General features: G+C 70.5%; 187 protein-coding genes, 2 tRNA genes and 3 pseudogenes (1 of these 192 cut by a window edge). 101 read left to right on the forward strand and 91 right to left on the reverse strand.

Going from position 1 to position 185456, the window contains the following annotated elements:
* Window positions 1-1531, reverse strand: partial view of an acyl-CoA dehydrogenase gene (locus tag AB0L00_RS19360; protein ID WP_364435711.1) — the 5' portion only. Its footprint begins 302 nt before the window's first position; the window shows 1531 of its 1833 coding nt (coding positions 1-1531); it begins with the start codon at window positions 1529-1531; the stop codon falls past the left edge of the window.
* Between the two features lie 225 nt (window positions 1532-1756).
* Here AB0L00_RS19360 and AB0L00_RS19365 point away from each other — a divergent pair, with 225 nt between their 5' ends.
* A complete protein-coding gene (locus tag AB0L00_RS19365; RefSeq protein WP_364435714.1) occupies window positions 1757-3247 on the forward strand; it encodes a hypothetical protein in 1491 nt (496 codons plus the stop codon).
* A gap of 24 nt (window positions 3248-3271) precedes the next feature.
* Complete coding sequence (locus AB0L00_RS19370) at window positions 3272-3934, forward strand: SDR family NAD(P)-dependent oxidoreductase (protein WP_364435717.1); 663 nt, start codon at window positions 3272-3274, stop codon at window positions 3932-3934.
* 83 nt (window positions 3935-4017) lie between these two features.
* Here the strand turns inward: AB0L00_RS19370 and AB0L00_RS19375 are convergent, their stop codons facing one another.
* From AB0L00_RS19375 to AB0L00_RS19385, 3 genes are read right to left on the reverse strand one after another with little or no spacing between them, the layout of a single operon-like run.
* The gene (locus tag AB0L00_RS19375) at window positions 4018-4641 is read right to left on the reverse strand and encodes a rhomboid family intramembrane serine protease (protein ID WP_364435720.1); all 624 of its coding nucleotides are present in this window, start codon (window positions 4639-4641) and stop codon (window positions 4018-4020) included.
* A 57-nt stretch (window positions 4642-4698) separates the two neighbouring features.
* Complete coding sequence (locus AB0L00_RS19380; RefSeq protein ID WP_364398647.1) at window positions 4699-4956, reverse strand: WhiB family transcriptional regulator; 258 nt, start codon at window positions 4954-4956, stop codon at window positions 4699-4701.
* The gene (locus AB0L00_RS19385; RefSeq protein ID WP_364435723.1) at window positions 4956-5192 is read right to left on the reverse strand and encodes a hypothetical protein; all 237 of its coding nucleotides are present in this window, start codon (window positions 5190-5192) and stop codon (window positions 4956-4958) included. Before AB0L00_RS19385 ends, AB0L00_RS19380 begins: the two co-directional genes overlap by 1 nt.
* 90 nt (window positions 5193-5282) lie before the next feature.
* On the opposite strand from AB0L00_RS19385, the gene AB0L00_RS19390 reads away from it, so the two are divergent.
* The 3 genes from AB0L00_RS19390 to AB0L00_RS19400 all read left to right on the forward strand — a co-directional run bounded on the left by AB0L00_RS19390 (window position 5283) and on the right by AB0L00_RS19400 (window position 7772).
* On the forward strand, window positions 5283-5732 hold the full coding sequence (locus AB0L00_RS19390) for a GNAT family N-acetyltransferase (RefSeq protein ID WP_364435726.1): 450 nt from the start codon (window positions 5283-5285) through the stop codon (window positions 5730-5732).
* Window positions 5733-5877: 145 nt separating this feature from the next.
* Window positions 5878-6615 carry a hypothetical protein gene (locus AB0L00_RS19395; protein ID WP_364435728.1) on the forward strand — a complete coding sequence of 246 codons (738 nt, stop codon included), beginning with the start codon at window positions 5878-5880 and terminating at the stop codon, window positions 6613-6615.
* Window positions 6612-7772 carry a glycosyltransferase family 4 protein gene (locus AB0L00_RS19400; RefSeq protein ID WP_364435731.1) on the forward strand — a complete coding sequence of 387 codons (1161 nt, stop codon included), beginning with the start codon at window positions 6612-6614 and terminating at the stop codon, window positions 7770-7772. Before AB0L00_RS19395 ends, AB0L00_RS19400 begins: the two co-directional genes overlap by 4 nt.
* A gap of 126 nt (window positions 7773-7898) precedes the next feature.
* Here AB0L00_RS19400 and AB0L00_RS19405 read toward each other — a convergent pair whose 3' ends face one another.
* The 5 genes and pseudogenes from AB0L00_RS19405 to AB0L00_RS19425 form a co-directional block, all read right to left on the reverse strand.
* Window positions 7899-9131: a transposase gene (locus AB0L00_RS19405; protein ID WP_364435734.1), complete on the reverse strand. Its 1233-nt coding sequence runs from the start codon at window positions 9129-9131 to the stop codon at window positions 7899-7901.
* 128 nt (window positions 9132-9259) lie between these two features.
* Entirely contained in the window at window positions 9260-11917 is a 2658-nt protein-coding gene (locus tag AB0L00_RS19410) for a BTAD domain-containing putative transcriptional regulator (protein ID WP_364435736.1), read from the reverse strand.
* Window positions 11918-11942: 25 nt separating this feature from the next.
* Window positions 11943-12710: pseudogene (locus AB0L00_RS19415) on the reverse strand (SDR family oxidoreductase).
* 162 nt (window positions 12711-12872) lie between these two features.
* Window positions 12873-13895: a CU044_5270 family protein gene (locus tag AB0L00_RS19420; protein ID WP_364435739.1), complete on the reverse strand. Its 1023-nt coding sequence runs from the start codon at window positions 13893-13895 to the stop codon at window positions 12873-12875.
* Window positions 13888-14457, reverse strand: a complete 570-nt coding sequence (locus tag AB0L00_RS19425) for a sigma-70 family RNA polymerase sigma factor (RefSeq protein WP_364435742.1) — start codon at window positions 14455-14457, stop codon at window positions 13888-13890. The genes AB0L00_RS19420 and AB0L00_RS19425 overlap by 8 nt, the downstream gene beginning before the upstream one ends.
* Window positions 14458-14810: 353 nt before the next feature.
* Here AB0L00_RS19425 and AB0L00_RS19430 point away from each other — a divergent pair, with 353 nt between their 5' ends.
* Together AB0L00_RS19430 and AB0L00_RS19435 are read left to right on the forward strand one after the other, a co-directional pair.
* Window positions 14811-15398 carry an SLATT domain-containing protein gene (locus tag AB0L00_RS19430; RefSeq protein WP_364435745.1) on the forward strand — a complete coding sequence of 196 codons (588 nt, stop codon included), beginning with the start codon at window positions 14811-14813 and terminating at the stop codon, window positions 15396-15398.
* A gap of 225 nt (window positions 15399-15623) precedes the next feature.
* Entirely contained in the window at window positions 15624-17936 is a 2313-nt protein-coding gene (locus tag AB0L00_RS19435) for a xyloglucanase (RefSeq protein ID WP_364435748.1), read from the forward strand.
* A 20-nt stretch (window positions 17937-17956) separates the two neighbouring features.
* On the opposite strand, the gene AB0L00_RS19440 is transcribed toward AB0L00_RS19435, so the two are convergent.
* Window positions 17957-18370: a helix-turn-helix domain-containing protein gene (locus tag AB0L00_RS19440; protein WP_364435751.1), complete on the reverse strand. Its 414-nt coding sequence runs from the start codon at window positions 18368-18370 to the stop codon at window positions 17957-17959.
* 94 nt (window positions 18371-18464) lie between these two features.
* On the opposite strand from AB0L00_RS19440, the gene AB0L00_RS19445 reads away from it, so the two are divergent.
* Entirely contained in the window at window positions 18465-19412 is a 948-nt protein-coding gene (locus tag AB0L00_RS19445) for an NADP-dependent oxidoreductase (protein WP_364435754.1), read from the forward strand.
* Between the two features lie 175 nt (window positions 19413-19587).
* Here the strand turns inward: AB0L00_RS19445 and AB0L00_RS19450 are convergent, their stop codons facing one another.
* The 4 genes from AB0L00_RS19450 to AB0L00_RS19465 are packed head-to-tail and all read right to left on the reverse strand — an operon-like array spanning window position 19588 to window position 23448.
* The gene (locus AB0L00_RS19450) at window positions 19588-20814 is read right to left on the reverse strand and encodes an ABC transporter permease (RefSeq protein ID WP_364435756.1); all 1227 of its coding nucleotides are present in this window, start codon (window positions 20812-20814) and stop codon (window positions 19588-19590) included.
* Entirely contained in the window at window positions 20811-21581 is a 771-nt protein-coding gene (locus AB0L00_RS19455) for an ABC transporter ATP-binding protein (RefSeq protein ID WP_364435759.1), read from the reverse strand. Before AB0L00_RS19455 ends, AB0L00_RS19450 begins: the two co-directional genes overlap by 4 nt.
* Window positions 21578-22888, reverse strand: a complete 1311-nt coding sequence (locus AB0L00_RS19460; RefSeq protein WP_364435762.1) for an HlyD family efflux transporter periplasmic adaptor subunit — start codon at window positions 22886-22888, stop codon at window positions 21578-21580. The genes AB0L00_RS19455 and AB0L00_RS19460 overlap by 4 nt, the downstream gene beginning before the upstream one ends.
* Complete coding sequence (locus AB0L00_RS19465) at window positions 22885-23448, reverse strand: hypothetical protein (RefSeq protein WP_364435765.1); 564 nt, start codon at window positions 23446-23448, stop codon at window positions 22885-22887. The genes AB0L00_RS19460 and AB0L00_RS19465 overlap by 4 nt, the downstream gene beginning before the upstream one ends.
* A gap of 189 nt (window positions 23449-23637) precedes the next feature.
* Between AB0L00_RS19465 and AB0L00_RS19470 the strand changes: the two genes are divergently transcribed.
* From AB0L00_RS19470 to AB0L00_RS19480, 3 genes are all read left to right on the forward strand, one after another.
* Entirely contained in the window at window positions 23638-24291 is a 654-nt protein-coding gene (locus AB0L00_RS19470) for a response regulator transcription factor (RefSeq protein WP_364435768.1), read from the forward strand.
* Between the two features lie 7 nt (window positions 24292-24298).
* Window positions 24299-25495: a HAMP domain-containing sensor histidine kinase gene (locus tag AB0L00_RS19475; protein ID WP_364435771.1), complete on the forward strand. Its 1197-nt coding sequence runs from the start codon at window positions 24299-24301 to the stop codon at window positions 25493-25495.
* A gap of 88 nt (window positions 25496-25583) precedes the next feature.
* Window positions 25584-27563 (forward strand): hypothetical protein, encoded by a 1980-nt coding sequence (locus AB0L00_RS19480; RefSeq protein ID WP_364435774.1) that lies wholly within the window; start codon window positions 25584-25586, stop codon window positions 27561-27563.
* 214 nt (window positions 27564-27777) lie between these two features.
* On the opposite strand, the gene AB0L00_RS19485 is transcribed toward AB0L00_RS19480, so the two are convergent.
* From AB0L00_RS19485 to AB0L00_RS19495, 3 genes are all read right to left on the reverse strand, one after another.
* Entirely contained in the window at window positions 27778-28866 is a 1089-nt protein-coding gene (locus tag AB0L00_RS19485; protein ID WP_364435776.1) for a hypothetical protein, read from the reverse strand.
* Window positions 28867-29056: 190 nt separating this feature from the next.
* Complete coding sequence (locus AB0L00_RS19490) at window positions 29057-29152, reverse strand: DUF397 domain-containing protein (RefSeq protein WP_364435779.1); 96 nt, start codon at window positions 29150-29152, stop codon at window positions 29057-29059.
* Window positions 29152-29841 (reverse strand): DUF5753 domain-containing protein, encoded by a 690-nt coding sequence (locus AB0L00_RS19495; protein WP_364435782.1) that lies wholly within the window; start codon window positions 29839-29841, stop codon window positions 29152-29154. The genes AB0L00_RS19490 and AB0L00_RS19495 overlap by 1 nt, the downstream gene beginning before the upstream one ends.
* 23 nt (window positions 29842-29864) lie before the next feature.
* Here AB0L00_RS19495 and AB0L00_RS19500 point away from each other — a divergent pair, with 23 nt between their 5' ends.
* Entirely contained in the window at window positions 29865-30263 is a 399-nt protein-coding gene (locus AB0L00_RS19500) for an ATP-binding protein (protein ID WP_364435785.1), read from the forward strand.
* Between the two features lie 152 nt (window positions 30264-30415).
* Here the strand turns inward: AB0L00_RS19500 and AB0L00_RS19505 are convergent.
* The 4 genes and pseudogenes from AB0L00_RS19505 to AB0L00_RS19520 all read right to left on the reverse strand — a co-directional run.
* Window positions 30416-30640, reverse strand: a pseudogene (locus AB0L00_RS19505) (hypothetical protein); the annotation flags it as partial.
* Window positions 30641-30800: 160 nt separating this feature from the next.
* Window positions 30801-31265, reverse strand: a complete 465-nt coding sequence (locus AB0L00_RS19510) for a hypothetical protein (RefSeq protein WP_364435788.1) — start codon at window positions 31263-31265, stop codon at window positions 30801-30803.
* Window positions 31266-31594: 329 nt separating this feature from the next.
* A complete protein-coding gene (locus AB0L00_RS19515; RefSeq protein WP_364435791.1) occupies window positions 31595-33001 on the reverse strand; it encodes an endo-1,4-beta-xylanase in 1407 nt (468 codons plus the stop codon).
* 128 nt (window positions 33002-33129) lie between these two features.
* Window positions 33130-34164, reverse strand: a complete 1035-nt coding sequence (locus AB0L00_RS19520; protein WP_364435794.1) for a lytic polysaccharide monooxygenase — start codon at window positions 34162-34164, stop codon at window positions 33130-33132.
* A 308-nt stretch (window positions 34165-34472) separates the two neighbouring features.
* Between AB0L00_RS19520 and AB0L00_RS19525 the strand changes: the two genes are divergently transcribed.
* Both AB0L00_RS19525 and AB0L00_RS19530 read left to right on the forward strand, forming a co-directional pair.
* Window positions 34473-34991 carry a SigE family RNA polymerase sigma factor gene (locus tag AB0L00_RS19525; protein ID WP_364435797.1) on the forward strand — a complete coding sequence of 173 codons (519 nt, stop codon included), beginning with the start codon at window positions 34473-34475 and terminating at the stop codon, window positions 34989-34991.
* The gene (locus AB0L00_RS19530; RefSeq protein ID WP_364435799.1) at window positions 34988-36115 is read left to right on the forward strand and encodes a hypothetical protein; all 1128 of its coding nucleotides are present in this window, start codon (window positions 34988-34990) and stop codon (window positions 36113-36115) included. Before AB0L00_RS19525 ends, AB0L00_RS19530 begins: the two co-directional genes overlap by 4 nt.
* Before the next feature lie 17 nt (window positions 36116-36132).
* Here AB0L00_RS19530 and AB0L00_RS19535 read toward each other — a convergent pair whose 3' ends face one another.
* Genes AB0L00_RS19535 through AB0L00_RS19565 form a run of 7 tightly spaced genes read right to left on the reverse strand, consistent with a single transcriptional unit; the run spans window position 36133 to window position 43377 of the window.
* The gene (locus AB0L00_RS19535; protein ID WP_364435802.1) at window positions 36133-36834 is read right to left on the reverse strand and encodes a cupin; all 702 of its coding nucleotides are present in this window, start codon (window positions 36832-36834) and stop codon (window positions 36133-36135) included.
* Window positions 36828-37697, reverse strand: coding sequence for a PmoA family protein (locus tag AB0L00_RS19540; protein ID WP_364435805.1), 870 nt, complete (start codon window positions 37695-37697; stop codon window positions 36828-36830). The genes AB0L00_RS19535 and AB0L00_RS19540 overlap by 7 nt, the downstream gene beginning before the upstream one ends.
* Window positions 37694-38767 carry a Gfo/Idh/MocA family oxidoreductase gene (locus AB0L00_RS19545; RefSeq protein WP_364436242.1) on the reverse strand — a complete coding sequence of 358 codons (1074 nt, stop codon included), beginning with the start codon at window positions 38765-38767 and terminating at the stop codon, window positions 37694-37696. The genes AB0L00_RS19540 and AB0L00_RS19545 overlap by 4 nt, the downstream gene beginning before the upstream one ends.
* Window positions 38767-40176: a glycoside hydrolase gene (locus AB0L00_RS19550; protein ID WP_364435808.1), complete on the reverse strand. Its 1410-nt coding sequence runs from the start codon at window positions 40174-40176 to the stop codon at window positions 38767-38769. The genes AB0L00_RS19545 and AB0L00_RS19550 overlap by 1 nt, the downstream gene beginning before the upstream one ends.
* A 10-nt stretch (window positions 40177-40186) precedes the next feature.
* Window positions 40187-41074 (reverse strand): carbohydrate ABC transporter permease, encoded by an 888-nt coding sequence (locus AB0L00_RS19555; RefSeq protein ID WP_364435810.1) that lies wholly within the window; start codon window positions 41072-41074, stop codon window positions 40187-40189.
* A gap of 4 nt (window positions 41075-41078) precedes the next feature.
* Window positions 41079-42011 (reverse strand): sugar ABC transporter permease, encoded by a 933-nt coding sequence (locus tag AB0L00_RS19560; RefSeq protein ID WP_364435813.1) that lies wholly within the window; start codon window positions 42009-42011, stop codon window positions 41079-41081.
* A gap of 28 nt (window positions 42012-42039) precedes the next feature.
* A complete protein-coding gene (locus AB0L00_RS19565; protein ID WP_364435817.1) occupies window positions 42040-43377 on the reverse strand; it encodes an extracellular solute-binding protein in 1338 nt (445 codons plus the stop codon).
* A gap of 480 nt (window positions 43378-43857) precedes the next feature.
* Here AB0L00_RS19565 and AB0L00_RS19570 point away from each other — a divergent pair, with 480 nt between their 5' ends.
* The 4 genes from AB0L00_RS19570 to AB0L00_RS19585 all read left to right on the forward strand — a co-directional run bounded on the left by AB0L00_RS19570 (window position 43858) and on the right by AB0L00_RS19585 (window position 47990).
* Window positions 43858-46197, forward strand: coding sequence for a glycoside hydrolase family 3 N-terminal domain-containing protein (locus AB0L00_RS19570; RefSeq protein WP_364436245.1), 2340 nt, complete (start codon window positions 43858-43860; stop codon window positions 46195-46197).
* 85 nt (window positions 46198-46282) lie between these two features.
* Window positions 46283-46822 (forward strand): SigE family RNA polymerase sigma factor, encoded by a 540-nt coding sequence (locus tag AB0L00_RS19575; protein ID WP_345366972.1) that lies wholly within the window; start codon window positions 46283-46285, stop codon window positions 46820-46822.
* Window positions 46819-47580, forward strand: coding sequence for a hypothetical protein (locus tag AB0L00_RS19580; protein WP_364435820.1), 762 nt, complete (start codon window positions 46819-46821; stop codon window positions 47578-47580). Before AB0L00_RS19575 ends, AB0L00_RS19580 begins: the two co-directional genes overlap by 4 nt.
* Before the next feature lie 128 nt (window positions 47581-47708).
* Window positions 47709-47990 carry a hypothetical protein gene (locus AB0L00_RS19585; RefSeq protein ID WP_364435823.1) on the forward strand — a complete coding sequence of 94 codons (282 nt, stop codon included), beginning with the start codon at window positions 47709-47711 and terminating at the stop codon, window positions 47988-47990.
* 31 nt (window positions 47991-48021) lie between these two features.
* Here AB0L00_RS19585 and AB0L00_RS19590 read toward each other — a convergent pair whose 3' ends face one another.
* Window positions 48022-48435 (reverse strand): organic hydroperoxide resistance protein, encoded by a 414-nt coding sequence (locus tag AB0L00_RS19590; RefSeq protein WP_364435826.1) that lies wholly within the window; start codon window positions 48433-48435, stop codon window positions 48022-48024.
* Window positions 48436-48602: 167 nt separating this feature from the next.
* Between AB0L00_RS19590 and AB0L00_RS19595 the strand changes: the two genes are divergently transcribed.
* Entirely contained in the window at window positions 48603-49298 is a 696-nt protein-coding gene (locus AB0L00_RS19595; protein WP_364435828.1) for a hypothetical protein, read from the forward strand.
* 55 nt (window positions 49299-49353) lie between these two features.
* On the opposite strand, the gene AB0L00_RS19600 is transcribed toward AB0L00_RS19595, so the two are convergent.
* The gene (locus AB0L00_RS19600; protein WP_364435830.1) at window positions 49354-51243 is read right to left on the reverse strand and encodes a bifunctional metallophosphatase/5'-nucleotidase; all 1890 of its coding nucleotides are present in this window, start codon (window positions 51241-51243) and stop codon (window positions 49354-49356) included.
* A gap of 164 nt (window positions 51244-51407) precedes the next feature.
* On the opposite strand from AB0L00_RS19600, the gene AB0L00_RS19605 reads away from it, so the two are divergent.
* Together AB0L00_RS19605 and AB0L00_RS19610 are read left to right on the forward strand one after the other, a co-directional pair.
* Window positions 51408-52424 carry a permease gene (locus AB0L00_RS19605; RefSeq protein WP_364435832.1) on the forward strand — a complete coding sequence of 339 codons (1017 nt, stop codon included), beginning with the start codon at window positions 51408-51410 and terminating at the stop codon, window positions 52422-52424.
* The gene (locus tag AB0L00_RS19610; RefSeq protein ID WP_364435834.1) at window positions 52412-53122 is read left to right on the forward strand and encodes a TIGR03943 family protein; all 711 of its coding nucleotides are present in this window, start codon (window positions 52412-52414) and stop codon (window positions 53120-53122) included. Before AB0L00_RS19605 ends, AB0L00_RS19610 begins: the two co-directional genes overlap by 13 nt.
* A 3-nt stretch (window positions 53123-53125) precedes the next feature.
* Here the strand turns inward: AB0L00_RS19610 and AB0L00_RS19615 are convergent, their stop codons facing one another.
* Window positions 53126-53848: a YoaK family protein gene (locus AB0L00_RS19615; protein ID WP_364435836.1), complete on the reverse strand. Its 723-nt coding sequence runs from the start codon at window positions 53846-53848 to the stop codon at window positions 53126-53128.
* Window positions 53845-55596 carry an acyclic terpene utilization AtuA family protein gene (locus AB0L00_RS19620; protein ID WP_364435839.1) on the reverse strand — a complete coding sequence of 584 codons (1752 nt, stop codon included), beginning with the start codon at window positions 55594-55596 and terminating at the stop codon, window positions 53845-53847. The genes AB0L00_RS19615 and AB0L00_RS19620 overlap by 4 nt, the downstream gene beginning before the upstream one ends.
* Window positions 55597-55794: 198 nt before the next feature.
* On the opposite strand from AB0L00_RS19620, the gene AB0L00_RS19625 reads away from it, so the two are divergent.
* On the forward strand, window positions 55795-56202 hold the full coding sequence (locus AB0L00_RS19625) for a DUF2795 domain-containing protein (RefSeq protein WP_364435842.1): 408 nt from the start codon (window positions 55795-55797) through the stop codon (window positions 56200-56202).
* Window positions 56203-56361: 159 nt separating this feature from the next.
* Here AB0L00_RS19625 and AB0L00_RS19630 read toward each other — a convergent pair whose 3' ends face one another.
* A complete protein-coding gene (locus AB0L00_RS19630; RefSeq protein WP_364435844.1) occupies window positions 56362-56472 on the reverse strand; it encodes a DUF397 domain-containing protein in 111 nt (36 codons plus the stop codon).
* Between the two features lie 28 nt (window positions 56473-56500).
* On the reverse strand, window positions 56501-57364 hold the full coding sequence (locus AB0L00_RS19635; protein ID WP_345366950.1) for a helix-turn-helix transcriptional regulator: 864 nt from the start codon (window positions 57362-57364) through the stop codon (window positions 56501-56503).
* Window positions 57365-57568: 204 nt separating this feature from the next.
* On the opposite strand from AB0L00_RS19635, the gene AB0L00_RS19640 reads away from it, so the two are divergent.
* From AB0L00_RS19640 to AB0L00_RS19655, 4 genes are all read left to right on the forward strand, one after another.
* Entirely contained in the window at window positions 57569-58060 is a 492-nt protein-coding gene (locus AB0L00_RS19640; RefSeq protein ID WP_364435847.1) for an ATP-binding protein, read from the forward strand.
* Window positions 58057-58338, forward strand: coding sequence for a hypothetical protein (locus tag AB0L00_RS19645; RefSeq protein ID WP_364435850.1), 282 nt, complete (start codon window positions 58057-58059; stop codon window positions 58336-58338). The genes AB0L00_RS19640 and AB0L00_RS19645 overlap by 4 nt, the downstream gene beginning before the upstream one ends.
* Window positions 58339-59183: 845 nt before the next feature.
* The gene (locus tag AB0L00_RS19650) at window positions 59184-59618 is read left to right on the forward strand and encodes an Hsp20/alpha crystallin family protein (RefSeq protein ID WP_345366946.1); all 435 of its coding nucleotides are present in this window, start codon (window positions 59184-59186) and stop codon (window positions 59616-59618) included.
* A 69-nt stretch (window positions 59619-59687) separates the two neighbouring features.
* Complete coding sequence (locus AB0L00_RS19655) at window positions 59688-60032, forward strand: MerR family transcriptional regulator (RefSeq protein ID WP_364435853.1); 345 nt, start codon at window positions 59688-59690, stop codon at window positions 60030-60032.
* 142 nt (window positions 60033-60174) lie between these two features.
* Here the strand turns inward: AB0L00_RS19655 and AB0L00_RS19660 are convergent, their stop codons facing one another.
* Entirely contained in the window at window positions 60175-60351 is a 177-nt protein-coding gene (locus tag AB0L00_RS19660) for a hypothetical protein (protein WP_364435856.1), read from the reverse strand.
* A 163-nt stretch (window positions 60352-60514) separates the two neighbouring features.
* On the opposite strand from AB0L00_RS19660, the gene AB0L00_RS19665 reads away from it, so the two are divergent.
* The 3 genes from AB0L00_RS19665 to AB0L00_RS19675 all read left to right on the forward strand — a co-directional run bounded on the left by AB0L00_RS19665 (window position 60515) and on the right by AB0L00_RS19675 (window position 65439).
* The gene (locus tag AB0L00_RS19665) at window positions 60515-62284 is read left to right on the forward strand and encodes an HSP90 family protein (protein WP_364435859.1); all 1770 of its coding nucleotides are present in this window, start codon (window positions 60515-60517) and stop codon (window positions 62282-62284) included.
* Between the two features lie 43 nt (window positions 62285-62327).
* Entirely contained in the window at window positions 62328-65009 is a 2682-nt protein-coding gene (locus AB0L00_RS19670) for a hypothetical protein (RefSeq protein ID WP_364435862.1), read from the forward strand.
* Between the two features lie 64 nt (window positions 65010-65073).
* Complete coding sequence (locus AB0L00_RS19675) at window positions 65074-65439, forward strand: signal peptidase I (protein ID WP_345366936.1); 366 nt, start codon at window positions 65074-65076, stop codon at window positions 65437-65439.
* A 94-nt stretch (window positions 65440-65533) separates the two neighbouring features.
* On the opposite strand, the gene AB0L00_RS19680 is transcribed toward AB0L00_RS19675, so the two are convergent.
* A complete protein-coding gene (locus AB0L00_RS19680) occupies window positions 65534-66247 on the reverse strand; it encodes a choice-of-anchor P family protein (protein WP_364435865.1) in 714 nt (237 codons plus the stop codon).
* Between the two features lie 441 nt (window positions 66248-66688).
* Window positions 66689-67201 carry an FBP domain-containing protein gene (locus AB0L00_RS19685; RefSeq protein ID WP_364435868.1) on the reverse strand — a complete coding sequence of 171 codons (513 nt, stop codon included), beginning with the start codon at window positions 67199-67201 and terminating at the stop codon, window positions 66689-66691.
* Window positions 67202-67315: 114 nt separating this feature from the next.
* On the opposite strand from AB0L00_RS19685, the gene AB0L00_RS19690 reads away from it, so the two are divergent.
* A complete protein-coding gene (locus AB0L00_RS19690; RefSeq protein ID WP_364435870.1) occupies window positions 67316-67666 on the forward strand; it encodes a VOC family protein in 351 nt (116 codons plus the stop codon).
* 98 nt (window positions 67667-67764) lie between these two features.
* On the opposite strand, the gene AB0L00_RS19695 is transcribed toward AB0L00_RS19690, so the two are convergent.
* On the reverse strand, window positions 67765-68238 hold the full coding sequence (locus AB0L00_RS19695; RefSeq protein ID WP_364435873.1) for a hypothetical protein: 474 nt from the start codon (window positions 68236-68238) through the stop codon (window positions 67765-67767).
* Window positions 68239-68383: 145 nt separating this feature from the next.
* Complete coding sequence (locus AB0L00_RS19700) at window positions 68384-69010, reverse strand: GNAT family N-acetyltransferase (RefSeq protein ID WP_364435875.1); 627 nt, start codon at window positions 69008-69010, stop codon at window positions 68384-68386.
* Window positions 69011-69158: 148 nt separating this feature from the next.
* Here AB0L00_RS19700 and AB0L00_RS19705 point away from each other — a divergent pair, with 148 nt between their 5' ends.
* The 5 genes from AB0L00_RS19705 to AB0L00_RS19725 all read left to right on the forward strand — a co-directional run bounded on the left by AB0L00_RS19705 (window position 69159) and on the right by AB0L00_RS19725 (window position 72374).
* The gene (locus tag AB0L00_RS19705) at window positions 69159-70385 is read left to right on the forward strand and encodes an MFS transporter (RefSeq protein WP_364435878.1); all 1227 of its coding nucleotides are present in this window, start codon (window positions 69159-69161) and stop codon (window positions 70383-70385) included.
* 124 nt (window positions 70386-70509) lie between these two features.
* Entirely contained in the window at window positions 70510-71292 is a 783-nt protein-coding gene (locus tag AB0L00_RS19710; protein ID WP_364435880.1) for an SDR family oxidoreductase, read from the forward strand.
* Between the two features lie 53 nt (window positions 71293-71345).
* Entirely contained in the window at window positions 71346-71984 is a 639-nt protein-coding gene (locus AB0L00_RS19715) for a methyltransferase domain-containing protein (RefSeq protein ID WP_364435882.1), read from the forward strand.
* A gap of 52 nt (window positions 71985-72036) precedes the next feature.
* Window positions 72037-72282: a cyclic-phosphate processing receiver domain-containing protein gene (locus AB0L00_RS19720; protein ID WP_364435885.1), complete on the forward strand. Its 246-nt coding sequence runs from the start codon at window positions 72037-72039 to the stop codon at window positions 72280-72282.
* Entirely contained in the window at window positions 72228-72374 is a 147-nt protein-coding gene (locus AB0L00_RS19725) for a hypothetical protein (RefSeq protein ID WP_364436256.1), read from the forward strand. Before AB0L00_RS19720 ends, AB0L00_RS19725 begins: the two co-directional genes overlap by 55 nt.
* A gap of 69 nt (window positions 72375-72443) precedes the next feature.
* On the opposite strand, the gene AB0L00_RS19730 is transcribed toward AB0L00_RS19725, so the two are convergent.
* Window positions 72444-72794 (reverse strand): hypothetical protein, encoded by a 351-nt coding sequence (locus AB0L00_RS19730; RefSeq protein ID WP_364435887.1) that lies wholly within the window; start codon window positions 72792-72794, stop codon window positions 72444-72446.
* A 131-nt stretch (window positions 72795-72925) separates the two neighbouring features.
* Between AB0L00_RS19730 and AB0L00_RS19735 the strand changes: the two genes are divergently transcribed.
* The 3 genes from AB0L00_RS19735 to AB0L00_RS19745 all read left to right on the forward strand — a co-directional run bounded on the left by AB0L00_RS19735 (window position 72926) and on the right by AB0L00_RS19745 (window position 75088).
* Complete coding sequence (locus tag AB0L00_RS19735) at window positions 72926-73183, forward strand: hypothetical protein (protein WP_364435889.1); 258 nt, start codon at window positions 72926-72928, stop codon at window positions 73181-73183.
* Between the two features lie 367 nt (window positions 73184-73550).
* Entirely contained in the window at window positions 73551-74303 is a 753-nt protein-coding gene (locus AB0L00_RS19740; RefSeq protein WP_364435892.1) for a shikimate kinase, read from the forward strand.
* Between the two features lie 413 nt (window positions 74304-74716).
* Complete coding sequence (locus AB0L00_RS19745; RefSeq protein WP_364435895.1) at window positions 74717-75088, forward strand: hypothetical protein; 372 nt, start codon at window positions 74717-74719, stop codon at window positions 75086-75088.
* Window positions 75089-75188: 100 nt separating this feature from the next.
* Here the strand turns inward: AB0L00_RS19745 and AB0L00_RS19750 are convergent, their stop codons facing one another.
* Complete coding sequence (locus AB0L00_RS19750; protein ID WP_364435897.1) at window positions 75189-75635, reverse strand: SRPBCC family protein; 447 nt, start codon at window positions 75633-75635, stop codon at window positions 75189-75191.
* Window positions 75636-76034: 399 nt separating this feature from the next.
* Between AB0L00_RS19750 and AB0L00_RS19755 the strand changes: the two genes are divergently transcribed.
* Window positions 76035-76274, forward strand: a complete 240-nt coding sequence (locus AB0L00_RS19755; RefSeq protein WP_364435900.1) for a hypothetical protein — start codon at window positions 76035-76037, stop codon at window positions 76272-76274.
* Window positions 76275-77670: 1396 nt separating this feature from the next.
* On the opposite strand, the gene AB0L00_RS19760 is transcribed toward AB0L00_RS19755, so the two are convergent.
* A complete protein-coding gene (locus tag AB0L00_RS19760; RefSeq protein WP_364435903.1) occupies window positions 77671-78741 on the reverse strand; it encodes an FAD-dependent monooxygenase in 1071 nt (356 codons plus the stop codon).
* A 3-nt stretch (window positions 78742-78744) separates the two neighbouring features.
* On the opposite strand from AB0L00_RS19760, the gene AB0L00_RS19765 reads away from it, so the two are divergent.
* From AB0L00_RS19765 to AB0L00_RS19775, 3 genes are all read left to right on the forward strand, one after another.
* A complete protein-coding gene (locus tag AB0L00_RS19765) occupies window positions 78745-79146 on the forward strand; it encodes a hypothetical protein (protein WP_364435905.1) in 402 nt (133 codons plus the stop codon).
* A gap of 317 nt (window positions 79147-79463) precedes the next feature.
* Window positions 79464-79859, forward strand: a complete 396-nt coding sequence (locus tag AB0L00_RS19770; RefSeq protein ID WP_364435908.1) for a RidA family protein — start codon at window positions 79464-79466, stop codon at window positions 79857-79859.
* A 1046-nt stretch (window positions 79860-80905) separates the two neighbouring features.
* Window positions 80906-81178, forward strand: coding sequence for a hypothetical protein (locus tag AB0L00_RS19775; RefSeq protein WP_364435911.1), 273 nt, complete (start codon window positions 80906-80908; stop codon window positions 81176-81178).
* Between the two features lie 582 nt (window positions 81179-81760).
* Here AB0L00_RS19775 and AB0L00_RS19780 read toward each other — a convergent pair.
* Window positions 81761-81834 (reverse strand) — tRNA-Gly (locus AB0L00_RS19780).
* A 157-nt stretch (window positions 81835-81991) separates the two neighbouring features.
* Between AB0L00_RS19780 and dcd the strand changes: the two genes are divergently transcribed.
* The 3 genes from dcd to AB0L00_RS19795 all read left to right on the forward strand — a co-directional run bounded on the left by dcd (window position 81992) and on the right by AB0L00_RS19795 (window position 85986).
* Complete coding sequence (gene dcd / locus AB0L00_RS19785; RefSeq protein ID WP_364435914.1) at window positions 81992-82567, forward strand: dCTP deaminase; 576 nt, start codon at window positions 81992-81994, stop codon at window positions 82565-82567.
* Between the two features lie 409 nt (window positions 82568-82976).
* The gene (locus AB0L00_RS19790) at window positions 82977-84236 is read left to right on the forward strand and encodes a glycine betaine/L-proline ABC transporter ATP-binding protein (protein ID WP_364435916.1); all 1260 of its coding nucleotides are present in this window, start codon (window positions 82977-82979) and stop codon (window positions 84234-84236) included.
* The gene (locus AB0L00_RS19795) at window positions 84229-85986 is read left to right on the forward strand and encodes an ABC transporter permease/substrate binding protein (protein ID WP_364435918.1); all 1758 of its coding nucleotides are present in this window, start codon (window positions 84229-84231) and stop codon (window positions 85984-85986) included. The genes AB0L00_RS19790 and AB0L00_RS19795 overlap by 8 nt, the downstream gene beginning before the upstream one ends.
* Window positions 85987-86292: 306 nt before the next feature.
* Here the strand turns inward: AB0L00_RS19795 and AB0L00_RS19800 are convergent, their stop codons facing one another.
* From AB0L00_RS19800 to AB0L00_RS19820, 5 genes are all read right to left on the reverse strand, one after another.
* Window positions 86293-88431: a 4Fe-4S dicluster domain-containing protein gene (locus tag AB0L00_RS19800; protein ID WP_364435921.1), complete on the reverse strand. Its 2139-nt coding sequence runs from the start codon at window positions 88429-88431 to the stop codon at window positions 86293-86295.
* Between the two features lie 198 nt (window positions 88432-88629).
* On the reverse strand, window positions 88630-89790 hold the full coding sequence (locus AB0L00_RS19805; protein WP_364435923.1) for a CU044_5270 family protein: 1161 nt from the start codon (window positions 89788-89790) through the stop codon (window positions 88630-88632).
* Window positions 89783-90403 carry an RNA polymerase sigma factor gene (locus tag AB0L00_RS19810; protein ID WP_364435925.1) on the reverse strand — a complete coding sequence of 207 codons (621 nt, stop codon included), beginning with the start codon at window positions 90401-90403 and terminating at the stop codon, window positions 89783-89785. Before AB0L00_RS19810 ends, AB0L00_RS19805 begins: the two co-directional genes overlap by 8 nt.
* A 93-nt stretch (window positions 90404-90496) precedes the next feature.
* On the reverse strand, window positions 90497-90736 hold the full coding sequence (locus AB0L00_RS19815) for a non-oxidative hydroxyarylic acid decarboxylases subunit D (RefSeq protein WP_364435927.1): 240 nt from the start codon (window positions 90734-90736) through the stop codon (window positions 90497-90499).
* A gap of 10 nt (window positions 90737-90746) precedes the next feature.
* A complete protein-coding gene (locus AB0L00_RS19820; RefSeq protein ID WP_364435930.1) occupies window positions 90747-92162 on the reverse strand; it encodes a non-oxidative hydroxyarylic acid decarboxylases subunit C in 1416 nt (471 codons plus the stop codon).
* 302 nt (window positions 92163-92464) lie between these two features.
* On the opposite strand from AB0L00_RS19820, the gene AB0L00_RS19825 reads away from it, so the two are divergent.
* Entirely contained in the window at window positions 92465-93166 is a 702-nt protein-coding gene (locus AB0L00_RS19825) for a C39 family peptidase (protein ID WP_364435933.1), read from the forward strand.
* On the opposite strand, the gene AB0L00_RS19830 is transcribed toward AB0L00_RS19825, so the two are convergent.
* The gene (locus tag AB0L00_RS19830; RefSeq protein ID WP_364435936.1) at window positions 93167-94180 is read right to left on the reverse strand and encodes a hypothetical protein; all 1014 of its coding nucleotides are present in this window, start codon (window positions 94178-94180) and stop codon (window positions 93167-93169) included.
* Window positions 94181-94466: 286 nt separating this feature from the next.
* Between AB0L00_RS19830 and dnaK the strand changes: the two genes are divergently transcribed.
* Genes dnaK through clpB form a run of 5 tightly spaced genes read left to right on the forward strand, consistent with a single transcriptional unit; the run spans window position 94467 to window position 101297 of the window.
* On the forward strand, window positions 94467-96323 hold the full coding sequence (gene dnaK, locus AB0L00_RS19835; protein WP_345366875.1) for a molecular chaperone DnaK: 1857 nt from the start codon (window positions 94467-94469) through the stop codon (window positions 96321-96323).
* 49 nt (window positions 96324-96372) lie between these two features.
* Window positions 96373-97065 (forward strand): nucleotide exchange factor GrpE, encoded by a 693-nt coding sequence (gene grpE, locus AB0L00_RS19840; protein ID WP_364435940.1) that lies wholly within the window; start codon window positions 96373-96375, stop codon window positions 97063-97065.
* Between the two features lie 36 nt (window positions 97066-97101).
* On the forward strand, window positions 97102-98262 hold the full coding sequence (dnaJ, locus tag AB0L00_RS19845) for a molecular chaperone DnaJ (protein ID WP_364435942.1): 1161 nt from the start codon (window positions 97102-97104) through the stop codon (window positions 98260-98262).
* Between the two features lie 5 nt (window positions 98263-98267).
* On the forward strand, window positions 98268-98708 hold the full coding sequence (locus AB0L00_RS19850) for a helix-turn-helix transcriptional regulator (protein WP_364404504.1): 441 nt from the start codon (window positions 98268-98270) through the stop codon (window positions 98706-98708).
* Window positions 98709-101297 carry an ATP-dependent chaperone ClpB gene (gene clpB / locus AB0L00_RS19855; protein ID WP_364435945.1) on the forward strand — a complete coding sequence of 863 codons (2589 nt, stop codon included), beginning with the start codon at window positions 98709-98711 and terminating at the stop codon, window positions 101295-101297.
* A 70-nt stretch (window positions 101298-101367) separates the two neighbouring features.
* Here clpB and AB0L00_RS19860 read toward each other — a convergent pair whose 3' ends face one another.
* Window positions 101368-101496, reverse strand: a complete 129-nt coding sequence (locus tag AB0L00_RS19860; protein ID WP_364435948.1) for a hypothetical protein — start codon at window positions 101494-101496, stop codon at window positions 101368-101370.
* Between the two features lie 285 nt (window positions 101497-101781).
* Between AB0L00_RS19860 and AB0L00_RS19865 the strand changes: the two genes are divergently transcribed.
* Both AB0L00_RS19865 and AB0L00_RS19870 read left to right on the forward strand, forming a co-directional pair.
* On the forward strand, window positions 101782-102357 hold the full coding sequence (locus AB0L00_RS19865; RefSeq protein ID WP_364435951.1) for a helix-turn-helix domain-containing protein: 576 nt from the start codon (window positions 101782-101784) through the stop codon (window positions 102355-102357).
* Window positions 102357-103574 carry an MFS transporter gene (locus AB0L00_RS19870; protein ID WP_364435953.1) on the forward strand — a complete coding sequence of 406 codons (1218 nt, stop codon included), beginning with the start codon at window positions 102357-102359 and terminating at the stop codon, window positions 103572-103574. Before AB0L00_RS19865 ends, AB0L00_RS19870 begins: the two co-directional genes overlap by 1 nt.
* Before the next feature lie 6 nt (window positions 103575-103580).
* Here the strand turns inward: AB0L00_RS19870 and AB0L00_RS19875 are convergent, their stop codons facing one another.
* From AB0L00_RS19875 to AB0L00_RS19885, 3 genes are all read right to left on the reverse strand, one after another.
* Window positions 103581-104555, reverse strand: coding sequence for a YafY family protein (locus tag AB0L00_RS19875; protein ID WP_364436248.1), 975 nt, complete (start codon window positions 104553-104555; stop codon window positions 103581-103583).
* Between the two features lie 271 nt (window positions 104556-104826).
* Window positions 104827-105246 carry a hypothetical protein gene (locus tag AB0L00_RS19880; RefSeq protein ID WP_364435956.1) on the reverse strand — a complete coding sequence of 140 codons (420 nt, stop codon included), beginning with the start codon at window positions 105244-105246 and terminating at the stop codon, window positions 104827-104829.
* Between the two features lie 289 nt (window positions 105247-105535).
* A complete protein-coding gene (locus AB0L00_RS19885) occupies window positions 105536-106651 on the reverse strand; it encodes an esterase-like activity of phytase family protein (protein ID WP_364435959.1) in 1116 nt (371 codons plus the stop codon).
* Window positions 106652-106804: 153 nt separating this feature from the next.
* Here AB0L00_RS19885 and AB0L00_RS19890 point away from each other — a divergent pair, with 153 nt between their 5' ends.
* Entirely contained in the window at window positions 106805-108376 is a 1572-nt protein-coding gene (locus AB0L00_RS19890; protein ID WP_364435962.1) for an alkaline phosphatase D family protein, read from the forward strand.
* A gap of 19 nt (window positions 108377-108395) precedes the next feature.
* On the opposite strand, the gene AB0L00_RS19895 is transcribed toward AB0L00_RS19890, so the two are convergent.
* The 3 genes from AB0L00_RS19895 to AB0L00_RS19905 form a co-directional block, all read right to left on the reverse strand.
* Window positions 108396-108962 (reverse strand): tetratricopeptide repeat protein, encoded by a 567-nt coding sequence (locus AB0L00_RS19895; protein ID WP_364435965.1) that lies wholly within the window; start codon window positions 108960-108962, stop codon window positions 108396-108398.
* A gap of 113 nt (window positions 108963-109075) precedes the next feature.
* On the reverse strand, window positions 109076-110236 hold the full coding sequence (locus AB0L00_RS19900) for an NYN domain-containing protein (protein WP_364435968.1): 1161 nt from the start codon (window positions 110234-110236) through the stop codon (window positions 109076-109078).
* A 429-nt stretch (window positions 110237-110665) separates the two neighbouring features.
* On the reverse strand, window positions 110666-111313 hold the full coding sequence (locus AB0L00_RS19905; protein WP_364435970.1) for a hypothetical protein: 648 nt from the start codon (window positions 111311-111313) through the stop codon (window positions 110666-110668).
* A gap of 16 nt (window positions 111314-111329) precedes the next feature.
* Between AB0L00_RS19905 and pyrE the strand changes: the two genes are divergently transcribed.
* Window positions 111330-111866, forward strand: a complete 537-nt coding sequence (pyrE, locus tag AB0L00_RS19910; RefSeq protein ID WP_364435973.1) for an orotate phosphoribosyltransferase — start codon at window positions 111330-111332, stop codon at window positions 111864-111866.
* A gap of 67 nt (window positions 111867-111933) precedes the next feature.
* On the opposite strand, the gene AB0L00_RS19915 is transcribed toward pyrE, so the two are convergent.
* Window positions 111934-112380, reverse strand: coding sequence for a hypothetical protein (locus tag AB0L00_RS19915; protein ID WP_364435976.1), 447 nt, complete (start codon window positions 112378-112380; stop codon window positions 111934-111936).
* Between the two features lie 52 nt (window positions 112381-112432).
* On the reverse strand, window positions 112433-113122 hold the full coding sequence (locus tag AB0L00_RS19920; protein WP_345366838.1) for a DedA family protein: 690 nt from the start codon (window positions 113120-113122) through the stop codon (window positions 112433-112435).
* A 101-nt stretch (window positions 113123-113223) separates the two neighbouring features.
* Here AB0L00_RS19920 and fbaA point away from each other — a divergent pair, with 101 nt between their 5' ends.
* The 4 genes from fbaA (at window position 113224) to AB0L00_RS19940 (ending at window position 116132) form a co-directional block, all read left to right on the forward strand.
* Window positions 113224-114246: a class II fructose-bisphosphate aldolase gene (gene fbaA / locus AB0L00_RS19925; RefSeq protein ID WP_345366836.1), complete on the forward strand. Its 1023-nt coding sequence runs from the start codon at window positions 113224-113226 to the stop codon at window positions 114244-114246.
* 86 nt (window positions 114247-114332) lie between these two features.
* Window positions 114333-114824 (forward strand): helix-turn-helix domain-containing protein, encoded by a 492-nt coding sequence (locus AB0L00_RS19930; RefSeq protein WP_364435980.1) that lies wholly within the window; start codon window positions 114333-114335, stop codon window positions 114822-114824.
* A 107-nt stretch (window positions 114825-114931) separates the two neighbouring features.
* Window positions 114932-115435, forward strand: a complete 504-nt coding sequence (locus AB0L00_RS19935; RefSeq protein ID WP_364435982.1) for a DUF4232 domain-containing protein — start codon at window positions 114932-114934, stop codon at window positions 115433-115435.
* A 97-nt stretch (window positions 115436-115532) separates the two neighbouring features.
* A complete protein-coding gene (locus tag AB0L00_RS19940) occupies window positions 115533-116132 on the forward strand; it encodes a GNAT family N-acetyltransferase (protein WP_364435985.1) in 600 nt (199 codons plus the stop codon).
* Here AB0L00_RS19940 and AB0L00_RS19945 read toward each other — a convergent pair.
* Complete coding sequence (locus tag AB0L00_RS19945) at window positions 116129-116968, reverse strand: aldo/keto reductase (protein WP_364435988.1); 840 nt, start codon at window positions 116966-116968, stop codon at window positions 116129-116131. The genes AB0L00_RS19940 and AB0L00_RS19945 overlap by 4 nt on opposite strands.
* An 86-nt stretch (window positions 116969-117054) precedes the next feature.
* On the opposite strand from AB0L00_RS19945, the gene AB0L00_RS19950 reads away from it, so the two are divergent.
* The 7 genes from AB0L00_RS19950 (at window position 117055) to AB0L00_RS19980 (ending at window position 123258) form a co-directional block, all read left to right on the forward strand.
* Window positions 117055-117468: a DUF3151 domain-containing protein gene (locus tag AB0L00_RS19950; RefSeq protein ID WP_364435991.1), complete on the forward strand. Its 414-nt coding sequence runs from the start codon at window positions 117055-117057 to the stop codon at window positions 117466-117468.
* 113 nt (window positions 117469-117581) lie between these two features.
* Window positions 117582-118865 carry an adenylosuccinate synthase gene (locus tag AB0L00_RS19955; RefSeq protein ID WP_364435993.1) on the forward strand — a complete coding sequence of 428 codons (1284 nt, stop codon included), beginning with the start codon at window positions 117582-117584 and terminating at the stop codon, window positions 118863-118865.
* A gap of 200 nt (window positions 118866-119065) precedes the next feature.
* Window positions 119066-120511 (forward strand): ATP-binding protein, encoded by a 1446-nt coding sequence (locus AB0L00_RS19960; protein WP_364435996.1) that lies wholly within the window; start codon window positions 119066-119068, stop codon window positions 120509-120511.
* Window positions 120508-120924 (forward strand): roadblock/LC7 domain-containing protein, encoded by a 417-nt coding sequence (locus AB0L00_RS19965; RefSeq protein WP_364435999.1) that lies wholly within the window; start codon window positions 120508-120510, stop codon window positions 120922-120924. The genes AB0L00_RS19960 and AB0L00_RS19965 overlap by 4 nt, the downstream gene beginning before the upstream one ends.
* 82 nt (window positions 120925-121006) lie before the next feature.
* Window positions 121007-121360 carry a DUF742 domain-containing protein gene (locus tag AB0L00_RS19970; RefSeq protein WP_345366818.1) on the forward strand — a complete coding sequence of 118 codons (354 nt, stop codon included), beginning with the start codon at window positions 121007-121009 and terminating at the stop codon, window positions 121358-121360.
* Window positions 121338-121943: an ATP/GTP-binding protein gene (locus tag AB0L00_RS19975; protein WP_364404451.1), complete on the forward strand. Its 606-nt coding sequence runs from the start codon at window positions 121338-121340 to the stop codon at window positions 121941-121943. The genes AB0L00_RS19970 and AB0L00_RS19975 overlap by 23 nt, the downstream gene beginning before the upstream one ends.
* The gene (locus AB0L00_RS19980; protein ID WP_364436002.1) at window positions 121933-123258 is read left to right on the forward strand and encodes a cytochrome P450; all 1326 of its coding nucleotides are present in this window, start codon (window positions 121933-121935) and stop codon (window positions 123256-123258) included. The genes AB0L00_RS19975 and AB0L00_RS19980 overlap by 11 nt, the downstream gene beginning before the upstream one ends.
* A 124-nt stretch (window positions 123259-123382) precedes the next feature.
* On the opposite strand, the gene AB0L00_RS19985 is transcribed toward AB0L00_RS19980, so the two are convergent.
* Both AB0L00_RS19985 and AB0L00_RS19990 read right to left on the reverse strand, forming a co-directional pair.
* Entirely contained in the window at window positions 123383-124579 is a 1197-nt protein-coding gene (locus AB0L00_RS19985; protein WP_364436004.1) for an ATP-binding protein, read from the reverse strand.
* Window positions 124576-125232 carry a response regulator transcription factor gene (locus AB0L00_RS19990; RefSeq protein WP_364436006.1) on the reverse strand — a complete coding sequence of 219 codons (657 nt, stop codon included), beginning with the start codon at window positions 125230-125232 and terminating at the stop codon, window positions 124576-124578. The genes AB0L00_RS19985 and AB0L00_RS19990 overlap by 4 nt, the downstream gene beginning before the upstream one ends.
* Before the next feature lie 162 nt (window positions 125233-125394).
* Between AB0L00_RS19990 and AB0L00_RS19995 the strand changes: the two genes are divergently transcribed.
* Genes AB0L00_RS19995 through AB0L00_RS20010 form a run of 4 tightly spaced genes read left to right on the forward strand, consistent with a single transcriptional unit; the run spans window position 125395 to window position 128934 of the window.
* Complete coding sequence (locus AB0L00_RS19995) at window positions 125395-125958, forward strand: hypothetical protein (protein ID WP_364436009.1); 564 nt, start codon at window positions 125395-125397, stop codon at window positions 125956-125958.
* Window positions 125955-127001: a peptidoglycan-binding protein gene (locus AB0L00_RS20000; RefSeq protein ID WP_364436011.1), complete on the forward strand. Its 1047-nt coding sequence runs from the start codon at window positions 125955-125957 to the stop codon at window positions 126999-127001. The genes AB0L00_RS19995 and AB0L00_RS20000 overlap by 4 nt, the downstream gene beginning before the upstream one ends.
* A 44-nt stretch (window positions 127002-127045) precedes the next feature.
* Window positions 127046-127741: an ABC transporter ATP-binding protein gene (locus AB0L00_RS20005; RefSeq protein ID WP_364436251.1), complete on the forward strand. Its 696-nt coding sequence runs from the start codon at window positions 127046-127048 to the stop codon at window positions 127739-127741.
* A complete protein-coding gene (locus tag AB0L00_RS20010; RefSeq protein ID WP_364436014.1) occupies window positions 127738-128934 on the forward strand; it encodes an ABC transporter permease in 1197 nt (398 codons plus the stop codon). The genes AB0L00_RS20005 and AB0L00_RS20010 overlap by 4 nt, the downstream gene beginning before the upstream one ends.
* Before the next feature lie 182 nt (window positions 128935-129116).
* Here the strand turns inward: AB0L00_RS20010 and AB0L00_RS20015 are convergent, their stop codons facing one another.
* Entirely contained in the window at window positions 129117-129755 is a 639-nt protein-coding gene (locus AB0L00_RS20015; RefSeq protein ID WP_364436017.1) for an NAD(P)H-binding protein, read from the reverse strand.
* 109 nt (window positions 129756-129864) lie between these two features.
* Between AB0L00_RS20015 and AB0L00_RS20020 the strand changes: the two genes are divergently transcribed.
* Window positions 129865-130236: a helix-turn-helix domain-containing protein gene (locus AB0L00_RS20020; protein WP_364436020.1), complete on the forward strand. Its 372-nt coding sequence runs from the start codon at window positions 129865-129867 to the stop codon at window positions 130234-130236.
* A 66-nt stretch (window positions 130237-130302) separates the two neighbouring features.
* Complete coding sequence (locus AB0L00_RS20025) at window positions 130303-131127, forward strand: glycerophosphodiester phosphodiesterase family protein (protein WP_364436022.1); 825 nt, start codon at window positions 130303-130305, stop codon at window positions 131125-131127.
* 24 nt (window positions 131128-131151) lie between these two features.
* On the opposite strand, the gene corA is transcribed toward AB0L00_RS20025, so the two are convergent.
* Entirely contained in the window at window positions 131152-132255 is a 1104-nt protein-coding gene (corA, locus tag AB0L00_RS20030; RefSeq protein ID WP_364436025.1) for a magnesium/cobalt transporter CorA, read from the reverse strand.
* A gap of 355 nt (window positions 132256-132610) precedes the next feature.
* On the opposite strand from corA, the gene purD reads away from it, so the two are divergent.
* The 5 genes and pseudogenes from purD to AB0L00_RS20055 all read left to right on the forward strand — a co-directional run bounded on the left by purD (window position 132611) and on the right by AB0L00_RS20055 (window position 138374).
* Window positions 132611-133846, forward strand: coding sequence for a phosphoribosylamine--glycine ligase (gene purD, locus AB0L00_RS20035; protein WP_364436028.1), 1236 nt, complete (start codon window positions 132611-132613; stop codon window positions 133844-133846).
* Window positions 133847-133853: 7 nt separating this feature from the next.
* Window positions 133854-134968 (forward strand): annotated as a pseudogene (locus tag AB0L00_RS20040) (low temperature requirement protein A).
* 47 nt (window positions 134969-135015) lie between these two features.
* On the forward strand, window positions 135016-136194 hold the full coding sequence (locus tag AB0L00_RS20045; RefSeq protein ID WP_364436031.1) for a cellulase family glycosylhydrolase: 1179 nt from the start codon (window positions 135016-135018) through the stop codon (window positions 136192-136194).
* 19 nt (window positions 136195-136213) lie between these two features.
* Complete coding sequence (gene purB, locus AB0L00_RS20050) at window positions 136214-137524, forward strand: adenylosuccinate lyase (RefSeq protein ID WP_364436033.1); 1311 nt, start codon at window positions 136214-136216, stop codon at window positions 137522-137524.
* A 46-nt stretch (window positions 137525-137570) separates the two neighbouring features.
* Window positions 137571-138374 carry an MOSC N-terminal beta barrel domain-containing protein gene (locus AB0L00_RS20055; RefSeq protein WP_364436036.1) on the forward strand — a complete coding sequence of 268 codons (804 nt, stop codon included), beginning with the start codon at window positions 137571-137573 and terminating at the stop codon, window positions 138372-138374.
* Here the strand turns inward: AB0L00_RS20055 and AB0L00_RS20060 are convergent.
* Window positions 138364-138495, reverse strand: coding sequence for a hypothetical protein (locus AB0L00_RS20060; protein ID WP_364436038.1), 132 nt, complete (start codon window positions 138493-138495; stop codon window positions 138364-138366). The two genes, AB0L00_RS20055 and AB0L00_RS20060, sit on opposite strands and share 11 nt — an antisense overlap.
* Window positions 138496-138849: 354 nt before the next feature.
* On the opposite strand from AB0L00_RS20060, the gene murA reads away from it, so the two are divergent.
* The 5 genes from murA (at window position 138850) to AB0L00_RS20085 (ending at window position 145517) form a co-directional block, all read left to right on the forward strand.
* A complete protein-coding gene (gene murA, locus AB0L00_RS20065; protein ID WP_345366782.1) occupies window positions 138850-140139 on the forward strand; it encodes a UDP-N-acetylglucosamine 1-carboxyvinyltransferase in 1290 nt (429 codons plus the stop codon).
* A gap of 494 nt (window positions 140140-140633) precedes the next feature.
* Window positions 140634-141917, forward strand: a complete 1284-nt coding sequence (locus AB0L00_RS20070) for a transcriptional regulator (protein ID WP_364436253.1) — start codon at window positions 140634-140636, stop codon at window positions 141915-141917.
* Window positions 141918-142152: 235 nt separating this feature from the next.
* Window positions 142153-143730: a serine/threonine-protein kinase gene (locus AB0L00_RS20075; RefSeq protein WP_364436041.1), complete on the forward strand. Its 1578-nt coding sequence runs from the start codon at window positions 142153-142155 to the stop codon at window positions 143728-143730.
* 3 nt (window positions 143731-143733) lie between these two features.
* Complete coding sequence (locus AB0L00_RS20080) at window positions 143734-144420, forward strand: hypothetical protein (RefSeq protein ID WP_364436044.1); 687 nt, start codon at window positions 143734-143736, stop codon at window positions 144418-144420.
* Window positions 144421-144545: 125 nt separating this feature from the next.
* The gene (locus AB0L00_RS20085; RefSeq protein WP_364436047.1) at window positions 144546-145517 is read left to right on the forward strand and encodes an EamA family transporter; all 972 of its coding nucleotides are present in this window, start codon (window positions 144546-144548) and stop codon (window positions 145515-145517) included.
* Here AB0L00_RS20085 and hisC read toward each other — a convergent pair.
* Window positions 145502-146578, reverse strand: coding sequence for a histidinol-phosphate transaminase (hisC, locus tag AB0L00_RS20090; RefSeq protein ID WP_345366774.1), 1077 nt, complete (start codon window positions 146576-146578; stop codon window positions 145502-145504). The genes AB0L00_RS20085 and hisC overlap by 16 nt on opposite strands.
* A 147-nt stretch (window positions 146579-146725) precedes the next feature.
* Here hisC and AB0L00_RS20095 point away from each other — a divergent pair, with 147 nt between their 5' ends.
* Window positions 146726-147559, forward strand: a complete 834-nt coding sequence (locus tag AB0L00_RS20095; protein ID WP_364436050.1) for a hypothetical protein — start codon at window positions 146726-146728, stop codon at window positions 147557-147559.
* Between the two features lie 36 nt (window positions 147560-147595).
* On the opposite strand, the gene AB0L00_RS20100 is transcribed toward AB0L00_RS20095, so the two are convergent.
* From AB0L00_RS20100 to AB0L00_RS20120, 5 genes are all read right to left on the reverse strand, one after another.
* Complete coding sequence (locus AB0L00_RS20100) at window positions 147596-147901, reverse strand: DUF6401 family natural product biosynthesis protein (RefSeq protein WP_364436052.1); 306 nt, start codon at window positions 147899-147901, stop codon at window positions 147596-147598.
* A gap of 35 nt (window positions 147902-147936) precedes the next feature.
* Window positions 147937-148611 (reverse strand): NUDIX domain-containing protein, encoded by a 675-nt coding sequence (locus tag AB0L00_RS20105; RefSeq protein ID WP_364436055.1) that lies wholly within the window; start codon window positions 148609-148611, stop codon window positions 147937-147939.
* Window positions 148612-148722: 111 nt separating this feature from the next.
* Entirely contained in the window at window positions 148723-150033 is a 1311-nt protein-coding gene (locus AB0L00_RS20110) for an SPFH domain-containing protein (RefSeq protein ID WP_364436057.1), read from the reverse strand.
* Window positions 150034-150065: 32 nt separating this feature from the next.
* The gene (locus AB0L00_RS20115; RefSeq protein ID WP_345366764.1) at window positions 150066-150266 is read right to left on the reverse strand and encodes a hypothetical protein; all 201 of its coding nucleotides are present in this window, start codon (window positions 150264-150266) and stop codon (window positions 150066-150068) included.
* A 91-nt stretch (window positions 150267-150357) separates the two neighbouring features.
* The gene (locus tag AB0L00_RS20120) at window positions 150358-151056 is read right to left on the reverse strand and encodes a hypothetical protein (RefSeq protein ID WP_364436060.1); all 699 of its coding nucleotides are present in this window, start codon (window positions 151054-151056) and stop codon (window positions 150358-150360) included.
* Window positions 151057-151233: 177 nt separating this feature from the next.
* Between AB0L00_RS20120 and AB0L00_RS20125 the strand changes: the two genes are divergently transcribed.
* From AB0L00_RS20125 to AB0L00_RS20150, 6 genes are all read left to right on the forward strand, one after another.
* Window positions 151234-151791, forward strand: a complete 558-nt coding sequence (locus tag AB0L00_RS20125) for a hypothetical protein (RefSeq protein ID WP_364436062.1) — start codon at window positions 151234-151236, stop codon at window positions 151789-151791.
* Between the two features lie 97 nt (window positions 151792-151888).
* Window positions 151889-153700 (forward strand): AAA family ATPase, encoded by a 1812-nt coding sequence (locus AB0L00_RS20130; protein WP_364436065.1) that lies wholly within the window; start codon window positions 151889-151891, stop codon window positions 153698-153700.
* On the forward strand, window positions 153697-154371 hold the full coding sequence (locus AB0L00_RS20135; RefSeq protein ID WP_364436068.1) for a 4Fe-4S single cluster domain-containing protein: 675 nt from the start codon (window positions 153697-153699) through the stop codon (window positions 154369-154371). The genes AB0L00_RS20130 and AB0L00_RS20135 overlap by 4 nt, the downstream gene beginning before the upstream one ends.
* Complete coding sequence (locus AB0L00_RS20140) at window positions 154359-155498, forward strand: FHA domain-containing protein (protein WP_364436071.1); 1140 nt, start codon at window positions 154359-154361, stop codon at window positions 155496-155498. The genes AB0L00_RS20135 and AB0L00_RS20140 overlap by 13 nt, the downstream gene beginning before the upstream one ends.
* Window positions 155499-155980: 482 nt before the next feature.
* A complete protein-coding gene (locus AB0L00_RS20145) occupies window positions 155981-156367 on the forward strand; it encodes an ATP-binding protein (RefSeq protein ID WP_364436074.1) in 387 nt (128 codons plus the stop codon).
* A 37-nt stretch (window positions 156368-156404) separates the two neighbouring features.
* On the forward strand, window positions 156405-156761 hold the full coding sequence (locus AB0L00_RS20150) for an STAS domain-containing protein (RefSeq protein WP_364436076.1): 357 nt from the start codon (window positions 156405-156407) through the stop codon (window positions 156759-156761).
* Window positions 156762-156900: 139 nt separating this feature from the next.
* On the opposite strand, the gene AB0L00_RS20155 is transcribed toward AB0L00_RS20150, so the two are convergent.
* Both AB0L00_RS20155 and AB0L00_RS20160 read right to left on the reverse strand, forming a co-directional pair.
* Window positions 156901-157575 carry a DUF6518 family protein gene (locus AB0L00_RS20155; RefSeq protein WP_364436079.1) on the reverse strand — a complete coding sequence of 225 codons (675 nt, stop codon included), beginning with the start codon at window positions 157573-157575 and terminating at the stop codon, window positions 156901-156903.
* Window positions 157575-157856 carry a hypothetical protein gene (locus tag AB0L00_RS20160; protein ID WP_364436082.1) on the reverse strand — a complete coding sequence of 94 codons (282 nt, stop codon included), beginning with the start codon at window positions 157854-157856 and terminating at the stop codon, window positions 157575-157577. The genes AB0L00_RS20155 and AB0L00_RS20160 overlap by 1 nt, the downstream gene beginning before the upstream one ends.
* Window positions 157857-157993: 137 nt before the next feature.
* Between AB0L00_RS20160 and bla the strand changes: the two genes are divergently transcribed.
* Entirely contained in the window at window positions 157994-158911 is a 918-nt protein-coding gene (bla, locus tag AB0L00_RS20165; protein WP_364436084.1) for a class A beta-lactamase, read from the forward strand.
* A 2-nt stretch (window positions 158912-158913) separates the two neighbouring features.
* On the opposite strand, the gene AB0L00_RS20170 is transcribed toward bla, so the two are convergent.
* Entirely contained in the window at window positions 158914-159393 is a 480-nt protein-coding gene (locus tag AB0L00_RS20170; RefSeq protein ID WP_364436087.1) for a dCMP deaminase, read from the reverse strand.
* A complete protein-coding gene (locus AB0L00_RS20175) occupies window positions 159394-160077 on the reverse strand; it encodes a dihydrofolate reductase family protein (protein WP_364436090.1) in 684 nt (227 codons plus the stop codon).
* Between the two features lie 252 nt (window positions 160078-160329).
* On the opposite strand from AB0L00_RS20175, the gene AB0L00_RS20180 reads away from it, so the two are divergent.
* Window positions 160330-160962: a hypothetical protein gene (locus AB0L00_RS20180; RefSeq protein WP_364436092.1), complete on the forward strand. Its 633-nt coding sequence runs from the start codon at window positions 160330-160332 to the stop codon at window positions 160960-160962.
* Between the two features lie 173 nt (window positions 160963-161135).
* A complete protein-coding gene (locus AB0L00_RS20185) occupies window positions 161136-161579 on the forward strand; it encodes a hypothetical protein (protein ID WP_364436095.1) in 444 nt (147 codons plus the stop codon).
* Between the two features lie 96 nt (window positions 161580-161675).
* Here AB0L00_RS20185 and AB0L00_RS20190 read toward each other — a convergent pair whose 3' ends face one another.
* The 3 genes from AB0L00_RS20190 to AB0L00_RS20200 all read right to left on the reverse strand — a co-directional run bounded on the left by AB0L00_RS20190 (window position 161676) and on the right by AB0L00_RS20200 (window position 163462).
* Window positions 161676-162173 (reverse strand): hypothetical protein, encoded by a 498-nt coding sequence (locus AB0L00_RS20190; protein WP_364436098.1) that lies wholly within the window; start codon window positions 162171-162173, stop codon window positions 161676-161678.
* A 95-nt stretch (window positions 162174-162268) separates the two neighbouring features.
* On the reverse strand, window positions 162269-162817 hold the full coding sequence (locus tag AB0L00_RS20195) for a YciI family protein (RefSeq protein WP_364436101.1): 549 nt from the start codon (window positions 162815-162817) through the stop codon (window positions 162269-162271).
* Window positions 162818-162835: 18 nt separating this feature from the next.
* The gene (locus AB0L00_RS20200) at window positions 162836-163462 is read right to left on the reverse strand and encodes a protoglobin domain-containing protein (RefSeq protein WP_364436103.1); all 627 of its coding nucleotides are present in this window, start codon (window positions 163460-163462) and stop codon (window positions 162836-162838) included.
* Between the two features lie 220 nt (window positions 163463-163682).
* Between AB0L00_RS20200 and AB0L00_RS20205 the strand changes: the two genes are divergently transcribed.
* Window positions 163683-164336: a class I SAM-dependent methyltransferase gene (locus tag AB0L00_RS20205; protein ID WP_364436105.1), complete on the forward strand. Its 654-nt coding sequence runs from the start codon at window positions 163683-163685 to the stop codon at window positions 164334-164336.
* On the opposite strand, the gene AB0L00_RS20210 is transcribed toward AB0L00_RS20205, so the two are convergent.
* The 3 genes from AB0L00_RS20210 to AB0L00_RS20220 all read right to left on the reverse strand — a co-directional run bounded on the left by AB0L00_RS20210 (window position 164289) and on the right by AB0L00_RS20220 (window position 166701).
* Complete coding sequence (locus AB0L00_RS20210) at window positions 164289-164996, reverse strand: AraC family transcriptional regulator (RefSeq protein ID WP_364436107.1); 708 nt, start codon at window positions 164994-164996, stop codon at window positions 164289-164291. The two genes, AB0L00_RS20205 and AB0L00_RS20210, sit on opposite strands and share 48 nt — an antisense overlap.
* A gap of 85 nt (window positions 164997-165081) precedes the next feature.
* On the reverse strand, window positions 165082-165639 hold the full coding sequence (locus tag AB0L00_RS20215; protein ID WP_364436110.1) for a dihydrofolate reductase family protein: 558 nt from the start codon (window positions 165637-165639) through the stop codon (window positions 165082-165084).
* Window positions 165640-165807: 168 nt separating this feature from the next.
* Window positions 165808-166701: a helix-turn-helix domain-containing protein gene (locus AB0L00_RS20220; RefSeq protein WP_364436112.1), complete on the reverse strand. Its 894-nt coding sequence runs from the start codon at window positions 166699-166701 to the stop codon at window positions 165808-165810.
* A gap of 249 nt (window positions 166702-166950) precedes the next feature.
* Between AB0L00_RS20220 and AB0L00_RS20225 the strand changes: the two genes are divergently transcribed.
* Both AB0L00_RS20225 and AB0L00_RS20230 read left to right on the forward strand, forming a co-directional pair.
* A complete protein-coding gene (locus AB0L00_RS20225) occupies window positions 166951-167973 on the forward strand; it encodes a zinc-dependent alcohol dehydrogenase family protein (protein WP_364436114.1) in 1023 nt (340 codons plus the stop codon).
* 214 nt (window positions 167974-168187) lie between these two features.
* A complete protein-coding gene (locus tag AB0L00_RS20230; RefSeq protein ID WP_364436116.1) occupies window positions 168188-169069 on the forward strand; it encodes a GNAT family N-acetyltransferase in 882 nt (293 codons plus the stop codon).
* A gap of 217 nt (window positions 169070-169286) precedes the next feature.
* On the opposite strand, the gene AB0L00_RS20235 is transcribed toward AB0L00_RS20230, so the two are convergent.
* The 4 genes from AB0L00_RS20235 to AB0L00_RS20250 all read right to left on the reverse strand — a co-directional run bounded on the left by AB0L00_RS20235 (window position 169287) and on the right by AB0L00_RS20250 (window position 173306).
* Window positions 169287-170150: an SMP-30/gluconolactonase/LRE family protein gene (locus tag AB0L00_RS20235; RefSeq protein WP_364436119.1), complete on the reverse strand. Its 864-nt coding sequence runs from the start codon at window positions 170148-170150 to the stop codon at window positions 169287-169289.
* 172 nt (window positions 170151-170322) lie between these two features.
* Window positions 170323-170949 carry a DUF6000 family protein gene (locus tag AB0L00_RS20240; RefSeq protein ID WP_364436121.1) on the reverse strand — a complete coding sequence of 209 codons (627 nt, stop codon included), beginning with the start codon at window positions 170947-170949 and terminating at the stop codon, window positions 170323-170325.
* Window positions 170950-171051: 102 nt separating this feature from the next.
* Window positions 171052-172200, reverse strand: coding sequence for a serine hydrolase domain-containing protein (locus tag AB0L00_RS20245; RefSeq protein WP_364436124.1), 1149 nt, complete (start codon window positions 172198-172200; stop codon window positions 171052-171054).
* 221 nt (window positions 172201-172421) lie between these two features.
* Entirely contained in the window at window positions 172422-173306 is an 885-nt protein-coding gene (locus tag AB0L00_RS20250; protein ID WP_364436127.1) for an NAD(P)H-binding protein, read from the reverse strand.
* Window positions 173307-173387: 81 nt separating this feature from the next.
* On the opposite strand from AB0L00_RS20250, the gene AB0L00_RS20255 reads away from it, so the two are divergent.
* Together AB0L00_RS20255 and AB0L00_RS20260 are read left to right on the forward strand one after the other, a co-directional pair.
* On the forward strand, window positions 173388-173951 hold the full coding sequence (locus tag AB0L00_RS20255) for a helix-turn-helix domain-containing protein (protein WP_364436129.1): 564 nt from the start codon (window positions 173388-173390) through the stop codon (window positions 173949-173951).
* Window positions 173952-174115: 164 nt separating this feature from the next.
* A complete protein-coding gene (locus tag AB0L00_RS20260) occupies window positions 174116-174388 on the forward strand; it encodes a hypothetical protein (RefSeq protein WP_364436132.1) in 273 nt (90 codons plus the stop codon).
* A gap of 325 nt (window positions 174389-174713) precedes the next feature.
* On the opposite strand, the gene AB0L00_RS20265 is transcribed toward AB0L00_RS20260, so the two are convergent.
* From AB0L00_RS20265 to AB0L00_RS20285, 5 genes are all read right to left on the reverse strand, one after another.
* A complete protein-coding gene (locus tag AB0L00_RS20265; RefSeq protein WP_364436135.1) occupies window positions 174714-175283 on the reverse strand; it encodes a PH domain-containing protein in 570 nt (189 codons plus the stop codon).
* A 1026-nt stretch (window positions 175284-176309) separates the two neighbouring features.
* Window positions 176310-176906, reverse strand: a complete 597-nt coding sequence (locus AB0L00_RS20270; protein WP_364436138.1) for a hypothetical protein — start codon at window positions 176904-176906, stop codon at window positions 176310-176312.
* Between the two features lie 13 nt (window positions 176907-176919).
* Window positions 176920-177054, reverse strand: coding sequence for a hypothetical protein (locus AB0L00_RS20275; protein ID WP_364436140.1), 135 nt, complete (start codon window positions 177052-177054; stop codon window positions 176920-176922).
* A 140-nt stretch (window positions 177055-177194) separates the two neighbouring features.
* Window positions 177195-177267: transfer RNA gene (locus tag AB0L00_RS20280), tRNA-Arg, on the reverse strand.
* Between the two features lie 150 nt (window positions 177268-177417).
* A complete protein-coding gene (locus AB0L00_RS20285; RefSeq protein ID WP_364436142.1) occupies window positions 177418-177990 on the reverse strand; it encodes a hypothetical protein in 573 nt (190 codons plus the stop codon).
* A 110-nt stretch (window positions 177991-178100) separates the two neighbouring features.
* On the opposite strand from AB0L00_RS20285, the gene AB0L00_RS20290 reads away from it, so the two are divergent.
* A complete protein-coding gene (locus AB0L00_RS20290) occupies window positions 178101-179255 on the forward strand; it encodes a LuxR C-terminal-related transcriptional regulator (RefSeq protein WP_345366686.1) in 1155 nt (384 codons plus the stop codon).
* Between the two features lie 71 nt (window positions 179256-179326).
* Here AB0L00_RS20290 and AB0L00_RS20295 read toward each other — a convergent pair whose 3' ends face one another.
* Entirely contained in the window at window positions 179327-180760 is a 1434-nt protein-coding gene (locus AB0L00_RS20295; RefSeq protein WP_364436145.1) for a phospholipase D-like domain-containing protein, read from the reverse strand.
* 232 nt (window positions 180761-180992) lie between these two features.
* On the opposite strand from AB0L00_RS20295, the gene AB0L00_RS20300 reads away from it, so the two are divergent.
* A complete protein-coding gene (locus AB0L00_RS20300; protein WP_364436148.1) occupies window positions 180993-182216 on the forward strand; it encodes a sigma factor in 1224 nt (407 codons plus the stop codon).
* A gap of 25 nt (window positions 182217-182241) precedes the next feature.
* Here the strand turns inward: AB0L00_RS20300 and AB0L00_RS20305 are convergent, their stop codons facing one another.
* Window positions 182242-182934, reverse strand: a complete 693-nt coding sequence (locus tag AB0L00_RS20305; protein ID WP_364436151.1) for a hypothetical protein — start codon at window positions 182932-182934, stop codon at window positions 182242-182244.
* Window positions 182935-183614: 680 nt separating this feature from the next.
* On the opposite strand from AB0L00_RS20305, the gene AB0L00_RS20310 reads away from it, so the two are divergent.
* Window positions 183615-184445, forward strand: coding sequence for a cyanophycinase (locus AB0L00_RS20310; RefSeq protein ID WP_364436154.1), 831 nt, complete (start codon window positions 183615-183617; stop codon window positions 184443-184445).
* A gap of 2 nt (window positions 184446-184447) precedes the next feature.
* Window positions 184448-185386 carry an acetate--CoA ligase family protein gene (locus tag AB0L00_RS20315; RefSeq protein WP_364436157.1) on the forward strand — a complete coding sequence of 313 codons (939 nt, stop codon included), beginning with the start codon at window positions 184448-184450 and terminating at the stop codon, window positions 185384-185386.
* Window positions 185387-185456 lie beyond the last annotated feature (70 nt).

The raw sequence follows: 185456 nt of genomic DNA on the forward strand, positions 1-185456 counted from the left end.
TCATCGGGTTGAGGATGCCCTGGGCGTCCTCGAGGGCCGTGCCGAGCAGGGCCCGCTCCTTCTTGAGCCGGCCGTTGCCCGCCTCGCTGTCCACGAACTCCTTGATCTGCCCGGCGAGGTGCTGCAGCGCCTCGCCGTTGTCCCGGAGGATCTTGCGGAAGAAGAAGTCCATGCCCTGGATCGCCGTGGTGCCCTCGTACAGAGAGTCGATCTTGGCGTCCCGGATGTACTGCTCGATCGGGTAGTCCTGCAGGAAGCCGGAGCCGCCGAGGGTCTGCAGCGACTGGGTCAGCACCTCGTACGCCCGCTCGGAGCCGACGCCCTTGACGATGGGCAGCAGCAGGTCGTTGACCTTCTCGGCGAGCTTGTCCGGCTCACCGGCGGCCTCGGCGAGCTGCGCCTTGTCCTGGTACGTCGCCGTGTAGAGGACGAGCGCCCGCATGCCCTCGGCGTAGGCCTTCTGCAGCATGAGCAGGCGGCGTACGTCGGGGTGGTGGGTGATGGTGACGCGCGGCGCGGCCTTGTCGGCCATCTTGGTCAGGTCGGCGCCCTGCACGCGCTCCTTGGCGTAGGCCAGCGCGTTGAGGTAGCCGGTGGACAGCGTCGAGATCGCCTTCGTGCCGACCATCATGCGGGCCTGCTCGATGATCAGGAACATCTGCTTGATGCCCTCGTGGACGTCGCCCACGAGGTAGCCGATGGCCGGGTGCTTCTCGCCGAAGGTGAGCTCGCAGGTCGTGGAGACCTTGAGGCCCATCTTCTTCTCGACGTTGGTGACGTAGGCGCCGTTGCGCTCGCCGAGCTCACCGGTCTCCGTGTCGACGAGGTACTTCGGCACGATGAACATCGACAGGCCCTTGGTGCCCGGCTTGGCGCCCTCGGGGCGGGCCAGCACGTAGTGCAGGATGTTGTCGGCCATGTCGTGCTCGGCGCTGGTGATGAAGCGCTTGACGCCCTCGATGTGCCACGTGCCGTCGGGCTGCTGGATCGCCTTCGTACGGCCGGCGCCGACGTCGGAGCCCGCGTCGGGCTCGGTCAGCACCATGGTCGAGCCCCAGTGCTTCTCGACCGCCATCTCGGCGAGCCTCTTCTGCTCCGGCGTGCCGATGCGCCACAGGAGCTGGGCGAAGCTCGGGCCGCTGGAGAACATCCAGACGGCCGGGTTCGCGCCGAGGATGAGCTCGGCGACGGCCCAGTGCAGGCTGCGGGGGGCGTTCATGCCGCCGAGTTCGGTCGGCAGCTCGAGGCGCCACCACTCGGCGTCGTTGAAGTAGGCCCGGAAGGACTTCTTGAAGCTCTCGGGCATCGTGACCGAGTGCGTCTCGGGGTCGAACACGGGCGGGTGCCGGTCCGCGTCCTCGAAGGACTCGGCGAGCACGCCGGTGGCGAGGCGGTTCACCTCGTCCAGGACGCTGCGCGCGGTGTCCTCGTCGACCTCACCGAACGGCCCGGTGCCCAGGATCTCCTGACGGCCGAGGACCTCGAAGAGGTTGAACTCGATGTCACGCAGGTTGCTCTTGTAGTGCCCCATGAACACCCCGTTGCTCTCGGGCGGGCGGATCGCACCCGGGTTACGTACCAGTCAGTAACACCTGATGCTACCCGTGGGTAACTGAACAGACAACTGTGCCCCGAAATATGGGTGTTCGGCGGCGAATGGGCGATCACGGCTTGCCCGAGCCACCCCCTTCCCTACCGGGCGATGTATGACATTCGGCGCAGCCTTGGTGATCAATCGAGCCTACGATGACCGTCTGTGGCCGATCGGTGGAATGCCGTCCGCACCTGGCGGGACGGTGAGCGACGACTGCGGCTGACCCGCTCCGAACGGCGGCTCTGGGACGCGTACCCGACGGGCGCGCTCGTGTCGCTCGGCGACGAACGGCCGCCCGCCACCGGCTCCCCGGACCGTACGATCCGGGCCGAGGTGATCTCCGCGCTGCTGCTCGGCGCGTGCGAGCCCGCGCCCGGGCACGTGCCCGCCGTACGCCTCCGCGGCGCCCGCGTCACCGGCGTGCTGAACGTCTCCGGCGGCGCCGTCGGCTGCGAGCTCCGGCTCGAGCACTGCGTCCTCGAGGAACGACCGGACTTCTCCAACGCCCGCGCCCGGCAGATGCGCCTGAACGGCTGCGCGTTCCCCGGGTTCGACGGCGGCGGCCTCCAGGCGGACGGCTACCTGAGCCTGTCCGAGTCGCTGATCGAGGGCGAGGTACGACTGACGCGGGCGGCGCTGTCCGGCGGGTTCCGGATGAACAACGTGCGCCTGCGCAACCCCGGGGGATACGCCCTGTACGCGGGCCTGCTCACGGTCGACGCCGGCGCGTACATCCGCAACTCCGACATCACCGGCGAGGTGCGCCTCACCGGCTCCCGCATGACGGGCGGCCTCTTCCTGTTCGGGACGACGGTGCGCGACGGCGCCTGCGCCCTGGACGGCGACAACATGATCGTCCAGGACCGCATGGAGTGCAGCGCCGGCTTCACCGCCGAGGGCCCGGTGCGCCTGCGCGGCGCGCGGATCGACGGCACCCTCTCGTTCGACCAGGGCGCGATCCGCGCCCCCGGCCGGCGCGCCCTCCATCTGAGCCACGCCGACGTCAAGGAACTGATCCTCGTCCCCCGCGAGCCGGTCCAGGGCGAGGTGACGCTGGGGTACTCGCGCATCGACGTCATCCTGGACCGGCCCGACGTCTGGCCCGAGCAGCTGCGGCTCAACGGCCTGGTGTACGAGACGCTGCGCGGGGAGCCGGAGGAGGGCCAGCGGCTCGACTGGGTCTCCCGGGACCCCCATGGATTCCGCCCGCAGCCGTACGAGCAGCTCGCCGTCTGGCTGCGCCGGATCGGCCGGGAGGACCTGGCCCGTAAGTGCCAGCTCGCCAAGCAGCGGGCCCGGCGGCGGCACCTCGGGCCGATCGGCCGCGCGTGGGGCGTCCTGCTCGACTGGACGGTCGGGTACGGTTACCGGCCCTGGATCGCCGCCGTGTGGCTGGCGGTGCTCGTCGCCGTCGGCACCATCGTGTTCAGCGTCGACCACCCGCATACGATCAAGCAGCCGGACGAGCGACCGCACTTCCACGCGCTGATCTACACGCTCGACCTGATGCTGCCGATCGAGACGTTCGGGCAGCGCACCGCCTGGGACCCGGTCGACTGGTCCCGCTGGCTCGCCTGGTCCCTGACCGGCACCGGCTGGATCCTGGCCACCGCGCTGATCTCCGGCGTCGCCCGGGTGCTGCGTCCATCCTGAGGATCGCGGGGAAGAATGAGGTCCGTGGGAACCTACCTGATCACCGGGGCCACGGGCGGCATCGGCTCGGCCGTCGCCGAGCTGCTGTACGACGCCGGGCACTCGCTCATCCTCGTCGGGCGGTCCGCCGCGCGGCTGGAGGAGACCGCCATGCGGCTCGTCTCCCCGACCCCGCTGGCCGTCGAGCCGACGGCCCACCCGACGGGCGAGGAGCGCGTATGGACCCTGGCGCTGGACCTGTCCGACCCCCGGCGGATCGAGGCGTCGCTCGCCGGCGCCGACCTGCCGGCGCTGGACGGGGTCGTCCACAGTGCGGGCGTGGTCGAGCTGGGCACCGTCGCGGAGGCGCCGCCGGGCACCTGGGTCGAGCAGCTCCTGGTGAACGCGGCCGCCCCCGCCGAGCTGACCCGCCTGCTGCTGCCGCTGCTGCGCGCGGCGCGCGGCCACGTCGTCTTCGTCAACTCGGGCTCGGGGCTGCGCGCCCGGGGCGGGTGGGCCGCGTACGCCGCGAGCAAGCACGCGCTGCGGGCCCTCGCCGACGCGCTCCGCGACGAGGAGCCGGAGATCCGGTCACGTCGGTCTACCCGGGCCGTACGGCGAGCGAGATGCAGCGCAAGGTCCGCGACCAGGAGGGCGAGGCGTACGACCCGGCGGACTACATGTCGGCCCGGACCGTCGCCACGGTGATCGTGAACACGCTGGCCACCCCGCGCGACGCGACCGTCACCGACGTCAGCGTGCGCGGCTGACCCGGTCCCGGGAGGGCGGCGTCAGGCGGGCGGCAGCGCCGCCGGGGCGGTGCGGCGGCGGGTCAGGCGGGCGGCGAGTATGCCGCCGATCAGCCCGAACAGGTGTGCCTGCCAGGAGATGCCCGGCTGCCCGGGCAGCACACCGAAGATCATCGTGCCGTACACCAGGGCGATGACGACGCCGAGGAGGATGTCCAGGACGCGGCGTTCGAAGAAGCCGCGCGCCAGCAGGTAACCGAAGTAGCCGAAGATCAGACCGCTCGCGCCGACGGTCACGACGTTCGAGGCGGCCAGGAACCACACGCCGAGACCGCTGACGACCATGACGATCACGCTGACGGCGATGAAGCGGCCCAGGCCGCGCAGCGCCGTCAGGAAGCCGAAGATCGCCAGCGGTACCGAGTTGGCCATGATGTGGTCGAGGTTGGCGTGCAGGAACGGCGCCGTGAAGATGTGCCACAGGGAGTGCACGTTGTGCGGCTGGATGCCGTACTCCCGGGTGAGGTCACCACCGTAGTTCGCGACCTCCACCGCCCAGCAGGCGCCGAGCAGCAGGACGGTGATGATCAGCGCGCCGACCGCGCGCGAGGCGTGGTGGGCGAGTCCGTCGCGGGGGGACCGCGCGGTGATCGAGGGGTCGGCCATAGCGCAACCGTACGTCGCGGACCGTCGGGGTGAAATAAGAAACCGCGGGCGCGGGCCTCAGTGCCAGGCGGGCGCGGCGGGCAGCGGCTTCAGGCGCAGGTAGCGGCGCTCGTCGGGGGTGGTTCCGCCCCAGATGCCGGCCGACTCGCCCGCGCGCAGCGCCCAGGCCAGGCAGTCCGACGCCACGGGACAGCTCGCGCATACCTGCTTGGCCTCGGCCACCTGGTCCAGGGCCGGGCCGCTGGTGCTGACCGGGAAGAACAGCTCGGGGTCGGCGCTTTGGCAGGCCGCGAGATCCGTCCAGTGTTCGATCATTACGATGCCTCCAGGTCGAACAAGGCCGCGAGGGTCTCGGGGCGCGCCTCGGCGCGTCTCCGGACCGGCAGCAGCCGATCGATGATCTGCCGGAGCGCGATCTCGACGACGCCGAGGTGGTCCTCCGCGAGCGAGGGGACGCGGCGGGCCAACCGGGTGAGCTCGTCCTCGACCAGCTCCTGACAGTGGCGGTCCAGGAGCCGGGCGGGAGCATCCATCGTCGACGGTGCGGTCACGCCGCCTCCTGAAGCGCTATTGACGAATCGTAGTACTACCAACTGTAGTACTACGCCTAGTCGTGTCAATTCTCGCTAAAGTTTTGGACCGTGCCCACCGATGTGACCTTCCGCGACGCCACCAGAGACGACGTGCCGGCGATCGTCGCGCTGCTCGCCGACGACGCGATCGGCGCGGGCCGGGAGGGCGACATCGACGCCTACTGGGCCGCCTTCGCCGACATCGACGCCGACCCGCGCAACCGCCTGATCGTGGCGGAGGTCGACGGCGAGGTCGCTGGCACGCTGCAGCTCACCTTCATCCCCGGGCTCAGCCGGATGGGCACCGAACGCGCCCAGATCGAGGCGGTCCGCGTCGGCAGCGCCCACCGGGGCCGCGGCCTCGGTCACCGGTTGATCGACTGGGCGATCGGCGAGGCGCGGCGGCGGGGCTGCGGCCTCGTCCAGTTGACCTCGGACAAGCGCCGCACGGACGCCATCCGCTTCTATGAGTCCCTCGGTTTCGAAGCGACCCACGAGGGCATGAAGCTGCCGCTCTGACGCCGTTCGGTAAACCTTGATCGACTTATGGGCGTCCTGACAGCGGATCATCCGCGCATGCGCAGCAAGGGCTTAGCCCGGCGTTTACCCGGGTGTTGGTTACATGTCCGGACACTCAGGTAGATCGAAGGGATCCCCCCCAGCGATGGTCGCACTCGCCGCGTCGGCCCGGCTCGACGCAGACGACGTCCTTCGGATCCGCTGGGCCGAGCCCCCGGCCGACGAGACGACACTCACGCTCCGCCGGGAGGACACCGCGCACACGGTCCGCCTCGACGGCGCGGCCGCCGACCTGTCGCGGCTGGACCTCGCCGCCGGAACCTGGTCGGTGCACGCGGCCGAGGCCGAGGTGATCACGACCGACCCGGGCTTCTCGCTCGACGGCCTGGCGGAGTACGCGCGACGGAGCCGCACCCGGGCGCTGCGGACCTTCCGCGCGCCCTCGGGCGGCCTGCGCGTCGACGTGCGGTCGGTCGAGCCGTACGCCGAGGTCACCGCCGTCCACCCGGGTGAGGACAAGCTGACGCTCGAGGGGTTCCTCGCGTACGGCGCCACGCCCACCGCCGACGAGATCGTCGCCGCCCGGCGCAAGACCGCGGAGGAGGTCACCGGCCCGGTGACCGTCACCGGGGACCGCTGGCACGCCGAGCTGCCGAACGCCCCCTTCGCGGTGGAGACCGAGCGCGGCTTCTGGGACCTGCGGATCGGTGCTCTCAACATCGCCACCCTGCTCGACGACATCCCGGACAAGAAGAACAAGGTCCGGTTCCCGGCACGGCACGTCGTACGGGACATCGACCGCGTACGAGTCCGTGCCTACTACACCGACAAGGACCACCTCGCGATCGCCACCACGGTCGTCGCGAACGCGGAGGCGTCATGAAGATCTCCATCCTCATCATGAACGCCTATGGCATGGGCGGCACGGTCCGCGCGACGTTGAACCTGGCGGACGAACTGGCCAGGCGCCACGAGGTCGAGGTCGTCAGCGTCTTCCGGCACCGGGACAAGCCGTTCCTGCCGCACTCCGACCGGGTGACGCTGTCCAACCTGGTCGACCTCCGGCCGGATTCCAAGAAGTGGTGGCGGGTCGGGTTCTCCTCCCGGATCAAGAAGCCCAGCACGCTGATGCACCCCGATGAGCGCGCGTACGACAACTTCAACGCCGAGAGCGACCGGGCCCTGCAGCGGTACCTCTCCGACCTGCGGACCGACGTCCTGATCACCACCCGGGCCGGGCTCAACATCGCCGCCGCGCGGCTGGCCCGTGACGGGGTCACCCTCATCGGCCAGGAACACCTGCACTTCGGCGCGCACAAGCCCGGCATCCTCGAAGAGATCCGCACCTGGTACCCCAAGCTGGACGCGGTCATCACGCTGACCGACGCGGACCACACCGAGTACGCGCGGATGCTCGACGGCCACCCGACCCGCGTCCGCACGATCGGCAACGGGCTGCCCGAGGGGCCGCGCCCGCAGTCCCGGCTGGAGAACCCCGTCGTCCTCGCCGCCGGCCGGCTCGTCAAGGTCAAGGGGTACGACCGGCTGCTCGACGCGTTCGCCAAGGTCGCCGAGAAGCGCCCCGAGTGGAAGCTGCGCATCTACGGCAACGGCACGCAAGCCGACAAGCTGAGCGGGCAGGCCCGCCGCCTGGGCCTGCACAACAACGTCGCCTTCATGGGACCGACCAGCGACATCGAGGGCGAACTCGCCAAGGCGTCGATCCACGTCATCACCTCGCGGTTCGAGGGGTTCGGCATGACGATCGTGGAGGCGTTCGCCGCGGGAGTGCCGGTGGTGTCCTTCGACTGCCCGCAGGGTCCCCGGGAGATCATCACGTCCGGTGAGGACGGCGTGCTGGTGCCCGACGGCGACATCGACGCGTTCGCCGACGCCCTGCTGTCCCTCATGGACGATCCGGAGAGGACGCGGCGGCTCGCCGAGAACGGCCGGCGGACCGCGGAGCGCTACCGGATCTCCGAGGTCGCCGACCGTTGGGACGAGGTGTTCGCCACCCTGCGTCACGAGCGGACCGCGTAGTCGCGCAGCGCGATGCCCTCGGCGGCCTTGCGGGCCATCTTCGAGGCCATGCTCGCTCCCGGCAGGGCATCACCTTGTATTGACGCGCTCCCCAGCCTGAAAGCTGGGGATTCATTCTGTGCCGCGTCATGCGGCACCTCTGTGGCTTCCTGCTTCAACGGGCATGCCACCCGGATGGGGTGGTCTTACCTGCCCTCCACCGGGACGGCTTGCGCCGTCCCGCCCACGGGCGTGGGAGGCGTTTAGCCTCTCCGCCCGTCCGGCGGCGAGGATGTTCTTGGCCGCATTCACGTCCCGGTCATGGACTGCCCCGCACCGGCAGGCCCACGACCGGACGTTCAACGGCATCGATTCGGCCCGTGCCCCACAAGCCGAGCACTGCTTAGAGGAGGGGAACCATCGGTCGATCCGGAGGACGGCCCGGCCGTAGAGGCGGCCCTTGTACTCCAGCATGGCCAGGAAGGACGACCAGCCGGCGTCATGCACGCTTTTGGCCAACCTTGTGCGCGCCAGTCCATTTACGGCCAGGTCTTCCACGTAGATCGCTTGGTTATCGCGAATCAGTCGCGTGGAGAGCTGATGATGGAACTCTCGGCGTGCGTTGGTGACCTTGGCGTGCTGGCGGGCAACAGTCAGGCGGGCTTTCTCACGGTTGTTGGATTCGGGCTGTTTGCGAGCCAGCGCCCGCTGTAGGCGCTTGAGTTTCTTTTCCGCACGGCGCAGGAACCGCGGTGAGCTGATCTTCCGCCCGTCGGACAGGACGGCGAAGTGCCCCAGTCCGAGGTCGATCCCGACTTCGGCCTCAACCGGTAGAAGAGATCGTTCGCCGACCTGAACCACGAACGAGGCGAAGTATCGCCCGGCCGCATCTTTGATGACCGTCACGCTGGACGGCTCGGACGGCAACTGCCGGGACCAGCGGACCGCCACATCCCCGACCTTCGGCAGGCGCAGCTTCCCGCCTGGGGTGATGGTGAAGCGGGCGTTGCGGGTGAAGCGGATCGCCTGCCGGTTGTCCTTACGAGATCGGAACCGGGGCGGGGCCAGCTTCGGCCCTTTCCGTTTGCCTGTTATCGAAGAAAAGAAGTTCCGGTAGGCGGTGTTCAGGTCGGCCAGCGCCTGTTGCAACACAACAGCCGACACCTCACCCAGCCACGCCCGCTCCAGCGTCTTCTTAGCCTCGGTGATCACCCGCTTGGACAACTCCCCATCGTCGATGTACGTGAGCCCAGCCGTATGAGCGTCCTGTCGCGCGCGTAGCCCGTCGTTGAACACCACCCGCGCACACCCGAACGCTTTGGCCAGCGCGACGCGCTGTCCAGGGGTCGGGTCCAGGCGGTAGGCATACCGTAACTGCATGGCACCGCACCCTAGCGCGCCCTATAGCTCATTGCCGCCTGAACCCACCGAAGCGCCGGCACTCCGGCGTTAAGGTTCTTCATGACGGTGAGCCTCTCGGAGGGTGCTCACCGCCGGCTCGATGCCGGTTAGTCTCTCCGAGGTCGCTTCACCACGCGCTCACCTCGGGCGACGGGTTCAGGGAGTCCCATCGCGCGCAGGGCCTCCGGGGTGGCGGCGCCCATCACGCCCGCCGCCTCGGCGGCCTTCTCGTAGTCGGCGCGTGCCGCCACAGCGTCGTCCGCGACGAGGTGATCGCCCCGGTTGACCAGGAGGTCGGCGCCGTCCTCCAGGGCGCCGAGCGACTCGGTGAGGGCCAGCGCCTCGTCGGTGAGCGCGATCGCCGCCGCCCGGTCGCCGCGCGCGCCGGCCATCCCGGCGAGCGCGTCGAGGGCCAGCGCGGTGCCCCAGCGCTCACCGAGCGAGCGGAAGCCCGCGACGGCCTCGGCGAAGACGCGCTCGGCCTCCGCGGTGTCGCCCGCGCCGAGCGGCCCGAAGCCCGAGACGTACCGCGCGGCCGCCCGCACCCACGGATCGGCGCGGTCGCACTGCGACGCCACCAGCGTGAACGCGCCCTGCGGATCGCCCTCACCGGCGTTCCGCATCATCCACATGAGCAGGACGACCGGGTGACGGCCCGGCTCGTCACCGGACCACGCGGCCGTCAGCGCCTTCTCGGCCGGTGCGCGGTGCCTGCGCCAGACCCACCGCCCGGCCGCGCCGGACGCCGCCGCCAGCACGGCCAGCGCGTACTCCTCGCCGCGGCCGGCCGGAGGCTCCTCGCCGATCACCTCGAGCAGCGTGGCCGCCTGCGGGACGATCGAGGCGGACGCGCCCCGGATCCACAGGTAGTGCGTCGCCGCGGCGATCAGGTCGAGCGCGGTCTCCGCCTCCCGGACCTCGACCGCCCAGCGCACGGCCGCCAGGAGATCGCCGTGCTCGGCCGCGAGGACGATCAGCCACTCGAGCTGTTCGGGCCGCCGCAGGTGCGGGTCGGCGGACCGGGTCAGGTCCAGGAGGCGGCGGGCGTGGGCGCGTCGCACGGACTCGCCTTCGCCCGACTCGTCGAGCCGTTCGGCGGCGTACGCGCGGATCGTCTCGAGCATCCGGTAGCGGCCGCCCGCGAGCTCCAGGAGCGACTTGTCGAGCAGCGACTCCAGCGTGTCGGCGTCGGTGCCGCACACGAGCGCCGCGGACTCGGCCGTCGCGCCCCCGGCGAACACCGCGAACCTCCGCGCGGCCTCCTGCTCGGCCGCCGGCAGCAGGTCCCAGCTCCAGGCGACCACCGACCGGAGCGTCCGATGCCGCTCGTCGGTGCCGCGGCTGCCCCGGGCCGCGACGCCGAGCCGGTCGTCCAGCCGCGCCGCGAGGTCGTCGAGGTGCAGCGTCCGCAGCCGCGCCGCCGCGAGCTCGATCGCCAGCGGCAGGTCGTCGAGGGCCGCGCAGATCCGCCGTACGACCTCGGGGTCGGCGGTGAAGCCGCGCCGGACGGCGCGGGCGCGGTCGGTGAAGAGGCGTACGGCCGCCTCGGCGTCGAGCGGCGCCACCTGCCGCAGGTGCTCGCCGATGACGCCGAGCGGCTCGCGGCTCGTCGCCAGGACGCGCAGCCGGGGGCAGGTCGCCAGCAGTCGCGCGGTCAGCGCCGCGGCCTCCTCGACGACGTGCTCGCAGTTGTCCAGGACCAGCACGAGCACCCGGTCCGACAGCGCCGTGATCAGCCGGTCCAGGGGCGTCTGCCCGCCGCCTCCCAAGTGCAGCCCGTTCTCGCGCAGGCCGAGCGCGGCCAGCAGCGTCTGCGGCAGCCCCGCGCCGTCGCGCGACGGCGCCAGCTCGACGAAGCAGACCTCGTCGGCCATGGCGCCGGCGACCTCGACGGACAGCCGGGTCTTGCCGACTCCGCCGGGGCCGACGAGGGTGACCAGCCGGGCCACGCGCAGCAGACCGGCGACCTCGGCCACGTCCTCCTCGCGGCCGACGAAGGCCGTGAGCTGGGCGGGCGGCGCGACGGGCGACGGCGACGGATCGGCGCTGAGCAGCTCCCGGTGCAGCGCGGTGAGCTCCGCCGAGGGGTCGGCGCCCAGCTCGTCCGCCAGGTGCCGCCGGGTCTCCTCGAACACCACGAGCGCCTCCGCCGGCCCGCCCGCGGCGAACAACGCCCGCATCAGCAGGCCGGCCGCCCGTTCGCGCAGCGGATGACGGCCGACCAGCTCGCGCAGCTCGGGCACTGCCGCGCGGTGCTCGCCGAGCCGGAGTTCACCCTCGATCCGGTCCTCGGTCGCCCCGAGCCGGAGCTCCTCCAGCCGTACGGCGGCGGCCCGGACCGTCTCGCCCTCGCCGAGGTCGGCCAGGGCGGCCCCGCGCCACAGGCCCAGGGCCTCGCGCAGCAGCGCGACCGCCCGTCCGGCGTCGTCGTCGCGCAGCGCGGCCCGTCCCTCCCGGGCGAGCCGCTCGAACCGGGAGGCGTCCACGTCGTCGGGCGCGACGACGATCCGGTAGCCGGTCCCGGCCCGTTCGATCGGCACCTCGGGACCGAGGACCGCGCGCAGCCGGGACACCTGGGACTGCAGCGCGTGCGCCGACGGCGCCCCGTCCGGGTCGATCTCGTCGGCCAGCCGGTCGGCCGCCACGATCTCGCCGGGCCGGCTCAGCAGCAGCGCCAGCAGCGCGCGGCGGGCCGGCCCGCCCAGGGGGACCTCGGTCCCGTCGGCACACCACGCCCGGGTGTCACCGAGAATCCCGAACCGCATGCCGGTGATTATCCACCGGTGTCGATCACGGGGCGATCGGGCCGAGCCAGGTGCCGCCCGAGACGTCGACGGTCTGCCCCGTCACCCATCGCCCCTGCGGGCCCGCGAGGAAACCGACGACGTCGGCGACGTCCTCGGGCTCGCCGAGCCGGCCGAGTGCGGTGATCGCCTCCAGCCCGGCGACGACCTCGGGGATCGAGGTGTAGCCGGCGGTCAGGTCGGTCCGTACGGCGCCGGGCGCGACGGTGTTCACGGTGATGCCGCGCCTGCCGAGCTCGTTGGCCAGCGACGGGGCCATCGACTCCAGCGCGGCCTTGCTGATCGTGTACCCGATCTGCGTGGTGACCGCGAGGCGGCTGGCCGTCTACCCCATGTTGACGATGCGGCCGCCGTCGTTCAGCAGCGGCAGCGCGCGCTGGATCACGAAGAACGGCGTGGTGACGTTGATGGTGAGCAGCCGGTCGAACTCCTCCTGGGTGACCTGGGAGATCGGACTGCCCGAGCCGATGCCCGCGTTGTTGACCAGGATGTCCAGCCCGCGACCGGCCAGCCCCGCGGTCAGACCCGCGAAGAGCCGGTCCACGGCGCCCTCGTCGCCGAACCGCGCCTGGACGGTGAACGCCGCACCGCCCGCCTCCTCGATCCGCGCCGCGGTCTCCTTGGCCGCCTCGTCGTTGCCGCCGTAGTGCACGGCGACCAGCGCGCCCTCGGCGGCCAGCCGCAGCGCGACCGCCCGGCCGATCCCCCGCGACGCTCCGGTCACCAGCGCCGTCTTGCCGGTCAGCATGCCCATCGCCCTGCTCCTCGCTCAGTGGCCGGTCCTCGGTGGATTCCGGCGATGAGGAGGACGATGGCGGCGCGCGCTCACCGTACGCTCACCGCGGGCTCACCGGCCTCCACAACAGGGCGGCGACCGGCCTCCGTCGGGCGGGGGCCGGTCGCCGCGTGCGGATTGTCAGGAGCGCCGGCCTGGCTGGTCGACGATCGTGGCCTTGAGCTTGCTGCTCCAGCTCACGATGTCCCCCTTCTTCAGGTTCTCGCCCATCTGCTTGTGGTCCTTGACCGCGATCTCGCGTTCGCCGAGATACTCGTAGGTCTTCGGGTCGATGAAGATCTCGCTGCGCAGGTAGCCCCCCTGCTCGTGGTAGAGGGTGACGCCCGGGCGCTTGGCGAGGTCGGTGGCACGGGCCTCGTAGCCGACATCGGGAATCTTGGCCAGGGCACCGTAGAGGGCGGCGCGGAGCTTAGCCGGTACCACGCTGTCCCACATGGCCCCGGTGATGTACATGAACGCGTACTGGTTGCGTTCCTCGTCGCCCATGGGGACGGGTTTCGCGCCCTTCGGCCTTTGCAGTCCGGGCTCCGCGGTCCCGCCCTTCGTGACCGTCTTGTAGACGTGGGCGAGCAGTTCGTCGGGATTCTGCGGCAGCGCGAGGATCTCCTGGTAGGGGACCTGGCCCTCGAAGCCCTTGTGTACCGTGAGCATCCCGTTGCGGTAGTCGGCGTAGCCCCAGTCGTCTACCCGGTGCCACGATTCCACGGGTTTCCCCACCTTCGGGGCGGCGCCCCTCAGGTAACCACCACCGTCCTTGTACTCGACGGCCAGGGTCTTCGTGTACGCCCACTGGTGTGGCTTGGGCATGGCCTCCTTTTCGGCCGCGGCCAAGACCGCCGCGTTGCTGGCCAGGTCCTGAGCGTTGGCGACCGGGCGCAGCCGGACGGACGGTTGCCCGAGCTTGCGGTCCTCACCGGATCCGCCGCCGCCCGCCAGTGCCGTGAGAAGCACCGCGGAGGTGGCCGCTGCGGCCAGGCCGAGGCCGAGCCCCCCAGCACGGCGCCAAGCCGGCTTCCGAAGCGGCTTCCTGGCCGGCGTCTCTCGCATGTGGGCGGTCAGCCGCGCACGGACCTGGGCGATTGTCTCGGGAGCTGGGTCCGACAGCGCGTCGTGCCGGTCTCGGATCTGGTGCAGGTCATCCATGGTTCATTGCCTCCTGTGTCGCGGGTCCCAACGTCTTTCGGAGCTTGCGCCGCGCCCGATTGACGCGGGAGCTGACGGTGCCGATCGGGATGGCGAGGGCGCGCGCCACCTCCGTGTAGCTGAACTGGGCGCAGACGACGAGCAACAGCGCGTCGCGGTCGCCCTGAGAAAGCCGTGCCAGGCCCCGCGCCAGGTCGGGGCTCAGGCGTTCCGCGGTCACCTGGTCGGCGACCCGGTCGGCGTGGTTCCCGGCGTCGTCCCGGGCCGCCGAACGGCCGAGGGCGCGGTAGAGCCGGATCTCGTTGCGGCGGTGTCGGCCGATCAGATTGGTGGCGATCCCGTACAACCAGGCCCGCGCGTCGGGGCAGGCCAAGTCGTAGCGGTCGCGCTGGTCGAAGGCGGCCAGGAACGTGTCGGCGGCGATGTCGTCCGCGGCCGCGGGCCCGAGCCTGGAGGCCGCGTACCGGCGGATCACGGTGAAGTACCGATCGAAGATGATCGAGAACAACTCGGGCTCGGCCCGCGCCCTGTCGATGATGGACGCGTCGGTCGGCTCAGACATCCGCGCGGGGGGAACATGGGTCACAGTCATGCATTCGGTGCCTCTCAGACGAAGTGGTCGGCACTGATTGCCCGAACCCGGGATCCTTGTTCGCACTTTTCAGCGGAAAAATTCACGACGGCGCGTGACCCGCTCGTCGGGGCCTTCGACAACGGGCACTGGCCCAAGTCCGCGGGTTACCTCGGCGACGGCAGCACCTCTGACGGCAACCGCTCCATATGGTCGTACAAGAGGTGACCGCGGTTCATGCCTCGGTCAACGGTGTTCCCGTTCTTCGTCGTGCGCCCTCCGTTCACGCCACGACCCGCTGAATCATCTGCGTCATCATCGGCGAGTATTCGAGGGGAAACGCCATGATCGACAATGAACTCTTCGGCGGAACCGAACCGGCGTGGCGCGTGACGGTCGCCGCCGAGCTGTACCGGATCGAGGAGCACTGCTCGCACTCGGCGCGCGCCCAGGCCGAGACGGTGAAGATCTGGCGGGTCCTCAACCTGTGGCTCGGGTCCACCGCCGTCCTGGCCGCCGGGGTGGCCGGCAGCCTCGTCCTGGCCGGCGACCGCTTCCCCCTGATCGCGGGCGGGCTGGCGCTGGGCGCCGCGCTGCTCGCCACGGTCGTCAGCATGGTCGCGCCCGGCCGCAAGGAGAACCAGGCGGCCGAGGCGGCCAAGGCCTACCGGTCGGTGGAGACGGCCGCGCGGCAGTCCCGCGAGGTCGACCTGCCCGGCCACGCCTTCATGCAGGCGCGGCAGGTGCTCGACGAGCTCACCGGCCGCTGGCACGCGGTCATCCGCAACGCCCCTCCCGCCCCGGCGTGGGCGCAGCACCGCGCCGAGCGCAACCGGTACGTCGAGCGGGCCGAGGAGGTCATGACCGAGCGCATGAGCGACATCGTGCGCGTGTTCCAGACGCCACGGCGGGCCGCCGACCAGCCGGCCTGAACGCGGTCGGACGGCCTCCTCCGCAGCAGCCTGAGCGTGGTCGAACGGCGTGCTCCGCGCGGCCGCTCTCACCGTCGTCTCCGCTGGTCGCGGCGGCGACCCGTGAAAGACGATCGAACGGCACGTCGAATCGTTGACGGTCTCGACGCGCCGGGGTGAGCGTCATCCTCGATCGGCAGCCTCTGTCCCTCCCACCGGTGGCGCTGCCGAGAGAGGAGTCCGTCAATGCGCAGAAATCCGGTCGGCGCGCTCACGGTCGCGCTGGTCGCCGTGATCACGGTCCTGGCGGGCGTCGCCGGTCAGGTCGCCGTCGGCGGCGCGGCCTCCGCCGCGGAGTCGTACACCTGGCGCAACGTTCAGATCGGCGGCGGCGGGTTCGTGCCGAGCATCGTGTTCAACCAGTCGCAGGCCAACCTCATCTACGCCCGCACCGACATCGGCGGCGTGTACCGCTGGAACCAGTCGACGGGTTCCTGGACGCCGCTGCTGGACTCGATCGGCTTCACGAACTGGGGCTGGATGGGTGCCGCGAGCCTGGCCACCGACCCCGTCGACCCGAACCGCGTGTACGTGGCCGCCGGTATGTACACCAACAGCTGGGACCCGAACAACGGCGCCATCCTGCGGTCCACGAACAAGGGCGACAGCTGGACCGCCACGCCGCTGCCGTTCAAGCTGGGCGGGAACATGCCCGGCCAGGGCATGGGCGAACGCCTGGCGATCGACCCGAACAAGGACGGCGTCCTCTACCTGGGCGCGCCGAGCGGCAACGGCCTGTGGCGCAGCACCGACTACGGCGCCACCTGGGCGAAGGTGACGAGCTTCCCGAACCCCGGGACGTACAAGCAGGACCCGAGCGACTCCTCCGGCTACCTCAGCGACGACCAGGGCGTCGTGTGGGTGACGTTCGACAAGCGCACGGGCAGTTCGGGGAACGCCACGAAGACCATCTACGTGGGCGTCGCGGATCCGCAGAACACCGTGTACCGCTCCACCGACGGCGGTTCCACCTGGCAGCGCCTCGCCGGCCAGCCAACCGGATACCTCGCGCACAAGGGCGTCCTCGACACGACCAAGGGCTACCTCTACCTCGCGACCAGCGACAAGGGCGGCCCGTACGACGGATCGAAGGGCCAGGTGTGGCGCTACGACACCGCGACCGGCGCGTGGACCGACATCAGCCCGATCCCGGCGTCCAGCGGCGACGACTACTACGGCTACAGCGGGCTGAGCGTCGACCGGCAGCACCCCGGCACCCTCATGGTGACCGGGTACAGCTCCTGGTGGCCGGACACGATGATCTGGCGCAGCACCGACAGCGGCGCCACCTGGACCCGCATCTGGGACTGGAGCAGCTACCCGAACCGTACGTTCCGCTACGCCCTGGACGTGTCCTCGGTGCCGTGGCTGACGTTCGGCGCGAACCCGCAGCCGCCCGAGGTGACGCCCAAGCTCGGCTGGATGACCGAGGCGCTGGAGATCGACCCGTTCGACTCCGCGCGGATGATGTACGGCACGGGCGCCACGATCTACGGCACGACGAACCTGACGAACTGGGACGCCGGGGGGCAGATAACGCTGAAGCCGATGGTCAAGGGCCTGGAGGAGACCGCGGTCAACGACCTGATCAGCCCGCCGTCCGGCGACGCGCACCTGCTGTCGGCCCTCGGTGACATCGGCGGCTTCCGCCACACCGACCTCGACACGATCCCGTCGATGATGTTCACCCAGCCGAATCTGACCACGACGACGAGCCTCGACTACGCCGAGACGAACCCCGGCTGGATGGTCCGCGTCGGGAACGTCGACAAGTCGGCCAGCCCGAACGTCAACCGGGTCGGCTTCTCCACCGACGGCGGCGCGAACTGGTGGCAGGGCAGTGAGCCGCCGGGCGTGACCGGCGGCGGTACGGTCGCGGCGGCAGCGGACGGGTCCCGGTTCGTGTGGAGCCCCGACGGCACGGGCGTGTACTACTCCGTCGGATTCGGCAACTCCTGGACCGCCTCGTCCGGCATCCCGTCCGGCGCGCGGGTCGCCGCCGACCGGGTGAACCCGAAGAAGTTCTACGGCCTGTCCGGCGGGCGCCTCTACGTGAGCACGGACGGCGGCGCGACCTTCACGGCCACCGCCGCGACCGGCCTGCCGTCCTCCGGCCACGTCAAGGCGGTCGCGGGCCACGAGGGCGACATCTGGCTGGCCGGCGGCACCTCCGGCTCGGCGTACGGCCTGTGGCACTCGACCGACTCCGGGGCGACGTTCACGAAGCTGTCGAACGTCCAGGAGGCCGACAACATTGGCTTCGGCAAGGCCGCGACCGGCAAGACGTACCCGGCGTTGTACGTCATCGCCAAGGTGGGCGGCGTCCGCGGCGTCTTCCGGTCCGACGACTCCGGGGCCACCTGGGTGCGGATCAACGACGACGCCCATCAGTGGGGCAACATCGGCGCCGCCATCACCGGCGACCCGCGCGTCTACGGCCGCGTCTACGTCGGCACCAACGGCCGCGGCGTCATGTACGGCGACCGCACCGGCGGGTAGCGGGTCGCTCGCCGAGGCGATCAGGCCGTGACCGGCTGTACCTCCTGGGCGGCCCGCACGTCGTAGGCGTCGCGGGCGTCCAGGACGGCATTGATGTTCTCCTCGGACCAGGCGCGGATCGCGTGCATCAGCGCGGTGACGCTCTCGCCCAGCTCGGTGGCCGCGTATTCCACCTTTGGCGGAATCGTCGGGTAGACCGTACGGATGACCAGGCCGTCCCGCTCCAGGGTACGTACGGTCTGGGTGAGCATTTTCTGAGTGATGCCGTCCAGGCGGCGTCGCAGCTCGCCAAAGCGCATCGGGCCGCCGGACAACGCACCCATGACCAGCATGGTCCACTTGTTGGCGAGTACGTCCAGGATCTGACGGGAGGGGCAGGCGGCCAGATAGGCATCCGCGCCGCCATAAAAGCGCAGGTTGTCAGTAGTACCCATAAGGTACCTATATACCTTTTAAGTGCCTTCTGTTCAACGGATACCGCCTTACCGAGGATAGGGACATCCCGAACGACTCTTCGAACAGGAGTGCATGACGATGCGTGCGATCACCCAGAAGACCTTCGGCGGCCCCGAGGTGCTGGAGCTCGTCGACGACGCGCCCAAACCGGCACCTGGACCGACGCAGGTGCTGGTCCGGGTCAGGGCGACCAGCGTCAACCCCGTCGAACTGTTCGTCCGCTCCGGCGCCTTCCCGTTGCTGGGCGAGCCGCCTTTCGCCCTTGGCTGGGACGTCTCCGGGGTGGTCGAGCAGGTCGATCCGGGTGTGCACCGGTTCAAGGTCGGCGACGAGGTCTACGGGATGCCGTATTTCCCGGCCGCGGCCGGGGCGAACGCCGAATACCTGGTCGCCCCCGCACGCCAGCTGGCTCGCAAGCCCGCGGGGATCAGCCACGAGGAGGCCGCAGCGCTACCGCTCGTCGGCCTGACCGCCTGGCACGCGCTGGTGGAGATCGCGCAGCTGCGGCCGGGGCAACGGGTACTGATCCACGGTGCGGGCGGTGGGCTCGGGCACGTCGCGGTGCAGCTGGCCAAGCACCTCGGCGCGGAGGTGATCGGCACGGCGAGCGCGGCCAAGCACGACTTCCTGCGCGGGTTGGGTGCGGACCAGCTGATCGACTACCGGACGCAGGACTACACCGAGGTGCTCCGGGACGCACCGGTGGACGTGGTACTGGAGACCCTGGGCGGCGGGAACGCCGAGCGTTCCTTCGGCGTGCTGCGGCAGGGCGGCGTGCTGGTGACGGCGGTGGAACGACTCAGTACCACCCTGCCGGAGCTGGCGGAGCGGTCCGGCGTACGCTTCGCGGCGGTCGGCGTGGAGCCGGACCCGGCCGGCCTGGAGGCACTGACCGAGCTGGTCGAGGCCGGGAGGCTTCGAGTGCACCTGCAGCAGGTGTTCCCGTTGGAGAGGTTGGCCGAGGCGCACGAGGTGCTGGCCGCCGGCGGCGTGCAGGGCAAGCTCGCGATCACGGTCTGAGAAGGCCGCGTGAGGTTCGATGACGTCGCCCGAGCCGGCGGTCGGGCACGTACGTCGGATGTCACCCGCACCGGTGGATCATGAACGCAGGTCGCCGTGGTGTCCTCGCGAGAGCGCGCGATCGCCGAGAGCCCTCGCGTTCGCGGAGAGCTCTCGGCGATCAGGACCGTACGGGTCAGACGGTTCGCAGGGCCTCCGTCGGGGCCATCCGCGAGGCGCGGAGGGCCGGGAGCAGGCCGGCGAGGGCGCCGATCAGGATCGCGGAGCCGATGCCGCCCGTCCACGCTTCCAGCGGAACGACGATCGCCCAGTGCTTGGTCTCGGCGTAGACGGCCGTGGCCAGGACACCGGCCGCCACCCCGACCGCGCCCCCGAGGAACGCCAGGACGATCGCCTCGGACAGGAACTGCGTGCGGATCTGCCCCTTCGTCGCGCCGAGCGCGCGGCGCAGACCGATCTCGGAGCGGCGTTCGAGCACCGAGATGATCATGATGTTGGCCACCCCGACCGCGCCGACGATCAAGGCGACGACGCCGAGTCCCAGGAACAGGCTGTTGAACGCACCGCTCGCGGCGGCGCGGGCGGTGAGCGCGTCGGACGGCCGGCTCACGTCGACCTCGTTCGGCGACTCGGGGTCGGCCGTCTGGGCCAGCACCTCATGCACCGCGTTGACCTGATCCGTCCGGCAACGGACGTAGATGGTGCTCGGCGGTCCCGGCGTGACCGTGCCGTGAACGACGCTCGTGTAGTTCAGATAGCGCTGCGCGGCCGGATACCCGACCAGGGCGCTGGTGTCGATCTCCGGTGCCAGCACCGCCGGCCGGAGGATTCCGCCGACGTAGAACCACTGGCCGCCGAGCCAGACGCGCTGCCCCGGGCGGACCCTGTCGATCCCGAGCCGCTGCGCGGCGACCGCGCCGAGCACCACGACGGGCTTCGTGGCGGTCGCGGAGTTCAGCCAGCGGCCCTGGGCGACGCCGGTGGCGACCACCGACAGCAGTTTGAGACCGGCCGCCCTGACCTTCAGCGCGTTGGTGCTGACCGGGGGGATCAGCGGACTGCGGTACACGTTCGCGGTCGTGACGGTGGCGGTGTCGGCCACCTGTTCGACGGCCTTCAGCCGCGAGATCCTGGCGGGCGCCTCGAGCGGCAGTTGGGCCGCGTCCCCGCTGAAGCTCTGCCCGCTGTCGGCGGTGAGCAGATTCGTGCCGAGACGGTCGATCTCGTTGAGCAGACCGGCCTGGGACGATGACGAGAGTCCCAGCACCGCGACGATCGCGGCCGTGCCGATCGCGATCCCGAGCGCCGACAGTGCCGACCGCAGCCGCCGGGCCCGCAGCCCGACGCTCGCCACCCGCGCTCGATCACCCGGCCGCAGCCGGGCGGGGACGAGCGTCGTCATGAGCGGCCCTCCTGCTCCACCCCGACGGGCGCGTACGCGCCGGCGGTCACGCTCGTCGCCCGGTCGCCGGGGTCCAGGTCCTGGGCGCTGTCCGAGACGATCCGCCCGTCGCGTACGTGCACCTGCCGGGGCAGCCCGGCGGCCAGCTCGGCGTCATGCGTGATCACGACGATCGTCGCGCCTTCGGCGTTGAGCTCGTGCAGCAGCTCGATGATCGAGGCGCCGGTGACGCTGTCGAGGTTGCCGGTCGGCTCGTCGGCGAGCACGATCGCCGGCCGGCCGACGAGCGCCCGGGCGATCGCCACGCGCTGGCGCTGTCCGCCCGACATCTGGGTCGGCCGGGCGGACGCCCGGTCGGCCAGGCCGACGCGTTCGAGCGCCGCCAGGGCCCTCCTCCGCCGCTCGCGGACCTCGACGCCGGCGTACAGCAGCCCGTCGGCGACGTTGTCCAGCACGGTCGAGTGCTCGGCCAGGAAGAACTGCTGGAAGACGAACCCGATGCTGCGGGCCCGCAGCGCCGACAGGCCGCCGTCGTCGAGACGGTCGACGTCGACCCCGTCGATCCGGACCGTGCCCCCGGTGGGCCGCTCCAGCGTTCCCATGACGTGCAGCAACGTCGTCTTGCCCGATCCGGACGGCCCGACGATCGCCACCAGTTCGCCCTTCCGGACGCTGAAGGTCACGCCCCGGAGCGCCAGGACGGGCGACCGCTCTCCGTAGACCTTGGTCACCGCCTCCAGCTCCAGGGCCACTCGCGTCACGCTCATGTCGCGGGCACCACCACTCGGTCGCCCGGGGCGAGGTTCCCCGACACCTGCACCAGTCCGTCGGCGTTGTCGAACAGCCCCAGCGTGACCGGTACGACGCCGTGCGCGCCCCGCGCGTCGACCTTCTCCACCGAGTACCCGCCGCCGGACCGGCCGATCAGCGCCGTGACCGGCACGATCAGTGCGTCCTTGACGCCGCCGGTCGTGATCTGCACGCGGACGGGCGCCTGGTCGAGGCCGCCCGCGTCCTTCGGACGCGTGAGCGTGACGTACACCGGGATCGTCGCGCCGGCCGAGTCCTTCTGGTCGGAGGACGAGGTCGCGACCGCGCCGATGCGGCGGACCTTCCCGGAGGTCGAGCGGTTGTCCGGCAGGGTGATCTCCACCTTGTCCCCGACCTTGACCTGGGACTGCTGCGACGCGTCCAGATTCACGGTCACCTGGCGGTCGGTCGAGGTCGCCTGCGCGACCGGCTCCCCCGGCCGCGCGTTCGTGCCGAGCTGCGCCGCCGCCTTGGTGATCCGGAGCGGGCCGGGCAGGAACACGGCGGAACCCAGCTTCAGCGACCCGGTCTCCTCAGCACCGATCTTGTCCTGCAGCTTCTCGAGCGCCGTGGCGGTGGCCGAGCCGAAGTACTTCGAGTCCGGGTCCAGGTCCGCGTCGTCGGCGTAGCCGAGCTTCACCAGGTTGCGGTTGAGCTCCCGCACGTCCTTGCCGCTGTCGCCCTCGGACAGGTCGCGATAGGCGGGCCACGTGCCGCACAGCAGCGGCACCGGCGTGCCGCCGACCCAGTAGAGGACCTTCCCGCACTTGATCTCGTCGCCCGCGCGCGGCACCCAGGTGTAGACGCCGTCCGCGTGGTTGACGACCGAGTACGGCGTCCCGTCGGCCCGGGCGACGTACGAGAGGGTTCCGCTCTGGTCGACCTGTGACGACAGCGGGCCCTGCCGGACGGACGCGAGGGACTCACCGCCGGTCGTCGGCGGGGGCGTCTTCTTCCGGTCACCGAACGGATCGGCGGTGACGATCACGACGCCCGCCGCGACCGCCAGGACGACGATGGCCCCGCCGATGCGCGCGAACCGGCGTCGCCGCCCGCGCGGCCTCTTCCGACCGGGTGTTCCGGCGTCGGCGATCTCCGCCGTCCCGGTGGAGGTTCCCGTCTCCCGCTCGGCCGCGCGAACGGGTACGGCGGCGTCGGAGCGCGTCAGGTCCCGTCCGGGTTCGTCGCCGGGCGGGGGCGCGTCGCCGGGGGACGCCGCGTCCGGTTCGGGGACGCGCGTGCTCCCCGGCCGTTCCACGCTCACTGGAGGCCGCCGGGCATCAGTTTCTGGCAGGCCTTCTGGGCCGCCTGGAACTGCGGCGAGTCGGGGTCGACCCCCGTGCCCTTGGCGATGATCATCTTCCCGCCCTGTGGGTCGGGGAAGTTCGGCACGCCGTTCTTGCGCATGCACGCGGCGAACTTCAGCATCGCGGTGTTGTCCTGGGCGCCCATCCCGGTGCCGCTCGGCGCGTACGCCTTGCACTTCTGGTCGGCGGCCTTGAACTGCGGCGAGTCGGGATTCATGTCACTGCCCGGTCCCGCCTTGATCTGGATCTTGCCGTCCTGCGGGTCGGGGAAGTCGGGCACGCCGTTCTTGCGCATGCACTCGGCGTACTTGACCGCCTTCCCCGAGTCCGCCCCCTGCCCGGCGCTCCCGCCGGAGCCGGCCGCCGCGGAGCTCGAGGCGCCGGCGGAACCGCCGGAACCGCCCCCGCAGGCCGTGAGGGCCAGCCCGGCGATCAGGAGTACCGCGGCGAGCGGGCGGCCGCGTCGCGTCCGTCGCGACGTGGTCGGGGTGGTGCGCATGCCGGCTGTGTCGTCCATGTCTCGGCCTCTCTGCGATATCGACGCCGTCGGACCGTCGTGGCCCGGCGGCCGTTCGTTGCGAGGCCAGTTGTACGGATCCGCCGGTCACAGCACGGTGCGAGCCGTTGTGACCGGCCTGTGACCGGTCGTCGGGCATGCTGACGGCATGGACCAGACCGCCCTGACCGGACCGCGAGGCGTACGCGGATGAGAGTGCTGGTGGTGGAGGACCAGGTCGAACTCGCGGACTCGGTGGCGCGGGTGCTGCGCCGTGAGGGGATGGCGGTCGACGTGTCCTACGACGGGCAGGACGCCCTCGACCGCACCTCGCTGACCGACTACGACGTCGTCGTGCTCGACCGGGACCTGCCCGAGGTCCACGGTGACGAGGTCTGCGCCGCCCTGACCGCGAAGGGACCGCGCACCCGGATCCTGATGCTGACCGCGTCGGCCACGATCGCGGATCGCGTGGAGGGGTTCAGCCTCGGCGCCGACGACTACCTGCCCAAGCCGTTCGCCTACGCGGAGCTGGTCGCCCGCGTCCGCGCGCTCGCCCGGCGCGCGCAGCCGGCCCTGCCGCCGGTCCTCGCGCGCGGCGACGTACGGCTCGACCCCGCACAGCGGACCGCCTTCCGCGCGGGCGCACGCCTGGCCCTCAGCCCCAAGGAGTTCGCGGTGCTGGAGTACCTGCTCGGCGCGCAGGGCCGGGTCGTGCCCGCCGAGGAACTGCTCGAACGGGTCTGGGACGAGGCGACCGACCCGTTCACCACAACGGTCAAGGCGACGATCAACCGCCTGCGGTCGAAGCTCGGCTCCCCACCCGTGATCGAGACCGTCCCCCGGGGCGGCTACCGGATCTGAAGGCCCCATGCTCACGCTGCTTCGTCCCCGCGTCCCGGCCGGTCTGCGGCCGCGCACCGTACGCCTGCGGCTCACCGCCCTGTACGGCGTGCTGTTCGCCGTCTCCGGCGCCATCCTGCTCGGGGTCACCTACCTGCTCGTCCGGCACGCCACGGGGCCGCGGCGAGTCCTCTACCGGACCGGTGGGATCGGACCCGTCGTCTCGGGCGGCGGGGCCTTCACGCAGCAGCCCCTTCCGCCCGACCTGCAGCGCCTCAGCACACGGCTGGACGCCGAGGTGACCCGGCAGCACGCGGCCCAGATGCACGCCCTGCTGGTCCAGTCCGGCATCGCACTGGCGATCATGATGGTGGTGTCGGTCGTCCTGGGCTGGCTGGTCGCCGGGCGGGTGCTGCGCCCGCTGCGGACGATGACCTCCACGATCCAGCGGATCTCCGCGCGCAACGTGCACGAACGGCTGGCCGTCGAAGGCCCCCGGGACGAACTCAAGGACCTGGCCGACACCGTCGACGGCCTCCTCGGCCGACTGGAGACGGCACTGGGCGCGCACAAGCGCTTCGTCGCCAACGCCGCGCACGAGCTGCGCACCCCGCTCACGCTGGAGCACGCGCTGCTGGAGGAGACGCTCACCGACCGCACCGCCACGCTCGCGTCCTTCCGGGCGACGTCGGAGCGCGTGCTCGCCATCAGCGAGCAGCAGGAACGCCTGCTGGAAGCGCTCCTCACCCTGGCGACGGGCGAACGCGGGCTGGAGCGCCGCGAGCGCTTCGACCTGGCCGAGCTCACCGGTCAGGCGCTGCTCGCACCCCGGCCGCAGGTCGACCGGCTCGGGCTCCGGATCGAGACGCGGACGCCTCCCGCCCCGGCCGCCGGCGATCCGGCCCTGGCCGAACGCCTCGTCGCGAACCTTCTCGACAACGCGGTCCGCTACAACGTTCCCGGCGGCCGCGTGGAGGTCGGTACGACGACCGAGGCCGGACGCGCGGTCCTGTCCGTGCGCAACACCGGGCCGGTGATCCCGCCGGATCGGGTGGCGGACCTGTTCGAGCCGTTCCAGCGCCTCGCCGGCCGTATCGCCCGCGACGACGGCGGCCACGGCCTGGGCCTGTCGATCGTGCGCGCCATCGCCGCCGCGCACGACGCCACCGTCACGGCGCACGCCCGCCCGGAAGGCGGCCTGGACGTCGAGGTCCGGTTCCCGTGAGCGCCCTGTGCTTTCTGGATCATCGCTTTACCGGCGCGGGGTGTGGCTGACGACCGGGCGGGCGGTCCCGCTGGGTTGAGTGGCGGACATGAAGACGATCATCATCGCGGCGACGGTGACGGCGTTCACCGCCGCCGTCTCCCCGTCGGGGGCGGCCACCCACGACGTGGCCTCGGCCGCGGCGTCGCCGACGCCCTACCTCGATCAGATCGAGCGGGCGGTCCGGCACGTGTCGCCGGGCCTGGAACACCAGGTCTGGGAACGCAGCAGCGGCAACCGGCTGGACGACTCGGCGGGGGACTGGCTGCTGCAGACACCGCAGTGCTGGGGTCACGACCCCTGCCCGCCCGCCGACCGGCCGGGCACCAAGCGGCTTTTGAACAAGATCACCAGCAATATCGGCGAGGCGACCAGCACCGTCGACATCACCTCGCTCGGCTGCCCGGAGAAGCTGGTCCTGCCGCTGCCCTCACCGTGCCGTACCTTCCCGGACGGCTACTTCCGCGACGCCATCGTCGCCGGGCTGAAGAAGGCGGCCGAGAAGCACAAGATCACCTTCAGGATGCTGCTGGGCGCGCCGGTGCTGCCCGCCACGGTGAACGGCGACGACTGGATCGACGCCGCGAAGAAGACCATTGGCGCCGCGGCCCGCAACATCACCTTCAACGTGGCGACGATGACGACCTCGTACTCGGGAACGCCGGGCGTCCCGATCGGCGGCTACACGCCCTCCTGGAACCACTCCAAGCTGTTCGTGGTCGACGGGAGGACCGTCATCACCGGCGGCGTCAACACCTACACCAACAACTACGTCCAAACGCCGAAGCCCGTCACCGACATGATGATGGCCATCCGAGGCCCCGCGGCCGCGTCGGCGACCGGCTACGTCAACCGGCTCTGGGCCTGGACCTGCGCCAACCGCAACAAGCTGAACTGGGCGGCGACCACCGGATCGTGGGTGTACCCGTCGGGCGGAGGCTGCATCTCGACCCTGCACCCGCCCGCCGCGGCCAGGGCCGGTGACCTCGACACGCTGATGGTCGGCGGGCTCGGCGTCGGCATCCAGCACAAGGACGACTCCTCCACCTACAAGCTGCCCGACCTCAAGCAGCCCGACGACGCCAAGTGCAAGCTGAGCTTCGCCGACAAGGACGTGGTCAACCGCGACCGGGACTACCAGACCGTCAACCCGGAGGAGACCGCGCTGCGGGAGATGGTGGCCACCGCCACCAAGTCGATCGTGTTCTCCCAGCAGGACCTCTACGGCTGGTGCGCGAGCATCGGCGGCCCCATCAAGGCCGTCCAGCCGCTGGCCGACCTGCGGCTGCTCGACAACGTCGCCGCCAAGATGATCCACGGGGTCAAGGTCCGCATCGTCATCTCCACGCCCGGCAACGAGGACGCCTACTCCACCATGAAGAACATGGCGCAGTTCTCGGACCTGCTGCGCAAGCGGATCGCGCTGCAGGCGGGCGGTGACAAGAAAGCCGCTCAGGTCATGCAGGACACCCTCCAGTACGCCTCGCTGCGCAGCAGCGACAAGCCCCGCTGGGAGGGCAAGGAGAAGAACGACGAGGGCAAGGTCATCAACTGCGACGACCCGAAGGAGGCCTGCACCTACGCCCAGCACACCAAGCTGATCGTGGTCGACGACCGCGTCTTCTACCTCGGCTCGAAGAACGCCTACCCGGCCTTCCTGCAGGACGACGGCTACTTCATCGAGGACCCGGCGGCGGTCGCGCACCTGAAGAAGGAGTTCCTGGACCCGCAGTGGAAGTACTCGAAGGCCGACGCGACCTTCGACTGGGAGCGGTTCCTGCCTCCCACCGTCGTCTCCATCGACACCGACCGGGCCAAGGGCGCGTCGAAGGTGAAGGTGACCGTGAAGGCCGTCACCCACTCCGGTGACTCCTTCCTGGTCGCCTACGGCAACAAGGTCGAGTGCAAGGACACGTCGTCGGGCGGCCGATGCTCCTTCGACGAAGCCCCGTCGATCGTCGGCAAGAAGATCGACATCGTCGACAGGAAGACCCTGCGCTGGACCCAGAAAGAGGTCCCGCACTGGTAGACACGCCCCCCGACAACGCGACCACGCGCCTTCTTCGCCCTCTCGGGGCCGGAAGAAGGCGCGTTCTCACGCCCGACCCAAGGCGCGCCACCACTCCTCAGCGCTGACGCACCGTACGAAAAGCTCGGCAAAAGCCCCGCCGACGACGGACCGATCAGGACGAAGCGCCCTGGCAGGGCGCCGGTCGCCGAGCCTTTCGTACGGCGCGGTGCGGTCATGCGCCCGGCGGTTCCGCGTGTGGCAGCCTTCGTTCGAGGTCGCGGAGGAGGCTCTTCACCTCAGGCGATCGGCGTGCATGCGGGGCCAGTTCACCACCGAGCCGTTGGAGGAGACCGACGCTGCGCGCCGAGGTCACGCCGGGCAGTCGGTTCATGGACCGATGTGCCGCCGCCAGGGCCTGGTCCAGGTCGCCGGCTTGGGCATGAGCCAGCCCGAGCCATGCGCCGTGCCGGAACGCCGAACGCTGCGGCTCGCCGGTTGGATCGGTCCGCGCCCGGTCACGCAGCAGTTCTTCGGCCTCCGCCAGCAGACGGCCCCGGTGCGTGGGCATCCGCCGAGCCAGGACCACCATGCCTCGCCCGGCGATGGCATCGAGTTCGGTCCGGGTGACGTAACTCGCCCAGTGCGGAGCGGCCTCCCCACGTTCGTGCAGTTCCAGCGTCTGTGCCCGCAATCGTTGGAAGGTCGCCAGATCCCCGGCCGCCGCACTGGCGAGACCGCTGCGGGCGGCGATGAGCGCCCGCACCGTCGACGACCCCTGCGAGGCCGCCTCCTGCGCGGCCGTGGCGAGTTGCAGCGCGTCCCCCGTTTCGCCGATCTCCGTCGCCTGATTGCTCATCAGGCCCAGAATGCTCGCGGCCAGCGCGCGGTCACCGGCGGCGTGCGCCGCGCGAAGACCGGTCAGGTACCAGCGCTGTGCCTCGCCGTCCCGGGCGGAGTCGAACGCCATGAAACCGGAGGTCTGCGCCAGTTGGGCAAGGGCCGAGGTGAGGCGACGACCCGTTCGCGCGTCGTATCGGGACCGCCGTAGTAACCGCGACACACAGGCGAACTGGTCGGCGACGAAGGCGGCACCCGCGGCCCCGTGCCGCTCATCCAGTCGGCGGCATCGCGCGACGATGTCCTCGACGAGTTCGAGCATCGGCTCGGTGACGCGATCCCCCTCCCGCGCGGCCGAGGCGAGGACCGGGACCGGTGCTTGGGACCACTGCCACGCATGGCGTGTCAGCGTCGTACCGGAGACCACCATGAACGTCCGCCGGGTCAGCATCGGATTCGACCACTCCTCCAGGAGACGCAGCAATCCGCTCGCGTCCCAGGGTAGATCGAGGCGGTGGTCGGCGGGTCGACCGCTGGAGCGACGGCGGTGACACGGGCCGCACCGAAAGCTCGGTGAACACCCGGCCGACGGCTGTCACACCGGGACGAATCAGCCCGCCGAGGCGCCGGTTGCCGAGCGTTTCGGACAGCTGCGAGTCACCGTCACTGACCGATCAAGTCCTATGGAGCTCTGCGACCTCGACGCAGTTGCCAGAGTTGCCGCTACGGGTGGACTTCCGCCACTCATCGGCAGCGATGCCATCGTCCATCACAGCGCCTCCAGAGCCTCTCGGATCAGTCGCAGCGAGGGGGCGACAGGAAGAGCAACCTGTCCGATACGGTCGTACCTGTCCCAATATTCCCTGACCTCGGAGGGCGACTCTACTAGACGCCCTCGACCAGGAGCCTCGATGTAGGCAACGTCTCCTGCATCGCCGTAAATCAGCGTGAAGCTCCCATCGAAGCCGGCGTGGGCTCCACAGGAGCGGGGAACGACCCGGATGCCCACATTCGGCTTTTCGGCCATCTCCAGCAGATGTGCAAGCTGCTTGCGCATGACCTCCGTCCCTCCGACCGGCCATTCCAGCGCGTTCTGCGACAGCAGGACATAGAGGTTGGGCGCAGGTCTCTTGCCAAGGATCGCCTGCCTGGCGATTCTCCTCTTCACCTGGTCCTCCGCCTCCAGAGTCCCCAGCTCTCCGATGAGTGCGGCTGCGTACTCGGGGAGTTGCAAGAGGCCCGGAACGGCCAGAGCCTCGTACGCCTTGATCACAGACGCGGCGGCCTCGTAGTCCAGGTACTCGCGGAACCACTCCTTCGATCCGTCTCGCTTGGCGTAGCGCACCAGCCGGGTGAAGTGCTCTCCCAGCTCCCAGTGAGCGTCGAGCTTCTTGGCGTCTTCCTCTTTGATCTTTCTCCTGCCCGCCATGATGTTGGAAAGGTTGGAGTAGAGATGCATGGCTCGAGAACGCCGCACTGATCGTGTCGGAACTGGCGACCAACGCCTACCGACACACGCAGCGACCGGCGACCCTGTACTACAGCGAGTGGGACTACCGCCCCTGGATCGAGGTGGTAGACGAATCAACCACGTTCCCCGATTTCCACGTCATCGACACCCTAGGAGAGAACGGAAGAGGACTGAAGACGATATCCCGACTATCTGCTATATGCGGCTACTGCCGTATAGATCACGGCGGCTTCGTCGGAAAAATGGTCTTTTCCGCCCCGCGAAAGGACGAGGACGTCAAAAATGACGACTACTTCGATGATTCGTGGCTCGCACACGAAAAGCTCGGTGAAGATCTAGTAGACAACCGACGAACCAGGGGAAATCGGCTCGTTGAGACGGCGATCGCCGAGACTTTGGTACGGCCGTGACATCCAAAGGAGGTCGTCCTCCGCGTGCGAGGCGCCAGAGGGCCGGCGGGTCGGCCGTGGGAGCGGTCGCAGTGGTGCGGGGCCGTACGGCCGAGGATTCTCGGGGTCATCGCAGCGGAGAGCCTCGGCGGATCGCCTTCCCTCGGCGGCCGTCAGCTCGGGTCGGTCATCGACGGTTGGGGCGTCGCGGTGGCCCGGGTGCGGAGGGTCCGCTTGTCGGGCTTGCCGAGCGGGGTGACCGGTAGCTCGTCGAGAACGGTGATCGTGGCCGGTACGGCGTCGGCGGTCAGGCGATCTCCCGCCCAGGAGCGGAGGGCGTCCGGGGTGATCCCGGGCGGCCGGATCGTCACGAAGGCGTGGACGGCCTCACCCGTACGTTCGTCCGGGCGGTGTCATGCCATGTCGGTGGTGACGAGCGCGTCGCGGCCGATGAGGTCGAGGCGACGCGGGACGTACGTGTTCGACGTTCTCTGCTTGACCGTGGCGTGCGGTACTTTCCGTCGCACGAATCGACCGCACGCCACGTCCTATACGTGCTCAGCCGCAGGCGTACCAGCCGGTCGACCAGGAGCCCGCCCAGTCGTCCCAGCCGTCGGCGCTGATGCAGGTGTGCGGGGCCGACAGGTAGACCGGTCCGGCGTAGTACTTGAAGCTGCCGCCGTTGTACGCGTACGCGCTGTCGCTCTTCCTCCGCAGGGCGATGGAGAGACCCGACGCCTCGCCGTAGGAGTAGTTCGTCGTTGACTTCTGGACGAAGGCGCAGTTCTTGCCGGTGCTGGGGCTGTAGCCGAACTTGATGTAGATGACGGTGCCCCAGCCGTCCGAGGTCTTGTTGTAGCCGCTCCTCGTCTCGCTGTGCACCTCGTGGTAACTGCTGCCGCAGACGCCGGGGATCGTGAAGTTCGCGGCGGCGTGGGCCGGACTCACGATGGACAGGGTTCCGGCGGTGGTGAGAGTGAGCGCTGAAAGCGACAGCGCGGTACGGCGTAGTGCCGTTCTCATGCTTGCCTCCTTGAGGCCTTCTGCACGCATGGGCGGGAAACGCCCAGGCACGCCCCTGTGAATCCGGGACGGCGCGATCATGATCGCAGCTTCACATATCGGACGTGCCAGATATAGACATAACGGATCAGCAACAAAAGGGGGCATCTCGGACGACCGGGGAGACGGTGCCGATCCTCCACTGACACGCGCGCGAAAAGCTCGGCGGGTGCCCGACCGAAAGGCGACAAAAGAGGACAAATTACTCATTAAGCGGTCGGCGATAAGGGCGGTGCCCGGGGGCCTCGGTCCTCCGCACGCGAGGCCCCCGGGTGGCGGTTGGCCGGCCCTCAGCCGCAGGCCGTGCCGTTCAGGGTGAACGAGCCGGGCGCGGTGTTGGCGCCGCTGTAGGTGAAGTTCGCGCCGACCGAGGTGGACGCGCCCGCGGCGAGGCCGCCGTTCCAGCTCGCGTTGGTGACGGTGACGGTGTTGCCGGACTGCGACCAGGTGCCGCTCCAGCCCTGGGAGAGCTGCTGGTTGCCGGCGTAGGAGAACTTCAGCGTCCAGCCGTTGATCGCCGAGCTCCCGTTGGTGATCGTGATGTTCGCGGTGAAGCCGGTCCCCCAGTCGTTGGCCGAGTACGCGACCTTGCAGCTACCGGGCGTCGGTGTGGGGGTCGGAGTCGGCGTCGGGGTGCCGCCGTCGCCCGTGCCGCCGAGCGCCGTGCTGATCGCGCCGTAGATCTGCGGCTTCTTGTTGAGGTTCTCGTCCCAGGGCAGGGCCGAGCCCTCACCGCTGAAGGTGCCGGGGATCCAGGAGTACTTGTCGGTGTAGTCCCAGATCGTGATGCCGACGCAGCGGGTCACGGCGAGGCACGCGTTGACGACGTTCGTGTAGTACTGCGCCTGGGTGTTGACCTTGGTGGTGTCGGCGGGCAGCTGCATCCGCACGTCGAGCTCGGTGACGGCGACGTCGACGCCGAGGTCGGCGAAGCGCTGCAGGTTCTGCTGCATGTTCGTGGGGAAGCCGTACTGGATCGCCAGGTGGCTCTCGAAGCCGACGCCGTCGATCGGCACGCCCTGCTGCTTGAGCGACTTGACGAGGTTGTACATGCCGTCGCTCTTCGCGCCGGTGCCCTCGATGTTGTAGTCGTTCAGGTAGAGCTTGGCGTTCGGGTCGGCGGCGTGCGCCGTGCGGAGCGCGTCGGCGATGTAGCCGCTGCCCATCGCGTTGTAGAACGCGTCGGTGCGGAGGGTGCCGTCCTCGTTGAACGGCTCGTTGACCACGTCCCAGGCGTAGAGCTGGCCCTTGTAATGGGTCACCTCGGTGGTGATGTGGTTCTCCATGGCGGCCTGCACCTGGTTGCTCGGCAGGCTCGACACCCAGCTCGGCAACTGGCTGTGCCAGACCAGGTTGTGACCGCGGACGATCATGTTGTGGCTCTTGGCGAAGGAGACGATCGTGTCGCCTCCGCTGAAGTTGAACGATCCCCTCGAAGGCTCGGTGGTGTCCCACTTCATCGAGTTGCCCGGGGTGGTCGCCCCGAATTCGCCGCCGCCCAGGATCGCCGTGTAGGCGCTGTTGGACAGCTCGGGGTTGTCGGTCGCCGAACCGAAGTACTTGCCCTTGGCCTTGGCGAGCTGGTCGAGCGTTGACGCGGCGGACGCCGGGCGCATCACCACGGCGGTGAGCGCCAGGAGCACGCCGAGTGCCAGCGCCAGGACGGCCGCGAGTCTCGGCCGGAGTGGCGAGGACATGCTGAGTTCCTCCAGGGGTGTTCGTGAGATGTGCCGTGGGCATGACGGGGCGCGGGGGAGAGCGGGGCTCCCCCGCGCCGGGTCGGTGGGTCAGGAGTCGGCGCGGTCCGCCGCGCCGTACGGGCGGGTCAGGGGCTCGAACAGGTGATCATCGACGCGCCCGGCGAGCCGTTGGCGACGAATCCGAAGCTGGTCGACGCGCCGCCGTTCACGGTGCGGTTCCAGTCGGCGTTCCGTACGGTCGCCATGTCCCCGCTGAGGGTGAGCGTGCCGTTCCACACGCTGTTGATGGTCTGGCCGCTGGACGGCATCCAGCTCACGGTCCAGCCGTTGAGTGCCGTGGTCCCGGGGTTGCTGACCGTGACCTCGCCCTGGAAGCCGCCCGACCAGCTACCGGTCGTCTTGAACGTCGCGGTGCACGGCGTGCTCGGGGTTCCACCGCCACCGCCGCCGCTGCTGTCGCCGACGCCGGTGACCTGCCCGTTGCCGCCGTCGAAGACCACGTCGGAGCAGCCGTAGAACGTCTCGTTGCTGTCGGAGCGACTCCAGACGGAGTAGATGATGTGGCGGCCGGTCTTGTTGGCCGGCAGGTTGCCGGACCAGTAGTAGTAGCCGTCGACGCTGCCGACCGGGCCGGTGTCGGCCGGGTGGTCGGCGACGAGGAACGGATTGGTCTCCATCTCGTCCCAGGTGAGCGGCTTGGTCGGGTCCCAGCCGTCCTTGGTGACGTACAGGTAGAACGAGCCGGGGTGCGCCGCCCACTTGTTGTAGCGGAACTGGAAGTTCGCGCCGCTGGTCAGGTGCGTGACCGGCCAGTTCGCGTTCGGCAGGTCGAAGCCGGTGTAGTTCGGGTTCCCGCCGCTGCACAGCTGCCCGTCGGGGATGAAGCCACGCGTACGGCCGGCGCCGTCGGACCGGAGCACGGAGAACCAGTTGTAGAGCGAGTTGGTCCCGCTCTGGGCGACCGCGGCCGCGCACGCCGGGTTCTGCGGCTTGATCTCTCCAGTGGAGGTGAGGCCGTCCTTCCAGCACAGGAACGTACGGCTGCCCGGCTGCATGAACGCCCCGTGGGCCCACGCCGGGGTCCCCGTGAACACGCTCATCACCAGGATCGACACCATTCCGAGGGCCGCGGCGAGCGCGCTTCTCCGTCGCTTTCTCACGACACCGTTTCCCTTCGATCTGCCCGCGGGCCGGGCATGCGACCCGCAGGGAGTTCGGGCGCGGTGGGAGCGCGTTCTCAGGATCGGACCGGCGTCTCGGCAGGGTCAACGACGGCCGCGGGAGCGCCCGGGCCGAACCCGGCCGACCTGCGGGTTCGCACCCTCCGGGACAGGCCGCCCGTGAAAGCAGCTGAAAAGGTCGGCGGCGAAAGAAGCCGGAAGCGGCCGCGGGTTCGTTACGGTCCCCGGATGTTCGAAGAATCTCGGGGGACGGCTCAGCATTTCCGGGTCGCAGGCGTCTCTGTCCCGTGAATCGTCAAGTCCTCATCCTCGAACGCGGGTCGCCGGAGTCCGCCGACGCGGTCACCGCGGTCTACCGCGAGCATGCGCTCGGTCTGATCCGTCTCGGCATGCTCATGGTCGGTGACCAGGCCACGGCCGAAGACGTCGTGCACGACGCCTTCCTTGAGCTCCATCGCCGCTGGTCATCGATACACGACCCGGTGACGTACACGCGTTCGGCGGTGCTGAACCGCTGTCGGTCGGTCCTGCGGCGGAGGGCGGTGGCCCGTCGGTTCGGCGTAGGCCATCCTCCTCCGGCCTGGTCGGCCGAGTCGGCCGTCATGGTCGATGAGGAGCGCCGGACGCTGCTCGAGGCGATCGCGCGGCTGCCACGGCGGCAGCGCGAGGTGTTGTACCTGCGCTTCTACGCGGATCTTCCGGAGGCTGAGATCGCCCGCACGCTGGGCGTCAGCCGGGGGACCGTCTCGTCCACGACGTCACGGGCGCTCGCCGCCCTCGGTAAGACCCTGGGAGAGCACTCATGAAGGGGCTGGAAGACCGGATCCGCGATGCCTGCGCAGTCGCGGACACCTGGGGGCCGGAGGAGCCCAGGCCGCTCCGGCTGCCGGTTCGCCCTCGGTTCCGGCTCAATGTGATCGCGCCGCTCACGGCGGCGGTCGCGGTGGTCCTCGTCGTATCCCTCGTCCTCGTCTTCCTCCCCCGGCACCCGAGGTCGGCGCCGTCCGCCCCGGCGACCGTGTCCCCGTACCTGCTGGCCGTGACCGACGGCACCCTGTACGTGGTCGACTCCCGTACCGGCCGGCCGCACGGCGAGGAGAAGACCGGCTACGGTCAGGCGGTGACGCGCGGCCCGCGCCCCGGCACGTATCTGGTGTCCCAGCCTGGGGGCGGCGGCTCGAACGGCCCGAGCAGGATCAGAACGGTACGGCTGACCGCGGACGGTCGAGTGGAGACGGAGACCGCGCCGCGCTGGTCGATTCCCGGGATCGTGCGGGAACTCGCGCTCTCCCCCGACGGGCGGCGCCTGGCCTACAGCACCAGAGAGTTCACCCTCGCTCCAGGGAAGCCCGTCGACATCCACCCGATCGTCATCGGTGTGCTCGACCTGCACACCGGAGCGCGTCGTGAGTGGACCCTGCCCAAGGCCCAGGACGCGAGCGCCTCCACCAAGGCCGAGGAGTGGAACTGGGGCCTGTCCTGGTCCGGGGACGACGCCACGCTCCTGTTCACCGCGCACGTGACGGGTCGTGCGGCTCAGGTGCGCGCCCTCGACACGACCGCGCCCGGATCCGACCTGCGCTCTGCCCGGGTCCTGGTCGCCGGTGCCGGGAGGATCGGCGGCAGCATCGCGTTCGCCGTGTCGCCGGGCGACCGGCATACCGTCGTCGCCGCGGTGGACGGCGCCAGGTCGTCGGGGCGGGCAAGGGCGGTGCTGGCCGAATACGTCGACGGTCGTTTCACGAGGATCCTCGCGACACTGCCGGGCTGCGGGCTGGTGCACATGCTGACGTCCGGTCCGAACGGCCTCCTCCTCAGCAGGAACAGTCTGCAGTGTGGAAGCGGGTCCGCGTCGCTCATCGTCATGAGCGGAGGAAGGATCCGGAACGGCTTCTCCTCGGAGGGAAGCATCGACGGCGCGGCCTGGTGAGGCGTCGGCCGGGCGGCTCAGGGCACGTACGTGTCGAGGCGGCCGCACATGCCGAACGCGCGCTCCGGCGGCGGGTCGAGGCGGTGGACGGCGGCCTCGGTCAGGTGGCCGATGTCGCCCGCGCCCAGGCGGCTCAGGTGCGCGCCGGTCCGCAGGGCCTCGGCGAACGCGCCCGACTGCCAGCGCTTCTCCCACTCGCCGAACAGGGGCGCCTTGAGCCGTACGGCCGACCGGTAGAAGTCGTGCAGCGCCGTCGGGTCGCCGGCGTCGAGCCGCGACCGCAGCGCGGCGAAGCCCGCCAGGGCCAGGTCGCGGCGGCTGCGGGCGGTGCGCTCCCGCGCGCCGGGGTCCAGGACCGCCGCCCGCCCGTACGCCTCCGGGTCGTTCAGGGTCTCCGGCGGGAAGGTGAAGACGGCGTCGCCCGCCTCGGGCAGCCCGCCGTTCTGCATGACGACGACGATGTGCAGTCCGCCGTCGCCGTTGACGAGCCGGTGCACGGTCCCGGGCGTGAACCAGGCGACGGTGCCCGGGGCCAGCGGCGTCTCGGCGAAACCGTCGCAGGTCAGCGTCTGCACGCTGCCCTGGCCCGCGACGACGACGTACGCCTCCGCGCAGGTCAGGTGGACGTGCGGCGAGCCGCCGCACAGGCCGTCGGCCGTCGGCCAGTCGTACACGCGCAGCCCGGAGATCCCGACCGCGCCGGGCAGCGGGCTCACCACGGGTGGTCCTCGGCGTAGGCGTCCAGGCGGGCGCGATCCCACGCGCCGTCGGCGACGACGATCCGGTACCGCAGGCGCAGCGTCTCGCCGGGCGGCAGCGCGAACTCCTCGGCGAAGGCGAGCGAGGGGTTGACCGCCGGGAACGGCGTGTTCCGGACGAACCAGTCGCTGCCGAAGTCCGGGTCGTCGAAGAACATCAGGGTGGAGGCGCGGTCCACCTCGTCGTGCCGGCCGACGTACGCGAGCCAGGCCGCGGGCCGGCCCATCAGCTCCGGGCCGCCCTGGCCGTCCGCCGCGATGACGTCCCCGTCGGTGAACGCGCGCGGCCCGCGCCAGAACAGCCCGCTGTACCCGGCCGCCGGCCGGCCGTTCGTGGTCGGGCTGCCGAAGACGAGCGCCTCCCCCCGTACGTTGGTCAGCGCGGTCGCGAACTCCAGCGCCCAGGAGTCGCCGGTGACGTCGCGCACGGTCAGCTCGCGCCGCTCGTCGACCCAGTGCTCGCCCGCCCGGGTGTGCCAGGTGAGGCGCTCGGCGATCCGTCCCCCGCCGGTCTCGGTGAACTCCTCGTGCCGCATGACGCCGACGTTCGGCAGGTCGACGTAGCCCTGGTCACGGACGTAGCTGCCGCCGCCCCAGAAGTTCTCCCCCGACAGGTGCGACGCGGTCAGCTGCACGCCCTTGTGCCAGCGGTGGTCGTGCGGCCGGTACGCGGTGACGACGTCCCCGGCGAGCGTACGGACCGGATGCAGGTACGGCTTCGGACCCTCGAACGCCGGCATGGTCGGCCGGTAGACGTACCGGAACAGCTCCACGTCCCGCTCGTGCACGGCGAGCGTGTGGTCGCCGAGGTGCTCGATCCTCACAGGTCTCTCCCGCCGTTCATCTCGCGGTAGAAGGGGTCCGCGTCGTCGATCTCGCCCCGGCGTACGGGACGGCCGGTGAGCGCCGACTTGTACAGCGCGGCGATGAGCTCGAGGGTCCGGCGGCCACCGGCGCCGCTGGTCTGCGGCCGCTCCCCGCGTTCGTACGCGTCGAGCAGGTCGGCCAGTAGCGCGGTGTGCGAGCTCGGCAGGTCCTGGTCCGGGGTCCGCCAGGCGGCGACGCGCGCCTCGTCGGTGACGTGCGGCGCGGCGGTGTAGGTCCAGTCCGCGTTCGCGTAGCCGTACAGGTGCGACAGCTCCACCGTCGCCTCGGTGAAGTCGAATCGCAGCCGACTCTCCTCACGCGGCGACAGCACGCTGTTGACCACCGACGCCAGCGCGCCGTTCTCGAAGCGGACCGACGCCACGGACGCGTCCTCGGTGGCGACGTCCCGGGCGAGGCGGCCGGCCATGGCGCGGACCTCGGCCCAGTCGCCGAGCGTCGCCAGCAGCAGGTCCATCTGGTGGATGCCGTGGCCCATGGTCGGCCCGCCACCCTCGGTGTCCCACCGGCCGCGCCAGGGCACGTCGAAGTACGCCTGGTCGCGGTACCAGGTGGTCAGGCAGACCGCGACCAGCGGCCGGCCCAGCTCGCCGTCGGCGATGAGCCGCCGCAGGTGACGGGCGCCGGAGCCGAACCGGTGCTGGTAGACGACCGCCGCGTACGGGCCGCCGTCGCGCTCGGCGGCGGCCATGGCGTCGTACTCGGCGAGCGAGCGGGCCGGCGGCTTCTCGCACAGCACCCACGCGCCCGCGTCCAGGCACGCCCTCACCTGGGCGGCGTGCACGTGCGGCGGCGTGCAGACGTGCACCAGGTCGGGGCGGGCCTCGGCGAGCATCTCTCCCAGGTCGGTGTAGGCCGCGGGGATGTCATGCGCGGCGCAGAAGTCCTTCACGCGCGCGGCGTCGACGTCGACGGCGGCCACGACCCGGGCGCGGTGCGCCTCCGCCCGCAGCGCGGGCAGGTGGCAGATGCCCGCGATCCCGCCCGTGCCGACGATCGCGGCGCGGATCACCGCAGCACGACCGTGGTCAGCGAGCGGGGCGCGAGGTCGGCCGACAGGTCACGGCCGTGGGTGCGCGCGGCGGCGACGGGGGCCACCGAGTGGCCGGCGTCGGTCAGGTACGCCTGGGCGCGCCCGGCCGGGGAGCCGAGGACCAGGTCCGCCGTCGACGCGGTGGTACCGGTGTTGAGGATCTCGACGACCTTGGTGCCGTCGGCGTTCCGGTACGCCGAGATGTCCAGCGCCGGGTCGGCGGCGCTCACCGCCACCCGCATGGCGCCCGGGCGGATGAACCGGCTGTACGCCGCGAACGCCCAGAACCGCTTGGACACGTGATAGGCGTCGCCGTCGAGCTGAATCAGCGCGCGGGTCGCCCCGACGGAGGCGGCGAGCCAGTAGACGTACGCGCTCGCGTTCCCGTCGGTCATGGTCCGGTGGATGTTCTCCGCGACCGCGAAGCCGGAGTACTCGGTGCCGTCGTCCCAGTTCTCGTTCCAGGTGCTGCCGCCCGGGCCCCACTCCGACATCCAGGTGCGCTTGCGGGTGGGCTGCGGCGAGGTGACCGGGCTGGAGTAGGCGTGGCCGGTGATGGTCGTGACCCACCTGGCCGCCTGCGGGTCCGCCTCGATGGCCCGGGTGTAGTCCTGCTGCCCGTCCCAGCCCGTGTGGTCGCAGCAGGACAGCTTCAACCCGGCCTTCTTCGCGACCGGGCCTAGCACCTTGACGAACTCCACGGCCTGGGCCGGGGTGAAGTTCATCGAGGCGTACGAGACGGTGATGTCCGGCTCGTTGGTGAAGCCCAGGTCGGTGATCCGGATGCCCTCGCGGCGGTAGAACCTCGCGTACTGGACCAGGTAGTTCGCGTACGCCTGCCGCCAGTCACCGCTCACGCAGTCCGTCCCTTGGAGGCCGCAGAGGGTGCCGCCGTTCGCGTCGGTGCCGTTGGTCTTCATGAAGCCGGGCGCGCTCCACGCGTCGGCGTAGAACCGCCGCACGCCGTACGACCGCGCCTGTTTCGCCAGCCAGACCTGGCCGCCGTCGTCGCCGTCCCAGACGTACTTCGGCGGTGCGGTCGGCCCGCCCGGGTCGGCGGGCTCGATGGACGGCATGTGGTCGTACACCTTGTCGGCGGACGAGCCGATGCCGAGCCGCAGGATGGACGCGCCCGCGCCGGCGCGCCGGCCGAACAGCAGGTCGACGACCTCCTTCTGCTTCGGCGCCGACAGCCCGTTCAGCCCGTGGATCACGGCGGCCCGCTGGAAGGCCTCGGAGAACCCGAACCCGTCGATGGGCTGCAGGTTCGCGCGGAAGTCGACGCGGTCGCGGGCTGGTTCCTGGGCGTGCGCGGGCACGCCCAGGGAGCACGCGGTCGCCACGGTGAGGGCGAGGGCGAGTGAGCTGCGCGTGAGGGGACGCATGGGGGATCCGCTACTTTCCGCCCGCGCCGGCCAGGCCCGCGATGAGCCAGCGGCGCGCGAACAGGTAGACGACGAACACGGGGAGGGCCGACAGCAGTACGGCCGCCATCAGACCGGGCACGTTCGAGCCGAACTGGTTCTGGAAGTTCCACAGGCCGAGGGTCTGGACCCGCTGCTCCGGGGACTGGGTGAGGATCAGCGGGAACAGGAAGCCGTTCCAGGCGTTCAGCGCGCTGTAGACGGCGATCGTGGTCAGCGACGCGCGGCTGAGCGGCAGCGCCAGACTCCACATCAGCCGGAACGCCCCTCCGCCGTCGATGGTCATCGCCTCGTACAGCTCGCGGGGGACGTCCCGCAGCGCCGACGACAGCACCAGCACGCTGAGCGGCAGGCCGAACGCCACGGTCGGCAGGATGATCGCCGTCAGCGAGTCGTACAGGTGCATCCGGGTGATCATCAGGTAGACGGGGATGATCGTGGCCTGCGCGGGCACCGCGAGTCCGGCCAGGAAGATCCGGAACGTCCCGGACACGACCCGGCTGCGCGACCGCACGATCGCGTACGCCGCGGGGAAGGCGAGCAGCACGGTCAGCGCGACGCTCCCCGCGGTGACGATGGCCGTGTTGACCAGGTAGCGGGCGTACCCGCTGCGGAAGACCTCGGTGAAGTTGCCCAAGGTCAGCTTGTGCGGCAGGGACAGCGGGCCGCCGTCGAGGTAGGCGTCCTTCGGCTGCACGCTGTCCTTGATCATCAGGTAGATCGGGACGCCCACGAACACGAGCCAGGCGAGTGCCGCCAGCCCGGCGCCCCAGTTCGGCCGCTGCCGCCTCCGCCGTGGCCGGTCGCCGCGCCGGTGGCGCGCGACCGGCACCGACGTCTCTTCCCGGAGTGCCGTCATGGCGTCAGATCCCCTCCAGGGTGCTGCGCATCTTCCCGTAACCGGAGAACCGGACGATGAGCAGCGACAGCGCGGTGCCGAACGCGGCCAGGACCAGCGCGATCACGCTCGCGTACCCCATCTGGAAGCTCTGGAAGGCGCTGTTGTACATGCGCTGCGGCAGGACCATCGTGGCGGTGCCCGGCCCGCCGTTGGTGACGATCAGGATGGTCTCGAAGTAGGTCAGCGACCCGACCAGCATCAGCACCGATGAGGTGATGATGGTGTTCCGGAGCTGCGGCAGCGTGATGTGCCAGAACTGCTGGAACCGCCCCGCGCCGTCGATGAGCGCGGCGTCGTACAGCATCTTCGGGATCTGCCGCGCCGCGGCCTGGTACATCAGCGAGTGGAACGGCACGAACTGCCAGGCGATGACGACCACCACGGCGCCCAGGGCGCCGTGCTGGTCGCCGGCGATGTTCCCGTCCGGGAATCCGATCCAGGGACCGACCTTCGCGGCGAGCCCGAAGTTCGGGTCGAGCAGCACCCGCCAGGTGATGGCGATCGCGGCGGTCGACATCAGCAGCGGCAGGAAGAAGATCGAGGACAGCACCGCGCGGTTCAGCTCCCGGCCCGCCGCCCAGACCCCGATCAGCAGGGCGAGCGGGGTCTGCACCACCCAGCACAGCACCATGAAGACCAGGCTGATCCGCATCGACTCCCAGATCGCGCTGTCCGAGAGCGCGCGGCTCCAGTTGGCCAGGCCGTTGAAGTTCGGCGTGCCGAGGCCGTTCCAGTCGGTGAAGGACAGCACGGCCGTCAGGAGCAGGGGCACCCCCGCGAACACGCCGAAGAACAGCGCGGCGGGAAGGATCCACACGGCGCCCGGCCGCGCCGCCCGGTCCGCGCCGGCGGCCGGCGGCCGCCCGCCTCGGCGCCTGCCCGCCACCGCGGTCATCGGCCGGCCGCCTCGGTCCGCGCCGCCATCACTTCACCTGGCCCATGATCTGGACGAACTTCTCCGGGGTCAGCTTCTTGAGGAAGACCTTCTGCAGGTTGTTGTGCAGCGGGTCGGTGAACACGTGCGGCAGCGCCTGGTCCCAGGACAGCGTGAAGCTCGGTGCCTTCTGCACCATCTGGTAGACGTACTTGGAGAACTCCGGACCGGGGGAGGCGGACAGCCTCGCCTCCAGGCCGCTGACGGCCGGCACGTCACCCGCCTTGATCAGCTTGTCGACGTACATCTGGCCGGCCATCTCCTTCTTGAGGAAGGCGAGCGCGGCGTTGACGTCCTTGGACTTGCTGCTGATCGAGTAGTAGTTGGTCGGGTTGCCGACGACGCTGTTCGGGTCGCCCTTGCCGCCGGTGACGGTCGGGAAGGGCGCGAACGCGAGGTCGTTCTTGGCGAACTGCGGGTGCTTGTCGACCTGGTTGGAGTACTCCCAGGTCCCCATCAGGTGCATCGCGGCCTTGCCCTTGGCGAACAGCAGCCCGGCGCCGTCGTTGACGTAGTTGACCGACGCGAAGTTGGTGCCGAACGCCCGCCGGTCGACCAGGTCCTGGATCCGGTGCAGCGCGTCGAGCACGAGCGGGTGCCCCCAGGCGTTCGGCTTGCCGGCGAGGATGTCCGCAAAGACCGACGGCCCGCCGAGACGCTCGACGAGGTACTCCAGCCACATCAGGTTGGGCCAGGCGTCGACGTGGCCCAGCGCGAACGGCTGGATCTTCTTCGAGTCGAAGTACGTGACCAGTTTCAGCAGGTCGTCGTACGTGGCCGGGGGCTGCTGGCCGTGCTGGGCGAACAGCGTCTTGTTGTAGAAGAGCAGCACGGGCTGCATCCCGCGCATCGGGATGCCGTAGAACTTCCCGTCGGCCGCCTTCCCCGCGTCGAGCACCGAGGGCAGGAAGGAGTTCTGCCACGTCGGGTCGCTCGTGAGGTGCGGGGTGAGGTCGACCAGGCGACCGCTCTGGGCGTAGTCCTGGATGCTGCCGGTGCCCCAGTTGAACAGCAGGTCCGGCGGGTTCGGCGAGCCCATCCCGATGCGGAGCTTGTCGGTGTACCCCGAGCTGCCGGAGTTGGGGATCTCCACGAGCTTGATCTTCGTGGCCGACGACTTGTTGAAGTCGTCGAGGGACGCCTGCTGGATGGGGTTCTGCCCGTCGTCCTGCAGAACCCAGGCCTGGAGGGTCTTGCCGCCTCCCTTCCCGCCACCGGAGGGCCCGGAGGTTCCGCAGGCGCTGAGCAGAGGGGCGGTGAGGCCGGCGATACCGGCGGCTCCGGCGGCCGAGAGGAAGGTGCGGCGCGAGAGCGGTGAGTCGCCCATCGGTCCTCCTTGGGGGATTGCGGCAGAGACGGGCGTTGCGACGACGTGTCGGCGCTGTTTCGAAAAAGTGTCGGGAAAGCAGTTGCTGCCGTACCTTAAAAAAGCGCTCGGCAGCGGTCAACCCTTCGCGACATTCTTTGTGAAATCGGCAATCCTGCGCGCCACGGAGACCTTGGCGGCTCCGAAACATTGCGATAACGTTCACCTCGGCCGCTCGGCGAGCAAGCCCCTCGCCACCGAGCCGCGCGTCCGGCCATCCACGGCGCCACCGCCGGCCGCACCCAGGACGCGTGCCCCGTGGACCTCGATGCGGTGGGAGCGCGAGGCCCACGGGACACGCCTGGCCCACACCACGTTCGATCGCCAGACGGGAGCCCACCACAGATGGCCGAAACGCTTCCTCACCCCACCCGACCGGCCGGGTCATGGCGAGACCGCCGGTTGCCGACCGCCGAACGGGTGGCCGACCTGCTGAGCCGGATGACCGTGGAGGAGAAGGCGGCCCAGCTGGTCGGGTACTGGGCCGTGTCCGCCCGCCCCGGCGAGGAGGTGGCGCCGCTCCCCGACGACTTCGGTGAGCCGCCGCCGCTGGACGACGTCATCAAGGCCGGACTCGGCCAGCTCACCCGCGTCTTCGGCACCGCGCCGATCCCGCCGGCCGAGGGCGCGTCCCGGCTGCGCGAACTGCAGGCACGGGTCGCCGCCGGCAATCGGTTCGGCATCCCCGCGATCGCCCACGAGGAGTGCCTCACGGGCTTCATGACCCACACCGCGACCGTCTTCCCCTGCCCGCTGGCGTGGGGCGCGACGTTCGACCCCGAGCTGGTCGAGGAGATGGCCGGCGCGATCGCCGACAGCATGCGGCAGGTCGGCGTCCACCAGGGCCTCGCGCCCGTCCTCGACGTGACCCGCGACCCCCGGTGGGGCCGCACCGAGGAGACCATCGGGGAGGACCCGTACCTCGTCGGCCGGATCGGCACGGCCTACGTGCGCGGGCTGGAGGGCCGCGGCGTCGTGGCCACGCTCAAGCACTTCGCGGCGTACGCCTCGTCGCGGGCCGGCCGGAACATGGCGTCCGCCGGCCTCGGCCCCCGCGAGTACGCCGACATCGTCCTCGAACCGTTCTTCCTCGCCCTCCGCGAGGGTGGCGCCCGCTCGGTCATGGCCGCGTACGTGGACGTCGACGGCGTCCCGGCCACCGCCGACGAACGGCTGATGACCCGGCTGCTCCGCGACGAGCTCGGCTTCACCGGCGTGGTGGTGGCCGACTACTTCGGCATCTCGTTCCTGGAGAGCATGCACGGCGTCGCCGGCTCCCCCGGCGAGTCCGCCGCCCTCGCCCTGCGCGCGGGCGTCGACGTCGAGCTGCCGACGATCCGCTGCTACGGCGCGCCGCTGGTCGAGATGGTGCGGCGCGGCGCCGTCCCGGAGGAGGACCTGGACCGTTCGGTGGCCCGCGTCCTCGCGCTCAAGTGCGACCTCGGCCTGCTCGACGAGGCTTCGGACGGAGCGAAGGACGCCGACGGCTCGGAGGACGGAGCCGCCGACGCGGCCGGAGCCGCCGAGGTGGGTGGAGCCGTCGAGGTGGACGGGGTACGGCCGGGCGGCTCGGTCGACGGGGTACGGCCCGGCGACCCGATCGACCTGGATCCGCCCGCCCACCGGCGCCTGGCGCGCAGGGTCGCCGAGCAGTCGGTGGTCCTGCTCGCCAACGACGGGGTCCTCCCGCTGCGCGCCGACCGCGTCGCGGTGACCGGCCCGCTCGCCGCCGAGCCGCGGGCCATGCTCGGCTGCTACGCCTTTCCCAACCACATGACCGCGCGGTTCCCCGACCTGCCGTTCGGCGTTGACATCCCGTCCCTCGCGGACGCCCTCCGCGCCGCACTGCCGGACGCGGAGGTCGAGGTGGCGGCCGGCCGGGACGTCCGGGTCACCGACGACGCGGACATCGCCGCCGCCGTGGCGGCCGCCCGCCGCGCGGAGGTGTGCGTGCTCACCCTCGGCGACCGGTCGGACCTGTTCGGCCGGGGCACCTCGGGCGAGGGCTGCGACGCCGAGAGCCTCGCCCTGCCCGGCCGGCAGGCCGAACTCGCCGACGCGGTGCTGGCCACCGGCACGCCCACGGTCATCGTGCTGCTCGCCGGCCGCCCGTACGCGCTCGGCGGCCTGGTGGACCGGGCGGCGGCGATCGTGCAGGCCTTCTTCCCCGGCGAGGAGGGCGGCCCCGCCGTCGCCGGGGTGCTGTCGGGCCGCGTCGAGCCGTCGGGACGCCTGCCGGTCAGCGTGCCGCGCGGCCCGGGCGGCCAGCCGGCGACGTACCTGCACTCGCGGACCGGCGGGCCGTCGCGCTGGAGCTCGATCGACCCGACCCCGCTGTTCCCCTTCGGCCACGGGCTGACCTGGACCCGGTTCGCGTACGACGCCCTCGAGGTGGACCCGTCGGCCGCCACGGACGGCACCGTGCGCGTCACGGCGACGGTCCGCAACACGGGGGACCGGCCCGGCACCGAGGTCGTCCAGCTGTACCTCGGCGACCCGGTCGCCTCCGTCGTACGGCCGGTGCGGTGGCTGGCCGGCTGGGCGCGGGTCCGGCTCGAGCCCGGCGCGGCCGCGCGGGTGGAGTTCACCGTGCACGCCGACCGGACCTCGTTCACCGACCTCGACCTCCGGCGCGTCGTCGAACCCGGCCGAGTGGACGTCGCGGTCGGCGGGTCCAGCGCCGACCTGCCGTTGCGGGGGTCGTTCACCCTGACCGGCCCGGAGCGCGTGCTCGGCCCGGATCGCGTCCTGACGGTGCCCGTCGAGGTGACGCCGTGCTGAGCCGGTAGAAACCCGATTGAGACTGCTACTCTCTGCGCGGCTGAGGCCGACGAGCGGACGCAGCCGACGCACCCGGGAGCGCCCTGTGCAGTCCGAGGACGACGCAGCAGAGTTCCACGCCTTCTTCGAGGCGCACCATCGGGAGCTGGCACGTCTCGCCTATCTGCTCACCGGGGACGCGGACGCAGCCGACGACCTCGCCGCCGACGCCTTCGTCGCGGCCTGGCACCAGTGGGGCCGGGTCCGGGCGGCGGACCAGCCGCTCGCCTACGTCCGCCGCATCGTGGTGAACCTCGCCGCCAGCCGGGTCCGTACTCTCGTCCGGGAACGTGCGCGCGCCGGGCGGCTCGGGGCCATGTTCCGCGACCGGTCGGACGATCCGGACGTTCCCGCCGTGCTCGACGTGCGCGCGGCGCTGCGGCGGCTGCCGATGCGCAAGCGCGCGTGCGTCGTCCTGCGGTACGCCTTCGACCTGTCGGAGCAGGAGACGGCGCGCGTCCTGGGGATCTCGGTCGGGACGGTGAAGAGCCAGACGTCACGGGGGGTGGCGGAGTTGGAGAAGGCCCTGGGCGCGTGGCGGTCGCCGCCGGCGCACCCGGCCGGGCGCACGGGGGAGGCGCGATGAGCGATCCACCCGCCTGGCTGCGCTCCAGCCTGCGCGAGGAGGCCGACGCGCACCGGCCCGACGGCGACCGCATGTGGTCCCGCGTGGACGCCGGCACCCGCGGGCGCCGGGCCCGACCGGCCCGCGGCCGCCCGCTGGCCGCGGCGGCGCTGGCTGCGGTCGGCGTGGCCGCCGTCTCGGTGGGAGTGGTGACGTGGCGAGCCGCGGGACCGGCCGCCCCGGCCGTCCCGGCCGGGCACGGCACGGCCCAGACCGAACGGCCGGCCCCGTCGTCCGCCGCCTCCACGTGGGGCAGCGCCGCGCCGACGGCGCGCTCCGACCGGCCCTCTCCGACCGGTGGCCCCGCCACCTCCTCGTCGGTCCCGCGGCGGCCCCGTACGACGTCCCCGGCGGTCGTGGCCGGGCTCGCCTCGACAAGCAACGCCTACTGGGCGGAGGAGGACGTGACCCTGTTCAGGACCCGGCCGCTCACCGCGCTGCGGGTCACCGTGCGCGTGGCGCGCACGGCGGGCGTACGGTCGACGGGTTCCTGGTCGAACCTGCCGGGCGACACCTTCCAGGTCACCGTCGGCGACGAGGGGAGCGCGGTCGTCTACACGTGGGCGCTGCGGCCCGGCCGGTCGGCGCCGCCCGGCCGGTACGTCTTCGCCGCCCAGTACGCACGCGCGCCCGACGGCCACGACGCACACCAGGACACCTACAGCGTGACGGCCGCCGACGGCGCCGGCCGGCCGCTCACCGAGAGCGGCCGTTTCTAGCGGACAACCCGATTTAAGGTCATCCCGGACCCGGTTGAACCTTCCGTCCTATTTCCCGCGTACAACGTGGTGACGGTCCGGATCCGGGACCGCACGAGGTGACAGGGCACGGCGGAAGGAGTTCGGCGGTGCGACGCGCGATCGCTCATGACGAGGAGGTCCGGCTGCTCGAGAGGCTGAGCGCGGAACTGGTCCGGCTCGGGGTGGTGTCCGACCTGCGCCGGTCGCTGCCCGGCCTGGCCGTCGCGACCGACGTGCCCGGCGTTCCGCTGTACATCTTCGTCAGCGAGTCGGGGAACCACTTCGACTGGCGGAACGCCGAGATGCGCCATCCGGTCGGCGACGTGACCGGAGCGGCCGAGAGGATTCAGGGCTTCCTGCACCGCGAGGAGGCGGCGGAGCGGTCCTGAGCGTCGGCGACCGGACGGCGCACGCGGGCGCCTACTCGACGACGAGCTTGACCGGGATGTTGCCGCGGGTGGCGTTGGAGTAGGGGCATACCTGGTGCGCGGCGTCGACGAGCTCGCGGCCGGTCTCGGCGGGGACACCGTCGGGCAGCTCGACGCGCAGGACCACCTCGAGGCCGTAGCCGCCCGAGTCGTTCGGCCCGATGCCGACCTCGGCGGTGACGGCGGCGTCGGAGACGTCGACCTTCTTCTTCTCTCCGATCATGCTCAGCGCGCTCCCGAAGCAGGCCGCGTACCCGGCGGCGAACAGCTGCTCGGGGTTGGTGCCCTCGCCGTCTCCGCCCATCTCGGTCGGGCCGGCCAGAGTGACGTCGAGCTTCTTGTCGGAACTGACCGCGCGGCCGTCCCGGCCGGAGGCGGTGGCGATCGCCGTGTACAGGACGCTCATGCGACCTCCCTACTAGACCTGTCTGTGCTTTCCAATGTTCCACGTGAGGGCATCGACGGGGTCATCACCACGATGACCCTGCGAAACGGCCCGTTCTGGTTGAAAGTTCTCCGCCGCGTCCATCAGGCTCGGTGACGGCATGATCACGAACGGTCGGAGAGGCGGTCATGGACCGGTTGGAGCCCTGGGAGATCAGAGACGCCGTCGAGGACGGTACGCGGGCCGCGCTCGGCCTGCCGCGGGCGGATCGCGGGAGCTGCCTGAAGCCCCTCGGCATCGGATGCGCGTGCCTCGCCGGCCTTGGGATCGTGGTGTGGTTCGCAGGGTTTGCGATGATGCTCCACGACCTGGCCGGGCGGAAGAAGGAGACGCCCCCGCCCGCCAACGCGGTCGTCGACAACGAGAACAAGATCATCCTGCCGCTGCCCCATGGATGGACGGGCGAGACCGGCTTCGGGGGCCGTGCCCACATGAGCGTGGGCCATTACAAGTGCGACCAGAACCCGGACTCCGGTTGCACCCTCGCCGGGGTCGACACGTCGCACGTGTCGTCGACGTCGGATGGCGCGAAGCACACCGCGGAGGCGGACATCCCCGAAGCGGCCGAGGCCTCCTACGGGAGGATCGCGCGGCACACCGTGCTCAAATCCGGCCCGGTGACCGTCGCCGGCAGGAAGGGCCACCTCATCCGCTGGAAGATCAAATCGGATGCCGGCCAGAGCGGCTACGTCCAGTCCGTCGTCTTCCCGTCACCGGAGCGGGGCTTCGCGATCATCCGCTTCGGGTTCGACGACGACCCGAAGGCCCCGAAGGTCTCCCTGATGGACGACATCGTCGCGGGCGTGAAACCGGGGAGCGGCTGAAACGCCTCGGCCCGTACGGCGGGAGCCGTACGGGCCGAGGCGGTCGAGCCGGAGGTCAGGACAGCGGGGTGATGCGGTCCCTCGCCGGGACGGCGAGGCCGGTGGAGCCGGCGGCCGTGAGGTAGGCGACGAAGGCGTCGATGTCCTGGGCGCCGCCGAGCGGGTCGGTGCCCTCGTTGAAGACGGTGAACCCGTCCCCGCCGGTGGCGAGGAAGTTGTTCATCGTGACGCGCAGGCTCGTGGTCGGGGTGACCGTCGCGCCGTTCACCTTGATCTCACCGATCTTGCCGGCGCAGGTCGCGGCGGACGGGTTCGACTGGTAGCTGAGCGTCTTGGAGAGCTGCAGGACCTTCTGGGACGTCTGCCCGCCGCAGCCGGTGAACTGCTGCTCCAGGACGCGCCGGAGCATGTCGCCGGTCATCGTCTTGGTGACGAGGCTGTTGCCGAACGGCTGGACCGTGAACGCCTCTCCGTAGGTGACCTCGCCGACCGCCTCACCACCGGCGGAGATGTCGCCGGTCTTGAGGTCCGCGCGGACGCCGCCCGGGTTCATCAGCGCGAGCTGGGCGCCGCCCTTGCTCGCGTCGGAGGTCGCGGCGAGCTGCGCGTCGGCGATCACGTCGCCGAGCGTCGTCTCGCCGACGGAGGACGCGTCCCGGGTCAGGTCGCCCTGGATCTTGCCGACCACCTTGTTGGCCAGCGGCGCGGACGCGTCGACGTACTGCTTGACGACCTTCGCCACGGCCGGGTCGGCCTTGGACGGGTCCTCCTGACGGGTGACGCCGGTGCCCGGGGTGTTCAGCGCGTTCTCGACGATCGAGTTGGTCGCGTCGGCGGAGACCAGCGTGCCGGTCCGGTTGTCGACCTTGAGCGTGATGTCGCTGAGGATGCGGCCGAACGACGCCGCGCTGGTGACCAGGCGCGTGACGCCGTTCACGGTGATCGTGCAGCGGTACTCGGCGTGCGTGTGGCCGGACACGATGACCTTGATCGAGGGGTCCAGCTTCTTGGCGATCGCCTCGATGTCGCTTCCGGCGAGGTTCCCCGCGCAGCCGTTCGGCGTGCTGATCGTGCCGGTTTGGAAGCCACCCTGGTGGATGACGAGGACCGGGATCTTCACACCCTGCTTGGCGAGCTGCCTGGCGGCGCGGTTCGCGGCGGCCGCCTCGTCGCCGAAGTCCAGGCCGGCGACGCCGGTCGGGGTGACGATCGTGGGCGTGGCCTGCAGCACCTCACCGATGAAGCCGACGGAGATCGGCCGCCCGCTCGTCGAGGGGAACCGCTTGACGCCGTACGCGGGCAGCAGCGTCTTGCCGGTCGCCTTGTCCGTCACGTTGGCGGACAGGTACTGGAAGGCGGCGCCCGGGTAGGTGTTGGTCGTCGTCCACTTGCCGTGCCGCTCGACCGGGTATGGCGCGCCCTTGCAGCCGGTGCTCGCGCAGCCGCCGTTCTGGATGCGCAGGAGCTCGGTCTTGCCCTTGTCGAACTCGTGGTTGCCGACCGAGGCGAAGTCGGCGTTCATGAGGTTGGCCATGATGGTGGCCGGTTCCTCGTTGAACAGCCCGTTGACGAGGGGGCTGGCGCCGATGTCGTCACCGGCCATCACGCTGGCCTCGCGGGCGCCGTACTGCTGCTGCTTGTCCTTCACCGCCTTGGCCAGGAAGGCGGCGCCGCCCGCGAACTTGCCGTAGATGTTCAGGCCGGCCGGTTCGAGGTTGCCGTGGAAGTCGTTCCAGGCGATCAGGTGGACGTCGGTCGTACGAGCGGGCCGGTGCTTGGACCAGTCGACCGAGACCTTGTCGGAGAGCGTGTTGGCGCCGGCGATGGTGACCGCGTCGGCCGGCTGTGAGCCGGTGACGGCCAGCGGCGCGGCGGCCACCGCGCCCAGCGCGACGGCGATGAGTCCCGCACGGGTCGCGCGGGAACGCAGGAACCTAGGGGGCAAGGCTTCCTCCGGGAGCCGGGGACCACGCGGTCTCCGGTGGGGACGTCGATACCGGCCGTACCTTCCCATGCGACGGCGACGCGCGGGAAGACGTCGGGTTAATTCGTGTTCATGGCGTGATCTCGCCTTGTGACCGTTTTGCGGCGATGAGTAGATTGCCGCCTGTGCCGACCCCCGCCTCCTCCCCGGAGGCCCCCTCCACCGCCGCCGCCGCGGCACCGCCCGGCCGACGCCCGCGCGGAGCGGGACTGCCGCTGGTCACCGTGCTGATCGTCGCCGCCGTGCTGCTGCGGCCGGTGCTGACCGGGCTGCTCGGCCACCCCGCCGTCGCGAACTGGGCGACCGTCTTCGTCGCCATCACCATCCAGGCCCTGCCGTTCCTCGTGCTCGGCGTCGCCGTCAGCGCGTCGATCGCGGCGTTCGTCCCGCCCGGTCTGATCGCGCGGCTGCTGCCGAAGCGCCCGGTGCTCGCGGTGCCCGCCGCGGCGGCCGCCGGCGCCGCGCTGCCCGGCTGCGAGTGCGGATCCGTCCCGGTCGCCGCCCGGCTCGTCTCGATCGGCGTGACCCCGGCGGCGGCGTTCGCCTTCCTGCTGTCGGCGCCGGCCATCAACCCGGTCGTCCTCGTCTCGACGGCGGTAGCGTTCCCCGGGCGGCCCGCGATGGTCCTCGCGCGGTTCCTGGCGAGTCTGGCCGCCTCCGTCATCATGGGCCTGCTGTGGAACGCCCTGGGCCGCGACGACCTGATCCGGCCGCGGCGCTCGCACCACGACGAGGAAGGACCCCGGCTCGCCGTCTTCCTCTCCACCGCGCAGCACGACTTCCTGCAGGCCGGTGGCTTCCTCGTCATCGGGGCCGGCACCGCGGCCACGCTGCAGACCCTCGTACCCCGGAACATCGTGGACTCCGTCGCCGGGACCGGGCCGCTCTCGCTGCTCGTCCTCGGCGCCCTCGCCGTCGTGGTGGCCCTCTGCTCCGAGGCGGACGCCTTCGTCGCCGCGGGGCTCAAGCAGTTCTCCCTCACCGCGCGGCTGGCGTTCCTCGTGGTCGGGCCCATGGTGGACGTCAAGCTGTTCGCGCTGCAGGCGGGGACGTTCGGCACCCGGTTCGCGTGGCGGTTCTCGCTCGCGACGTTCGCGGTGGCGGTCACCTGCGCCGGTCTCGTCGGGTGGTGGCTACTGTGACCGAGGACGCCCGCGCGACGACCGTCCTGCTCGTCGGCGCGATGATGGTGCGCCTGGCGCTCACCGGCGCGTACGCGAAGTACGTCAAGACCGGCATGGGCAGCGTGCTGCTGATCGCCGGGATCCTGCTCGTCGGCCTCGGCCTGGTCGGGGTCGCCCGCGCCCTCGGGTTCGTACGGGGCCGGGGCGACGCCCACGGCCACGACCACGGCCACGCGCACGGCGATCGGGCCGGGTGGCTGCTGCTCGGGCCCGTCCTCGCGTTGCTGCTGGTCACGCCGCCCGCGCTCGGCAGCTTCGGCGTCGGCCGCAGCGCCGCCGTCGACGTCAGCTCCGGCGGACGGACCTTCGACCCGCTCCCCACCGGGCGTACGGTGCCGATGACGCTGCTGGAGTTCGACGAACGCACCGCCGACCACCACGGCGCGAGCTTCGGTGCGACCCCCGTACGGCTCACCGGCTTCGTCACCCCGGCGAAGGACCGGACGGGGTTCCGGATCGCGCGCTACCAGATCGCCTGCTGCGCCGCCGACGCCGTCGCGGCGGTCGTACGCGTCACCGGTACGACCGGAAACGCGCCCGCGCGGGACCAGTGGGTCACCGTCACCGGGACGTTCCAGCGCGCCGCCGACGGCGTGCCCGAGCTGCGCGCCACCAGCCTCGCCGAGGTCACCGCCCCCCGGGACCCATACGAGTGACCGTCACGGTCTGCGGCGGGGCATCCGCCGGCGCAGCGCGAGGACGTTCCGGCGCACGTCGATGACGAACAGGCCCAGTGCCACCAGAAGGACCGCGGCGCAGACCCAGATCGCGTGCGCGCCGAGGCGCAGGGTCAGCCACGCGCCGAGGAACCCGCCCGCCAGGAAGCTGATGATGATCGCGGCGAAGCTGGCGGCCTTCCGCGCCGCCGCCGCGTCCCGGTCGAGGACCGCCCCGTACAGCGCCTGCGCGGCCGAACGCAGGTTCCCCGTGGTCATGGTCGTGTTGTACGGCCAGTCGATCAGCGTCCGGAACGACGTCACCTGCACCGACGCCACGAACGCGATCACGACCACGAGCGCGTCGGCCGGGATGACGGACGACAGGAAGCCGGCGGCCACGAGGACGACGATCTCCAGCACGAGGGAGGCCCTGGCCGGTCCGGGTACGACGGCCGTCACCCGGGGCCGCCGCAGCGTCTCCGCCACGGCCACGCCGACCATGAAGGCCACGATCGGCGGCAGGTGCCGTACGGCGTTCCCCCACTGCCCACGGGCCGCCTCCACGCCGAACAGCACGACGTTGGCGGTCTGCGCGTTGGCGAAGACGCCGCCCAGGTGGATGAAGGAGTACGCGTCGAGGAACCCCCCGACCAGCGCCAGCAGCACACCGAGCTCCAGCGACGCCACCGTGCGGCGCCGTGCGGACTCGGTGGGCTTCTTCACGACAGCAGCCGCTCCGGAAGTCGTACGTGACGGGCGCGAAGCCACTCGCCGAGCGCCTTCGCCTGGGTGTCGAAGCGGCGTGCCTCGGTGGCCCCGCCGTCCAGCAGGCCCCGGATCACGAAGTTGACCGCCCGCAGGTTCGGCAGGACGTACCGGTCGACGGCCAGCCCGCGCGTCTCGGGCAGCAGTTCCCGCAGCCGGTCGGTGGTCATCGTCGCGGAGAGCCACGGCCACGCCTCGGGATCGGCGACCCAGAGCCCGACGTTCGCGTTGCCGCCCTTGTCCCCGGAGCGCGCGTGCACGAGCCGCCCGAGCGGCCCCTCGACGGTCGGCCCCGCGTCGTACGGCGCCTGGGCGTCGGCAGACCTCTCGACGGGCTCATCCGTGGTCGCGGGGGGCGGGACGAGCTCCTGGCGTCCGTCGGCGTGCACGACCGTGTGCCGCAGGACGCCCTGGGGGACGAGCGTCGGCCAGTACGCGCCGTACGCGGAGCCGGACGACGGCACCCCCATGCCGTAGATCCCCGGATAGCTGGACAGGGCCAGCTCGACGCAGAGCGCGGAGAAGGCGCGACCCGCGCTCTGCTGGTCGCCGTCGACGGCGACGTGCAGGAGGCTGGACCCGGCCATCTGGTCCGCCGGGTCGGCCGCGGGCGAGCCGATGCGGGTGAAGCGCAGGTCGGCGATGCCCGGATCCTCGTCGAGTCGCGCGCGCACCGCCCGCTCGACCAGTGCGGCCTTCGCGTCGACGTCCAGCCCGGTCAGCACGAACGTGCAGCCGTTCCGCCAGCCGCCGAGCCCGGTCACGGCCACCTTGGTGGTCGGCGGCGGCGCCTGCCCGGCCGCGCCGCTGATCCGGACGCGGTCGGGCCCCTCCTGCTCGACCCGGACGGTGTCGAGCCGGGCGATCACGTCCGGGTTCAGGTAGTCCGGCGCTCCGACCTCGTACAGCAGCTGCGCGGTGACGGTGTCGACCGTGACCGCCCCGCCGGCGCCCTCGTGCTTCGTGATCACGCTGGACCCGTCCCGGTCGACCTCCGCGATCGGGAAGCCGGGGTGACGCAGGTCGGCGATGCCGGCGAAGCCGGAGAAGTTGCCCCCGGTCGCCTGGGCCCCGCACTCGATCACGTGCCCCGCGACGACGGCCCCGGCGAGCGCGTCATGGTCGCCCGGCGACCAGCCCCACCACCAGGCGGCGGCCCCCGTCACCAGCGACGCGTCGGCGACCCGGCCCGTGATCACGAGGTCGGCCCCACCGGCGAGGGCGGCGGCGATGCCGAACCCGCCGAGGTACGCGTTCGCGGTGAGCGGCTCGTGCCCCCAGCTCGTGAACGGCTTGCCGGTGTCCAGATGGGCCAGGTCATGGCCCGCGGCCGCCAGCTCGGTCAGCCGCGCCGACAGGTCGTCGCCCTCGACGTGCGCGACCGTCAGGTCCACACCGGCCTCGGCCAGCAGGGCGCGGGTGTCCCGCGCCAGGCCCGCCGGGTCCAGGCCCCCGGCGTTGACGACGACCTTGATCCCGCGCTCGGCGATCTCGGCCGCCACCGGCCGGAGCTGGCGCAGGAAGGTCGTGGCATACCCGCCGGCGGGCTTCTTCAGCCGGTTCTTGGCCAGCACGAGCATCGTGACCTCGGCCAGGTAGTCGCCCGTGATCACGTCGACCGGCCCGCCCCGCACCATCTCGGCGAGCGCGGACAGCCGGTCGCCGTAGAAGCCGGAGCAGTTCGCGATTCGTACGGGCCGGTTCATGCGCCGCTCCCAGGTGACGAGGCCTGTGCGGGACAGGACCGCGTCACGCCCATCCCGAAAGGCGAAGTTACCCCACGGTCGCCTTCCCGGTCCCGACCGGCTCTCCGCCGCGGCGGGCAACTCACTGCACGTGGGCCGCATTTTCCGCGTGCGGCGGGTAGGGGCCCTGCAAGACCTATGAGCCGAGAGGAGACGACCATGGGTGACCAGAGCGCCAAGCACGGGCCGCACATCGACGACCAGCTGCGGCACGAGACCGAAGGGCTGGAGCGCGCCGCCCGTCCGACGCGCGTGGAGGAGTGGAAGGAACCCGAGCCGGTGGAGGACGACCGGGACCGCGACCCGACGTCCGCGAACCTCGCGGACCGCGAAGGCACTCCGCCCGGCATGAGCCCGGACGACGTCGAACGGCGCAGCGACATCGCGCGCTACCTCGCGGGCTTCCACGAGCCGATGCGCCCGGCCGCGCTGGCCGACCGCGCGGCGCGCAACGGCGCCCCGGACGACGTCGTCAGAGACCTGCGGAACCTCCCGGACCAGGAGTACACGCGAGTCGCCGAGGTCTCCGAGGCCCTCGGCCTGGGCAACGAGACACGCCGCGTCTGACCTCACGAAGGTCCGGAGGCCCGGCGAGGGGCCCGAGACAGAACCCGACGCGAAGGAGACGGTGAACGGGTGAGGGTCCCTGCGCGACGGTGAGGCGCGCGGCGACCGTGACCAGGTCGCCCGCGCGCCGTCTCCGGCGAATGGGCCCCCTGGATTCACCTATCGGATACGGTCCTCTCCGCCTACGGCGACCTCGACACACTGGCCCGACTGGCCGCTGTGGCTCGATTTACGCCACGCGGGATCGATCAACTCGTGGGTGTTGGACATTGGTACACGGTCTTTCAGGTCGGTACGGTCAGGACCTTGCCATTTTGGCGATCATTGCGATCGTATCTGGCGCACTATCCGCATTGCCGAGCAGATGTTGGAACGCGACGTGATGGCCCGTGATCTCCTGCACGTCCTCCAACCAGAGTCCACCGGCCGCGTTCTCGACATAGACGACATCAGGGTCCTCCGACTCAGGGAACTGGAGGATCACAAAGCCGTTCGTCATACTCGAGTGCGCGCCACGGATGAAGGGGACTACCTGAATCGTGACGCGTGAGAGTTCTTCGGCGATGTCGACCAGGTGCTGCAGCTGAGCACGCATCACCGTCGTGCTGCCGACCTGCCGGTGTAGCGCGGCTTCGTCAATCACTGCGACCAGGCGGAGTCCCGGGTCCTGCCGCAGCGCGGCCTGTCGCTTGATCCGAACCTCGACGCGTTTGTCGACCTTGTCGGCGGCGAGTTCAGCCGGCCCCGCCTGGATCATCGCGCGGGCGTAGTCCTCGGTCTGGAGCAGACCGGGAATCATGCCGAGTTCGAAGTTCAGCACGGTCGCCGCTTCCGCCTCCAAGCCGACGTAGTTCTCGTACGGGTGCGGGAGGACGTCGCCGTACGGATCCCACCAGCCCTTCAGTCGCCCATCGCGGGCAAGCTGCTCAAGGTACGCGCGTTCGCGCTCGTTGGTCACCTCGTAGGCGTCGCACAGGTCGCGGACGTCGCGTGGATTCGGGCGCTTGCCACGATTCGTCTCGATCCAAGTGATCTTCGATGGCGTCCATTCGATCGCTTTCGCGGCCTCGGCAACGGTCATGTCGGCTTGCTCGCGCAACTGCCGCAGCCGCGACGCAAGACGACGGCGTCGCAGTGTCGGGCTGATTCGCTCAGTAACCACACGACCTCCCTCAGTGTTGCCAGGGGAATCGTAGGGCAGCAGGAAGGGCTGAACAGGGGAACCGACATTTAGGGATCTATTGCTAGTACTCGAACTCTAAGTTTGAGAATTCGTCGCTTAGCGAGCCTCATACGGAGCGTATCTGCATCACATCGCTGGGTAACTACGCCCGCCGCCCCCTACCTCGGGGAGTTGAGATCTCCCGTGACACCTGACCCTGCGGTCGCCGACCGTCCCCCGTCCCGCACAGCGGCGGAACCCGGGTTCCTCCCGCTCCAGGCTCGGCCCGAAGTCGTACGGCAGGCTCGCCGCTTCGCCGCCGAGGCTGTGTCCGGCCATCCGTACGACCCGTACGACGTCGCTCTGCTGGCGTCCGAACTGGCCACCAACGCCGTACGCGCCGCGACGGCCCTGCACCCATGGCCGGACGACATCTGGCCGATCGGTGTCGAGGTGACCGTCACCGACCGGTACGTACACCTGGCCGTCAGCGATCCCGACCCCGAGCCACTGTCCGCCCGGCAGATGGGCGGCCTGCTCGCCGAGAACGGTCGCGGCTTAGTCATCATCGATCAGCACGCCCTCGCCTGGTGGCCGACCTACACCGAGCACGGCAAGACCGTGCACGTCATCGTTCCGGCGTCCGGCGTCATCCTGACCGCCGCGGAGCTGGCCGAGATCCGGGAACCCCGGTGATCCGTCGTCTCCTCGCCGTGCCGACCCGGCGCACCCCGTGCCGTACGACGGTCGGTGAAACGCTCACCGACATCCCGGCTGTTCGCCCCGATCCGAGCCCCGCCCAACTCGCCGAGCTGCAGGGCCTGTGCCGCCAGTGGTTAGTGATGTGGTGCTGGTACCGGCGCGAGTACATGGCCATCGCCCGGTTCGACACGGCCTCGCCGATCCTGTTCGCTACGACCCCGCAGCAAGTGGTCTACGCGTGCCGCGCGGCCGAACTGGCGATGGCGCTGTGAGCGACGCGGGCGCCGACGATTCCTAGTAGCGCCCTGCGGGGCCGCTGCGCCGCCGCCTCGGAGGCTGCACGGACTAGGTGTACCGAATGCTCGGTGACCGCAGTCGCGGACGTGGGCAAAACCGCCTATCGGCACCACGGGTGGGGCTTTTGCCGAGCTTCCGGTACGGCCCCGCACGACCATCCCACGGAAAAAGCGGACGATCTCCGCAGATCGCACACCCGGGTCGCCCGTCCTGTTTCACCGGCGTCTACTGGCAGAAGATTCGTCTCCCCTGAGTAGACACCACCAGAAACGATGCCCACCCGGCGGGCGAACCGTTCCGCCCGGCCGGTACCACCTACACCCGTCACCGCGCTGCACAGTCACAGCTCGACCAGCACGTCATCCACCGGACGCACCCTAGACCGGGGCCGTCGGTCATCGACTCGGCTCATCCTGATCCCAAGCGACGAGCCGACGCTCAGAAGGTGCTTGACAAGCTCTTGAGTCTGCTTCGGCGTCGCTGAGGACGGAGGCCGGACAGGCGCCCGCCGGCTCGTCAGTACCTGCGCTGCGACCGATCCGCGCCGGCCGACCGCTCGGCGGAGAACGGCGCCCCGGACCGGCCATCACGTCGCTGCGGTACCTGTTGAATCGGGAATACATACGAGTCGCCGAGGACCTCAGCCGGGGAATGAGACTTGACGCGCGTGGCCCTGTCCGACCTGCGCGATCGCGGTTAGATAGATCTACCCCACACGTTAGTTGTTCTCGTCGCGACGAGAGGGAACATGGAAGTCGAGTTGGAGGTTTCCTCCAGTCGGCGGCACAAGATACATACGGATCTTCGGAGGTGGTTCACGATGCTGCTGACGTCGATCGACCCATTCGTTCAGGAGTTCGAGCGGCAGTTCGACCGGCTCACCCGGCAGTCCCTCGGCCAGTCCGGCGGCGCCGTGATGCCGATGGACGGCATCCGTCGTAAGGACGACGTGGTGCTTCGTTTCGACGTTCCGGGCATCGACCCCGACTCGATCGAAGTCACGGTCGACCGCGGGGTGCTCACGGTCAGCGCCAGGCGCGAAGAGGAGTTCGCCGAGGACGACCGGGTCTTCGTCCGGGAGCGCCCGATGGGCACCTTCACCCGGCGCGTCTACCTTTCCGAGCACCTGGACGCCGAGCGCATCGACGCCGCGTACGACAACGGCGTGCTCGCGGTCCGCATCCCCGTGCTCGAGCAGGCCAAGCCGCGCAAGATCGAGGTGCACAAGTCGGAGCAGAAGGCGATCGTCCGCTGATCGGATCGGTCGCCGGCGGGGTGGGCGCGTCACGGCGCCCACCCCGCCGTCGTCAAGGGAGGACCGCCAATGGGATCACTGCCCATCGACGACGAGCACGCGCCTCTCTACTCGGTCGGTCAGGTAGCGGGCATGCTCGACCTACAGCAGGCGTTCCTGCGGCGGCTGGACGAGCACGATGTGGTCCGTCCCCAGCGGTCCCCGGGCGGCCAGCGTCGTTACTCCCGACGTGAGATCGACCGGGTCCAGTACGTCGTCCGCCTCGCCGACGAGGGGATGACCCTGGCGGCGATCCGCCGGGTCCTCGAACTCGAGCAGGAGGTCCGCCTGCTCCGCCGGCAGATCGAGGCGGCCCGACACCGGATCGCGGCACTGGAGGCCGGCCGGCCGGAAGACGAATCCCATCCCGCGTAGCGGGAAAGACCGCAGGTAGAGGGTGGCGAGCCGAGCCGCAGGTGAGAGCGGGCCTCACGGGTCAGCGGAGATCACCGACCGACTGGCCGACCGGGTTTCACAGCAGAGAGCGGCTGGACCCACCCGCCGCTCACCACCCCGTTCACTCGAAATCGTCCGGGCTCAGATCCTCGGGTCGGGAGGTTCCGCCAGGCGGGTGGTACTCCTCCTCGGCGGGGGTCTTCGCTGCCGGGCGGCCGGTGGTCTCCGTCTCGGCGGGCGTGCTGGGCTTCTCGGGGACTCCTCGCTCCCCGTGCCGGCCTTCCTGCTGCTCTTTCATCGTCGGCCTCCTCCCCCGAAAGCCCCTGGTCAGGCCTCCCCTACCCGGTACGGGACGCTCGACACCGTACGATCACCTGCCATCTCGCGATATTGAAACGCGTGTCCGATAGGTCGCCGTTAGGGTGATCGGCAGCAATGCCGACCGATGAGAGGCCACCGGGGTGGACCAGGCGTTCCAAGTCGATCTGCGCGGCGTCGTCGACCTGCTGAGCAGGCACCTGTACTCCAGCCCCCGCGTCTACCTGCGGGAGCTGTTGCAGAACGGGGTCGACGCGATCACCGCGCGCGGCGACGGGCCGGGGCGGATCCGGATCGAGACCGGCGCCGAGCTTCGCGTGCACGACGACGGTATCGGCCTGACCGAGACCGAGGTCCACGAGCTGCTGGCGACGATCGGCCGATCGTCCAAGCGCGACGAGCTCGGCCTGGCCCGGCACGACTTCCTCGGCCAGTTCGGCATCGGCCTGCTGTCGGCGTTCCTCGTCGCGGACGAGATCACCGTGGTCACCCGCTCCGCCCGCGGGGGAGACGCCGTACGGTGGACCGGCTTCGCCGACGGCCGTTACCGCGTCGAACCCGGCACGCGTGACGAGCCGGGCACCACCGTCAGCCTGCGGCCCCGGCTCGGCGCGAGCGACTGGCTCACCCCCGCGACCGTCACCGAGCTCGCCGCGACGTACGGCGAGCTGCTGCCCGTCGACCTCACGGTGGACGGCCGGCGGATCACCGCGGACGGGCCGCCGTGGCGGGCGGCGTACCCCGACCCGGGCCGCCGCCGCGCGGCGCTCGACGAGTACTGCCGGCGGGTGTTCGGGTTCGCGCCGTTCGACGCCATCGACCTGGAGGTCCCCGAGGCGGGGCTGACCGGGGTCGCGTTCGTCCTCCCGCAGCCGGTCACCCCGACCGCGCGCGGCGCGCACCGCGTCTATCTGAAGCGCATGCTGCTGGCCGAGGACGTCGAGGGGCTGCTGCCCGACTGGGCGTTCTTCGTACGGTGCGTGGTGGACGCCGGGGAACTGCGCCCGACGGCCGGCCGCGAGGCGCTGTACGAGGACGAGCTGCTCGACGCCACCCGCGACGCCTTGGGCCGGCAGGTCCGGCAGTGGCTCGTACGGTTGTCGGAGACCGACCCGGCCCGGCTGCGCGCGTTCCTGCGCCTGCACCACCTGGGCGTCAAGGCGATGGCGCTGCGCGACGACGACATGCTGCGGATCGTCGACCGGTGGCTGGAGTTCGAGACGTCCGCCGGACCGATGACCCTGGCGGAGTTCCGCACCCGGCACCGGGACGGCCGCTACACCGCGGACGTGGACGAGTTCCGGCGCCTGGCGGCCGTGTCCGGCGCTCAGGGAGTCGCGCTGGTCAACGGCGGTTACGTTTACGACGCCGACATCATCGAACGGCTCCCGGCGATCGACCCCGACGCGGTCCTGCCGCCGCTGGACCCCTCGGAGCTGACCTCCCACTTCGGCGTGCTCGACCCGGAGACCGAGCTGGGGCTGCGGCCCTTCCTGGCCGTCGCGCAGCGGGCCGTCGACTCGCTCGGCTGCGAGGTCGTCATCCGCGACTTCGACCCGGCGTCGCTGCCCGCGCTGTACGTGACCAGCCGGGCCGCCCGGCACCAGGCGGAGCTTCGCGAGGCACGGGAGTCCGCCGACGCGCTGTGGTCCGACGTGCTCGGCGCGCTGGAGGGCATGGCGGCCGTGAGCGACCGCCCGCAGCTCGTCATCAACCATCGCAACCCGCTCGCCCGGCGCATCACCGCACTGACCGAGACCGGTCTCATCGAGCTCGCGGTCCAGGCCCTCTACGGCCAGGCGCTCCTGCTCGGCCACCACCCCCTCCGGGCCGCCGACACCGCCGTGCTCAACCGGTCCTTCCTCGGCCTGCTCGACTGGGCCGTCCACGACCCCGCCCCGGAGGAGCAGTGACGAAGCCCGGCACCTTGGTCACCGGCCCGACGGAGGAGGATCGATGACGGTCGAACAGGCGTATGAGGTGCTGAGCCGCGCGGGCGAGCTGCCGTACGGCCAGGCGCGGACGATCATGGTCGAGGAGGCGCTGCGGCTGGCCGAGGCCGCCGCCGACGAGCGCGTCGCCTACCGGATCCGCACCTACCTGCGCACCGAGTACGCCCAGAGCGGCGAGCGGGCCAAGGCGTTCGCGGTGTTCGTACGCTGCCTCAGCGACTACGACCGGAACCCCGACCTCGGCGAGGAGCACCAGCTGTTCTGGGGGTTCAAGGGGACCGTCACCGGGCTGACGAGGTTCCCCGAGATCCCGCTCGACCGCACGCTGGCGGTCCTGGACGACATGGAGCGCCGCTACCGGCTCGCCGGTGAGGGGCTGCAGCCGGTGTACATGTGCCGGTCGGTCGTCACCCAGCACGTCCACGGGCCGGAGGCCGCCGAGGAGTGGTACACCCGGTGGCACGCGGCGCCGCGTACCCGGCTGTCGGACTGCGAGGGCTGCGACCCCAGCACCAAGGTCGCCTACCTGGCCGCGCGCGGCCGGGACGAGGACGCGATCGCGCTCGCCGAGCCGCTGCTGCGCGGCGAGCTCGGCTGCGACGAGCAGCCCCACACGATCCTCACCGAGCTGCTCTTCAGCTACCTCCGCACGGGTCGCCTCGAGGCGGCCGCCGACGCGCATCGGCGTGCCTACCGCGCGCAGCGCGACCGGCTGGCCGAGCTGTGGGGCATCGCCGTGCACCTGGAGTTCTGTGCCCGCAGCGGTAACGAGGCCCGCGGCCTGGAGCTGCTGGAACGCCATCTCGGCTGGCTCGACCGCGCCCCGACGCCGTACGACCGCATGCGGTTCGCGGCCGCCGGCGCGCTCCTGCTGCGGCGGCTCGCCGAGATCGGCCACGGGAACGTGACCGTACGCCGGCCCGCGCACGGCGACCGGCCGGCCGCCGAGGTACCGGCCGCCGACCTGCGCGCGGAGCTCACCCGAGAGGCCCTCGACCTCGCCGCCCGGTTCGACGCGCGCAACGGCACGCCGGAGCAGGGCCGGCTCGTCCGGGAACTGCTCGACGCCGAGCCGCTCGCCGACCACCTGCCGCTGACCCCGTACGCGCGCCGTGCCACGACGCCGCCGGCCCCGGTCCCGCAGGACGACCTCGAAAGCGTCGACGACGTCGACCGGCTGTTCGACCTCGCGGAGGAGCACTGGCGGCTGGGCGAGTTCCCCGCCGCGCTGGTCGCCTGGCGTCGCGTCGACGCCGTCGCGGGCGAGCTCTCCCCCGTCCAGCGGGGACGACGGCTCGACGGCGAGGGCCTCGAACGCCTCCTCTCCGGAGATCCGCCGGGCGCGATCGACCGCTGGCGGCGGGCCGCGGAGGCGTACACGCGAGGCGGCGACGAGGAGAGCGCTCGGTCGGCGACCAGCCGGTACGCCGCGGTCCTGTGCCAGACCGGGCAGGCCGAGGCGGGACTGCCCCTGCTGGAGTCCGCCTTCGCCTGGCTCGACGCCCATGGGACGGATCCGCAACGGGTGCTGGCGGCCCGGACGCGGGTGGCCGCCGCGTACGGCGAGGCGGGTCGCACCGAGGAGGCGCTCGGCCTGCTCGACGGCGCGCCGACGCCCGCCGAGCCCGGCGATCTCGGTGAGCTGGAGATGGCCCGCGCCCGCGTCCTGGGCGCCGCCGGCCGCGACGCGGAGCTCACGCCCGCGCTCCGGCGGGCGGTCGACGGATACCGGCGGGGCGGACGACGCGCGGTCCTGGCCGAGGCCGCCTTCCTGCTCGGCCGGCGGCTGGCCGCGAGCGACGCGGAGGAGGACGCCGCCGAGGCGGACGCGCTGCTCACCGAGGCCATCACCAACGCCCCGGCCGACCTGCCCGCGCTGCGCGCCGCCGCGTACGCCGTCCGGGGCGGTCGCCTGCTGGCCCGCGGGGACGCCGGTCAGGCCGCCGAGGACCTGATCGAGGCCGTCGCCGGTTTCACCGCGGAGGGCTCGCACCACCAGGCCGCGTACGCGCGCCAAGACCTGTGCGTCGCCTACCTGGAGACCGGCCGGTACCTCGAGGCGGCCGAGACCGCCGAGGAGGCGCTTCCGATGTTCGAGGCGCACGGCGACGCCGACGCCGCACGCCGGACCCGCTACCTGCTCGGCAACGCCCAGCGCGACCTCGGCGAGGTCGACGCCGCCGCCGACACCTTCACCCGGCTCGCCGCGGACGAACGCGCCGAGCAGCCGGCCGTCGCCGCCCGCCTCCTCGTCCAGGCCGGCGACCTGCTCAGCCGGCTCGACAAGGACGCGACCGCCGCGGAACGCTTCGCCGCGGCCGCCGAGGCGTCCACCGCCGCCGGCGACCCGTACGGGACCGTCCAGGCGCTCCGGCGCCAGGCCCTGTGCGTGATGTGGAGCGGCAGCGCCGAGGGCGGCCTGACGGCGATGGCCGGCGCGCGGGCCGCGCTCACGGACCTGCCCGGCGACGAACCCGCCGCCCTGGCCTGGGAGACGGCCCTCATCGACTTCGACGAGGCGCGGATCCTCGGCGCCCTGGAGCGGTTCGACGACGCCGTCGCCGCCGCCGACCGCGCGGCCGCCGCGTTCGCCGATCTCGACCAGAAGGACCCGGCCGAGGCCGCGGAGAAGCTGCGCGCCGACCTGATCGCCGCGCGGTCGACCACCGGTGACACGCCTCAGTGAGGCTCAGGAGGGACCGCACCGGTGATGCGACCGCCTGAGGAGGGCACTGCTAGCGTCGCCGGTCGTGGAGAACGTGTACGTCGGGAAGGCCGCCGCCGACGCGGCCGGTGACCGGGGCTGGCTGCTCGGGCATTTCAAGCCGGTCGGCGACCTCCGGCACAGCGAGGACGTCGAGATCAAGTGGGGCGTGCACCCGCGCGGCGACCAGCGGGCGCAGTGGGCGACCGAGGAGAAGCGCACCGCCCTGCTCGTCCTGATCAGCGGCCGATTCCACCTGCGATTCCCCGACGGCGACGTCGTGCTGGCCGAGCAGGGCGACTACGTTCTCTGGGGCCACGGCGTCGACCACTCCTGGTACGCCGAGGAGGAATCGGTCGTCATGACCGTTCGCTGGCCGTCCATCCCCGGCTACGCGGTCCCCACCGGCTGACCGCTCCGCGCCCGGCGGGCGGTGGCGACCGGGTGCGGGGCCCTCGTGCGGAGACCCGTGCACTGATCTCCGCATGAGGGCGCCTACGACGGGGTCAGCCGGTGACGGGCAGGTCTCCGGTGACGGGGGTGGGCTTGGGCGCCTGCCCCGGCGGCGGCGTGGGAACGGGGCTGCCGGTCGCGGTCGGGGTGGGCGTCGGCTTAGGACCGCCCGGAGGCTGGGTGGGCGGCGGGTTCTCAGCGGGGCCGGCGCAGGTGGCGGAGGAGACGCTGAGGGTCTGGGTGTGGCCGGGGCCGAGGGGCAGGACGGCCTCGATGGCGGTGACGGTGAGGGTGCCGTCGGCGTTGCGCACCTGTTTGTTGAGGGTGACGCTGGCGGTGCCGAGCCCTTGGACGGGGATGGTGAGGGCGCTGTTGGGCGCGGCGTCGGCGGCCAGGCGGTGCCCGGCCAGGCTGGCCTTGGCCAGGTGGGACCTGGCCGTCCCGTTGTCGCAGGTGGCGGTGACCAGGTGGGCGGTGAGGGCGGCCTTGGCGACGCTCAGGTCGGTGACGCTGGCGCGGGCGTAGGCCGGCTTGGCGGTGACGTGCAGGACCTTGACGTCGATGAGGGGGTTGGCCGGCAGGTGCAGCAGGCTCTTGTCGGCGGTGGCGGCGACGGCGGGGGTCGCGGGGATGGCGACCAGACCGGTGGCGGCCAGACCGTAGGCCGAGCCGGTGCCGGTGGTGGCCGAGGCCGTGCCGGCCATGGCCAGGGGTGCGGCCAGCGCACCCGCGATGGCCGCGGCGGCGGAAAGACGCGTCAAGCGCACAGGTGTCCACTCCTTCGGGGAAGCGCTCCGCGTACGAGCGCGGAGTCGAATCGGACGCGCGGCCGCCCCGCGCCGGGCGCGGTTGCCGGCGGGCGGCCGAGCAGAAGGAAGACACCGCCGAAAGAGGCCGAGGCGGCGCGTGGCGCGGAGTTCGCGCGGCACGGCCGGCCGGCGAATGCGCACACCGGCCGGACCCGATGGGCCGGCCGATCTTGCGGCGACCCCGGCATCGACGTCACGGGGCGGAGGACCCGCGGACGTCCGGCGCCTTCGTGCATGAGCACTCCGTCTCTTTCGGCACAGATGCCTTCCGCCCGCCAATACGCACGAGGTGTACGCGGGGTTGCACGCTTCGCGACGAAATTTTCGCCGAGGCCGGACATGAGACGGCGACCGCCCTGAGTGATGCGCGCGGACCTCCGCGGCACCGACGCTTCCGCCCTAGGAGGACGGCCTCTCCGCCAGGATCTGGTCCAGGAAGGTGTTCAGGTTGTCGCGCATCCGGCCCACCTGCTCCTCGAGGGTGAGCGACTCGGTGAACCGCGTGGCCAGCGGGTTCTTCTTCTTGCCGCGTACGTACAGCGGGCAGGCCAGGTCGCCGCAGATGTACGTGCCCACCGTGTTGCCGTCACGCCCGGCGGCACCGGCCCGGCGCCCGACGAAGAGCGACACCCCCGACCCGGCGTGGGCCGTCAGGCACACTGAGCAGACGGTCGTCTTCACCATGCTCCGGCGAACCTCGGCCGAGACCCGCAGCGAGAGCCCGATCAGCCCGTCGTCTCGTTCCGCGACCAGATAGCCGCGGTCCGGCGCTCCCGGATCTCGCCAGCCCAGGAAGTCCAGGTCGTCCCAGGGCAGATCGGCCAGCCCCCGAGGCAGGTGCAGCTTGCGCGCTTCGCCCTTGGAACAGTTGACGAAGCTGCCGCGTATCTCGTTCTCCCCGATCGGCTTCATGCGCCGTACGGTAGTGCCCGAAATCGATTCTTGTCGCCTTAATTAACCGGTCCATCAGTCCCCTGACCTGCGCGATGGTCCGACTTGTCATTGCCGAGGCGTACGGTGCCGCCCATGTACACCGTCGACTTCGTCGAGTTCCCCTCCGGCTCCGCCGCCGAATCCGGCCGGTTCTTCGAGGACGCGTTCGGCTGGGCCGCCACCTCGTACGGCCTCGACTACGTCGACGTGCGAAGCGGGGACGTCGCTCTCGGTTTCCAGGCAGACCCCGCCGAGAGGCCGAACGCTCCCTTGGTGACCGTCCGCACCGACGATCTCGACGCCGCGCGGACGGCCGTCGAGGGGGCGGGCGGAGTGGTGACCGTCGACCCGTTCGACTTCCCGGGCGGCCGGCGGTTCCACTTCCGCGAGCCGGGAGGTTGCGAGCTGGCCGTCTGGTGCCCGACCGTGGAGTCCGGTTCCTGATCCCGGGCCGATGCCCGAACCGGCCGAGCCCATTAATCGGCTCGGCCGACGGCGGCACATCGGAAGCCGACGGTGGTGCCCGGTCGAAGGCGCGGATCTCACATCGGCGGCGGTAGCTCCCGCCGCAGAGGACGGCCGTCGATGCCGAGCTCGTTCCTGGCCTCCTCCATGAACGCGTGCCGGAGTTCGCGCTTGCTCGCGGGCCCTTCCGGCCTGGCACGCACGAGATCGTGCAAGACGAGCGTGTAGTCGTGGGCGGCCTGGGCGGCTCCGTCCGAGCACACGAGCTCACAGGTCTTCTTGGCGAGCCAGAGTGCGTGCAGGCGATCCCCGGCCTCGCCGTCGTCCTCCTGGGGACCGGCCGTATCGCGGCGGTCGAGGAACAGCTCCACGCTCTGCGCGGCCGACAAGAAGCCCAGGATCGCCTCCTTGCGCTCGGCCCGCTCGGCCGTCACCTGCGCACGTCGTTCCCGGCGCGCGTCCACGCGCGTGGTCAGGTACTGCCCGAACAGGGTGCCGGCCGATCCGAGAACCACCCCACCGAGCGGCAGAACCGTCGCGTACCACGTCATGGCCGCCATCCTGCGACAAAAGATCTTCCAACGCCATCGCCGGCGGGCCCGGCGGGTTCCGTCTCAGCTCTCAGTGACGTAGGGCGAGCCGCTCCGCGGCGCGTACGACGAAGGCCCGACGGCGGGACCGTACGACCGTCGGCGCTCAGCGTCGCGGCTGGGTGGGGTGGGGGTCGGCGGGGACGGCGTCGATCATGGCGTTGGTGATGGCCCAGCGTTCGTGGTCACGCCAGGCGCCGTCGATGAACAGGAGTTCGGGCGAGCAGCCCTCGTAGCGGAAGCCGACCCGTCGGACCAGGCCGATGGAGGCTTGGTTGTCGGGCTGGATCTGGGCTTCCAGCCGGTGGAGCCGCAGCTGCGCGAAGGCATAGCGCACGACGAGCTCGAGACCTTCGGTCATGTACCCCTGGCCGGCGGTGGGGGCGAAGGCGGCGTAGGCCAGCGAGCCGTTCTGGAAGCGTCCCCGGATGATGCTGTTGATGTTGACCAGGCCGGCGATGGCGCCGGTGCTCCGCAGGCAGACCAGCAGCGACTCCTCGCCGGGCTGCGCGTACCGCGCGAGGTAGGCCTGGAACTCCTGGGGAGTGGAGGGCAGGGTCATCCATGGGCGGTGCAGATCGCCGCTCGCGGCCACCAGTTCGAGGAACTCGTCCTGTTCACGGTCGGCGAGCGGGCGGAGGGTCACTCTGCCGGCGTCGTCCGGCCGGTCGGCCAGGAAAGCGGCGAGCGCCGCTCCCGTCTCCCCGTCCTCGGCTCCGTCACGGTTGATCACATTCGTACGGTAACGGCCCCGGCGGCCGGGTTCTCCGGTCGGGGCCACCGCGCTCGCCCGGATATATTCGCGCAAGCATTGCTATTGCAAATTACTTGCAACAAGATGAGCGGGTCCGTACCGGATGCTCGAGACGTGGAGCCACGCCATGCCCCACCTGGTGCCAGAAACCGGACCGCAGCGCGTCATCGCCGCCTCGAACTTCGTCAACACCATCGGCAGCGGCCTCTACCTGACCGCCGGAGTCCTGTACTTCACCCAGGCGGCCCACCTCCCGGCGACCGAGGTGGGTCTCGGACTCGGCATCGCCGGCGTCGTCTCGCTCATCGCGGGCGTCGCGGTCGGCCATCTCGCCGACACGCACGGAGCACGTGGCGTCTACGCGGCCACGCTCGTCGTACGGGGCGCGGCGACGGCCTGCTTCGTCCTGGCGGACGGCTTCTGGCCGTTCGTCCTCGCGGTATGCGCGGCGACCGGGGCACATGCGGCCGGGCAGGCCGCGCGTAGCCCGATCATCAGGTGTCACGGCGGGGAGCGGCCGCAGGAGTTCCGCGCCTATCTGCGCGCCGTGACCAACATCGGCGTTTCCCTCGGGGCCCTGCTGGCGGGCTGGGCCGTCCAAGTGGGCACCCACACCGCGTACCAGCTCCTCGTCGCGGGTAACGCGATCTCCTTCGCGGCCTCCGCGGCGATCCTGATCCTCCTTCCGCCGGTCACCCCCGGCTCCACCACGGGCGGCCCGCGCTGGATCGCCCTGCGAGACCGGCCGTACCTGCTGATCACCGCTCTCGACGGCATCATGGCCATCCAGTTCAAGGTGCTCACCGTGGCCATCCCGCTCTGGCTGGTCGAGGCCACGACCGCGCCGCGCTGGCTCATCTCCGGCACGATGCTGACCAACACCGTCATCGTCATCGCGTTCCAGGTACGAGCCAGCCGCAGCGTCGACTCCCCCGCGACCGGAGGGGGCGCCTATCGTCGAGCCGGCGTGGCCTTCTTCCTCTCCTGCGCGCTGATCTCGCTCGCCGCAGGGGTTCCGGCGTGGACGGCCACGACGTTGCTCATCGTCGCGGTGGTGATCCATACGGTGGGCGAGCTCTGGCACTCCGCGGGCGGGTTCGAGGTCTCCTTCGCCCTCGCGCCGGACCACGCCACCGGGCAGTACCTGGGCGTCTTCGGCCTGGGAGCCGGCCTCGCCGAAGCGCTCGGCCCGAGCCTGCTCATCTCCCTCTGCATCGCTTGGGGCCGCCCCGGGTGGTACGTCGTCGGAGCACTGTTCACCCTGACCGGGCTGGCGGCGCCACTCGCCGTCCGCTGGGCACAACGCCGCCGGCACGCTCGACCGCCGTACCTCGAACCCGCAGCGGCCACCTGAATTCTCGATCGACCAAGGTGACGTCCGGCTCTCGAAAATGGTCACCGTCACACCGATGAGTCTCCGGCCGTCTCCTCGTTTCATCAGTCGACAGGCAACGGACCACTGCGAGTTGGAGCGGATCATGATGCTCGAGGGCAAGAACGCGATCATTTACGGGGCGGGCGGCCCGGTCGGCAGCGGCATCGCCAAGGCGTTCGCCCGCGAGGGAGCCCGGGTCTTCCTCACCGGGCGCGGCCAGGACAAGCTCGACCGGCTCGCCAAGGAGATCACCGAGACCGGCGGCAGGGCCGAGACGGCGGTCGTCGACGCCCTGGACGAGGACGCCGTGGCGGAACACGCCAGGTCCGTGGCCGCCCAGGGCGGCATCCACATCTCGCTCAACCTCATCAGCCGCGGCGACGTCCAGGGCGTCCCGCTCATGCACATGGCGGCCGACGACTTCACCCGCGCGATCACGACGGGCGTCACGGCCACCTTCGTCACCGCGAAGGTCGCGGCCCGCCACATGAGCGAGCAGAAGTCCGGCGTGATCCTGGCGTTCAACAGCGGCTCCGCGCACAGCTCCCCGATGATGGGCAGCACCGGCCCGGCCGACGCGGCGATCGACACCTTCATCCGCAACCTGGCCCTGGAGGTCGGCCCGAACGGCGTCCGGGTCCTCGGGATCTGGGCCGCCGGTATCCCCGAGACGCTCACCCCGGAGAGGCTGGCCACCGTGAACAGCGGCATGCAGCTCGACGAGGCGGCCCTCGAGGGACTCAAGAACAACCTGGCCGCCATGCGGATGTCCAAGCGCTCGCCCTCGCTCACCGAGGTCGCGGACGTGGCGGTGTTCCTCGCCTCCGACCGCTCGTCCGGCATGACCGGCACCTTCACCAACGTCACTCAGATGTTCACCAGTTAGGGGCGCCCTGGCGGAGTACGGATAAGGGCCGGTCACCGAATTAAGGTGTGATCGTGACCGGTCCAATGCAGATGGCGCGGGCGTTCGACGAGCTGGCCGACGGCTATGACGACGACCACCATGACGAGATCGCCCGCTCTCTGGTCGCACTGGCCGGCGCGCCGGGCGAGGCAGCGAAAATCGCCGACGTGGCCTGCGGGTGTGGCGCGGTGGCCCTGGCGATCGCCCAGGCGCGCTCGCGACGGGTCACACCGATCCTGGCCGTTGATCTATCGGCCAGGATGGTCGCCGCCGGCAAGCTCCGTGCCGAACGGCTCGGCTGCGACGATGCGATCGATTGGCGTGTGGGAACTGCTGTGCCGCTGCCGGCGGCCGACGCCGCCCTCGACCTGATCCTCTGCGCGTCGTCTCTCCACTTCCTGGGCACCCGAGCTCTGCTCGACTGGCGACGTGCGCTTCGACCCGGCGGGCGAGTGGGCTTCACCTTGCCGATCGCATCGCAGTTCCGTCCCTCCGGCCTGTTCGCCGACCTCGTTGCCACCGACGTGCCGCTTCCGGAGACGGCCGAAGACGCGCGCACGATCGCGACGGCCGTCGGCTTCATCGACGCCGACGCGCGCATCCTCACCGTCGGATCCCGCTCGGTCGTCCTCACCGTGGCCACGAACCCGGCAGCCCCCGGCCATCTCTGAAGCGCGATTTCACTGCACGTTCCGACACGCTCAACGCTGCGAGGACGACCGGATGGACGACGGTTCAGGGCCACGAACGCCGATCGTCCTCGGCATCGACGGCCTGCGAGCCTTGCCGAGAGCCACCCGGATCGCCCGCACCAGTCGCGACGGCATCCTGCTACTCGAAGAGCATCGCGACCGCGAGATCGATGAACTCTGGCTCGACCACGATCTGGGCGCGACGACAGCATCATGCCGGTCGTGGCCCTACTGGAAGAGGCGGCTTTCGACCACCGCCCCTTCAAGATCGGCATGATCTTCGTCCACAGCGCCAATCCGAGCGGCGCGGAGACGGTGGTCCGGGTCCTACGGCGCTGGGGCTACCGAGTACGCCGCGCAACCGCCTGAGCTCCGCGTCACCTCACCGCCGGCCGAGTCCCACCGGAGGCGGAAGGCGCCGGCGCGGTGGCGGCGGGATCACAAGTCCGGCCAGACGTGCTCGGGAAGGTAGGGCGAACACCCGGAGACGAACCAGTTCTGCAGGTCGTGCAGCCGCTCGAGTGCGGCCTCGTAGTAGTCGGGCGGCTCGGGGCGCGGAAAGTTCGGATGGCCGGTGAAACTCGGGACGAAATCCGCGAGGTACCAGTAACCCTCGACCAGCCATCGGTCCAGTTGCCCGCGGTCTTCCTGTTGGGCGCACACCCTGCGCATCGCCTGCTCGAGCCGGCTGAACGCCTCGCGATCCCAATGCAGGTCACACCGGACCTGAAGCAGGAACGAGCCCTCTTCCGCGTCGAACTCTCGCCGGAGCAACGCGATGTCGTCCACGCGATCCAGCATGACAGCGAGGTACGTCGCTCTCAGTCCCGATACCAGAGCCGTTGCAGGCCATGCCTGAGCGTGGACGGTCATAGGCGATGTCTCGCTGCAGGGGTGAGCATCTGACCAAAGGAGAGGCCATGGAATTCCTTGTGCTCGCCACGGGCATCGACAGGCTGGCGGACGAGGCGCACGCCGGATGGAACCCCATCGGGTGGGTCAAGTCGCTTCCCATGTGGGTCTCGACCCCCGTGGGGGCGGTGGCGGTCATGACCTTCGCGGTCTTGTGCATCGGCATGATCGGCACGCGTCGCGAAGACAGGGCCACGAAGACCATCGTCGGGGCGCTGCTGGCCGCGGCCGTCGCGGGGGTGTTCCTGGTCTCGGTCCTCTCCTGACCGAGACTGCAACATGCACGGCGAGCTGGTTCGCCCTGCCATGCCCCGGTCCGGCGTACGGATCGGGGTTTCGCCGTACGCGGCGGCGACGACGCCACGCACCTTCCGATTCCACTGGCCGAGTCCGCATCCCAGCTCGCATCGGTCCACTCAGAGCATCACAGCTTGACGTTCGGACATTTACCGGGAGCCACGCACGCACGCCCCGGCCATGCGAACACCCGAATCCCAGCCCACTGCGAGGCATGGCCCAGTGGTGCGCATGTGACACCATTGACCACCTGCCGTAACCCAAGTGGTCAACGGCGCAAGGGTCCCGCTGGCGATCAGCAGGACATCCCCAATCAAGAATGAGGAGGATCGCCCGATGCAGCATAACGGAAGCTTCATGGGCAATCCGCACAACAATAGTGGCAACGAGCCGCACGACAAGTCCGCCGATTCGGCGGGCAGGAAGTCAATGGGCGCCGACTCTCCCGCCGACGTTCTGCGGGAGCGGTTGCGCCACGTCTACTGGCTCGGTGGCGGCAGCGGAGCGGGGAAGTCGACCGTCGCCCGGCGCCTCGCCGACCAGTACGGGCTGCGCCTGTACGACACCGATGAGGTCATGCCCGACCACGCCCGCCGCATGCCCGCGGAGGAAGCCCCCTACCTGCGCAGGTTCGCCGCCATGGGCATGGACGAACGGTGGGTGACCCGGAGCCCGCGCGAGATGCTCGACACCTTCCACTGGTACCAGGGCGAAGGGTTCAGCCAGATCATCGAGGACCTCCTCGCTCTGCCGGCCGATCGGCCGGTGATCGCGGAGGGGTTCCGGCTGCTGCCCGACCTCGTGCGACCGCTGCTCGCCGAGATGGACCAGGCGGTGTGGCTGTTGCCGACGTCCGAGTTCCGGCAGGTGGTGCTCGACGGCCGTGGCGGCCTGCGATGGGGATTCATCGCCAAGACCGGTGACCCGCAGCGCGCGCTGCAGAAGCTGCTCCAGCGCGACGCGATGTTCACCGACCGGCTCACCGAACAGACCCACCGCCTGGGCCTGAACCGGCTCACGGTGGATCCCACGATCACCGAGGATGACTCTGTACGACAGGTCGCCGCGGTGTTCGGCCTTACGAACTAGGCCGTCGCGACCTGGCCACTCCAGGTCAGGTCGCAGTGGCAACAACCATCGGACACCGCCTCCGGCGAATGTGGCCAGAGACATGGCTCGAAGGCACCTTGACGGCGTCTCAGGTCGCTGCCCAGCGAGGACCGATGTCCGACGATAAGTAGCACACCGGCGGTCGGGCGGCTTGATGCCGCCCGACCGTTTTGCGCAAAGTGGTGAGAATTCGCTGGTCGAGTACGGCTTAAGCTTGAAACGCCGTCAGATGAGCACCGCCGACCGTTGATATCGCTCCCGTACCCCGTGCACAAAATGGCGAGAGACCGTACGTGCATTGACTACAGGGCCCCACGCAGTCAACGTACTTTCACCTTATGTATCCAAGAGACCCGATGTCAGCAAACGCTCTCCGTTCGCGAATCGGTCAGATGGTCGTCGCTCTGGGCGCGGGCGCGGTCCTGGCCCTCGGCGGGTCCGTGGCATCGGCCGGCACCGCTCAGGCGTCCAGCTGGGCCGTTGACCACCAGACCACCGTGCAGGGCCGGACGGTGAAACTGTGGACGTACGGGGACGCCGTGCAGTGGCACGCGCAGATCGTCGGCGGATCGCCGGGCGACGTCGTCAAGCTCGAGTGGAGCGATGACGGCTTCAAGACCTACCAGTTCTGGGGTGCGACCATTCCGTCCGGCGCGACCTCGGTGAACACCAAAGACGAGTCCGGACCGGGGATCCTCTGGAAGCTCCGTGCCTGCGGGTTCGTCGGATCCCACAGCGGATGTACCGCCGAAGGCGGGTGGTAGCGCCGCCCCCTGATCGGCTGCCACCTCATGGACGCCGCAGTCCCGGACGCACAGCGGCGGGTCCAGCCTGGTGGCCGGTCCTCGTGGAGAGTCGCGTCGATCAGAGGATCCTGGCGAGGTGGGCGTCGCGGGATCTGATCAACTTGGGCATGTACCAACCCAGGACAGCGGTGTCGGCGAGCTTCCCGAGAACTCCGAGAGGTGAGGCGAAGTCGATGAGGTCCGTCATGATGGTGCCGCCGCTTCCGTCCGGCTCGAATCGATGCTCGTGGCGCCATTGCTTGAACGGGCCGGCCTCCTGCTCGTCCACGAAGTGCCAAGGCGGCTCCCATGAGGTGATGCGAGCGGTCAATCGCCAGGTCACGCCAAAGTGACGCGCCTGGAAGGTCACCGACTCGCCGAGCGCGAGAACGCCTCGGGTCCTGCCGCTCACAACCCGCTCCGACGAAGCCCCCATCGATCGGGTGTGTTCTTCCACGTCGAGACATGCTTCGAATACCCGTTCCGGAGGCGCCATCAGGACCGTGGTGATCTCGAAGTGCCGCACTGATCCTCCTCCGGTGCCATCGGGCGTTCTGGCCGTCCTAGCCGGCGGGATCGCGCCCCATGTCCCAAGTGTGCGGTGGCGTCGCGCACGCCGCCCGGCATGGTCACCCGCCCGGCGTTCGTCCCGCCCCTGTGAATCCCCGTGATCACCCGGCCTTACGGGCACGCAACGGGCACGACGCGGCGGATCAGGTCCCTTCGCCAGCCATCCCGCGCGGCACGGCCGGTCCGTGCGGACGCCGGGCCGCGCACACGGCCCAAGGAACGGATTGCCACGCACGCACCCCAGGTAAACGGCTTGTCGCTCGCTCCCTGCCCACGGCCTGCCCCGAATTTGATATCTCGCCAAGCTCTGATCGCTATCCTTGGTCGGCACTGATTCGTATCTGGGAGTGTGCTGATGTCCAAAGGTGTTCGGAAGTTGCTGGAGATGGGCGTAGCTGTTGTGGTCATAGGCGCATGCTGCGCAGGACTGTTCGTTTTGTACAAGGCGCTGGGAATTTCAATCTCTGATGACAGGGCATTCGGATTGATCGTAGCTCCAGCTCTTGCCGTCGGTACTGCTGCGCAGTACGGAACGCGCCGATGGCTCCGCCAGCGTTATGCACCAGAAGAAATGCTGGTTAAAATCAATAAATAAGGCAGTATATGAATCAAGGTCAGCGGTTTTCTGCGCGGCGACGGAGGGGCGGCTTTGGCCGGTGTCCTGTCTTGAACCGGGAGACCGGGACACTCGAGCTGTCCGGCGAGCTGGAGCCATCCTCCGAGTCTGAGGCTTCCGGTGGCGCTTGCAGCGATATTCGTGATGCCGGCGGCCGCGGGTAGGTCGATCATGGCACCATGCCGTCGCGTAATCGTCGTCTCGGCCGGGATCAGTCGTGGCCCGCCACTCTCACCGATGTGATGGATGGGCTCAGTGACACATACACATTGGTGCAGCCTCCTCGCTTTGAATCGGGGAGGGCTTCGGATGTGGTGCTGACGGTGCGGTGGGCTCCCGCCCGGTCCTTCAACCACGGCATGGGTGGGTGCCATCCGGACATGGCCGGTATCCATGTCTCCGTCTTTCCGGTCCGCTCCGCTGATCGGGTGGCCGTGCGGCAAACCTTGTGCTCGCGAGGGCTTCCCGAGCTTCGAGATTGGATCCTGCGGGCTCAGCTAGCGGCTGAGACCTGGCGATCGCGTGACCGCTTCGGTTGTTGGCGATTCAGCGGTGATGGCGTGCGCTTTGAAGGCGAGCGGCCAGCGTGACCCACGGTGCCGCTTCTCCTCGCGGCGGACTCAGCGACGATCATGTGGGTGGGCGAGGTCAGCTTTGCTGGTGCATGGCCGCCCGATCGGCACGGCCGGAGGTTGCGGCGCCCGGTGCGGCTGATCAGCGGTTCCCGCAGCGGTCACGCCATGAGCGCATTCGTGACCTGCGGCTTCTCGGCGCTCTCCTCGTGAGCGACCGTACGCGACCGTGATCGTCCGCTCTCACGGGAACGCCGCATCCGGTTTCGGCGCTGGGACCTGTCCGATGGATCTTGTGGCGCTCAATGGCAGCACGGAGACCAGGCTGGTCACTGCCCGATAGCAGCGGGTTCGACACCCCGACCGACCGAACCGGCCCCGGGACGCCTCCGGCCCGCCACCCACGGCGTACCGAATGCCCGGCGACCGCAACCCAGGACGAGGACAAAATCCCCTATATCGGCACCACGGGTGGCGCCTTTTCCCGAGCATCCGGCACGACCCCACACGACCACCCCCAGGGAGATAACGGGCAATCTCCAAGATCACATACCTGGGTCGCCCGACCTCTTCCGCCGGCGTCTGCCCAAGGAGACACATTCCTCTCCCCCCGAGCAACACCAGAAACGACGCCCCACGCGGCGGGCGGACCGTCCTGCCCGGCCGGCGATCACGCGCGTGCCCCTTGCCCTCCGCCTGAGGCGTTGTCGTCTCATGATCTCCGGGACGAAGGGGTCGTCCGCACGGTAAAGGACGGGACCCGGGGGCGGACAGGACCGTCTGCCTCATCGTCTTATGGCGCATCAGGCGTGCCAGAGGGCGGCGAGTTGTCGGGCGGCCAGCCGGGACGGTACGGCGCGGAGCAGCGTGTCGCGTAGCCACGCCTTGACGCCGGTCTGGGAGGTCAGCCGCGATTGCCGGGACGCCGCCCGCATGATGCGGTTGGCGCTGGGCCTGCGCTCGGCGTCGTAGCGGAGAAGCCGCTGGGTGACGTCGGCCGGTTCCCCGCCTTTCAGGTGGCGGGTCAGCGCGGCGGCGTCTTCGAAGGCCTGGCTGGCACCCTGGCCGAGGTCGGGTGGCATGGCGTGCGCGGCGTCGCCGAGGAGCGCGATCCTGCCGACCGCGAACGACGGCAGGGGCTCGGCCAGGCGTGCGATCGGGTCGACGTAGATGTCGGCGGGTGAGGTGGCCTCGATCAGCTCGGTGATGAGGGGGTGCCAGTCCGCCATCAGGGACAACATCTGCCGGCGCGCCTCGTCCGCGTCGGGCGGCGTGCCATCCAGGCGGGAGTCCGTGAACCAGTACAGGCGGTCCTCGCCGACGGGGAACAGGCCGAACATCGCGCCGTTGCGGCGGTCGACCAACTGGCTGACGAGCAGGTCCGGTGCCATACCGGGAGGGCGGGGGAGCATGCCGCGCAGGTCCATCCGGCCGGTCCGCCGCAGTCCGGGGTGACCGGGAAAGAGCCGCGCGCGCAGCTTGCTGCCGATGCCGTCGGCCGCGATCACGGCGTCCGCTCTCGCGACGGGCTCGCCGTCACTGATCACGGTCACGCCGGTGAGGTCGGGTTCCAGGCGCTCGACCGAAGTCGCGGTTCGCACCACGCCGGGGGGCAGCGGTGCGCGTAGTGCGCGGTGCAGTTCCGCCCGTTCGATCATGGCGGGCATCCCGACCACCTGCTGCGCTTCGGCCAGGCCGGTGACCAGCAGCGGCCGTCCGAGCCGGTCCCGCAGTCCCCAGTGGCCGGCCTGCATGTCGTACCTGCGGACGTCCTCGGCCAGTCCCAGCGCGTCCAGCGCGCGAAGCCCGTTGGGCATGACCACGATCCCGGTGCCCGCCTCCCGCAGCTCGGCGGCCTGTTCGAAGAGGGTCACCTCGTGGCCTGTGTGATGCAGTCCCACCGCGGCCGCAACCGCTATCTGGCGATCTTCGAACTGCAACTGGAGGCCACCCGCCGGCCGGTGCTCGCCTCGGCGCTCACGGGCCTGCAGGACACCGCGGTGCAGATCACCGCCGGGCACCACGACAAACTCGGCCTCACCACCGCTCGCGCGACGATCCCCACTCTGATCACGTTCTACACGAGCGCGCTGTTCACCCTGGTCACCTCGCCGCCAGCCAGCGTCAGCAGGGCCGTCGTCCAGGACATGGTCCAGGTCATCGTGCACGGCTGCGGCGTACACGATGAGGATCCCGGCCTGGGGAGCACCGGTAAGGCGGTCACCGGTGAGAACGATCACGGTCGGCCGGCGCTCGGCGTGCAGGACTCCCGCCACTAGCTCGCCCAGGACATCTGCCGTGGGTCGTTGACCGATGGTCGGGCGGAAGACGACGACCAGGACGACGGCAGGTCGCCGGAGAAGCCGGTGTCCGTGGCCTAATGGCACGGCGAGCCGAAATCTGTCCTGTCAAGATCAAAAGCCCGGGTTCGGTGTTCTCCCCGTGAGTGACCGTAGGCGACCGTGATCGTCCGCTCTGACGGGCACGGAGCGGGCACGGCCGATTGAAGTTGATCGGGGTAGCCGAGCACGGCGACGCCGATCCGTGGGCTCAAAACCACTCGACGGTATGCCTGAGGTCCCCCCATCCTCGGATCATGAGTGTTGAACTTATCCGCGTGCCCGGTCTTTGCGATGCGCCGTATGCGTACGCGTCCGTTGCTTCACCTGCCTCGCTGGTGTACGCCGCTGGTGCATGCCCGCTGGATAAGGACGGGGCGACCGTAGGGGTCGGGGACATCAGGCTGCAGGCGCAGCAATGCGTCCTCAACCTCCGCGAAGCCCTGACCGCAAGCGGGTCCAGCATCACCGACGTGCTCAAAACGACGATCTATGTGGCATCCTCTGCACGCACCGATCTTGTGGCTGCGTGGGAAGAGATCAGTGCAGCGTTCGGCGAACACGATGCGCCGAGCACCCTCCTCGGCGTCGCCGTGCTCGGCTACCCCGATCAACTCGTCGAGTTGGAAGCGGTGGCACTGAGGCAACGCTGAGCGCTCGGCTCCCTTGCCGGGTCATCCCGTCTGACCCGGCTTCCACCTCAACCACTGACTACCGTGCGCCGCGTGCGGCCCCGGTCCATCCCCGAGCCTGAGGCCCGCGCCGGAGGCATCTTCACCAGGGTCCCCATAACTCGGAGACCGGGGCTGCCGTCCAATCGCCAAAGGCGACCCGTAGGGCGAACGAAGTGAGTTGGCCGGCGGCCCTGCGCCCGTCCCACGCGAACCGTCCGGAGTCGATGACGCTGGAGAGAATCCGCGGTGGGCTCTTCGTCCGGTGGGCCGCCCGATCGGCACGGCCGGAGGGACCGGCGCCCACGCCGCACGCCCGTAGGGCGTGCCGGAGCGTGCGGCGTGCTGGCGCCTGTGGCCTGATTGCACGCTGATTGCGCGGGAGATCGTCAAGGCCCTTAAAACGATCAAGGCCCGGGTCGGGATTCATGTCCTGACCTGGGCCTTGGCTGTTGGAGCGGGTGACGGGAATCGAACCCGCGCTACCAGCTTGGGAAGTCGATTCCGTTGATCGTCGATCACCTGCGGTACCACTGACCTGTGTTTACTCGGCGTTCTCCCCGTGAGTGACCGTACGCGACCGTGATCGTCCGCTCTGACGGGCACGCAACGGGCACGCCATGGCGACGCTCGCCACAGCACCGCCTGCCGGGTCATCCCCTCTGCCTTCGTCCCACCCCGGAGGGGAAGCGGGCCATGCCCCACGGGTCGAGGTGGAGCGCCCCACGGACGAACGACCTCGACCCGTGGGGCATGGTCTGCTGGGCTTGTCCTGGGACGGAGGCAGAGGGGATGACCCGGCTTCCACCCCAGCCACCGACCACCGTGCGCCTCGTGCGGGCCAACTCCATCCCCGAGCCTGAGCGCCCCCGCCGGAGGCGTTTGAACGGATCCTTTGGCGCCGGGGAGCCGTCGTTCGGGGTTGGGCTGGTTTGACCGCTGGACTCATTGCGGGACGTTGCCGGGCGCGGACTGTTGTGAGCGATGGTCTCGCCATAGGGGTGAGTCATCTGACCAAAGGAGAAGCCATGAAGCTTCCGATGCTCCTCGCCATGGGCAACGGCGAACTGGCCGCCAGGGCGCACACCGGGTTCGGCCTCATCGGGTCGTTCAGGGGGTGGCTTCAGGGGTTCCCGCTGTGGGTTCTGCTGCCGGTGGGACTCGTGTCGGGCCTCATCTCCGTCGTGATGTCCCTCCTGGTCCTGTTCAAGCCGGGAGGCAAACGCAACTGGAGCCTCGTCCTCGGTGCGGTGATGTTCGGTGGTGTCGCGGCGGTCCTCCCGCTGCCAGCACCGTTCTGACCGGGACTGGCGCACATTGCTCAGGTATCTCGCCCCGGTCCGTTCCACGGACCGGGGTTTCGCCGTCACGGCGGATGTTCGACCGGGTAGGCGGCTCTTGATGCCCTGATCGCACCTCTCTATGGGGACGACGACTGCGGGCTGTGGCGTCTGCCGACGGCCCTGTACCCGTTCCGTGAGCACGAGCCGGCCAGATGATGCTGGGGGAAATCCGCGGTTGGTTCTTCGTCCGGTGGGCCGCCCGATCGGCGCGGCCGGAGGGACCGGCGCCCACGCCGCACGCCCGTAGGGCGTGCCGGAGCGGGCGGCCTGCGGCGGCGCTCGCGCCGCCGCCTTGACCAGGGCGGCGCGGATCTACCTGCACGCTCGGCAGGAGCGGGACAAGGAGATAGCCGCGACGCTGGGCAAGATGGTCCGGCGCGAACTCAAGCGCTCCCAGAAGCCGCAGAAGCCCGGTGACGCGGGCGGCGGGAAGCCTGACGAGCGATCGGGCACGCAACGGGCACGGAAGCGACGAAAAGCCTCTTGACGAGAGAAGCCCCAGCGTCCGGGATCTTATCCCTGGCCTGGGGCTTCGTGCTGTGGAGCGGGTGACGGGAATCGAACCCGCGCTACCAGCTTGGGAAGCTGGAGTTCTGCCATTGAACTACACCCGCATCGGTCGCCTTCTCAGGTGACCGCCCGCACATGCTACCGGAACCCGCGCCCTTCGCGCCCAGAGGTTCGCCCCCGGCGCGATCACCTCCGTATGCCGGAGCGTGGTCCAGGACCGGCGTTTACATGTCGGGCCGCTTTACCCGGTAGTTTCTTGTCGTGCTGCTCTCCGATCGTGATCTCAAGACCGAGATCGAGTCCGGGCGGATGAAGATCGATCCGTTCGACCCCGGGATGGTTCAGCCGTCGAGCATCGACGTGCGCCTGGACCGCTACTTCCGGGTGTTCGAGAACCACAAGTATCCGCACATCGATCCGGCGGTGGAGCAGCCCGACCTCACGCGGCTCGTCGATGTCGAGCCGGACCAGGCGTTCATCCTGCACCCGGGGGAGTTCGTGCTGGCCTCGACGTACGAGGTGTTCGGCCTACCGGACGATCTGGCCGCGCGGCTGGAGGGCAAGTCGAGTCTGGGGCGCCTGGGGCTGCTCACGCACTCGACTGCGGGCTGGATCGACCCGGGCTTCTCCGGCCACGTGACGCTGGAGCTGTCGAACGTCGCGACGCTGCCGATCAAGCTGTGGCCGGGCATGAAGATCGGGCAGATGTGCCTGTTCCGCACGAGTTCTCCGGTGGAGGCGCCGTACGGCTCCGAGCGCCACGGGTCTCGGTACCAGGATCAGCGTGGCCCGACGCCGTCGCGGTCCTACTTGAACTTCCACCAGACGCGCGTCTGACAGGACGCCCGCCGTCCCGGCGCCGGCGGTCGGACCACCCAACTCACCGGACCGTGGCGATGGCTCGCCGCGGTCCGGTTCTTCGTCTGTGCGACCGCGTCGGAGGAGCGTTCGGGGCGGCCAAGGGGCCCGGAGTGCCCGAATCTTCGCAGGTCAAACCGATCATTGCGGAATGTGAGGGTTCGCACACGAACGTGCACTGCCTTTAACCGGACGATAAGGTGCCTTGACGCATGACCCATTCGGTCGGTTGGCGACCGCGGGAGTGACGTGTGTCACATCTCGGTTCCACTGGGTCGTACAGGGCGAGCCGCGGTGGGGCGGGCACGGCGGTTCGCGCAGATTGCCGCGCGGTTCGACGGGGACGACGGCTCCCGGGACGGCGGCGCGGCCGGACCGGAAGGACGATGTGCCCAGAATCCGCGCACAACACGTGTCAAAGGTCTTCGGTCGCAGATCGGCTGAGGCCCTCCGTAAGATCCGCCAAGGCGCCGACGCCGACGAGCTTCGCCGGATGGGCGTGACCGCGGCCGTCGCGGACGTCTCGTTCGAAGTGAACGAGGGCGAGATCTTCGTCGTGATGGGGCTGTCGGGCTCCGGCAAGTCGACGCTGATTCGCATGCTCAACGGCCTCCTGGAGCCGACGGCGGGCAGCATCGAGATCGACGGTGTCGACATCACCACCATGGGCGGGAAGGAGCTGCGCCGACTCCGCCAGGAGAAGGTCAGCATGGTCTTCCAGCACTTCGCGCTCTTCCCCCACCGCACCGTCCTGGAGAACGCGGCGTACGGGCTCGAGACTCGGAACGTTCCAAAGCAGGAACGGCTGGCGAAGGCCAAGGAGTTCCTGAACCACGTGGGTCTCGCGGGCTGGGAGGACCGCTACCCCGACCAGCTGTCGGGCGGGATGCAGCAGCGCGTGGGCATCGCCCGGGCGCTCTCCGCCGAGACGGACATCCTGCTCATGGACGAGGCGTTCAGCGCGCTGGACCCGATGATCCGGCGGGAGATGCAGGACCTGCTGCTCGACCTGCAGGGCGAGCTCGGCAAGACGATCGTCTTCATCACGCACGACCTGAACGAGGCGATGCGGCTCGGCGACCGGGTCGCGATGCTCCGGCACGGACGCGTCATGCAGATCGGTACCGCCGAGGAGATCCTCACCGACCCCGCCAACGACTACGTCGCGCAGTTCGTCGCCGACGTCGACCGTACGCGGGTGCTCACCGCCCGCTCGGTGATGGACAAGCCGATCGCGGTGGTCGACGCGAACGGCGGCCCCCGCGCGGCCGTACGCGTCATGCGCGAGCAGCAGACGTCCTTCGCGTTCGTCCTGACCCGTGACCGGCGGCTGGCCGGCGTGGTGTTCGCCGAGCCGGCGGCCAAGGCCGTACGGGCGGGCCTGAACACCCTCGACGGCCTCGTCGAGGGCGGCACGTCTCCGGTCGACCCGGACACTCCCGTGGCCGACCTGTTCCTGCCGTGCGCGGAGAGCCCGCTGCCCGTGCCCGTCACCGACCGGAACGGCAAGCTCATCGGCGTGATCCCGCGGGTGACGCTGCTCGCCGCGCTGGGCCACATGGGCAACACGGGGGAGATGCCCGTCGTACGGGAGGACACCGCTCCACCGGAGGAGACCGCTCCTCGGGAGGTGGCCGCCGATGCCTAGGATCCCCCTCGGCGTTTGGGTCACCGACGCGGTCGACTTCCTCACGAAGCACGGCCGGCCGGTCTTCAACGCGATCAGTGACGTCGTCGGCGGTGTCGTCCACGGGATGGACCACCTGCTGACCGCGCCGCCGTCGCTGGCGCTGGCGGCCGTCATCGCGATGCTGTGCTGGTGGCTGCGCGGTCTGCTCGCGGGCGTCCTGACCTTCGCCGGCCTCATGGTGATCGACGGGCTGGGGCAGTGGGACGCGGCCATGCAGACGCTCACGCTGGTGCTGGTCTCCAGCGTCGCCGCCCTCGTCATCGGGATCCCGCTGGGCATCCTCTGCGTGCGGGTGTCCGCGGTCGGCGCGGTGGCCCGGCCGGTGCTGGACTTCATGCAGACCATGCCGGCCTTCGTCTACCTGATCCCGGCGATCTCGTTCTTCGGGCTCGGGGAGGTGCCGGGCATCGCCGCTTGCCTGGTCTTCGCCATTCCCCCGGGCGTACGGCTGACGGAGCTCGGCATCAGGCAGGTCGACCGGGAGATGGTCGAGGCGGCCGAGGCGTTCGGCACGCCGTCGTCGCGGATCCTCACCCGGGTGCAGTTGCCGCTGGCGCTGCCCACCATCATGACCGGGGTCAACCAGGTCATCATGCTCTCGCTGTCCATGGTGGTGACCGCGGGCATGGTCGGCGCCGCCGGGCTCGGCGCCAACGTCTTCGGGGCGATCACGCAGTACAACCTGGGGGCGGGCGCCGAGGCCGGCCTGGCGGTCGTGCTGCTGGCGATCATCCTGGACCGCATGACCGGGGCCCTCGGGCAGCGCCTGGCGCCGGCCGCCCGGCGGCACGCCGAGCGGGCCGCGCACGGGGGCGTGTCCTCCGTCCTGCGGTACCGTCCGCGTCCCGCGCTGGCCCTGTCCGGCGTCGTGGTGTTCGCGCTGCTGGCGACCACGCTCGGCGTCATGGGCTCCGGCGGTGGCAACAAGGGCAAGCCGATCACGATCGGCTACATCCCGTGGGACGAGGACATCGCCGTCACCCAGCTCTGGAAGTCGGAGCTGGAGAAGAAGGGCTACCAGGTCACGCTCAAGCAGGTCGACGCCGGCCCGCTGTTCGCCGGGCTCGGCCAGGGCGATATCGACCTGTTCCTCGACGCGTGGCTGCCCGCGACGCACGCCGACTACTACAACAAGTACAAGGACAGGCTCCAGGACATCGGTGTCTGGTACAAGAACGCGAGCATGCAGCTGGCCGTCCTGAAGAACGACCCGGCGAACTCCGTGGCCGACCTGAAGGGGCAGAGCGCGCGCTACAAGGGCCGCGTCGTCGGCATCGAGCCGGGCGCCGGCGAGATGAAGATCGTCAAGAACAAGGTGCTGCCCGGGTACGGGCTCGGCGACTTCAAGCTGCTGCAGAGCAGCACGGCGGCGATGCTCGCGGAGCTGGACCGGTCCGCGAAGAGCAACCAGCCGATCGTGGTGACGCTGTGGAAGCCGCACTGGGCCTACAACAAGTTCCCGATCAAGCCGCTGGCCGACCCGCAGAACGCCTTCGGCTCGGCGGAGCAGGTTCACGTGCTCGGCCGTGCGGGCTTCGCCAAGGACTTCCCGCAGCTGACCGGCTGGCTGAAGAACTTCAAGATGTCCGACGCCGACCTGTTCCCGCTCGAGGACCTGGTGATCAACAAGTACAAGGACACGCCCGCGCAGGGGGTCGCGGAGTGGGAGAAGCAGCATCCGGACGTCGTCAAGCGGCTGACCAGCTGATCCGGCCTCCTGCGCTCTGACGTACGGTACGGGCCGTCCCGGTGATTGCGCCGGGACGGCCCGTGATTCTTTCCACAAACGGTGGCCAACTATCAGCAAAGCCGATAGTTTCGGACGACGCGTTACCGATCAGTTCGGTTGACGTCCGCCCCTGTGGCCTTCGTCACACCTGATAGGGAACGTTAGGGCGGTGCCATCTCAAATCCCCGCTCCCCCGAGATGGCACCGCCTTTATTCATGCCGCGACATACCAAGGGCCCGGCACCGGCTCACCCCGGTGACGGGCCCTTGACGCGGGCGGGACGCCTACTCGGCGGCCGCCGGAGCGGGCTCCGCCTCACCCTTGACCGACTTGATCAGCAGCTGGGCGACGTCGACGACCTCGAGGGACTCCTTGGCGCCACCGCTGTTCTTCTTCTCGTTGATGGCGTCGCCGAGCATGACGAGGCAGAACGGGCAGGCCGTGGAGACGGTGTCCGGGTCGGTCTCCAGCGCCTCCTCGACGCGCTCGGTGTTGATGCGCTTGCCGATGCGCTCCTCCATCCACATCCGCGCGCCGCCGGCGCCGCAGCAGAAGCCCCGCTCCTTGCAGCGGTGCATCTCCTGCGTCTGCACGCCCGGCACCTGGGCCATGATGTCGCGCGGCTGGGCGTACACCTTGTTGTGCCGGCCGAGGAAGCACGGGTCGTGGTAGGTGATCTTCTCCTCGATCGGCGTGACCGGCGTGAGCCTTCCGGTCTCGACGAGGTGCGACAGCAACTGGGTGTGGTGCACGACCTCGTACGTGCCGCCGAGCTGCGGGTACTCGTTGGCCAGCGTGTTGAAGCAGTGCGGGCAGGACGCGACGATCTTCTTGACGCCAGCCTCGTTGAGGGTCTCGACGTTCTGCTGGGCGAGCATCTGGAAGACGAACTCCATGCCCAGGCGGCGCGCCGGGTCACCGGAGCAGGCCTCCATCGGGCCGAGCACCGCGAACTTCACGCCCGCGATGTGCAGCAGCTCGGCGATGGCCTTGGTGGTCTTCTTGGCGCGGTCCTCGAGGGCACCGGCGCAGCCGACCCAGAAGAGGTACTCGGTGTCCTCGGGCATCTTCTCCTCGACGACCGGGACCTCGAAGTCGAGCTCCTCGATCCAGTCGAGGCGCTTCATCTCGGACATGCCCCAGGGGTTGCCCTTGTTCTCGAGGTTCTTGAGCATCACGCCGGCCTCGGACGGGAAGCTCGACTCGATCATGACCTGGTAGCGGCGCATGTCGACGATGTGGTCGATGTGCTCGATGTCCACCGGGCACTGCTCGACGCAGGCGCCGCAGTTGGTGCAGGACCACAGCACGTCGGGGTCGATGACGCCGTTCACGTCCGCGCCGCCGACCAGCGGCCGGCCCGCCTCCTTGAGAACGTCCTCGGGGAGGTTCGCCTGCTCCTCCTCGGAGGCGAAGATGTACGGCGCCTTGGCCAGCGCGTGGTCGCGCAGGTCCATGATGAGGGACTTGGGGGACAGCGGCTTGCCGGTGTTCCAGGCGGGGCACTGCGACTGGCAGCGGCCGCACTCGGTGCAGGAGGCGAAGTCGAGGTAGCCCTTCCAGGTGAAGTCCTCGATCTTGCCGCGGCCGAAGGTGTCCTCGTCCGGGTCGGCCTCTTCGAAGTCGATCGGCTTGCCGTCGCTCATCATCGGCTGCACCGCGCCCAGGCCGTCCGGACGGCGCTTGAACAGGACGTTGAGCGGGGCGACGAAGATGTGCAGGTGCTTGGAGTTCAGCACGATGATCAGGAAGGCCAGCATCACGCCGATGTGCAGCAGCAGGCCGACCGACTCCAGCGCCTCGCCGGCGTCGTGGCCCAGGCCCTTCAGGCCGTTGCCGACCAGGTGCGACATGAACGCCGCGTTCCCGTACGGGAAGTTGCCCGTCGCGACGCCCGCGCCGCGGAACAGGAACATCGTCCAGATCACGTTGAAGATCATGAACAGGACGAGCCAGGCGCCGCCGAGGTGCGAGCCCTTGAAGCGGGACTTGCGGTCCAGCTTCTTCGGGGAGTTCTTCACCCGGATGATCGAGAAGACGATCAGGCCGACGAGCGCCGCCACCGCGATGAAGTCCTGCAGGAACCCGAGCACGCCCCACTTGCCGATCAGCGGGATGTGGAAGTCGAGCCCGAAGAACAGCGCGCCGTACGCCTCGAGATAGACCGTGGCGAGGATGAAGAACGCCCACATGACGAAGAAGTGGGCGAGACCGGGCACGGTCCACTTGAGCAGCTTCCGCTGCCCGAAGACCTCCACGGCCTGCAGCTTGACGTCCTCACCGACGCTCGCCTTGGCGAGCGCGATGCGGTCGGGGGCGGGCTGGCCGTTCGTCGCGAGCCTGTAGAGGAACAGGACCCGCCGAACCGCGAACACCAGCGCGACCACCGTTGCGGCAAGCCCGATGATCAACCTGAGAACCAATGTTCCGTCCTCCTGGGGTACGGCGTTGGCAATCAGCGTACGGCCGGCAACTGACAGCCATCGACATGGGACTCCGGATTCTACCGAGCAGTAGCTTCCTTGGTCACCACCGCCCGACCTCTCGCGGCCCTATGCCGACGATACGAGCGGCCCGTGCCTCGTCGAGGCACGGGCCGCGTACGTGACAGCCGCGATCGGCTACCGGAACGGCAGGGACGGCGGCGGGGACGGCTTGCGGTCCGTCCAGCCGGCGCTCCGCAGCAGCAGATAGTCGATCACGAAGCCGGGCTTGCGGCTCCGGTACTCACCGCCGGGTGTCAGGAGGACCGACTGTTCGGCCAGGAGGGCCCCGGTCCTCTTGTCGAAGATCAGTTGTTCCTGGGTCCGGTAACCGTCGTCCTTCTTGACGAGCTTCCCGTCGGGACCCGGTCGCCAACCCCACGACGGCTGGTCGACGGCGAGCGCGACGCCCTGACGGCCCAGCGCGTCGGTCGCCGTCTCGATGGTGTGCACGCCGGGCCGGGCGACGAGCGCCCGCATCACCCCGGCGCGTACCTTCGGCGGCAGTGGCGCGTTCCCGAGGAGATTCGCCGCCAGGACGAGCTGGTACGCGTTGCTGATCGGAGCCGGTCCCGGGTTCCCCGGGCCCGGCGGTCCCCCCGAACGCCGTCTCGACGCGAAGGTGAGGAACCGCTTGGTCAGCGTCTCCGGGTCGGTGGGGAGCCTGAGCACCTCCTGCAGGGTCAGCCCCTCGCCGCGGCCGACGAGGAAACGGCCGCCGGACTTCCGCCCGCCCTTGTCCTCCTGCCAGCGACCCGCCTTCCGGGTGTACGTCATGGGGTGGCCGTTGGACATGACGCGGACGCTCGTCGGCGCGCCCGCCCGGCGCCAGGCGGCCTCGTCCTCCGGGGTCGCCGGCCGCATGGGCAGGTCCCGCCCGTAGAAGCGACCGCCGCCCCCCTCCGCGGCACTGGTCCACTCGAAGGTCTCGCTGTGCGCGCCGATGAGGGCGTACCCGCCTTTGAGGAGGTACGACTGCCCGGAGATCTGGTCGGAGTGCCAGTAGCCGCCCATCGGCTGCTTCTCGGCCTGCTCCGCCGCGGCCAGGAACACCGCCTTGCCGTCGAGCGGCAGCGAGGAGGTCGGCGCGGGCCGCGTGGGCCCGCCGCCGGTCGAGCCCACGGCCAGCGCGACCGCGGTCGCCGCGGCGACCAGGCCGAGGCCGGGCAGCGCCCAGCGCAGTCGTGGCGGGCGGAGCCGCGCGGCCCCGGTCGCCCGCCGCCGGGCCTGAGCGGTCACTCGGGCGTCCGGCGGCGGGGTCTCAGGGAACAGCTCTCGTACGGCCTGGAGCTCATCCATCGGTGGGTCCTTCCTGATCGAGCATGGGATCGACCCCGCCCAGCGCCTTCCGCAGTTTCTTCCGGGCCCTGCTGAACCGCGAGGCGACCGTGCCGTACGGCACGTCCAGCGCCTGCGCGACCTCGTCGTAGGTGAGATCGGCCAGGACGACGAGCAGGAGCACCTCGCGCTGGTCGGCGGACAGGGCGCCGACGGCCCGCGCCAGGCGACCCCTCTCGTGCTCCGCGCTCACCTGGGCCGCGACCCGTTCCTCGTGGCCGCCAGCCGGACCGTCGTCGCCGAGGCGCGCCAGGGCGCGGAACCTCCGCGCCTCCGTACGCCGATGCTTGGCGATGAGATTGGTCGCGATGCCGTACAGCCAGGGCCGGGCGCTGTCCCTGGTCAGGTCGAAGCTCCTCCGCCGCCGGAACGCGACGTGGAAGGTCTCCGCCGCGATGTCGTCGGCCACTTCGACGTCGAGCCGGCGTGCGACGTACCGATGGATCTCCGCGAAGTACGCGTCGAAGATCGCGCCGAATCGCTCCGGGTCCTGCCAGGACCGCTCGACCACCGACGCGTCGGTCGGGAGGTCCGGTCCGACGTCGGGGGGAGCGGCCGTGGGGGGCTCCTTCATCAGATGCCTCATCTGTTGGCGTGGATGACGGTCACCTCTTCTCCCCCGCAGCGGCGGATCCCCATCCCTCCTCACGCGACGGCGGTTCTCCGGTCACCGCGCGGTGCGGAGCGGTGGGATCGCGGGAACCTCCTGCGCGGCGGCGATGTCCTCCGGTGTCAACCGGAACGACTCCGGATAGGCGTCCCGGCGCGTACGGCGCTCCGGCTCGGTCGTGCGCCACATGTAGAGGCAGCGCCCGCACTGCAGTACGTCCCAGACGCCCGGGACGGGGGACGCGGCGACGTGGTCGACGGTCTCGTACGCGCAGCGCGGACAGATCACGGTGCTCATGGGAGCCCCCTCAGCGGAGCGCCTGCAGCCGGCGCACCCAGTCCTCGGTCTCGGGCAGGTCCCGTACGGGGGTGCCGAAGTTGCCCCGGTCGTCCGGGAAGACCGGCGTCGTGGCGTCGATCAGCAGCTTGTCGCTGATGCCGGGCGGCGAGGACGCCGGGTCCAGCGGCACGACCGAGAGCTTGGGGATGTCGATGACGTCGACCGCCGGGTCGAGCTTGGCGGAGACGGCCCACATCACCTGGCGCAGGTCGAACGGGTCGACGTCCTCGTCGACGACGATCACGGTCTTCAGGTAACCGAGTCCGTGCGGGGTGGTCATGGCCCGCATGCCGACCGCCTTGGCGAAGCCGCCGTACCGCTTCTTCGTCGCGATGATGCCCAGCAGGCCGTGGGTGTACATCGCGTTCACCGCCTGCACCTCGGGGAACTCCGCGCGCAACTGCTTCAGCAACGGCACGCAGGTGTTCGGGCCGACGAGGTAGTCGATCTCCGTCCACGGCATGCCGAGGTAGAGCGACTCGAAGATCGGGTTCGTCCGGTACGAGACGCGGTCGACGCGGATCGCCGGCATCCGGCGACCGCCGGAGTAGTGGCCGGTGAACTCGCCGAACGGCCCCTCGAGCCGCCGCTCGCGTCCCTCGATCACTCCCTCGACGACCACCTCGGAGCCCCACGGCACGTCGAAGCCGGTCAGCGGCGCGGTGGCGATCGGCGCGGGAGCGCCGCGCAGCGCGCCCGCCATCGCGTACTCGGACTGGTCGTAGGCCATCGGCATGCCCGCGACGATGGAGATCACGGGCTCGTTCCCGAGCGTGATCGCGATCGGCAGGTCCTCGCCGCGCTCCTCCGCCTTGCGCAGGTGAATCGCCACGTCGTGGACCGGAACGGGCTGGATCGCCAGCCGGTTCCGGCCCATGACCTCGATGCGGTAGACGCCGACGTTCTGCTTGCCGAAGTTCTCCGGGTCGTCCGGATCGCGCGAGACGACGGCCGCCTTGTCGAGGTAGAAGCCGCCGTCGCCGTCGTTGAGCCGGAACAACGGCAGTACCTGGAAGAGGTCGACGTCCGGGCCCGAGACGGTGTTCTCCCGCCACGGGGCGTCCTCGCGGCGCTCCGGCGCCACCGGGAAGTCGTCCCAGCGCCGGGCGAACTCCTCCACCTGATCTCGCGTCCGGGTGTCCTTGGGCAGTCCCAGGGCGAGGGCGTGATTGGGCCAGGAGCCGTGCACGTTCAGCACGATCCGGGCGTCGGTGAAGCCCTTGACGTTGTCGAACCACAGGGCGGGCGCGCCCTCGCCGATCCGCCCGGCGGCGTTCGCCGCGGCGGCCAGGTCCGGCTCCGGGAGCACCTCATCGGGAACGCGCAGCAGCTGACCTTCTCTTTCCAGGGTGTCCAGGAAGCCGCGCAGATCATCACAGACCATCGGATTCCTCCCGTCGTTCTTCTCACCCTAGGAGCGAACCCTCGGCGACCCTCCGGTGGACGTACCGGCCGCACAACGGGCCGACCCCGGCAAGACGGGCACTGCGCCTTTCAGCAGGGCGATCGCATTGTTCACCTGGCGTACGACGGCCTGTCGCCCGGCCGTCGACGCGCGGTTCTCGCCGCCGATCCGCGCGACTCCCCGCGGGCCGGTTTTCCGGGTTTCACCGTTGAAGAAAGTCAATGCCGCGAATGGCGGATCGTGCCATCATTTGGCCACCGATCCGTCATATGGGAGCAAACGTGCACAGGGTGCTGCGTGGTCGGTGGGTCGCCGGGCTCGCGGCGGCCACCGCACTGATCCTCGCGGGGTGCACCACCGGCGCCGGGGAGACCCGGCGCTCGACCGACCGCACCCGCCCCGTCACCGCGGCGTCGGCGCCGGCGCCCACGCCGAGCGCGTCGGCGTCTCCGGCCGTCGCGGTCCCGCCGGCGTCCCACCGGCTCCGCATGACGAAGGAGTACCAGGCGACGTCGTACAACTGCGCGCCCGCCGCCGGGGTGATGAGCCTGTCGACGTTCCACATCAAGGTCCGGCAGTCGGTCCTGGCCCGCACGATGAAGACGAGGTACCCGAAGGGCACCACCGGCGACAACGCCATGACCGCCCTCACGCGCTACCTGCGCGGAACGCCCTACTCGCTCACGTTCGACGGCTGGTCGGGCAGCGGCACGGGCTTCATCATGAAGGAGGTGTCGTACGACGTCGGCGTCCTGCGGCGCGCGCCCCTCGTCGCGGTCTGGTGGGAACGCCTGCCCTGGAACAAGGGCCTCGGCTCGCGCCGCAAGGTCGGGCACCTGATCGTCGCGTACGGCTACGACCAGAAGAAGAGCACCATCACCGTCTTCGACCCGTGGCGGCCGACCGGGGGCACGCACACGCTCGGGGCGGCGGCGCTCCTCAAGGCCCTCCAGCCCTCCGGCCTCTACTACATCTACACCTGATCAGCCGCCCGGGGCGTCGTTCGTCCAGGCCGCCGACGCGTACGCCTTCTCGGCGACCACCGCCCCGGCCGGGTGGCGGCCGCGACCGGTGGCGATCTCCTGAACGCCCAGGATCCCGCCGCCGTGCGGGTCGACGATCCAGCGCAGTTCGGTCGTGGTGAGGCCGAGCCCGCCGATCGTGACGCCCTCTCCGGTGCGGCCGAGCGCGTCCTGCACCTTGCCCTCCGCCCGTACGCCCGGCAGTCCGGCCATCATCCGCAGTACCGCCGCGCGGACCTCCGGACGGAGCGGCAGGTCGACCGTCAACTGCGGCAGCACGACGTGACCGAACACGCCCAGGCCACCCTGGTGCGCCGTCGCGAGCTTGGCCTCGATCTGGCGGCGCAGGACGGCGGGTTCGGTGGAGAGGTGGTCCAGCCAGGTCGGTGACACGGCGACGTCCGCGAGGCGGTAGTCGGTGGCCGCCGTGAGGTCGGCGTTCCGCACGGCGGGCCCGGACCCCGCCGTGCAGATCGGCGCCGCCGCGGAGTCCGCCGGCCACGCCTGCGAGGACCGGTCCAGGTGCGCGGCCCGTTCGGCCGGTGTGAGGGGGCGGGCGCCGAGACACTGCCGGTACGCGACGCTCCGCCCTCCGCCGGGCCCGGCGATCCAGATCTCATCCCGCACGCGGACCTCGATCGGGTCCGTGCCGACGCTGCTCCCGGCAGGAAGCGTGTACCGGCCGATCTTGACCACGTGCCAGTAGCGGCCGGTCGTCGTGTCCGTCCGGCGGTCCACGGCGGTGGCCGTCGCCAGGAGGAGGTCGCGTCCGGTCGGCGCGTGCCGCCGTGGCCGGGGCGCCGACGACCCGACCGACAGCGCGACCGCGACGGCCACGCCGATGGCGGCCAGCGCCAGAGGGACCCCCACGCCCATGCGCGACCGGCCGCGCCGGTGCTCGGGCGTGGCCGGGGTCTCCTCCCGTGCCGGCGAAGGGTCGCCGGTCTCACCGACGACCCGCGTCAGGTCGGTCACGCGTCAGGCCTCCCTTCCCCGGGCGCGCGGCGCGCCCGGTCCCGGTGTCAGAGGAGTGTCCAGGGCGCCGCGCGGATCGCACCGGTTCTCACCGAGTTCTTACGGAGGATCCCGAGATTTCGCCGTGGGCGGGAACAAGCGCGGGGGCGTCGCTCGTTGTACCAGTCAGCAAAGTTGAGTCCGCTGGACTCAAGTCATTTGACACTATGGGAGCGGTTTGGCAACCTTGCGTCTGCTGGACTCAGCTTCATCGGCTTAGCAAGCTCACAGTCGGAGGAACCAACTCATGGCACGTGCGGTCGGTATCGACCTTGGAACGACCAACTCGGTCGTCGCGATCCTGGAGGGTGGCGAGCCCACCGTCATCGCCAACGCGGAGGGGTCGAGGACCACGCCGTCCGTCGTCGCCTTCGCCAAGAACGGCGAGGTCCTGGTCGGCGAGGTCGCCAAGCGCCAGGCGGTGACCAACGTCGATCGCACCATCCGGTCGGTCAAGCGCGAAATGGGCACCGACTGGAAGACCACGATCGACGGCAAGGACTTCACGCCGCAGCAGATCAGCGCGTTCGTGCTGCAAAAGCTCAAGCGCGACGCGGAGGCCTACCTCGGCGAGAAGATCACCGACGCGGTGATCACCGTTCCGGCGTACTTCTCGGACCACCAGCGGCAGGCCACCAAGGAGGCCGGCCAGATCGCGGGCCTCAACGTCCTGCGCATCATCAACGAGCCGACCTCGGCGGCGCTGGCCTACCACCTGGAGAAGGAGGGCGAGGCCACGATCCTCGTCTTCGACCTCGGTGGCGGCACCTTCGACGTCTCCCTCCTCGAGGTGGGTGACGGCGTGGTCGAGGTCAAGGCGACCAACGGCGACAACCACCTCGGTGGCGACGACTGGGACAGCAAGGTCGTCGACTGGCTGGTCACGAAGTTCAAGAACGCCCACGGCGTCGACCTGTCCAAGGACAAGATGGCGCTGCAGCGGCTCCGTGAGGCCGCCGAGAAGGCCAAGATCGAGCTGTCCAGCTCCTCGGAGACGAGCATCAACCTGCCGTACATCACGGCCTCGTCCGAGGGCCCGCTGCACCTGGACGAGAAGCTCACCCGGGCCGAGTTCCAGAAGATGACGTCCGACCTGCTCGACCGCTGCAAGAACCCGTTCCAGCAGGTCATCAAGGACGCCGGCATCGGCGTGAACGAGATCAACCACGTCGTCCTCGTCGGCGGCTCCACCCGTATGCCCGCCGTCGCCGACCTGGTCAAGGAGCTGACCGGCGGCAAGGAGGCCAACAAGGGCGTCAACCCGGACGAGGTCGTCGCGGTCGGCGCGTCCCTGCAGGCCGGCGTGCTCAAGGGTGAGGTCAAGGACGTCCTGCTGCTCGACGTCACGCCGCTGAGCCTGGGCATCGAGACCAAGGGCGGCATCTTCACCAAGATCATCGAGCGCAACACCACGATTCCGACCAAGCGGTCCGAGGTGTTCACCACCGCCGACGACAACCAGCCGTCCGTGGAGATCCAGGTCTACCAGGGCGAGCGCGAGATCGCGGCGTACAACAAGAAGCTCGGCACCTTCCAGCTGACCGGCCTGCCGCCGGCGCCGCGCGGTGTCCCGCAGATCGAGGTCACGTTCGACATCGACGCCAACGGCATCGTGAACGTCGGCGCCAAGGACCTCGGCACCGGCAAGGAGCAGTCGATGACCATCACGGGCGGGTCGGCCCTGCCCAAGGACGACATCGACCGCATGATGCGCGAGGCGGACCAGTACGCGGAGGAGGACCGCAAGCGCCGCGAGGAGACCGAGACCCGCAACAACGCCGACACCCTCGCCTACTCGACGGAGAAGTTCCTCCGCGAGAACGACGAGAAGATCCCGGCCGACGTGAAGACCGACGTTCAGTCGGCGCTGGACGAGGTCAAGAAGGCCCTCGAGGGTACGGACGTCGACGCGATCCGCAGCAGCTCCGAGAAGCTGGCCCAGGTCAGCCAGAAGATGGGCGCCGCGATGTACGCCCAGAACCAGGCGAGCGCCGAAGGCCAGCCGGCCGACGGCCAGGCCGCGGGCGAGCAGGCGAAGGACGACGAGGTCGTCGACGCCGAGATCGTGGACGACGAAAAGGACACCAAGGGCGGCGCGGCGTGACCGGGGCGTCCCCCGCACACCGTGACGAGCTTGTACTCGAGGAGGAAGCGTGACGGAGCGTCGTGACGACGCCGAGGAGCGCCAGGGCCCGGTGATCCGCGACAAGCGGCGCATCGATCCCGAGACCGGTGAGGTTCGGGAGCCGGCGGCCACGCCGGCTCCCGAGTCCCCTACCGCGAAAGCGCCCTCCGGCGCGGACGCCGACAAGGCGGCCAAGCTCGAGAAGGAGCTGTCCGAGCGCACGGCCGACCTTCAGCGGCTGCAGGCGGAGTACTCCAACTACCGCAAGAGGGTCGACCGCGACCGCGCGGCCGTACGCGAGCAGGCCCTCGCGTACGTCCTCGGCGAGCTGCTGCCGGTGCTCGACGACATCGGCCGCGCCCGGGAGCACGAGGAGCTGACCGGCGGGTTCAAGCAGATCGCCGAGTCCCTGGAGGGCATCGTCGGCAAGCTCGGGCTCGAGTCGTTCGGGGAGGCCGGTGAGCCGTTCGACCCGAACGTCCACGAGGCCCTGATGCACTCCTACTCCGACGAGGTCACCGAGCCGACGGCCGTGCAGATCCTGCAGTCGGGATACCGCATCGGCGAGCGGACCCTCCGGCCCGCGCGGGTGGCCGTCGCCGAGCCGACCGCAGACCTCGGCTCGGACGCGGAGGCCGCGTCGGAGCCGGAGCCGGAGACGGCGGGTGCGGCCGACGGCGCGAAGCCGGACGCCGAGCCCGGCGGCGACGGCGAGGACTGAGACGAAGACCCACAGCGAAAGAGGTAAGGGACGCCGGTGAGCACCAAGGACTTCATCGAGAAGGACTACTACAAGGTTCTCGGTGTTCCGAAGACCGCGACGCAGGACGAGATCAAGAAGTCCTACCGGAAGCTGGCGCGTCAGTACCACCCGGACGCCAACCGCGGCGACGCCGAGTCCGAGGAGAAGTTCAAGGAGATCTCCGAGGCCTACGACGTGCTGTCGGACGAGAAGCGTCGCAAGGAGTACGACGACGCGCGCAGCCTCTTCGGCGGCGCTCGGCCGCGTGGCGGCGCCCAGGGCGGCTTCGGCTTCGACCTGGGCGACCTCTTCGGCAGCCAGACCGGGGGCACCACCGGCACCGGCGAGCGGATCGGCGACCTCTTCGGCGGGCTCTTCGGCGGCGGCCGCCGGGGGCAGTCCACCCGGCGGCCCCGCCGCGGCACCGACGTCGAGACCGAGGTCACGCTGACCTTCAGCGAGGCCCTCGACGGCAAGACGGTGCCGCTGCGGCTGACCAGCGAAGCCGCCTGTCCCACCTGCCGGGGCACCGGCGCCAAGGCCGGCACGGTGCCCCGCGTATGCCCGCGCTGTGAGGGCACGGGGCAGGAGAGCCGCAACGCCGGCGGGTTCGCCTTCTCCGAGCCCTGCCACGAGTGCCACGGCCGCGGTCTCGTGGTCGACGACCCCTGCACCACCTGCCACGGCAGCGGGCGGGCACAGAGCACCCGCACGATCCAGGCGCGGATCCCCGCCGGGGTCGGCGACGGCCAGCGCATCCGGCTCAAGGCCAAGGGCGCGCCCGGGGAGAACGGCGGGCCCAGCGGCGACCTCTACGTCGTCGTGCACGTCACGGGGCACAAGGTGTTCGGCCGCTCCGGCGACAACCTCACCGTCACCGTCCCGGTGACCTTCCCCGAGGCCACCCTGGGCGCGGAGATCAAGGCGCCGGTCCTGGGCGGCCAGCCGGTCACCCTGCGGATCCCGGCGGGCACCCCGAACGGCCGTACGTTCCGCGTCCGCGGCAAGGGCGCGACGCGCCGCGACGGCACCAAGGGCGATCTGCTGGTGACCGTCGAGGTGCACGTGCCCGAACACGTCGACGAGGACACCCGGGAGGCGCTGGAGAAGATCCGCGCGAGCAACAACGGGGACGACCTGCGCAGCGAGCTGCTGCGGCTGGCGAGAGAGGGGTGACGATCATGGATCCGTTCGGCGACGACAGTCCGGTCTACGTCATCTCGGTGGCGGCTCAGCTGTCCGGGCTGCACCCGCAGACCCTCCGCACGTACGACCGGCTGGGCCTCGTGTCCCCCGGTCGTACGGCCGGGCGCGGGCGCCGCTACTCGATGCGGGACATCGTGATGCTCCGGGAGATCCAGCGGCTCTCCCAGGAAGAGGGCATCAACCTCGCCGGCATCAAGCACATCCTCGACCTGCAGCGCGAGTCCGACGCACTCCGCACCGAGGTGGCACGCCTCCGGGCGATGGTCGAGGAGCTGTCCAACGAGCTGGAGTCCACGCGCGCCGTCGCGGCCCGGCTCGTCAAGTTGAAGAGTGGCCACGGTTCTGACACTGGAGCGGACCTCGTGCCGATCCGGCAGACCAGCGTGGTGCTGTGGCGATCACGGGGGGAGGAGTAAGTGGATTACAAGCTGACCCAGAAGAGCCAAGAGGCCGTCTCCGTCGCGGTCCGGCGGGCCTCGACCGAGGGCCACCCCCTGGTCGAGCCGGTGCACCTGCTGGTCGCGCTGCTCGGCCAGTCCGACGGCATCGCCGCGCCCCTGCTCGAGGCCGTCGGCGCGGACCCCCAGGCCGTCCGGCGCCGCGCCGAGGAGCAGATCGCCGCGCTGCCGAAGGCCGCCGGCTCGACCGTCAACGCGCCGGACACCTCCCGGCCGCTGCTGAAGGTGATCAACACCGCCGCCAACCGCGCCAAGCGGCTCGAGGACGAGTACGTCTCCACCGAGCACCTCCTCGTCGGCCTGGCCACCGACGGCGGCCCCGTCGCCACCCTCCTGAAGGAGAACGGCGCGACCCCCGACGCCCTGCTGGAGGCGTTCGAGAAGGTCCGCGGCCACGCGCGCGTCACCAGCGAGAACCCCGAAGAGACCTACCAGGCGCTGGAGAAGTACGGCGTCGACCTGACGGCGCAGGCCCGCGACGGGAGGCTCGACCCGGTCATCGGCCGCGACACCGAGATCCGCCGCGTCGTGCAGGTGCTCTCCCGCCGTACGAAGAACAACCCCGTGCTGATCGGCGAGCCCGGCGTCGGCAAGACCGCGGTCGTCGAGGGCCTGGCCCAGCGGATCATCGCCGGCGACGTGCCGGAGACGCTGAAGAACAAGCGCCTGGTCTCCCTCGACCTGGGCGCGATGGTCGCGGGCGCGAAGTTCCGCGGCGAGTTCGAGGAGCGCCTCAAGGCGGTCCTGAACGAGATCAAGCAGAGCGACGGCCAGATCGTCACGTTCATCGACGAGCTGCACACCGTCGTCGGCGCGGGCGCCGCCGAGGGCGCCATGGACGCGGGCAACATGCTCAAGCCCATGCTGGCCCGCGGTGAGCTGCGGATGATCGGCGCGACCACGCTCGACGAGTACCGCGAGCGGATCGAGAAGGACCCGGCCCTCGAGCGGCGGTTCCAGCAGGTGCTCGTCGGCGAGCCGACGGTCGAGGACACCATCGCGATCCTGCGCGGCCTCAAGGGCCGGTACGAGGCGCACCACCAGGTGCAGATCTCCGACGCCGCCCTCGTGTCCGCCGCCGCGCTGTCCGACCGGTACATCACCGCGCGGTTCCTGCCGGACAAGGCCATCGACCTGGTCGACGAGGCCGCCTCCCGGCTCCGCATGGAGATCGACTCGCGGCCCGTCGAGATCGACGAGCTGCAGCGCTCCGTCGACCGGCTCAAGATGGAGGAGCTCGCCCTCGAGAAGGAGTCCGACGAGGCGTCCAAGCGCCGCCTCGAACGCCTCCGCGCCGAGCTGGCCGACAAGCAGGAGAGCCTCAACGCTCTCAACGGCCGCTGGGAGCGGGAGAAGGCCGGGCTGAACAAGGTCGGTGAGCTGAAGAAGCGCATCGACGACCTGCGCGGTCAGGCCGAGCGTGCCCAGCGCGACGCCGACCTGGAGACCTCCGCCCGCCTCATGTACGGCGAGATCCCCGTGCTGGAGAAGCAGCTCGCCGAGGCGTCCGAGGCCGCCGAGACCCGCGAGACGATGGTCAAGGAGGAGGTCGGCGCCGACGACGTGGCCGAGGTCGTGTCGTCCTGGACCGGCGTCCCCGTCGGCCGGCTCCTCGAAGGCGAGACCGCCAAGCTGCTCCGCATGGAGGACGAGCTCGGCCGCCGCCTCATCGGCCAGACCGACGCCGTACGCGCCGTGTCCGACGCCGTACGCCGGGCGCGGGCGGGCGTCTCCGACCCCGACCGGCCGACCGGGTCGTTCCTGTTCCTCGGCCCGACCGGTGTCGGCAAGACCGAGCTGGCCAAGGCGCTCGCCGACTTCCTGTTCGACGACGAGCGGGCGATGATCCGCATCGACATGAGCGAGTACGCCGAGAAGCACTCGGTCGCCCGCCTCGTCGGCGCGCCTCCCGGCTACATCGGGTACGAGGAGGGCGGTCAGCTCACCGAGGCCGTCCGCCGCCGGCCGTACTGCGTCGTGCTGCTGGACGAGGTGGAGAAGGCCCACCCCGAGGTCTTCGACGTCCTGCTCCAGGTGCTCGACGACGGCCGCCTCACCGACGGCCAGGGCCGCACGGTGGACTTCCGCAACACGATCCTGATCATGACGTCGAACCTCGGCTCGCAGTTCCTGGTCGACCCGGCCCTGGACAACGGAGCCAAGCGCGACGCCGTCATGAACACCGTACGGGCGAGCTTCAAGCCCGAGTTCCTCAACCGGCTCGACGACGTCATCGTCTTCGACGCCCTGTCGACCGAGGAGCTCACGAAGATCGTCGACCTGCAGATCGACCGGCTGGCCCGCCGCCTCGCCGACCGTCGCCTGACGCTCACCGTCACCGACGCCGCCCGCGAGTGGCTCGCCCTCACCGGCTACGACCCGGCGTACGGCGCCCGCCCGCTCCGCCGCCTCGTGCAGAGCGCGATCGGCGACCAGCTCGCCAAGGAGCTCCTGTCCGGCGAGATCAGCGACGGCGACGAGGTCATCGTCGACACCGACCTCGGCTCCGACACCCTCACCGTCAAGCCGTCCGTCACCGTCGCCTGACGACAGAAGAGCGGCCCCCGCCAGGGGGCCGCTCGACACCGACCGGCCTCTCAGCGGTCGGCGGTGAGACTCACTTGCCGGACCCGTTCCCCGAGCCCGAGCCGGAGCCGGAGTTGGGCGTCTCCTGCTTCCCGCTGTTGGTCGTGTCGACCTTCTGCCAATCGGGCCGAACGACGTGGGGCTTGGCGATGCGCACCATGGCGATCTCCTCTGGGGAATCCGGTATGCCTCTCTGACACACCAACCTGAACGGTCCGGGCGGACATGACCGACGCAACTCCGGACTGTTCGCTCCGTCGGCCCGCCCCGTGAGGCGGGGCCGGACCGAATGCTCGGCGAACGCTCGGGGCTCGACTCCTGAAACCCGGCGAAAGCCGCATCTGGTCGTCGCGGCGGCGCCTTATCCGAGCTTTCGGCACTCGACGCGGGAGGTTCTCTCGAAAGAGCCTTTCGAAAGGTTCTTTTCATAGGTATCGTCCCTGGCATGGACGGGTCAGAGCGGAAACTTCGTGACGCGCGCGAGCTGCGGGCGCTCGCCCACCCCGTACGCATGCGGCTGTGCCAGGCCCTGTACCAACGCGGCACCGCGACCGCCACCGAGCTGGCCGAGATGGTCGGAGAAAGTCCGGCCAACTGCTCCTGGCATCTGCGTCAGCTCGCCAAGTACGGCTTCGTCGAAGAGGCCGGCGGCGGGAAGGGCCGGAATCGTCCATGGCGACCCGTGCCGCGCGCGTTGTCGTGGGGGGACGGTGACGAGTCGGGCGAGGTGGCCGCCGCGAGTGACGCGCTCAGCGCGCAGTACGTCGAGCAGGAGTTCGCGGGGCTGCGCGACTGGCTCGCGTGGCGGCGCACCGACCCGCCCGAATGGCAGGACGCCGCCAACTGGGTGCAGAACATCGACTGGCTCACCCCGGAAGAGCTGAAAGAGCTCAACGAGGCCCTCATCTCCATCGTCACCCGCCACCGGGAACGCCGGGATCCGGCCGACCGTCCCCCCGGGGCGCGCCGTGTTCGGATCTTCGCCTGGGCCGTGCCCGCCGAACCGTACGCCGAAGACTGATGCGTGCCGTTCTGCGGATCCCGGCCTTCCGGCTGCTCTTCACCGGCCTGGCCGCGAGCATGGTCGGCGACGCGCTGATGGTGCTGGTGTACGCCATCTGGGTCAAGAGCCTCACCGGCTCGAACGGGGCGGCCGGACTGGTCACCCTGTTCGTGGCGGTGCCGTACGTCCTGGCTCCGCTCGGCGGGTGGTTGGTCGATCGCTTCCGACGCCGCCCCTTCCTCGTCGTCGCCAACCTCGCCTCGGCGCTGATGCTGCTCCCGCTGTTCGCCGTACGCGACGCCGCGGACGTCTGGATCATCTACATGGTCGCCGCGCTGTACGGCATCTCGTCGGTGACGATCGCCGCCGCGCTCAGCGGCCTGTTGAAGGACCTGCTCGCCGAGGACCTGCTGGCCGACGCCAACGGCACGCTGCAGACGGTCAAGGAGGGACTCCGGCTGGGTGGCCCGCTGGCGGGTGCGGCGCTGTTCGCCACGTTAGGCGGCGCGGCCGTCGCCGCGATCGATGCCGTCACATTCCTGATCGCGGCGGCCGTCATCGCCCAGATGCGGCTGCGCGAGGAGCCGCCCGTACGCTCGGGCCCGCACTGGCTGCGCGAGCTGACGGCGGGCCTGGCCCACATCAGGACGGACGCGGCGCTACGCCGCATGGCGCTCGCCATGGGCATCGGTTTTCTCTTCATCGGCGTCACCGAGTCGGCGATCTTCGCCGTCATCGACCAGGGCCTGCACCGGCCGCCCGAGTTCGTCGGCGTGCTCACCTCCGCTCAGGGCATCGGCGCCATCGCCGGTGGACTGTGGGCGGCCCGGCTCATCCAGCGGGTCGGGGAGCTCACGGCGATCGCGACCGGCATGGCGGCGGTCGGACTGGGCGATGGCCTGAAGGCCGCCCCGTCGCTGCCGATCATCCTCATCGGCCTGGTCGGCACCGGCTGGGGCCTGGCGACGATGGTCGTCGGATTCACCACGGTGATACAGCGGCGCACGCCCGGACCGCTGATCGGCCGGGTCTCGGCAGCGGCCGAAACGCTGGTCAGCGGGCCCCAGACGATCTCCATCGCGGCCGGCGCCACCCTGGTGTCGGTGGTGGACTACCGGCTGCTGCTGATGGTCGTCACGGCGGGCATGCTCATCGCCGCCGCCTGGCTGTGGCCCGCGCGCCGACTGACCGCACAAGCCCCTCCGGCGGACCGCCCGGTCGAAGTCGGCCGTTGACCGGCGTCATGTCGCCGGGGTGGCGGTGGCGCGGTGGACGCGGGCGCTGAGGGAGCGCAGGTGGTCGATGAGTTCCGGCGGTTCGTGCACGGTGAACTCGCAGCCGAGCATGGCGAGCCGCAGCGCCAGCCAGTCGAGTGTGTCGGCGTGGGTGCGCAGGCGGCAGCTCCGCGCGTCGATCGGTTCGATCTCACCGAGCCGGCCTGCCGGAGCGTCGTCGGCCGGCAGGTGGAGGGTCACCAGGGCCCGGTAGGTCGGGACGAGCGAGTACAGCTTGCCGGTGACGTAGGCGGCGGCGTCCTCCTGGGGCGGCCGGCGCGGGGTGTTCGGCACGCCCGTCGGCCGCGGTCGCCGAACCCGGTCCATGCGGAAGATCCGCCAGTCGTCGCGGCCGAGGTCGTACGCGACGAGGTACCAGCGGCGTCCGGCGGCGACCAGCCGGTACGGCTCGACGAGGCGGTCGTTGTCGGCACCGTCGGCAGCGGATTCTTCGCGGGACCGGTAGGCGAACCGCAGCCGCCGGCGGCTCGCCGCGGCGACGGCGACGGTCGTGAGGTCGTCCGGGTCGATGCTCGGACCGGCCTCGCCCAGCAGCGCGACGGTGGCGGCGCCCAGGGCGCCCACCCGCTGCCGGAGGCGCGACGGCAGCACCTGTTCCAGTTTGGTGAGGGCCCGCAGTGACGCCTCCGCCATGCCGCCGACCGGATGCGCGGCGGCGGTGCTGAGGGCGACCGCGATGGCCACCGCCTCCTCGTCGTCGACGAGCAGCGGCGGCATGGCCGTACCCGCGACGAGGCGGTAGCCGCCCGTCGGGCCCATCGTGGCCTCGACCGGATAGCCGAGGTCGCGCAGCCGCTCGACGTCACGGCGGACCGTGCGCGGGCTTACGCCCATGCGCTCGGCGAGCTCGCTGCCCGGCCACTCGCGCGAAGTCTGCAGCAGGGACAGCAACGTCAGCAGGCGGGCCGCGGTCACGGCCAGAGTCTAGGACGGGTTCCGACCTATACGCGGCCTAGTGTCGGTGGAAGTCGACGGCGAACGCCCCGCCCGGCGCTTCGGCAGTGGGTCAGGGACCGCTCCGCACGCGAAAGCCCAGGCCAGGGACAAGTTCCCCAACCTGGGCTTCGATCTCGGTAAGCCCGGCTGTCGGCCGCCATCCGGTCAGAAGCGGAGAACGCTGGAGCAATCGTCCCCTGCCCAGGCCACCTGGCGTGGCCGACGTCCGCGCCAGGTGGTCTGCGGTCGTCTCCGCTCAGGCGCAGGCGAGGTGCCAGGACCCGTACGTTCCCGAGACGTAGGCGCCGTCCTTGCGCAGTCCGACCCGGTACAAGAAGCAGTAGCCCTCGGTGTAATCCTGGTTCCAGACCACGTCGCCGCTGTACCAGTCCAAACTACCGTTGTAGCTGGTGGCGTAGCTCTTGAAGATCTTGGAGTCGGACGTGGAGGGCGTACCGCCCGTCGGCTTGGTCATCTCCATCCAGACTCCCATGCCGTCCGCGCAGAAGTCCTTGAAGCCGAAGTTGTCGCCGTTCGGCTCGAACCAGACCCCGGCGCAGCTGTTGTTGTTCTCCGCGTAGACGGTGGAGCTGGCGTGTGCCGGGGCGGCCATGGTGAGGGTTGTGGCCGCCGCGGCGGCCACCGTGGCGGCCGTGATGGTGAGCTTCTTGAACACGGGCTGTCCCTTTCTCCCGGGAGGAGCCGCCGGTCAAGGGGGCCGGGTTCTCCTCCGATGAGAGGGATAGTCCTCAAGGGGTTCCGGAGATCAACATTAAGTTCGTGAGATTCGTCTGAGGAATTTCGAACGGTCGCTCTGTGTCGCTCCAAGGGAACCAACGCGCGTTGGGGCGCGCGTTCGGTCAGCGGAATCGGAAGGCGCTCGTCGGCAGTCGCGCACTGCCGAGACTTTTGGTCGTTCTGGCGACCAAAAGTCTCGGCGATCAAGATGGCGCTTCGACCAGGGGTCAGGGGAGGCGGGCGGTGAGGGTCAGCACCCGGGTGACCTGGGTCGCGGAGAAGTTGTCGTCGCTGATGAGGTGGATCCGGGCCCTGCGGAGACCGGCGGAGGTGTCGACCTGGAGACCCTCGTAGTTGTCCAGCAGCGGGTTGGTCTGCGCCTCGGGGCTGGTGGCGCCCAGCGTCGGGCACTTCACCAGGTCGGAGACGAGCTCCTTGCGCACGATGTCACGGGACGGCGCGGCGGAGAGGTTGGCGACCTTGCTCACGTCCGGGGCCCGGTCCGCGTCGCGCACGGCGTACAGCTGGATGGTGTTGCCCTTGACCGCGTCCCAGGCCGCCTCGAGGACCAGCAGCCGCCCGTCGCCGTACGCCGCGACGTCGGCGATCCGGTTGCCGGGCTCGACCCGGTAGCCGATCTGGCGGGTGAGCCGATAGCCGTCGCCGTGCGCCCGGTACACCAGAAGACGCCGCCAGACGCCCTCGCCGGTGGCCGGCGCGTCCCCGCTGAGCGTGCCCTCCATCGCGGCGTAGACGTAGCGTCCGTCCGGCGACATGCTCAGGCCCTCGAGGGTGGCGTTGACGGTCGCCTCGCCGGCCGGGGCGACCTGGAAGCGCGCCGGTACCTCGAGCGAGGCGCGCTCCCTGCCCTTACGGTCGAAGACGCGGATCGACGGCTCGGTCTCCGAGCTGACCAGGAAGTTCCCGTTGGGGAGGACGACGACGCCCTCGCCGTCGAAGTTGTTCCCGTCGTAGGGGGTGCCGTCCGGCTTGGTCAGCACGAGGGTGTCGGTGACCTTGGGCGCGGCGGTGTCGCGGAAGAAGAAGAGCCGGGCGGCCTGGGTGCCGCTGTGGTCCTCGACGGTCACGTACCCGCGGGTGCGCCGGTCGTAGGCGATGGCCGACAGTCCGCCGACCCCGATCCCGTTGAACGTGGCCTTGTTCAGTGCGTCGCTGTAGCCGACCGCCGTGGCCGCGGGCGGGCAGGTGGCGGCCGTACGGGCCGTGGGGGCCGACGTGGCGGCGTACGCGGCGCCGGGGACCGCCAGGGTTCCGACGACCGCGGCCGGGACCACGGCCGTGGCGATACGGCGAGCGGCTCGACGGGTGACGCGTTGCATCATGGAGCGATTTCCCTCGGATAACGGAAGATCATCTGTGCTACTACGCGGCATAGTTGATCACATCGGGATGAACGGCGTCCGACCGACCGCTGACCTCCGTGGGACGCGGCCCCGGTGGACGCGGCGGGCCGAGTCGCGATAGTCCGTACAGTCATGACACGACTTGTCCTCGGGCCCATGCTGCGCCACGTCGGCCCTCGTACCGCGACGGTGTGGGTGGAGACCGACCGGCCGTGCGAGGTCCGTGTCCTCGGCGCCGCGGCGCGAACCTTCACCGTCCACGGGCACCACTACGCGCTCGTGGACGTCGATGGGCTGGAGCCCGGCACGGACACCCCGTACGAGGTGCTCCTCGACGGCGAACACGCGTGGCCGGAGGACGGCGCCGCGCCCGGCCGCATCCGTACGCGTACGGCCGACGGCGCGCGGCGGTTCGCGGTCGGGTCGTGCCGGGTGGCGCCGGCCTCCGTGGAGACGCACGGCTTCGACATGCTGTCGGTGTACGCGCGCCGGCTGCTGGCGGGCGAGGAGCCGCCCGACGAACTGCTGCTGATCGGCGACCAGGTGTACGCCGACGAGACGGGGCCGGAGATCCGGGAGTTCATCGCCGCCCGCCGCGACATCGAGCGGCCGCCGTACGGCGAGATCGCCGACTTCGAGGAGTACGCGGAGCTGTACCGGCTCGCCTGGGGCGCGGACCCGCTGGTCCGGTGGCTGCTGGCCACGGTGCCCAGCTCGATGATCTTCGATGACCACGACATCCGCGACGACTGGAACACCTCGGAGACGTGGCGGCGGCAGATGCGCGCCCAGGACTGGTGGGCGAAGCGGATCACCGGCGGGCTCGGCGCGTACTGGGTCTACCAGCACCTCGGCAACCTGTCACCGGCGGAGCGCGCCGCGGACCCGGTCTACCAGGCGGTGCTGGCGGCGGACGGCGACGCGGGCCCGATCGTGGACGAGTTCGCCGAGCGCGCCGACCGGGAACCGGCGGGGGTCCGGTGGAGCTACGTCCACGACCACGGACGGACCAGGCTCGTGGTGGTGGACAGCCGCTGCGGGCGCGTGCTGGGCGACGGCGAACGCGCCATGCTCGACGACGCGGAGTTCGCCTGGCTGGACGAGCGGCTGCGCGCGGACGTCGACCACCTCATCGTCGCGACGTCGCTGCCCTTCCTGCTGCCGACGGCCATCCACGACATCGAGTCGTGGAACGAGGCGGTCGCGGGCGGCGCGTGGGGCCGGTGGGCGGCGAACCTCGGCGAACGGATCCGGCAGGGCGCCGACCTGGAGCACTGGGCGGCGTTCCAGGCGTCGTTCCGCGCGGTGGCGAACACCCTGCTCGACGTCGCGAACGGGCCGCGCCCGCCCGCGAGCATCACGCTCGTCTCCGGCGACGTCCACTTCTCCTACCTCGCGCGGGTGCGCGGCACCCGCACGCCGATCTCCCAGGTCGTGTGCTCGCCGCTGCGCAATCCCCTCGTCGGCCGGTTCCGGATGGCCAACCGCACGGCCTGCCGGCGCCTCGGCGACCTGCCCGTACGGGCGCTGGCGCGGCTCGCCGGAGTGCGGCGGGCGCCGCTGCGGTGGCGGCTCACCGACGGACCCTGGTTCGACAACGCGCTGGCGACCGTGCACGTCGACGGGCGGACGGCCACGGTGCGCTGGGACTCCGCCGACGCCGAGGACCGGCTCCGCGAACTCGGCCGCGCCGAGCTGACCTGAACCCAGAGCGTTCGGAGCGTCAGCGGAACTGCTCGTCGGGCGCCTCGTCGGTCTTCTTCAGCAGGTCGTCGAGCAGCGCGTCGTACTCGTCCTCCGGGCGGCCGAGGTCGAGCCGGCAGCGGTAGCGGATCCGCAGCAGTCCCTCGAGGGCGTCCGGGTCGGTCGACCGGGCGATGTCGGCACCCTCGGTGGACCAGTCGTGCGCGCCGACCAGGTCGCCCTGCTCGTGCAGCAGCTCGGCGACGGCGCGGAAGACCTCCGGGTCCTTCGGGTTGTCGGCGCGTACTCGGTCGATCAGTGCCCGGGCCTCGTCGGTGCGTTCGAGTTCGAAGAGCGCGCCGGCGAGATAGATGCGCGGGTCGCCGTAGGTATCCCCGCCGTCCTCGAGCGCGCGGCGGTACGCCTCCGCGGCCCTCTCGTGGTCCCCGGCGTGCTGCCACTGTTCACCGGCACGCAGCAACAGGCCGGCGCGGGAGACGCCGACTGAGGCCGTATCGGCGAGTTCGATGAACCGTGTCGCCGCAGCGGCGTGATCACCGGTGCGGAGAGTCTCGAACTCGAGGTCATCGAGATCGTCTTCGGTCACATGCGTCACCTTCTAGACGCTACCCGGCCTACCTGCTGCGAATCTGGTCATTTGGGATCATCCCCCGACCAGAACCGGGCCGGACGGCCCGGCCGGTACAGACGTTACCGCGCTCAGTTGCGCCGCGAGCGTTCCAGCGCGTCCCAGAAGCCGCGTCGCAGCGCGTGGCGCACCTCGTCGTGCAGCAGGAAGTCGATCGGCAGGGACGAGCCCTGCAGGAGCCGTGCCTCCAGGTCCGAGGGCATCCGCGGCTTGCGGGCCAGCACCGCCTCCAGCCAGAGGGCGGGCGCGTCGCGGGCCACCGACTCGCCGAAGTCCTGCCCCTCCTTGTGCGCCGCCTTCACCGCGTCGGCCAGGGTCGGGGCGGACTGCTGGACCGGCGTCGGCGTGATCTGCTGCGGCCCGGTGTAGGGGCCCACCGGCTGCTGCGGGTACAGCGGACCGCTGACGTTGCCGCCGGCGGTCGGCGACGAGCCGGCCGTAGGCACGGAAGGCGTGGGCGCCGAGTGGGTGGGCACCGAGCGGAGCGGGGGCGTGGGCGTGATCGGCTGGCTGTCGCCGGAATGGCGGCCGAGGCTCGACGCGGTGCTGCCCGCCGACGGGCCGAGGGACGGCGGCGCGGTGATCGGCGTGCTCGGCGGCGCGGCGCCGTGCTGCGGGGACGGCCGGAGCGGGGCCAGCGCGCCGCCCGAGCCGTTGGAACTGCCGTTGGAAAGCGGTGCGGACGAGGTGTCCACCCCGGCCAGCAGGTTGACGTACGGCCGGAGGTGACCGGCGGCGATCTCGATGAGGTCGTCGCACTCCTGCCGGAGGACCCGGGAGATCGTCCAGTTGCCGTCGACGGCCACGTGCACGACCGTGAGCCGGACGCCGAGGTCCTGCGCGTCGGCGATCACCTGGGCGAGGTCCTCGTCGCCGCTGACGATGACGGCGTCGGCGACCCCGCCGTTGCGGGCGAGCGTCATCAGGTCGCGATGGATCTCGTTGTCGACGCCCTCGCGGCGGCCCGGGCGGATCCGGGAGAGCCGGAGCTTGATGCCCGGCAGGTCGGCCAGCGCGTCGTGCTCCGGCGTGCGACGACCCTCGACCGTCGCCTCGTACCAGTAGCAGCGCAGCAGCGGCAGCCCGGTGCGCTCTCGGGCGAGGTTGCCGAGGAGTTGCAGCAGCCCGGCGAAGTCCCACGACACGGACTCACGACGGCGGGTTCCGTGCACCGCCATCGCGCCGTCCGCCAGCAGATAGCCGGCATCTACGAACAGCGCACAGCGATCCACGCGACACCGCCCCTTTCTCGGCACGAGACCCTTATCAGTGACCCACGGGTGGGCTTTCGAGCCGGCGAGCGACCTCGGGCACCACAGCGTAGTGAAGTCCGTCGTCGGCGTGGGCCGATCCGGTGATTGGCCGCTCCTCGAGATTATGGGGGATATGTGGCTTTCCGAACCCGGTCGGCCGCACTCCTCCCGCGTGTCAGCGTTGACTCGGTCGCTCGCCACTGTATGACGGGGAGCGCCGCGACACGGCTGACTTGGGAAGACCACCGGGCGCGGATGCCCGATGGGCGTCGGTACCACCCGCTAAATTCAGGGAGAACATCTCGCGTCCCTCCCCCGGCGGACACAGTGATCCCCCCTCGCGGACAGGCCCTTCCGGCTCGCTCGTTCCGCGTGTCGCGTCCCCGAGCCGGGCCCGGCCGCGCCGCCTCAGAGGGAGGCGATCAACTCGGTGAGGGCGCGGGCCGTCGCCCGGGGATCGGTGACGGCGGCGAAGTGCCCGCCGAGGTTCGCGGCGACCGTCCAGCCGCGCATCCTCGCCTGCGCGGCCTGCCTCTCGTACGCGTCGGACGTGCGCAGGTACCCGCACGGCGCGTCGGGCCAGTCCTGCGGCATCGGCAGCGGCTCGGCGAAGAACTCGTCGTCGCGGCGGCGGGCGGTCACCCCGGCCTGCGGCTCCTCGTCGGGGAACCGCCCGCCGTCCTTCAGCGCCTCCGCGAACTCCGGCCCGAACGCCCCCGCCTGGTCCAGGCGGCTCGACCCCGCCGGCGGCGGAAGCTCCGCGTCGACGAAGGCATACGCGCCGACGAGGCGATGCGCCGCGCGCTGCGCCGCGCCGACCGGCGGCAGCAGCGGGCCCGCCCCGCCGTGCCCGACCAGGACGATGGGCGGCCGCACGCCCGCCCTGGTGATCTCCAGCGCCGCGCGGGCGACGTAGCGGCCGGCGTACGGCGGCCGGTCGTCGTCGGTGATCTCCGGCACCACGACGTCGTACGGGCCGAGGGCCTCCGGCAGGGCGCCCCAGGCGGACGCGGTGGTCAGCGGGCTGTGCAGCAGAACGAGGGTGCCGGGTTCCATGAGTAGAGTTTCGCGTATGACGGATCGTGACGATCTCCTGGCCGAGATCAAGAGCAAGGCAGTCGTACACGGCAGGGTGGTCCTGTCGTCCGGTCAGGAGGCCGACTTCTACGTCGACCTGCGCCGCGTGACCCTCGACGGGCACGCCGCCCCGCTCATCGGGCGCGCGATGCTCGACCTCACCGAGGACCTCGGCTACGAGGCCGTCGGCGGGCTGACGCTCGGCGCCGATCCGGTCGCCACCGCGATGCTGCACGCCGCCGCCGCGCGCGGCCGGCACCTGGACGCGTTCGTCGTCCGCAAGGCGGGCAAGGCGCACGGGCTGCAGCGGCGCGTCGAAGGGCCCGATGTCGCCGGGCGGCGGGTGCTCGCCGTCGAGGACACCTCGACGACCGGCAACTCGGTGCTGACGGCGGTGGAGGCGCTGCGCGAGGCCGGCGCCGAGGTCGTCGGCGTGGCCACCATCGTCGAGCGCGGCGCGGGTCCGCGCATCGCCGAGACGGGGCTGCCGTACCGCTCGGTGTTCACCCTGGACGACCTCGGGCTCGGCTGAGGGCTCGGCCGACCGAGGACCGTCGGCCCCGGCTGGACCGTGCCACGAGGGGGCCGGGCCGACGTCCTTACTGCTGCTTGGCCGGCGCGTAGTAGGTGCGCTGCTGGCCGTGCCGGCCCCTGGACTGCTGCCGCCCGTTCACGACGACGCTGACCGTGCTCGCGTCGTCGACCTGCAGGAGCAGGCGGGTACCGGTGTAGCTCTTGCGCTCGCCGTGGGCGAGCGAGCCGTTGTAGACGACGTCGGTGGCGCTGGGCCCGGCGACGTAGATCTGGCACTGGGCGACCAGGCACTGGACGTCGATCTCGTTGCCGGATTGGGCGCTCGGCGCGCTCCGCTTCGACTTCGCCGTGTCGCTGGGCGCGACCGCGCTGGACGACGGGTCGGGCGCGGTGGAGGCCGTCTTGGACGCGTCCTTGGTGAGCGCCCCCCAGAGCGACACGCCACCGACGATCACGAGGCCCAGCGCCAAGCTGACGGCGAGGACCGCGATGGCTATGCGTGCGAGACCCATGGGGTCTGATCGGTGACGTCCCACAGGGGGAGGTTAGCGATAACCGGGACCGTCAGCGACGGTGACGGCCAGATGGCATCGCCGTCTTTCGGCCGTCACCGCTCTGCCCGGTCTTCTTCGGCCCTCTGATGATCTCGCGGATCACCGGGATGACCGACAGGATCACCGCGATGGCGACGACGGGGAGGATGTACTTGTCGATCCCCTTGACCCGGTCGCCGAGGAACCGGCCGAGCAGGATGATCGTCTCGGTCCAGACGACTCCGCCGATCACGTTGAAGACGAGGAACCGGCCCGCGGACATCTCCAGCATCCCGGCGAGCGGGTTGAGGAAGGTGCGCACGACCGGGGCGAAGCGGGCCAGCACGACGGCCTTGGCCGGGCCGAACTTGTTGAAGTAGTGCTCGGCCTTCTCGACGTGGTCCTGCCGGAACAGCCGTGAGTCGGGCCGGTCGAAGAGTTTCCGGCCGTACTTCGCGCCGAGGAAGTGCCCGACCTGGGCGCCCGCGATCGCGCAGATCGGCGCCCCGATCAGGAGCACCGGGAGCGGCAGCGGCGCGATGCCGGCGTGGTGAGCGGCGGCCGTCGTGGTGAAGACGCCCGCGGTGACCAGCAGCGTGTCACCGGGCAGGAAGAACCCGATGAGCAGGCCGGTCTCGGCGAAGATTACGGCGAGGATGCCGACAAGTCCGAACGTCGCGATGAGGGACTTGGGATCCAGGATGTTCACGGCGAGTGCCACGGCCTGAGCGTACCGGTAGGCGTGCCATGTCCGGGCCGCACGCGGATTTCGGGATACTGGAGTCGAGCCGGCCGGGAGCCATGCCCAAGGAAGGAAGAGCCATGCCCATCGCAACCCCTGAGGTATACGCGGAGATGCTCGATCGGGCAAAGCGTCAGGGCTTCGCCTACCCCGCGATCAACGTCACCTCGAGCCAGACGCTGAACGCCGCCCTGCGCGGATTCGCGGAGGCGGAGAGCGACGGGATCATCCAGGTCTCGACCGGCGGTGCGGAGTTCCTCTCCGGCGCCACCGTGAAGGACATGGTCACGGGCGCCACGGCGCTCGCGGAGTACGCCCGCGTGGTCGCCGAGAAGTACCCCGTGCAGATCGCGCTGCACACCGACCACTGCCCGAAGAACAAGCTCGACGGCTTCATGAAGCCGCTGATCAAGATCTCCCAGGAGCGGGTGGCCCGCGGCGAGGAGCCGCTGTTCCAGTCGCACATGTGGGACGGCTCGGCCGTTCCGCTCGAGGAGAACCTCCAGATCGCGGCCGAGCTCATCGAGGAGTGCGCGAAGGCTCGCGTGATCATGGAGATGGAGATCGGCGTCGTCGGCGGCGAGGAGGACGGCGTCGTCGGCGAGATCAACGAGAAGCTCTACACCACGCCGGGCGACGCCCTGGCCACGGTCGAGGCCGTGGGTCTCGGTGAGAAGGGCCGCTACCTCCTCGCCGCGACGTTCGGCAACGTGCACGGCGTCTACAAGCCGGGTCACGTGAAGCTGCGGCCGGAGGTCCTGAAGGAGATCCAGGAGGTCGTCGGCGAGCAGTACGGCAAGGAGAAGCCGTTCGACCTGGTCTTCCACGGCGGCTCCGGCTCCACGCTGGAGGAGATCCGGGAGGCGGTGTCGTACGGCGTGGTGAAGATGAACATCGACACCGACACGCAGTACGCCTTCACGCGGCCGGTCGCCGACCACATGTTCAAGAACTACGACGGCGTGCTGAAGATCGACGGCGAGGTCGGCAACAAGAAGGCCTACGACCCGCGCGCGTACGGCAAGGCCGCCGAGGCGGGCATGGCCGCGCGCATCGTCGAGGCGTGCGAGCACCTCCTGTCCCAGGGCACCAAGATCAAGTAAGGGCCCCGGAACGTAGGGCGGGGACGGCCGGCGGTCGCGGCCGTCCCCGCGTTGCTTGACGAAACCCGGCGGCCTACGCTGGGAACGTGCTCCACCGCACATATGACGACCAGAACTGCTCGATCGCGCGGGCGCTGGAGATCGTCGGCGAGCGCTGGACCCTGCTGATCATCCGTGACGCCTTCGAGGGCGTCCGCCGCTTCGACGACTTCCAGGCGGACCTCGGCGTGGCGCGCAACGTCCTGACGGACCGCCTGAGCCGCCTGTGCGAGGAGGGCATCCTCCGGCGCCATCGTTACCAGGAGCGGCCCGACCGCTACGAGTACCGGCTGACCCGCAAGGGCGTGGGGCTGTGGCCGGCGATGATGTCCCTCCTCCTGTGGGGCGACCAGCACTACGCCGAGGACGGCTCTCCGGTCGTCCTCGCCCACCGCGGCTGCACCGGCCGGCTGACGCCCGCCCTGACGTGCTCGGAGTGCGGAGCCGCCATGGGCCCCACCGACGTCGAGCCGCGGCCCGGCCCGGGCGCGCGCCCGACGGACCGGATCGTCCAGCAGGCCGCGGACGGCACTCATTGATCAAATTCTCCTCAAGGCCCGAACGATCTTGATTGGGCGGGCGTCTCACTCTCCGACCGCACACTGACGGGCGCCCGCGGCGCCCGTCGACCTCTCGGGGAGCATCGATGAACGACAAGACCCGCCGCCGGATGCGGACCGCGATCGTCGCCGGCGTCATCACGGGCGGCTCGATCGCCGCGACGGTGCCCGCCGTCGCGGCCACCACCACGCCGACCTGCAAGGGCACGGACCTCACGGTCTCGCTCGGCCGCGTCGACAGCGGCGCGGGGCAGCGGTACGCCACGCTGGACTTCGCGACGCTCGGCAAGAAGAGCTGCGTCCTGCGCAACGACCTGACGGGCCTCACGTTCCTGACGTCCGGTCCGGAGGGAGGGGCGCAGAGCGTTCCGGTCACCGTCACCCGGGCGTCCGGCTCCACCAAGGAGTCGCTCGTCCTCAAGCCCGGCGTGGTCGGCCACCTCGACCTGCACTGGTCCATCGTCGACACGCCGACCGTTCCGGACTCGCTGACGTTCTCCCTGCCGAACAGCGGCGGCCTCGGCGCCGCCCCGTGGCACGCGGCGGTCGGCCCGGACCACCACCTCGACCTGGGACACCTCCACTCCTGACCCGACGGCGCAGGGCCGGAGGCGGCGGTCTCGCCTCCGGCCTTTCTCAGGGCCTGAGGGTTGCTTCACGAAACCTACCGATGATGCAATGAGTTTCGTGACGAAACTCAATGTCCGCCCGGCCTCCACACCTCCGGCCGTCGACGCCGCGCCGACGGCCGGCGTACGGCCGTACGAGACCGGCGATGCCGCGCCGACGGTCAATGTGCGGCCGCACGAGGCCGGTGATGCCGCATCGGCGATCGGTGTGCGGCCGTACGAGGCCGGCGACCGGGAGGACGTGCTCGGGATGCGGCTCTCGGCGCGCAGCCTGTACCTCCGGTTCTTCGCCGGAACGCCGCGGCTCCCGTCCTTCTACGCGGAGGCGCTGAGCCGGGTGGACCACTGGGACCGCGCCGCGCTCGTCGCCGTGGCGGACACCGAGGTCGTGGGGATCGCCGAGTACGCGCGCGACGCGACACTGCCCGGCCTCGCGGACCTCGCGGTCCTGGTCGCGGACCCCTGGCAGCGTCGGGGCGTCGCCCGGCGGCTGGTCACCGACCTGACCGGGCTCGCGCGGGCCCGCGGGATCGCCGAGCTGCGCGCCGACGTCCTGGTGGAGAACCACGCCGCGCGGGCGGCGATCGGCAACGTGTGGCCGCACGCCGTCGCCGCCCGCGGCGACGAGGGCGGCCTGATCTACCGGATCCCTCTCTAGGACGGTTCGGACAGGGCGGCGAACTGCTCGTCGGTCAGGTCGATGTTCGCGGCGCCCATGTTCTCCTCGAGGTGCGCCACCGAGCCGGTGCCGGGGATCGGCAGCATCACCGGCGAGCGCCGGAGCAGCCAGGCCAGCGCGACCTGCGAGGGGGTGGCGTTCAGCTCCTTGGCGATCAGGTCAAGGTGTCCGCCCGGCTTGGCGAGCTCGCCCACGGCCAGCGGGAACCACGGGATGAACCCGATGCCCTCTCGCTCGCAGTAGTCCAGAACGTCCTCGGACTGGCGGTTGGTCAGGTTGTAGAGGTTCTGCACGGTGACGATCGGAACGATCTCGCGGGCCCGCTCGATCTCGTCGACACTGACCTCGGACAGCCCGATGTGCCGGATCTTGCCCTCGTCGCGCAGGTCGCGCAGCTCGCCGAGCTGGTCGGCGAGCGGCACCTCCGGGTCGATGCGGTGCAACTGGAACAGGTCGATCCGCTCCAGGCCGAGCCGGCGCAGGCTCATCAACGCCTCCTGGCGGAGGTACTTCGGCCGGCCGACCGGATGCCACTCGTTCGGCCCCGTCCGAACCAGGCCGGCCTTCGTGGCGATCTTCACTCCGTCGTACGGGTGCAGCGCCTCGTGGATCAGTTCCTCGGAGACGTACGGGCCGTACGAGTCGGCGGTGTCGATGAAGTCCACACCGAGTTCGACGGCGCGCCGCAGGACCCGCAGCGCCTCGTCACGGTCGGCCGGAGGACCCCAGACGCCGGGCCCGGTGATCCGCATGGCGCCGTACGCCAGACGATTTACGGTCAGGTCTCCACCGATGGCGAACGTGGTTTCGGTCATGCCGCAACCGTACCCAGCAGCATTATCGACGAAGTTTCCCCACCTCTGGAATAGGAGAACGCCGTCGAAAAGGGCAGGATGACTCCATGGAGCACCAGAACCTTCTCGGCGGGCCGGCCCCGACCGAGCTGCCGGACATCGACGAAGCCCGACAGTCCCTGGAGGCCGGCGTCGACCCCTTCGAGGTCGCCGCCCGCTTCCCGGCGTACGCGGCCGCCTGGGCCGAGCTCGCCGATCGCGCCTTCGGGAAGGGCGACGTGATCGAGTCGTACGCCTACGCGCGCACCGGTTACCACCGCGGACTCGACTCGCTCCGCCGCGCGGGGTGGAAGGGCCAGGGCCCGATCCCCTGGGAGCACGCGGCGAACCGCGGGTTCCTGCGCGCCTTGCACGCCCTCGGCCGGGCCGCCGCGGCGATCGGCGAGGAGGACGAGGCCGAGCGCTGCCGGACGTTCCTGCGGGACTCCAGCCCAACGGCGGTCGCGGTTCTGGCCACCTGACCGGCTCCTACCGTTTTCCTCGCGGTCATCCGGCGGGTACCCTCTGATCGCAAGAGCCCCTGTCGCTGCTGCTTGCGCCAGGGGCTTCGTCGATGCCAGGGGAGAGAGCTCCTATGCCGGCCATCGTGCTCGTCGGCGCCCAGTGGGGTGACGAAGGCAAGGGCAAGGCCACCGATATTCTCGGCGGCGACGTCGACTATGTCGTCCGATACCAGGGCGGCAACAACGCGGGGCACACCGTCGTCATCGGCGACCAGTCCTACGCCCTGCATCTGCTTCCGTCAGGGGTACTCTCCCCGGACGTCGTACCCGTGATCGGAAACGGCGTGGTCATCGACCCGGGAGTGCTGCTGGAGGAGATCGACGGCCTACAGGCGCGCGGGGTGAGCTGCGACCGGCTGTTGATCTCGGCCAACGCGCATTTGATCATGCCGCACCACAAGGCCCTCGACAAGGTGAGCGAGCGGTACCTCGGCAAGGCGCGGATCGGCACCACCGGCCGCGGCATCGGGCCGGCGTACGGCGACAAGATCGCCCGCATGGGCATCCGGGTGCAGGACCTGCTCGACCCCGGCATCCTGCGGCAGAAGCTCGAGCTCGCGCTGCGCGACAAGAACCAGATCCTCGCCAAGGTCTACAACCGGCGCGCCATCGATCTCGACCCGATCATCGAGGAGTACGTCGCGTACGGCGAGCGGCTGCGCCCGCACATCGCCGACACCGCGCTCGTCGTCAACAAGGCGCTCGAGGAGGGCAAGCTGGTCCTGCTCGAGGGCGCCCAGGGCACGCTCCTCGACGTCGACCACGGCACGTACCCCTTCGTCACGTCCTCCAGCCCGACCTCGGGCGGGGCGTGCGCGGGCTCGGGCGTCGGCCCGACCCGCATCACCAAGGTCATCGGCATCCTGAAGGCGTACACCACCCGCGTCGGCTCCGGACCGTTCCCCACCGAGCTGCTCGACGAGACGGGCGACTGGCTGCGCACGACCGGCGGCGAGTACGGCGTGACGACGGGCCGGAACCGCCGCTGCGGCTGGTTCGACGCGGTGATCGCCCGGTACGCCACACGCGTCAACGGTGTGACCGACTACTTCCTCACCAAGCTCGACGTGCTGTCGGGCCTGGAGAAGATCCCGGTCTGCGTGGCGTACGACATCGACGGCGAGCGCTGTGACGAGCTCCCGATGACGCAGACCGGGTTCCACCACGCCAAGCCGATCTACGAGGAGCTGGACGGCTGGCACGAGGACATCTCCGACTGCAAGACGTTCGAGGACCTGCCGAAGAAGGCGCAGGACTACGTCCGGGCGCTGGAGGAGATGTCGGGCGCCCAGATCAGCGCCATCGGCGTCGGGCCCGGCCGCGATCAGACACTTCAACTGCGCTCTCTCGTCTGACCTGCCGACTTGACGGCCCTGCCACTCGCAGGGCCGTCAAGTCGTGCGCGACCAGTCCGTCTTCGGGCTGGTCTTTTTTCGTGATGCCCTGGTACACCAAGATCACGGGCTGTAGTCTTTGCGACTTATATGAGTACTGCCCCGAAATGTGGCGCGCTCGCGTTTCCCCCTTCCCGCATCGAGGATCTGAGGAGCGATACATGACGGCGGTCGCCTTCGTCTGCCTGACGGCCGGGCTCCTGGTCGCCGTGGTGCTGCTCGTACGGGAGCGACAGATCGCCTCCCGGCTACGCCGGCAGGCCGGCGTGCTGGAGGAGACGGCCCGCATCCGTAACGAGGAACTGCGCTACCTGGTCACGGTGCGCGTCCCGGCGCTGGTGGAGTCCCTTTACGGCAAGCCGGTCGCGGTGCCCGGCCCGCGCAACCCGAGTTTCGCCGGAACCAGCGCCGAACAGGGCATTCGGGCGATTCTGGCGACATTCTCGGAATACGCGGAACGCGCGAAGGAGCGGGCCGACCAGGCGGCCAAGGTCACGGTGAAGGCCATGATGCGCGCCGTGCAGAGCCTGGCCAATGAACAGCAGCTCGCCATCTCCACCATGCAGGAACGTCACGACGACCCCGACGTGCTCGAGGGTCTCATGAAGGTCGACCACATGAACGCCCAGCTCGGCCGGCGCGCCCAGGCCACCGCCGTGCTCTGCGGGTCGTGGCCGGGCCAGCAGCGGTCCGCTGCCGGACTGGTCGACGTCGTACGTGGAGCCACCTCCCGCATCCGCGACTACCTGCGCATCGAGGTCCAGCCGCAGTCGAACGTCGCCGTCGTCAGCCGCGTGGTCGAGCCGGTGGTCCTGGCGGTCGCCGAGCTCCTGGACAACGCCGCCCGCCACTCCCAGCCGAACACCACCGTCGAGGTCAACTTCCGGCAGGCCCACAACGGCGTCGCCGTCGTGATCGACGACGCGGGCGTCGGCATGGACGCGGAGGAGATCCAGCGGGCCGATCGGATGCTGTCCGGGCGGGACTCCGTGGACATCAACCGGCTCGGCGACCCGCCGCAGGTCGGCTTCGCCGTCGTCGGCGTACTCGCCGCGCGGTACGGATTCCGGGTGACCGTCGACAGCAGCTCGCCGTACGGCGGGGTGCGCGCCGTCCTGTTCCTCCCCAGCGAGCTGCTCACCCGGCTCGACGCCGAACCGGCCCCCGCACGAAGCGAGCCGCAGCCCGTACGAGTCGAGCAGCCCGCGCCGAGCCTGCCGACCGCGCCCAGTCTCCCGACCGCGCCGAGCCTGTCCACGCCGCCCGCGCCGAGCCTCCCCACCATGCCGAGCCTCCCGAGCCGACCCCCCGCGCCGCCTATGCCGCCCGCACCGTCCGTGCCGCCTACGCCGCCCGCGCCCAGCCGGCCGACCACGCCGAGCCCGGTCTCGTCCACGCAAGAGGAGCAGCGCCCGGTCACCGCGAACGGCCTGCCGAAGCGTCGGCGCGTCACCGACACGGGCGAGCGGCCCGTACCGTCGACCGAGACGTCGCCCTCCATCCGCCCGCCGCGGGATGTCGCCGCCGGGATGGGCGCCTGGCAGCGCGGTACCCGAGCCGGCCGCGCCACTGGTTCTCCGGAGTCCGAAGGGAATATCGCCGAATGACGCAGGACGCGAACAACAAGCTCGGCTGGATGCTCGACGACGCCCTGAAAATGCCGGAGACCCGGCACGCCATCCTGCTGTCCGCGGACGGCCTGCTGATGGCCTACTCCGAGCGCATCAACCGTGACGACGCCGAACGCCACGCGGCCGGGATGTCCGGGCTGCAGTCGCTGGCTCGCAGCTCGGCGGAGTTCTGCGGCGACGCGCGCACCCCCTGGCGGCAGACCGTGACCGAGTTCGACGACGGATACGTCTTCCTCGTCGCCGCGGGTCCCGGCGCGTACCTCGCGGTCTCGACGACGGAGCGCGTCGACATGGAGGCGATCTCCTTCCGCCTGCAGGAACTCGTCCAGCGCCTGGGCAAGGAGCTGACCGCTCCGCCGAGACAGACCCCGGGCGGCATCACGGCATGAGCGAGCGAAGCGAGCGAAGCGAGCGCAGCGAGCGAAGCGAGAACACGGCGTCTCCGGTCCCTCCCCCGACGAAGGAGGACGCATGACTCCTAGTCGGCGGGAACGCGCTCTGGTCAGGCCGCACGTGGTGACGGGCGGGCGTGCCCGCCCGACCCGCAACATCTTCGACCTCGTCACGCTCGTCATGGCCGCGCGCACGGACATGACCGGCCTCAGCCCTGAGAAGCGCCGGGTCCTGGAGCTGTGCCGGGGCGGCGCCCTCTCGGTGGCCGAGGTCGCCGGTCACCTCTCTCTTCCCCTCAGCGTCGTCAAGGTCCTGCTCTCGGATCTGGTGGACAGCGGCCACATCGTGACCCGGGTCGGCGGGCCGGACGACGGCGAGACCTCGACCCGGCTTCTCCAGGAGGTGCTGAATGGACTCCGCGCTCGTCTCTGATGGCACCTATGTGCGCGAGACCGTACGGACCTCGGTCAAGCTGTTGATCGTCGGTCACTTCGCCGTCGGCAAGACGACGCTGGTCGGCACGCTGTCGGAGATCCGGCCGCTGCGCACCGAGGAGCGGATGACGCAGGCCGGCGCCTTGATCGACGACCTCGCCGGGGTCCCCGACAAGGAGACGACCACCGTCGCCATGGACTTCGGCCGGCTGACGCTGACCGACGACCTCGTGCTGTACCTGTTCGGCACTCCCGGGCAGCATCGGTTCACGCAGCTGTGGCACGACCTGTCGCGCGGGGCCCTGGGCGCGCTCGTGCTGGCGGACACCCGGCGGCTCGAGCAGTCCTTCGACATCATGGGCTTCCTGGAGGAGCAGAAGCTGCGGTACGCCGTCGCCATCAACCAGTTCGACGGCGCGCCGACCTTCGCCGAAGAGGAGCTGCGCGAAGCCCTCGACCTGCTGCCCTCGACGCCACTGATCACCTGCGACGCCCGGGACCGGGTGTCCTCGACCCGCGCGCTGATCACTCTCGTCGAGTACCTCATCGCGCTCCAGAACGGGAGCATTCGTGAGTTCTGACGCGTTCGCGGCCGGATGTCCCGCCCACGGCGGACGGACGCCGCTGTACGGTCCGGATTTCGCGGCCCGGCCGCAGCGTGTCTACGAGGCGCTACGCCGATACGGTCCGGTCGCTCCCGTCGAGCTGGCCCCGGGTGTCCCGGCGTCCCTCGTCATCTCGTACAGCGCCGCCCTCGACGTGCTGCGCGACCCCGTCTCCTTCCCGAAGGACGCCCGCCGGTGGCAGCAGGGCGTCCCGCCCGACTGCCCGGTCCTGCCGTTCATGATGTACCGGCCGGCCTGCAACCTGTCGGACGGCGCCGCGCACGTCCGGCTGCGCACGGCGATCGCCGACAGCCTGTCCAGGGTCGACGGGACCATCCTGCGCGAGTCCGTCGAGCGCAACGCCGAGGCGCTCATCCGGGGGTTCTCCGAGAAGGGCGCGGTGGACCTGCGCGCCGAGTACGCGCTGCTCCTGTCCGTCCTGGTGTTCAACGAGATCCTGGGCTGCCCCTCCGACATCGGGACCCGCATCGTCGTCGGGATGCGGGGTTTCGTCGAGAACGTCGACACGGCGAACAGCAACCAGATCATGATGAAGGCCGTGGCCGAACTGGTCGCGCTCAAGCGCGCCCGGCCGGACCAGGACCTGACGTCGTGGCTGATCGCCCACCCGGCCCAGCTGACCGACGAGGAGCTGATCGAGCAGATCGCCCTGCTCGTGGGCCTCGCCACCGAGCCGGAGCAGAACCTCATCGCCAACGCGCTGCTCCTGCTGCTGTCCGACGACCGGTTCGCCGGCGACCTGTCCGGCGGCAGCCTGCCCGTCGAGGACGCGATCGACGAGGTCCTGTGGGCCGACCCGCCGCTGGCGAACTGGGCGATCAGCTACCCCACGAAGGACGTCGACCTGCGCGGCGTACGGCTGCCGGCGGACCAGCCGGTCGTCATCGGCTTCGCGGCCGCCAACACCGACCCGGCGGCCGCGTCCACGAACCGGGCGGGCAACCGCGCCCACCTGGCCTGGGGGGCGGGTCCGCACAAGTGCCCGTCGCAGGGCGAGGCGCGCATGATCGCCTCGGTCGCCATCGAGAAGGTGCTCGACGCCCTGCCGGACATGGAGCTGGCCGTCCCCGCGAGTGGGCTGGAGTGGCGGCCCGGCTTCGCCCAGCGCGCCCTGGTCTCGCTGCCGGTGCGCTTCTCGCCCATTCACATTCCGCCACCGCCGACCCCCGGCGGTCAGGAGATGGGCCGGGCCGGCGGCCTGGCGACGGCGCTGCGCAACGCCGGTCCCCGGCGGAGCAATGCCCTGGTCCGCTGGTGGCGCGGCGACTGATCCCGCCTCCGGCGCGGCGGCTGAATCTGTCTCCGCGCGGCGACTGAGCCTGTGTTCCGCTCGGCGGCCGAGGCCGTCTGCGGCACGGTGACCGGGCAGGGCGCGCGGCGACTCGTCGCCGCGCTCAGCCGGCCGACGGCAGCCGCACCGTCACGACGAGACCGCCGCCCTCCCGGGGGACGGCGGTCACGGTACCGCCGTGGGCGGTCGCGATGGCGCGGACGATCGACAGTCCCAGACCGGTGCCCCGGTCGGAGCGCAGCCGGTCGCTCCGCAGCCGCCGGAACGGCTCGAACAGCGTCTCGACCTCGTAGGCCGGGACGACCGGGCCGGTGTTGGCGACGACGACCTCGGCGAACCGCGCGCTCCGCCGGGTGGACAGCCACACTCCACCGCCGTCGACGTTGTACCTGGTCGCGTTCTCGACCAGGTTCTGCACGAGCCGTTCCACGAGGACCGGGTCGCCCTCGGTCGGGGCGCGGTCGAGGGCGCGGCGCACGGTCAGGCCGCGGCCGTCCGTCTCGGCCTTGGCCTGGTCGAGGACGTGCGCGCCCACGTCGGCGAGATCGAGCGGTGACGTGTCGACGACGGAGTTCTCGCTGCCGGCGAGGGTGAGCAGCCCTTCGATGAGCCGCTCGTGCCGATCGCCGACGATGAGCAGCGACTCCCCGAGTCGCCTGACGTCCTCGCCGGCGCCCGGGCGGCGTACCGCCACGTCGATGAGGGTCCGGTTGATGGCCAGGGGCGTACGCAGCTCGTGGGAGGCGTTGTCGACGAACCTCCGCTGCCCCTCGAACGCCCGGGCCAGCCGCTCCAGCATCATGTCGAACGTGTCGGCCAGCTCTTTCACGTCGTCGCGCGGCCCGGTGTAGGCGATCCGCTCGGTGAGGTTGCGGCTGTGCGCCACGCGACGGGCGGTCTCGGTGATCCGGTGGACGGGCCGCAGCGCCCGGTCGGCGAAGAACCAGCCGAGCCCGAGCGCGGCCGCGCCCACGACCGCCAGCGCGATGCCGCCCTGGGTGAGCAGCGAGTCGAGCGTCTGCTGCGCCGAGTCCTCCCGCGCCTTCAGGAGCATGCCTTTCGTCTGCTTGGCGGTGTACACGATGTCGGGAGTGGGCCGGCCCGAGATCGCCTTGGCGGATGCGCCGCTCTCAATCTGGACGGCCGTCACGCCGGCCGGTCGGTCCGGCTGGATGTTGTTCTTGGCGAGGAGGTAGGTCAGGGTCAGCAGCACGATGCCGCCGACCAGGAACAGCCCGCCGTACACCAGTGTGAGCCGGACGCGGATCGTGGGCTGCAGCCGCTGTGCGAGTGGCCTCATGTGATGCGGTACCCCACTCCCTGGACGGTCTCCACGACGGGCGGGTCGCCGAGCTTGCGGCGGAGCTTCATCATCGTCACCCGTACGGTGTTGGTGAACGGGTCGGTGTGCTCGTCCCAGACCTTCTCCAGGAGCCGCTCCGCCGAGACGACCGCGCCGTCCGCGCGCAGCAGCTCGGCCAGCAGGCCGAACTCCTTGCGGGCCAGGTGCACGTAGCGCCCGTCCCGGTAGACCTCCCGCCGTGCGGGGTCGAGCCGGATCCCGGCGCGCTGCAGCGCGGGCGGGTCCGCCGGGCGGGCGCGCCGGCCGAGCGCGTGGATCCGGGCCACCAGCTCCTCGAAGGCGAACGGCTTGGTCAGGTAGTCGTCCGCGCCGAGCCCGAGCCCCTCCACCCGCGCCCGTACCGCGGCGGCGGCGGTGAGCATCAGCACCCGCACGTGCGCCCCGGACTCGACGACCGCCCGGCAGACGTCGTCGCCGTGCACGACCGGCAGGTCGCGGTCGAGCACGAGCACGTCGTAGTCGTTGACGCCGAGGAGTTCGAGCGCGGCGTCCCCGTCGTAGGCCACGTCCACGGCGAGGGCCTCCGCCCGCAGCCCCTCGGCGATCGAATCGGCGAGCATCCGCTCGTCCTCGGCGATGAGTACGCGCACGTTTCCCGTCCAGAACTCGTTCGACGAACGTCGTGGAACAGCGTGCGCCATCGCGCATAACGCCGGCATAACCACAACCGGTTACGCCCGGGTTATCGACCGACGATTTGACTCCTCGCAGTTCGCCGGGAAGCGCCCGGCGAAGTCGTGGGGAGACGACGCATGCGAAGAAAGACGATCCCGGCGCTGGTCCTGGCGCCCGCGCTCCTCTTCGGCCTGCCGGCCTGCGGGTCGGGGCACAAGACGACGAACGCCCAGGCCAGTGCCTCGAGTGATCTGGCGAAGATGCGGGCGTACGCCAAATGCATGCGGGCCAACGGCGTCAACATGGCCGACCCGCAGTCCGACGGGAACGGCAGGATACGGATCGATGTCCAGGGTGGCAGTGGCAAGCCGAACGCCGCGAAAGGCTCGGACGACCAGACGTTGAAGGCCGCCCAGGCCAAGTGCGGCCATCTGCAGCCGAACGGCGGGAAACCGAAGCGGCTCAGTGCGGCGGATCTGGCGAAGATGCGCGCGTACACCAAGTGCATGCGCCAGCACGGCGTCGACATGCCCGACCCGAATCCCGACGGCGGCATCGTGATGAAGCGCGAAAGCGCAACCGGTTCTCAGGGCCGCACCGGCGCCGACCCGGAGAGCCAGACGTTCAAGAGCGCGGACAAGGCCTGCGCCCAGTACCGGCCGGGCGGCGGCGGCCGGTCCCTCAACCGGAGTGGAAGTTGAGCAGGGTCCGCGTCGCGGCCCTTAGCGTGGCCGGCGTGGTCCTGGTCGGCGTCGCCGGTCTGGCGGCGGCCGGCCTGGGCGGCGGGGGTGGAACGCCCACCGGGCGCAGTTCCCTGCCGCCCGCGACCGCGCGGATCGAGCGGACCACGCTGGTGGAGACCCAGAAGGTGGACGGCACCCTCGGGTACGGCTCGACGCACACCATGGCCGGCGCGGGCGGCCGCGGCGTCCTGACGTGGCTGGCCGCGCCCGGCAGCGTGGTCTCGCGCGGCCGGTCCGCCTACCGGGTCGACGACCACCCGGTGCCGCTGCTGTACGGGGCGCTGCCGCTCTACCGGACCCTCGCCGACGGCACGAAGGGCCGGGACGTCCTGCAGTTCGAGCGGAACCTCCAGGCCCTGGGATACACGGGGTTCACGGTCGACAAGACTTACACCGCCGCGACCGCGGCGGCGGTGAAACGCTGGCAGGAGGACCTCGGCCTCGACGAGACCGGCAAGATCGCGCCCGGCTCCGTCCTGTTCGCGTCCGGCGCGATCCGGGTCGCCGAGCGGAAGGCGCAGGTCGGGGACCGGGCGAGCGGCCCGGTGCTCACCTACACCGGCACCACCCGGCAGGTGGACGTCGACCTCGACGTCCAGTATCAGCGGCTCGCCAAGAAGGGCGCCAAGGTGTCGGTGGAACTCCCCGGCGGCGGAACGACCAAGGGCCAGATCACCAAGGTCGGCAAGGTCGCCACGGCGGGTCAGGGCAACAACCCCACCACCGTCGCGGTCACCGTCACCGTCGACGACCAGGAGTCGCTGGGCTCCTACGACAAGGCGCCGGTGTCGGTCTACCTCACCAGCCAACGGCACCCGAACGTCCTCGCCGTGCCGATCGAGGCGCTGCTCGCCCAGGGCGACGGTGGCTACGGCGTGCAGGTCGTCGAGGGCGGGCGCGTCCGTACGGTCCCCGTGGAGACCGGCGCGTTCACCCAGGGCAAGGTGGAGATCTCCGGCTCCGGCCTGTCCGAGGGCATGAGCGTGGGGGTGCCGAAGTGAGCAGGCCCGAGCCCGAAGTGAGCGGGACCGTGGTGGACGGCCTCATGGTGCACGAGCCGGTCGTGGAACTGCGCGAGGTACGCAAGGAGTACCCGGGCGACGTCACGGCCCTGGACGGGGTGACGCTCCGGATCGAGGCCGGTGAGGCGGCCGCGATCGTCGGGCCGTCCGGCTCCGGTAAGTCGACGTTGCTGCACCTCATCGGCACGCTGGACCGGCCCAGCGCCGGCACGGTGCGTATCGAGGGCCGCGACGTGTCGACGATGTCGGATCGACGGCTCTCCGCGCTGCGGGCCCGGCGGATCGGTTTCGTCTTCCAGCAGTTCCACCTCGCCGCCGGGGTCGGCGCGCTGGACAACGTCGCCGACGGCCTGCTGTACGCCGGCGTTCCCCTGGCGGAACGCCGGCGCCGGGCACGCCTGGCCCTCGAACGCGTCGGCCTCGCCCACCGGCTCGGCCACCGGCCGCACCAGCTCTCGGGCGGGGAGAAGCAGCGGGTGGCGATCGCCCGCGCGGTGGTCGGCGAACCGGCGATGCTGCTGGCCGACGAGCCGACCGGCGCGCTGGACACCAGCACGGGCGCCGGGGTGATGGGCCTACTCCGCGAACTGGCCGCGGGCGGCACGACGGTCATCGTGATCACCCACGATCGCGACATCGCCGCGACGCTGCCCCGCCAGATCCGGATGCGCGACGGCCGGGTCGTGGCGGACGACGTACGGGTGGAGGCCGCACCATGATGAGTGGAGAAGAGCCGGCGCGGCTGAGCCCCCGGGACGCGGTCCGGGTCGGCGCGGCGGGGCTGCGCGCCCGCCCGCTGCGGGTGTTCCTGTCCGCTCTGGGGATCGCGATCGGCATCGCGGCGATGGTCGGCGTGGTCGGGATCTCGACCTCCAGCCGGGCGCAGCTCCAGGCCACGCTGGAGCGGCTGGGCACGAACATGCTCACCGTGGCCCCCGGCAAGGACTTCTTCGGCTCCGACGCCGAGCTTCCCAAGGAGTCGGTCGCGATGATCTGCCGGATGACCGACGTCCTGTCCGCGTCCGCCACCGGCAAGGTCACCGACACGAACGTCTACCGCAACGATCACATCAGCGCGGGGGAGACCGGCGGCATCGCCGTCCTCGCGAGCCGCCTCGACCTGCCCCGTACGGCCGGTCTGAGCGTGGCCGCCGGGACCTGGCTCAACGCGGCCACGGGCCGGTACCCGGCCGTCGTGCTCGGCTCGGACGCGGCGGACGCGCTCGGTGTCGCCCAACCGGGCGTCCAGGTCTGGCTCGGCTCACAGTGGTTCACCGTCGTCGGCATCCTGAACCGGGCGGAGCTCGCGCCGGAGCTGGACTCGGCCGCGCTGGTCGGCTGGGACGTGGCGGTCGCGCGGCTCGGCTTCGACGGCCACCCCACCACCGTCTACACGCGGGCGAAGGAGGACGCGGTGCAGCGCGTACGGGACCTGCTCGCCGCCACCGCCAACCCCGAGTCGCCGACCGCGGTCGAGGTCAGCCGCCCGTCCGACGCGCTGGCCGCGCAGAACGCCAGCGACAAGGCGTTCACCGGGCTCCTCCTCGGCTTGGGCGCGGTGGCGCTCCTGGTCGGTGGGGTCGGGGTCGCGAACACCATGGTGATCTCGGTGCTGGAACGCCGCGCCGAGATCGGCCTGCGGCGCTCCCTGGGCGCGACGCGCGGTCAGGTCAGGCTGCAGTTCCTCACCGAGTCCCAGCTGCTGGCGGCGCTCGGCGGCGTGGGCGGCGTGACGCTGGGCATCCTCGTCACGGCGGTGTTCGCGGTGACGCAGGGCTGGCCGACGGTCGTCCCGCCGTGGGCGATGGCCGGCGGGATCGGCGCCACGCTGGTCATCGGCGGGATCGCCGGCCTGTACCCCGCCATCCGCGCCGCCCGGCTCTCCCCCACCGAGGCCCTCGCCACCCCGTGACTCAGGAACCAGGCGCGCGTAGCGCCACAAAATCCCCACCCCGTTCGGCGCCGTGAGCCGGGGATCCCAACGGAGCCGAACGGAATGCTCGGTGAACGCGAGCGCGAACCAGGACGAAATCCGCAGTTCGCCGCCCGTTTCATGCGTTCGCCGAGCCTTCCGTACGGCCAGGGGCCAGGTCGTCAGGTCACGGCAAGGTGGCTGCGGTGGTGCCGTGGGGTCTCGGCCTCGTCGAGCAGGACGAGGGCGAAGTCCGCGTAGGAGATGCGCGCCGCGGCGTCACCGTGTTCGCGGAGCTCGTAATGGCCGGTGCGCTCCCCCTCATGGTCGAAGTCGCCGGCCGGGCTGACGTACACCCAGTCCAGCGTGCCGCCGTCGCCGCGAAGCACCTCCAGACCGGCGGCGTGGGCCAGGCAGAAGGGCCGGAACTCGGCGGGGAAACCGGGCGCGTCCAACTGCCGGACCCCATCGGACCCGGGCAGCAACACCGACAGCCCGACCGCGACGAGCCTGTCCACTCCGGCCTGCCGCAAGCCCTTGACCAGGGCGTGTGCGGCACCGGTGAAGAAGGCGTCGGGGTCGGTTCCCGCGCCGTACACCGCGGCCGCGTTGATCGCGGCGTCGTGCCCGGCCGCGAGGGTGGCGACGTCCGCCACGTCGGTGACGTCCCCGGCGGCGATCCGTACGCCATCGTCCGCCAGGCCGCCGTAGCGGGACGGGTCACGGACCACCGCGGTGACCTGGTGTCCACGCCGGCGCGCTTCGGCGACGGCCTGCCGGCCGGCCCGGCCACCGGCCCCGAAAATCACGAACCTGCTCATCGTCGGAATACCTCCCGTTGACTCGATGCTCCCGGAAGGTATCCGCCAGGCCGGTTACCTCCTGGATACCGAGACCGGCCACCGGCCCGGCCGACAGGCAGGAGACACCATGACGCACCGGCAGCCGCTGCCTCCTGACATGTTCGACGAACTGTGCCCGTCCTCGCTGTCGCCGTTCCGCTTCGGCGACAAGTGGGCGGGTCTGGTCATTCGCTGCCTGGAAGACGGCCCCCGCCGCTTCTCCGAGCTCCGCGTGCCCCTGCACCGCGTCACCCCGAAAGTGCTCACCCAGTCGCTACGCCGCCTGGAGCGAGACGGGCTCGTCTCCCGCACGGTGCACGCCGACCCGACACTGGGGGTGGAGTACGCGCTGACGCCGCTGGGCCGCAGCATGCTCGGGCCGCTGGAGGCCGCGTGCGCGTGGGCGGCGGAGCACTGGGACGAGCTGCTCGACGCGCGGGAGCAGTACACGGCCCCATGACCAGCCGGCTCCGCCGCCCTCCGGCACGGCGCGAAGGCGGCGAAACGGGCCCGTACGCTGTGGTGGGTGGAGATCCAAGGACACCGCGGGGCGCGGGGACTGTGGCCGGAGAACACCATCCCGGGGTTCGCGAGAACGCTCGAGCTGGGTGTCGACGTGCTGGAGCTGGACGTCGCGCTCACCGCGGACGGCGTCCCGGTGCTCCATCACGACCAGGCGCTGAACGCCGGGACGGTACGGGACCGGGGGCCGTACCGGCCGCGCGACCCGCTGTTCCCGTACGTCGGCCGGCCGATCCGAAAGCTCACGCTCGCGCAGATCAAGACGCTCGACGCGGGCATCCAGAACAAGCGGTTCGCGGCCACGCAGACGCCGATCCCCGGCGCTGAGGTGCCGACGCTGGCGGAGCTGTGCGAGCTGGTCGCCCCGCACGACGTGCGGCTGGCCGTGGAGATCAAGACCGACCCGTCCTGGCCGGACGTCGAGACGATCACGGTCGCGGCCGTGAAGGTGCTGGAGTCGTACGGCCTGGCGGAGCGGTCGCGGCTGCTGGCGTTCGACTGGCGGGTGCTGGGCGTGGCGCGGGAGCTGCTGCCCGGCGGGGACCGCGTCGCACTGGTCGAGCCGGACACCCTCGACGCGTCGTGGATGGCCGGGCGGGATCCGGCGGGCGGCCTGATCGCCGCCGCGGCCGACGCCGGGGCGACCATGATCTCCCCCAAGAGGGTCATGGTCGTCCCGGAACTGGTCGCGGCGGCGCACGCGCGGGACCTGCGCGTCGTCCCCTGGACGGTCAACGAGCCGGCGGAGATGCGACGGCACATCGCGTTCGGCGTGGACGCGATCGTCACCGACTACCCCGACCGCCTCCGGACGGTGCTCGGCCGCTGAGCCGGGCTCGCAGTCAGGCGGCGCTCAGAGCCAGCCGTTGCGGCGGAAGCCGCGGTAGAGGACGAAACAGGCCGTCACGATGACGCCGACGGCCAGCAGGTAGCCGTACTTCCAGTGCAGCTCCGGCATGTACTTGAAGTTCATGCCGTACACCCCGGTGATCGCCGTCGGCATCGCGAGGATCGCCGCCCACGCGGAGATCTTGCGCATGTCGTGGTTGTCGGTGACGGTCACCTGGGTCAGGTGCGCCTGGAGGATCGGGGTGAGCAGCTCGTCGCAGGACTCGACCTGCTCGCGCACGCGGGCGAGGTGGTCGTCCACGTCGCGGAAGTACTCGCGGATCTCGGTCGGGACGAACCGGCGGGCCGCGAGGTTGCGCAGCGGACCGGACAGGGGGCCGACGGCCCGCTTGAGCTGGATGACCTCGCGCTTCAACCGGTAGATCCGCTCGGCCTGGTTGGTGGCGTCGGCGGAGAAGACGTTCTCTTCGACCTCGTCGATGTCCTGCTGGACCGCGTCGCCCACGGAGATGTAGTCGTCGACCACCCGGTCGATGATCGCGTGCAGGACGGCGGCGGGGCCGAGGGCCAGGCGCTCGGGGGTGTCCTCGAGACGCCGCCGGACGGGGGCGAGCGCGCCGTGCTCGCCGTGCCGTACGGTCACGAGGAAGTCGGGCCCGCAGAAGATCATGATCTCGCCGGTGCGCACGGTCTCCGTGCCGGCGCGCTCGACGTAGCCGACCGTCTTCATGACGATGAACTGCACGTCGTCGTAGCGCTCCAGCTTCGGCCGCTGGTGGGCGTGGACGGCGTCCTCGACGGCGAGCGGGTGCAGGCCGAACACCTCCGACAGCCGCTCCAGCTCGGCGGCGTCGGGCTCGTGCAGCCCGACCCAGACGAATCGGTTGCGCGGCTCGGCGCCCTCGGGGAGGTCGTCGGGGGCGCGGACCAGCTCGACGGCCTCGGCGAGGCTGTCGGTGTCGACGCGCTTGCCGTCGACGTACGCGGCCCAGTCGATGAGGGCGGAGCGCTGGTTGATCGACTCACCGGCCGAGATGCGGCCGGGGCGGGCGAGCGGCTTGAACAGGACGCGGGTGGCGCGTCCGGGGCGAACCCTGGTCATGGCCATGGGGGATCCTTCCCTGGCCCGGCCGCACGCGCGACGGCGCGCGTCGACCCGAGGTCAGAGCGTGGATCGCGCGCCGGAGGCGGCCGGACGCCGAGTAGAGATGGTCGGACTGTGAGGAGGCTCGGCGTTACCGCAAGGATCGCCAGGACTCATTTCGACCACCTCCTTCGGGTCGTCGGCGTCAGAGCACGGGCTCTGAGGTTACACCGGGTAATAAGGACGCCCGGCGGCGGCCATCGGTTCACAGGGTTCCCGGATCTCCCGAAAAATCACTGCTGTAGGGATCAACGTCGGCGGGCCGTCGTCGCTTCCCTCCCCACCCCGGAAGATCCCCGGATCTCGATAGGCTTCGAACGTGCGAGTCCTCGTTCTCGGGTCGGGCGGGCGCGAACACGCGCTGGTCCGCTCCCTTGCCCAAGACCCTGACGTCACCGCCCTGCACTGCGCCCCCGGCAACGCCGGCACCGGTGCGCTCGCGGACAACCATGTCCTGGACCCCACCGATCCGGTCGCCGTCGTCGAGCTCGCGCAGCGCCTGATGGCGCAGCTCGTCGTGATCGGCCCCGAGGCGCCGCTGGTCGCGGGCGTGGGCGACGCCCTGCGCCGGGCCGGGCTGCTGTGCTTCGGCCCCGACGCCGCGGCGGCGAGGATCGAGGGCTCGAAGGCGTTCGCCAAGGAGATCATGTCGGCGGCCGGCGTCCCGACCGCCGCCGCCCGGGTCTGTGAGAGCACCGACGGCATCAACGCCGCGCTCGACGAGTTCGGGCCGCCGTACGTCGTGAAGGACGACGGGCTGGCCGCCGGCAAGGGCGTCGTCGTCACCGAGGACCGGGGGGTCGCCGAGCGGCACGCGGCCGAGTGCGAGCGGGTGGTGATCGAGGAGTACCTCGACGGACCCGAGGTCTCGCTGTTCGCGCTGACCGACGGCACCACGGTCGTCCCGCTGCTGCCGGCGCAGGATTTCAAGCGCGCCTACGACGACGACCAGGGCCCCAACACCGGCGGCATGGGGGCGTACACCCCGCTGCCCTGGGCGCCGCCGGGCCTGGTCGACGAGGTCGTCCAGACGATCATCCAGCCGACCGTGGACGAGCTGCGGCGCCGCGAGACGCCCTACACCGGCGTGCTGTACGCCGGGCTGGCGCTGACGTCGAAGGGCGTCCGGGTGATCGAGTTCAACGCCCGGTTCGGCGACCCGGAGACGCAGGTCGTCCTGGACCGGCTGGCGACGCCGCTCGGCTCGGTGCTGCAGGCGTGCGCGGTCGGCGGGCTCGGATCCGCCCCGGCGCTGGAGTGGCGGCCGGGCGCGGCGGTCACCGTCGTGATCGCGGCGGAGAACTACCCGGGCAAGCCGACCGTCGGCGACCCCATCGCCGGGCTCGAGGAGGCCGACGCGGTGGAGGGCGCGTACGTCCTGCACGCGGGCACCAAGCTGCACAAGGGGCTGCCGGTCTCCGGCGGCGGGCGGGTGCTCGACGTCGTCGGCACCGGTCCGGACCTGGCCGCCGCCCGCGCGGCCGCGTACGCCGCCGCGGAGCGCATCCGGCTGCGCGGCGCGCACTACCGCACGGACATCGCCGCCAAGGTCTGACGGGCGGATGGAGCCGCACGGCGGCGCCTCGGCGGTGACGGCCGAGGCGCCGGAGGAGGCGTACCGGGTCACCACCCTGGAGCTGTTCTTCGACCTGGTCTTCGTCTTCACGATCACGCAGCTCACCGGCGTGCTCGCTCACGAGCTGTCGCCGGTGGGGCTGCTGCGGGTGGTCGTGCTCTTCGGCGTCCTGTGGTGGATCTACAGGGGTACGCCTGGCTGACGAACACCGTCGCGCCGACCACCACGTTCCGGCGGGTCCTGCTGCTGGTCGGCATGGCCGGGTTCCTCGTCATGGCGCTGGCCACGCCGCGCGCCTTCGACGGCGGCGGTGTCGCCTGGGGCCTGGGCTACCTCGTGGTCGTGCTCGTGCACGGCGGCCTGTACATCCAGGTCAACCGCGAGTTCCTGCGAGTGCTGCCCGCCAATCTGATCGCCGCCGTCCTGGTGATCGGCGCGGGGCTGACGTCCGGTCCGGCGACGTACGCGCTGTGGATCGCGGCGGTGCTCGTGCCGATCGTCATGCCGTACATCGTGCGACCGGGCGGCCGGTTCCCGCTGCGGGCGGCGCACATCGTCGAGCGGCACGGCCTGCTCGTCCTCATCACGCTCGGCGAGTCGGTGGTGGCGATCGGGATCGGCCTGTCGGAGGAGCCGCTCGACACCCGTACGACGATCGCGGCGGTGCTCGGCCTGGCCCTTGCCGCCGCGCTCTGGTGGACGTACTTCGCCGAGGACGACATGCGGGCCGAGCACGCGCTCACCCGGATGGACGACGCGCGCCGGACCGGCGCGATCATGAACGGCTACTTCTACGCCCACATCCCGGTGATGATCGGCATCGTCGCGGCGGCGGCGGGCGTGAAGAAGGCGATGGGCCACGCGACGGAGGCCCTGCACACGGGACCGGCGATCGCCCTCGGCGCGGGCGTCGCCGCGTACCTCCTCGGCGACGCCGCGTTCCGCCGCGCCCTGCGGATCGGCGCCCCGACCGTCCGGCTCGTCGGGGCGGTGTCGTGCCTGGCCGCGATCCCGTTGGGCGCCCTGGTGGCCGGCGAGGCGGAGCTCATCGCGCTCTTTTCGATCATCGTCGCGGCTCTCCTGACGGAGCGGAGAAGTTGATCTAGGATCCCGTGTTGATCTTGGTCCTCCTGAAGGGAAGACGGTCCATGCGCCGATCAGTCGGGCTCGCCCTCGCCACGCTTCTCATGACGGCCGGTACCTGCGGCACCGCCCTCGCCGGAACGCCGGCCCGTGAGCCGGCCGCCACCGCGCGCACCTCCGCCGCGACGGCCCAGGCCGCCGCCGCGCTCACCCGGCTGCACGCCACGTCGTCGCACGCGTTCGTCGACTCCGCCGGGACCACCCACCTGCTGATCGGCCCGAACATCCAGCCGGTCTGGGACGCGAACGACACCGACACCTGGGGACAGTCGACCTACGACTCGATCAAGGCCAAGGGCTTCACGGCGGTCCGCATGGTCCTGTTCTGGGACATGTTCCAGCCGACCGAGGCGGAGTGGAACGAGACGGCGTTCTCCACCCTCGCCACGGCGGTCACGCGGGCGAAGGCCGCCGGCCTGTACGTCATCCTCGACTGCGTCCACATGTCCGGCGCCAACGACGGCCAGGAGCACGTGCCGGGCTGGGCCCAGGTGACGCCCACGGACGACGGCTCCGTCGAGGGCCTGGACGCCGTCGTCGAGAACGGCCTGGGCTTCCTGCAGACCATCGCCAACCGGTACAAGGACGAGCCGGCGATCGCGGCGTACGACCCGGTCAACGAGCCGTTCCGCTCTTCTGCCAAGTCCGCGCGGCTGCTGTCCGACTACACCCAGATCGTCAACGCGATCCGCGCCAAGGACGGCACCACCAGCATCATGCTGGAGCCGTCCTACGGCGACTCGAAGGTGCCCACCTCGTCGTTCTCGTCCTTCACGCCGACGAACCGCGGCAACCTCATCTGGTCGGTCCACGACTACTACAACGGGGCCTCCGCGAGCGGCTACACGGCCGGCTACGACAACTCCACCGGCCTGGGCATGGTCCCGAACCCCTCCGACGGCACCACCGGCTACAACGCGGCGAACAAGGCCGGCCTCGCCTCGCACCTGCAGGTCCAGCTCGACATGGCCAAGGCCGAGAGCCTGCCGGTGTGGATCGGGGAGTTCGGTGTCGGCAGCGGCGCCACCGGCCACGACCAGTACATCAAGGACAAGGTCGCCCTCTACAAGTCCAAGGGCCTTGACTACGCCTGGTGGGAGTACTCCTCCGACAACGGGAACGGGCCGTTCAGCATGGTCGACGCGAACGAGAACTGGCGGTCCTGGGTGAGCTACCTGTTCTAGCGGCTGGGACACTGGAAGGGTGATCGAGCGCTACACCCTTCCGGAGATGGGCCGCGTCTGGAGCGACGCGCACAAGTACGAGCTGTGGTGCCGGGTCGAGACCCTGGTGCTCGAGGCGCACGCGAAGGCGGGCACCGTCCCGGCGGACGTCGTCGAGCCGGTGCGCGTCGCCCCACCGCCGACCCCGGAGCGGGTCGCCGAGATCGAGGCGACGACCCAGCACGACGTGATCGCGTTCCTGTCCGCGTGGGCCGACAACACCAAGCCCCGCGAGGCCGCGGCGTACGTGCACTTCGGCATGACGTCCTCGGACCTGCTCGACACCGCCCTCGCGGTGCAGCTCGTCGAGGCCACCGACATCCTGCTCGCCAAGGCGGACGCCCTGGTCGTGGCGCTGCGCGACCACGGCCTGGCACACCGCGACACGCTGCGCGTCGGCCGTACCCACGGCATCCACGGCGAGCCCGACGTCTGGGGGCACCGGGTCGCCGACTTCGCGTTCGCGATGGCGCGCTCCCGGGACCGGCTGCGCCGCGCCCGGGCCGCCGTCGGGGTCTGCGCGATCTCCGGCGCCGTCGGCACCTACTCGAACATCGACCCGGACGTCGAGCGGTACGTCGCCGCCGAGCTCGGGCTGGCGCCCGCGGACGTGTCCACCCAGGTGGTGATCCGCGACGGCATCAGCGAGTGGGTCTCCGCGCTGGCGATCACGGCCACGGTGTGCGAGGCGATCGCGCTGGAGGTCCGGCACGGCCAGCGCACCGAGGTGCGCGAGCTGTGGGAGCCGTTCGGGAAGGGCCAGAAGGGCTCCTCTGCGATGCCGCACAAGAAGAATCCGATCATCTCCGAGCGGCTCGCCGGGATGGCCCGGATCGTCCGCGCCCAGGTGACCCCGGTGCTGGAGGGCATCCCGCTGTGGCACGAGCGGGACATCTCGCACTCCTCCACCGAGCGGATCGCGCTGCCCGACGCCTCGATCGCGCTCGACTACATGCTCAACCTGACGCACCGCCTGGTCACCGGCCTCGTCGTCGACGTCGAGCGGATGCGCGCCAACCTCGAGTCGACCGGCGGCCTGATCTACACGAGCACCGTCCTGCTGGAGCTCGTCAACGCGGGGATGTCCCGCGACGACGAGGCGTACCCGCTCGTCCAGCGGGCGGCGATGGAGACCTGGGAGACCGGGACGCCGTTCCGCGAGACGCTGCGCACGCAGGCCGCCGCGGCCGGGCTGACGCTCGACGAGGCGCGGCTCGACGAGGTCTGCCGTCCGGAGCGGTACGTCGAGCGCCTCGACGGGATGTTCCAGCGCCTCGCCGCGCTGAGCTGACCGAGGCCAGAATGCGATCATGGCGGGGAAGGAAGGGAGCCCCGCCATGACGATCGTGGTCCGCGAGCTGAACGTCTATCCCGTGAAGAGCGCCGGCGGCACGCCGCTGACCAGGGCCGAGGTGCTCCCGGAGGGGTTCCGGCACGACCGCGCGTTCATGCTGATCCGCCCGGACGGGCGGCACCTGTCGCAGCGAGAGGTCCCGCGGATGGCGCTGCTGCGCCCGTCGTACGACGGCGTGAAGCTGACCGTGGAGTTCGCCGGAACCGGTCCGGGTGCACCGCTCGTCCACGCGGTCCCCGCCGACGGGCCGGTGCTGGACGTCACCGTGCACGGCGACCCGTGCCAGGGCGTCGACCAAGGCGACGAGGCGGCCGCCTGGTTCACCGCCGCGCTCGGCCGCGACTGCCGCCTCGTGGGGTTCACCGGCCGGCGGGAGACCGGGATCGGCGGCGGCACGGTCAAGTTCGCCGACGAGTTCCCGCTGCTCGTCGTCTCGGCGGAGTCCCTGGCGGAGCTGAACTCCCGCCTGGCCGAGCCGCTGCCGATGAACCGCTTCCGGCCCAGCATCGTGCTCGAGGGCCTCGGCGCCTGGGGCGAGGACTCCGTGCGGTTCCTGCGGATCGGCGAGGTCGAGCTGGAGCTGGTCAAGCCCTGCGCCCGCTGCGTCATCACGACCACCGACCAGGAGACCGCCATCAAGGGCCGGGAGCCGCTGCGCACCCTGGCGACCTACCGGACCCACACGTTCCCCGACGGCGACCGCGGCGTCATCTTCGGCCAGAACGCCGTCCCCCGCGCCCTCGGCACCATCAACGTCGGCGACGACGTGACCGTGTTCAGCCGATGACCTCGCCGGCCGGGACGCCGTAGCCGTCGAGCGGGTCCGGGCCGCCGAGCGCCCATTTGTGGATGGTGCCGAAATGCGGCGGCTCCGGACGCGGGCCGGCGCCTCGTCGATCGCGGCCCATCCCGGAGATTCGATCACGATCGGCCCCTGGTCGGGCCGGTCGCGACACCTGTGGCGCACCGGGCCTCCGGGACCACACCGGTACGTGGGTATCCTCGGGACTCAGGTTCGTACAAGTGAAACGCTGAACGCATCGGCAAGCCTCGGCGCTGAGGTCCGGGATACCCCGAACAAACCTGTGGCCCGCCGCATCTAACGAATCGGGGCTACCACGCAAGACCGGAAGTTTCGGTCATGCCACGATGCACCCGATGGAATACTGGGGCCGCCCGTGTCACACGCGCGGCACTCGTGACCCGCCGACCTGACCGAGCGGGCAGTCTAACTTCACCGCAGCCAAAGGAGCACCGGCGATATGAGCTTGGGCCACGAGGTCCGTTACCGCGTGCGTGGTGGCGCCGAGTTGAGCGGCACCGTGTTCGTCCAGGGCGCCAAGAACGCCGTCCTGCCGATGATCGGCGCCTCCCTGATGGCGGCCGAGGGACGTACGGTCCTGCGGAACGTGCCGATCATCGAGGACGTGAAACGTGCGGTCGAGCTGGCCGAGGCGGTCGGCGCGAAGGCCGAGCTGCACGAGGCCGAGCGCACCCTGGTGATCGACGCGTCGAAGCTGACCAGCCCGGTCCTGCCGGAAGAGATCGCCTCGCGGTTCCGTGGCTCGTTCCTGTTCGTGCCGGCGTTGCTGCACCGACTCGGTGAGGCGGTGATCGAGGGCGTCGGCGGATGCAACCTCGGCAGCCGCAACCTCGACTTCCACTACAACGGTTTCAAGCGCATGGGCGCGACCGTCACCGAGCAGGTGAGCGACGACGGCCGTGGCAGCATCCACGTCAAGGCCGGCCAGCTGCAGGGCGGCACGCTCTACCTGGACACGCCGTCGCACACCGGCACCGAGAACCTCATCATGGCCGCCTCGCTGGCCGAGGGCACCACGCTGATCAAGAACTGCGCCCTCGAGCCCGAGGTGCTGGACGTCATCCAGTTCGTGCAGCGCATGGGCGCCCGCATCACCGGCGGCGGCACCGGCTTCATCACCGTCGAGGGCGTCGACAAGCTCACCGCGGTCCAGCACACGGTGATGCCCGACCGCATCGACGCGGGCGTCCTGGTCATGGCGGCCGCCATCACCGGCGGAGAGATCAGCCTGGTCGGCGCCTCGCTCGAGCACCTCGGCGTCGCGGCCGACAAGCTGGAGCAGATGGGCGTGGAGTTCTCCGAGGAGGGCGCCGTGCTCCGGGTCCGCCGGGACCGGCCGCTGCGGCCCATCAACGTGATCACCGACGAGTACCCCGGCTTCGCCACCGACCTCCAGTCGCCGATCATGGCGGTGTCCTGCCTCGCCGACGGTCCGAGCTACATCTACGAGCGCATCTTCGACGGCCGGTTCAAGCTGGCCGACGAGCTGGTGCGGATGGGCGCCGACATCGAGGTGAACGGCAACCGGGCCAAGGTCAACGGCGCGACGCCGCTGCGCGGGTCCGAGGTCGTCGCCCACGACCTGCGCACCGGCAGCGCGCTGGTGCTGGCCGGCCTCGTGGCCGAGGGCGAGACCACCATCACCAACGGCTACTACCTGGACCGCGGCCACTCGCACATCGCCGAGCGGCTGAACGCCCTGGGCGCGGACATCGAGCGCCTGGCCTGATCTCTGGTTCCACGACGCGGACGTCCCGTCGCGATCCCGGCAGTGACCCCTCTCCCACACGAGGCCGTCATTCCCCGGCGAACGCGGCGGGGCGTGTGCCATATTTGACCTTAATGATCACAAGCCTTCCGACCCTCACTGACCTAACCGGTTAGTAATATTTCCCTCACCGGACGCTCTCTACTAGTGGTTTTTCGACGCACTCTTAACCGATTTCGCTAAGACGCGTCACATACCGCGGGCCTCCGGCGATCTGCCCAGTGAGGTGTTAGTTCACGGAGCTGGGGCGGACGACCAGACAGGGGCGTCAGTGTGATGGGTCATGCGTTGGGTGAAGGCCGTGGGTCGACGGCCGCGAGATGGAACGGGCGGCAGGTAGGACCGGCCGAAAGCCGCCTGGAGGCGCCGCGGCGCCGGGAGGGGCGGACATGAGTGGTCCTCGAGGCGGATCGGTGACACCCGATCTGACCATCGGCGTCGTCGGACCACACGATCTGGTCGAGCGCGTCATGCTCATGGGCCACGGCCCCACGCCGGTGCCGAGCCGCCTCGTCGCGGCGGCGTACCGCGACGAGCAGGAGGCGGCGGACAAGGTCGTACGGCTCGGGTCGGGGGTGGACGTCTGCCTGTTCGCCAGCCCGGTCCCGTACGAGTTCGCCCGCAAGGCGGGCGTCCTCACGATGCCGGCGACGTTCGTCCCGCTGAACGGCGCCGCGCTGCAGGGCGCGCTCCTGCGCGCCGCACTCGACGAGCACCACGAGCCGTCGCGCGTCAGCATCGACGTGCTGAGCCGCGCCGAGGTCGAAGAGGCGTACGGCGAGATCAATCTCAGCACCGAGCACGTGCACTTGCGGGAGGAGGCGGCCGGGCCGGGGACCCTGGCGGCCTTTCACGAGCGTTTGTGGCGTCGCGGCGCCACAAGTGTCGCGCTCACTTGCGTGCACGCGACGGCGGAGCGGCTCGAGCTGGCCGGCGTGCCGACGCTGCGCATCCGGCCGACGGGCGCGGCGATCCGGTCCGCGCTGCAGACCTCGGCGCTGCTGGGCGCCCATCACCGGCTGGAGGAGTCCCAGCTCGTCGTCGTGGTCGTGGACGTCCCGACGCTGCGCGAGACGCCGCGGCGCGTCACGCCACGCTACTGGCGCGAGGAGCTGAAGCTGTCGCTGCAGCGCCTCCTCCTGCAGGAGGCGCACCGGATGAGCGCCGCCGTCTGGCCGCTCGACGACCACAGCTACCTGGTCACCGCCACCCGCGGCTCGATCACGGCGGCGACGGAGGGGTTCCGCACCCCGCCGTTCGTCGAGCGGGTCCGCGAGGAGCTGGGGCTGGCGGTCGAGGTCGGCATCGGCATGGGGCGCACCGCCCAGGAGGCGGAGACGCACGCGCGGGCGGCCCTCGCCCGCTCGCAGACGTCGCAGCGGGCGCAGGGCTTCGCGCTGGACCGGGACGGCCGCGCGCTCGTGCCCGCCCCGCGCACCCCGCCCCGCGCTCCGGCGCCGGCCAAGCCCAAGGGCCTGGAGATCCTCGCCCGCCTGGCCGACAAGCTGGGCGACCAGCCGGGTGAGGAGGGCGCCGACGGCCGGCAGCCGCTCATCGTGGACGCGGAGAACGCCGGGAAGATGCTCGGCGTCACCCCGCGCACGGCTCGGCGGCTGCTGCGGACCCTGGTGGAGGAGGGCCTCGCCTGGCCTCTTCCGCCGAACCGGACCCCGCAGCCGGGCCGTCCCCGCCAGCTGTACCGGCTGATCGTCGAGAAGCTCGGGCCGAAGGCCGGCTGATCCGCCGACCGGGGGCCGCCTGACATACCGGGCGGTCCTCGGCCGAAGCGGAACATTTCTCCGGGCGGCGTCCGTCCCGAGCGATACGGCGTTTTACCCGACTTGCAGTCATCATTACGGTCATGGCCGAATCCGGCCACTTCATCGCCTTTTCTCAACTCGACAGGTGCGGCGTACGTCGCATACGTAGTGTCGGGACCCCGACGCTCTCCGTCGCTTGAGACCAAGGAACGCCATGGACGGAAACTGGACGGTCCCCGGATACCGGCAGGTCCGAATCCTCGGGCAGGGTGCCTCCGGCACGGTCGTCCTCGCCGTGCACGAGGCGACCGGCACTCCCGCCGCCATCAAGTACCTGTCGGACGCGCTCAGGTCCGACGCCGACTTCCTCGACCGGTTCCGGGCGGAGGCGCGGCTGATGGCCGAGCTGACCGACCCCCACGTCGTCGGCCTCTACGAGTACGTCGAGACGCCGACGGCCGCCGCCCTCGTGATGGAGCTGGTCGACGGCGTCACGCTCAAGGACGTCCTGAAGACCCAAGGGCCCACCGGCCCCGAGGCCGCGCTGGTCGTCCTCAAGGGCTCGCTGCGCGGACTGGCGGCCGCGCACGCCGCGGGGGTCGTCCACCGGGACTACAAACCCGCCAACGTGCTCGTCCGCGACGACGGCGAGAGCCGGCTCGCGGACTTCGGCATCGCGGTCCGCGCGGACGAACGCGCGACCGCCTCCGGCACGCCCGCCTACATGGCGCCCGAACAGTGGACCACGGGCACCGTCGGACCGGCCACCGACGTGTACGCGGCCACCGCCGTGTTCTACGAATGCCTCACCGGCGAACGCCCCTACCCGATCGAGGGGCTGTGGGCGCTGGCCGCCGCACACCGCCTCGACCCGATCCCGGTCGACCGGGTCCCGGCGGAGCTGCACGGCCTGGTGGCGCGCGGCCTCGCCAAGGACTTCGCCGACCGGCCGGCGTCGGCCGAGGCGTTCCTCGCCGAGCTCGAGGACGCGGCGATCGCCGGCTACGGCCCGGGCTGGGAGGAGCGCGGCCGGGTCCGCCTCGCGGCCCTCGCCGCCCTGCTGGCCTACCTGTTCCCCCTCGCCCGGCCCATCCCCACCGGCGGCACGGCGCTGGCGCTGACGCGCCTCGGCAAGAGCCGTCTCATGGTGGTGGCCGGGATGGCGGTCGGCGCGCTGCTGGCGGGCGGTGGCGGGGCGTACGTCCTGGCCGGCTCCCACCACCGCCTCGGCACCGGCGCGACCGCGACCTCGACGCCGTCCGTGGTGGCCGAACCGGGCCCCTCTCCTGGCGACACCGCCTCGCCGTCGCCGAGCACGACGCCGTCGGACAGTGCCACGCCGACCGGGTCGACGCCCTCGTCCGAGACGACGACGCCGACCACCGGCTCTCCCGGCACGACGACCGCTCCGGCCGAGGGCTCGACCAAGCCCGTGGTCGTGGTCCCCAAGCCCACCCCCAGCGCGAGCGTCGCCACGACGGTCACGGGCCTCCGCGTCGATGGCGTCAGCGTCGGCTCGGCCCCGGACGGCGCAGCGGCCGCGGGTTATCCGGTGACGGCTACCGTCACCGTGACGGTCAGCGGCCCCGGCACCGTGGACGTCACGGTGAGCTTCTCCTCCGGGGAGCTGTCCGGGTCCGGCGGCACGACGAGCGTGCGGGGATCCGGCGACCACGAGGTGCAGGTCACCGGGTCGGTCCAGCGATGCGCCGGCACGGTGACCGCCGTGGCCTCCTCCCGCGGCCTCTCGGCCAAGGGATCCGGACAGTGCCCTGCGACGGGAGGGGGATGACACATGGACGAGACCCGGCGCGACATGGACGAGACCCGAGGCGACACGGACGGGACCCGGCGCGACGTGGACGAGACGTGGCGTGACCTGGACGAGGCCCGGCGGGACTCCGAGGGGAACCGGCGCGACTCCGACGAGACCCTGACGTCGGCCACCCGTGAGCCCGGAGACGTCGTGCCGTACGCGGCTCCGGGGCGGTCCCGGGATGGGGTGACGCTGCGGTTCGGGCCCGGCGTCCCGCCCGAGGTCGCGAAGAAGTGGAGCGGATCCGGGCGGCGCCGGCGGCTCGGGCGACGGATCGTCGGCGGCCTGCTGACCCTGGGCGTCGCCGTGCTCGCCGGCCTGGTCGTGTGGTGGCTGCTCCGTGGCGGTCCCGGCGTCACCGTGACGAACGTGAGCGTGAGCACGCCGACCTCGGTCCAGTCCTGCGACACGACCGTACGGCTCGTGGGGACGATCCGGACCAACGGCGGGTACGGCGACGTGAAGTACCGCTGGCGGCGCAGCGACGGCCAGGTCTCCGGAGTGCTGTCCGAGAGCGTGCGCAAAGGGCAGCACTCGGTCCAGGTCCCGCTGCGCTGGACGGTCAGGGGCGACGGGACCCTGCACGCGGTCGCCACTCTGGAGATCGTCCAGTCGGGCGGCCCGGGCCTGCGGGCCTCGGGCGCCTTCGACTACGTCTGCGGCTGAACCGCGACGTCTCACCGGGTGAACGGCCTCTTCGCGCCGCATGACCGAATGGCCGGCTCCGTGGGCTCGAGGTCGGAAAAGAGCGTGGCGCGAAGAAGGTCGCACCCACTACCGTGTAATGAGCCATGACCACACAGACTCATGACTCACGTCCGCCGTTGACCTGGGTGGCCCTGCCGATCGTCTACGTCGTCTGGGGCTCGACCTACCTCGGCATCCACTACGTCGTCCAGACGATGCCGCCGCTGATCGGCGCCGGGATCCGCTTCGTCGTCGCCGCCGTCGTGCTCGCCGCCGTCCTCGCGATCCTGCGGGGCCCCTCCGTGCTGCGCGTGCCGTGGCGCCGTCTCGGCACGGCCGCCCTCATCGGCCTGTTGCTGCTGACCGGCGGCAACGGCATGGTCGGCATCGCCGAGCAGCACATCTCCTCGGGCCTGGCCGCGCTGCTCGTCGCGAGCGTTCCGCTCTGGCTGGTGGTGTTCCGGGTGAGCACGGGCGACCGGCCGCCGGCGGCGACCGTCGGCGGGGTCCTCGTCGGCTTCGGCGGGCTGGCGCTGCTGACCCTCACGCATGGGGGCGGCTCGGGCGACGTGACCGGTGTGGTCGTGATCCTGCTCGCGTCGCTGTCGTGGTCGATCGGGTCGTTCCTGTCCTCCCGGCTGCCGATGCCGGAGAACCCCTTCGCCGCCAGCGTGTACGAGATGGCCGCGGGCGGGCTCGCCCTGCTCGCCGCCGGGTTCGGGCGCGGCGAGGCGCTGCACGTCGGCGAGGTCTCGCGGGCGTCCTGGCTGGGCCTGGCCTACCTGATCGTCTTCGGCTCGCTCGTGGCCTTCACGTCGTACGTCTGGCTGCTCGGCAACGCGCCCATCTCGCTCGTCGGGACGTACGCGTACGTCAACCCGGCGGTGGCGGTGCTGCTCGGCGTGGCGTTCGCCGGCGAGCACGCCTCGTGGACGATCCTCGCCGGCGGACTGGTCATCATCCTCGGGGTCGGGCTCGTCGTGTCGACGGAGCGCCGTCCCCGTACGGCCGCGCCCCCGGAGCCGGGCTCCGAGGGCGGGCCGGCCGTCGAGTCCCCGACTCAGGCGCGGCGGTAGGCCTCCGCGACGGCGAGGAACGCGTCGTTCTCCTCCGGCGTCCCGATCGAGACGCGCGCGCCCTCGCCGGGGAACGGCCGGACGCTGACCCCGGCGGCGTCGCAGGCGGCGGAGAACGCCATGGTGTCCTCCCCGAGCCGCAGCCACACGAAGTTCGCCTCGGTCGGCGGCACGGTCCATCCCTGGGCGAGCAGCGCGTCCCGGACCCGCTCGCGCTCCTTCACGGTCGCCTCGACGCGCTCGAGGAGCTCGCCCTCGGCCCGCAGGGAGGCGATGGCGGCCACCTGGGCGACGGAGCTCACCGTGAACGGCAGGTAGGTCTTACGGACCTGCTGGGCGACGGGCTCGTGCGCGACCATGAAGCCGATCCGCAGGCCCGCCAGTCCGTAGGCCTTGGAGAAGGTGCGCAGGACGGCGACGTTCGGCCGGTCGCCGTACAGGGTGAGCCCGTCGGGGACCTCGGGGTCCCGGATGTACTCGTGGTACGCCTCGTCCAGGACGACGAGGCAGTCCTCCGGCACCCGGTCCAGGAACGCCTCGAGCTCCGGGCGCTTGACGACGGTGCCGGTCGGGTTGTTCGGGTTGCAGACGAAGATCAGGCGCGTCCGGTCGGTGATGGCGTCGGCCATCGCCCGCAGGTCGTGGGTCTCCTCGGTCAGCGGCACGCGGACCGAGGTCACGCCGGCCAGGTCCGCGAGGGTCGGGTAGGCCTCGAAGGACCGCCAGGCGTACACCACCTCGACGCCGGGCTCGCCGACGGCCTCCAGCAACATCTGGGCGACCCCGACGGAACCGCAGCCGACGGCGACGTGCTCCGGCGGAACGCCGAACCGCTCGGCGATCGCCTCGATGAGTGCGACGCAGCCGTTGTCGGGGTAACGGTTGACGAGTCCGCCCGCCTCACCGATCGCCGTGAGCACCGAGGGCAACGGCCCGTACGGGGACTCGTTCGACGAGAGCTTGAACGACCGGCCCTCCGGTGACCGGGCGACCTTGCCCGGCTTGTACGCGACGTAGTCGTCGAGCACGGAACGGAAACGGGGACTGCGCTGCTCGGACACCCTTGTCCTCCCGGGACGGAGACGTACGGGGCCACTCTACGAAGCGATGCGGGCGACTGTCGCCACCGGCGAGCGGTCAGAGTGCAGAAGCCGTCATACGGGTATCAATCACGACAAAGGTGTCGGCGTCATCGGGGGGAGATCGCCATGGGCACCCTTGCGCAGACCGATATCGGCAGGAGCCTGCAAGGCTGGGTGGACGCCGCGGGGCGGATCGTGCCGAAGATCATCGTCTTCATCATCATTCTGGTCATCGGCTGGATCGTCGCGAAGGTGATCCAGCGCGTGGTCGCGGCCATCCTGCGGCGGGTGAACTTCGACCGCATCGCCGAGCGAGGCGTGGTGGCCGACGCGCTCCGACGTGGCAAGTACGACGCGGCCGGCCTCCTGGCGAGACTGGTGTACTACGCCATCCTGCTGGTCGCCCTTGAACTGGCGTTCAGCGTCTTCGGGCCGAACCCGGTCAGCAACGTGCTGCGCTCCATCGTGGCCTGGCTGCCCAAGCTGGCGGTGGCCGTCATCATCGTGATCATCGCCTCGGCCATCGCGCACGGGGTCCGCGACCTCCTCTTCGGCGCGCTCGGCGGGCTGTCGTACGGCCGCCTCCTGGCGAACCTGACCTCGATCTTCATCATCGCCCTGGGCGTCATCGCGGCCCTCAACCAGGTGGGCATCGCCACGACCGTCACCGAGCCGGTGCTCATCACCGTCCTGGCCACGATCGGCGCCATCCTCGCCATCGGCCTGGGCGGCGGAATGATCCGGCCGATGCAGCAGCGCTGGGAGCAGTGGCTGACGCGAGCGGAGACCGAGGCGAGGTCGGCCCGGACCGGTGCGTACGCACGCGGACGCGAGGACGCCGCACGAGGCGCCGGAATGCCGACCGAACAACGGCACGAGCCCGCCGGAACGGCGACCGGGACGATGCCATCACACGAGACCCCCGACGCACCGCCGGGACCCCAGGATCGACCGCGCTAAGGACGGCACACCGAGGAGCGGGGCCCGGCCGGGGGACTAACGGAGTTCCTGAAGCTCCTGGATGAGCGAGCAGACGGCGACCACCCGGACCGTCTCCCAGTCGAACTCGTCGCCCGGCCACCAGCCGCGCTCGATGGCGGCGTCGGTGAAGCCTTCGAGGTACTCCCGGAGGACGTGCGGGGTGAGCTGCTGACCCGACCCCGCGATGATGTCGCGGATCGCCGCCGTGTGCTGGTCGACGGCGGCGGCGAGGCCTGGCATCCGCTTCATCGCCGTGACCCCTTCCTCGCCGACCTCGTCGATCATTTGGCGTACGACTGCGCGTGAAACGTCCTCGGACATGCCAAGGAAGGTACCAAAACCGGACATATGCCCCATCACCCTGCCGGGCGCATCATCGGCGGGTGGAGCGACTCAGCGCTGCCACGGCAGTACAGCCGGGCGGGCCGTCCGCCGTCCCGCGTCGTCGTACGGTCCGTCGGCACCAGGAACCCCTCCGCGTTGGTCACCTTCCGGTGGAAGTTCCGGGGATCGAGCGGCGTGCCCCACACGATCTCGTACACCCGCCGCAACTCCGCGACGGTGAACTCCGGCGGGCAGAACGCCGCGGCGAGGGGGGAGTACTCCAGCTTGGCGCGGGCGCGCTCGACGCCGTCGAGGAGGATGCGGCGGTGGTCGAACGCCGCCTTGTCGCGCTCGGTCAGGTCGTCGACCGGGTCCCACAGCACCTGCGCCCGGCTGGAGGCGGGAAGATCCGGGGCGAGCCCGAGATAGGCCACGCTGACCACCCGCTGGCGCGGGTCGCGGTCCGGATAGCCGTACGTCGCCAACTGCTCCAGGTGCACGCGCACCCCGGCCAGGCCCGCCCGCTCGGCCATCAACCGCTGGGCCGCGACGGGCAGGTCCTCGTCGAGCTGGACGAAGCCGCCGGGCAGCGACCAGGCCCCGGCGTACGGCGGCCGGTCACGGCGCCAGACGAGCGCGGAGAGCCGATGCTCGCGAACCGTGAGGACGACGAGATCGACGGTGACGGCAACCCGCGCGTCGGTCATACCCGTACGCTATCGGGCCGCACGGCCTTCGAAGGCCCGGAGCGAGAGCTCCGGGCCTTCGTCTCATGCGGTCTCGGCAAGCCGTCGCGTACGGTCTCGGCAGGCCGTCGGTCAGGCGGCGCCGCCGGCGTCGACGGCCTTGTCCGGCGCGGCCGGCCTGCCGTTGCGGACGGCGAGGTCCTGCTGCCCGTTGTTCATCGACGCGAGCAGTTGGCGGGCGACGCCGAGGCCGGTGCCGCCGAGGGTGAGCGCCTTGGCGAGCATGTCCTCGACGCCCTCCGCCCCGTTGAGCACGACCATGTTGTCGACGTTGCCGAAGACCTTCGCGCCGGCCGCGACGATCTCGGGCCAGTTCTCGGCGAGCTGCTGGGCGATGACCGCCTCCTGGTTCTCCGCGAGCGCGTCGGCCCTGGCCTTGATCGCCTCCGCCTCGGCGAGACCCTTCACCCGGGTCGCCTCGGCCTCGGCCTGGCCGGTCATCTTGGTGGCCTCCGCCTCGGCTCGGGCCCTGGCCACCGCCGCCTGCCGCTCGGCCTCGGCCAGGGTGACCCGCTCGTACGCCTTCGCGTCGGCGGGCTTGCGGACCTCGGCCTCCAGGGCCTTCTCCCTGCGGTCGGCCTCCAGTTCGGCGTTCTTGGTCTCCTTCAGGATGACCTGCTGCTTGGCCTCGGCCGCGGCCTGGTCGACCTGGCCCTGGTACTCGCGCTTCTTGATCTCGGTGTCGCGGATCTGGGCGGCGTTGGCCTGCTCGGCCTGTTGCTCCGCCTGGGTGGCCTCCTGGTTGCGCTGGGCCTGCGCGATACGGGCGGCCGAGGCGACGGCGGCGGAGTTCGGCTTGCCGAGGTTGTCGATGTAGCCGACCTCGTCCTCGATGTCCTGGATCTGCAGCGAGTCGACGACCAGGCCGAGCTTGCCCATCTCGTCGGCGGAGGAGGTGCGGACCTGGTTGGTGAGCCGGTCGCGGTCGCGGAGCAGGTCCTCGACCGTGAGGTTGCCGACGATGGAGCGCAGGTGCCCGGCGAACAGCTGGTGCGTCTTGTCGTCCATCTGCTTCTGCTGGTCGAGGAAGCGGCGGGCGGCGTTGGCGATGGACGTGAAGTCGTCCCCGACCTTGTAGATCACCACGCCCCGGACGTGCACCTTGATGCCCTGCGAGGTCACGCAGGTGACCTCGAGCCCGGAGACCCGCGTGTCCAGCGACAGCCGCCGGCAGGTCTGGAAGCCGGGGAGGACCATGGTGCCCTTGCCCGTAGTGATCTTGAAGCCGAGACTCTCGGCGGTGTCCCGGTTGTGCGCTCTGGCGCCGAGACCAGAGATGATCAGCGCCTCGTTGGGCTCAGCGACCCGCCAGACCGCCTTGAACAGGACGACCAGGACGATGATGGCGACGACCACACCGATCGCCACGGCGACTATCGGCATCGCTCCTCCTAGGGAGCCGTGCGGTTATGACGTCAAATAGACGCAGAAGAGACGTAGACGGTTCGCGGTGGGTGGTAATCCATCACCACCACGAGAGAACCCACCGGCATCTCCTCCCCCTGGATCGCCGGGTAGGCGTAGAACGCCTCGACCCCGCCGCGAATCGGGATCATCACCTCGCCGACCAGGCCTGGACCGATCTTGCCGGTCACCCGGCCCTGCCTGCCCACCACCGCGTCCTCCTTCTTCCACGGGAACGTTACCCGCGACGATGATCCCGCCTCTAGAGTCCGGCCCGCGGTTGTTCGGCGACAGGCGGTCCGCCTACGGCAGGATGCGCTCGGCCTGCTGGTAGGCCTGCTGGGCGAGGCGTTCGGCCTCGTCCTGGGTCGCGCCCGGTCCGTACAGGGTGAGGGCGGCGAGGTACCCACGTGAGCGCAGCACGACGGACCAGGTCTTCACCATCGTCGTGCCCGCCGTCGTCGCGACGCCGACGCTCCGGGAGCCCTCGCCGATGCGCGTGCCGCGCGCCTCGACGACCGAGCCGGTCAGCCAGCGGTCGCCGACCTTCGTCCGGAAGCTCTTGCACGAGGCGGGCACGCGGAGCCCGACCTGCTGGGCGGCGACGTCCGGCCCCACCGCCATCAGCGTCTCCGAGGCGGTCTGGTCCCGCCCCTTGGCGAACGCGATGAACGCGGACGGTGCGGACCAGACCGCCTTATTCGAGGAGACGGCGCGCGTCGACGACGCACACTCGGGTTTGTCGAATTTCGCCGCCTGTTGCATCTGAAGGGAATTTCGCACCGCGGTAAGTGCGCCGTACTGCCCCGATTGCGGCACTCCTGAACGCTCATATCCGGGAATGTCGGTGAGCAGCGCCTGAGTCAACTGGTCGGCGTTGTACGCCTCCGAGGTGGGCGGCCCCGTCGGCGCCGTGGCCGTCGGCGCGGGCGTCCTGTCCTGGCCACAGCCGGCCGCGGCCAGGAGCAGCAAAACGATGGCGTAGAAGCTCCGGGTTGTCACATCGAATGACGATATCGCACTTACCGACTCGACCCATCGAACGCGCGCGATTCACCGCCGCCGCCACATGCACGGTAAAAAGGAAGTGTGATGCCGAGGGCGCATCCACATTGTCCGACTCAGTGGGCTATTCGGGGGAAACGAATGCTCCGCAAATCGTTCGTCATCATTTCGCTAATGCTGCTCGCCCTGTCCGGGTGCGGCGGCGGGACCAAGAGCCGGCCGGAGGCACAGCCCCCGGCCGCCGGCGCGCCGGCGGCGACCCCGGGCGCCGCGGGGGCCCAGGAGCAGACCGCCACCCCGGCGGCCTGCCCGACCAAGAGGGAGAGGCATTTCGTCAAGACGCGGTTCCTCGCCAACGCCGGCCTGGCGGCGGGCACGTTCCGGCGCTACATCTACCGGCCGTTCCGGGAGGGCGCCTTCAACAGCGGCGCTCCCAAGCGGAAGCGGACGATCGTCAAGGCGGCCGCGGCCGCGCTCTTCGCCACCGACCAGCTCCGGCGGGCGCGGACGAACGCGCAGTCCGACCCCACCCTGTGCAAGGTGCTCATCGGGCCGATCGACAAGCTCAGCGCGTCGATGAGGGACCTGCACGGCAAGCTCAAGGGCGGGCAGGCCGACCCCACGGCGATCGGCTCGGCCGAAAGCGGGATCGCCGGCTTCCACAAGGACGCCGCCGGCGCGGGAGCCGGTTTCCAGGACAAGGCGCCGCCGGCGAGCGCGGTCGGCGGCTGAGACGGCCGTCCGGTGACGACCGCGTGGTTCCCGCCGTCATGGGCCACGCGGTCGTCACCCTCCGGAAGACGGGCCGGACACGGGTTAGGCTCGGCGGGTGACAACGCAGCCGGGCCCTTCGGGGGACACACGACTGGCGAGCTGGCCCGCGTTCGTCCGCGAGCTGGACGCCACCCTGTCCGTCCACGCGCAGTACGTGCTGTGGGGCAACCTGCACGACAGCTTCCTCGTCCCCGACGAGGGCCGGTTGTTCCCGCTGCGCGAGCTGCTCTGGGAGGCGCTGCGCCGCAGCGGCTACTCCTTCATGATCGTCTACGACCGCGTCGACGGGCTGCGCGTCCACCCCGCCGACGACAAGGCCGCCGCCGACGCCGCGGCGAGCCTCTTCGGCAGCCGCGTCGACGAGCGGAAGGCCCCCTCCCTCGAGGGGCTCCGCACGTACCTCAGCGCGCTGGCCCGCCCGACCCGGCAGGTCCGCGCCGCGTTCGTCATCGACTACGCCTCCCGGATCGCGCGCAGCCCGACCGACCTCGAACCCGCCGAGCGCGACTTCTTCGTGTTCTGCGAGAAGCTGGCCCGGACCGCGCTGCCGGTGCGCGGCGACGGCGACCGGCCGAAACCGCTGTACAACCCGGTCATCTGGCTGGCCGGACGCCCCGGCGACCTGCCGCCGTGGTTCACCGCCGACAACGACGCGGTCCGCGAGATCGCCATCCCGCGGCCCCACCTCGGCGACCGGCAGCAGACCGCGCGGCTGCTGGCCCGCGCGTTCGAGGCGACCGACGCCGGCGTCGACGTCACCGACGACTTCGCCCAGGAGGCGGAGGGCCTCACCCTCCAGGCGATGATCGAGATCACCCGGCTCGCCAAGGAGCGCGACGTCCCGCTGCAGGACCTGCCCGACGCCGTCCGCACGTACAAGCTGGGTGTGCTGGACAACCCCTGGAAGCGCGAGCACCTGCGCCGGCGCATCGTCGAGGGGGAGGAGCGTGTGCCGTCCCGCGTCGTCGGGCAGCCGCAGGCGGTCACCAAGACCCTGGACATCCTCAAACGCGCGGTGCTGGGCCTGTCGGGCGCGCAGGCCGCCCGCGCCTCCAGCCGCCCGCGCGGCGTGCTGTTCTTCGCCGGGCCGACCGGCGTCGGCAAGACCGAGCTGGCCAAGGCCATCACCTCGCTGGTGTTCGGCAACGAGGACGCCTACCTCCGCTTCGACATGAGCGAGTTCTCCGCCGAGCACGCCGGGGACCGGCTCATCGGCTCGCCGCCGGGCTACGTCGGCTTCGAGGCCGGCGGCGAGCTGACCAACGCGGTCCGCCAGGACCCGTTCCGCGTGATCCTGTTCGACGAGATCGAGAAGGCCCATCCGCGCATCCTCGACAAGTTCCTGCAGATCCTGGAGGACGGGCGGCTCACCGACGGCCGCGGCAACACCGCGTTCTTCTCCGAGTCGGTCCTCGTCTTCACCTCCAACCTCGGCACCCGCGGCATCACGCCCGGCATGCCGTACGAGGACCTGGAGGCCCAGGTGCGCAGCGCGATCACCGACCACTTCACGACCGCGCTGAACCGCCCGGAGCTGCTCAACCGCTTCGGCGACAACATCGTGATCTTCGACTTCATCGGTCCCGAGGCGGCGAACACGATCTTCGATCTGCAGCTGGCCAACATCTGCCGGCGCGTGAGTGATGAACACCACATGAAGCTCCGGCTCTCGGACGAGGTGACCGCGACCCTGCGCGCATGGTGCACGAGCGAGCTCGACAAGGGCGGCCGGGGCATCGGCATGGCCCTGGAGTCCTACTTCATCAACCCGCTGGCCCGCGCGCTGTTCGACCTGGGGCCGGCCACCGACGTGACGGTCTCGGGCGTGCAACGCGACGGCAGCATCGTCCGGCTGGACCTGCGGTGACCACCGAGGAGGCGGGTGGCCAGGAGCGGACACTGCTGTTGGCCAAGGCGCATTTCCCGGTCACCACCCTGGGACCCGGCCGCCGAGCGGGCATCTGGACCCAGGGCTGCACGATCCACTGTCCCGGCTGCCTGTCCCGTGACACCTGGGCGGCCGATCCGCGCACGGCCATCCCGGTCGCCACGGTTCTGGGCTGGCTGAGGTCGCTGACCGGCGTGGAAGGCGTCACCATCTCGGGGGGCGAGCCCTTCCAGCAACCGGAGGCGCTGCGCGCGCTGCTGCTCGGCATTCGCGCCTGGGCGCCGCCCGAGATCGACATTCTGGTGTACAGCGGATACGCCGCGTCACGACTCCGCCGATCCGCCCGCAGCCGCGAACTCCTCGAGTTGTGTGATGCGGTGGTCGCGGGACCGTACATTGAACGCCTGAACCAGGCAGATCGGGGGCTTCGCTGGCGTGGATCGTCGAACCAACAGCTCATCACCGTCAGCGACCTTGGCAGGAAACGCTATGGTGACGCGAGGGGCGAAGAAACCCCCCATATGCAGGTTTCGGTGGAAGACAACCGTATCTACTACATCGGGATTCCTCGGAGGGGCGACATGGAGCGGCTGACGGAGCGACTCTCGCTCTCCGGGGTACACGCCGGGGAGGTTTCATGGCGCCCCTGACATGCCCGGTCTGTGCCGCTCCGGTACGGCAAGGGGATCTCATCTGCATCAACTGCGGAGCGAACCTGGCCCGGCGGGAGGCACCCCCGGCGCCCCAGCAGCCCGGCGGTTACCCGCCGCAGGACCAGGGGCAGGCGCCGTACCAGCAGCAGCAGTACGGCCAGCCACAACACGACCAGCAGCAGTACGGTCAGCCGCAGCAGGACCAGCAGCAGCCCTACGGCGCGCCGCAGCAGCAGTACGGCCAGCCGCAGCAGGACTACCAGCAGCAGCCGTACGGCGCGCCGCAGCAGTCCCCGTACGGCCAGGACCAGCAGCCGCAGTCCTACGGCGCCCCGCAGGACCAGCAGCCGTACGGCGCGCCGCAACAAGACCAGCAGCAGCCCTACGGCGGGCAGCAGCAGTACGACCCGTCTCCGTACGGCGGCGCGCAGCAGTCCTACGGCGCGCCACAGGACCAGCAGCGGGGCAACCAGTACCCGCCGCCGCAGAACCAGCCCGGCGGATACGGCGCGCCGCAGCAGGACCCGTCCCCGTACGGCGGTCACCAGCAGCAGGACCAGCAGCAGCCCTACGGCGGGCAGCAGCAGTACGCCCCGCCGCAGCAGCAGGGGTACGGGGGCGGATACGGCGGCCCCGGCGCGCCGCACGTGCCGCCGCCCCCGCGCGAGCCGACCATGACCGGCGGCGAGTCGACGGCCTCGTTCACGCCGTTCTGCCCGCACTGCGGCGCCGACATCCCCGACGTCGGCAACCCGGTCTGCGTCTCCTGCCTGCGCCCGCTGCACGACCAGGGCGGCGGCCCCGGCCCGCAGCAGATCACGATCTTCATCCAGTTCTCCTCGGGCGAGGTGCAGGTCGGCGCCGGACAGGAGCTCGTCCTCGGCCGGGACCCGGTGCAGTCGCCGGTCTCCGGCACGTTCTCCCGGTTCGACAACGTGTCCCGGCGCCACGCGGTGGTCGGCCTCGACGGCAGCGGCCAGGCGTGGGTGCGCGACGAGCGCTCCACGAACGGCACCTTCGTCAACGATCGACGGCTGGGACCGGGCGAGCAGGCGCCGATACGGGACGGCGACTCCATACGGCTCGCCGCCGACGCGCGCGGCCAGGTCAGGTTCGGCCGCTGAGGTGGTCTCGTCCGTGTCGGCCCGGTCCCGGATCTCCGGGGCCGGGCCGACGTGGATCAGCCGCCGGCCGTCGTCACGACGGCCGTCCCCGCGCGTTCATCCGCGTCCCTGCGAGATCGGCCGGATCATCCGCTCGGAGGTCCCTGAGGGCCGCGAGCGCGCCGCGCAGCGCCCAGTACGCCTCTCAGTAAAGGCCACCGCTGTGAACGAAGGCACCGGCCCGGGGCTCGACCGGCCGGCCCGCCCCTGCCGCCAGGCTCACGACGCTCACCCCTCCCCCCGAGAAGTCCCGACCATGCGGCGTGCACCAAAGGGCGCCAAATGGGTATATGACACGGGGCAAGAGCTGAGTCGTGGTGGCACGGATGAGTATGACCTCGAATGAGGGGCACGGTGAGACAGACATGCGAGGGCTCGTTATGGTGGCCAGGCACTCCATAACGCAGTCCTGGCAGCCACCACCGAACGATTCGGCCGGCCCCATGAACGAGATGAAGTTCACGGCGGAACAGCTGCCAGGCGTGCGCCGCTTCACCGAGGAGCACGCCCGCCGATACCAGGTCGCCGAAGACCTGCTCGGCGACCTGGTGATCGCCGTCAACGAGATCGCCACGAACGCCGTACGACACGGGTCGTCCCACGCCGAGCTGCGCATGTGGACCGAGAACGGCCGCGTCATCGCCGAGATCCACGACAGCGGCACCTGGACGCTCCTCGCCGACCCCGGCGGCAGCCCGCCCCCACCGGAGGCCGAGGGCGGCATGGGCATCTGGGTCGCCCGCCAGATCTGCTCGGCCGTCCACATCAGTACGGGAATCAGCGGCACCGTCGTACGATTGGAACTCTCTCCGACAGCGCGGTACATCTGACCGGTACCGTGGGTCCTCCAAGGCCGAGGGGGGCACCATGGCAGCGCTCGAACTATCCTCCAGCCGGCATGGCGATCGCACCGTCCTGCGTATCAGTGGCGAGTTGGACATCATCAGCCGGGCTGAACTCGTCACGTTCCTGGACAAGACCATCAAGGAACACGGCGGCAAGATCATCCTCGACCTGACCGGCCTGGACTTCATGGACACCAGCGCGCTCAGCACGGTCGTCTCCTACTGGAAGCGCCTGACCGCCGGCGAAGGCGGCTTCCTCGCCCTGGCCGGCGCCCAGTACCGCACCGCCCGCGTCCTGTGGATAACCGGCCTCGCCCAGCGCCTCCCCATGTACGACGACGTCGCCGCCGCCCTGGCCGACACCGAGAGCCAGGCCTGAGACGACGCCTGGGCGGCCGCGCAGTAGGACAGCGGGGCTTTGAGACAGGCCCCAAGGCTCCCTCGCACCCGAGAGGCACCCCCGCCACCGGCCGCGACCTCCGCACGAACCGGTCGCGTACGTCGGCGCGCGGCGAGGTCTAGAAGCTCTGGTCGTAGACCAGCCCGAGCGCGAGTTCCGCCAGGAGGCCGATGGGGAGCACGACGAGCAGCCAGCGCGCCAGATCCACGTAGCGGCGTCCGCGCAGCCCGAGCAGCACGCCCACCGCGACGCCGAGTCCTGCGAACAGGACGGCGCTCGCGGTGTAGTGGAGGCGCCACCCGTAGGCCACGATGGCCTCCGCGAGGAACGCCGCCGCGAGCACCGCGGCTCCCAGCCCGCGCAGTCGGCCGGGCCCACGCCACCACAGCCGACCGGCCATCCCGAGCACGGGCCCTCCGGCCACCGCGCAGCCACCCCAGAACAGCAGGATCCCGTGCCCGCCCCCGGCGAAGTAACCGCGCGCCGCCGCCGTGACGTAGTACCCGACCAGCTCGAAGACGCACGTCGCCAGCCCAGCCACCGCGGCTCCCCAGAGCCGCCGCTGCAGGGCCCCGACCGCGAACGCCGGAGCGAGCCAGGGACTCGCGGCGTTCACCAGGCTGTTCCATGGCAAGTCGAGATACTTCTGCAGGACGTCCGTCACGGCACCCATCACGATCCCGATCGCCGGAGCGGCCAGGATCCGTACAACCCAGGTCAGGATCGCGGGCCGACCGGTCGTCTCCTCTTCGAGGGTCTCTCCGGTCGTCGACCGTTCGGTGGTTCTGCGCATCAGGACGCCGGACCGAGGTCGCGGCCGTCGACGACCTCGACGTGGGTGATGGCCGTGATCCTGTTATTCGATGGATCGACATTCAGGCTCAGGAGGGCGATCGGTTCGCCGTCGCGTTCCACCTCGGTCATCGCAGGCCAGGGAGTGCCGAGCGGTGCGGTCAGCAGACAGTGCGAACCGCAGGACGGGCAGCGGCCGTAGAACGGCAGATTCTCGAAGGTGCCGATGAAGGAGGTCGGCGCGCCTTCGATCCGCAGCGCCTCAACGATGTCGGAGACCAATCCGGGGAAGGCGTCGGCCAGGCGAGGGCGTCGATCTGCGGTCACGATCCAGACGGTACGCGTCCGGCACTGTGGGAGGACGCCGGATGAAAAGATGATCGGGGCGGCCCGAGGGAAGTGAAAGCAGGTACTGCCGAATGTTCGTCGCGCGGTCCGGTCCGTCTCGCCGTGGTCTGCTGGTGGCCGCGGCGCTCCTGCCGCTGGCGGGCTGCGACTCACGTGACCGCCCGGTCTCCACGACGTCCCCGGCGGCGACTCGCAGCCCCGCCCCTTCCCCGGACACGTCGCGGTTCGCGGCGCTCGAACGCGAGCACCACGCCCGGCTGGGCGTGTACGCCCTGGCCACCGGTACCGGCGCCACGATGGCCTATCGCGCGGACGAGCGGTTCGCGTTCTGCTCCACCTTCAAGGCACTCGCCGCGGCCGCGGTCCTGCACCGGAACCCGCTCGGTCACCTGGACAAGCGCGTCACCTACACCAGGGCCGACGTCGACTCCATCTCGCCCATCACCCAGAACCACATCGCGACGGGCATGACCATCCGGCAGCTGAGTGATGCCGCCGTCCGCTACAGCGACGGCACGGCCGGCAATCTGCTGATGCGCGACATCGGCGGTCCGGCGCGGCTGACCGCCTATCTGCGCGAGCTCGGCGACGGCGTCAGCCGGATGGACGACTACGAACCCAAGCTGAACAGGATCCCGCCGAAGGACCCGCGCGACACGACCACTCCTCGGGCGATCGCCGCCACGTACCGGGAACTACTGCTCGGTACCGCGCTGACCGCCGACAAGCGGGCCCTGCTCACGGACTGGCTGCACCGCAACACCACCGGCGGGAAACGCATCCGGGCCGGGCTCCCCAAGGGGTGGACGGTGGCCGACAAGACGGGAACCGGCGACTACGGCCGAGCCAACGACATCGCCATAGTGTGGCCGCCCCACACCGCCCCGCTCGTGATCGCCGTCATGTCCGACCGGCCCGGGTACCACACGCCGCCCGTGGACGCCCTGATCGCCGAGGCCACGAGGCGAATCGTCGCCGCGCTGACCTGAGGTCAGCGGTCGCCGCCCCGGTCGAGAAGGTGGGCGTTCATCGCCGCCGCCGCGTCGGCGAGTTCGGGGATCTCCACGACGGTGATCCCGGCGGCCTCCAGGGCTCGTACTCCGTGGGCGTCCGAGACGAATACCGGCGGTTCGCGCCATGCGGTGACCACCCGCCGGATCGGGGAGTCGATGATCAGCTCGGAGCAGGTCCGGGGCCGGGAGCTGCGGCGCGTGCAGGGCTCGAGGGAGCTGTACAGCGTGGCTCCGGGCAGCCGCTCGTCGTCGGACGCGATCTTGCTCAGCGCGGACTCTTCGGCATGGAAGTGCGGTCGCTCGCGCGAGAAGCCTCGGGAGATCTCGGCTCCGTGCTCATCGACGATCACACACCCGACCGAGAACGCGGTGTCGCTGGGTGGGCACTGTTCGGCCAGGTCGATGGCGAGGGACAGCCATCGGTGATCTTCGGTGCGGCTGGACGGTGTGGAGGACAACTAGATGACCTTCTCCTTGGGGAGGTAGCGCAGGAACGCGATGTCCCCGATGGTGCGGGCCTCCGCGAGCGTCATCCGGTTCCCCGGCCCGGACGGGAAGTCGCCCGGGTTGACGAACCGTGGGGCATCGGGGTCGCCGAGGAAGAACGGCGCGATGGCGAGGTGGATCTCATCGGCGAGGCCGGCCGTCAGGAACTGGGTGTGGATCGTCCCGCCGCCCTCGACCATGAGCCGTCCGACCCCCCGCCGACCGAGATCATCGAGCATGACCTCGAGATCGAGACTGGCGCCGAGCCCGGCGACGTCGGCCAGGTCCCCCAGCCGCTCGCGCAGACCGGGGACGGCCGCATCGGGGCAGTAGATGAGCTTGTCCCCGCCGTGGTGCCAGAACTTCAGGTCACGATTCAGGTCCCCGCTACGGGTGATCGTGATCTTCAGCGGGTACGGCGGCAGGCCGCGCGCCTCGCGCTCGTCGCGTCGCCTGGCGGACTTCACCAGCAGCCGCGGGTCGTCCCGCCGGAGGGTCGTGGCCCCGATCAGGATCGCGTCGGACTCGGCGCGGACCTGGTCGACCCGGTCGAAGTCGGCCTCGTTCGAGAGCCGTAGCCGGTCGGGACCGGTGTCGTCGATGTACCCGTCCACGGAGGTGGCGACGCTGAGCAGGACGTACGGACGCGTCGTCATGCGCTGCGGGAGATGGACGACAATGACCCGATGACCCGTACCACGGAAGCCCCCTCAGTAGATCTCGCTCAGATCATCCCGGACTTGAGCGCCTACGCGAGTACCACCGTACGGTTGCACCCCCGACCCGGTATTCCCGGCCCTCGGGACAGTCACATCGGAGGGCCCCTGCTGTGGCCGGCCACGGAGTCATGGCCGCACTGCGAGGCCCCCGACTGCGATCAGTATCCCGGAGAGGATCCGGGATCTCCGATGGTCGCCCTGGCTCAGCTGACCGCCGCGGACTTCCCGGAGATCGCCTTCCCCGAGGGAACGGATCTGCTCCAGATCCTCTGGTGTGTCGGCTACCACTGCTGCAGTAAGCATGCCCCCTGCCGGGTCGTCTGGCGGCGGGCCGCCGAGGTGACCGAGATCCTCGAAGCCCCACCCGAGCCGGATCTCGAGGGCGAACTCCCCGGGTTCTATGAGACCTACATCCCGCGTCCGTGCGTCCTGCATCCGGAACGGCTGATCGAGTACCCCTGGCTCGAGGACCTCCCGGACGGGCTGAAGGACCGCGTCCGGGCATGGGACCGGGACACGGATCTGTACGAGGACCTGTCGACCGCCCCCGGCTTCAAGCTCGGCGGAACCGTGATCCACGGATCCGCGCCGAGCGGGCTGACGTGCGTCGCCTGTGACGCCCCGGCCACCCTGCTCCTGCATCTCGACAACGGTGAGGGCGATGGCCGGTGGTGTGCGATCGAGGATCGTGACCTGGCCTACGGGACACCGGAGTACGAGCAGGCCTACACGCCGACCGGGATGATGGTCGACGTCGGCCCCGGAGGACTCTTCGCCTGCTCGGCCGACCCTGAACACCCGGTGCTCTTCTACAGCCAATGAGCAGGCCGTGTTCCAGCTCGGCCGACGGGTCGATTCTCCACCGGCCGGACACCACGCCGACCGTCACCCGGCCATCGCGTCGAGTTCGGCCGTCACGTCGGCCGGCAGGACCAGGGCGGCGGCCGCGACGTTGAGGTCCGTGCCTTTCCCCGTGCGCGAGGTACGTTCGGGACGTGGTGCACTTCCTCGAGGCCATGGGCTGGCTGGCGCTGTTCGTCGTCGGGCTCCCCGCGCTCGGGTACCTGCTGGTGATGCTCTTAGCGAGGCCGCGGCCACCGGCGACCTTCGCCGCTCCGTACGGGTTCTTCGTCGTCGCGTGGTTCCTGGCCGCGCTCCCGGTCGTGGCGCTGCTCTGGGTGCTGCCACCGCTTCCGCGCGCCGCCGTCGCCGCCGCGATCGTTTATCTGGTCGCGCTGGTGGCGCCGCTCGCCTCCGGGATGGCGCGGTACCCGCTGCACGTCGTCCGCTGCGGCCATCTACCGGTGGTGGCCTCGACCTTCGCCGCCGGTTACTGGTACACGGTCCCCGCGGACCCGGAGTACATGGTGACGCCCTTCCACGATCACTTCTTCTGTTCTCCCGAGGAGGCCTCTGCCGCGGGGTTCCACGGACCCTGACATCGTCGGCTACGCGTGGTCGGCGGGCTGCCCGGCTGCGGGACCGGACCTTTTCCGGGGCGGAGCGGTACGCGGCCGCGCCGGTCGATGAGGTGATCAGGCCTCGCGCGTGTAGATGACCTTGAAGTCCTCGCGCCAGTCCAGTGCGTCGGACGAGGCCTCCCACGCGCCGGAGATCGTACGTCCGTCGGAGCCGAAGGTCGCGGAGAAGCGCTGATTGAAACCCGGCGCCTCCCGGTACATCGTCCAGACGCCGTCGACCACGTTGAGCCGGTAGACCCGGAAGACGCCCCGCGCGTCGGCGTAGAGCATGGTGAACTCGTCGCGGGAGTCGTCGAGCCCGATGATCGAGGTTACCGGCATGGGTGAGTGGGCCGCCCAGTCGGTGTCGAGCACCTCGGCGGGTTCGGCGTACGTGTACTGACGCATGAACGCGGCATCCTCGACCCACTCGAACCGCGCGTGCGCGAACCCCATCGACCGCCCGTCGACGATCGCCTCCATCCTCCATCCGCCCAGTAGGGCTTCCAGCCGCTTGAACGCCGGGTTCCGCATGGCCTGCTCCTTCTCGGTCGCCGTCACAGGTACGACCACCTGAACGACCAGAAGTCATCGGCACCGCGACTCCGCGACGCCACGGAAACGGCATCGTCGTCCCGACCGACGCGATCACGGCCGGCGCGGACTCGCTACCGGCGTCCGCCGAACTCCCACGCGTGGACCTCGATGTCGGCGTACCGGTCCGAGGCCAGGACGGCGCGGGCCATGTCCGGATCCGGCGCCCTGACCAGCACCGCCGTACCCAGCCAGGTGGTGCCGTCGTCGGACAGCAGTGGCCCGTAGGCGATCAGCTCGTCCTGATCGGGCGGCAGGGCGAGTTCGGCGTCCTTCACCGGGCCGAGGCCGAGCACCAGGAACCGGTTGCCGCCGGTCCGGCCACCGGGGAACTCCCACATGGTGCGTCCCAGCATGTTGCGCCACCGGCGCAGCAGCACGTCCCGGTACACGCCGGCCTGGTGGTTCGGCTCGTCGAAGGCGAACGCGCGGGCAGCAGCGGAATCGGGCAGGTCGACGATGTGCACGCTGCCGGTGGGCGTCTCGCCGTCACCGGCGAAGGTCGGGCCGCGGGCGATCAGCTCTTTCTCGTATCGGTCCATGTAGGACCAGTGCTCTTCCCCCAGGTCGCGGCGCAACGCCATGGAACCGGGCCGGTCCCGGTGATAGCAGAAGAACTCCATGCCCCCAGTGTCTCGTGGTCACCATGAGGCTGCGTCGACGTACGGCCGGGTCCAGACGGTGACGTGCAGCATCACGGACTTGGTGAACGCCGCGTGCATGCGGTCGACCTGCTCGGGCGAGGCACCCTTGGCGGCCAGGTACTCGCGCGCCGTGGCGATCACGACGGCGGTGAAGCCGAGCAGGTACCGCATCGGGATGTGGTCGAGCGAGTCGGCGTGGTCGGTGAGGTTCTTCTTGGCCCGGGTGTGACGCAGCCCGATCTCGTGCTGGTAGTTCAGCCAGTCCTGGTCCAGGGGACGGGTGCAGGCGTCGATGATGAACCGGGCGAAACGGGGTTTGCTGGCGGCGCCGTACTCCGGGTTGGGCGTGCCATCGGGATGACCGGAGAAGGGCCGCATGAACGGCAGGTCGCCCAGCCGCGCCCGGTACGCGTCGACCATGTCGTCGGCCTGGTCGGCGAGGATCACGGCCGCCTCGCGCAGCGCCTCCTCATCCTCGGGCGTCAGCCCCACGACGGCCTTCAGCCGCTCCAGCTCCTGGAGGGTCAGTGGCGAGGTGGCGGCCGCCGCGGTGCCGTAGGTGTAGCCGAGGATCCGCTCGGGGTGCTCGACCACCGACTCGGATGTCGGCGTGTGATCACTCATCCTGCTCCTCCCTGGTGAAGCCATACCCGCACGCTAAGCGCGGGACGATTCCACGACGGTCGAAGCATCACCTCGGCGAGCGGGTTCGACGGCGCGACGGCGTGCGGCGGAGTGGGATGGATCGCAGCCGGCCGACGAGAGACCATCCCGCGTCGCGCATGGTGAGCCGGCGAGCGGTTCGTTCAAGACCGCGGGAACGCCGGGGCGGGAGTCTGCCGGCATGACCGAGCAGACCTTCACTCCCGCGCTGGGACGATTCGCTCCCACCCGGCTCTACGATCCCGTCGTCGCGCTGACCCGCGAGCGGCTGTGGCGGGCGCTGGCCGTCATGCATGTCGCGCCGCGGCCGGACGAACTGATCGTCGACGTGGGATGCGGCACCGGGTCGACGGCGCTGCTGCTGAACCGCACCGAACCGCGGGCACGGGTCGTGGCGATGGACCCGGACCGGAACGTGCTGGCGATCGCCCGGCGCAAGGCCGAGGCCGCCGGCGCGACCGTACGGTGGGAGACCGGCATGGGCGACGCGCTGCCGGAGGTCGTGGGCGTCGGCGCCGTGGACACGGCGGTGTCCAGCCTGGTCCTCCACCAGTGCCCGATGAGGACGAAGCGTGCCATCCTCGCCTCGGTGCACGCGGTGCTGCGGCCGGGCGGCAAAGTGGTCATCGCCGATTACGGGCTGCAGCGCACCCGGCTGATGCGCCTGGGGTTCCGGATGGTGCAGTTCGCCGACGGCTTCGAGGACACCCGGCCGAACGCCGAGGGCGTGGTGCCGGAGCTGATGGCCGAGGCCGGTTTCGGCGACGTACGGGAGGCCGAGGTCGTCTCAACGCTCACCGGTTCGATCTCGGTCTATGTCGCGTTCCGCGAGTGACGGGCGCAGCATCGGCAGCACGACCGCCGGGGTCAGGCCGATCATCTCGCGGGTCCATCGCGTCAGATGTGCCTGGTCGGCGAAGCCGCTGACGGCGGCCGCCTCCGCCGGCGTCCGTCCCGCCCGCAGCGCCTCCACCGCCCGGCGCAGCCGGGTCCAGACGCGCCAGCGGGCCAGCGGCATGCCCAGCCGGCAGCGTGCCAGGGCGCGCAGTCGTTGCGGGGACAGGCCGACCTGCGCGGCCAGGTCCGGCATCGAGACCGGCCCGTCGGCCAGCGCGTCCATCGCCGCGAGCAGCCGGGGATCGAGCTCCCCGGACCACCGTACGCCGGCGAGCCGGACGTCGCGCTCGTCGAGGCGGCGCAGTTCGGGAGCCGCGCTGATCCCGCCGCCGGAGCGCTCGCGCAACCGGTCGGCGAACGCGCACTGCGGTTCGACGAAGAAGACGCGCAGCTCCGTCGTCGCCGCCATCCGATGCCGCACCATCGGAGGTACGACGAGCGCCGTGGCGTGGTGGCGGACCCCGGCGGCGTCCACCATGGCGGCCTCGCCGCCGATGGCGACGGCGATCTGGAAGGCGGCGTGACGATGGAAGGCGCTGTCCAACGACGGCCCCTCGTAGAGCGCATAGCCGTGGCCGACGGAGAAACGCGACGTCATTCCCTCATGATCGGCCGCGACCGCCGCACCCGGCCACCCGACGGCGCAGGGCGGTCTGCCGCTGGGACACCTCGGCGGCCAGAGCTCAGGTCGTCGCCGCCGGGGCGTAGGTCAGGTGGATGACGCCGTTCTCGAAGCTCTCCTGGCCGGTGAGGCTCAACGAGGTGCGCCGAGTGCCGTGGGGGAAGAGCTCGGCCCCCGACCCGAGTATGACCGGGTAGACCATCAGGTGCAGCTCGTCGACCAGGCCGTCGGCCAGGAGCGCGCGCACCAGGGTGCCGCTGCCGCTGATGTAGATACCGCCCGCGACCTCGTCCTTCAGCCTGCGGACGGCCTGTGGATCGTACGGGCCGAGCACGGTGGAGTTCTGCCAGTCTTCGGCCGAGGTCAGGGTGGACGACACGACGTACTTGGGGGTGTCGTTGAAGAACGGGGCGCCCGGGTCCTCCGCGGCGGTACGGGTCGACCAGGCCGGGGCGAACATCTGGTACGTCGTGCGGCCGAGCAGGATGGCGGAGCTGGACTCGGTCAACCGGCCGACCGCCTGCCCCATCGCCTCGGTGAAGCCGTAATCCGCGGTCCAGCGTGGATCCTCGAACACGCCGTCCAGGCTGACGAACTCGTGCACGCCGATCGTGCCCATGATGGTCTCCCTCTCCGAACGGTGACGCGCAGCTTGAACCGGGGACGGCAGAGGCTTCCGCTGTCCCGAGGACCGTGATCGGTCCCGGTGACCTGACGAGACCGCGACCGTCGACCGTACGGATGACATCACGGCCGGCCGACATTTCCCGGCACCCAGGGAACCGGTTCACGCCCGGTCTGTGGAGCGGCGGGTGGGTTCGTAGGGCTGGCGTTCGCCGTTGTCGCCGGCGGCCCAGCTGGCCAGGAGACGGAGTTTGTCGTCGGATTCGCTGCCGGGTTCGGCGCCATAGGCCACCAGGGTGAGGTTGTCGGCGGTCAGGTCGAGGGACTCGTAGGTGAGGCACAGGTCGCCGACGACCGGGTGCTGGAAGGGTTTGCTGCCCTGGTGGTACTGACGGACGTCATGGCGGGCCCAGCGGGTGCGGAAGTCGTCGCTGCGGGTGGACAGTTCGCCGATGAGGTCGGTGAGGTCCTTGTCGTAGGGGTCGCGGCCGGCCTGGGCGTGCAGGAGGGCGACGGTGTCGTCGGCGGCCCGTTCCCAGTCGCCCCAGAACCGATGGGAGCGCTCGTCGAGGAAGATGAACCGGGCGTGGTTGGGAGTGTCGCCGCGGGCCGCGTCGACCATGGGGGCGTACAGGGCGCGGCCGAGCGCGTTGGTGGCCAGGACGTCGCCGCGGCCGTTCATGACGAACGCCGGTGCTTCGGTCATGGAGTCCAGGAGTCGTTGCACGCTGGGCCGTACGGTGCGAGGGGCGGGGCGGTGCCGGCGGCGCGGGCCGGTGCCGGCGGTGCGCGCCAGGTCGCGCAGGTGAATGCCTTCTTCGTCGTTCAGTCTCAGCGCGCGAGCCAGGGCGCCCAGGACGCTGTCAGAGACGCCGGCCAGGTCACCGCGTTCCAGGCGGGAGTAGTACTCGACGCTGATTCCAGCGAGCTGGGCGACCTCGGCGCGGCGCAGCCCGGGCACCCGGCGGGTGCCGTAGGAGGGCAGCCCGGCCTGCTGCGGGCTGATCTTGGCCCGGCGGGAGGTCAGGAATTCACGGATCTCGCTGCGGTGGTCCACCCTTTCGAGGCTAGGCGGCTTCTCCTCGGGTAGGGGTGCCCTGCCAGTACACCTTTCATCAGTGCCTTTCTGCCGCGCCGACCAGCGCTTTCGATGGATAGTGCCGTCCCTTGACCGGTTGCGAGCACCGTGCCGGGAACCGAGGGGCCCGCCAGGCAGCGACGGCTTCGAGGCGGCCCTGTCGGCTGACGGTACGGCCGGCCATCGGCGGATCAACGGCTTGAGAGACCAACAGGACGAAGGATCATCATGCGCGCTACCTTCCTGCACGCTCCGGGAGACGTTCGGGTGGAGGAGATCGACGACCCGAAGATCCTTGAGCCGACCGATGCGATCATCCGGCTGGCCGCGGCCTGTGTGTGCGGCTCGGACCTGTGGCCCTACCGCGGCGTCGAGTCCGTCGACGAGCCCATGCCGATGGGGCATGAGTACGTCGGCGTGGTCGAGGAGGTCGGCGCCGAGGTCACGACCATCAAGCCGGGCCAGTTCGTCGTGGGTTCGTTCGTGGCCTCCGACGGCACCTGCGAGATCTGCCGCTCGGGCTATCCGTCCTCCTGCGCCCACCGCGTGTTCATGTCCCAGGTCGGCACCCAGTCCGAGCGCGCCCGGATCCCCTGGGCCGACGGCACCCTGGTCGCCACCGCCGGCACCCCCGAACCCGACCTGATCCCGAGCCTGCTGGCGGCCTCGGATGTGCTGGGCACCGGCTGGTTCGGCGCGGTGGCCGCCGATGCCGGGCCCGGCAAGACGGTCGCGGTCGTCGGCGACGGCGCCGTCGGCCTGCTGGCGGTGCTGGCCGCCAAGCAGCTCGGCGCCGAGCGGATCATCGCCATGAGCCGCCACGAGACGCGCCAGAAGCTGGCCCGTGAGTTCGGCGCCACCGACATCGTCACCGAACGCGGCGACGAGGGCGTCGCGCGGATCAAGGAACTGACCGGCGGGCTGGGCGCGCACTCGGTCGTCGAGGCGGTCGGCACCCAGGAATCGATGCACCAGGCCATCGGCTCCACCCGCGCGGGGGGCCACGTCGGCTTCGTCGGCGTCAGCCACGACGTCGGCCTCAGCGGGGAGGACCTCTTCTTCGCCCAGGTCAACCTGCTCGGCGGGCCGGCCCCGGTGCGCCGGTTCCTGCCCGAACTGATCGACCTGATCTGGCAGCGGAAGATCGACCCCGGCAAGGTCTTCGACCTCGCCCTCCCGCTGGACCAGGCGGCCGAGGCCTACAAGGCGATGGACGAGCGCCGCGCCATCAAGGCCCTCCTGCGCGTGTGACCCGCGACGGTGAAAGCCGGTTCTGGCCTGGTCGGGAGCCTGCCGTGTGCATCCGATTAATCGTTTGCCGCGCGGCCGGCCGGACGTTACGTTCTGCCGAGTCGCCCGCGTCTCGGCGGGCGCGTCGTTTCGGAGGTGTACGGCATATGCGCACGAGCTTTCCTCAGGGGACCTCGCGTTCTGCCCTGTTCCACACCCCCACGACGGAGACAGCGTGTCCATCCGTATCACCCCGCTGACCGACCCCGCCCACACCTACTCCAGCCGGCGTCTTGCCTGGTTGGCCGCTCATCCGGACGGGACTCCGGCCGGGTCGGCGTTTCTGCGCCTGTTCACCTGGCCGGGCGAGACCCACCGGGCCGACCTCGAACTCACCGTCCACCCCGCCGAGCGGCGACGCGGCGTCGGCACCCTCCTGCTCGCAGCCGCCGTCGGGGCGGCCCGCTACGACGGCCGGCGCAACGTTTTCGCTCTGGTCGAGGCCGGTTCACCCGGCGAACCGTTCCTGCGCGCTCGCGACTTCCGTCGGGTGCTCACCTTGATGTACGCCCGGTTGGCCCTGGCGCAGGTCGATCCTGAAGGGCTCGCCCGGATCGTCGCCCGGCCCCACCCCGGCTACCGGCTGGCCTCGTGGGACGGCGTCGTACCGGACGAGCTCGCCGTGACCTTCGCCGCGTCCCGCCGGGCGATGGACGACATGCCGATGGAAGACGCCGACTACGGCACTCAGACCTGGGACGTGGACCGCGTCCGGGCCGCCGCTCGTGCCGTCGGCGACCGCGGCGATCTCCTGCACACCGTCGTCGCCATCGACGAGTCGAACGGCTCGATCGCGGGCTTCACCGAGCTGGTCGTACGAGGCGACGGGAAGGGCGACGCCCAGCACTACGGCACCGGTGTCCTCCCCGAACATCGCGGCCACGGCCTCGGCCTGTGGATGAAGGCCGAGTCGATCCGGCAGGCCGGGGAGCGCCACCCGGCGCTGGACGGCCTGCTGACCGACACCGCCGATGGCAACCGCTCCATGCGCGCCATCAACGATGGTCTCGGTTACGAACCGACCCACCGGGAGTACGGCTACCAACTCGACATCTGACCCGGACAAGGGCCACGCGAGCGTCATGATCACCAAGGGTGTCCACGCCTGTTGGCGGACGACGAGCGCGCGGCGGCGAGATTGGTGAGCCGGGCTCTGTTCAGGTAAAAGTACGCCGCTGGGGTGCAGAGCACGCTTCCCCAGCGGCCCCGCGACGGTCGCCTGTACGGGCTGTACGCCGTCGGGTTCTGCTGACGTTGACCGGTGCCCGGCGGAGTCAGTCCGCCCTTGGGACCGGTGCTTCGGTCACGAAGATCGTGGCGGATCGGCGGGTCTGCACTGCCTGCATCTGGTCGACTCCCTCGAACTCGTTGCAGAGCAGGAACAGGTGGCGGCCGTCGGGACCACCGAGGGCGGCGGCGAAGCACGGCAGTTCGGTCTCGACACGATGGGTGACCTCGCCACCGTCGAGCACCCGGACACACGCGCCTGCCGGAGCGCTCGGATCACCTGTGTGTGCGGCCGTGTCGGCGGTCTGCGTCCAGATCGCCGACACGGCGTCCACGCAGATGCCGTCCGGGCCCAGCCCCTCGGCCCACACTCTGCGGTCGGTGAGCGCACCGTCGTCCTGGATGTCGAACGCGCTGAGCCGGCCGGCGAACGACTCGGCAACGACCAGAGTGGAGCCGTCCGGCGTCACCACCATGCCGTTGGGGAACTCGATGTCACCGGCCACTTGGCGGTAGGTCCCGTCGGACGCGACGAGGTTGATCCAGCCCGGCTCCGGCGTACCACCACCGATGAAGTCGAAGTCGAACCCGTTGACATACATGTGGCCGTACGGATCGATCACGATCTCGTTGCCGCCCCGCTCGCAGTGCGTCACCAGCGCACCGCCCGGCTCCTGACGGGTGACGGCCGGACCGGTCATCACCAGGCGTCCGTCAGGCAGCCAGTCGATCGCCCAGCCCATCCTGGGCGGGCCCTCGGCCATCACCTCGGCATTGCCGTCCATATCGACGGCGACGACCTCACCCACACCCCAATGGGCGAACCACAGCCGGCCCTCGTGCCACCGGGCGGACTCCACCATGGCCAGGCCGGTCAGCAGCGTACGAGGCGGGGGCAGATACTCGACCATGCATCCTCTGTCCTTCCATGCCGGCGGGCCGAATCGGCGGCCCTTCACCGTCTACACGAACAGACGACCATCGAATCGACATCCACCAGCCCAGACATATCCAGTAACCCAGTAACCCGAACGCCACGAGGCAGGACGGTCGTTGGCACGAGTCGAACGCGCTGCACGACGGTCACTCCGGCGTGCCGGGTGCTTGAAGCATGCATTCGTCGGCGAACGCACAGAGTTGCTTCATGTAGCCCTTGAAGCGTTCCCGGACCTGCTGGTCGGTTACGGGCTGTTGCCAGGAGCGGCCCAGAATGCCCGCCGCGCGATCGGTTCCGAGTTGTCCATCCAGATACAGGAGCGCGCCGGTCACGAAGTGCTGTTCGTAGAACGGCTCTGGTGTGGACAGCCTGCGCTCAAGACCCCTGGCCAGAAGCTCGGCGTCGAGGTCTTGTCCGAAGCGCGCGAGGGCGAAGGCGTAGCCGGCGCCGGCCTTCATCAGCGCACCGTCGTGCAGCAAGGAACCGATGCGGTCGCGGAACTGTGTTCGGTGATCGAGGCCGATCAGCCACGCCGCGGTGAGACGAGAACGCCACTCGCTGGTGAGCAGACAGTCGAGCTCATCGTCGGTGATCTGGCGTGCGTCTTCGGCCAACGACTGCATCAGCAAAGATCGTCTCGGCTCACCGTCCCGTAGCGCGTTGACCCCCATGATCTTGAGGTAGCGCAGGCGAAGCGGGCCTACCTGGCTCCGAGAGACGTATCTGCGCTCCAGCGCTCGCAACTCCGACTCACTCTGCACAGGAAGGTGCATAACCGCAGTGTGACCGTCTCAGCAGGGCCACGGCCAGCCCATTTCGCGTCCGTCGTGGAGTCGGAGCAGGGCTACCGTCGTCGGGGCGCGATCGCGGTGACCTCATCGCTGGGCCGGGTCGCCGCAGAACTCGTCGGCGATGAGCGCGTTGATCTCTTTTTCGGCGGCTGGGCTCAGCGTGAGGCTGCGGTTGACCGAGATCGTGATCTGGCGTGCGCTCTGCGGGCTGGTGAAGCTGTAGGTGCCGTACCCGGGCACGCCTCCGACGTGGCCCCAGATCTGCTGGCCGCACATCTCGGTGTGCCCGAGGCCCAGCCCGTAATCGAAGCCGGGGAAGGCGGGTTCGTACTGCTGCATCTGGCGCAGCAGGGTGGACGGCAGCAGTCGCCCGTCGAGCAACGCCGAGTAGAAGAGGTTCAGGTCGTGGGTGGTCGACACGATGTCGCCGCTCGCCCACGCGACGGACATGTTGTAGGTGGTGAGATCCGTCAACCGGGTCGGCGAATGCACGGCCTCGTACCCGCGTGCCGACGGCTGCCGCAGCCGCGGGTCGTGTCCGGCGACGTAGGTGTGCCGCAGTCCGGCCGGGTCCAGCACGCGTCGGGACAGCTCGTGTGCGTAGCTGTCGCCGGTGACCTTCTCCACGAGCATGCCGAGCATGACGTAGTCGGTATTGGAGTACAGGAACTGTCTGCCGGGGATGAACTGCAGCGGCTTCTGCGTGGCGATGCGCACGAGATCGGCCGGGGCGTAGTCCCGGTATCGCGACCGGGCCACGAGCTTCGGATTCGCCCACAGGACGTTCGCGTAGTCGTACAGACCGCTTCGGTGCTGCAGCAACTGACGGACGGTGATCGTATCGGAGTAGGGCAGCACGCCCGGCAGGTAACGGTCGATCGGGGCGTCGAGCTCGATCCGCCCTTCCGCGACGAGGCTGAGCACCAAGGTCGCGGTGAACGACTTGGTGACGCTGCCGATACGGAACTCGCCGGAGGGCCGCGGCGGTTCGCTGGTGCGGAGATCTCCTACACCGGCCACGACGGATCGGGTGCCACGCTCATCGCGGGTCTCGATGTCGGCCCCCGGTACGCCGGCCGCGACGACCCTGCCGGCCTGTTGTGCCAACGTCGACCGCGACGGCGGCGGGACCGATGATGCGACGGGTGCCGCGGCGGTCGCTGCGATGGGCAGCGCCAGGCATACGAGTGCGGATCCGGCGAGGACGGCGGCCGCGTGCTTCAGCATTCTCATGATGGCGACGTTAATGACGCGTCACCGCAGGCACAGTGGGGTCAACGCGCTCACTGAGGTAGACCTGGCTACACCGATCGAATGCCTGAGAACCCGACCGCGACGCCAGGCGACACGTGGTCCGTACGCCGGCTTGGTCGTGGTCTGACCTTCCACCTGCGGACATCCGTCCTGACGTCCACCTGCGGTGATCAGGACGGATGTCATGAGCCTCGCTCGTATCAGGATGCCCGGGCGTCCGCGGCGGGCTTGAGCACCTCCCTGCACCAGGTGCGGAAGTCTGTTGAAGTGGGCTCGGCGGTCGCCCAGTCCGCGTCGTAGATGCCCTGGTCCTGTGCGGCGAACGCCTCGGTCAGGTCCTTGACCGTCTGGTCGCCGGCGCCTCCGGAGCGGAGCAGCGACGCGTAGTCGTCCATGCTCATGCGACGGTAGGTGACCGGACGCCCGAGTTCCTGGCTGATCACCTCGGCCATCCCGTCAGGGGTCAGTCGGTCGGGGCCGAACACGGGGAGGTTCTCCTGCCCGGTCCAGGACAGATCGGTGAGCAGGTCGGCGGCGGTGCCGGCGATGTCCCGTGTCGCGATCGTCGCCAGCGGCAGGTCACCCGCACAGGTCAGGTAGAACGCGCCCTGCCCGCAGATCGCGTCGAGTTGCCGGAGGAGGTTCTCCATGTAGAAGGGCATGGACAGCGCCCGATACGCCGCACCGGACCTGCCGAGTTCGGCGTCCATCGCGAAGGCCGCCGAGAGGACGCCGGCCGGCGTCGGCCAGCCGTGCCCGGCGCTGGACACCCCGACGACGTGGCCGACATCGTGGCGGGCGATGGCAGCGGCGCCCGCCCGGGCGAAACTGAGGTAGTGCTCCTCGGCGCTCGGCGCCTGCGGGTTCGGCGGGACGAGCCAGAACAGCGCTTCGGCCCCGGGCAGTGCCTTGTCGAGCACGGCCGGATCGTCGTGGGAGCCATCGATGGTCTCGACCCGCTCGCGGACCGTGTCGTCCAGACGCGAGGCGTCACGGACGATGACCCGGACCTCCTTGTCCTGGTCGAGCAACTGACGGACCAGCCGGCTGCCGATCTGCCCTGTCGGTGTGGTGATGACGAACATCGGATCCTCCATAACCTGAACCTGAACTCCGGTTCCGAATATAGCCGCCTTTCGCATGCCGTCAACTAGAGTGGAGCGACCATGACCGCTCCCGAACGCCCGCTGCGGGCCGACGCCCGGCGCAACCGCGAGGCCGTCCTCGACGCCGCCGGCGAGCTGTTCGCCCAGCGAGGCGACGCCGTGCAGATGGACGAGATCGCCGAGCGCGCCGGCTTGGGCGTCGGCACCCTCTACCGGCACTTCGCCGACAAGCAAGCGCTACTCGCAGCGATCATCGGCCGCCGATTCGAGGCGATGACCACCCTCGCCCGCGCCGCCGACGAGGCCGATGATCCCTGGGCGGCCTTCGAGACGCTGCTGTACGGCTATCTGGAGTCCGCACAGGCCGACGCCGCGTTCCGCTTCGCGCTCCTCGGCCCGGAAGAGCCGAGCTGGAACGACATCGCCGCCGAGAAGACGGATTTCTCGGCGATCACCGAACGCATCGTGCAGCGCGCCGTCGACGCCGGCCGCCTCCGTGAAGACTTTCGCGCCGATGACTTCGTCCTCATCACCCGTGGCGCCATGGCGAACATGACCGGCGCCGGCGGCTGGCGTAGACACGTCACGCTTCTGCTCGAGGGCATCCGCGGCCCCGAACGCTAAAGGCCCGTTCCCAAGCCGGTCAACAACCCCGCTACCTCAAGTCCGGCACTGCCGTCTTGCATGTCGTGCCGCCTTCATTCGCGGGGAGACCCGGATACGACAACGTGACGTGTACCACATTGCCGGGATGTCACGCCGCTTCGGGCTCTTACGTCTCGTGAGGTGTGACAGTTCATCTGGCAAGGTTCAAGCGGACAGCAGTACTCGGACTGGCCGCAGCGGCCGCGCTCATCGGCCCCGCGGCAGTCTGCGCTCCGGCGGACGCAGGGTCAACGCCGGAAGCCATATGCGGCAGCGGCTACCACGAAATCGACCACCACAACCTGAACAACGTCGTCACCTTCTACCTGATGTACAACGGCAGCACCGACTGCCAGGTCGCCTGGAAGACCGCCAACGTGGGCACCCCCACCGAGGTGGCCACGATCATCGAGTGACAAAGCGACCACTATCACGTTGCTGACGACGGCAAGTACTCTTACTACGCCGGTCCGGTGAAGATCTACGCCCCGGGAACGTGCATCGACTGGGGTGGCAGTGCCGGAAGCTACGGGTACTGGGAATCCGGCTGGTCACACTGCGGCTGATCACTCAGGGGCGAACACCGGCTCGGACCGCCCTCACGGTCAGAGGCAGCCGGTGACTACATCGCGGGTCAACCGTTGGGACGGCGCCACAGGAATCGCGGTAGTTGGCCACTCACCATGTCGAGCCCGTACGCGTCTCCAGCCGGCAGGAGTTGGCATCCTCGCGTACGCTCGCCTAGCCCTCTACGGCAACGCCGAGCACGACGATGATCGTTATGAGCAGACCCAGGATGAGTCCGATCGCTTGGGGCGTCAGGCGGTACCGCAACCGCTTCGGCGGCTGGAACCGTGCGGCCTGGTCCGTGTTCAACTCCCACCAGTTGATGACCCGCTGCACATCCACGTGGAAATCGGGGTCGGGGTACCGGGTGCTGTGCTGGAGCGCAGGCAGTGAGCGACGCCGCCCGTCCGCGAGGGTGATACGAGCCGTGAGCGCCGTCCCATATTGGCTCTTGGTCTCGCGTACGTCGATCCACCGGATCTCCCGCCAGGGGTAGGTACGACCACGCCCGAGGCCCCAGTAGATGGTTATTCCGGCCGCCCCGACCGTGGTCCAGCTTCGAAGCGCCATGGACATGCCGAGACCGACGAGCGCGGCCGTCCCGCCCAGCAGCCAGCAGGAGCCCACGACGCCGAGTCGAAAGAAGGCAAACGCTCCTTCGATGGCCAACCCGAGGCCCAGCGCCGCAAAATGCGGCCAGGATGGGTGATACCGATCTTTCCCCCGAAAGCTCAGCTCGTTCACGGAGCGCACGCTACATCTCCGGCCCCCGGAAGGATCAGCCGCCCTCGCCGGCCGTCATCCGGCTTCGCTCCTGCTCACAGACGCAAGCCAGGTAATTCGAGGACAAGCCGGCGTACGTCGCCGCCACGCCGGCCCGCAAGGACGCCCGCGACATCCTCGCCGGCATCCCGTGCTGAAGCAGGTGCCGGGCATCCGGAGGGCGCGGAGGCGTTGGTCGTTGTCGTCACAGCTGTCGTCAGGGCCATGGCAGCAGGTGAAGGCGGGCGTAAAGTGCACCGACCAGATCAACTACTCGGGTGACTCCAGGTCCAACGCGGAAATCAACAGCATTGGCGAACGGACAGGCTACTGCCCTCCAGTCCGGTAACCCTGACAAGGAACAACCGGCCTGGCGCCTCTCATTCGAGTGGCGCTCTAGGTTGTCCCGTCCGACCCTGGGTGGGCGGTGAGTCAGCGGCGAATGGAGCGAGTTGCTCCAGCGGATCTGCAACACTTCGATGGTCAGCTACGGCAGGCGCGACAAGCCCAACTGACCGAGCATGCTGCCGCAACCTCCACGAGCCGGACTCTTCTCGGGTCCTGACCAGGTGGCTCCCACAGCCAAAGGCAAAGGCCCGTTCCTCGATCGGAACGGGCCTTCGACCTGGTGCGCAGCCGGAGACCCCCAACCTTCTGATCCGTAGCCGACGGTGGCGCGTGGCGGATGCGCCGCGACCGTGGGGGACGACGTCCGGTGGCTGGGATCGTGTGCTGGTGGTTGTCGTCGCTGTCGTCACCGCTGTCGTCAGGCGGCCCCAGCGGCGTGGCAACGCGGTTCAAAGATCCGTGGACGTCTGCGTCTGCGCAGGTGAGCAGGCGTATCTCGAAACGCCGGCGGACCTTGGCGTACGTCAACGACGGTTATTTGATCTCGGCCACAAATGAGACCAGTTCTGGGACCACCCACGTCCGGCAGAGACCGCCTGGGGCGTACTCATTCCCTTTTAGATGGCCGCGGGCCCGTCCGGGAGTCTGCAGCACCGCTGTTCATTGCTCGCGCCCCTTGTGGGTCTTCGTGGCTTTGCCGGACGGGGTCGTGCAGGGTGCCTCACCGGTCGCGCCGCAGCGCGGGCACGCGGCGGGCGCCGTGGCCGATTTCGTGGCCGGTTCCGTAGCCGGCTCGGTGGCCGACTCCGTGACCGGCTCGGTGACCGGTTCCGTAGCCGGCTCGGCGGCCGACTCCGTGACCGGCTCGGTGACCGGCTCGGTGACCGACTCCGTAGCCGGCTCGGTGACCGACTCCGTGACCGGCTCGGTGACCGGTTCCGTAGCCGGCTCGGTGACCGACTCCGTGACCGGCTCGGTGACCGATTCCGTGACCGACTCCGTAGCCGGCTCGGTGGCCGACTCCGTGACCGACTCCGTGGCCGACTCCGTGGCCGACTCCGCGGCCGGTTCGGGCGCCGGCGCCTCGTGGTCCGTGGACACCGCGGGCTTCTTGTCATCGCGGTTCTGCTTGTGCCCTGCGCGGTCGCGCTGTGCCGGGGCGGGGTCGGCCGCTCCGCCGAGCGGGTCGCTGGTCGAGCGGGGGTCGCGTCCCTTTTTCTCTCGGATGTACGTCTTGACGCGGTCGATGATCTTCACGGTCGGGGGCTCCTTAGCGTCGGGTACCGGGCCGCGCGGGCAGGCTGGACACGGTCTCTCGGATCGCGTCGGTGCGTTCGGCGTCGACCTGGTCGCGCTCCTCGAAGGTCATCAGATCGTAGGGCAGTCCGCAGCTGTACTCACCCATGAGGACCTGTCACAGACTTCCGCTGGCCTGCTGCGGGGTGGCTGAACCACCCAGCTCGGTTCACGGCTGTCCAGGGCCGAGTTAGCGAACCCGTTAGCAAAAAGGCCCCTTGCGTGATCGCAAGAGGCCTTTAAGCTGGGCGCAGCCGGAGGGATTCGAACCCCCAACCTTCTGATCCGTAGTCAGATGCTCTATCCGTTGAGCTACGGCTGCTGGCTTGCAAGAGTGTACGGGACTTGACCTCGGCGCGCGAATCGAATCCCGGGGGGCCAGGTTGACGGCGGCCTGGCCGGGGCGTAGGCGCCGGAGGCCGCCGTCGCTCGATCCCGCGGTGTCCGCGCCGTGAGCCGGGTCCGGCGGGAGTCAGGAGCCGCAGTTGCCGCGGACCGGCTGCTGCGTTCCGGTGTCGACGTCCACGTCGGGGATGTAGCCGCCGTCGATCTTGTCCCAGAGGGTGCTCTGGTGGCCGGTGGGTCCCGCGACCATGCCGCCCTCGACGGTGCAGTGGATCCGGACTCTCGTTCCCCGGACCAGTCGGGCGGTCACGGGGGTGGTGAGCCACTGTCCCTCGTGGACCAGGGCCACGGTGTACCCCGCCGGCACCATGATCGTCCCGATGGCGGGTGACGGGGTGTCGGCCACCGGAGACGAGACGGGAGACGTCGGCGATGACGCCGGAGACGACTCCGGTGACGACGGGGACGACGGGGACGAGGCGGACAGCGGAGACGACGGTTCGGAGACGAGCACGGGCGCCGGCACTTGGGCGGGTGCGGAGCCGGATCCCGAACCCGAGACGAAGGTCGCGACCAGGCCGATGACCGCGGCGATGACGGATGCGATGCCGCCGGTGAGCCAGTACGACAGGTAGGGATGCCTTCTGTGGTCGCGAGGCGGCGGCGGTTCGGTTCGCATGTTCCCCGTGGACTGCACCATACGACATTCCTCTTTTCGGAAACCCACCCGAGAGAGATCGTTTGATCTCACCCCCATTGATGTCGAGGGTAGGTTCGCGGCAGAAAGCAGGGCTATCCCAGATTTATGGGATGGCTGACTACAATGCGACCGTGGCAAAAGGGCGCTCGGATCGAGCATTAGCTGATTCGGTCCGGCGATTTCAGTTGAAGCTTCGGTCCGATATCGGGGCCGTCGAAATCATCGATCACGCCGTCGGGGCGCTGGCGGAGGTCATGCCCGCGGACGTGTGGTGCGGGGTGCTGCTCGATCCGTCGACGATGCTGGACACCGGCGGCGAGCACACCCATGGTTTCCCGCCGGAGTACATGGGTCGTCTCTTCCAGATCGAGCACGTCGAGCAGGACGACGTCGACAACGTTCGCGCGCTCGCCCAGCGGGCCGCCCGGGTCAGCGTGCTGAGCGAGTCGACCCACCATGATCTGGGGACCAGCAAGTACTACCGGGAGATCCTCGAACCGCTGGGGCTCGCGGACGAGCTACGGGTGATGCTCCGGGACGGCGATCGGGTCTGGGGGCTGCTGGTCCTGTGCCGTGGTGCGGGCAGCCGGCCGTTCGACGCGGGTGACGTGGCGCTGGCGGAGGCTCTCAGTCGGCCGGCCTCGGACGCGCTGCGGCGTTCGCTGCTCCTGTCGGGCCTCGACCGGGGTGACCTGCCCGACGCTCCCGGGCTGATCATGCTCGATGCCGATCTGCGGATCCGGTCGCTCTCGGACACCGCCCGGCACTGGGTCGGCCGGCTCCAGGAGAGCGGGTCGGTCGACGACGGCGAATGCCCCTACGCCGTGCAGGCGCTGGCCACACGCGCCCGTACGGCGACGCCCGGCACGCCGGTGCGCTCCCGTGCCCCCATCGGCTCGGGCCGCTGGCTCACGTTGCACGCCTGGACGGTCGACCAGGGCGGCGAGCCCGCGACCGCCATTTCCATCGCGCCCGCGGAGGCGAGGGATCTCACGGCCATCGTTCTCGACGTCTACGGATTGTCCACCCGGGAACGTCAGATAACCCAGCATGTGCTCCGGGGCAGTTCGACCAATGAGATCGCGCGGCGCCTGCACCTTTCTCCGTACACGGTGCAGGATCATCTGAAGTCGGTCTTCGACAAGGCCGGTGTGCGCAGCCGCCGGGAGCTCACCGCGAATCTGTTCTTCCGCCATTACTTCCCGCAGCTCGCGGATCCGCCGCTGTCGACGGACGGCAGGCTCATCAATGGCGTGGACCACTGACGGAATTCAGCCGGCGGCCGGCCTTGGCGACAGCGGGTACGGCACTCGGCCGTCCGTTCCGGTGCGCGCCGTCAGTTCTCGTACTCGTCCTGTAGCTCGCGTTCGAGCTCCTGTTCCGCAGGCTTGGGCAGGTACGTACGGGCCTGGAGGTCCTCGCTCGGCGAGTGGCAGCCGGCGACGGGCGCGGAGTGGTACTTCGTCATCTGGGCGCGGACGCCGTCGAAGCCGGCGCGGTACGCGTTGTACAGCGCCGGGCTGTCGATCCGCAGGAGCGTCTCGTCGTTCTCGCGGAGCGCGCTGTAGCTGAAGTTGTGGCTGCCGGCCAGGATGATCTTCTTGTCCTTCTGCCCGTAGTACACGCCCTCGATCAGAAGGTACTTGTCGTGGGTGAAGGCGCCCTGGGTCTTCTGCCTGCCGTTCGGGTCGAGGACGGGCCGGCCCTTGTCGTCGCGGACCGGGTAGGTGAACTTGGAGCAGCGCAGCACCGGGCCGTGGTACTTCCCGGCCTTCGCGGTGAGGATGTTCTCGGCGGTCCGGCTCATCGCCGAGTAGATCAGCTCGACGTAACAGCCCTTGGCGTCCAGGTCGAAGAGCTTGTGCGCCACGTCCGCGCGGTTCAGCTCGAACATGTTGACCCGGACGATCGTCCGGTGGTCCGAGGTGCCGACCTTCTTGTTGCCGGTGCACTTGACGTTCTTGAGGATCTGGTACACGTCGTCGGTGGCCGCCTCCCACGGGGTGGCGCCCCGGCGGGGATAGAAGAAGGTCTTGACGGCGCCGGCGTTGTACGTCCGGTAGTAGTTCGCGTTCTTGCGCATCGCCGCGAGGTCGTTGAAGTAGCGCTGGTAGGCGCCGTACAGCGCGGCATTGCCGGGGAAGGTGACGGCCTCGTTGAAGTTGGTGAGGCGGGTGTTCGGGCTGATGTTGCCCGAGCCTTGCACCACGACGTTCTTCGTGCCGAGGGTGTCGGAGAACAGGTAGAACTTGTTGTGGTTCTTCGGGGAGCCCTTGGTGCCGATGCAGGCGCCGTCGGGGCTGCAAACGCGCAGGAACGACCGTGCGGTGATCTTCGTCCCGAGCGCCTTCTCCAGCTTCACGATGCCGGCGTTGCGGACGCGGACCTGGCCGGGCTGCAGCGGGGTGTCCCGGGGCGGCTCCCAGGTGTTGCGTTCGTCGACGACGACCTTGACGCCGACGTTCCGCGCGCGGTGCGCGTTGATCAGGGCGTCGACGAGGGCGCCGTCCCGCAGGAAGTAGATCGCCAGTTGGACGGTCGAGCCGCGGGCCGCCCCGTTGACCAACTGGATCAGCCGGTTCTCGACGGCGTCCTGCTGGGCGCGGGTCCCGGACGGGGTGCTGAAGACGACGCCGGTCGGGACGGCGGTCGCGCGGGACGACGGCGTCGCCGCGGCGGCGGCTCCGCCCGTGCCGACGGCTCCGCCCGTGCCGGTCAGTACGCCGAATGCCGCCAGGACGGCCCCGACCCGTCGGAGTGATCTCCTCATCGAACCCCCTGTCGTACGGTGCCGCCGCGTACGGGGCGCGCTCGTCGATCAGCCGCCACGCAGAGGGATTGTGGCATGTGACACGGTTTTCCCGAAATGTGAGGAAGGTTCGGTCCGCCGTACCGCACAATGGATCGAGGCCACGGCTTTTGCGGTAATTCGGGTGATCTTGTGACCTATCCTTGACACTGGTGTAAACAGAGCCGCGCCGTCCGATACCTGGAGCACGTGCATGGCAAGGTGGTCCGCGTTCGCCCCCACCGCCGACAGACGCCTGGTCAAGGCGCTGCACGAGGGGGACGAAGAGGCCCTGGCGACGCTGTACGACGTTTACGCCGAGCGGCTGTACGACTACTGTGCGGCGCTCCTCGGTGACCTCAAGGCCGCCGAGGACGTCGTGCACGACACCTTCATCGACGCGTCGCGCCGCGCCCCGCGGCTGCGGGAACGCGAGAGGCTCCGCGCCTGGCTGTACGCCGCGGCGCGGCGGCGCTGCCTCCTCCGCAAGCGGCCCGCCGCCATGGCGGACGACGAGGCGTTCGCCCGGCTGGACTTCTTCTACCGGGAGATCCTTTTCCTCGTTCACCGGCACGATCTGACCGGCGAGGACCTGGCCGCGGCCCTCGGGGTCACGACGCTACGGGCCCAGCGGCGGCTGCACCGGGCCGACCAACTGTCGCCCGACGCCGAGACGATCGTGGCGGAGGTCCCGGTGCCCGAACCGCCTCCGGCGCTCCGCCATCGGGTGCTGCACGCCGGGACCGACCCGGAACTCGCCGGGTACCGGACGGAGATCGCCGCGCGCGGCGGCGCCCTGACCGCCGAGGGGATGCCCCGGCAGCCCGACGCGCCGTCCCGGCTGGCGCGGCGCTGGGCGTTCGCCAGCGGTGGATCGGTGGCGGCGCTGGCGACCGCCGTCGCCGTGATGATGTTCATCGGCCCGAACGTGCCGGTTCCGGACCTGCAGTGGCCCGGCGGGGGTAAGCCGCACTCGAAGACGCCGACCTCCCGGACGGCGTCTCCCTCCGATGGGCCGATCCTGACCCGGCCCCCGGTCTCCTCGCCGTCCCGTGGCCAGGCGCCGCCCAACACCGGTCCGCAGCTCATCCCGTCGACCCGTCCGACGAAACCGGCACCGCCTCCGAAGTCACCGAAGCCGCCCAAGGGCGTCCTCGAGGTGGCGCCCCTCGCGGTTCACATCCAGTCCTCGAGCAAGACCGGCGAGGTCGACCTCACCGCCAAGGACGGCAGCGTCGACTGGACCGCGGCCAGCGCCGATCCGAGCATCGTCCTGTCCAACGCGAGCGGCGCGATCGCGGCCGGCGAGCACGCCACGCTCCAGGTCATCCTGGACCGGAAGGGCATCGTCCTGCCCGGTCAGACCACGGTGACGGTGACCGACGGCGGAGGCCGTTCCACCGCGGTCACCGTCTCCTGGGACTTCTCGCTTCTCTGATCACGGAGGTGCCGTGCCGCCGTCGTCAGCCCCGGCCGCCCGGCAGGGCGACGAGGTTCGCGCCGTGGACCGCGCCGCCGGCCTCGCCGACCGCCCGCAGCACCGGCTGGACGATCTCCACCTCGGCCGCGCGCCGCTGCACGAAGCCGTGGTAGAGCACGCCCTTGGCGTTCACCCGGACCGGCTCGAAGTCGCACGGGTCGAGGCAGCAGAAGCCGGTACGGACGACGTCCTGGAACAGCGTCTGCGACACGATCAGTGCGACGTCCCGGTGCTGCTGGTCGGCGAGCAGGCGGCGCAGCGGCTTCGCGTTGAGCAGCCGGCTGACGACGATGGGGGCGTCACCCGCCGGGCCGAACGGCCCCGGGGTGAGAGTGCCGTGGTGCAGCGCGACGCGCAGCCGCAGCCGCCCGCCGCCGCCGCGCTCCCGGTTGAACTCGCCGAGGATGGCCTCGAGCCGGCGGGTGAAGTCACCGACGACGAGGGAGACGTCGACGTCTTCGGGAAGCACCGCGAGCTCGCCGTCGCCGCTGACCTGTTCGTACCAGAGGCTGCGGTCGAGGCCGACGTCCCGCGCGGCCAGGCTGAGGATGTTGCGCAGATCGGTCTGCGCCCGAAGCTGGCCGCGCGCGTCGCGCGTGCTGTATTTCTCGACATCGATCGCCAGGACAAGGCGGTAGGTAAGGCGAACGTCAGCATAAACGTCCTTGAGCGGCATGGACACCTCCAAAGCAAACTGGGCTACGCGCCCCCATTCGCTCCACTTGCGGAGAGAGTGTGCCTCTCGGAGGATGACCAGCGCCTCTCTTTTTCGGTACCTTCCCCACGTCCTTCCGGTGACCGCTGAATCCAGCGAACCTTAGACGCGAGAACGGCGACGAAAGATCCTGCGGGTAAGACAACCCTTACCTCAGAGGTAGTGGATCTGTCGGATCACGCAGGCCGCCTGAGCCGTTCGACCAGTTCAGCGAGTCGTAACCGGCGACGGGGAGGGGCCAGGGGCCTCGGCGGGAGAGACCCATGGCGGTCGGTGCGGCGAACGGCGTTACGCATAAGTCCAGTTTTCGCGGTCTTTAGGGCGATTATTCGTGACTCTACCGTTCGGCACCGACACTCCCGCGCCGGCGGACTTCTCGCCCGCCGCCGCATCGCGCTCCGGGCGCCATTCCGCCGGCCCCGCGATTCCGGTTCGAAACGTCGAGCCCGTCGAAGAGCCCCGGAGACCGGCGGGACGGCGGCCGGCCCCCTCAGACCGATGGCGGCCCGGACGTCGGGTGGCCGGGGATCTCCACCGTCCGGCGAGGACCGCCCTGGACCACACACCCCGCTGCGGGCGCGCGTACGACCGCGTCACGATTCATCTGACTACTTGAAGTGACATTAGGGTAACTAGTTGTCGTGACCGACATAACGGAGGAGGGACGCCGCGACGGCCGGCTCCTCGTCATCGGCGGCGCGGAGAACCGCACCTGCGGCACCGGGCCGTTGAAGGAGTTCGTCTCCCTCGCCGGGGCGGATGAATCCCGCATCGTGGTAGTCACCACGGCGACCGAGAAACCCGAACAGGTCGCGGCCGAGTACGCCGAGGTGTTCCATCGGCTCGGCGTCTCATCCGTCACCGAACTCCGGCTGCCGCACCGGGCCGTCGCCGACAGCCAGGCGTCGCTCGACGTACTGCGCGGGGCCACGGGGGTGCTGTTCAGCGGCGGCGACCAGTCCCGGATCCGCAGCCTCGTGGGTTCGAAGGCCAACGCCCTGCTGCGGCAGCGCCTCACGGCCGACGGGCTCGTCATCGCCGGGACCAGCGCGGGCGCCACCGCGATGGGCCGCTGGATGATCCTCGGCGGGGACGGTCACGAGGTCGCCGCCTCCACGGTCCGGATCGGACCCGGCCTCGGCCTGCTCGACGACGTGCTCATCGACATGCACTTCGCCGAACGGGGCCGGCTGCCCCGGCTCCTCAGCGGAATCGCGCTCGACACCCTGCGACTGGGCGTCGGCATCGACGAGGACACCGCGATCATGGTCCGCAAGGGCCGCTTCGAGGTGATCGGCAGCGGGGTCGTGACCGTCGTGGACGCCGACCAGGCCACCGTCGGGTACGCCGAGTGCGACGACGATCCGATGGCCCTCTTCGACGTCCGTCTCCATCTCCTTCCGGCCGGCTGCTGGTTCGACATGGAACAGCGCAAACCGTGGTTCGGCCCCGTACCCGCAGCAGAGGAGTGACCATGCACCTCGAGCATCTGCGCCGGCTGAACGGTCCCAACGTCTACATCGCGCAGCCGGTGGTGATCGCCCGGCTCGATTTAGGAGAGCTGACCGGCCGGGAGACGACGGACTTCCCCGGCTTCGCCGAACGGCTGGTGTCCGCGCTCCCCGGTCTGGCCGAGCACCACTGCTCCGCCGGCCGGCCCGGCGGGCTGCTGGCCGCGATGGCCCGCGGCACGTACTTCGGGCACGTCACCGAGCACGTCACGCTGGAGCTGTCCGCGCTGATAGGCCGGGACGTCTGCTTCGGCCGTACGGTGTGGGCCGGGACGCCGGGAGGCTATGACCTCATCCTCGAACGCCCGGCGGACGAACCCGCGGAGACGCCGCTCGTCGGCGACCTCATCGACCTCGCCATCCGTACGGTGACCGGCCTGCTGAAGGATGGGGACATCGCGTTCGACGCCGAGCTCGCCGCCCTGGCCGCGACGCACGAGCGGACGAGCCTGGGCGTCAGCACCGCCGCCCTCGCCGCGGCGGCCCGGCGGCGCGGCATCCCCGTACGCCGGGTCGACGACCTGAACCTGCTGCAGCTCGGGTACGGGCGGCACCGGCGCACGGTCTGGGCGGCGATGACGGACCGGACCTCGGCGATCGGTGTCGAGGCCGCCGGCGACAAGATGCTCACCAAGCGGCTCCTGGAGAGCGCCGGGCTGCCGGTGCCGGAGGGCACCGTCGTGACGACCGTCGAGGAGGCGATCGCCGCGTACAAGGAGATCGGCGCGCCCGTCGTGGTCAAGCCGCTCGCCGGCCACCAGGGGGAGAACGTCTGGATCGAGCTGACGGACCCCGACGAGGTCGCCGCCGCCTTCCACGCGGCCTCCGCCGACGGAGGCGAGGCGCTCGTCGAGACCTACGTTCCCGGCCGGGACCACCGGGTGGGGGGGGGGGGGGTGTAGGGGCCGCGGCGCCCGGGGCCCCGCGGCCCGCCCCCCCCCCGCCACTTCGAGCCCGTCGAGCTCGGGCAGG

It is taken from the genome of Actinoallomurus sp. NPDC052308 (genome assembly GCF_040679195.1).
Taxonomy (GTDB): domain Bacteria; phylum Actinomycetota; class Actinomycetes; order Streptosporangiales; family Streptosporangiaceae; genus Actinoallomurus; species Actinoallomurus liliacearum.

What these genes read in the sequence shown, in the direction of transcription:
- AB0L00_RS19380 (WP_364398647.1), bottom strand. Translation starts at nt 4,956, where the DNA reads ATGATCGAACACTGGACGGATCTCGCGGCCTGCCAAAGCGCCGACCCC.
- AB0L00_RS19695 (WP_364435873.1), bottom strand. Translation starts at nt 68,238, where the DNA reads ATGACGTGGTACGCGACGGTTCTGCCGCTCGGTGGGGTGGTTCTCGGA.
- AB0L00_RS20015 (WP_364436017.1), bottom strand. Translation starts at nt 129,755, where the DNA reads ATGAGCAGGTTCGTGATTTTCGGGGCCGGTGGCCGGGCCGGCCGGCAG.
- AB0L00_RS19755 (WP_364435900.1), top strand. Translation starts at nt 76,035, where the DNA reads ATGTCCAAAGGTGTTCGGAAGTTGCTGGAGATGGGCGTAGCTGTTGTG.
- AB0L00_RS20075 (WP_364436041.1), top strand. Translation starts at nt 142,153, where the DNA reads ATGGACGGAAACTGGACGGTCCCCGGATACCGGCAGGTCCGAATCCTC.
- AB0L00_RS19795 (WP_364435918.1), top strand. Translation starts at nt 84,229, where the DNA reads ATGCCTAGGATCCCCCTCGGCGTTTGGGTCACCGACGCGGTCGACTTC.
- AB0L00_RS19740 (WP_364435892.1), top strand. Translation starts at nt 73,551, where the DNA reads ATGCAGCATAACGGAAGCTTCATGGGCAATCCGCACAACAATAGTGGC.
- AB0L00_RS20205 (WP_364436105.1), top strand. Translation starts at nt 163,683, where the DNA reads ATGACCGAGCAGACCTTCACTCCCGCGCTGGGACGATTCGCTCCCACC.
- AB0L00_RS20285 (WP_364436142.1), bottom strand. Translation starts at nt 177,990, where the DNA reads ATGGTGCAGTCCACGGGGAACATGCGAACCGAACCGCCGCCGCCTCGC.
- AB0L00_RS20095 (WP_364436050.1), top strand. Translation starts at nt 146,726, where the DNA reads ATGGGCACCCTTGCGCAGACCGATATCGGCAGGAGCCTGCAAGGCTGG.
- AB0L00_RS19515 (WP_364435791.1), bottom strand. Translation starts at nt 33,001, where the DNA reads ATGTCCTCGCCACTCCGGCCGAGACTCGCGGCCGTCCTGGCGCTGGCA.
- AB0L00_RS19625 (WP_364435842.1), top strand. Translation starts at nt 55,795, where the DNA reads ATGGGTGACCAGAGCGCCAAGCACGGGCCGCACATCGACGACCAGCTG.
- AB0L00_RS19630 (WP_364435844.1), bottom strand. Translation starts at nt 56,472, where the DNA reads ATGTCCAACACCCACGAGTTGATCGATCCCGCGTGGCGTAAATCGAGC.
- AB0L00_RS20255 (WP_364436129.1), top strand. Translation starts at nt 173,388, where the DNA reads ATGACCGCTCCCGAACGCCCGCTGCGGGCCGACGCCCGGCGCAACCGC.
- AB0L00_RS19595 (WP_364435828.1), top strand. Translation starts at nt 48,603, where the DNA reads ATGGACCGGTTGGAGCCCTGGGAGATCAGAGACGCCGTCGAGGACGGT.
- AB0L00_RS20180 (WP_364436092.1), top strand. Translation starts at nt 160,330, where the DNA reads ATGGTCGCCCTGGCTCAGCTGACCGCCGCGGACTTCCCGGAGATCGCC.
- AB0L00_RS19440 (WP_364435751.1), bottom strand. Translation starts at nt 18,370, where the DNA reads ATGGGTACTACTGACAACCTGCGCTTTTATGGCGGCGCGGATGCCTAT.
- AB0L00_RS20080 (WP_364436044.1), top strand. Translation starts at nt 143,734, where the DNA reads ATGGACGAGACCCGGCGCGACATGGACGAGACCCGAGGCGACACGGAC.
- AB0L00_RS20125 (WP_364436062.1), top strand. Translation starts at nt 151,234, where the DNA reads ATGCTGCTCGCCCTGTCCGGGTGCGGCGGCGGGACCAAGAGCCGGCCG.
- AB0L00_RS20155 (WP_364436079.1), bottom strand. Translation starts at nt 157,575, where the DNA reads ATGCGCAGAACCACCGAACGGTCGACGACCGGAGAGACCCTCGAAGAG.
- AB0L00_RS19490 (WP_364435779.1), bottom strand. Translation starts at nt 29,152, where the DNA reads ATGGACGATGGCATCGCTGCCGATGAGTGGCGGAAGTCCACCCGTAGC.
- AB0L00_RS19970 (WP_345366818.1), top strand. Translation starts at nt 121,007, where the DNA reads ATGACTCCTAGTCGGCGGGAACGCGCTCTGGTCAGGCCGCACGTGGTG.
- AB0L00_RS19775 (WP_364435911.1), top strand. Translation starts at nt 80,906, where the DNA reads ATGAAGCTTCCGATGCTCCTCGCCATGGGCAACGGCGAACTGGCCGCC.
- AB0L00_RS20250 (WP_364436127.1), bottom strand. Translation starts at nt 173,306, where the DNA reads ATGTTCGTCATCACCACACCGACAGGGCAGATCGGCAGCCGGCTGGTC.
- AB0L00_RS19565 (WP_364435817.1), bottom strand. Translation starts at nt 43,377, where the DNA reads ATGGGCGACTCACCGCTCTCGCGCCGCACCTTCCTCTCGGCCGCCGGA.
- AB0L00_RS19590 (WP_364435826.1), bottom strand. Translation starts at nt 48,435, where the DNA reads ATGAGCGTCCTGTACACGGCGATCGCCACCGCCTCCGGCCGGGACGGC.
- AB0L00_RS19865 (WP_364435951.1), top strand. Translation starts at nt 101,782, where the DNA reads ATGGACGGGTCAGAGCGGAAACTTCGTGACGCGCGCGAGCTGCGGGCG.
- AB0L00_RS19555 (WP_364435810.1), bottom strand. Translation starts at nt 41,074, where the DNA reads ATGACGGCACTCCGGGAAGAGACGTCGGTGCCGGTCGCGCGCCACCGG.
- AB0L00_RS19670 (WP_364435862.1), top strand. Translation starts at nt 62,328, where the DNA reads ATGACGGTCGAACAGGCGTATGAGGTGCTGAGCCGCGCGGGCGAGCTG.
- AB0L00_RS19860 (WP_364435948.1), bottom strand. Translation starts at nt 101,496, where the DNA reads ATGGTGCGCATCGCCAAGCCCCACGTCGTTCGGCCCGATTGGCAGAAG.
- AB0L00_RS20105 (WP_364436055.1), bottom strand. Translation starts at nt 148,611, where the DNA reads ATGACCGACGCGCGGGTTGCCGTCACCGTCGATCTCGTCGTCCTCACG.
- AB0L00_RS19550 (WP_364435808.1), bottom strand. Translation starts at nt 40,176, where the DNA reads ATGCGTCCCCTCACGCGCAGCTCACTCGCCCTCGCCCTCACCGTGGCG.
- AB0L00_RS19705 (WP_364435878.1), top strand. Translation starts at nt 69,159, where the DNA reads ATGCCCCACCTGGTGCCAGAAACCGGACCGCAGCGCGTCATCGCCGCC.
- AB0L00_RS20010 (WP_364436014.1), top strand. Translation starts at nt 127,738, where the DNA reads ATGATGAGTGGAGAAGAGCCGGCGCGGCTGAGCCCCCGGGACGCGGTC.
- AB0L00_RS19375 (WP_364435720.1), bottom strand. Translation starts at nt 4,641, where the DNA reads ATGGCCGACCCCTCGATCACCGCGCGGTCCCCCCGCGACGGACTCGCC.
- AB0L00_RS20225 (WP_364436114.1), top strand. Translation starts at nt 166,951, where the DNA reads ATGCGCGCTACCTTCCTGCACGCTCCGGGAGACGTTCGGGTGGAGGAG.
- AB0L00_RS20150 (WP_364436076.1), top strand. Translation starts at nt 156,405, where the DNA reads ATGGCAGCGCTCGAACTATCCTCCAGCCGGCATGGCGATCGCACCGTC.
- AB0L00_RS19995 (WP_364436009.1), top strand. Translation starts at nt 125,395, where the DNA reads ATGCGAAGAAAGACGATCCCGGCGCTGGTCCTGGCGCCCGCGCTCCTC.
- AB0L00_RS19470 (WP_364435768.1), top strand. Translation starts at nt 23,638, where the DNA reads ATGAGAGTGCTGGTGGTGGAGGACCAGGTCGAACTCGCGGACTCGGTG.
- AB0L00_RS19560 (WP_364435813.1), bottom strand. Translation starts at nt 42,011, where the DNA reads ATGACCGCGGTGGCGGGCAGGCGCCGAGGCGGGCGGCCGCCGGCCGCC.
- AB0L00_RS20305 (WP_364436151.1), bottom strand. Translation starts at nt 182,934, where the DNA reads ATGCCGCTCAAGGACGTTTATGCTGACGTTCGCCTTACCTACCGCCTT.
- AB0L00_RS19810 (WP_364435925.1), bottom strand. Translation starts at nt 90,403, where the DNA reads ATGAAGGAGCCCCCCACGGCCGCTCCCCCCGACGTCGGACCGGACCTC.
- AB0L00_RS19815 (WP_364435927.1), bottom strand. Translation starts at nt 90,736, where the DNA reads ATGAGCACCGTGATCTGTCCGCGCTGCGCGTACGAGACCGTCGACCAC.
- AB0L00_RS20290 (WP_345366686.1), top strand. Translation starts at nt 178,101, where the DNA reads ATGGCTGACTACAATGCGACCGTGGCAAAAGGGCGCTCGGATCGAGCA.
- AB0L00_RS19570 (WP_364436245.1), top strand. Translation starts at nt 43,858, where the DNA reads ATGACCGTGGAGGAGAAGGCGGCCCAGCTGGTCGGGTACTGGGCCGTG.
- AB0L00_RS19475 (WP_364435771.1), top strand. Translation starts at nt 24,299, where the DNA reads ATGCTCACGCTGCTTCGTCCCCGCGTCCCGGCCGGTCTGCGGCCGCGC.
- AB0L00_RS20110 (WP_364436057.1), bottom strand. Translation starts at nt 150,033, where the DNA reads ATGCCGATAGTCGCCGTGGCGATCGGTGTGGTCGTCGCCATCATCGTC.
- AB0L00_RS19885 (WP_364435959.1), bottom strand. Translation starts at nt 106,651, where the DNA reads ATGATGCAACGCGTCACCCGTCGAGCCGCTCGCCGTATCGCCACGGCC.
- AB0L00_RS19735 (WP_364435889.1), top strand. Translation starts at nt 72,926, where the DNA reads ATGGAATTCCTTGTGCTCGCCACGGGCATCGACAGGCTGGCGGACGAG.
- AB0L00_RS19465 (WP_364435765.1), bottom strand. Translation starts at nt 23,448, where the DNA reads ATGGACGACACAGCCGGCATGCGCACCACCCCGACCACGTCGCGACGG.
- AB0L00_RS19915 (WP_364435976.1), bottom strand. Translation starts at nt 112,380, where the DNA reads ATGGGTCTCGCACGCATAGCCATCGCGGTCCTCGCCGTCAGCTTGGCG.
- AB0L00_RS19495 (WP_364435782.1), bottom strand. Translation starts at nt 29,841, where the DNA reads ATGCATCTCTACTCCAACCTTTCCAACATCATGGCGGGCAGGAGAAAG.
- AB0L00_RS19395 (WP_364435728.1), top strand. Translation starts at nt 5,878, where the DNA reads ATGGTCGCACTCGCCGCGTCGGCCCGGCTCGACGCAGACGACGTCCTT.
- AB0L00_RS19445 (WP_364435754.1), top strand. Translation starts at nt 18,465, where the DNA reads ATGACGATGCGTGCGATCACCCAGAAGACCTTCGGCGGCCCCGAGGTG.
- AB0L00_RS19770 (WP_364435908.1), top strand. Translation starts at nt 79,464, where the DNA reads ATGAGTGTTGAACTTATCCGCGTGCCCGGTCTTTGCGATGCGCCGTAT.
- AB0L00_RS19965 (WP_364435999.1), top strand. Translation starts at nt 120,508, where the DNA reads ATGACGCAGGACGCGAACAACAAGCTCGGCTGGATGCTCGACGACGCC.
- AB0L00_RS20085 (WP_364436047.1), top strand. Translation starts at nt 144,546, where the DNA reads ATGACCACACAGACTCATGACTCACGTCCGCCGTTGACCTGGGTGGCC.
- corA (WP_364436025.1), bottom strand. Translation starts at nt 132,255, where the DNA reads ATGGCCATGACCAGGGTTCGCCCCGGACGCGCCACCCGCGTCCTGTTC.
- AB0L00_RS19530 (WP_364435799.1), top strand. Translation starts at nt 34,988, where the DNA reads ATGAAGGGGCTGGAAGACCGGATCCGCGATGCCTGCGCAGTCGCGGAC.
- AB0L00_RS19685 (WP_364435868.1), bottom strand. Translation starts at nt 67,201, where the DNA reads ATGAAGCCGATCGGGGAGAACGAGATACGCGGCAGCTTCGTCAACTGT.
- AB0L00_RS20060 (WP_364436038.1), bottom strand. Translation starts at nt 138,495, where the DNA reads ATGGGCCGCGATCGACGAGGCGCCGGCCCGCGTCCGGAGCCGCCGCAT.
- AB0L00_RS20240 (WP_364436121.1), bottom strand. Translation starts at nt 170,949, where the DNA reads ATGCACCTTCCTGTGCAGAGTGAGTCGGAGTTGCGAGCGCTGGAGCGC.
- murA (WP_345366782.1), top strand. Translation starts at nt 138,850, where the DNA reads ATGAGCTTGGGCCACGAGGTCCGTTACCGCGTGCGTGGTGGCGCCGAG.
- AB0L00_RS20055 (WP_364436036.1), top strand. Translation starts at nt 137,571, where the DNA reads ATGACGATCGTGGTCCGCGAGCTGAACGTCTATCCCGTGAAGAGCGCC.
- AB0L00_RS19430 (WP_364435745.1), top strand. Translation starts at nt 14,811, where the DNA reads ATGATCGACAATGAACTCTTCGGCGGAACCGAACCGGCGTGGCGCGTG.
- AB0L00_RS19975 (WP_364404451.1), top strand. Translation starts at nt 121,338, where the DNA reads ATGGACTCCGCGCTCGTCTCTGATGGCACCTATGTGCGCGAGACCGTA.
- AB0L00_RS19650 (WP_345366946.1), top strand. Translation starts at nt 59,184, where the DNA reads ATGCTGCTGACGTCGATCGACCCATTCGTTCAGGAGTTCGAGCGGCAG.
- AB0L00_RS20300 (WP_364436148.1), top strand. Translation starts at nt 180,993, where the DNA reads ATGGCAAGGTGGTCCGCGTTCGCCCCCACCGCCGACAGACGCCTGGTC.
- AB0L00_RS19655 (WP_364435853.1), top strand. Translation starts at nt 59,688, where the DNA reads ATGGGATCACTGCCCATCGACGACGAGCACGCGCCTCTCTACTCGGTC.
- AB0L00_RS20140 (WP_364436071.1), top strand. Translation starts at nt 154,359, where the DNA reads ATGGCGCCCCTGACATGCCCGGTCTGTGCCGCTCCGGTACGGCAAGGG.
- AB0L00_RS20200 (WP_364436103.1), bottom strand. Translation starts at nt 163,462, where the DNA reads ATGAGTGATCACACGCCGACATCCGAGTCGGTGGTCGAGCACCCCGAG.
- AB0L00_RS20100 (WP_364436052.1), bottom strand. Translation starts at nt 147,901, where the DNA reads ATGTCCGAGGACGTTTCACGCGCAGTCGTACGCCAAATGATCGACGAG.
- AB0L00_RS19510 (WP_364435788.1), bottom strand. Translation starts at nt 31,265, where the DNA reads ATGAGAACGGCACTACGCCGTACCGCGCTGTCGCTTTCAGCGCTCACT.
- AB0L00_RS19905 (WP_364435970.1), bottom strand. Translation starts at nt 111,313, where the DNA reads ATGGAACCCGGCACCCTCGTTCTGCTGCACAGCCCGCTGACCACCGCG.
- AB0L00_RS20020 (WP_364436020.1), top strand. Translation starts at nt 129,865, where the DNA reads ATGACGCACCGGCAGCCGCTGCCTCCTGACATGTTCGACGAACTGTGC.
- AB0L00_RS19820 (WP_364435930.1), bottom strand. Translation starts at nt 92,162, where the DNA reads ATGGTCTGTGATGATCTGCGCGGCTTCCTGGACACCCTGGAAAGAGAA.
- AB0L00_RS19745 (WP_364435895.1), top strand. Translation starts at nt 74,717, where the DNA reads ATGGTCGTCGCTCTGGGCGCGGGCGCGGTCCTGGCCCTCGGCGGGTCC.
- bla (WP_364436084.1), top strand. Translation starts at nt 157,994, where the DNA reads ATGTTCGTCGCGCGGTCCGGTCCGTCTCGCCGTGGTCTGCTGGTGGCC.
- dnaK (WP_345366875.1), top strand. Translation starts at nt 94,467, where the DNA reads ATGGCACGTGCGGTCGGTATCGACCTTGGAACGACCAACTCGGTCGTC.
- AB0L00_RS19890 (WP_364435962.1), top strand. Translation starts at nt 106,805, where the DNA reads ATGACACGACTTGTCCTCGGGCCCATGCTGCGCCACGTCGGCCCTCGT.
- AB0L00_RS19455 (WP_364435759.1), bottom strand. Translation starts at nt 21,581, where the DNA reads ATGAGCGTGACGCGAGTGGCCCTGGAGCTGGAGGCGGTGACCAAGGTC.
- AB0L00_RS19660 (WP_364435856.1), bottom strand. Translation starts at nt 60,351, where the DNA reads ATGAAAGAGCAGCAGGAAGGCCGGCACGGGGAGCGAGGAGTCCCCGAG.
- AB0L00_RS19805 (WP_364435923.1), bottom strand. Translation starts at nt 89,790, where the DNA reads ATGGATGAGCTCCAGGCCGTACGAGAGCTGTTCCCTGAGACCCCGCCG.
- AB0L00_RS20235 (WP_364436119.1), bottom strand. Translation starts at nt 170,150, where the DNA reads ATGGTCGAGTATCTGCCCCCGCCTCGTACGCTGCTGACCGGCCTGGCC.
- AB0L00_RS20315 (WP_364436157.1), top strand. Translation starts at nt 184,448, where the DNA reads ATGCACCTCGAGCATCTGCGCCGGCTGAACGGTCCCAACGTCTACATC.
- AB0L00_RS20045 (WP_364436031.1), top strand. Translation starts at nt 135,016, where the DNA reads ATGCGCCGATCAGTCGGGCTCGCCCTCGCCACGCTTCTCATGACGGCC.
- AB0L00_RS20005 (WP_364436251.1), top strand. Translation starts at nt 127,046, where the DNA reads ATGGTGCACGAGCCGGTCGTGGAACTGCGCGAGGTACGCAAGGAGTAC.
- AB0L00_RS19620 (WP_364435839.1), bottom strand. Translation starts at nt 55,596, where the DNA reads ATGAACCGGCCCGTACGAATCGCGAACTGCTCCGGCTTCTACGGCGAC.
- AB0L00_RS20145 (WP_364436074.1), top strand. Translation starts at nt 155,981, where the DNA reads ATGAACGAGATGAAGTTCACGGCGGAACAGCTGCCAGGCGTGCGCCGC.
- fbaA (WP_345366836.1), top strand. Translation starts at nt 113,224, where the DNA reads ATGCCCATCGCAACCCCTGAGGTATACGCGGAGATGCTCGATCGGGCA.
- AB0L00_RS19960 (WP_364435996.1), top strand. Translation starts at nt 119,066, where the DNA reads ATGACGGCGGTCGCCTTCGTCTGCCTGACGGCCGGGCTCCTGGTCGCC.
- AB0L00_RS19945 (WP_364435988.1), bottom strand. Translation starts at nt 116,968, where the DNA reads ATGACCGAAACCACGTTCGCCATCGGTGGAGACCTGACCGTAAATCGT.
- AB0L00_RS19850 (WP_364404504.1), top strand. Translation starts at nt 98,268, where the DNA reads ATGGATCCGTTCGGCGACGACAGTCCGGTCTACGTCATCTCGGTGGCG.
- AB0L00_RS19985 (WP_364436004.1), bottom strand. Translation starts at nt 124,579, where the DNA reads ATGAGGCCACTCGCACAGCGGCTGCAGCCCACGATCCGCGTCCGGCTC.
- AB0L00_RS19405 (WP_364435734.1), bottom strand. Translation starts at nt 9,131, where the DNA reads ATGCAGTTACGGTATGCCTACCGCCTGGACCCGACCCCTGGACAGCGC.
- AB0L00_RS20210 (WP_364436107.1), bottom strand. Translation starts at nt 164,996, where the DNA reads ATGACGTCGCGTTTCTCCGTCGGCCACGGCTATGCGCTCTACGAGGGG.
- AB0L00_RS20215 (WP_364436110.1), bottom strand. Translation starts at nt 165,639, where the DNA reads ATGGGCACGATCGGCGTGCACGAGTTCGTCAGCCTGGACGGCGTGTTC.
- AB0L00_RS20245 (WP_364436124.1), bottom strand. Translation starts at nt 172,200, where the DNA reads ATGAGAATGCTGAAGCACGCGGCCGCCGTCCTCGCCGGATCCGCACTC.
- AB0L00_RS19720 (WP_364435885.1), top strand. Translation starts at nt 72,037, where the DNA reads ATGGACGACGGTTCAGGGCCACGAACGCCGATCGTCCTCGGCATCGAC.
- AB0L00_RS20195 (WP_364436101.1), bottom strand. Translation starts at nt 162,817, where the DNA reads ATGGAGTTCTTCTGCTATCACCGGGACCGGCCCGGTTCCATGGCGTTG.
- AB0L00_RS20295 (WP_364436145.1), bottom strand. Translation starts at nt 180,760, where the DNA reads ATGAGGAGATCACTCCGACGGGTCGGGGCCGTCCTGGCGGCATTCGGC.
- AB0L00_RS19450 (WP_364435756.1), bottom strand. Translation starts at nt 20,814, where the DNA reads ATGACGACGCTCGTCCCCGCCCGGCTGCGGCCGGGTGATCGAGCGCGG.
- pyrE (WP_364435973.1), top strand. Translation starts at nt 111,330, where the DNA reads ATGACGGATCGTGACGATCTCCTGGCCGAGATCAAGAGCAAGGCAGTC.
- AB0L00_RS19435 (WP_364435748.1), top strand. Translation starts at nt 15,624, where the DNA reads ATGCGCAGAAATCCGGTCGGCGCGCTCACGGTCGCGCTGGTCGCCGTG.
- AB0L00_RS19690 (WP_364435870.1), top strand. Translation starts at nt 67,316, where the DNA reads ATGTACACCGTCGACTTCGTCGAGTTCCCCTCCGGCTCCGCCGCCGAA.
- AB0L00_RS20175 (WP_364436090.1), bottom strand. Translation starts at nt 160,077, where the DNA reads ATGACGACGCGTCCGTACGTCCTGCTCAGCGTCGCCACCTCCGTGGAC.
- AB0L00_RS19955 (WP_364435993.1), top strand. Translation starts at nt 117,582, where the DNA reads ATGCCGGCCATCGTGCTCGTCGGCGCCCAGTGGGGTGACGAAGGCAAG.
- AB0L00_RS19710 (WP_364435880.1), top strand. Translation starts at nt 70,510, where the DNA reads ATGATGCTCGAGGGCAAGAACGCGATCATTTACGGGGCGGGCGGCCCG.
- AB0L00_RS19425 (WP_364435742.1), bottom strand. Translation starts at nt 14,457, where the DNA reads ATGTCTGAGCCGACCGACGCGTCCATCATCGACAGGGCGCGGGCCGAG.
- AB0L00_RS19420 (WP_364435739.1), bottom strand. Translation starts at nt 13,895, where the DNA reads ATGGATGACCTGCACCAGATCCGAGACCGGCACGACGCGCTGTCGGAC.
- AB0L00_RS19950 (WP_364435991.1), top strand. Translation starts at nt 117,055, where the DNA reads ATGGAGCACCAGAACCTTCTCGGCGGGCCGGCCCCGACCGAGCTGCCG.
- AB0L00_RS19410 (WP_364435736.1), bottom strand. Translation starts at nt 11,917, where the DNA reads ATGCGGTTCGGGATTCTCGGTGACACCCGGGCGTGGTGTGCCGACGGG.
- AB0L00_RS19480 (WP_364435774.1), top strand. Translation starts at nt 25,584, where the DNA reads ATGAAGACGATCATCATCGCGGCGACGGTGACGGCGTTCACCGCCGCC.
- AB0L00_RS19400 (WP_364435731.1), top strand. Translation starts at nt 6,612, where the DNA reads ATGAAGATCTCCATCCTCATCATGAACGCCTATGGCATGGGCGGCACG.
- AB0L00_RS19580 (WP_364435820.1), top strand. Translation starts at nt 46,819, where the DNA reads ATGAGCGATCCACCCGCCTGGCTGCGCTCCAGCCTGCGCGAGGAGGCC.
- AB0L00_RS19870 (WP_364435953.1), top strand. Translation starts at nt 102,357, where the DNA reads ATGCGTGCCGTTCTGCGGATCCCGGCCTTCCGGCTGCTCTTCACCGGC.
- AB0L00_RS19935 (WP_364435982.1), top strand. Translation starts at nt 114,932, where the DNA reads ATGAACGACAAGACCCGCCGCCGGATGCGGACCGCGATCGTCGCCGGC.
- AB0L00_RS20275 (WP_364436140.1), bottom strand. Translation starts at nt 177,054, where the DNA reads ATGGGTGAGTACAGCTGCGGACTGCCCTACGATCTGATGACCTTCGAG.